The sequence below is a fragment of the Parvularcula sp. IMCC14364 genome (genome assembly GCF_030758415.1).
Lineage (GTDB): Bacteria > Pseudomonadota > Alphaproteobacteria > Caulobacterales > Parvularculaceae > Aquisalinus.
In genome coordinates this window covers 3,130,496-3,355,360 of the sequence record NZ_CP132334.1, presented here as the reverse complement: position 1 = coordinate 3,355,360, position 224,865 = coordinate 3,130,496, and the positions used below count along the sequence as shown (strand labels likewise).

232 protein-coding genes, 1 tRNA gene, 1 other RNA gene and 3 pseudogenes (1 of these 237 running past the window's edge) are annotated in these 224,865 nt (G+C 53.0%); 125 read left to right on the top strand and 112 right to left on the bottom strand.

Translation table 11 applies throughout. From position 1 onward, the window contains the following. Window positions 1-798, top strand: the 3' portion of a protein-coding gene (locus RAL90_RS15840) for a glycosyltransferase family 2 protein (RefSeq protein WP_306252379.1). The gene continues 282 nt to the left of window position 1, outside the view; only the last 798 of its 1,080 coding nucleotides appear in the window; the start codon falls outside the window, past its left edge; the stop codon is at window positions 796-798. Between the two features lie 42 nt (window positions 799-840). Continuing rightward, on the top strand, window positions 841-2,292 hold the full coding sequence (gene rmuC, locus RAL90_RS15835) for a DNA recombination protein RmuC (RefSeq protein ID WP_306252377.1): 1,452 nt from the start codon (window positions 841-843) through the stop codon (window positions 2,290-2,292). Window positions 2,293-2,308: 16 nt separating this feature from the next. Here rmuC (RAL90_RS15835) and rmuC (RAL90_RS15830) read toward each other — a convergent pair whose 3' ends face one another. Beyond that, window positions 2,309-4,480: a DNA recombination protein RmuC gene (gene rmuC / locus RAL90_RS15830; protein WP_306254064.1), complete on the bottom strand. Its 2,172-nt coding sequence runs from the start codon at window positions 4,478-4,480 to the stop codon at window positions 2,309-2,311. Between the two features lie 151 nt (window positions 4,481-4,631). Between rmuC (RAL90_RS15830) and def the strand changes: the two genes are divergently transcribed. From def to truA, 3 genes are read left to right on the top strand one after another with little or no spacing between them, the layout of a single operon-like run. Beyond that, window positions 4,632-5,150 (top strand): peptide deformylase, encoded by a 519-nt coding sequence (def, locus tag RAL90_RS15825; protein ID WP_306252375.1) that lies wholly within the window; start codon window positions 4,632-4,634, stop codon window positions 5,148-5,150. 43 nt (window positions 5,151-5,193) lie between these two features. Then, entirely contained in the window at window positions 5,194-6,135 is a 942-nt protein-coding gene (gene fmt / locus RAL90_RS15820) for a methionyl-tRNA formyltransferase (protein ID WP_306252373.1), read from the top strand. Between the two features lie 3 nt (window positions 6,136-6,138). Then, window positions 6,139-6,891, top strand: coding sequence for a tRNA pseudouridine(38-40) synthase TruA (gene truA / locus RAL90_RS15815; RefSeq protein WP_306252371.1), 753 nt, complete (start codon window positions 6,139-6,141; stop codon window positions 6,889-6,891). Here the strand turns inward: truA and RAL90_RS15810 are convergent. From RAL90_RS15810 to dapE, 3 genes are all read right to left on the bottom strand, one after another. Then, window positions 6,885-7,586: a hypothetical protein gene (locus RAL90_RS15810; protein ID WP_306252369.1), complete on the bottom strand. Its 702-nt coding sequence runs from the start codon at window positions 7,584-7,586 to the stop codon at window positions 6,885-6,887. The two genes, truA and RAL90_RS15810, sit on opposite strands and share 7 nt — an antisense overlap. 132 nt (window positions 7,587-7,718) lie before the next feature. Beyond that, on the bottom strand, window positions 7,719-8,330 hold the full coding sequence (locus tag RAL90_RS15805) for a hypothetical protein (RefSeq protein ID WP_306252367.1): 612 nt from the start codon (window positions 8,328-8,330) through the stop codon (window positions 7,719-7,721). After that, complete coding sequence (dapE, locus tag RAL90_RS15800) at window positions 8,327-9,502, bottom strand: succinyl-diaminopimelate desuccinylase (protein WP_306252366.1); 1,176 nt, start codon at window positions 9,500-9,502, stop codon at window positions 8,327-8,329. Before dapE ends, RAL90_RS15805 begins: the two co-directional genes overlap by 4 nt. 61 nt (window positions 9,503-9,563) lie before the next feature. Between dapE and RAL90_RS15795 the strand changes: the two genes are divergently transcribed. Continuing rightward, window positions 9,564-10,034, top strand: a complete 471-nt coding sequence (locus RAL90_RS15795; RefSeq protein WP_306252364.1) for a cupin domain-containing protein — start codon at window positions 9,564-9,566, stop codon at window positions 10,032-10,034. 23 nt (window positions 10,035-10,057) lie between these two features. Further along, window positions 10,058-10,621 carry a hypothetical protein gene (locus RAL90_RS15790; RefSeq protein WP_306252362.1) on the top strand — a complete coding sequence of 188 codons (564 nt, stop codon included), beginning with the start codon at window positions 10,058-10,060 and terminating at the stop codon, window positions 10,619-10,621. A gap of 38 nt (window positions 10,622-10,659) precedes the next feature. Here the strand turns inward: RAL90_RS15790 and RAL90_RS15785 are convergent, their stop codons facing one another. The 4 genes from RAL90_RS15785 to RAL90_RS15770 form a co-directional block, all read right to left on the bottom strand. Then, window positions 10,660-11,664, bottom strand: a complete 1,005-nt coding sequence (locus tag RAL90_RS15785) for a 2-dehydropantoate 2-reductase (protein WP_306252360.1) — start codon at window positions 11,662-11,664, stop codon at window positions 10,660-10,662. Then, window positions 11,661-12,740 carry an alpha/beta hydrolase gene (locus RAL90_RS15780; protein WP_306252358.1) on the bottom strand — a complete coding sequence of 360 codons (1,080 nt, stop codon included), beginning with the start codon at window positions 12,738-12,740 and terminating at the stop codon, window positions 11,661-11,663. The genes RAL90_RS15785 and RAL90_RS15780 overlap by 4 nt, the downstream gene beginning before the upstream one ends. After that, window positions 12,740-13,042: a DUF1330 domain-containing protein gene (locus RAL90_RS15775; RefSeq protein ID WP_306252356.1), complete on the bottom strand. Its 303-nt coding sequence runs from the start codon at window positions 13,040-13,042 to the stop codon at window positions 12,740-12,742. Before RAL90_RS15775 ends, RAL90_RS15780 begins: the two co-directional genes overlap by 1 nt. Window positions 13,043-13,123: 81 nt before the next feature. Then, window positions 13,124-14,164 carry an FKBP-type peptidyl-prolyl cis-trans isomerase gene (locus tag RAL90_RS15770; protein WP_306252354.1) on the bottom strand — a complete coding sequence of 347 codons (1,041 nt, stop codon included), beginning with the start codon at window positions 14,162-14,164 and terminating at the stop codon, window positions 13,124-13,126. Window positions 14,165-14,633: 469 nt separating this feature from the next. Here RAL90_RS15770 and RAL90_RS15765 point away from each other — a divergent pair, with 469 nt between their 5' ends. After that, window positions 14,634-16,556 (top strand): ribonucleoside-diphosphate reductase subunit alpha, encoded by a 1,923-nt coding sequence (locus RAL90_RS15765; RefSeq protein ID WP_306252352.1) that lies wholly within the window; start codon window positions 14,634-14,636, stop codon window positions 16,554-16,556. A 551-nt stretch (window positions 16,557-17,107) separates the two neighbouring features. Here RAL90_RS15765 and RAL90_RS15760 read toward each other — a convergent pair. Next, window positions 17,108-18,070 (bottom strand): threonine/serine dehydratase, encoded by a 963-nt coding sequence (locus tag RAL90_RS15760; RefSeq protein ID WP_306252350.1) that lies wholly within the window; start codon window positions 18,068-18,070, stop codon window positions 17,108-17,110. Between RAL90_RS15760 and zapE the strand changes: the two genes are divergently transcribed. From zapE to RAL90_RS15720, 7 genes and pseudogenes are all read left to right on the top strand, one after another. After that, window positions 18,051-19,268: a cell division protein ZapE gene (gene zapE / locus RAL90_RS15755; protein WP_306252348.1), complete on the top strand. Its 1,218-nt coding sequence runs from the start codon at window positions 18,051-18,053 to the stop codon at window positions 19,266-19,268. The genes RAL90_RS15760 and zapE overlap by 20 nt on opposite strands. Further along, a complete protein-coding gene (locus tag RAL90_RS15750) occupies window positions 19,268-19,990 on the top strand; it encodes a GDSL-type esterase/lipase family protein (RefSeq protein ID WP_306252346.1) in 723 nt (240 codons plus the stop codon). Before zapE ends, RAL90_RS15750 begins: the two co-directional genes overlap by 1 nt. Beyond that, a complete protein-coding gene (locus tag RAL90_RS15745) occupies window positions 19,987-20,451 on the top strand; it encodes an acyltransferase (protein WP_306252344.1) in 465 nt (154 codons plus the stop codon). The genes RAL90_RS15750 and RAL90_RS15745 overlap by 4 nt, the downstream gene beginning before the upstream one ends. A 75-nt stretch (window positions 20,452-20,526) precedes the next feature. Then, window positions 20,527-21,248 (top strand): annotated as a pseudogene (locus RAL90_RS16390) (IS5 family transposase); the annotation flags it as partial. 27 nt (window positions 21,249-21,275) lie between these two features. Beyond that, the gene (locus RAL90_RS15730; RefSeq protein ID WP_306252342.1) at window positions 21,276-21,851 is read left to right on the top strand and encodes an acyltransferase; all 576 of its coding nucleotides are present in this window, start codon (window positions 21,276-21,278) and stop codon (window positions 21,849-21,851) included. A 62-nt stretch (window positions 21,852-21,913) separates the two neighbouring features. After that, entirely contained in the window at window positions 21,914-23,020 is a 1,107-nt protein-coding gene (locus tag RAL90_RS15725; RefSeq protein ID WP_306252340.1) for an alpha/beta hydrolase, read from the top strand. 13 nt (window positions 23,021-23,033) lie between these two features. Then, entirely contained in the window at window positions 23,034-23,819 is a 786-nt protein-coding gene (locus tag RAL90_RS15720) for a DUF1295 domain-containing protein (RefSeq protein ID WP_306252338.1), read from the top strand. A 35-nt stretch (window positions 23,820-23,854) separates the two neighbouring features. On the opposite strand, the gene RAL90_RS15715 is transcribed toward RAL90_RS15720, so the two are convergent. Further along, window positions 23,855-25,873: a TonB-dependent receptor gene (locus tag RAL90_RS15715; RefSeq protein WP_306252336.1), complete on the bottom strand. Its 2,019-nt coding sequence runs from the start codon at window positions 25,871-25,873 to the stop codon at window positions 23,855-23,857. Between the two features lie 56 nt (window positions 25,874-25,929). Beyond that, window positions 25,930-26,661, bottom strand: coding sequence for a hypothetical protein (locus RAL90_RS15710; protein WP_306252334.1), 732 nt, complete (start codon window positions 26,659-26,661; stop codon window positions 25,930-25,932). A gap of 153 nt (window positions 26,662-26,814) precedes the next feature. On the opposite strand from RAL90_RS15710, the gene purH reads away from it, so the two are divergent. Next, window positions 26,815-28,437, top strand: a complete 1,623-nt coding sequence (gene purH, locus RAL90_RS15705) for a bifunctional phosphoribosylaminoimidazolecarboxamide formyltransferase/IMP cyclohydrolase (protein WP_306252332.1) — start codon at window positions 26,815-26,817, stop codon at window positions 28,435-28,437. A 28-nt stretch (window positions 28,438-28,465) separates the two neighbouring features. After that, on the top strand, window positions 28,466-29,887 hold the full coding sequence (locus RAL90_RS15700; RefSeq protein ID WP_306252330.1) for a Glu/Leu/Phe/Val dehydrogenase: 1,422 nt from the start codon (window positions 28,466-28,468) through the stop codon (window positions 29,885-29,887). Here RAL90_RS15700 and RAL90_RS15695 read toward each other — a convergent pair. The 5 genes from RAL90_RS15695 to RAL90_RS15675 all read right to left on the bottom strand — a co-directional run bounded on the left by RAL90_RS15695 (window position 29,843) and on the right by RAL90_RS15675 (window position 35,262). Then, a complete protein-coding gene (locus RAL90_RS15695; RefSeq protein WP_306252328.1) occupies window positions 29,843-30,724 on the bottom strand; it encodes a hypothetical protein in 882 nt (293 codons plus the stop codon). The two genes, RAL90_RS15700 and RAL90_RS15695, sit on opposite strands and share 45 nt — an antisense overlap. Before the next feature lie 66 nt (window positions 30,725-30,790). Then, a complete protein-coding gene (locus RAL90_RS15690) occupies window positions 30,791-31,414 on the bottom strand; it encodes a hypothetical protein (protein WP_306252326.1) in 624 nt (207 codons plus the stop codon). A gap of 139 nt (window positions 31,415-31,553) precedes the next feature. Continuing rightward, window positions 31,554-34,226: a PAS domain-containing sensor histidine kinase gene (locus RAL90_RS15685; protein WP_306252325.1), complete on the bottom strand. Its 2,673-nt coding sequence runs from the start codon at window positions 34,224-34,226 to the stop codon at window positions 31,554-31,556. Window positions 34,227-34,371: 145 nt separating this feature from the next. Beyond that, window positions 34,372-34,650 (bottom strand): hypothetical protein, encoded by a 279-nt coding sequence (locus RAL90_RS15680; protein ID WP_306252323.1) that lies wholly within the window; start codon window positions 34,648-34,650, stop codon window positions 34,372-34,374. Window positions 34,651-34,671: 21 nt separating this feature from the next. Then, window positions 34,672-35,262 carry an energy transducer TonB gene (locus RAL90_RS15675; RefSeq protein ID WP_306252320.1) on the bottom strand — a complete coding sequence of 197 codons (591 nt, stop codon included), beginning with the start codon at window positions 35,260-35,262 and terminating at the stop codon, window positions 34,672-34,674. 155 nt (window positions 35,263-35,417) lie between these two features. Here RAL90_RS15675 and RAL90_RS15670 point away from each other — a divergent pair, with 155 nt between their 5' ends. Beyond that, complete coding sequence (locus RAL90_RS15670; protein ID WP_306252318.1) at window positions 35,418-35,804, top strand: hypothetical protein; 387 nt, start codon at window positions 35,418-35,420, stop codon at window positions 35,802-35,804. A 2-nt stretch (window positions 35,805-35,806) separates the two neighbouring features. On the opposite strand, the gene lpdA is transcribed toward RAL90_RS15670, so the two are convergent. The 4 genes from lpdA to RAL90_RS15650 are packed head-to-tail and all read right to left on the bottom strand — an operon-like array spanning window position 35,807 to window position 40,828. Continuing rightward, window positions 35,807-37,198, bottom strand: a complete 1,392-nt coding sequence (lpdA, locus tag RAL90_RS15665) for a dihydrolipoyl dehydrogenase (RefSeq protein WP_306252316.1) — start codon at window positions 37,196-37,198, stop codon at window positions 35,807-35,809. Window positions 37,199-37,211: 13 nt separating this feature from the next. Continuing rightward, the gene (locus tag RAL90_RS15660) at window positions 37,212-38,537 is read right to left on the bottom strand and encodes a dihydrolipoamide acetyltransferase family protein (protein WP_306252314.1); all 1,326 of its coding nucleotides are present in this window, start codon (window positions 38,535-38,537) and stop codon (window positions 37,212-37,214) included. Then, a complete protein-coding gene (locus RAL90_RS15655) occupies window positions 38,537-39,574 on the bottom strand; it encodes an alpha-ketoacid dehydrogenase subunit beta (protein ID WP_306252313.1) in 1,038 nt (345 codons plus the stop codon). Before RAL90_RS15655 ends, RAL90_RS15660 begins: the two co-directional genes overlap by 1 nt. A gap of 3 nt (window positions 39,575-39,577) precedes the next feature. After that, window positions 39,578-40,828, bottom strand: coding sequence for a 3-methyl-2-oxobutanoate dehydrogenase (2-methylpropanoyl-transferring) subunit alpha (locus RAL90_RS15650; RefSeq protein ID WP_306252311.1), 1,251 nt, complete (start codon window positions 40,826-40,828; stop codon window positions 39,578-39,580). 265 nt (window positions 40,829-41,093) lie between these two features. Between RAL90_RS15650 and RAL90_RS15645 the strand changes: the two genes are divergently transcribed. From RAL90_RS15645 to RAL90_RS15595, 11 genes are all read left to right on the top strand, one after another. Further along, on the top strand, window positions 41,094-42,248 hold the full coding sequence (locus RAL90_RS15645) for an isobutyryl-CoA dehydrogenase (protein ID WP_306252309.1): 1,155 nt from the start codon (window positions 41,094-41,096) through the stop codon (window positions 42,246-42,248). 25 nt (window positions 42,249-42,273) lie between these two features. Continuing rightward, entirely contained in the window at window positions 42,274-43,467 is a 1,194-nt protein-coding gene (locus tag RAL90_RS15640) for an acetyl-CoA C-acyltransferase (protein WP_306252308.1), read from the top strand. A gap of 130 nt (window positions 43,468-43,597) precedes the next feature. Beyond that, a complete protein-coding gene (locus tag RAL90_RS15635) occupies window positions 43,598-45,091 on the top strand; it encodes a CoA-acylating methylmalonate-semialdehyde dehydrogenase (RefSeq protein WP_306252306.1) in 1,494 nt (497 codons plus the stop codon). A 73-nt stretch (window positions 45,092-45,164) separates the two neighbouring features. Beyond that, window positions 45,165-45,608 carry a hypothetical protein gene (locus RAL90_RS15630; RefSeq protein WP_306252304.1) on the top strand — a complete coding sequence of 148 codons (444 nt, stop codon included), beginning with the start codon at window positions 45,165-45,167 and terminating at the stop codon, window positions 45,606-45,608. Then, window positions 45,605-46,018, top strand: a complete 414-nt coding sequence (locus RAL90_RS15625; RefSeq protein WP_306252303.1) for a type II toxin-antitoxin system VapC family toxin — start codon at window positions 45,605-45,607, stop codon at window positions 46,016-46,018. The genes RAL90_RS15630 and RAL90_RS15625 overlap by 4 nt, the downstream gene beginning before the upstream one ends. Window positions 46,019-46,028: 10 nt before the next feature. Continuing rightward, window positions 46,029-46,718, top strand: a complete 690-nt coding sequence (locus tag RAL90_RS15620) for an SDR family oxidoreductase (protein ID WP_306252301.1) — start codon at window positions 46,029-46,031, stop codon at window positions 46,716-46,718. A 30-nt stretch (window positions 46,719-46,748) separates the two neighbouring features. Beyond that, window positions 46,749-47,639 carry a 3-hydroxyisobutyrate dehydrogenase gene (mmsB, locus tag RAL90_RS15615; protein ID WP_306252298.1) on the top strand — a complete coding sequence of 297 codons (891 nt, stop codon included), beginning with the start codon at window positions 46,749-46,751 and terminating at the stop codon, window positions 47,637-47,639. 137 nt (window positions 47,640-47,776) lie between these two features. Continuing rightward, the gene (gene rpsO / locus RAL90_RS15610; protein ID WP_306252297.1) at window positions 47,777-48,046 is read left to right on the top strand and encodes a 30S ribosomal protein S15; all 270 of its coding nucleotides are present in this window, start codon (window positions 47,777-47,779) and stop codon (window positions 48,044-48,046) included. Window positions 48,047-48,198: 152 nt separating this feature from the next. After that, the gene (pnp, locus tag RAL90_RS15605; protein WP_306252295.1) at window positions 48,199-50,331 is read left to right on the top strand and encodes a polyribonucleotide nucleotidyltransferase; all 2,133 of its coding nucleotides are present in this window, start codon (window positions 48,199-48,201) and stop codon (window positions 50,329-50,331) included. A gap of 129 nt (window positions 50,332-50,460) precedes the next feature. Next, a complete protein-coding gene (locus tag RAL90_RS15600; protein WP_306252293.1) occupies window positions 50,461-51,129 on the top strand; it encodes a hemolysin III family protein in 669 nt (222 codons plus the stop codon). A gap of 563 nt (window positions 51,130-51,692) precedes the next feature. Next, window positions 51,693-53,012 carry an ammonium transporter gene (locus RAL90_RS15595; RefSeq protein ID WP_306252291.1) on the top strand — a complete coding sequence of 440 codons (1,320 nt, stop codon included), beginning with the start codon at window positions 51,693-51,695 and terminating at the stop codon, window positions 53,010-53,012. 124 nt (window positions 53,013-53,136) lie between these two features. Here RAL90_RS15595 and RAL90_RS15590 read toward each other — a convergent pair whose 3' ends face one another. Continuing rightward, window positions 53,137-53,952: an enoyl-ACP reductase gene (locus RAL90_RS15590; protein WP_306252289.1), complete on the bottom strand. Its 816-nt coding sequence runs from the start codon at window positions 53,950-53,952 to the stop codon at window positions 53,137-53,139. A 217-nt stretch (window positions 53,953-54,169) separates the two neighbouring features. On the opposite strand from RAL90_RS15590, the gene RAL90_RS15585 reads away from it, so the two are divergent. Then, on the top strand, window positions 54,170-54,913 hold the full coding sequence (locus RAL90_RS15585) for a GDSL-type esterase/lipase family protein (RefSeq protein WP_306252287.1): 744 nt from the start codon (window positions 54,170-54,172) through the stop codon (window positions 54,911-54,913). Next, a complete protein-coding gene (locus tag RAL90_RS15580; protein ID WP_306252285.1) occupies window positions 54,904-55,989 on the top strand; it encodes an acyltransferase in 1,086 nt (361 codons plus the stop codon). The genes RAL90_RS15585 and RAL90_RS15580 overlap by 10 nt, the downstream gene beginning before the upstream one ends. Before the next feature lie 4 nt (window positions 55,990-55,993). On the opposite strand, the gene RAL90_RS15575 is transcribed toward RAL90_RS15580, so the two are convergent. Next, window positions 55,994-56,824, bottom strand: a complete 831-nt coding sequence (locus RAL90_RS15575) for a mechanosensitive ion channel family protein (protein WP_306252283.1) — start codon at window positions 56,822-56,824, stop codon at window positions 55,994-55,996. Window positions 56,825-57,044: 220 nt separating this feature from the next. On the opposite strand from RAL90_RS15575, the gene RAL90_RS15570 reads away from it, so the two are divergent. The 3 genes from RAL90_RS15570 (at window position 57,045) to RAL90_RS15560 (ending at window position 61,067) form a co-directional block, all read left to right on the top strand. Continuing rightward, entirely contained in the window at window positions 57,045-59,489 is a 2,445-nt protein-coding gene (locus RAL90_RS15570; RefSeq protein WP_306252280.1) for a DNA translocase FtsK, read from the top strand. 80 nt (window positions 59,490-59,569) lie between these two features. After that, window positions 59,570-60,193, top strand: coding sequence for a hypothetical protein (locus RAL90_RS15565; RefSeq protein WP_306252279.1), 624 nt, complete (start codon window positions 59,570-59,572; stop codon window positions 60,191-60,193). A 40-nt stretch (window positions 60,194-60,233) separates the two neighbouring features. Further along, window positions 60,234-61,067: a hypothetical protein gene (locus tag RAL90_RS15560; protein WP_306252277.1), complete on the top strand. Its 834-nt coding sequence runs from the start codon at window positions 60,234-60,236 to the stop codon at window positions 61,065-61,067. Between the two features lie 78 nt (window positions 61,068-61,145). Here RAL90_RS15560 and RAL90_RS15555 read toward each other — a convergent pair whose 3' ends face one another. Beyond that, the gene (locus RAL90_RS15555) at window positions 61,146-61,460 is read right to left on the bottom strand and encodes a hypothetical protein (RefSeq protein WP_306252275.1); all 315 of its coding nucleotides are present in this window, start codon (window positions 61,458-61,460) and stop codon (window positions 61,146-61,148) included. Window positions 61,461-61,716: 256 nt separating this feature from the next. Between RAL90_RS15555 and RAL90_RS15550 the strand changes: the two genes are divergently transcribed. Further along, on the top strand, window positions 61,717-62,781 hold the full coding sequence (locus RAL90_RS15550; protein WP_306252273.1) for a glycosyltransferase family 10 domain-containing protein: 1,065 nt from the start codon (window positions 61,717-61,719) through the stop codon (window positions 62,779-62,781). A gap of 74 nt (window positions 62,782-62,855) precedes the next feature. After that, window positions 62,856-64,367, top strand: coding sequence for an amidase (locus RAL90_RS15545; RefSeq protein WP_306252271.1), 1,512 nt, complete (start codon window positions 62,856-62,858; stop codon window positions 64,365-64,367). Between the two features lie 208 nt (window positions 64,368-64,575). Here RAL90_RS15545 and nudC read toward each other — a convergent pair whose 3' ends face one another. After that, window positions 64,576-65,517, bottom strand: a complete 942-nt coding sequence (gene nudC / locus RAL90_RS15540; protein WP_306252269.1) for an NAD(+) diphosphatase — start codon at window positions 65,515-65,517, stop codon at window positions 64,576-64,578. 120 nt (window positions 65,518-65,637) lie between these two features. Here nudC and ffs point away from each other — a divergent pair. The 5 genes from ffs (at window position 65,638) to RAL90_RS15515 (ending at window position 69,477) form a co-directional block, all read left to right on the top strand. After that, window positions 65,638-65,736: signal recognition particle sRNA small type (gene ffs / locus RAL90_RS15535), an RNA gene on the top strand. A gap of 76 nt (window positions 65,737-65,812) precedes the next feature. Then, window positions 65,813-67,570 (top strand): DNA polymerase III subunit gamma/tau, encoded by a 1,758-nt coding sequence (locus tag RAL90_RS15530; RefSeq protein WP_306252267.1) that lies wholly within the window; start codon window positions 65,813-65,815, stop codon window positions 67,568-67,570. Then, window positions 67,567-67,893, top strand: a complete 327-nt coding sequence (locus RAL90_RS15525) for a YbaB/EbfC family nucleoid-associated protein (protein WP_306252265.1) — start codon at window positions 67,567-67,569, stop codon at window positions 67,891-67,893. The genes RAL90_RS15530 and RAL90_RS15525 overlap by 4 nt, the downstream gene beginning before the upstream one ends. Before the next feature lie 3 nt (window positions 67,894-67,896). Then, window positions 67,897-68,502, top strand: coding sequence for a recombination mediator RecR (recR, locus tag RAL90_RS15520; protein ID WP_306252263.1), 606 nt, complete (start codon window positions 67,897-67,899; stop codon window positions 68,500-68,502). Window positions 68,503-68,601: 99 nt separating this feature from the next. Further along, window positions 68,602-69,477 (top strand): TerC family protein, encoded by an 876-nt coding sequence (locus RAL90_RS15515; protein WP_306252260.1) that lies wholly within the window; start codon window positions 68,602-68,604, stop codon window positions 69,475-69,477. A gap of 4 nt (window positions 69,478-69,481) precedes the next feature. Here the strand turns inward: RAL90_RS15515 and RAL90_RS15510 are convergent, their stop codons facing one another. Next, window positions 69,482-70,243, bottom strand: coding sequence for a LuxR family transcriptional regulator (locus RAL90_RS15510; protein WP_306252259.1), 762 nt, complete (start codon window positions 70,241-70,243; stop codon window positions 69,482-69,484). A 165-nt stretch (window positions 70,244-70,408) separates the two neighbouring features. On the opposite strand from RAL90_RS15510, the gene RAL90_RS15505 reads away from it, so the two are divergent. Further along, entirely contained in the window at window positions 70,409-70,852 is a 444-nt protein-coding gene (locus RAL90_RS15505) for a DUF6491 family protein (RefSeq protein WP_306252257.1), read from the top strand. Between the two features lie 66 nt (window positions 70,853-70,918). After that, window positions 70,919-71,503 carry a gamma carbonic anhydrase family protein gene (locus RAL90_RS15500; RefSeq protein ID WP_306252255.1) on the top strand — a complete coding sequence of 195 codons (585 nt, stop codon included), beginning with the start codon at window positions 70,919-70,921 and terminating at the stop codon, window positions 71,501-71,503. A gap of 9 nt (window positions 71,504-71,512) precedes the next feature. Here RAL90_RS15500 and RAL90_RS15495 read toward each other — a convergent pair whose 3' ends face one another. Both RAL90_RS15495 and RAL90_RS15490 read right to left on the bottom strand, forming a co-directional pair. Beyond that, the gene (locus RAL90_RS15495; RefSeq protein WP_306252253.1) at window positions 71,513-72,145 is read right to left on the bottom strand and encodes a CoA transferase subunit B; all 633 of its coding nucleotides are present in this window, start codon (window positions 72,143-72,145) and stop codon (window positions 71,513-71,515) included. Between the two features lie 22 nt (window positions 72,146-72,167). Further along, window positions 72,168-72,869, bottom strand: coding sequence for a CoA transferase subunit A (locus RAL90_RS15490; RefSeq protein WP_306252251.1), 702 nt, complete (start codon window positions 72,867-72,869; stop codon window positions 72,168-72,170). Between the two features lie 121 nt (window positions 72,870-72,990). On the opposite strand from RAL90_RS15490, the gene RAL90_RS15485 reads away from it, so the two are divergent. The 3 genes from RAL90_RS15485 to dctP are packed head-to-tail and all read left to right on the top strand — an operon-like array spanning window position 72,991 to window position 75,921. Beyond that, window positions 72,991-73,560 (top strand): TRAP transporter small permease, encoded by a 570-nt coding sequence (locus RAL90_RS15485; protein ID WP_306252249.1) that lies wholly within the window; start codon window positions 72,991-72,993, stop codon window positions 73,558-73,560. Window positions 73,561-73,566: 6 nt separating this feature from the next. Next, entirely contained in the window at window positions 73,567-74,853 is a 1,287-nt protein-coding gene (locus tag RAL90_RS15480) for a TRAP transporter large permease (RefSeq protein WP_306252247.1), read from the top strand. A 12-nt stretch (window positions 74,854-74,865) separates the two neighbouring features. Next, complete coding sequence (gene dctP, locus RAL90_RS15475) at window positions 74,866-75,921, top strand: TRAP transporter substrate-binding protein DctP (RefSeq protein WP_306252245.1); 1,056 nt, start codon at window positions 74,866-74,868, stop codon at window positions 75,919-75,921. A 40-nt stretch (window positions 75,922-75,961) separates the two neighbouring features. Here dctP and RAL90_RS15470 read toward each other — a convergent pair whose 3' ends face one another. Then, window positions 75,962-77,854: a cation:proton antiporter gene (locus RAL90_RS15470; protein ID WP_306252243.1), complete on the bottom strand. Its 1,893-nt coding sequence runs from the start codon at window positions 77,852-77,854 to the stop codon at window positions 75,962-75,964. A gap of 243 nt (window positions 77,855-78,097) precedes the next feature. Between RAL90_RS15470 and RAL90_RS15465 the strand changes: the two genes are divergently transcribed. Continuing rightward, complete coding sequence (locus tag RAL90_RS15465) at window positions 78,098-78,511, top strand: BLUF domain-containing protein (RefSeq protein ID WP_306252242.1); 414 nt, start codon at window positions 78,098-78,100, stop codon at window positions 78,509-78,511. A gap of 49 nt (window positions 78,512-78,560) precedes the next feature. Here RAL90_RS15465 and RAL90_RS15460 read toward each other — a convergent pair whose 3' ends face one another. Continuing rightward, window positions 78,561-78,722 (bottom strand): DUF1328 domain-containing protein, encoded by a 162-nt coding sequence (locus tag RAL90_RS15460; RefSeq protein ID WP_306252240.1) that lies wholly within the window; start codon window positions 78,720-78,722, stop codon window positions 78,561-78,563. 211 nt (window positions 78,723-78,933) lie between these two features. Here RAL90_RS15460 and RAL90_RS16385 point away from each other — a divergent pair. After that, window positions 78,934-79,655: pseudogene (locus RAL90_RS16385) on the top strand (IS5 family transposase); the annotation flags it as partial. A gap of 88 nt (window positions 79,656-79,743) precedes the next feature. Here RAL90_RS16385 and RAL90_RS15445 read toward each other — a convergent pair. Continuing rightward, complete coding sequence (locus RAL90_RS15445) at window positions 79,744-80,850, bottom strand: NADH:flavin oxidoreductase (RefSeq protein ID WP_306252238.1); 1,107 nt, start codon at window positions 80,848-80,850, stop codon at window positions 79,744-79,746. Window positions 80,851-81,008: 158 nt separating this feature from the next. On the opposite strand from RAL90_RS15445, the gene yghU reads away from it, so the two are divergent. Beyond that, on the top strand, window positions 81,009-81,884 hold the full coding sequence (gene yghU / locus RAL90_RS15440; RefSeq protein WP_372340387.1) for a glutathione-dependent disulfide-bond oxidoreductase: 876 nt from the start codon (window positions 81,009-81,011) through the stop codon (window positions 81,882-81,884). A 3-nt stretch (window positions 81,885-81,887) separates the two neighbouring features. On the opposite strand, the gene RAL90_RS15435 is transcribed toward yghU, so the two are convergent. Together RAL90_RS15435 and RAL90_RS15430 are read right to left on the bottom strand one after the other, a co-directional pair. After that, a complete protein-coding gene (locus RAL90_RS15435; RefSeq protein ID WP_306252235.1) occupies window positions 81,888-83,075 on the bottom strand; it encodes a diguanylate cyclase in 1,188 nt (395 codons plus the stop codon). Window positions 83,076-83,165: 90 nt separating this feature from the next. Next, window positions 83,166-84,548 carry a M17 family metallopeptidase gene (locus RAL90_RS15430; protein ID WP_306252233.1) on the bottom strand — a complete coding sequence of 461 codons (1,383 nt, stop codon included), beginning with the start codon at window positions 84,546-84,548 and terminating at the stop codon, window positions 83,166-83,168. 129 nt (window positions 84,549-84,677) lie between these two features. Between RAL90_RS15430 and RAL90_RS15425 the strand changes: the two genes are divergently transcribed. Then, entirely contained in the window at window positions 84,678-85,877 is a 1,200-nt protein-coding gene (locus tag RAL90_RS15425; RefSeq protein ID WP_306252231.1) for a tetratricopeptide repeat protein, read from the top strand. A gap of 138 nt (window positions 85,878-86,015) precedes the next feature. Here RAL90_RS15425 and RAL90_RS15420 read toward each other — a convergent pair whose 3' ends face one another. The 14 genes from RAL90_RS15420 to RAL90_RS15355 form a co-directional block, all read right to left on the bottom strand. Then, on the bottom strand, window positions 86,016-87,980 hold the full coding sequence (locus RAL90_RS15420) for a sensor histidine kinase (RefSeq protein WP_306252230.1): 1,965 nt from the start codon (window positions 87,978-87,980) through the stop codon (window positions 86,016-86,018). Between the two features lie 6 nt (window positions 87,981-87,986). Continuing rightward, window positions 87,987-88,649 carry a response regulator transcription factor gene (locus RAL90_RS15415; protein ID WP_306252228.1) on the bottom strand — a complete coding sequence of 221 codons (663 nt, stop codon included), beginning with the start codon at window positions 88,647-88,649 and terminating at the stop codon, window positions 87,987-87,989. Between the two features lie 79 nt (window positions 88,650-88,728). Then, complete coding sequence (locus RAL90_RS15410) at window positions 88,729-89,715, bottom strand: type II secretion system F family protein (RefSeq protein WP_306252226.1); 987 nt, start codon at window positions 89,713-89,715, stop codon at window positions 88,729-88,731. A gap of 27 nt (window positions 89,716-89,742) precedes the next feature. Beyond that, a complete protein-coding gene (locus tag RAL90_RS15405) occupies window positions 89,743-90,741 on the bottom strand; it encodes a type II secretion system F family protein (RefSeq protein WP_306252224.1) in 999 nt (332 codons plus the stop codon). Window positions 90,742-90,762: 21 nt separating this feature from the next. Continuing rightward, window positions 90,763-92,208: an ATPase, T2SS/T4P/T4SS family gene (locus RAL90_RS15400; RefSeq protein WP_306252222.1), complete on the bottom strand. Its 1,446-nt coding sequence runs from the start codon at window positions 92,206-92,208 to the stop codon at window positions 90,763-90,765. Window positions 92,209-92,218: 10 nt separating this feature from the next. After that, the gene (locus RAL90_RS15395; RefSeq protein ID WP_306252220.1) at window positions 92,219-93,931 is read right to left on the bottom strand and encodes an AAA family ATPase; all 1,713 of its coding nucleotides are present in this window, start codon (window positions 93,929-93,931) and stop codon (window positions 92,219-92,221) included. Between the two features lie 28 nt (window positions 93,932-93,959). Next, window positions 93,960-94,637 (bottom strand): CpaD family pilus assembly protein, encoded by a 678-nt coding sequence (locus RAL90_RS15390; RefSeq protein ID WP_306252219.1) that lies wholly within the window; start codon window positions 94,635-94,637, stop codon window positions 93,960-93,962. Between the two features lie 15 nt (window positions 94,638-94,652). Further along, window positions 94,653-96,119 carry a type II and III secretion system protein family protein gene (locus tag RAL90_RS15385; RefSeq protein WP_306252217.1) on the bottom strand — a complete coding sequence of 489 codons (1,467 nt, stop codon included), beginning with the start codon at window positions 96,117-96,119 and terminating at the stop codon, window positions 94,653-94,655. A gap of 40 nt (window positions 96,120-96,159) precedes the next feature. Next, window positions 96,160-96,915 carry a Flp pilus assembly protein CpaB gene (gene cpaB, locus RAL90_RS15380; RefSeq protein ID WP_306252216.1) on the bottom strand — a complete coding sequence of 252 codons (756 nt, stop codon included), beginning with the start codon at window positions 96,913-96,915 and terminating at the stop codon, window positions 96,160-96,162. A 102-nt stretch (window positions 96,916-97,017) separates the two neighbouring features. Next, window positions 97,018-97,521: a prepilin peptidase gene (locus RAL90_RS15375; RefSeq protein WP_306252214.1), complete on the bottom strand. Its 504-nt coding sequence runs from the start codon at window positions 97,519-97,521 to the stop codon at window positions 97,018-97,020. 97 nt (window positions 97,522-97,618) lie between these two features. Beyond that, the gene (locus tag RAL90_RS15370; RefSeq protein WP_306252213.1) at window positions 97,619-97,792 is read right to left on the bottom strand and encodes a Flp family type IVb pilin; all 174 of its coding nucleotides are present in this window, start codon (window positions 97,790-97,792) and stop codon (window positions 97,619-97,621) included. 69 nt (window positions 97,793-97,861) lie between these two features. Continuing rightward, the gene (locus RAL90_RS15365; RefSeq protein ID WP_306252211.1) at window positions 97,862-98,035 is read right to left on the bottom strand and encodes a Flp family type IVb pilin; all 174 of its coding nucleotides are present in this window, start codon (window positions 98,033-98,035) and stop codon (window positions 97,862-97,864) included. A 184-nt stretch (window positions 98,036-98,219) separates the two neighbouring features. Next, on the bottom strand, window positions 98,220-98,393 hold the full coding sequence (locus tag RAL90_RS15360; RefSeq protein WP_306252209.1) for a Flp family type IVb pilin: 174 nt from the start codon (window positions 98,391-98,393) through the stop codon (window positions 98,220-98,222). Between the two features lie 188 nt (window positions 98,394-98,581). After that, a complete protein-coding gene (locus RAL90_RS15355; RefSeq protein WP_306252207.1) occupies window positions 98,582-99,316 on the bottom strand; it encodes a Crp/Fnr family transcriptional regulator in 735 nt (244 codons plus the stop codon). A gap of 162 nt (window positions 99,317-99,478) precedes the next feature. On the opposite strand from RAL90_RS15355, the gene RAL90_RS15350 reads away from it, so the two are divergent. Further along, window positions 99,479-99,967 (top strand): pilus assembly protein N-terminal domain-containing protein, encoded by a 489-nt coding sequence (locus tag RAL90_RS15350; RefSeq protein WP_306252205.1) that lies wholly within the window; start codon window positions 99,479-99,481, stop codon window positions 99,965-99,967. Between the two features lie 12 nt (window positions 99,968-99,979). Here the strand turns inward: RAL90_RS15350 and RAL90_RS15345 are convergent, their stop codons facing one another. From RAL90_RS15345 to RAL90_RS16380, 5 genes and pseudogenes are all read right to left on the bottom strand, one after another. Further along, complete coding sequence (locus RAL90_RS15345) at window positions 99,980-101,134, bottom strand: hypothetical protein (protein ID WP_306252203.1); 1,155 nt, start codon at window positions 101,132-101,134, stop codon at window positions 99,980-99,982. A gap of 3 nt (window positions 101,135-101,137) precedes the next feature. Next, window positions 101,138-101,998 (bottom strand): aminotransferase class IV, encoded by an 861-nt coding sequence (locus RAL90_RS15340; protein ID WP_306252202.1) that lies wholly within the window; start codon window positions 101,996-101,998, stop codon window positions 101,138-101,140. Beyond that, a complete protein-coding gene (locus tag RAL90_RS15335) occupies window positions 101,995-102,570 on the bottom strand; it encodes an aminodeoxychorismate/anthranilate synthase component II (RefSeq protein ID WP_306252200.1) in 576 nt (191 codons plus the stop codon). Before RAL90_RS15335 ends, RAL90_RS15340 begins: the two co-directional genes overlap by 4 nt. Next, a complete protein-coding gene (locus tag RAL90_RS15330) occupies window positions 102,567-103,613 on the bottom strand; it encodes an anthranilate synthase component I family protein (RefSeq protein WP_306252199.1) in 1,047 nt (348 codons plus the stop codon). The genes RAL90_RS15335 and RAL90_RS15330 overlap by 4 nt, the downstream gene beginning before the upstream one ends. A gap of 36 nt (window positions 103,614-103,649) precedes the next feature. Continuing rightward, window positions 103,650-104,000: pseudogene (locus RAL90_RS16380) on the bottom strand (hypothetical protein); the annotation flags it as partial. A gap of 92 nt (window positions 104,001-104,092) precedes the next feature. Here RAL90_RS16380 and RAL90_RS15320 point away from each other — a divergent pair. Then, window positions 104,093-105,295: an AI-2E family transporter gene (locus RAL90_RS15320; protein WP_306252195.1), complete on the top strand. Its 1,203-nt coding sequence runs from the start codon at window positions 104,093-104,095 to the stop codon at window positions 105,293-105,295. Here RAL90_RS15320 and RAL90_RS15315 read toward each other — a convergent pair. Continuing rightward, window positions 105,292-106,203 (bottom strand): hydrogen peroxide-inducible genes activator, encoded by a 912-nt coding sequence (locus tag RAL90_RS15315; RefSeq protein WP_306252193.1) that lies wholly within the window; start codon window positions 106,201-106,203, stop codon window positions 105,292-105,294. The two genes, RAL90_RS15320 and RAL90_RS15315, sit on opposite strands and share 4 nt — an antisense overlap. Window positions 106,204-106,290: 87 nt before the next feature. After that, window positions 106,291-107,967: a peptide ABC transporter substrate-binding protein gene (locus RAL90_RS15310; RefSeq protein ID WP_306252190.1), complete on the bottom strand. Its 1,677-nt coding sequence runs from the start codon at window positions 107,965-107,967 to the stop codon at window positions 106,291-106,293. Window positions 107,968-108,124: 157 nt separating this feature from the next. Here RAL90_RS15310 and RAL90_RS15305 point away from each other — a divergent pair, with 157 nt between their 5' ends. Beyond that, window positions 108,125-108,685, top strand: a complete 561-nt coding sequence (locus RAL90_RS15305) for a hypothetical protein (RefSeq protein ID WP_306252188.1) — start codon at window positions 108,125-108,127, stop codon at window positions 108,683-108,685. A gap of 29 nt (window positions 108,686-108,714) precedes the next feature. On the opposite strand, the gene RAL90_RS15300 is transcribed toward RAL90_RS15305, so the two are convergent. The 3 genes from RAL90_RS15300 to coaBC form a co-directional block, all read right to left on the bottom strand. Next, a complete protein-coding gene (locus RAL90_RS15300) occupies window positions 108,715-109,626 on the bottom strand; it encodes an ABC transporter permease (RefSeq protein WP_306252187.1) in 912 nt (303 codons plus the stop codon). Further along, window positions 109,626-110,579 (bottom strand): oligopeptide ABC transporter permease OppB, encoded by a 954-nt coding sequence (gene oppB / locus RAL90_RS15295; protein ID WP_306252185.1) that lies wholly within the window; start codon window positions 110,577-110,579, stop codon window positions 109,626-109,628. Before oppB ends, RAL90_RS15300 begins: the two co-directional genes overlap by 1 nt. Window positions 110,580-110,713: 134 nt before the next feature. After that, window positions 110,714-111,925 (bottom strand): bifunctional phosphopantothenoylcysteine decarboxylase/phosphopantothenate--cysteine ligase CoaBC, encoded by a 1,212-nt coding sequence (gene coaBC / locus RAL90_RS15290; RefSeq protein ID WP_306252183.1) that lies wholly within the window; start codon window positions 111,923-111,925, stop codon window positions 110,714-110,716. Window positions 111,926-112,081: 156 nt separating this feature from the next. Here coaBC and RAL90_RS15285 point away from each other — a divergent pair, with 156 nt between their 5' ends. Together RAL90_RS15285 and RAL90_RS15280 are read left to right on the top strand one after the other, a co-directional pair. After that, window positions 112,082-112,498: a hypothetical protein gene (locus RAL90_RS15285; RefSeq protein WP_306252181.1), complete on the top strand. Its 417-nt coding sequence runs from the start codon at window positions 112,082-112,084 to the stop codon at window positions 112,496-112,498. Next, complete coding sequence (locus tag RAL90_RS15280; RefSeq protein WP_306252179.1) at window positions 112,499-112,699, top strand: helix-turn-helix transcriptional regulator; 201 nt, start codon at window positions 112,499-112,501, stop codon at window positions 112,697-112,699. A 23-nt stretch (window positions 112,700-112,722) separates the two neighbouring features. On the opposite strand, the gene ubiB is transcribed toward RAL90_RS15280, so the two are convergent. Beyond that, the gene (gene ubiB, locus RAL90_RS15275; RefSeq protein WP_306252177.1) at window positions 112,723-114,228 is read right to left on the bottom strand and encodes a 2-polyprenylphenol 6-hydroxylase; all 1,506 of its coding nucleotides are present in this window, start codon (window positions 114,226-114,228) and stop codon (window positions 112,723-112,725) included. Window positions 114,229-114,236: 8 nt separating this feature from the next. After that, window positions 114,237-115,013: a bifunctional demethylmenaquinone methyltransferase/2-methoxy-6-polyprenyl-1,4-benzoquinol methylase UbiE gene (gene ubiE / locus RAL90_RS15270; protein ID WP_306252176.1), complete on the bottom strand. Its 777-nt coding sequence runs from the start codon at window positions 115,011-115,013 to the stop codon at window positions 114,237-114,239. A gap of 222 nt (window positions 115,014-115,235) precedes the next feature. Between ubiE and RAL90_RS15265 the strand changes: the two genes are divergently transcribed. From RAL90_RS15265 to RAL90_RS15220, 10 genes are all read left to right on the top strand, one after another. Beyond that, window positions 115,236-115,547, top strand: coding sequence for an integration host factor subunit beta (locus RAL90_RS15265; protein WP_306252174.1), 312 nt, complete (start codon window positions 115,236-115,238; stop codon window positions 115,545-115,547). A 46-nt stretch (window positions 115,548-115,593) separates the two neighbouring features. Next, window positions 115,594-115,962 carry a LapA family protein gene (locus tag RAL90_RS15260; RefSeq protein ID WP_306252172.1) on the top strand — a complete coding sequence of 123 codons (369 nt, stop codon included), beginning with the start codon at window positions 115,594-115,596 and terminating at the stop codon, window positions 115,960-115,962. A gap of 58 nt (window positions 115,963-116,020) precedes the next feature. Next, the gene (locus RAL90_RS15255) at window positions 116,021-116,710 is read left to right on the top strand and encodes a phosphoribosylanthranilate isomerase (RefSeq protein ID WP_306252170.1); all 690 of its coding nucleotides are present in this window, start codon (window positions 116,021-116,023) and stop codon (window positions 116,708-116,710) included. After that, a complete protein-coding gene (gene trpB / locus RAL90_RS15250; RefSeq protein ID WP_306252168.1) occupies window positions 116,703-117,941 on the top strand; it encodes a tryptophan synthase subunit beta in 1,239 nt (412 codons plus the stop codon). The genes RAL90_RS15255 and trpB overlap by 8 nt, the downstream gene beginning before the upstream one ends. Before the next feature lie 30 nt (window positions 117,942-117,971). After that, window positions 117,972-119,579 carry an AbgT family transporter gene (locus RAL90_RS15245; RefSeq protein ID WP_306252166.1) on the top strand — a complete coding sequence of 536 codons (1,608 nt, stop codon included), beginning with the start codon at window positions 117,972-117,974 and terminating at the stop codon, window positions 119,577-119,579. Between the two features lie 166 nt (window positions 119,580-119,745). Further along, entirely contained in the window at window positions 119,746-120,570 is an 825-nt protein-coding gene (trpA, locus tag RAL90_RS15240; RefSeq protein ID WP_306252164.1) for a tryptophan synthase subunit alpha, read from the top strand. A 75-nt stretch (window positions 120,571-120,645) separates the two neighbouring features. After that, window positions 120,646-121,626, top strand: a complete 981-nt coding sequence (accD, locus tag RAL90_RS15235; RefSeq protein ID WP_306252162.1) for an acetyl-CoA carboxylase, carboxyltransferase subunit beta — start codon at window positions 120,646-120,648, stop codon at window positions 121,624-121,626. A gap of 3 nt (window positions 121,627-121,629) precedes the next feature. Then, window positions 121,630-122,967: a folylpolyglutamate synthase/dihydrofolate synthase family protein gene (locus RAL90_RS15230; RefSeq protein WP_306252160.1), complete on the top strand. Its 1,338-nt coding sequence runs from the start codon at window positions 121,630-121,632 to the stop codon at window positions 122,965-122,967. 74 nt (window positions 122,968-123,041) lie between these two features. Continuing rightward, window positions 123,042-123,515: a GyrI-like domain-containing protein gene (locus tag RAL90_RS15225; RefSeq protein WP_306252158.1), complete on the top strand. Its 474-nt coding sequence runs from the start codon at window positions 123,042-123,044 to the stop codon at window positions 123,513-123,515. Between the two features lie 83 nt (window positions 123,516-123,598). Continuing rightward, complete coding sequence (locus RAL90_RS15220) at window positions 123,599-124,570, top strand: fatty acid desaturase family protein (protein WP_306252156.1); 972 nt, start codon at window positions 123,599-123,601, stop codon at window positions 124,568-124,570. 9 nt (window positions 124,571-124,579) lie between these two features. Here the strand turns inward: RAL90_RS15220 and RAL90_RS15215 are convergent, their stop codons facing one another. Further along, on the bottom strand, window positions 124,580-125,251 hold the full coding sequence (locus RAL90_RS15215; RefSeq protein WP_306252154.1) for a pseudouridine synthase: 672 nt from the start codon (window positions 125,249-125,251) through the stop codon (window positions 124,580-124,582). Window positions 125,252-125,500: 249 nt separating this feature from the next. Between RAL90_RS15215 and RAL90_RS15210 the strand changes: the two genes are divergently transcribed. The 3 genes from RAL90_RS15210 to RAL90_RS15200 all read left to right on the top strand — a co-directional run bounded on the left by RAL90_RS15210 (window position 125,501) and on the right by RAL90_RS15200 (window position 128,646). Beyond that, a complete protein-coding gene (locus tag RAL90_RS15210) occupies window positions 125,501-126,823 on the top strand; it encodes a cytochrome P450 (protein WP_306252152.1) in 1,323 nt (440 codons plus the stop codon). Between the two features lie 61 nt (window positions 126,824-126,884). Beyond that, entirely contained in the window at window positions 126,885-127,487 is a 603-nt protein-coding gene (locus tag RAL90_RS15205; protein ID WP_306252151.1) for a cytochrome c, read from the top strand. A gap of 412 nt (window positions 127,488-127,899) precedes the next feature. Further along, entirely contained in the window at window positions 127,900-128,646 is a 747-nt protein-coding gene (locus RAL90_RS15200; RefSeq protein WP_306252149.1) for a sulfotransferase family protein, read from the top strand. Window positions 128,647-128,692: 46 nt separating this feature from the next. Here RAL90_RS15200 and RAL90_RS15195 read toward each other — a convergent pair. Continuing rightward, a tRNA-Gly gene (locus RAL90_RS15195) sits at window positions 128,693-128,767 on the bottom strand. Between the two features lie 108 nt (window positions 128,768-128,875). Between RAL90_RS15195 and RAL90_RS15190 the strand changes: the two genes are divergently transcribed. The 3 genes from RAL90_RS15190 to RAL90_RS15180 all read left to right on the top strand — a co-directional run bounded on the left by RAL90_RS15190 (window position 128,876) and on the right by RAL90_RS15180 (window position 131,149). Beyond that, complete coding sequence (locus RAL90_RS15190; protein WP_306252147.1) at window positions 128,876-129,397, top strand: prolyl-tRNA synthetase associated domain-containing protein; 522 nt, start codon at window positions 128,876-128,878, stop codon at window positions 129,395-129,397. Window positions 129,398-129,467: 70 nt separating this feature from the next. Continuing rightward, entirely contained in the window at window positions 129,468-130,430 is a 963-nt protein-coding gene (gene trxA / locus RAL90_RS15185) for a thioredoxin (protein WP_306252144.1), read from the top strand. A 29-nt stretch (window positions 130,431-130,459) separates the two neighbouring features. Continuing rightward, the gene (locus RAL90_RS15180; protein ID WP_306252142.1) at window positions 130,460-131,149 is read left to right on the top strand and encodes an LON peptidase substrate-binding domain-containing protein; all 690 of its coding nucleotides are present in this window, start codon (window positions 130,460-130,462) and stop codon (window positions 131,147-131,149) included. 3 nt (window positions 131,150-131,152) lie between these two features. On the opposite strand, the gene RAL90_RS15175 is transcribed toward RAL90_RS15180, so the two are convergent. Then, entirely contained in the window at window positions 131,153-131,692 is a 540-nt protein-coding gene (locus RAL90_RS15175; protein ID WP_306252140.1) for a Pycsar system effector family protein, read from the bottom strand. Then, a complete protein-coding gene (locus tag RAL90_RS15170) occupies window positions 131,693-133,480 on the bottom strand; it encodes a hypothetical protein (RefSeq protein ID WP_306252138.1) in 1,788 nt (595 codons plus the stop codon). Window positions 133,481-133,612: 132 nt separating this feature from the next. Between RAL90_RS15170 and RAL90_RS15165 the strand changes: the two genes are divergently transcribed. Next, window positions 133,613-133,804, top strand: a complete 192-nt coding sequence (locus RAL90_RS15165) for a Trm112 family protein (RefSeq protein ID WP_372340386.1) — start codon at window positions 133,613-133,615, stop codon at window positions 133,802-133,804. Window positions 133,805-133,832: 28 nt separating this feature from the next. Here the strand turns inward: RAL90_RS15165 and RAL90_RS15160 are convergent, their stop codons facing one another. The 5 genes from RAL90_RS15160 to RAL90_RS15140 form a co-directional block, all read right to left on the bottom strand. After that, window positions 133,833-134,561, bottom strand: coding sequence for a hypothetical protein (locus tag RAL90_RS15160; protein ID WP_306252136.1), 729 nt, complete (start codon window positions 134,559-134,561; stop codon window positions 133,833-133,835). After that, window positions 134,558-135,259: a hypothetical protein gene (locus RAL90_RS15155; protein WP_306252135.1), complete on the bottom strand. Its 702-nt coding sequence runs from the start codon at window positions 135,257-135,259 to the stop codon at window positions 134,558-134,560. The genes RAL90_RS15160 and RAL90_RS15155 overlap by 4 nt, the downstream gene beginning before the upstream one ends. Continuing rightward, window positions 135,252-136,106 (bottom strand): ABC transporter ATP-binding protein, encoded by an 855-nt coding sequence (locus tag RAL90_RS15150; RefSeq protein WP_306252133.1) that lies wholly within the window; start codon window positions 136,104-136,106, stop codon window positions 135,252-135,254. The genes RAL90_RS15155 and RAL90_RS15150 overlap by 8 nt, the downstream gene beginning before the upstream one ends. A gap of 61 nt (window positions 136,107-136,167) precedes the next feature. Next, window positions 136,168-137,379 (bottom strand): argininosuccinate synthase, encoded by a 1,212-nt coding sequence (locus RAL90_RS15145; RefSeq protein ID WP_306252131.1) that lies wholly within the window; start codon window positions 137,377-137,379, stop codon window positions 136,168-136,170. A 205-nt stretch (window positions 137,380-137,584) separates the two neighbouring features. Continuing rightward, a complete protein-coding gene (locus RAL90_RS15140) occupies window positions 137,585-138,181 on the bottom strand; it encodes a TetR/AcrR family transcriptional regulator (RefSeq protein WP_306252129.1) in 597 nt (198 codons plus the stop codon). Window positions 138,182-138,258: 77 nt separating this feature from the next. On the opposite strand from RAL90_RS15140, the gene RAL90_RS15135 reads away from it, so the two are divergent. Both RAL90_RS15135 and RAL90_RS15130 read left to right on the top strand, forming a co-directional pair. Further along, window positions 138,259-139,449, top strand: coding sequence for an alkane 1-monooxygenase (locus RAL90_RS15135; RefSeq protein ID WP_306252127.1), 1,191 nt, complete (start codon window positions 138,259-138,261; stop codon window positions 139,447-139,449). Window positions 139,450-139,512: 63 nt separating this feature from the next. After that, window positions 139,513-140,106, top strand: a complete 594-nt coding sequence (locus RAL90_RS15130; RefSeq protein WP_306252125.1) for a hypothetical protein — start codon at window positions 139,513-139,515, stop codon at window positions 140,104-140,106. Here RAL90_RS15130 and rlmN read toward each other — a convergent pair. From rlmN to RAL90_RS15105, 5 genes are all read right to left on the bottom strand, one after another. Continuing rightward, window positions 140,099-141,262 (bottom strand): 23S rRNA (adenine(2503)-C(2))-methyltransferase RlmN, encoded by a 1,164-nt coding sequence (gene rlmN, locus RAL90_RS15125; protein WP_306252123.1) that lies wholly within the window; start codon window positions 141,260-141,262, stop codon window positions 140,099-140,101. The genes RAL90_RS15130 and rlmN overlap by 8 nt on opposite strands. Window positions 141,263-141,334: 72 nt before the next feature. Then, complete coding sequence (locus tag RAL90_RS15120; protein ID WP_306252121.1) at window positions 141,335-142,246, bottom strand: aminotransferase class IV; 912 nt, start codon at window positions 142,244-142,246, stop codon at window positions 141,335-141,337. A 9-nt stretch (window positions 142,247-142,255) separates the two neighbouring features. Beyond that, the gene (locus tag RAL90_RS15115; RefSeq protein WP_306252119.1) at window positions 142,256-143,113 is read right to left on the bottom strand and encodes an FkbM family methyltransferase; all 858 of its coding nucleotides are present in this window, start codon (window positions 143,111-143,113) and stop codon (window positions 142,256-142,258) included. Window positions 143,114-143,115: 2 nt separating this feature from the next. Beyond that, window positions 143,116-143,931 (bottom strand): glycosyltransferase family 2 protein, encoded by an 816-nt coding sequence (locus RAL90_RS15110; protein WP_306252117.1) that lies wholly within the window; start codon window positions 143,929-143,931, stop codon window positions 143,116-143,118. 36 nt (window positions 143,932-143,967) lie between these two features. Further along, the gene (locus RAL90_RS15105; RefSeq protein WP_306252115.1) at window positions 143,968-145,380 is read right to left on the bottom strand and encodes a short-chain fatty acyl-CoA regulator family protein; all 1,413 of its coding nucleotides are present in this window, start codon (window positions 145,378-145,380) and stop codon (window positions 143,968-143,970) included. Between the two features lie 136 nt (window positions 145,381-145,516). Between RAL90_RS15105 and RAL90_RS15100 the strand changes: the two genes are divergently transcribed. From RAL90_RS15100 to RAL90_RS15090, 3 genes are all read left to right on the top strand, one after another. Then, the gene (locus tag RAL90_RS15100) at window positions 145,517-147,136 is read left to right on the top strand and encodes an isocitrate lyase (protein ID WP_306252113.1); all 1,620 of its coding nucleotides are present in this window, start codon (window positions 145,517-145,519) and stop codon (window positions 147,134-147,136) included. Window positions 147,137-147,259: 123 nt separating this feature from the next. Next, entirely contained in the window at window positions 147,260-149,092 is a 1,833-nt protein-coding gene (locus tag RAL90_RS15095) for a DUF4153 domain-containing protein (RefSeq protein WP_306252111.1), read from the top strand. Window positions 149,093-149,198: 106 nt separating this feature from the next. Beyond that, complete coding sequence (locus tag RAL90_RS15090; RefSeq protein ID WP_306252109.1) at window positions 149,199-150,053, top strand: TauD/TfdA family dioxygenase; 855 nt, start codon at window positions 149,199-149,201, stop codon at window positions 150,051-150,053. A gap of 65 nt (window positions 150,054-150,118) precedes the next feature. Here the strand turns inward: RAL90_RS15090 and RAL90_RS15085 are convergent, their stop codons facing one another. Together RAL90_RS15085 and RAL90_RS15080 are read right to left on the bottom strand one after the other, a co-directional pair. Continuing rightward, the gene (locus RAL90_RS15085; protein ID WP_306252107.1) at window positions 150,119-150,574 is read right to left on the bottom strand and encodes an arsenate reductase ArsC; all 456 of its coding nucleotides are present in this window, start codon (window positions 150,572-150,574) and stop codon (window positions 150,119-150,121) included. A 26-nt stretch (window positions 150,575-150,600) separates the two neighbouring features. Then, window positions 150,601-151,218, bottom strand: coding sequence for a glutathione S-transferase family protein (locus RAL90_RS15080; protein WP_306252106.1), 618 nt, complete (start codon window positions 151,216-151,218; stop codon window positions 150,601-150,603). Between the two features lie 188 nt (window positions 151,219-151,406). Between RAL90_RS15080 and RAL90_RS15075 the strand changes: the two genes are divergently transcribed. After that, window positions 151,407-152,030: a PEP-CTERM sorting domain-containing protein gene (locus tag RAL90_RS15075; protein ID WP_306252104.1), complete on the top strand. Its 624-nt coding sequence runs from the start codon at window positions 151,407-151,409 to the stop codon at window positions 152,028-152,030. A gap of 23 nt (window positions 152,031-152,053) precedes the next feature. Here the strand turns inward: RAL90_RS15075 and RAL90_RS15070 are convergent, their stop codons facing one another. From RAL90_RS15070 to sdhC, 4 genes are read right to left on the bottom strand one after another with little or no spacing between them, the layout of a single operon-like run. Then, window positions 152,054-152,851: a succinate dehydrogenase iron-sulfur subunit gene (locus RAL90_RS15070; protein WP_306252102.1), complete on the bottom strand. Its 798-nt coding sequence runs from the start codon at window positions 152,849-152,851 to the stop codon at window positions 152,054-152,056. An 11-nt stretch (window positions 152,852-152,862) separates the two neighbouring features. Then, window positions 152,863-154,677, bottom strand: a complete 1,815-nt coding sequence (gene sdhA, locus RAL90_RS15065) for a succinate dehydrogenase flavoprotein subunit (RefSeq protein WP_306252100.1) — start codon at window positions 154,675-154,677, stop codon at window positions 152,863-152,865. 21 nt (window positions 154,678-154,698) lie between these two features. Beyond that, on the bottom strand, window positions 154,699-155,037 hold the full coding sequence (sdhD, locus tag RAL90_RS15060) for a succinate dehydrogenase, hydrophobic membrane anchor protein (protein ID WP_306252098.1): 339 nt from the start codon (window positions 155,035-155,037) through the stop codon (window positions 154,699-154,701). Between the two features lie 3 nt (window positions 155,038-155,040). After that, entirely contained in the window at window positions 155,041-155,439 is a 399-nt protein-coding gene (gene sdhC / locus RAL90_RS15055; protein WP_306252096.1) for a succinate dehydrogenase, cytochrome b556 subunit, read from the bottom strand. A 209-nt stretch (window positions 155,440-155,648) separates the two neighbouring features. Between sdhC and RAL90_RS15050 the strand changes: the two genes are divergently transcribed. The 9 genes from RAL90_RS15050 to RAL90_RS15010 all read left to right on the top strand — a co-directional run bounded on the left by RAL90_RS15050 (window position 155,649) and on the right by RAL90_RS15010 (window position 160,045). Then, window positions 155,649-155,996 carry a hypothetical protein gene (locus tag RAL90_RS15050; protein ID WP_306252094.1) on the top strand — a complete coding sequence of 116 codons (348 nt, stop codon included), beginning with the start codon at window positions 155,649-155,651 and terminating at the stop codon, window positions 155,994-155,996. Further along, a complete protein-coding gene (locus RAL90_RS15045; protein ID WP_306252092.1) occupies window positions 155,983-156,150 on the top strand; it encodes a hypothetical protein in 168 nt (55 codons plus the stop codon). Before RAL90_RS15050 ends, RAL90_RS15045 begins: the two co-directional genes overlap by 14 nt. Window positions 156,151-156,303: 153 nt before the next feature. Then, a complete protein-coding gene (locus tag RAL90_RS15040; protein ID WP_306252090.1) occupies window positions 156,304-156,612 on the top strand; it encodes a hypothetical protein in 309 nt (102 codons plus the stop codon). Between the two features lie 24 nt (window positions 156,613-156,636). Further along, window positions 156,637-156,867 (top strand): hypothetical protein, encoded by a 231-nt coding sequence (locus tag RAL90_RS15035; protein ID WP_306252088.1) that lies wholly within the window; start codon window positions 156,637-156,639, stop codon window positions 156,865-156,867. Window positions 156,868-156,874: 7 nt separating this feature from the next. After that, window positions 156,875-157,075: a hypothetical protein gene (locus RAL90_RS15030; protein WP_306252086.1), complete on the top strand. Its 201-nt coding sequence runs from the start codon at window positions 156,875-156,877 to the stop codon at window positions 157,073-157,075. Window positions 157,076-157,084: 9 nt separating this feature from the next. Then, a complete protein-coding gene (locus RAL90_RS15025; RefSeq protein ID WP_306252084.1) occupies window positions 157,085-157,708 on the top strand; it encodes a hypothetical protein in 624 nt (207 codons plus the stop codon). Window positions 157,709-157,715: 7 nt separating this feature from the next. Further along, on the top strand, window positions 157,716-157,913 hold the full coding sequence (locus tag RAL90_RS15020; RefSeq protein WP_306252082.1) for a helix-turn-helix transcriptional regulator: 198 nt from the start codon (window positions 157,716-157,718) through the stop codon (window positions 157,911-157,913). Between the two features lie 65 nt (window positions 157,914-157,978). After that, a complete protein-coding gene (locus tag RAL90_RS15015) occupies window positions 157,979-158,986 on the top strand; it encodes a CPBP family intramembrane glutamic endopeptidase (protein WP_306252081.1) in 1,008 nt (335 codons plus the stop codon). Window positions 158,987-159,121: 135 nt separating this feature from the next. Then, entirely contained in the window at window positions 159,122-160,045 is a 924-nt protein-coding gene (locus tag RAL90_RS15010) for a neutral zinc metallopeptidase (protein ID WP_306252079.1), read from the top strand. Window positions 160,046-160,121: 76 nt separating this feature from the next. On the opposite strand, the gene RAL90_RS15005 is transcribed toward RAL90_RS15010, so the two are convergent. From RAL90_RS15005 to RAL90_RS14995, 3 genes are read right to left on the bottom strand one after another with little or no spacing between them, the layout of a single operon-like run. Continuing rightward, window positions 160,122-161,156: a glycosyltransferase family 4 protein gene (locus RAL90_RS15005; RefSeq protein WP_306252077.1), complete on the bottom strand. Its 1,035-nt coding sequence runs from the start codon at window positions 161,154-161,156 to the stop codon at window positions 160,122-160,124. A gap of 1 nt (window position 161,157) precedes the next feature. After that, complete coding sequence (locus RAL90_RS15000; RefSeq protein WP_306252075.1) at window positions 161,158-162,351, bottom strand: DUF563 domain-containing protein; 1,194 nt, start codon at window positions 162,349-162,351, stop codon at window positions 161,158-161,160. 21 nt (window positions 162,352-162,372) lie between these two features. Beyond that, entirely contained in the window at window positions 162,373-163,083 is a 711-nt protein-coding gene (locus RAL90_RS14995; protein ID WP_306252073.1) for a hypothetical protein, read from the bottom strand. Between the two features lie 207 nt (window positions 163,084-163,290). On the opposite strand from RAL90_RS14995, the gene RAL90_RS14990 reads away from it, so the two are divergent. Further along, a complete protein-coding gene (locus tag RAL90_RS14990; protein ID WP_306252071.1) occupies window positions 163,291-163,929 on the top strand; it encodes a 2OG-Fe(II) oxygenase in 639 nt (212 codons plus the stop codon). Window positions 163,930-163,940: 11 nt separating this feature from the next. On the opposite strand, the gene RAL90_RS14985 is transcribed toward RAL90_RS14990, so the two are convergent. The 4 genes from RAL90_RS14985 to RAL90_RS14970 all read right to left on the bottom strand — a co-directional run bounded on the left by RAL90_RS14985 (window position 163,941) and on the right by RAL90_RS14970 (window position 166,504). Next, window positions 163,941-164,543 (bottom strand): HD domain-containing protein, encoded by a 603-nt coding sequence (locus RAL90_RS14985; protein WP_306252070.1) that lies wholly within the window; start codon window positions 164,541-164,543, stop codon window positions 163,941-163,943. Window positions 164,544-164,618: 75 nt separating this feature from the next. Continuing rightward, the gene (gene pyrF / locus RAL90_RS14980) at window positions 164,619-165,344 is read right to left on the bottom strand and encodes an orotidine-5'-phosphate decarboxylase (RefSeq protein ID WP_306252068.1); all 726 of its coding nucleotides are present in this window, start codon (window positions 165,342-165,344) and stop codon (window positions 164,619-164,621) included. Next, entirely contained in the window at window positions 165,341-166,093 is a 753-nt protein-coding gene (gene nth / locus RAL90_RS14975) for an endonuclease III (protein ID WP_372340486.1), read from the bottom strand. The genes pyrF and nth overlap by 4 nt, the downstream gene beginning before the upstream one ends. A 93-nt stretch (window positions 166,094-166,186) precedes the next feature. Then, entirely contained in the window at window positions 166,187-166,504 is a 318-nt protein-coding gene (locus RAL90_RS14970) for a DUF2853 family protein (RefSeq protein ID WP_306252063.1), read from the bottom strand. Between the two features lie 204 nt (window positions 166,505-166,708). Between RAL90_RS14970 and RAL90_RS14965 the strand changes: the two genes are divergently transcribed. Further along, on the top strand, window positions 166,709-167,287 hold the full coding sequence (locus tag RAL90_RS14965) for a DUF2244 domain-containing protein (RefSeq protein WP_306252061.1): 579 nt from the start codon (window positions 166,709-166,711) through the stop codon (window positions 167,285-167,287). 83 nt (window positions 167,288-167,370) lie between these two features. Then, on the top strand, window positions 167,371-167,910 hold the full coding sequence (locus RAL90_RS14960) for a hypothetical protein (RefSeq protein ID WP_306252060.1): 540 nt from the start codon (window positions 167,371-167,373) through the stop codon (window positions 167,908-167,910). 14 nt (window positions 167,911-167,924) lie between these two features. Here RAL90_RS14960 and RAL90_RS14955 read toward each other — a convergent pair whose 3' ends face one another. From RAL90_RS14955 to RAL90_RS14930, 6 genes are all read right to left on the bottom strand, one after another. Further along, window positions 167,925-168,074, bottom strand: coding sequence for a hypothetical protein (locus RAL90_RS14955; protein WP_306252058.1), 150 nt, complete (start codon window positions 168,072-168,074; stop codon window positions 167,925-167,927). A gap of 68 nt (window positions 168,075-168,142) precedes the next feature. Beyond that, the gene (locus tag RAL90_RS14950; protein WP_306252056.1) at window positions 168,143-168,364 is read right to left on the bottom strand and encodes a hypothetical protein; all 222 of its coding nucleotides are present in this window, start codon (window positions 168,362-168,364) and stop codon (window positions 168,143-168,145) included. Between the two features lie 31 nt (window positions 168,365-168,395). Beyond that, the gene (locus RAL90_RS14945) at window positions 168,396-168,608 is read right to left on the bottom strand and encodes a helix-turn-helix transcriptional regulator (protein WP_306252054.1); all 213 of its coding nucleotides are present in this window, start codon (window positions 168,606-168,608) and stop codon (window positions 168,396-168,398) included. 3 nt (window positions 168,609-168,611) lie between these two features. Continuing rightward, window positions 168,612-169,145 (bottom strand): DUF2975 domain-containing protein, encoded by a 534-nt coding sequence (locus RAL90_RS14940; RefSeq protein WP_306252052.1) that lies wholly within the window; start codon window positions 169,143-169,145, stop codon window positions 168,612-168,614. A gap of 91 nt (window positions 169,146-169,236) precedes the next feature. Next, window positions 169,237-169,368, bottom strand: coding sequence for a hypothetical protein (locus tag RAL90_RS14935; protein ID WP_306252051.1), 132 nt, complete (start codon window positions 169,366-169,368; stop codon window positions 169,237-169,239). 152 nt (window positions 169,369-169,520) lie between these two features. Further along, window positions 169,521-169,652 (bottom strand): hypothetical protein, encoded by a 132-nt coding sequence (locus RAL90_RS14930; RefSeq protein ID WP_306252048.1) that lies wholly within the window; start codon window positions 169,650-169,652, stop codon window positions 169,521-169,523. A gap of 235 nt (window positions 169,653-169,887) precedes the next feature. Between RAL90_RS14930 and rdgB the strand changes: the two genes are divergently transcribed. Both rdgB and hemW read left to right on the top strand, forming a co-directional pair. Beyond that, complete coding sequence (rdgB, locus tag RAL90_RS14925; RefSeq protein WP_306252046.1) at window positions 169,888-170,487, top strand: RdgB/HAM1 family non-canonical purine NTP pyrophosphatase; 600 nt, start codon at window positions 169,888-169,890, stop codon at window positions 170,485-170,487. 97 nt (window positions 170,488-170,584) lie between these two features. Next, complete coding sequence (gene hemW / locus RAL90_RS14920; RefSeq protein WP_306252044.1) at window positions 170,585-171,739, top strand: radical SAM family heme chaperone HemW; 1,155 nt, start codon at window positions 170,585-170,587, stop codon at window positions 171,737-171,739. Window positions 171,740-171,741: 2 nt separating this feature from the next. On the opposite strand, the gene RAL90_RS14915 is transcribed toward hemW, so the two are convergent. After that, window positions 171,742-173,103 (bottom strand): penicillin-binding protein activator, encoded by a 1,362-nt coding sequence (locus RAL90_RS14915; RefSeq protein WP_306252042.1) that lies wholly within the window; start codon window positions 173,101-173,103, stop codon window positions 171,742-171,744. A gap of 151 nt (window positions 173,104-173,254) precedes the next feature. Here RAL90_RS14915 and rsmI point away from each other — a divergent pair, with 151 nt between their 5' ends. The 5 genes from rsmI to gshB all read left to right on the top strand — a co-directional run bounded on the left by rsmI (window position 173,255) and on the right by gshB (window position 176,590). Then, window positions 173,255-174,097 (top strand): 16S rRNA (cytidine(1402)-2'-O)-methyltransferase, encoded by an 843-nt coding sequence (gene rsmI / locus RAL90_RS14910; RefSeq protein ID WP_306252040.1) that lies wholly within the window; start codon window positions 173,255-173,257, stop codon window positions 174,095-174,097. After that, window positions 174,094-174,456, top strand: a complete 363-nt coding sequence (locus tag RAL90_RS14905; RefSeq protein ID WP_306252038.1) for a YraN family protein — start codon at window positions 174,094-174,096, stop codon at window positions 174,454-174,456. The genes rsmI and RAL90_RS14905 overlap by 4 nt, the downstream gene beginning before the upstream one ends. 80 nt (window positions 174,457-174,536) lie before the next feature. Then, complete coding sequence (locus RAL90_RS14900) at window positions 174,537-175,106, top strand: BON domain-containing protein (protein WP_306252037.1); 570 nt, start codon at window positions 174,537-174,539, stop codon at window positions 175,104-175,106. A 77-nt stretch (window positions 175,107-175,183) separates the two neighbouring features. Beyond that, a complete protein-coding gene (locus tag RAL90_RS14895) occupies window positions 175,184-175,561 on the top strand; it encodes a hypothetical protein (RefSeq protein WP_306252035.1) in 378 nt (125 codons plus the stop codon). 87 nt (window positions 175,562-175,648) lie between these two features. Further along, window positions 175,649-176,590 (top strand): glutathione synthase, encoded by a 942-nt coding sequence (gene gshB, locus RAL90_RS14890; protein WP_306252033.1) that lies wholly within the window; start codon window positions 175,649-175,651, stop codon window positions 176,588-176,590. A 70-nt stretch (window positions 176,591-176,660) separates the two neighbouring features. Here the strand turns inward: gshB and RAL90_RS14885 are convergent, their stop codons facing one another. Further along, on the bottom strand, window positions 176,661-177,485 hold the full coding sequence (locus RAL90_RS14885) for a DUF817 domain-containing protein (protein WP_372340485.1): 825 nt from the start codon (window positions 177,483-177,485) through the stop codon (window positions 176,661-176,663). Window positions 177,486-177,707: 222 nt separating this feature from the next. Here RAL90_RS14885 and RAL90_RS14880 point away from each other — a divergent pair, with 222 nt between their 5' ends. The 4 genes from RAL90_RS14880 to RAL90_RS14865 all read left to right on the top strand — a co-directional run bounded on the left by RAL90_RS14880 (window position 177,708) and on the right by RAL90_RS14865 (window position 184,087). Next, window positions 177,708-178,544, top strand: a complete 837-nt coding sequence (locus RAL90_RS14880; protein WP_306252027.1) for an alpha/beta hydrolase — start codon at window positions 177,708-177,710, stop codon at window positions 178,542-178,544. Window positions 178,545-178,629: 85 nt separating this feature from the next. Further along, window positions 178,630-180,213: a YifB family Mg chelatase-like AAA ATPase gene (locus RAL90_RS14875; RefSeq protein WP_306252025.1), complete on the top strand. Its 1,584-nt coding sequence runs from the start codon at window positions 178,630-178,632 to the stop codon at window positions 180,211-180,213. 140 nt (window positions 180,214-180,353) lie between these two features. Then, window positions 180,354-182,276 carry a response regulator gene (locus tag RAL90_RS14870; RefSeq protein WP_306252023.1) on the top strand — a complete coding sequence of 641 codons (1,923 nt, stop codon included), beginning with the start codon at window positions 180,354-180,356 and terminating at the stop codon, window positions 182,274-182,276. Window positions 182,277-182,365: 89 nt separating this feature from the next. Next, window positions 182,366-184,087, top strand: a complete 1,722-nt coding sequence (locus tag RAL90_RS14865) for an MFS transporter (protein ID WP_306252021.1) — start codon at window positions 182,366-182,368, stop codon at window positions 184,085-184,087. A gap of 3 nt (window positions 184,088-184,090) precedes the next feature. Here the strand turns inward: RAL90_RS14865 and RAL90_RS14860 are convergent, their stop codons facing one another. Further along, entirely contained in the window at window positions 184,091-184,468 is a 378-nt protein-coding gene (locus RAL90_RS14860; RefSeq protein ID WP_306252020.1) for a hypothetical protein, read from the bottom strand. Between the two features lie 86 nt (window positions 184,469-184,554). Here RAL90_RS14860 and RAL90_RS14855 point away from each other — a divergent pair, with 86 nt between their 5' ends. Further along, window positions 184,555-185,553, top strand: a complete 999-nt coding sequence (locus RAL90_RS14855) for an adenosine kinase (RefSeq protein WP_306252018.1) — start codon at window positions 184,555-184,557, stop codon at window positions 185,551-185,553. Here the strand turns inward: RAL90_RS14855 and RAL90_RS14850 are convergent. After that, window positions 185,546-187,189, bottom strand: coding sequence for a CHAD domain-containing protein (locus tag RAL90_RS14850; protein ID WP_306252016.1), 1,644 nt, complete (start codon window positions 187,187-187,189; stop codon window positions 185,546-185,548). The genes RAL90_RS14855 and RAL90_RS14850 overlap by 8 nt on opposite strands. A gap of 104 nt (window positions 187,190-187,293) precedes the next feature. After that, window positions 187,294-187,578, bottom strand: coding sequence for a hypothetical protein (locus tag RAL90_RS14845; RefSeq protein ID WP_306252014.1), 285 nt, complete (start codon window positions 187,576-187,578; stop codon window positions 187,294-187,296). A 208-nt stretch (window positions 187,579-187,786) separates the two neighbouring features. Between RAL90_RS14845 and hslV the strand changes: the two genes are divergently transcribed. The 3 genes from hslV to RAL90_RS14830 all read left to right on the top strand — a co-directional run bounded on the left by hslV (window position 187,787) and on the right by RAL90_RS14830 (window position 191,158). Continuing rightward, a complete protein-coding gene (gene hslV / locus RAL90_RS14840; protein ID WP_306252012.1) occupies window positions 187,787-188,353 on the top strand; it encodes an ATP-dependent protease subunit HslV in 567 nt (188 codons plus the stop codon). A 73-nt stretch (window positions 188,354-188,426) separates the two neighbouring features. After that, on the top strand, window positions 188,427-189,737 hold the full coding sequence (hslU, locus tag RAL90_RS14835; RefSeq protein WP_306252010.1) for an ATP-dependent protease ATPase subunit HslU: 1,311 nt from the start codon (window positions 188,427-188,429) through the stop codon (window positions 189,735-189,737). Between the two features lie 107 nt (window positions 189,738-189,844). After that, window positions 189,845-191,158 carry a hypothetical protein gene (locus RAL90_RS14830; RefSeq protein ID WP_306252008.1) on the top strand — a complete coding sequence of 438 codons (1,314 nt, stop codon included), beginning with the start codon at window positions 189,845-189,847 and terminating at the stop codon, window positions 191,156-191,158. Here RAL90_RS14830 and RAL90_RS14825 read toward each other — a convergent pair. Genes RAL90_RS14825 through RAL90_RS14815 form a run of 3 tightly spaced genes read right to left on the bottom strand, consistent with a single transcriptional unit; the run spans window position 191,135 to window position 193,648 of the window. After that, window positions 191,135-191,698, bottom strand: coding sequence for a Smr/MutS family protein (locus RAL90_RS14825; RefSeq protein WP_306252006.1), 564 nt, complete (start codon window positions 191,696-191,698; stop codon window positions 191,135-191,137). The two genes, RAL90_RS14830 and RAL90_RS14825, sit on opposite strands and share 24 nt — an antisense overlap. After that, entirely contained in the window at window positions 191,676-192,998 is a 1,323-nt protein-coding gene (locus RAL90_RS14820) for a murein transglycosylase A (protein ID WP_306252004.1), read from the bottom strand. The genes RAL90_RS14825 and RAL90_RS14820 overlap by 23 nt, the downstream gene beginning before the upstream one ends. A gap of 5 nt (window positions 192,999-193,003) precedes the next feature. Further along, window positions 193,004-193,648 carry a Tim44/TimA family putative adaptor protein gene (locus tag RAL90_RS14815; RefSeq protein ID WP_306252001.1) on the bottom strand — a complete coding sequence of 215 codons (645 nt, stop codon included), beginning with the start codon at window positions 193,646-193,648 and terminating at the stop codon, window positions 193,004-193,006. Between the two features lie 116 nt (window positions 193,649-193,764). Here RAL90_RS14815 and RAL90_RS14810 point away from each other — a divergent pair, with 116 nt between their 5' ends. Further along, complete coding sequence (locus RAL90_RS14810; RefSeq protein WP_306251999.1) at window positions 193,765-194,160, top strand: FxsA family protein; 396 nt, start codon at window positions 193,765-193,767, stop codon at window positions 194,158-194,160. Between the two features lie 73 nt (window positions 194,161-194,233). Beyond that, a complete protein-coding gene (gene secB / locus RAL90_RS14805) occupies window positions 194,234-194,761 on the top strand; it encodes a protein-export chaperone SecB (RefSeq protein ID WP_306251997.1) in 528 nt (175 codons plus the stop codon). A 2-nt stretch (window positions 194,762-194,763) separates the two neighbouring features. On the opposite strand, the gene dnaQ is transcribed toward secB, so the two are convergent. The 4 genes from dnaQ to RAL90_RS14785 are packed head-to-tail and all read right to left on the bottom strand — an operon-like array spanning window position 194,764 to window position 198,404. Continuing rightward, on the bottom strand, window positions 194,764-195,456 hold the full coding sequence (gene dnaQ, locus RAL90_RS14800) for a DNA polymerase III subunit epsilon (RefSeq protein WP_306251995.1): 693 nt from the start codon (window positions 195,454-195,456) through the stop codon (window positions 194,764-194,766). Between the two features lie 53 nt (window positions 195,457-195,509). Next, complete coding sequence (gene aroE / locus RAL90_RS14795; RefSeq protein ID WP_306251993.1) at window positions 195,510-196,955, bottom strand: shikimate dehydrogenase; 1,446 nt, start codon at window positions 196,953-196,955, stop codon at window positions 195,510-195,512. Continuing rightward, a complete protein-coding gene (locus tag RAL90_RS14790) occupies window positions 196,939-197,553 on the bottom strand; it encodes a nucleoside triphosphate pyrophosphatase (RefSeq protein ID WP_306251991.1) in 615 nt (204 codons plus the stop codon). Before RAL90_RS14790 ends, aroE begins: the two co-directional genes overlap by 17 nt. Continuing rightward, window positions 197,550-198,404: a pyruvate, water dikinase regulatory protein gene (locus RAL90_RS14785; protein ID WP_306251990.1), complete on the bottom strand. Its 855-nt coding sequence runs from the start codon at window positions 198,402-198,404 to the stop codon at window positions 197,550-197,552. Before RAL90_RS14785 ends, RAL90_RS14790 begins: the two co-directional genes overlap by 4 nt. Before the next feature lie 380 nt (window positions 198,405-198,784). Here RAL90_RS14785 and hemE point away from each other — a divergent pair, with 380 nt between their 5' ends. From hemE to rho, 3 genes are all read left to right on the top strand, one after another. Then, window positions 198,785-199,807, top strand: a complete 1,023-nt coding sequence (gene hemE / locus RAL90_RS14780; RefSeq protein ID WP_306251988.1) for a uroporphyrinogen decarboxylase — start codon at window positions 198,785-198,787, stop codon at window positions 199,805-199,807. A 28-nt stretch (window positions 199,808-199,835) separates the two neighbouring features. After that, on the top strand, window positions 199,836-200,282 hold the full coding sequence (gene hemJ / locus RAL90_RS14775) for a protoporphyrinogen oxidase HemJ (RefSeq protein ID WP_306251986.1): 447 nt from the start codon (window positions 199,836-199,838) through the stop codon (window positions 200,280-200,282). A gap of 143 nt (window positions 200,283-200,425) precedes the next feature. Then, window positions 200,426-201,697 carry a transcription termination factor Rho gene (gene rho / locus RAL90_RS14770; protein ID WP_372340385.1) on the top strand — a complete coding sequence of 424 codons (1,272 nt, stop codon included), beginning with the start codon at window positions 200,426-200,428 and terminating at the stop codon, window positions 201,695-201,697. On the opposite strand, the gene RAL90_RS14765 is transcribed toward rho, so the two are convergent. Beyond that, window positions 201,683-202,663: a glycerophosphodiester phosphodiesterase family protein gene (locus tag RAL90_RS14765; protein WP_306251983.1), complete on the bottom strand. Its 981-nt coding sequence runs from the start codon at window positions 202,661-202,663 to the stop codon at window positions 201,683-201,685. The genes rho and RAL90_RS14765 overlap by 15 nt on opposite strands. A gap of 159 nt (window positions 202,664-202,822) precedes the next feature. Here RAL90_RS14765 and RAL90_RS14760 point away from each other — a divergent pair, with 159 nt between their 5' ends. Genes RAL90_RS14760 through RAL90_RS14730 form a run of 7 tightly spaced genes read left to right on the top strand, consistent with a single transcriptional unit; the run spans window position 202,823 to window position 209,861 of the window. Beyond that, window positions 202,823-203,074 carry a DUF6489 family protein gene (locus RAL90_RS14760; RefSeq protein ID WP_306251981.1) on the top strand — a complete coding sequence of 84 codons (252 nt, stop codon included), beginning with the start codon at window positions 202,823-202,825 and terminating at the stop codon, window positions 203,072-203,074. Further along, window positions 203,064-204,407 (top strand): tRNA uridine-5-carboxymethylaminomethyl(34) synthesis GTPase MnmE, encoded by a 1,344-nt coding sequence (mnmE, locus tag RAL90_RS14755; protein WP_306251980.1) that lies wholly within the window; start codon window positions 203,064-203,066, stop codon window positions 204,405-204,407. Before RAL90_RS14760 ends, mnmE begins: the two co-directional genes overlap by 11 nt. Window positions 204,408-204,467: 60 nt before the next feature. Beyond that, entirely contained in the window at window positions 204,468-206,348 is a 1,881-nt protein-coding gene (mnmG, locus tag RAL90_RS14750; RefSeq protein WP_306251978.1) for a tRNA uridine-5-carboxymethylaminomethyl(34) synthesis enzyme MnmG, read from the top strand. Further along, window positions 206,341-206,988, top strand: a complete 648-nt coding sequence (rsmG, locus tag RAL90_RS14745; RefSeq protein WP_306251976.1) for a 16S rRNA (guanine(527)-N(7))-methyltransferase RsmG — start codon at window positions 206,341-206,343, stop codon at window positions 206,986-206,988. Before mnmG ends, rsmG begins: the two co-directional genes overlap by 8 nt. Next, window positions 206,981-207,802, top strand: coding sequence for a ParA family protein (locus RAL90_RS14740; protein ID WP_306251974.1), 822 nt, complete (start codon window positions 206,981-206,983; stop codon window positions 207,800-207,802). Before rsmG ends, RAL90_RS14740 begins: the two co-directional genes overlap by 8 nt. Before the next feature lie 9 nt (window positions 207,803-207,811). Continuing rightward, the gene (locus tag RAL90_RS14735; RefSeq protein WP_306251972.1) at window positions 207,812-208,714 is read left to right on the top strand and encodes a ParB/RepB/Spo0J family partition protein; all 903 of its coding nucleotides are present in this window, start codon (window positions 207,812-207,814) and stop codon (window positions 208,712-208,714) included. 58 nt (window positions 208,715-208,772) lie between these two features. Then, window positions 208,773-209,861: an alanine--glyoxylate aminotransferase family protein gene (locus RAL90_RS14730; protein WP_372340484.1), complete on the top strand. Its 1,089-nt coding sequence runs from the start codon at window positions 208,773-208,775 to the stop codon at window positions 209,859-209,861. 43 nt (window positions 209,862-209,904) lie between these two features. Here the strand turns inward: RAL90_RS14730 and RAL90_RS14725 are convergent, their stop codons facing one another. The 5 genes from RAL90_RS14725 to RAL90_RS14705 form a co-directional block, all read right to left on the bottom strand. Beyond that, window positions 209,905-211,344 carry an MATE family efflux transporter gene (locus tag RAL90_RS14725; protein WP_306251968.1) on the bottom strand — a complete coding sequence of 480 codons (1,440 nt, stop codon included), beginning with the start codon at window positions 211,342-211,344 and terminating at the stop codon, window positions 209,905-209,907. A 292-nt stretch (window positions 211,345-211,636) separates the two neighbouring features. Then, entirely contained in the window at window positions 211,637-212,689 is a 1,053-nt protein-coding gene (holA, locus tag RAL90_RS14720) for a DNA polymerase III subunit delta (protein WP_306251966.1), read from the bottom strand. Continuing rightward, the gene (lptE, locus tag RAL90_RS14715; RefSeq protein ID WP_306251964.1) at window positions 212,676-213,293 is read right to left on the bottom strand and encodes an LPS assembly lipoprotein LptE; all 618 of its coding nucleotides are present in this window, start codon (window positions 213,291-213,293) and stop codon (window positions 212,676-212,678) included. Before lptE ends, holA begins: the two co-directional genes overlap by 14 nt. Window positions 213,294-213,319: 26 nt before the next feature. Continuing rightward, complete coding sequence (gene leuS / locus RAL90_RS14710) at window positions 213,320-215,920, bottom strand: leucine--tRNA ligase (RefSeq protein ID WP_306251962.1); 2,601 nt, start codon at window positions 215,918-215,920, stop codon at window positions 213,320-213,322. A gap of 82 nt (window positions 215,921-216,002) precedes the next feature. Next, window positions 216,003-216,434: a DUF3576 domain-containing protein gene (locus RAL90_RS14705; protein WP_306251960.1), complete on the bottom strand. Its 432-nt coding sequence runs from the start codon at window positions 216,432-216,434 to the stop codon at window positions 216,003-216,005. 318 nt (window positions 216,435-216,752) lie between these two features. Between RAL90_RS14705 and RAL90_RS14700 the strand changes: the two genes are divergently transcribed. Then, window positions 216,753-217,997, top strand: coding sequence for a porin (locus RAL90_RS14700; RefSeq protein ID WP_306251958.1), 1,245 nt, complete (start codon window positions 216,753-216,755; stop codon window positions 217,995-217,997). Here RAL90_RS14700 and RAL90_RS14695 read toward each other — a convergent pair. Beyond that, entirely contained in the window at window positions 217,983-218,651 is a 669-nt protein-coding gene (locus RAL90_RS14695) for a thiamine phosphate synthase (RefSeq protein ID WP_306251956.1), read from the bottom strand. The genes RAL90_RS14700 and RAL90_RS14695 overlap by 15 nt on opposite strands. On the opposite strand from RAL90_RS14695, the gene RAL90_RS14690 reads away from it, so the two are divergent. Next, complete coding sequence (locus tag RAL90_RS14690; RefSeq protein WP_306251954.1) at window positions 218,650-219,327, top strand: YggS family pyridoxal phosphate-dependent enzyme; 678 nt, start codon at window positions 218,650-218,652, stop codon at window positions 219,325-219,327. The two genes, RAL90_RS14695 and RAL90_RS14690, sit on opposite strands and share 2 nt — an antisense overlap. Here the strand turns inward: RAL90_RS14690 and RAL90_RS14685 are convergent. Then, window positions 219,324-219,851, bottom strand: coding sequence for a L,D-transpeptidase (locus tag RAL90_RS14685; protein ID WP_306251952.1), 528 nt, complete (start codon window positions 219,849-219,851; stop codon window positions 219,324-219,326). The two genes, RAL90_RS14690 and RAL90_RS14685, sit on opposite strands and share 4 nt — an antisense overlap. Window positions 219,852-219,935: 84 nt before the next feature. Here RAL90_RS14685 and RAL90_RS14680 point away from each other — a divergent pair, with 84 nt between their 5' ends. From RAL90_RS14680 to RAL90_RS14655, 6 genes are all read left to right on the top strand, one after another. Beyond that, a complete protein-coding gene (locus RAL90_RS14680) occupies window positions 219,936-220,631 on the top strand; it encodes a response regulator transcription factor (protein ID WP_306251950.1) in 696 nt (231 codons plus the stop codon). Window positions 220,632-220,636: 5 nt separating this feature from the next. After that, window positions 220,637-220,972 (top strand): arsenate reductase (glutaredoxin), encoded by a 336-nt coding sequence (gene arsC / locus RAL90_RS14675; RefSeq protein ID WP_306251948.1) that lies wholly within the window; start codon window positions 220,637-220,639, stop codon window positions 220,970-220,972. 99 nt (window positions 220,973-221,071) lie between these two features. Next, on the top strand, window positions 221,072-221,488 hold the full coding sequence (locus RAL90_RS14670) for an MAPEG family protein (RefSeq protein ID WP_306251946.1): 417 nt from the start codon (window positions 221,072-221,074) through the stop codon (window positions 221,486-221,488). Window positions 221,489-221,574: 86 nt separating this feature from the next. Beyond that, window positions 221,575-221,955, top strand: a complete 381-nt coding sequence (locus RAL90_RS14665) for a DUF6249 domain-containing protein (RefSeq protein WP_306251944.1) — start codon at window positions 221,575-221,577, stop codon at window positions 221,953-221,955. A gap of 96 nt (window positions 221,956-222,051) precedes the next feature. Then, on the top strand, window positions 222,052-222,423 hold the full coding sequence (locus tag RAL90_RS14660) for a helix-turn-helix transcriptional regulator (protein WP_306251942.1): 372 nt from the start codon (window positions 222,052-222,054) through the stop codon (window positions 222,421-222,423). Window positions 222,424-222,547: 124 nt separating this feature from the next. Beyond that, complete coding sequence (locus RAL90_RS14655; RefSeq protein ID WP_306251940.1) at window positions 222,548-222,958, top strand: hypothetical protein; 411 nt, start codon at window positions 222,548-222,550, stop codon at window positions 222,956-222,958. Window positions 222,959-223,689: 731 nt separating this feature from the next. On the opposite strand, the gene tsaD is transcribed toward RAL90_RS14655, so the two are convergent. Next, a complete protein-coding gene (gene tsaD, locus RAL90_RS14650) occupies window positions 223,690-224,775 on the bottom strand; it encodes a tRNA (adenosine(37)-N6)-threonylcarbamoyltransferase complex transferase subunit TsaD (protein ID WP_372340483.1) in 1,086 nt (361 codons plus the stop codon). Window positions 224,776-224,865 lie beyond the last annotated feature (90 nt).

The following is a 224,865-nucleotide window of genomic DNA, read 5'->3' as shown; positions in this document are numbered from 1 at the left end:
GGTCTCGATGCAGCAAGGGGAGATGCCGTCGTTGTGATTGATGCCGACCTGCAGGACCCGCCCGAGCTGATCGGTGACCTGATCGAGGGATGGCGCGAAGGCTATGAAGTTGTGTACGCCCAGCGCGCGCAGCGCCTCGGCGAAAGCTGGCTCAAGAAAAAGACGGCTGCTGCCTTTTATCGCGTAATGCGGAATATAGGCTCCGTTGCCTTGCCGGAAAATACTGGCGACTTTCGCCTGATGAGCCGCAAGGTTGTCGATGCTGTTTGCGTAATGCGCGAGCGCCATCGCTTCATGAAAGGCGTCTTTGCCTGGGTCGGTTTTCCGTCCAAGGCCGTCATTTATGACCGCGACCCGCGCGCTGCCGGTTCCACCAAATGGAATTACTGGAAGCTATGGAACCTGTCGATTGAGGGACTGACATCCTTCACCATCGCCCCGCTCAAATTCTCGTCCTATCTCGGCTTTGCCACCGCTGCCTTGGCGATCGTTGCAGGCATTTATTACATGGCCAAAGCGCTACTGGTTGGTGATCCGGTCGCCGGCTTTCCCACATTGATTACGGTCATGCTGTTCCTTGGCGGCGTGCAACTCGCGGTATTGGGGGTCATGGGCGAATATCTCGGCCGTATTTTCAACGAGACCAAGGCACGCCCACTTTATTTTGCCAATATGGTCCTGCCCGCAGAGATGGCTGAAGATACGGTTGAAGCAAAGACTGAGAATGACAGCCCTGTGCTCAGTCATACCGGGGTTGCCGTTTCCGAGGGCGTCAGCGTACCCGCCTATCTGCGTTAATCACGCAGCAGGACGCGGGGCGAATCGGCTTAGGTCTTCAGAATGAAAAAGAACATTCTGGAAACAACCGTAACCTCCCTTCAAGATGGCAGCACCATGCCCCTTGGCTGGGCCCTGCTTGGCTGGGCCCTTGCCATTGCGCTTTGTGCCGCGTTCTTCATGATGCGTAACCGCCTCAACAGGCTGAACAGCGATCATCAGAGGGCTGCACTCGAACAGGCCCGCCTCAGCTCTCGGCTGGAAGAGTTTGATGCAACGCAGGACGCGCTCAATTTTGAACGCGGCCGGACAGCAGATCTTGAAAAAAAACAGGTCGAACTGACAACCCAGTTGCAGGAACGCGAGCGCCACCTGAATGAAATGACCCGTCGTTTCGAGAATGATTTCCAGGCAATCGCCTCCCGACTGCTCGGCTCAGCCCATGAGGCATTCCTTGAGCGGGCCAACGAGACTTTTGAGAAGCACAATGCTGCTGCGCAAAACAGCTTCGAAAACCGGCAGAAAGCTGTGGATGAGCTGATCAAGCCGATGCGCGAAACGCTGGGACGCTATGAAGCTGGCTTGCGGGAAATGCGCGACAACCAGAAGAAAGCGCAAGGCGAACTCAGTGGGCAGATTGAAGTGTTGGCGAAATCGGCCTCTAATGTGCAGACAGAAGCGGCAAAACTGGCAACCGCCCTCAAGTCCGGCTCGCGAACACGCGGGCGCTGGGGGGAAGAGCAACTTCGCAATGTTGTCGAAATGACTGGCCTCTCCGCCTATTGCGACTTTACGGAGCAGAAATCAGTACAGGACGGTGACAAGCTGAAAATGCCGGATATGGTTGTCAGGTTGCCGGGCGAGCGGGTCATTGCCGTTGATTCAAAAGTCTCGCTCAGCGCCTATCTTGATGCCGCCGGGGAAACTGATGACGCTGCACGGCAGGTGTTCCTGCTGAAACATGCCGAAGAGATGCGCGCGCATGTCCGGTCTCTGGCCTCAAAGGATTATGCCGGCGCCTTGCGCAAGTCTAATTCTCTGGACTTTGTTGTCATGTTTATTCCAGGCGAAAACTTTTTCGCCGCGGCGCTGGAGGCACGCCCGGAGCTGTTTCAGGAAGCCTTTGACAAAGGCGTTTTGATGGCAACACCAACCACGCTCATCGCCATTCTCAAATCCATAGCATATGGCTGGCGACAGGAAAAAGCCTCGCAGAATGCGCACAAGGTTGCCGGTCTTGCGCAAGAACTCTACGGCTCAATGCGGCTGATGGGCAACAATCTGACCGCCATCGGCAAGTCGCTCGAGACAACTGTCAAGAATTACAACAAAACGCTGGGTAACATCGAAGGCAGCGTCATGCCGAAAGCGCGCAAATTTGCTGAATATGAAATGCCGGGCACGGAAGAAGACCTCGCACTGCTCGAACCACTCGAAACTGATGTTCGCGAGCCACGGCAGGATCGTGACATGCTGTTCACGGAGGAAGATTTGCCGCGTCAGGCAATAAGCTGACGCGACAGGTCACAGATTAGCGCAGGTTATCCGGACGTGGATTTTTATCATCATAAAGGGTCGGCTGCCGCTGCCCCCTATCCCGCTGCTGGTCTGCTGAACGACCAGGCCATTCCGGCTTGTTGTCATACAGATGATCCATCAGTGCGTGATGCACCGCGTGACTGGAGGAAGGCTCAGTCTGCCGTGCTGTACCTGTCCGGGTGACGACCTTATTGGTCGCCTCAAGTAGTGAGCGTAACTCACCTTGCGTCTTCTCAAAATTTTCAGCCAGAACGCTGGCACGAGAACGCAAGGCTTCCACTTCAGACATGGCCTCATCCGCTTCACGTCTGACAGCTTCAGCAGTGCTGCGATCCTTGTTATCCCGCAGGACGCCGCGCAGTGTCTGCAACGTACCCATCAATGTAGATGGTGATACAATCCAGACCCGTGCCCGGAAACTGTCACGGACGAGATCCGGGAAGCGTGCATGAAGCGACGTGTAGATTGCTTCTGTGGGCAGGAACAGCAGCGCTGAATCAGCCGTTTCACCCGGCACGATATACCGCTCTGCCACATCAATAATATGCCGCAAGACGGAGCGACGGAAAGAATCTTCCGCTGCCTTGGCCTGCGCCGTACCCCGGGCAACATCTTCGCGCGCTGGCAGGGCATTGAAAGCGTCCAGCGGGAACCGCGTATCAATGACGATTGCGCCCGGTGGGTGCGGCAGGCGAATCAGACAGTCCGCACGGTTATTATTGGTCAGCAGCGCCTTGAATTCATAATCTTCCGGTGAAAGGGACGATCTGATGACATCGCTTAATTGGACATCTGCCATCACATCCTGATGCGCCCGGTCAATAATGGACTGCTCCAGTTTGTCGAGTTTGTTCGTAAACGCCTCAATACGTTCACTGATGCTGCGCACCTCTCCGTACACGTGAGAAACACTGTCCAGACGATCGTCAAGGATCTGCGTGATCGCCCGGATGCGCTGGCCCTGATTGTCCAGTGAAGACTGAAGTGAAGAAATCTTGCCTGTTATTTCCGGTGGCAGCCCAGCCACTGGCTGAATGCTCTCTTGTTGGCCCTGACGGGTCAGGTCAGCCAGATTCTCGATCTTCCGGTCCAGTGCGTTGATTATCAGATCAAGGCGGTTATTGTTCTCTGCCTTCATCGACGTGATCTGGCGCGTCATGTCTTCGCGCAGATGGTCAATGCGCTCAGCTTGATGCTGCTCCATTTTTTCCATATCTTCGCGCAAAACAGTTGGCGCTATATAGGGCCGGCTTCGGTATTCGTCCGTCTGGACCCGTTCGGGCTCAGCCCATTCAGGTTTGTCCTCCGGCTCATCCTCGGAAATACCTGAAAAGCTCATCGGTGAACGTGGTGTCGCAGCGAACGCATAGCGGACGTTGTTATCTGCCTGCTCAACCTCATCGTGTTCGACTGCCTGCTCCTCTTCCTCATGTGCCTCATAATGCGCAGCATAGTCAGTTTCAGGCTCGGCTTCTTCTTCGAGTTCATCCTCATCCGTCTGATCCGAACGACTGGTCAGGTGAATGATGTTCTCGCTGTCATGATAATCTTCCGGATAATCCTCAGAGGCATGGACTTCTGCGTCCTCGCCAGCGTCATGTTCATCTGTCGGTGCCTCGGCTTCCTCATGATATTCAAGAGATTCCTCATCATCATGATACTGGCCGGATGCGGTATCATCTGAAGATGAATAGAAGCCGTATTCCTGCGGTTCTTCGGAATCTGAAAAACTGGCCGCCGTGTCCAATACAGGCTCTTCGTAAGCTGCCTGCAAAGACTCGTCGTCACCATCTTCGGTTTCTTCTGTAACGATGGAAATTTCTTCGTCATGCACCGCGAACTGGTCCTCAAAATGCGGCGTGTCGCCAACATTTTCCTGTGCATCCCGGTTGTTGCGGACAATGCGGCCCAAAAACCAGAGCATCAGCAACGCAATCAGGATAATGACGCCGACAAGCACCCAAACCATGAGGTTGCCCCCACCATCCGCCGAACCAGCCTGCAAGGCGTTCGCCGCTGACTGAGCCTGGCGCTCACCAGCCTGCATCAACTCGTCCACCTCGTTTTCGATACGAGATTGTACATGACCCGACTGAAGAAAGCCGATAAAGGCGTCTCCCGGAACCTGGGCAATAATGTTCCGTCCACACTCAAAAAAAGACATATCTACCACGCGAATGTCCATATCCCCACTACACTAATGTAAATTTATAACAAATTTACGCAAAAAGCGAGCATACCGTTACCCATGGTTAAGCATGGATCGTGCCAGCCGCCTTGTTGACGAGAAGCCGTTTGGTTATTAGGTCGAAACCATGACTATCAGAGAAATATTAACAGCGCCTGATGAACGCCTGCGCGTTGTCTCCAAACCTGTCGACAAGGTGGATGATGCCTTGCGCAGTCTCATGGATGACATGCTGGAGACAATGTATGATGCGCCCGGCATTGGCCTCGCCGCCATTCAGGTTGGTGTGCCAATACGGGTCATTGTGATGGACCTGGCCGGGCCAGAAGAAGAGCCGGAACCGCGCTATTTTGTGAACCCGGAAATCCTGGAATCATCAGAAGAAACAAAGCCTTACGAAGAAGGCTGCCTGTCTGTACCGGAATATTACGAGGAGGTTGACCGCCCGGCAACCTGCACTGTGCGCTATCTGGATTATCACGGCAATCCGCAAACGCTCGAAGCAGAGGGTCTTCTGGCGGTGTGCATCCAGCATGAGATGGATCATCTCGAAGGCGTTCTGTTCGTTGATTACCTGTCGCGCCTGAAGCGGGAGCGCATTCTCAAGAAACTGAAAAAAGAACAGAAGCTGGCCAGCGCCTCCTGACGGTACGCGACGGGTACAAGCTATTTACAGAGTAGGTAAGAATATGCGCCTGGCTTTCATGGGCACCCCTGATTTTGCCGTGCCGGGGCTGAGCGAGCTTATCGCTGCCGGCCATGAGATAGCGGCAGTCTACACACAACCTCCGCGCCCTGCCGGACGAGGCCATAAGTTGCGCAAATCTCCCATCCACGAGCTCGCAGAGAGTTTTGGCCTTGAGGTGCGCACGCCCGAGAATTTCAAGTCTGCCGAAGACAAGCAGGCATTTCAGGCACTCGATCTCGATCTTGCCGTGGTTATTGCCTATGGCCTGATCCTGCCCAAAGCTATTCTGGAAAGCCCGCGGCTTGGCTGCATCAACCTGCACGGCTCTCTGCTGCCGCGCTGGCGCGGGGCTGCCCCTGTTCAGCGGGCGATCATGGCCGGCGACACGACAACAGGCGTTCAACTGATGCAGATGGAGCGCGGCCTCGATACCGGGCCAATTCTGCTCTCCGAGACTGTCGAGATTTTGGAAACAGATACAAGCGGCAGCCTGCACGACAAGCTGTCGCATATTGGGGCAAACATGCTGCCACGAGCGCTGGCAGCGCTGTCGCGCGATGGCCTTGTCCCGACCACACAGGCAACAGACGGGGTAACCTATGCAGAAAAAATCACCCCCGAGGAAGCGCGCATCGACTGGCGCCAACCAGCAGCCATGCTTGATTGTCATATCAGGGGACTATCCCCTTTTCCGGGGGCCTGGTTTGATCTGACTGACAGTGACGGCAAATCTGTGCGCTGCAAGGCATTGATGTCCCAAGCGCACGATAGAATGTCTGCCCAAAAGCCGGGCACAATCATTGAGGCCGATACCCGACTGATCGTCGCCTGCGGTGAGGGCGCTGTGAGTCTGAAAAAACTCCAGCGCTCCGGCAAGAGTGTTCAGGCAGTAGATGAATTCCTGCGCGGCTTTCCTCTGTCGCCCGGGCAGATGCTGGCCTGAACAATGCCACGCTACAAGCTGACACTCGAATATGACGGCACACCTTTCGTCGGCTGGCAGCGCCAGTTGAACGGATTATCCGTGCAACAGGTTCTGGAAGACGCCGCGCACAATCTCTCCGGCCATAGCGTCACCGCGGCTGGTGCCGGGCGAACTGATACCGGCGTCCATGCGCTTGGCATGACCGCACATCTGGATCTTGAAAAAAGCCTGCCGCCTCACAGGGTGCGCGATGCGCTCAACCATCACATGCGGCCACATCCTGTTGGCGTGCTGACTGCAGAGGAAGTCAGCGAAGACTTCCATGCCCGTTTTTCATGCTTTCACAGACATTATCTCTATCGCATCATCTGTCGGCGTGCGCCCCTTGCCCTTGACGCCAAAAGGGTATGGCGGGTGGGCTATGAACTGGATGTGGGTGCCATGCAGGCTGCGGCACAGCACCTGGTCGGTAAGCATGACTTCACGACCTTCCGCTCAACGCACTGTCAGGCAAAATCACCCATCAAGACACTCTCGACACTGATAGTTTCACGACATGCAGACGAGGTGCAGATCCGCTGTTCTGCGCCATCCTTCCTGCACAACCAGGTACGCTCCATTGCGGGCACGCTAGAGCGCGTTGGGGCAGGCCGGTGGCAACCGGCAAGCGTAAGAGAATCACTGGAAGCTAAAACGAGATCAGCTTGTGGACCGGTAGCACCGCCCCACGGGCTCTATTTTGTCAAGGCAGATTATCCGCCTTTTGATCAGTAATCAAAATCCGGGCTGGGCTGAAACGCTGAAGCGGGCAGGGAGACCTGTCCTTCTTCTTCCGGATCAGGCTCTGGCTCAGGTGGCGGGGCTGGACGCGCAGCGGCAGGGGCTGGCGCAGCTGAGGCCTGTGCCTGAGCGCGGGCATTTTCCATCTGCTGACGGTAGGCAACCATGACGGGGTGATTGTTGTTCGGATAGGCACTCTGCAGTTTCTGGCCACAGCTTACAGCCTGCTGCCCCAGAAAGTTCATTGCCTTGTTGATATCTTCCGGCGAGGTGGAACGGTTTTCGAGGTCGATACCCTGCTGCTTCGCGTCAGCAACCATTGGATCAAACTGGTCATTGACCTTGGCGGACAGGGCATCAGGCCCGACACCTGGCATGGCCTGCTCCAGCTCGCTCTTCCACATCAATACATTCATCGTGCTGGTGAAGTAATCCTGCGCAAGCTTCTCATCCAGCTGCTTCACATTGACCATGAACCACTTGGTGTAGTCTTCCTGTGTCGGGAACTGCGCTTTCATCTCATCAGGCATCTGCGAATAGACGGCCAGTCGCATTTCCGTCTGCAGTGCCGCCATGACAGCAATGCATTTTGATGATTCATCTACTGTAAAATTCGCGGCCTGCGCACTGACGGGTAGCAGACAGGCTGCTGTGCCAAGCGCGGCGAGCTTGATTGTCAACTTTTTCATGGTCACTCCTTCATACTGACTGAGGCCGACATCGGGCCGGTCCGTGACATTAACCAACTCTTTACCGGACTGCCTAGCGTCTGACCAGCCGAAAACTTGGTAAGGTCAGACAGTGGCATATGTGAGGCAGGCTTAATTGCCAGCAAACAGTCCATGTACCCAGACCCCAAGGTCAGCAATGGTCAGGCTCACAAGAAATGTTGCCAGAAAAATGATAACCAGCACCCCGACAGTCGGCCCAACGTCACTTTCCAGTGAGGCCCGGATCAACCGCCAGCGCATGACAAACCAGAATGCCTGCAATGCCAGCGAGAAAATAACGAGTACTTCCAGCGCCTGCGTAACCGATGCAAATACCAGAAAGACCATATTGAGAAGGTTCAGCAACAGCGCGGACCAGTTATAGGAAACGATCAACGGTGCCACACGCCCTCCGGCGCCTATCTGCCGGGCAAAACCAACCAGCAGGAACAGCGTCAACGCCCAGATGCTGAGGAAAATGACCGATTGCAGGGTCAGATCAAAAACCACCGGCAGGTCAGGCAGTTCCAGCTCTGGATTAAGGCGCAAAACGCTCTCTGCAAGGCGGGAGGATACCGCGACCACCACCAGACAGAGCGGGATCGCCCAGAAAGACCTGAAAACGCCATCTTCGGTCGTATCGAGTGTCTCGCGCCACTCCTCGTCCCGCAGCATGGCAATGACGCCCTGGAACTGCTGTTTGATATAGTCAGGCGAAATCATGACGGCTCGCTGAAATAATCTTGCAACAAGCGCAGATAAATCCGCTGCAGGCTGTGCATATCTGCGATGGACACACGCTCATTTACTTTGTGCATGGTTGCCCCGACCAGGCCAAACTCGGCAACCGGTGCGGCCAGATGCAGGAAGCGCCCGTCAGACGTGCCACCACTGGTGGAAAGCTCAGGCTGACGCCCGGTCACTTCCTTGACGATACGCGATATCAGCAAAGGGAAGCCCTCATCACTACTCAGAAACGCTTCACCGGAATGACGCCCTTTCAGATCCCAGCGAATGGTTCCGGCAGCAGCCTTGGTAATAATCTCGCGCAAATACGCATCCAGCCCTGCCCCGGTCCAGGTCGGGTTAAACCGGACATTGAAGCGCGCGCTGGCCCAGCCCGGGATCACATTCTCTGCCAGTGACGGCGTATTGAGGGCACTAATGACGAGATTGGACGGTTGGAAATGTTCATAGCCGTCATCCAGCGGCTGCGCCGTCAACGCCTGCAACAATGTCATCAGATGCGGTATCGGATTTTCTGCACGGCCCGGATAAGCGACATGGCCTTGCACACCGTTGACCGTCAGCACCGCGTTGTAACTGCCGCGACGCCCGACCTTTATCATCTCGCCCAGTTCCTGCGGGTTGGATGGCTCACCAATGATACAATGGCTGATCTCTTCCCCCCGTGCCCTCAGCGCCTCCAGCACTTTGCGCGTACCGTTTATCGCCAGCGCCTCTTCATCTCCTGTAATCAGTAGACTGATAGATCCTTTCGGACTTTCCTGCTTCAGATATTCAGCCACAGCAGAGACAAAGCAGCCAATAGCGCCTTTCATATCGGACGCGCCGCGCCCAAGCAGCATACCGTCCTGCTCCATGGCCTCGAAAGGTGGCACGTCCCAGTCTTCTGCGGCCCCGGGCGGCACCACATCTGTATGACCGGCAAAACAGAAATTTGGCAGCGATGTGCCCAGCCTCGCATAAAGATTATCAACCGGCGGCGCATCTTCATCAGCAAACATCATGCGCTCGCAGACGAACCCCAGCGCCTCAAGCCAGCCCTGCAAGAGGTCCAGTGCGCCATGATCTTCAGGTGTCACGGACGGGCAGCGGATCAGGGCCGAGGCAAGCGTTACCGGATCAGACCGGGTATGTATATCAGGCGTCATGTTTCCTCTTTAGGCCTTGCCGGTGTATCAGGTAAACTCAAACTTCGCTCAGGAGTGATCCATGCCAAAGATAGATATAGATGCCATTGATGTCCGCAAGACCTGCGCCTATCCGGCCCCGTATGCCAGCCATTGCGACGGCCGCGAGAAACAGGCGCTAGGGAATGCGGGCCACCTCGATCAGTTCGGGGTTAATCTGACCCGTTTGAAACCGGGCGCCGCCTCAGCTCATAAACACTGGCATGCGCGCGAAGATGAGTTCATTTACATGCTCAAGGGAGAAGCGGTGCTGATAGAAGATGATGCAGAAACCATCCTGCGCGCTGGCGACGCCGCAGCCTTCAAAGCCGGTGTCGAGAATGGCCATATGCTGGTAAACAGGTCAGGGCAGGAGTGCCTGTTTATTGAAGTTGGCAGCCGCATGGAGGACGATATTACATCGTATACCGATGAGAGTGTCGACATGCAGGCGTTCAAGGTTGATGGCGACTGGGAATTCCGGCGTAAGGATGGCACACCCTTTGAGGGATAATAAAAAAGGTCAGGACCTGATATATGACAATCATCACAGCCCTCTGCGAGAGCGACAAAATATGGCTCGGAGAGAACACTGCCGTCACCGTCGGGGATGCAATCCTGGTGGACGGCACCAGCAAATGGAGCGCATTTGGTGACTGGTATCTGGGCGGCGCTGGTGACAGCGTACAGATTGATATTCTCCGGCTCAACAGCGATGATCTTTCAAAACCGGATATGGATGCCCGGAAGATAGCGCAAACCATCCGCGATATTTTCAAGGAGCATGATATTGCGGCCAAGGACGAGGAAGACGCGTCCGCACGCTATGGTATTTCGTGCATCCTCGCCCATAAGAATGGCCGTGTGTTTGACCTTGACCCGTCGCTGGCGATATCACCCATACCGGAAGGCAAGCTATGGGCCAGTGGCAGCGGACGAGATTATGCGCTGGGCGCCGACGCGGCGCTGCAAGGGCTTTCCCTTTCAGCAGAAGAACGCATGAACCGCGCGACCAATGCCGCCATTGCCTGTGATGTGAACTGCCCCGGTGAGGCGAGGGTTTTCCTTTTGGGTGATGAGAGGCCAGGTCCCTCGTCTTAAGTACTTCCGGACAGACAGTCAGACGCCCGGCAGCCGTTTCAGGAAATCATCTTCAGCAAGGTTGCCCCGTCAAATGCCGGCGACTTCCCATCTGCAAAAGACTCTTTCACGATACGGATTATTTTTTCATTGACCCGCGCAGACACACCCACCTCGCGCCCAAGATCAACAATCGCTCCATTGATATAGTCAATTTCGGGAACGCGTGCGGCTTGTAAGTCCTCCCACATGGAAGAGCGGGCATTGTCATCAATCTTGTTAAAAGCAGGGGCGATACGCATCAGGATAAAATTTGGCAGGCTCAGTATGCGGGCAAAAAAAGCCGGGTCCAGGGGACCAGACTTGACCGGCTTGATTTTCGCTGCCTGCAGAACGCTCAGGCCTTCCTTGATACACATGCCCCAGACACGGCGGAAATTTACATCCAGTAATTGCTGCTTCAATGGCTGGTCAGACAGCATATTGAGGGCGTTATTCAGATTGATCAGCAGTTTCCCCCACAGCACGCCCTGAATGTTATCCGTGGCCTGCGTGGCAAGCCCGGCTGCTGCCATGTCCACAATAATCGCAGCCGTTTCTGGCAGGACTTCGACAATAAGATCTCCCGGTGTTCCTTTATGAAACCGGCCATCGCCCAGATTGACGACATTATAGGGCACCATACCACCCGCAACGGGCTGACTGGCAACACCGCTTTTCAACGTATCCGCATTACTGACGCCATTTTGCAGGCTGATGACAACAGCCTTCGCCGGCGCGTGCTCAGCGATCGCCGCTGCCGCCACTTCACTTGCCATGCTCTTGACACAGACGAGCACAACATCAGCCTCAGAAAGCATCGCCGGGTCCGTTTCAAAGCGGATATAGCCAGGCGCAACGGCGGTTTCGCTATGTTCAAAATCGCTCAGCGTGAGTCCATTTTCACGCACTGTCTGCGCAAGCCTGTCGCGGCCGATAAAAATCACTTCCCGACCGCCAGCCGCCAGCAAGCCACCAACATAGCACCCGATAGAGCCTGCACCGAATATCGCGTATGTGGTCATTGCAACGCGGCCTCTGCCCGGGCCAGCAGCGCATCAACGCCGTCAAACATCGCTGCGCGCGTTGCATCCGGCTCAGAGATCGTGCAGTGGCCCGAATTTTCAAGCTCCAGCAGGTCACAATCAGGAATATGCGCCGCACACGCTTTTTTTGATGCCTCTGCCTGAACGATGGAATCCGTATCCCCAGTGACCAGCAGCACTGGCATATCGAGCCGTTGCAGATAGCCAGGTTTGGAAATTCTTTCACCAGATTCCATCATTTCGGAAATGAATTGATTGGTGGTGCCACCAACCCGCAACTCTGGTCTTGCTGTGTACAGCGTATCTTTGATGTGAATTCTGTCGATATTGTCACCGCAATAATTCGGCTGCGACAGATCCGTCACATAGGGCTGCCAGTTTTTCTGCATCAACGCATAATCCTTGCCAAAGCCAAGTTTACGCGAGGCTTCCACGATGAACCGTGCGGCACCATAGGACAGCGGCGGGGTCTGGATGCGCATGGCTGGCACCGCCAGCAGCAAGCCGTCAATCGGCAGCTCATGGTCACCTGCGGCGCGCAAGACCACATGCCCGCCGAAACTCTCTCCTATCAGCAGCAACGGCCCCGCCGTTTGCGTCCGGACCATTTTCGTAAACCCGGCAACATCATCAGAATATATGCCAAAATCGGCAACCCAAGGCTTTTCCGGATTTTCCAGCATACGCGCCGAGCCACCCTGCCCCCGCAGATCAAAGCCGTAAACCTCATAGCCCCGGGACAACATTTCATGATGATAGTCTGCATACATCTCAAGAGTGCCAGTATATCCCGGCACGAAGATTACAGTTGCGCGAATATCTCCTTCAGGCCGCGCCCTTCCCCAACGCATCAGCTTGCCATCAGTCGCCTCAAAACTGTCCCACTGCCAGTTTTCCGGCATCGGCGTCAGATTACGGGCAAGGTAGTCCGCCGCCCGCGCCCGATACTCATCAGACGGTTGGTGCGGCGCATAAGCCCCTTCCGGCCAGAGCAGGAGCGCTCCCCAAACGGCCACAAACAGCACAGCAATACCTGTCAGCAGTTTACGCAGCATCACAAAACCCCTTCAACAAGCACAAAGGTGGAGACAGCATTTGCCTTGCGGATCACAGCTGCTGACTGATATTCTTCTGAATGATAGCAGGCGCGCGCTGTGGCGTAATCCGGAAACTCTACCACCACATGCCGCTCCTGCGCGTCGCCTTCGGGCACCTCGCACTGGCCACCACGCGCCAGGAAGCGCCCGCCAAAACGCGCTACAATGTCCGTATCCAGCGCGACATATTCCTTATAAAGATCGGCATTCATCACCGTTACATGCCCGATCCAGTATCCCTTTGCTGCATTTTCCGCCACTTTTCCGCCTCCTCATTCAAAAAAGGCGGGTGCGGAGTTGACCCCGGACCCGCCCTGATATTGTTTTCAGGCCAGCTTGCGTTACTCCGCAGCCGCTGGCTCTTTCACGTCGACCAGTTCCACATCAAAGATGAGCATCTGGTTCGGGCCGATCACCTCGCCACGCGACTGCGCGCCATAAGCCAGGTCTGATGGAATGTAGAAGCGATACTTGTCGCCTTCATTCATCAACTGCAGGCCTTCCGTCCAGCCTCGGATGACATTACCCAGCGGGAACGTCGTCGTTTCGCCGCGATCATAGGACGAATCAAACACAGTGCCGTCCTCGACCGTACCGCGATAATGCACTTCCACAGTGTCAGCCGCGGTCGGGGAGACAGTGCTGTTCCCTTTTTCCAGCACTTCATACTGCAGGCCGCTTTCCGTGACCTGAACGCTGCTCTTAGCTGCATTGGCCGCGAGGAAGGCGTCGCCGGCCTGCTTGTTAGTGTCTGCAATCGCCTTGTACTCGGCTTCCATCTTGGCAACAGTTTCCGCGTCGATCGCATCGAGCAACTGGACTTCAAATGTCAGCGCCTCATTCGGGCCGATCACACCATCCGGTGTGCCTTCGGTGCCATAGGCCAGCGCTGGCGGCAGGGTGAAGCGCGCTGCGCCGCCGACATTCATCTTCATCACCCCTTCAACGAAACCGGGTGCTTCATCCTTGAAAGATGAAAGCTGGATTGTCGTCGGCGTGCCACGGGCAAGCGATGTGTCGAACACGGTGCCATCGGCCTTGATGCCCACAAAGTGCATGACAATCACATCATCTTCAATTGGCGCACGGCCATCGCCTGCTTCAAGGGTTTCAAACTGAAGGCCGCTGGCGGTGACTTCAACGCCTTCCTTGGCTGCGTTTTCAGCGAGATAGGCCTCGCTGCGCGCCAGCAGTTCTTCCGGCGAAAGTGTCAACTGCGCATCAATGGCAGCTTCTGCTGCTTCAACAGCGGGGATCTGGCCTTCGGCCTCGGCTTCCGCGACAACCTCCTCGACGGTTGCTGCTTCTTCTTCGGCTTTGTTGCCGCAGGCAGTCAGCACCAGCGCGGACGCCCCTGCCAGTAATAGATGTCTGATCGACATGATAACGCTCCTCATCAATAACTGAATGTCGACTTGCCCCCGGCAGGCCGATTGAATTCGCGCGCACCATAAGCGGTATTCAGAATCCGCGAAACCGGGAATCGCCTAAATATCCGGTTAATGCACGACCCACTACATCTTGTGTCTGGAGAATAGCAGGAGGCAAAGTTTTCCAACCTATCCGCAGCCGAAACGATAATGAAACTGTGCGACAAAACCTTTACAAAGCGCATTTAATGCGCCCTTATTAACCCTCTGTTAGTAAAAAACTTGCCCCAAGCCAGCCACAGCATATTGACGAACACACGCCGTCAGGTAACTATATGTTGTGCCGGATAGGATGCCGGCGAAAATCAGGTCACCGCAAAGCATTGCGCCGGAAGCGTGAGGGATGTTCCCTTTCCGGAACAATGAACCTGCGCCCTGAACCCGCGAAGAAGATACGCTATATATAGAGGGAAGAGAGATCATGCCGCCACTGGATACTGCCAATATCACCGCAGAAGCCGCGATCACCACTGAAGGTGTGATCATTGATGGCGTTGCCCATCCCGTCCCCGCAGAGGCTGAAAAGCCTGCCCTGCGTGTCGTCCGCGAAGTTCAGGTAGACCGCAGCCGCGATGACCTGCTGACTGATTTTGGCAAAACCACCATGGAAGACCGCTACCTGCTGCAGGGCGAAAGTTTTCAGGACATGTTCGCCCGCGTCGCCACCACTTATGGCGATGACGCAGACCACGCCCAGCGCATCTATGACTATATCTCGAAACTCTGGTTCATGCCGGCAACGCCCGTCCTGTCGAATGGCGGGGCCAAGCGCGGCCTGCCGATCTCCTGCTTCCTCAATGGCGTGAATGACTCCCTCGACGGCATTGTCGGTACCTGGAACGAAAATGTCTGGCTTGCCTCCAATGGCGGCGGCATTGGCACATATTGGGGCGGCGTACGCTCTATCGGTGAAAAAGTGAAAGGCGCTGGCGCCACATCCGGTATCATTCCGTTCATCCGGGTGATGGACTCGCTCACACTGGCCATCAGCCAGGGCTCTTTGCGCCGTGGCTCAGCCGCCTGCTATCTTGATGTCTTCCACCCGGAGATTGAAGAATTCCTCGAAATCCGCAAACCGTCGGGCGACTTCAACCGCAAGTCCCTGAACCTGCATCACGGCCTCAACATCACGGATGAGTTCATGGAATGCGTGCGTGACGGCAAGGAATTCGGCCTGCGCTCTCCGAAGAATAACGAAATCATCCGCACCATTGATGCCCGCAAGTTGTGGCAGAAAATTCTGGAGATCCGCCTGCAGACGGGTGAGCCATATCTCATCTTCTCAGACACGGTGAACCGTCAGTTGGCCAAGCACCAGCGTGACCTGGGCCTGAAAGTTTCCACATCCAACCTCTGTTCAGAGATCATGCTGCATACCGGCACTGATCATCTGGGTAATGAGCGCACAGCCGTGTGCTGCCTGTCTTCCGTCAATGCCGTGAAATATGACGAGTGGAAAGACGAGCCGCGCTTCATCGAAGACATCATGCGCTTCCTCGACAATGTCCTGCAGGACTTCATCGACCGTGCGCCGGATGGCATGGAGAAAGCGCAATACTCCGCCATGCGCGAGCGCTCTGTCGGCCTCGGCCTCATGGGCCTGCATTCCTTCCTGCAGGATCGTGGCATCCCGTTTGAAAGTGCCATGGCAAAATCCTGGAATAATCGCCTGTTCAAGCATATCCGCATGGGCGCAGACGCCGCATCGGTCAAACTGGCGGACGAAAAAGGCGCCTGTCCGGATGCGGAAGAACGCGGTATCAAACAGCGCTTCTCGCACAAGCTGGCCATCGCCCCGACCGCTTCCATCTCGATCATCTGTGGAGGTGCATCTGCCGGCATCGAGCCGATCCCGGCCAATGTCTACACCCACAAGACCCTTTCCGGCTCCTTTACCGTCAAGAACGAAGCGCTGGAGCGCCTGCTTGACGAAAAAGGGGAGAACACGGAAGAAATCTGGTCTTCCATTCTTGAAAATGAAGGCTCCGTCCAGCATCTCGACTGCCTGACACAGGATGAGAAAGACACCTTCAAGACTGCCTTTGAACTGGACCAACGCTGGGTTGTCGAGCTTGCTGCTGACCGCGCACCTTACATCTGCCAGGGGCAGTCCGTGAACGTCTTTATTCCGGGCGACGTAGACAAATGGGACCTGCATATGCTGCACTGGACCGCATGGGAAAAAGGCGTGAAGAGCCTTTACTACTGCCGCTCAAAATCCGTTCAGCGCACATCCTATGCTGGCAGCACAGACAAGCCCGCCAATGACGATGTATCCGCCACAGACGACATGATGCAGGCAGCCGCCAAGACCGATTATGACGAGTGTCTTGCCTGTCAGTGAAGACTCTTCAAATGCAAATATAAAAAAGCCCCGGTATTTATCGGGGCTTTTTTAATTCTGCCTTTTCGCAAAATATCCCTTTTGACTTTGCGCAACCCGGTACTTCCGCATTACCGGCGATAAACTCTCTGAGCACGTCTTCCCGGATAGCCTGACGACGCATCTTTATACGGAAGGCTTCATCAACTAATCGCGAAAAAAAACTTATGGGCCTGGACTTGAGAAAAAGTCCTCGCCTTTCAATAACATAACCAAACTTATGTGCCCCCCTCTGGCATGGCCTATTATCCGTCGCAGACCTGTCCACCAGAGAGTGAGGCAGATCAGCAGACAGTCCAGTGGTTGGCTGCCTGCCGACCCAAAGTGACAATGGGCCGCGGCCTGAGGAGAGTTCAAAGATGAAAATGACGGGCTTGAGCTTCATCAACCATCACCAAAACTTGCTGAGGACTGGATGCTTTCATGTTCAGCACTTACCCGTCGTTCCAGACTTCTGGCCGAGGGAAACGCGATGTAGGGTCTATACAGCAGCGCAAAAACGGCAAAGATATTCAAAGACACTGCTTGAAAAGATCAGTATCCACATTGCCGCCCGTGGCAACGGCACAGATGGTGCGGCCCTTTATATCCAGCCTGCCGGACAGCGCACAGGCAAGCGCGATAGCACCGCCCGGCTCCAGCACCAGCTTGAATTCCTCAAACGCGGTTTTCATGGCGGCCAGCGCTTCTTCGTCGCTGGCACTCACCCCGCCCGCGCCAGAGGCGCTCAGGATCGGGAAGGTGAGCGCCCCCGGCGTTGGTTGCAGCAGGGCATCGCAGATGGACTTGCCGCCCGGCGCATTTTGCAGGGGATGGCCTGCCCGCAGGGAGCGTCCGGCATCATCAAACCCCGTCGGCTCGGCCACCCAGAGTTTTGCGGCCGGGCTCAGCGCCGCCAGGGCGACAGCGCACCCGGCAGACAGGCCACCGCCGGAAAAACAGATCACGACATCATCCAGCGTGATGCCCTGTTCTTGCGCCTGCACCGCCAGCTCAAGACCAACGGTGCCCTGCCCGGCGATAATATGCGGGTCATCAAAGGGCGGCACAATGATCGCGCCTTTTTCCCGGGCAATGCGTGTACCGATTTCCTCGCGGCTTTCGCCATAGCGGTCATACAGAACAACCTCCGCGCCATAGCTACTTGTATTGTTGATTTTCACCTGCGGCGCATCTTCTGGCATAACGATGGTCGCGGGAACATGGTGCAGCATGGCCGCCAGCGCAACGCCCTGCGCATGATTGCCGGAGGACCAGGCGACCACACCCGCCGCGCGCTCCTGCGGCGTAAGCTGACTGATCCTGTTGGTCGCACCGCGAAACTTGAACGAGCCGGTTTTCTGCAGAGACTCGGCCTTGACCAACAGTCGCCCCCCAAGCCGGGCATTCAGGCGCGGGCTCTCAAGAAGCGGTGTGCGGGTAATAAATGGCACAAGGCGCTCTGCGGCGGCGGTAATGTCTGAAAAGCTAACCATGCCGCGTGCTATAGCCGATTGCACGCATCCGGGAAATGCCCCTAAATGGGCCCGCATGGCGGGACCTGAACAGGCATATAACCAACTGGTGGCGACGGGCGGATTATACCCTGATCCGGCCCAGGCTGACGCCGTGGCCTTGCTGCAAGAATTGCATGGAAAGCTGACAAACTATCGCCCTGGCAAGCGAGGCCTTTTTGGCCGGACCGCACAAGCGCCCAAAGGCCTCTATCTCTGGGGCGGTGTCGGGCGCGGTAAAAGCCTGCTGATGGACCTGTTTTACGAAAATGCGCCCCTGAGCCCGCGTCGCCGCGTACATTTTCACGAATTCATGGCCGAAACACATGAACGCATTGCGCAATGGCGCGCCATGAGCGATTCAGTGCGCAAGCGGCAACCGCATCTGGTACGGCGCGCGCCAATAGATGACCCGCTGCCCCATGTGGCCCGCGCGGCGTTCCAGTCGGCTCACCTGTTGTGCTTTGATGAATTTCAGGTCACCGATATAGCAGATGCGATGATCCTGGGACGTTTTTTTGACTGGCTGTTCCGTTTCGGCGCTGTGGTTGTCGCAACATCGAACAGACATCCAGATGATCTCTATAAGGATGGCTTGAACAGGAACGTGTTCCTTCCTTCTATCGATCTGTTGAAGGCGCATATGCAGGTGCACGAACTGGGCGCGGCACGGGACTATCGTCTGGATCAGTTGACGGGCGCTAAAGTCTATCATCACCCACTGGGGCGAGCAGCCGACGCAGCAATGGATACCGCCTGGGAGCGGTTGACCATGGCGGCACAGGAAGAGCGCGACGAGTTGCATGTTCGCGGGCGCACGCTTCTCATTCCACGGGCAGCACGCGGCGCAGCACGGGTGAGTTTTACTGACTTATGCGCCAGTGCACTGGGCGCAGAAGATTTCCTGACGATTGCCCGCACCTATAACACCCTCTTTATGGATCATATCCCCGCCCTGTCACCAGAAAAGCGCAATGAAGCAAAACGCTTCGTCACCCTCATTGATGCCCTATACGAACACAAGACAAAGTTTGTCTGTTCGGCCGATACCTCCCCCCAGGACCTTTATCCGAAAGGCGACGGGTCATTTGAATTTGAGCGCACAATAAGCAGGTTGATGGAAATGCAGTCAGCGGAGTATCTGGGCGAAGAGCACACCCACGGCGAGGTGGCAACCTGATGAGAAAATGGCGTCAGTTCCTTCTGCCTGGCCTTGCTATATATGCGGCCTTCCTCACATTTGCAGGCGCATTTGCCATGCTCAACCCGGATATAGTGCCTGCCTTGCGCTGGCGTCTGGGGCTTTCTCCCTATGATGCAGCCTCCTATAAAAACGAGCTGCACAAATATCATACTGACAAACTCGCGTTTGCCCAACAGCCGGAGGTTATCCTTCTGGGCGACAGCCATATGCAACGTCTTGACGCAGCAAGCCTTCATCCCAACACGCTCAATCTTGGGATAGGCGGATTGCGCGCCGATGAATTGCACCAAAACCTCACAGACTACAAGCGCCTGAGGGAAGCGAAACATCTGATCGTCAGTATCGGGCTGAATGATCTTGAGAATGCGACGCGCAAGGCTTTCGACCAGAGAACCAAGGCATTGATCGAAAAAATAAACGCTTACGATACGCCATGGACACTCCTCGAAATCCTGCCCGTTGACACCAGCCAACCGCAGGATATCAGCAATGAAGAGATAGATGCCGCCAATGCAACGCTGCGCGCGCTGTGCAACGCACCATGCCGTTTCCTGCCCACCCAGGACTTTCTGTCCGACCGCAATGGTGATCTCGCAACAGACCTGCATGAAGGTGACGGACAACACCTCAACCTTGCGGGATATGCCGCCCTTATAGAACGCTTGAGAACCACGTTGTCACAAGGACAGACCAGATGACGGTCACGCCTTTACCCCCGGCGGGCAGTCGTCTGACCAATCTTGATGGCCTGCGCGGCCTGGCCGCCATGGCAGTGCTACTCTATCATTACACAAGTGTTTTTCCGCGCTTCTGGCCGGAAGCGCAACCACCTGGCTTTGTTATCGACTTTGGTGGTTTTGGGGTGCACCTTTTTTTCATAATCTCAGGATTTGTGATCCTGATGACACTGGAGCGACGCGGCGCCACCAGAGCATTCCTGAAGTCAAGGTTCATTCGCCTTTATCCGATTTTCTGGGTTTGCGTGACCTTCACATTCCTGATACTGATCTTGTTTCCTGTGCTCAGTGCTGGACCAGATTGGCTGACTTACCTCGTCAATCTGACCATGTTGCAGGATTATATCAAAGTGCAACCGGTGGACAGTGTGTATTGGAGCCTGACTTACGAACTAGGGTCTGTACCCAATTTAACTGATTGATTTGTTTGTGCAAAGCGTGATTCAGGGATTTCCGAAAGGGAGTCTTAAATGGCGCGGTTTGATTTGTCGGATGAAGAATGGGCGGTGATTGAACCGTTGTTGCCAAAGGTTAGCCGCGGCCCGAAGCGCAAAGATGATCGTACGATCCTGAACGGCATCTTTTACATTTTGCGCACAGGCGCGCCATGGCGGGACTTGCCGGAACGATATGGACCGTACACGACTGCTTACAATCGGTATAACAGGTGGGGCGAGCGCGGCGTCTGGAAGGGCATATTCGATGCGCTCGCTGAAGAATGTGAGGACAGTCTGATCTTCATAGACGCCTCGATTGTCAAAGCTCACCGCGCAGCGAGTGGCTCAAAAAGGGGGAACTGGCGGAAGATATTGGACGCTCACGGGGCGGTCGCACAAGCAAAGTTCACGTGGCCGTAGATGAAAATGGCAGGCCATTGCGCATTGAGGTCACTGGCGGCCATGTTCATGACAGCCAGGTGATGAATGTCTTCCTCGACTGGGAGATGCCGCCTCTGGCGATGGTCCTGGACAAAGCCTATGGCAGTGCGAAGATCAGGCGCGATATCGCCGATGAAGGTGCGTTGGCGGTTATTCCCGCCAAGTCCAATGCGCGCAATCCGGTCCCGCATGACACCAGCCTTTACGCCATGCGTAATATTGTCGAGCGGTTCTTCTGCAAAATGAAAGACATGAGACGGCTGGCTACACGGTTCGAGAAATCTCGAAGGAACTTCATCAACATGATATATCTCTTCGCAGCAAAATGCTGGATCAATTGAGTCCACACCCTAGGCTTTTATTTTTTCATGTTCTTTTTATTCCGGTCAAAACTGCAACGCCATGCGGAAATAGTGGCAGCAATCTGGATCATCGGGACGCTGACATTTACCTGGACCGCGCCTTTTATTCCACACCCCTTGCATTATCTGTCAATGATAAATGGCTATGGACACCTGTTCGCTGCCGGTTTGATTATTTACAAGATCACGCAAACCGGCTGGAGTCCGTTGCGCGTTATCCTGTTGCTTCTCGTCGTGGCCGCGCAATTCCCCCAGCCTTTTGCAAACTATGATGATCGCGGATTTACAGGCAGTTTTATCATAGCCTGCCATCTTGTTCTGTTCCTGCTCGCCACACTGACAACACGCCTCAGTATATTGAGCCATCCCTGGCTGGTTTTTCTGGGAGCAATTTCCTATCCGCTGTATCTGGTGCATCAGATGGTGGGATATGTTTTGCTGGCCCAGCTTCAATCAACAGGCTTTGGATGGTGGAGCTCATTCCTGATCACCACGACACTGATGATTGCGCTTTCAACTGCGCTGACTTACGGCGCCGACCTGCCGATCCGGCGCTGGCTCGGCAACAGGATACCCGGGTGAGCTTCGCCATTGCTTTATAACCTTGATCCGTCCTAGCCTCAGACAAGACGAAGGGATATTACATGGTTCTTCAACTTCCGCTGCTTTTGCCTGCTGCAGGTGCCGCAGCATGGGCTGTCACCCGGTTTCACCTTAAGGGTGAAAATTTATCAGCTTATGACGCAAACCAGCCCGTGACATTTGAGACGGACCCGGATTCAGACGGTGTCAAAGAAGTAAATGCCTATCTTCTGGAAAATTACGTCAAGCCTGCAAAGGCACGCAAAGGCTCCAGCACAGACCAGCTTAAAGCGCGGCGTGAACGGATGGATAATATCGGCCTTTCACGGAAGTTTCCAAAGGATATAACTTTTACGCCGGATGCGCTGGTGAGCGATTGTAACAAAATTACGGGTGAATGGGTACGCAGCAAAGGCAGCAACCCTGACAGGCGGCTTCTCTACATTCATGGTGGTGCCGGCACGGTTGGCAGCGCCCTCAGCCATCGCGGCATTACAAGCAATCTTGCGACACGCACCAAGGCAAGCATATTCGCTGTCAATTACAGGTTGATGCCTGAGAATCCGCGTATCGCGAGCATACAGGATGTCCGTGCGGCCTATAGATGGATTATCGACAACGGACCGGATGGTTCGGCTACGACGGAACGCCTTGCGGTTGCCGGAGATTCGGCAGGCGGCAATCTGACACTCTCACTGATCAACTGGGTACGTGACATGGGCTTGTGGCCGGCAGATGCGGTAATCGCGATTTCTCCGGCTGTGGATTCTACCTTTTCAAGTCCCAGCTTACGCAACAACTTCAAAACCGACCTGATGTTACAGACGCTGTTTGAGCGCTTTCACAAGGTTCCGCGCACGGTCTTGCTCTGGGCTTTCTGGAGCCTTTATCGGATCTCGCCCTCGGAGCCGGACATATCACCGATCTTTGCAGACCTCTCCGACCTGCCACCAACTCTGGTACATGTGAGTTCCACAGAGATGCTTTATGATGACGCCAGGCGCTATGTTGCCAAAGCGACAGCACAGGGCTCCCCTGCCCAATTACAAAGCTGGTCGCACCTGCCGCATGTCTGGCATACCTTTGACCGCATGTTGCCGGAAGCACATGACGCTTTCGATGAGATCACCAAATTCCTCAAAGCCAATAACTTTATGCGCAAAGCCTGACCGGAGCCAATCTATGCTTACCATGATTATGACCAACTTTGTCATTATGTTGATGATATTCATTTTTGTCTGGGCAATCAGTGTCGTGATAAAGAATGCGAGTATTGTTGATATATTGTGGGGGCCAGCCTGTGCAGGACCTGCGGTTTTGACGTATTTTCTGGCAGACGGGACAGAGCCCCGGGCCTTAGTCCTCACAATCCTTACGGCTTTATGGGGCGGCCGTCTTGGCCTTTACCTGGCGCGGCGCAACCTTGGGCATGGTGAAGACTTTCGATATGTTGCAATGCGCGAAAGCGTTGCCCGCAAGGATGGTAATTTTGTTATCTGGTCTTTGTATCGTGTATTCCTTTTACAATTATGTATCGCTTTCTTCGTATCCCTGCCCACGCAAGTTGGCCAGATTGGTGGACCGGAAACACTCGGGCTTCTTGCCATCACTGGCATTGTGATATTCAGTATCGGGTTGTTTTTTGAAGCTGTAGGAGACTGGCAGTTACGCCAGTTCAAGGCTGAACCGGAGAACAAGGGCAAGTTAATGACCACAGGTCTTTGGGCATGGACGCGGCACCCGAATTATTTTGGTGATGCAGCTGTCTGGACAGGATTAACCATGATCGCTCTGGAAGCCCCCTGGGGCTGGACAACAGTTCTGAGCCCGGCTCTGATGATTTTCTTTCTCTACGCCGTATCTGGCAAGGCCCTTTTGGAAAAATCCATGGTCAAAAAATATCCGGAATATGCAGATTACAAACGTCGCACTTCCGGTTTTTTTCCCTTACCCCCTAAAAAAGTATAATCCGGAAGTGCAGAAACTATCGCTGGGCTTCCATTTCAGTTGGAAAATCTTACGCCAACAGTAAGGGTGCGGCCTTCATCAGGGAAATAGCGCTCATTCCCAAAAGCAAAATCAGCACGTGTGGCATGGCGATCATCAAGCACATTTCTCACTGAAGCAAAGGCTGTGAAAAACCCTGACTGCTTCTCAAAACGCATATTGAAAATATCATGCCCAGGATATTCCCGGCTGTTAGAAGCATCCATGAAATACTCTCCCACATGGACCCATTCTGTTTGCGCAAATAGTGCAGGAGTTGGCTGCCAGTTCAACCGCACACCACCCAATGTCCGCGGCGCGCTATCCACATCATCACCACTGCGGATAGCTTCTGCGGCGTTGGCCGTACTGTTGACGGGACGATCAAACCGGTACGTGTGCTGCGCATATGTGCCACTGGCATTAACTGACAGGTTTTCTGTCAGTTGTGCCGTTACTTCTGCCTCAATACCAACATGGCGTGTTTCCCCATTGGTGACGGTGAAACCGTCTGCATCGCGGAAAAGAAAGTTCTCCTTTTCAGCAAAATAAGCAGTGACTTCACCAGAGATACTGTCACGCCAATCGCCACGCCACCCGACCTCCAGACTGCGAATTCTTTCGGGGTCTATCTCTGACACACTCTGATTCAGTTGCAATCGATACAGGTCTGTCGTCTGCGGAGGGCGTGCCCCCTCCGCATAAGATACCCAGTAAGAACCTGCACGCGAAACATGCAACAGGCTGGCTTTTGGCGAGACTGTGAGGAAATCATCAGCACGGTCTGGAGGGCGAATAAAGCGCCCAATCCTGTCTGCTGCTGTATTGGTTTGATAATCGTAGCGGGTATAATCAACCCGCGCAGCAAGCGTTAAGGTGAGGTTTTCCGTCAGTGAGCGGTTCACTTTTGCAAATGGTGAAAGGCTTGTGGCAGTGATATCGTAATCATAATGCACGCCCTGTACGAAGCTGAATATATCGGGCCGTGATTGTATTTCTGTCAAATACCCTTCGGTATATTCACCATCAACCCCCAGGGTGACATTGTCATCCCTGTACCACGCCCCTTGAAAACCGGCGCTCCAGTGACCGTTCTCCTCTATCGCCTGTGACGGCAGAAAATGCTGCAGGAATTCCATCTCGGTCCATCGGAAATAAGGCGTAATGCTCAGGCTTCCGTTTACGCCAACCCTCTGCCACTGGCTCTGGATACGCACCGCCTTGCTGTCACGATAAGCCTCGGGGTTAGGATTGAAGCGTCGCTGACGATTGTCTTTGTAAACGTCATCTCCCTGAGCAAACCCAGCTGTCTCCTGGTTCAAATTTGTCACTGTCAGGATTGTGTCATGTGACCATTCATTATTGGTACCCACACGTCGCAGAACCAGGCCCTGCTGATCCGCACCGCTTTCCGTCCGAAAGCCGATATCTTCATGCAGATACAAACCGGCAAAAAAACCTTCGCCGCGATTGCCCCTGGCAATTGTCCCTTTTAGCTTTCGGCGAAATTCGGATATGGAGATACTGGCAGTCTGGCGATTTTCATCGGGCGATGGTGTAATGATATTGATGGCACCGTGCACAGCATTGGCGCCATAAAAAGCACCCCCTGGCCCCCGCACAATCTCGACTTGTGTGGCCAGAGGCAACTGGGATTCGAATAATCCATTGACATTGGCAAACCCGGCAGATCGTAATGGCACACCGTTTTCAAGATACAGGAAAGATCCTGCGCCAGCACCTCCCGTCAGAACAGGTGAGCGTATAGCCGTAAGGTGCTCTTGCCCAGAGCCACGATGAATGAAAGTACCCGGAGCAGTGTTCAGAAGTTCCGCCGGGTGATCTGCGCTCTGTATGCGAATCTCTCTATCATTTATCCTGGTAATGCCAGAGGGCACGTCACCCAAAGCCTGCGGCCTGCGCTCACCGGTAACGACAATCTCATCAGCCGCCTCAGCCATTTCGGCAAAAGCGGTGACGTGCAGCGAAAGAACTGTCGTAACCGTCGTCAATACCGTAGCGCTGATTTTGAGCATTATTGTGTCATCCTGTGATCATTGCCACCAAACCTAGTGAAGCGAGCCAGTGAAAACTACCCTGCTGTCAGGCGCTGGCTGTAAAGTCTGTCATAGTGTGGCTGACAAGCCTCAAGCAATTTGGCGAAATCGGCTCTTGCCGGGACCGGCATGGTCGCAGGCGCGCGAAAGCCCGTAGATGTGTTCACTGACCCATACCAGTGCGATGCCCAGATGCCATCACTGTCTCGTGGCCCACTTGGCCAGTGCAGCATTTCAGAGCGGAAACATATGTCCAGTTTTTCGCAAAGTAGCGTCAGCATGGCTTGCGGGTTTGCGAGCATGTCCTGCGCATCAATGACAGGGGGTATCTCACCTGAAAGCTGCATCACCTGATCGAAAAGTTCTTCCTCTCGCTTGAGCGAAACAAGCACAGACTCGTGATCATCTGTCTTCGCCGCATAAGAGGCGAGCATCTGGGCAGGATCGCGAATCAGAAAAAAATGCCGCATTCGCTCGAACCATGCCGTGGGCACCGCATCCGTCAAATGATGCGTCATCAACTTGCAGAAAAGAACAGGTGCGTCATGCGGTGCTCCGATCTTTTCGATCACGTCATCTGCATCAGTCGGTTGCGCCTGCAGGATTTCCTGCCGCATCGGATGGGCAAGACCTGTTTTCTGAAGATAATGCGCATAAAATGGCTCGTCCATCACAATGCAGTCGGGCCTGTTCTCAAAACTGCGCATCATGGTTGTCGAGATGTTTCGCGGCCCAGACCACATGGCTATGCGTACAGGGGGCATCATGCTTCTCCATATCCATCAACACTCGGATTTACCCAGCATGACTGTCGCCTGTTATCACCGAAAATGCCACTCATACTGCAAGCTGGCAGCCCCTCTGTTCCATGCTTGAAACGGCCTGCCCGCCTGTCTATGCAGTGGCAAAAAGGAATGCCCATGACCACTTCAACTGCTGCCCAATCCCCCAATGCTACATCCGATACCATAAAACCTGTGCGTCGGGCGCTGATCTCCGTGTCAGATAAAACTGGCATAGCCGAGTTCGCCACAACACTGTCAGAGCTGGGTGTTGAACTCGTCTCGACAGGCGGCACGGCGAAGTTACTGCGCGAGCAGGGGCTGAGCGTCAGTGACGTTTCTGACCTCACCGGCTTTCCGGAAATGATGGATGGCAGAGTAAAAACGCTGCACCCTGCCATCCATGGCGGATTGTTGGCATTGCGCGATAACGACGCACATGTGAGCGCAATGAGAGAGCATAACATTGCTCCCGTCGATCTTCTTGTGGTCAATCTCTACCCTTTTGAAAAGACAGTCGCTGGCGGCGCTGACTATGAGATCGCGATCGAGAATATAGATATTGGTGGCCCGGCCATGATTCGGGCTGCCGCAAAGAACCATGCTCATGTGGGTGTTGTGACAGACCCGGAAGATTATGATTCTGTACTGACAGAATTACGCACCCATCAGGGCCTTGGGGAAAGCCTTCGCCGACGCCTTGCCGCAAATGCCTATGCGCGGACAGCCGCTTATGACAGTGCGATTTCAGGCTGGTTTGCCAGAACACTGGAGATTGACGCCCCGCGCAGGGTCAGCGTTGCAGGGGAATTGTGGCAGACTTTGCGCTATGGTGAAAACCCGCACCAGAAAGCAGCGTTTTACGCTTCCGGCGAGGCACGCCCGGGCGTTGCAACCGCACAGCAAGTGCAGGGCAAAGAGCTTTCCTATAATAATATCAACGATACAGATGCAGCCTTTGAACTGGTTGCAGAATTTGATCCTGCGACTCCAGCTGTCGCCATTATCAAACATGCAAACCCCTGTGGCGTGGCAACAGGCCTGAGTATGGTTGAGGCCTATAAACTGGCGCTGGGATGCGACCCGGTATCTGCCTTTGGCGGTATTGTTGCCCTGAATCAAAAACTGACTGCCGAGGCCGCGCAGGAAATTGCTAAGGTTTTCACAGAAGTGGTCATTGCACCGGCAGCAGACCAGGCAGCCCTGGACATTTTTGCAAAGAAGAAAAATGTCCGCATACTTCTGACTCATGGCTTGCCGGATATGACACAAGCCTATCCCGTCATGCGGGCTGTTTCCGGTGGTTTCCTCTGGCAAACCAAGGATACAGGGCGAATGACCGAAGAAGACCTGAAAGTCGTTACAAAACGCACGCCGAGCGACCATGAGTTGCGCGATATGCTGTTCGCCTTCCGCGTTGCCAAACATGTGAAGTCCAACGCCATCGTTTATGCGAAAGATGGCGCAACTGTTGGCATAGGTGCAGGCCAGATGAGCCGGCTGGATTCAAGCCGCATTGCGGCTCGTAAGTCCCAGGACGCTGCAGAGGCTGCCGGGCTTTCCGAGCCGCTGGCAAAGGGCTCGGTTGTCGCTTCTGACGCCTTTTTCCCTTTTGCAGATGGGCTGCTTGCTGCAGCTGAAGCAGGCGCGACCGCTGTTATTCAGCCCGGTGGATCAATTCGTGACGACGAGGTCATTGCTGCAGCAGACGAGGCAGGCCTCGCCATGGTATTTACCAGTATGCGCCACTTCAGGCATTAGCTATAAGAAAGAAAAAGGGAGACCCCAGATGGCACCGAAAGAAGGCCGCGAAACCACATTCCGTCAGAGTGTAGACATGATGTTCGAGCGCGCCGCCGCTCATCTGGATATTTCTCCTGGCCTCAAGGAAAAAATCCGGGTTTGCAACTCTACATACACAGTCCGCTTCGGTGTGCGCCTTCGCGGCGAGATCCATACTTTCATAGGCTATCGCGCCGTTCATTCGGAGCATACTGAACCAGTCAAGGGGGGTATCCGTTATGCCCTTTCTGTCAATCAGGATGAGGTCGAGGCGCTGGCTGCCCTGATGACTTATAAATGTGCTCTGGTTGACGCACCTTTCGGTGGATCAAAAGGCGGGCTCTGCATCAACCCGTCAGACTGGGAAGTATTTGAGCTTGAGCGTATTACAAGGCGCTTTACATACGAACTCTCAAAACGCGATCTCATACATCCTTCACAGAATGTGCCCGCCCCCGACATGGGAACTGGCGAGCGCGAGATGGCCTGGATGGCAGACGAGTACAAGCGTCTGCACCCAACAGACATTGACGCACATGCCTGTGTCACCGGCAAGCCATTGAACAGTGGCGGTATTGCAGGGCGTATTGAAGCAACAGGTCGCGGCGTTCAGTATGCAATACAGGCCTTCTTCCGCTATCCGGAAGATGTCAAGGAAGCCGGACTTGAAGGGGACCTTGAAGGTAAGGCGGTCGTGGTTCAGGGGCTCGGTAATGTGGGGTATCACGCCGCCAAGTTTCTGTCGGAAGAGGACGGCTGTAAGATAACAGCAGTCATTGAACGTGATGGCGCTGTCATCAATGACGATGGTCTGGATATTGAGGAATTAAAATCCTACATCGCCGCTTCTGGTGGTGTACGCGGCTTTGGCGGCGGCATGTATCATGAAAATGGTGCAGATATACTTGAAAAAGAATGTGACATTCTCATCCCGGCAGCAATCGAAGGGTGCATCAATTCTGCAAATGTAGACCGTATCAAGACAAAACTGATTGTTGAAGCCGCGAACGGCCCGGTGACAGCCAATGCCGACACTGTACTCCAGCGAAAAGGCGTCAAGATTATTCCTGATATGTATGCCAATGCCGGGGGTGTGACGGTTTCCTATTTCGAATGGGTAAAGAACCTGTCTCATATTCGTTTTGGCCGCATGCAAAGGCGCCAGGAAGAGTTCAAGGCAAACCTTCTGATCGCCGAACTCGAAAAAGAAATCGGGAAGCCGCTTAATGATTCTTTCAAACAGGAATTCCTGCGCGGCTCAGACGAACTGGCGCTGGTCCGATCCGGACTCGATGATACTATGCGCGGTGCCTATGACAGCATTCGGGAAGTGCTTGTTACCAATCCAGCCGTGAAGGAAATGCGCACGGCCGCCTATATTGCATCAGTGACTTCGATTGCCGCCAGTTACAGCTCTCTCGGCCTCTAATGATGCAGGGTGCTTCGCCTGAACTTCTCTGGCCCTGATGCTGTATGGATTATATGCACCGCTCGTTTTTTTGTGGCGGGATTGTATCTGCCGCATAGCGTTGCGCGGATGACGCGCCAATGCATCAGCAGCTATTTTTCGGGCACGCCTGTATCCTGCTACGAAACATACAAGCGAGAAAAGGAGGCTCCCTAACCAGATGGCAAGTGCCTGTTGCGTTTCTGTGCCAAGTGGAAAGATATGAAACAGCAGCGACAGATGTGCGATCAGCACAGCTGGCAAAGCGGATGTGACTGCCGCAGGCTGCCAGGCAATATGGCCGAATCCGAATACCAGCGCAATTAAAACGGTCAAAGTAGATATGATGACAGAAGAAGTGAGAGAAATTGTCTCAGGGGTCAGCAAGATAGACCCGACGCCAAACGCTGTGCTGATGACTGCAAGCATACATGTATAATCTGTGCGCCACGTGAATGGCTTACCACTATATCCAAATCCGAATCGAAAACTACGCACGCTGTGCCACGAGAATGTGAGCGCCCCAAAAAGAAGTAGAAGCCAGAGCGATAACCGCCCGATAACCGCCCACTCAAGCGCGGGTACGGACAATAGAAAAACAATCGCGACAAAAATGCCGGCAGAAGCCAGAAAAAGGAGTTGTCGCGTGACACTACGGGCCAGCGTGTCAACGAGCGACAGCATGGCCGCCCGTGATGAAGCAATGTCAGCCACTCCAACAGGAAATTGATAGCCATCATCCACCCGCCTGTCTGCTTCAAAGCTCGCGGCTTCGTGCAGGTCCCGGATATAATGATCATTTTCCCAGTATCGTGCCATAAGGCGTCAGTCTGCCTGTCCTGATTAAGATTGAGTATGTGCTGCTTCGCAGAAGCGGTCCAGAGATCAGCGGGCAGTATAAGGATCAATAACATAGCCCGTTTGCGCTAATTCTCCACGCAATACGAGCGCATCAATATTATTGGGCTCCTGATTGAGCGCAAGTTGCAGATCGCGCGCGGCACCTTCATGATCAGAAAGTTCCTTTCGCGCCCTGGCACGCAAAGTAAGTGCCTGCGCGGATAGCGCATTATATTCCTCGGCCGTATCAAGCGACCTTTTCACAAGGCCCCAGCGACTGATCTGCGCATAGATCGGCGCGGCCAATAACTTAACCTCTTCCGTTGCCGGTGCCATACGCTCAGCTTCACTGATGGCAGAAATCGCCAGCTCAGCTTCTTCACCAGTTGCCCAGGCCTGCGCTGCCTGAATATAGAGGCGGGCAGAAAGGTATGGATCCTGCGTGCGGTTTTTCTCCGCAAGGCTTTGCAGCCTGTTTGCCGCAAGACGGGGAACACCAACCGCGAGGTCTGCCACTGCCGCACAATACACAGCTGGATCGCCGCCGCCATCGCTGATCCAGCGTAAAGCATAATAGCGGCCTTGTTCCGCATTCTGCTCAACCCGGCTGACACATTCCTGATAACCAGCGTCAACTGATATCTGACTTGCTGCGGGAAGAGGCAACACTACGCAAAACCCAAAAAACGCGGATAATACTACATATGTTTTCATGAGTTCATCATAATCGGACAAAATCGGCAAAGCGAGAGGTCGCGCGCGAAAACTGCCTTAACAAGCGTACAGGCAAGTGCATGGCAAAGACGACTTACTCCGCCGCAACGATGATGGTTTCATCATCACTTTCAGAACTGTCAGTCTTGGCAATCTCAGCTTCATCTTCTGGCGAGATGCGCGTGGCCGGGCCATTGGCTGGCAGGTGGCAGCTGATCTGTGTGCCGGTTCCTTCTGAGGAAGAAAGCCTGACCCAGCCGCCGTGAAGTTCAATAAAGCTTTTAACAAGAGACAAACCAAGGCCCGCCCCTGATCCGGGACCACGGCTTTCGAAACGGTCAAAGGCTTTTTCCTGATCTTCAGGTGACACGCCCCTACCGGTATCGTTGACAGATATACGGATCGTATTGCCATCACGCTCGGCAGCAAGGGTGACACAGCCTCCCTCGTCAGTGAAGGAGAAAGCATTCGCGAGCAGATTGAACAGCGCCTGTTTTATGCGCTTCTCATCAGCAACCATGGCACCAATATCATCCGCCACTTCCACATTGAGTGTAACGGCGGAATCTTCTGCTTTCAGCGCAGCATAGGTGGCAGCATTTTCAAGCGTTTTCTTGACGTCAATTTCTTTCAACTCAAGGTCAAGTTTCCCAGCATCAATGGCCGCCAGATCAATAATGTCGTTGATAAGATCAAGCAAATGGTTTGATGCGCTGAGAATGCTGGCAGCATAGTCCTTCTGCCGATCATTCAGCGTACCAAACATTTCCGTCTCAAGCATCTCGGCAAACCCAATGATCGTATTCAACGGATTGCGCAGATTATACGAGATATGATTGACAAACTTGGACTTGATGCGGTCTGCGGTTTCAAGCCACTCATTGCGTTCCTGGAGCTCTTTTTCCCGCTCGCGGCTATCGGTCACATCAAGAAAAGTAAGCAGAGTTGCACCGTCCGGCAATGGTGCAGTCCCATATGCAAATGACCTTCCATCTTTCAGCACCACTTCAGCCTTTTCAATCGGCGTCCGATCTTCAGGTGCAAAAGACGTGACCCTTGCCTTCAACGTTTTCCACGCCGCAGAATCACCCGTGGATAGACGGTTGAACTGTTTTGCAAGATGCACAAAGTCAGGCAGCTCAGCCAGTTTTGCCGGGTCGAATTGCCACATGCGCAGGAAAGCACTGTTATAGAGGCGCAGCTTCCCGTCAGACGCAAAAACAGCCACGCCTTCTTCAAGGTTATTCAGCGTTGCCCTCTGCACACTGATTTGCGTGTTGAACTCCGTCTCGAGTCGCAGATTTTCTGTTATATCCTCAAAGACTACTACAACACCGCCTAAAGGGTGCCGCTGGCGTGCTACACGCAGGGTCTTCCCGTTTGGCAGGCTCCAGATTTCATCCGGCGTTGCATTGTCCATTGACCAGTCATCAAGCTGCCCTTCTGTATACAGTGTAAGCTGATCTTCTTTCCATTTATTGTAGTCGGCCCAGGCCGGCAAACGGCTTTTCTGATGTAGCTTGTCAAGCAACTCGCCATGATATGGCCGGGTACGCAAGTCAGCATCGTCCAGCTTCCATAGTTCAAGGAATGCCTGATTGTAGTAATCCAGCTGCTGGGCAGAACTGAAAACAGCCACAGCAGATGGCATCTGGTTCAGTGTCTTGCGATAGGCATTCTGATGGCGTTTGAGGTCTTCCTGCGCCTTGTCCAGCTTAGTAATATCAATCGCGATGCCGCCAAGGCAGGCTTCACCGGCCCCATGCATCGGTTGCTCCATAATACGCAGCACACGGCGCATACCACGCACATTCACAACGACAAGGTCATCAACTACCTTACGGCCTGTCGACCTGGAAAATTCCTCCCGCGCGCGCTCGGCGAGTTTCTTGAATGCGCCGTCAATTTCAATCTGATTTTCAAGCACCTCTTCCAGATTGATCGCCTCAACCATACTGACGTAAGCGCTGTTTACCCATTCCAGTCTCAGATCCGGCCCGCGCCGCCAGCTTGCCATTGGCAAGCGATCCAGATGGTTGAGCGCCCCATGCAGGTCAGCCGCGCGATCCCGCGCCTTGCCAATCATGCCACCATCTTCCGCAAGGCGCACGGCAGGGTCTGTCAGCCATAACGTCACCTGGTCCCCCGCAACGCGGCCATCTACTTCAATAGAACGGCCTTCATCGGTGACAACCGATCCCGAGAAGGCAACGCCATGCGAGCGCAGTTCCTTCACACGGTCCTTCAGCTTGCGGACATCCTCTGGCGCGACTTCTTCTTCAAGTGGCAGCTCGCCCAGCTTGTTCAGTAGTGCTGCCGCCGGATTGGCCAGCGCAACGGCTGCATCATCAGCAAAGGTCAGGATCGACGCGAGTGCCGCCGGACCACCCAGCACGCGTGGATGCCCCCAGCCTTTTTCAATATCCTCGTAAGAGTCATGCCAGACAAGCACCAAGCCGGGATGCGCTGCCAGAACGGATTCTGACTTGTCCAGTTTCGCTTCCATATCCGCCAGTTGGCGGGACAGATTAAGGTGAGCATTCTGTGATAGCTTGGACACACGCAGCGCATATGTCATCGCGCCGACAGCCAGCATCACTGCGCCGCCCATAATGATATGAATTGGATCGAGGTTTGAGCTCAACGCTGCTGGTGAGGTTTCAGTTTCCTGCGCCAGAGCGGAAACAGGCAAAAGTCCAGCCAACGCCGTAACGCCAGTGCGCCACAGCCTCTTGTGCCGGTCTCTCTCTCTTCTGCGCTTGCCCATGCCTGTCCCGGAGTCGACGGTGGAATCATCAACATTTGGTTAACAAAACCTAAACGTACACAAGATAAGGGGTGTTCGCAAAAAGACGGAAGCGCATTCTGGATATTAGTGGAAAAAGCCGCGCATTTATCCGGTTGGACTCAGATCATGGCAGGTCCGGTTCAACCGGCGGCTCGCCCGGCACGGCCTTCGGCACACTCGGCTTGTGCGGTGAGGGTGTCGGTAACGCTTCTGTTCCATCTCTCGCCAGAGGTTTTTCTGCAAAACTCCCGTCCGGCTCAAGCTGATCCAGTAGTTCCACAGCCAGCGTATCACTCGGCGTTGTCGCCGTATTGGTCGGCTGCCCTACACCAAGACTGCTCAAAAGAAATATAAATCCTGCAAGCAGGAGAACGAGACACAGACTGATAATATAGCGGCTCATAAATTTTTACGCTGCAAAGAGTTACTGTGAGAGCCGGAAGACGAAAGATTTGCGCAATCCCCGACTGACAATCCCGCTTTGGCGCGGCGTTGGACTGAATTTCCATTTGCGAATGGCATCCAGAGCCGCCCGCTCGAAACAGGCATGGCTGGAGTCTGCCACCCGGGCATTGACCACATCACCATTGGCGGTCACGTCAAAAACAACAATGGCATACCCTTCTGTGCCCCGGTTCTGGCAGCTTGCAGGATAGGTTGGCTGGAACTGCAGAATTGCTGAATTCAGGCTTGGCATCTGTGTGAAGACCTGGTCCGGCCCGGTTGGGGCCGGCGCCGGGCCAGGGGTAAAGTCTGGCCCGTCCACAGCGGAGCGCTCTATCCCCGGCTCTACCGGTGGGGGTGGCACGATATTATCTGTCGTCAAATCACCTGCATTCAGAGGGGGCGGCGTCCGTTCACTCATGAAGATATCCGGTACGGCGGGACGCTCACTGGTATCCAGGATCGCCTCGCTGCGGATCAGACCACTCATGGCGAAGAAGATGCCGAGGGTGACCAAAGCCGCTGCAGGCAGCACGATGATGGCGCGGAAAGAAGAGCCCGTTCGGGACATTTGATTGTCTCCAGCTATGTGCAGTTGCGCGGACAGCAGCAAGACACGCAACAAAACTGACGCCCTATTATTAACACATCTTAACATAGGAACGCGCATTAATCAAAACAACCAGCCCCATTCCGGCACGTCTCATAAATCGCTATGATTTCAACATGTTGGAGTGGCTGAAAACTTTTTTGCCAGAGCCCGTCCTGTTGCATGGGCTGATGGGTATGCACACGCTGATCGTCGCTTTTGCACTTGTGGCGGGGCCGTATATTGCCTGGAAGGCCATCCGTGCAGAGCGCTCGTTATGGCTTTATCTGGCGCTCGCCTTTCCACCGCTTGTATGTCTCGGGCGGATTGCAAATGGCCGTGAGTGCATCCTGCAGAGCTGGGCGCGTGAATTACGCCACATTGAGCATGGCTGGGCCCGCGATATTTACCTGCTACCGGAAAGCTGGGCCCTGAGCGTGGTTCTGGTGGCAGGCGCACTTTATTTTTGTGGCTGTGCCATCTGGGTCAGCCAGCGGGGTGCTGAGAAAGAACAGATTTTCTGATCTCAGATATGAAGGGCATGACCAAGATTGCGCAAGCTGGACTCCAGCACAGCCTCGCTTTTGGTCGGATGGGCATGGATTGTGCCGGCAATATCTTCCAGCGTTGCCCCCATTTCGAGTGCCAGTGCAAACTCGCCGGACAGCTCTGACACTTCCGCGCCCACCGCTTCAATCCCGAGTATCAGATGATTATCCTTGCGGGCAATGATCCGCACAAAGCCGCTTTCATCTTCCATGGTCATGGCGCGCCCATTGGCCATGAACGGGAATTCCGCTTTCATGACATCATAGCCCTGATCTTTTGCCTGCGCCTCGGAAAGGCCGACACTGACAAGCTCCGGGTCTGTAAAGCAGACCGCTGGTATCGCGCGCTTGTCCCAGCGGCGCTTTTCGCCAGCAATAATTTCCGCGACCATCTCGCCCTGCGCCATGCCGCGATGGGCGAGCATAGGCTCGCCGGTTACATCGCCGATGGCCCAGACATTTTTCATGGATGTGGCGCACTGATCATCAATTTTGATAAAGCCGCCATCCATATCAAGCATCATATTCCCAAGACCCCAGCCATCGGTGCGCGGGGAACGGCCAACGGTCACCAGAATCCTATCAGCATCAATCTTGTGTGCCTGATCTTCAGAGTCCTTGACCCTTAACGCGCCGCTGTCCTCAAGACCGTCAGCTTTGGTATTGAGCAACACCTTGATACCCAGCTCTTTCATGCGCTGCATGACCGGCTTCGTCAGGGAGCTGTCATATTGTGGCAGGATGGAAGGCGTCGCCTCAATAACGGTCACCTCACTGCCCATTTTGCGCAGCGCAATCCCCAGCTCCAGGCCAATATAGCCACCGCCAATTACAGCCAGCTTTGCTGGCACATCCTGCAGTGCAAGAATATCTGATGAGGAAATGATCTTGTCCCCGAATGGCAGATTTGGCAGCGCTGTTGAGAATGAACCGGTCGCCAGAATGACATGCTCTGCCCGGATCATGACCTCACCGTCATCTGTCCTGACCCGGCAAGTCTTGCCGTCCTGCATCTCGCCCCAGCCTTGGACAACTTTTACTTTATGTTTCTTCAAAAGACCGCCAACGCCGCTGTTCAAGCGTGCGACAATACCGTCTTTCCATGACACCGTTTTTGACAGGTCAAATTCGGGCTTCTGTACACTGATGCCGATTGTCGAGCCATTGGCGAAGTGGTTGACCTTGGCAACCTCATTCGCAGCATGGATAAAAGCCTTGGACGGAATGCAGCCAACATTGAGGCAGCAGCCCCCCAGCTTCTGGCCTTCAACCAGCACCGTATCCAGACCAAGCTGACCGGCACGAATGCCCGCCACGTAACCGCCGGGCCCGCCGCCCAGCACCAGAACTTTACAGGTAATATCGTTCACTGATTATTCCTTGTCAGCTGTCTATAAACATCGTGGCTGGAAATTCGAGCAAGCCTTTAATCGTCTGAATGAACTGCGCCATGTCCCAGCCATCCACAACGCGATGGTCGAATGAAGAAGACAGGTTCATCAGTTTGCGCGGGACGACCTGGCCCTGATCATTATAGACTGGCCGCGTGACCATCTTGTTCACACCGATGATCGCCACTTCCGGGTGATTGATCACCGGCGTTGACGCGACACCGCCGATCGCCCCAAGGGACGAAATTGTTATTGTTGAGCCGGAAAGCTCTTCCCGCTTTGCCGTGCCGTCGCGCGCCGCATCTGCCAAGCGCTTTATTTCGTCTGCATTTGTCCAGATGTCATTGGCTTCTGCATGACGCACTACTGGCACTATCAGGCCGGTGTCAGTCTGAGTTGCAACACCGATATGCGCTGCGCCATAACGTTGGATCACATTATTCTCGTCATCAAATCGTGCATTGATCTGCGGAAAGTCCCGCACCGACACGACGATCGCCCGCATCAGGAAAGGCAGCACTGTCAACTTTGGCTGGCCTTCCCTGCGACTCGCGTTCATGTGCTGGCGCAATTCTTCCAGCGCCGTCATGTCAATTTCATCAACATAGGATGCATGCGGAATGCGGCGCTTTGAATCCTGCATTTTCTCCGCAATCTTGCGGCGCAGGCCGATGACCTTGATCTCTTCAGTCTCCATATTTGGCGCATAACCACTACCGCCGCGAGCGACAGCAGGCGACTTTCCGGAGATGAAAGCATCAAGATCTTCATGGCTGATACGACCGGCTGGTCCGGAGCCGTGTACATATTGCAGATCCACACCATTGTCATAGGCACGTTTGCGCACCGCCGGTGACGCAAGCGGCTTTTCACCTGCACGCCGTGCCGCACCAGCCTTGCGTGCGGGTATGGAGGATGCGGACGATTTTACCGCAGGTGCAGCCGGGGCAGATTTTTTTTCCGCCTCTGGCGCAGTCTCTTTCGCCGTTTTCTCCGGTGCCGGAGCCTTCGCCTCAGGTGCAGGCTTTGGCGCAGGGGCAGCCGCCGTATTGCCACCATCGCGCACATTTCCGGCGCCGGCGACCTCCAGTTTGATAACTTCTGACCCAACGGCCACAACTTCACCCACTTGCGGGCCAACCCAGGTCACCGTGCCAGAAACAGGGGCGGGAATCTCCACGGTCGCCTTGTCCGTCATGACGTCAGCAAGCGTGTCATCCGTGTTCACCACATCGCCCGGCTTGACGTGCAATTCAACAAATTCCGCCTCAGCCACGCCTTCGCCGACATCCGGCAGTTTGATAACGTGAATGCCCATTACGCAGCCTCCATCACTTTATTCAGCGCTTCGCTGACACGTTTCGGGCCGGGGAAATAGTCCCATTCTTGTGCATGTGGATACGGTGTGTCCCACCCCGTGACGCGCACAACCGGCGCCTCAAGGTGGTAAAAACACGTTTCCTGCACCAGTGACATCAATTCTGCCCCAAAGCCCGATGTACGGGTTGCTTCGTGAAGCACGACACAGCGCCCGGTTTTCTCAACGGACTTCTGTATTGCGTCGAGATCAAGCGGCAACAGACTGCGCAGATCAATAATTTCCGCATCAATGCCCGTTTCTGCAACGGCAGCTTCTGCCACAAAGACCATCGTGCCGTAGGCAAGGATTGTCACATCGCTCCCCTCACGGATAGTTGCGGCCTTGCCGAGTGGAATATTGTAATACCCTTCTGGCACCTTGCCTGCTTCATGCTTGGACCACGGCGTTACCGGGCGGTCATGATGGCCATCAAATGGCCCGTTATAAAGCCGCTTCGGCTCCAGAAAGATCACCGGATCTTCGTCTTCAATGGCCGAAATCAGAAGGCCCTTGGCATCATATGGTGTTGCCGGGATAACCGTTTTGAGGCCAGTCACATGGGTGAACAACGCTTCGGGACTCTGGCTGTGAGTCATGCCGCCAAAGATACCGCCGCCTGTTGGCATACGGATCGTCAGGGGACAGGTGAACTGACCTTTAGAGCGGAACCGCAATCGCGCTGCTTCCTGGGTGATCTGGTCATACGCAGGATAGACATAATCCGCGAACTGCACCTCGACACAGGGTCGCAGGCCATAAGCAGCCATGCCAATGGCTGCACCGACAATGCCGTTTTCTGATATTGGTGCATCAAACACCCGGCTGCGGCCGTATTTTTCCTGCAGGCCAGCTGTGCAGCGAAAAACGCCGCCGAAATAACCCACATCCTCACCAAAGACGACGACTTTTTCATCGCGCGCCATCATCACATCATGGGCGTCGCGGATCGCTTCGATCATGTTCATGGGTGTGAGAGTCGCCTTTTCATCGAACATGGCTCAGACTCCCATTTCCTGACGCTGTCGGCGCAAATGCTCCGGCATGTCAGCATAGACATATTCAAACATAGCCTTGGGACTTGGACGCGGACGGTCATATTCATGCAGCGTGCCGTTAGCCTCAGCCTTTTCCATCTCTTCCCGCATTTCATCCGCATATTGTGCTTCAGCCTGCGTATGGCGCTCTTCCGACCACAGACCCTTGACGATGAGGTGCTGTTTCAGGCGTTCGATCGGATCGCCCAGTGGCCAGATCGTCGCTTCTTCCTTGGGGCGGTATTTGGTCGGGTCATCAGAAGTCGAATGGGCACCGGCGCGATAGGTCACCCACTCAATCAGTGTTGCACCATGACCGCGTCTGGCCCGCTCTGCCGCCCAGGCAGAAGCAGCGTAGCCTGCCAGCCAATCATTCCCGTCTACCCGCAAGGCGGCAAGGCCATAGCCATAGGCACGCTCGGCAAAGGTGCTCATGCCGGAGCGGGCAATGTCATGATAGGTCGAGATTGCCCAACGGTTATCGACAACATTGAGAATGCATGGCGCTTTATAGACAGAGGCGAAGTTCAGTCCGGCGTGAAAGTCACCCTCCGCCGTTGCCCCATCACCAATCCAGGCGGAGGCGATTTTTGTGTCGCCCGCAATGGCGGACGCCATGGCCCAGCCAACGGCCTGTATATATTGTGTCGCCAGATTGCCGGACACCGTGAAAAACCCTGCATCTCGGAATGAATAAAGCACCGGCAACTGCAGGCCCTCCAGATCATCCTCGATATTGGAAAAAATCTGGTTCATCATTTTGGAAACCGCCCAGTCCTGCGCAAACAAGAGCCCCTGCTGGCGGTAGGTCGGAAAATGCATGTCACCATCCCGCAAGGCACGCTGCTGCGCTGTCGCGATCGCCTCTTCGCCGGTGCACTGCATGTAGAAGCTGGTCTTGCCCTGGCGCTGCGCCTTCATCATGCGCTCATCGAACGCGCGGGTGCGCATCATGGCGCGCATACCAGCATCTATTTCTTCGTCACTCAGATCGGGCGCCCACTCGCCCTGCGCCTTGCCATCGTCATCCAGCACCCTGATGATCTGTTCGGAATATGGCTCCAGTTCATCGCGGGATGCATCAATGGGCGGACGCGGGGTGGCGCCAGCAACTGGCACGTCGAAATTGGAGAAATCGGGTGCATCTCCTGGCCGGAACGGTGGCTCCGGCACGTGAATTTTCAAAGGCGCGTAGTCGTTACTGTTTTCGCTCATGTTTCCATCCGCTTGATCGGGCGCAACATGCCCGAAAAGAGATTCTAAATCAGCCCTCAAAAACGGCAAATAAATCAACGGTTTTCGCAACATCCCCTAAAATCCGTGATGATTTTGGAGGAAGGTAACCGCCCGTGTGCAGGACTTGACTTATGGTTTTAGCACGCCTTTCTAGGGGGCACATAAGTTTCTGTTTCATCCTGTAATTTTGTGCCGGGCGGGCACCTGTTCCCGCAGAACCGGACAGCCTGAAAAGAGCCTGCCCATGGATTTCACCCTCTCTGAAGAACAGTCCGCCATTCAGGAAATGGCCCAGCGGTTTGCCAAAGAAGCTCTGGCCCCGCACGCCGCCAGATGGGACCGCGAGAAGCATTTTCCAGTCGATGTGATCCGCCAGACGGCAGAATTGGGGCTTGCCGGTATTTATACACAAGAAGATGTTGGTGGCAGCGGTCTTACAAGACTGGATGCAGCACTTGTCTTTGAAGCCCTCTCCGCAGGGTGCACGTCAACGGCAGCTTATATCTCCATTCACAACATGGTTTCATGGATGATTGACCGGTTCGGCTCGGAAGAGTTGCGCCAGAAATACTGCCCGAAACTCACCTCCATGGAATATCTCGCCAGCTATTGCCTGACAGAACCGGGTTCTGGCTCCGATGCCGCAGCGCTGCGCACCAAAGCAGTGCGCGACGGTGACGATTATGTGCTGAATGGCGCAAAAGCCTTTATTTCCGGCGCCGGCGTCAGTGACCTTTATCTGGTCATGGTGCGTACTGGCGGTGACGGCCCGCGCGGGATTTCCGCTGTGCTGGTGGAAAAAGACACGCCCGGGCTCTCTTTCGGGGCCAATGAGGTCAAGATGGGTTGGAATTCACAGCCGACCGCCATTGTGTCGTTTGATAATTGCCGCATCCCGGCCAGCAATCTGATCGGGAGCGAAGGCGAAGGGTTCAAGTTCGCCATGATGGGTCTTGATGGCGGTCGCCTTAACATCGCCGCCTGCTCGCTTGGCACGGCGCAGGCGGCACTGGATCAGGCTTTGGATTATACGAACGAGCGCAAGGCTTTTGGCAAACGCCTGAATGAGCAGCAGGCATTGCAGTTCACGCTCGCTGATATGGGCACAGAGCTGGAAGCTGCCCGGACGCTGCTTTATCGTGCAGCCGCAGCACTGGATGCGAAAACAGAAGATGCAACGAAGCTCTGCGCCATGGCCAAGCGCTTCGTGACCGACACCGGGTTTGATGTGGTCAACCGGGCCCTGCAAATGCATGGGGGCTATGGCTATCTGGGCGATTATCCGCTGGAGCGGATGCTGCGTGATGTTCGTGTACACCAGATTCTGGAAGGGGCGAATGAAGTCATGCGGCTGATTATCGCCCGCTCGATACTCGCGCCGTATCAGGCCGGAAAATAGATTTTTTGAGAAGAGGACTGACAAGATGAAACTGCCAACAGATGATCCAATCGTTGTCGTCGCCATGGGCCGCACGCCGATGGCGGGCTTTCAGGGTGAGTTTGCGCCCATGACCTGCTCTGACTTGGGGGCCAAAGCGATTCATGCGGTCGTCAAACAGGCTGAATTGAAAGAAGAGGAAGTTGATGAAGTGCTGATGGGCTGCGTCCTGCCCGCCGGTCAGGGGCAAGCCCCAGCACGGCAAGCAGCGATCAAGGCCGGCCTGCCAAAATCTGTTCCGTGCACCACGGTGAACAAAATGTGTGGCTCCGGGATGAAAACCACCATGCAGATGGTGGAAAGCCTGCTCGCAGGCACAGTCACCGTTGGGGTGGCCGGAGGCATGGAAAGCATGACCAACGCCCCCTACATCTTGCCCAAAATGCGCGAAGGCGCTCGCCTTGGCCACGCAGAAGCAAAAGACCACATGTTCCTTGATGGCCTCGAAGATGCCTATGAAGGTGGCCTGATGGGGTCTTTCGCTGAGCTGTGTGCTGAGAAATACCAGTTCACACGCGAAGCACAGGATGAATACGCCATTGCCAGCCTTAATCGCGCCGTTTCTGCTCATGAAAGCGGGCAGTTCGCAAATGAAATCATTCCTGTCACCGTTGAGACCCGTAAAGGCAGCTATACGATTGAACAGGACGAGCAGCCCGCAAAGGCAAGACCTGAAAAAATCCCGAACCTGAAACCAGCCTTCAAGAAAGATGGCACTGTAACGGCTGCAAATGCCTCTTCCATTTCTGACGGGGCAGCAGCGATCGTCCTGATGCGGCAGTCAGAAGCAGCGCGCCGTGGCCTGAAACCCATTGCCAAAGTGCTCGCGCAGAGCAGTCACGCACAAGAGCCAGCCTGGTTCACGACTGCGCCAGTGCAGGCGATTGATGATGTGATGAAAGACCTCGAGTGGGGCGTCGGCGATGTGGACCTGTTCGAAGTGAACGAAGCCTTTGCTGTGGTGCCCATGGCGGCGATGCAGGAACTGTCGATCCCGCATGAAAAGATCAACGTCAATGGCGGCGCCTGTGCCCTGGGCCACCCGATTGGTGCATCAGGGGCACGCATTATTGTTACCCTGCTGAATGCCTTGCAAAAACGCGGTTTGAAAACAGGCGTTGCCTCGCTCTGCATTGGCGGCGGTGAAGCAACCGCCATGGCGTTCGAACTTGCAGCCTAAAATATCATCACGACAGCGTTGGACCTGCTACGGGCAAAACCGGCCCATGATACCAGAGGCTGAATGACAGTTCCGGATAATGCCCTTCAAGGCCCCGGCATGATAAAATGAATATACGGAGGAAGCGGACATGAAAACACTCGGACACTTTATCAATGGCAACCACACGGATGGCAGCTCATCTCGCCGACATGATGTCTTTAACCCGACCACAGGCGACGTACAGGCACAAACGCTCCTGGCCAGTTCGGATGATGTGACCAAGGCAATAGATGCCGCAGCAAAAGCTTTCCCCGCATGGTCTAAAGTCAACCCGCAGCGCCGGGCCCGCGTCATGTTCAACTTCAAGGCGCTGGTTGAGAAGGACATGGATAACCTCGCCAAGATGCTTTCCGCCGAGCATGGCAAAACCCTGCCAGATGCGAGAGGCGACGTGCAGCGTGGCCTGGAAGTGATCGAGTTTGCCTGCGGTATTCCGCACCTGCAGAAGGGTGAGTATACGGAAGGAGCCGGCCCGGGCATTGATCTTTACTCCATGCGCCAGCCTCTTGGTGTTTGCGCTGGCATCACGCCATTCAACTTTCCAGCCATGATCCCCATGTGGATGTTTGGGGTTGCCATCGCCTGCGGCAACACATTCGTGAACAAGCCATCCGAGCGTGACCCTTCAGTGCCCTTGCGCCTTGCCGAACTAATGATGGAGGCAGGCGCGCCGGAAGGTGTGCTGAATGTTGTTAATGGCGACAAGGAAGCTGTAGACACCCTCATTCAGGACCCACGCGTTGAGGCGATCAGCTTTGTTGGCTCCTCTGATATCGCACAATATATCTATTCCGAGGGTGCCGCGCGCAACAAGCGCGTGCAGGCTTTCGGCGGCGCCAAGAACCACATGATCATCCTGCCGGATGCAGACATGGAAAATGCCGTCAACCAGCTTATCGGCTCCGCCTACGGATCAGCTGGCGAGCGCTGCATGGCCACACCTGTGGCTGTTCCAGTTGGTGAGGAAACGGCTGACAGGCTGGTCGATATGCTAAAGCCAAAAGTGGAAGCGCTGAAAATCGGCCCGTCCCTGTCAGAAGATTCCGATCTTGGCCCCCTCGTCACCGCCGCCCACAGGGACCGGGTCGCCAACTATATCCAGATGGCTATAGATGAAGGACAGGAACTTGTGATTGATGGCCGGGATTTCTCACTCCAGGGGTATGAAAACGGCTTCTTCATGGGCGGCACATTGCTTGACCACGCAAAGCCGGAGCACACGTCCTACAAGGAAGAAATCTTTGGCCCGGTATTACAGATCGCCAGAGCCAAGACTTTCGAGGAAGCTGTCGCGCTGCCCTCAGATCATCAATATGGCAATGGTGTTGCCATCTTCACACGGAATGGAGATGCTGCGCGCGAATTTGCAGCACGTGTCAATGTCGGCATGGTCGGCATCAATGTGCCAATTCCTGTCCCGCTCGCCTATCATACATTCGGCGGCTGGAAACGCTCCTCCTTTGGCGACACCAACCAGCACGGGCCAGAGGGCGTGAAGTTCTGGACTAAAATCAAAACGGTCACACAACGCTGGCCAGAGGATGTGCAAGGCTCAGACTTTGTCATCCCGACAATGAAATAGTTAGTAACTTTTTATTGACAGTAGCCTAAGTTATACCTATTTAGGTTTGAGCGCAAACCTGAAAGGATGTTTCATGTCTAAATATGCCCCTCTCCAAGATTACCTGGAACGCACCGGCGCCCTCACAATCCCCATGACTTTTGAGGAAATTGAACAGCTTGTTGGAGAAAAGTTACCCGCCTCAGCTTACAAGCACCGTCCATGGTGGTCGAACAATCCGTCCAACAGTGTCATTACACATGCTTGGCTGGCAGCCGGATATAAAACTGCAAAAGTTGACATGGCCTCCAAGCACCTTGTTTTCACCAAAAGGGAAGACAACAACGGTGCGCTTGAAAGTAATCACGGTGGTGGCAACGAAGAGCAAAAATCTGATTATGGACAGGAGACAATGTCCGGCAAGGAATACATCGCGTCTTTTTACGGCAAGATGGAATTCGTAGTGCGTGTTACGCCTGAAACTGACCTCACCAGCCCAACCGGCGAGGTATGGGATGCAGAAGAGGGGCGCTTGTGAGCGGCGTGCTTCTGGATACGTGCGCACTCATCTGGCTAGCCAACAAAGAGGCTGTCGAAATAAAAGCCCTCGATGTGATTGCCGAGGCTTGGGAAGCTAAGCTCCCTGTGTGTGTTTCACCAATCAGCGCCTGGGAAATCGGTATGTTGCACAGCAAAGGAAAATTACCGTCAACACTCGAACCAAAAGAGTGGCTGCGTCAATTTATTGCACAAGCCAAGTTTTCCTGGGTCGAAATGAGTTGGGAACTGCTCGTCACCTCATCCTCCCTTCCCGGCAATATCAATGGAGATCCCGCAGACAGGATAATTGCAGCCACAGCACGTCAAAATGGATATATGCTCATCACCAGAGACAGAAATCTCTTGAATTACGCTAAACAGGGATATCTGCTCGCAACAAAATGTTAAGGAGCGCCTTATGCCATCCGTTCTCATTACTGGAGCCAATCGCGGCATCGGCCTGGAACTCGCAAGACAGTATGCCGAGGATGACTGGCATGTTCATGCCACGGCGCGCGCCCTTGAGTCCGCAACTGACCTGAAGGCTGTCGCGGGAACTGTCAGCCATTACGCCCTAGATGTGAAAGACCGCGCTGCGATCCGTCAGCTGGCAGAGAACATTACAACGCCGATGGACCTTGTGATCGCCAATGCCGGCATTTCCGGCCGGTCTGAAAGTGGCGGTATGCCGGGCACCGTAGGGGCGCTGGACTATGAAAGCTGGCGTGAGGTGATGGAGGTCAATCTCTTTGGTGCGGTTGCCACGTGCGAAGCCTTCCTGCCGCATGTGGAGAAAACCAAAGGCACCATCGTCGCGATCTCATCGCAACTGGCCTCCAACGCCAATGCTTTTCTCGGCAGTTATTCCTATAACTCCTCCAAGGCAGCGCTGAATATGGCCATGAACCTGATGGCGATTGAACTGAAACCAAAGGACATCGCTGTCGGCACCCTGCACCCTGGTTGGGTCCAGACGGATATGGGCGGCAAACAGGCACCCGTTTCACCGGCGGACAGCGCCAAAGGCCTGAAACAGGTCATCGCCGGGCTGAAACCGTCGGAGCGGGCCCACTTCGTTGATTTTATGGGCAGCACACATCCCTGGTAAGAAAACACAAATCTTAGAGAGAGCACGATCATGAGCACTATCCTTTTTATTGGCCTTGGCAATATGGGCTCTGGCATGGCCGCCAATCTCGTCAAGGCAGGGCATGACGTCTATGGCTGCGACCTTTCTGATGACTTGCGCGCTGCCCACGTCGCCAAGGGCGGCAATTCTGTGGACGGCGCACTGAAAGACTTCGACGCCAGCGCTGTCGATGCTGTTATCACCATGCTCCCGGCGGGCAAGCATGTGGCAAAAATATACATGGAAGATATGGCGCAGAACCTGAAAAAAGGCAGCCTGCTGATTGACTGCTCAACCATCGCCGTGGACGAAGCGCGGGCGTTGGGACAGGGCGCTGTCGAGCGCGGCTATCCGGCAGTAGACGCACCCGTTTCCGGTGGTGTGGCCGCAGCTGAAGCCGGTACACTGACATTTATGGTCGGCGGCGCAGCAGAACATTTCGAAATGGCCCGCCCTTTTCTTGAGGTGATGGGCAAGAATGTGTTTCATGCCGGGGCCTCCGGCAATGGGCAGGTGGCGAAAGTCTGCAACAACATGCTGCTGGCGATCTCCATGATCGGCACGTGCGAAGCCTTCAACCTTGCTGAGAAGCTCGGCCTGGATGCGCAGACATTTTATGACATCTCGTCAACAGCTTCCGGCCAGTCCTGGTCCATGACCTCCTATTGCCCGGCCCCCGGGCCGGTCCCGGCAGCCCCGTCCAACCGCGACTATCAGCCGGGCTTCGCGACAGCAATGATGCTGAAAGACCTGCGCCTTGCCCAAGGCGTCGCAGAAGGAGCGAAAGCCTCCATTCCGCTCGGCAGCCATGCCGCACAAATCTATACGATGATGGAAGCAGCCGACAAGGACGACCTCGACTTCTCCGGTGTGATGAAGTTATTGAAAGGTACCCTGTAAAGAGGGTGCAGGTCACGCTCATCAAACAGGTGCTTGCAATCAGCCGGGTTTTCCGCCATATGCTCGCACCTTGTTTGGCTGGTCGATGCCCTGGCTGGATACTAAAGTGAAACGAACCGGCATTCGCGGAGAAAAATATGTCTATTTCCCCTGAGCGCAAATCTGCGCTCATTCAAGAATATGCTGTCAAAGACGGCGATACAGGCTCCCCCGAAGTACAAATCGCGATCCTGTCTGAGCGGATCAACAACCTGACCGGGCATTTCAAGGAGCACAAGAAAGACAACCACTCACGTCGCGGCCTACTCAAAATGGTGTCCCAGCGTCGTGGCCTTCTCGATTACGTGAAGGGCAAAGATGAGGAGCGATATCAGTCGCTTATCAGTCGGCTTGGATTGCGCCGTTAAGCAATGCCATTTTGAAAGCGGACTGATGGCAGTCCGCTTTTTTGTATCTGCTTCCCCAATATTGAAAACAGGTGCCAGATACGCATCAGGGGATCATCCCCGTTGAAGGCAGTCGCAATCCGGCGATCTGCTGAATTGAAAGAAACGAAAATATGTTCACTATAACTCGTAAATCCATGGAATGGGCTGGCCGGACGCTGACCCTCGAAACCGGGCGTATTGCCCGCCAGGCTGACGGTGCCGTGCTTGCCACTTATGGCGAGACAACCGTGCTGGCGACTGTCGTTGGGCAGCGCGAGCAAAAGCCCGGGCAAGACTTCTTCCCCCTGACCGTGAATTATCAGGAAAAAACTTACGCCGCCGGTAAAATTCCAGGCGGTTTTTTCAAGCGTGAAGGTCGCCCGACAGAGAAAGAAACACTTGTTTCCCGTCTGATTGACCGGCCGATCCGTCCGCTGTTTGTCTCCGGCTTCAAGAATGAAGTACAGGTCGTCTGTACCGTGATGAGCCATGACATGGAAAATGACCCTGATGTGGTCGCGATGGTTGCAGCCTCTGCGGCACTGACCATTTCCGGCCTGCCGTTCATGGGGCCGATTGCCGCTGCACGTGTTGGCTATGTCGATGGCAACTACAAGATCAACCCAACACTCGACGAGATGGCAGATACTGACCTTGATCTCGTGATGGCGGGTACCAATGACGCGGTGATGATGGTTGAGTCAGAAGCCAAGGAACTCTCTGAAGATGTGATGCTCGGGGCTGTCATGGCCGGGCATAAATCTGCACAGGAAGTCATTGGCTTGATTATTTCGCTGGCAGAAGAATCCGCCAAAGAGCCCTGGGACTATAAACCTGCAGACTACTCTGACTTTGAGGGTCAGGTGCGCGAGCTGGCTGAGGCTGGTCTGCGTGAGGCCTATGGCGAGAAAGAGAAGATGGTCCGTCAGGAGAAAATCGCTGCGACCAAAGACAAGGTTTTTGAAACCCTCTGTGACGAAGAAGCCGAGGTCACTATCGACCGCAGCATCGTCGCAGGCCTTTTGAAGTCAGTCGAGAGCGACATTGTTCGTAACGGTATTCTTGATACCGGCGAGCGTATCGACGGGCGCGACACCAAAACCGTGCGGCCGATCCTTTCCGAGGTTGGTGTATTACCGCGCACGCACGGATCTGCCCTGTTCACACGCGGCGAAACGCAAGCCATCGTTGTGGCCACTCTTGGTACAGCCGATGATGAACAGTTCATTGACGCGCTGGAAGGAACGTACAAGGAAAGCTTCCTTTTGCATTACAACTTCCCGCCATATTCTGTGGGCGAGACTGGTCGGATGGGTGGCGTGGGCCGCCGTGAAGTTGGTCACGGGAAGCTGGCATGGCGCGCAGTACGCGCTGTCCTGCCACCAGCAGAAGAGTTTCCTTATGTTCTGCGTCTTGTCTCCGAGATCACCGAGTCCAATGGCTCGTCTTCCATGGCGACTGTTTGTGGGGCATCGCTTGCTCTGATGGATGCTGGTGTACCAATCAAACGCGCCGTTGCCGGCATTGCCATGGGGCTCATTCTTGAGGGCGAGCGCTTCGCAGTGCTCTCGGACATTCTGGGTGACGAAGACCACCTTGGTGATATGGACTTCAAGGTTGCCGGTACGGAAGCTGGTGTCACGTCCCTGCAGATGGATATCAAGATTGCCGGCATCACCGAGGAAATCATGAAAACGGCTTTGGCCCAGGCACATGAGGGCCGCAATCACATTCTTGGTGAGATGGGCAAGGCAATTACTGATTCCCGTACGGAAGTCGGTGAATTCGCCCCGCGCATTGAAACCATGCAGATTGCAACAGACAAAATCCGTGAAGTCATTGGTACAGGCGGCAAGGTAATCCGCGAGATTGTCGAACTGTCTGGTGCGAAGGTGAATATTGATGATGAAGGTATCATCAAGATTGCGTCCAGCGACAAGGCAAGTATTGATGATGCCATCGCCCGCATCAAGGCGATTGTTGACGAACCTGAAGTTGGCGAGATCTACAAAGGCAAAGTTGTCAAGACGATGGACTTCGGTGCGTTCGTCAACTTCTTCGGCTCGCGTGATGGTCTGGTACACATTTCGCAACTTAAAGCCGAGCGAGTCAAACAGACAACTGACGTGGTCAAAGAGGGCGATGAAGTTTTCGTCAAACTTCTTGGCTTTGATGATCGCGGCAAGGTGCGCCTGTCCATGAAGATTGTGGATCAGGACACTGGCAAGGAAATTACCGAAGAAGAAGACGGTGAGGAAGAGTAAGCTCTTTCGCCTCTAATCTGACCAGAAGGCCGCTCCACTGAGCGGCCTTTTTTGTGCCTGTCGCCACAGAAAGTCCTTAATGCCAGCGCAACTTTTGTATGTTAGCCTGATCATCAAGGAGTGAAGGAAATGGTCTTGACGCGCCGTGCCGTTCCTGACGTGCACACCGCATTTGAAGAAATTCTGCATACTGCCAGTCATGGCATAGGCATTCTTCTGGCCATCCTCGCATTGATTTTGCTCGTCGCAAAAGCTGCTGTCAGTGGTGGTGTTGCGGAGATCACCGCAGTTTCCATCTTTGCTGTCAGCGCCCTTGTGCTGTACGCCAGCTCAACGCTGTATCACGGGGCATTCCGATCCCGCTTTCAGCCTTTTCTGGAAACGATTGACCACTCCGCTATCTACCTGAAGATCGCTGGCAGTTACACGCCTTTCGCCCTGCTGGTGCTGTCGCCTGTTTCAGGCACAATCATTCTGGTGACCGTGTGGGTTTTGGCCATTGCTGGCATCACACTGAAATTTCTGGCACGCCATCTATCTGATCCCAGAAAATATGAGGTACTATCACTTGCCGGTTATCTCGGCATGGGCTGGGTGGGTGTTTTCGTTATTGGTGAGTTATGGGCAAAACTGCCTGCGCCTGGCTTTGCCTGGCTGATTGCTGGCGGACTGTGTTTTACTGTTGGTGCCTTGTTCTTTGCCTGGAAGTCGCGCGCTTTCACACACACCATCTTCCATGTCTTCGTTCTGGCAGGCAGTATCTGCCATTTTGTCAGCATATATGGATATGTTCTTTAAGAGATTTACTTCGCAGATTGGGAGGCCGAGAGCGCCCTTGCGGTTTTCTAAAGAACAGACCTGTTGGTGCTGCTTTTGCGCCGCTGCATAGTTTGCCGAATCCTGGCCGCGCGCGCCTTGTGATCCTCATATTCACTCTTTTGCTGCCGTGTACTCTGATGAAAGGCATGGCCAGAAGATCTGAGATGCCGCGCAACAGTTCGCAATGTCGATATCGCATACAGGCCAATACTGAGCCCCACCAAGGCGCCAAAGCCAAGCAACAGACTGCGGCTGTTTCCCAGATCTTCGCTTAACAGGCTGAGAACTTCAGCTTCTGACATGCAAACCCCACTACACTAGTACCCGTTTTATCGGCTGGCCCCGTAGATCATGAGATGCCAAAAGGAAGACTTGGATGCAAGAAAAAAGTGAATACCCCTAAATAACCCAACTATAAAGCATATTATGCTTTTTAATGTTGCGACGCACAATTTTCTGTCTTAGCCTTTGCTTCCGGGTGGCCACACAACAACGGCCAATCGCCAAAAACAAAAGCAACCTTTGAAGAGGGGTATCACGAGATGAAACTGAAATTACTAACCTGGGTACTTGCGCCCACACTGGTGTTGACGGCCGGGACGGCCCATGCACAGGAAGCGGTGGGGCCAGACATGGCCTTTGTCTTCAACACACTCCTGTTCCTGATTATGGGCATGGTAGTGATGTTCATGGCGGCGGGTTTCGCCATGCTTGAGGCAGGTTCTGTCCGGTCCAAAAATGCGGCGACAATCTGCCTGAAAAATATCACGCTCTACGCCATCGCCTCGATTATGGTCTGGCTGATAGGCTACAATGTCATTTACGGCGGCAGCGAAGGCGGCTGGATTGGGACACTCACGCCATGGAGCGCTGATGACTCAGAAGCCCTGACGACAGGTTATTCAGCCTCGTCTGACTGGTTCTTCCAGATGGTGTTTGTGGCAACCGCGGCGTCCATTGTTTCGGGCACTCTCGCGGAGCGCATCCGCCTATGGCCTTTCTTCTTGTTCACAGCATTGCTGACAGGACTCATATATCCCATTCAGGCATCCTGGGAATGGGGTGGCGGCTGGCTGGACTCCCGTTACGGGTTCTCCGACTTTGCCGGCTCAACACTCGTGCACGCAACAGGCGGCTGGGCGGCACTGGCTGGTGCGATTGCGCTGGGACCGCGCAAAGGCAAATATACTACAGACGGCAAAATTGTAACTTTCCACGGCTCCTCCATGCCGCTGGCAACCCTGGGGGTTTTCATCCTCTGGCTTGGCTGGTTCGGTTTCAATGGTGGCTCGCAACTGGCACTTGGCTCCGTAGATGATGCGATTTCTGTGTCAAACATCTTTGTAAACACCAATACAGCAGCTGCTTCAGGCGTCATCACTGTCGTTGTTCTGTGCACGTTACTCAAAGGCAAGATTGACTTGCCCATGGTACTGAACGGCGCGATCGGAGGGCTGGTCGCTATCACGGCCGAACCTTTGATGCCACAAGTCTGGCAAGCAGCCATGATCGGTGCCGTTGGCGGCGGGCTGATCTTCCTGGCAACACCGTTGCTGGAAGCAGCGCGGATTGATGACGTGGTGGGCGCCATCCCGGCGCACCTTGTCTGCGGTATCTGGGGTACTATCGTCGTGCCATTCACTAACCCGGATGCAACCTTTGTTGGTCAGGGCGTGGGCATTGTTGCAAACGCGGTGTTTGTTTTCGCCGTCAGTTTCATCGCCTGGATGCTGTTAAAGTACACAATCGGCATTCGCGCGAGCGAAGAGGATGAAGATTCGGGCCTCGACAACGCAGAACTTGGCCAACCGGGCTATCCCGAATTTACACCCGGCCAGCAAGCTCCTGCCCTGGCTGAGTAAGCGGCTTTATGCGACGTTAACCCTGTAAAACGGGCAAAGAAGAAGGCCTGCCAATTCTCTGGCAGGCCTTCTTAATGAGTAACGCCATACCAAGGCGCGAATAACTTGACTGCGAGAGACGTTGTTACTCTGCGTCCGGCTCTTCAGGCATCCCGACAATATGAAAGCCGGCATCCACGTGATGCGTTTCGCCAGTGCAGGACTTACCAAGATCAGACAGGAGGTAAAGTGCCGCGCCGGCAACACCAGCAGGGTCAGTATTCTCGCGCATCGGCGCCCATGCCTTGCCCTCTGACAAGAGACTGCGTGCACCAGAAATACCCCCCAGTGACAATGTCTTGATGGCACCAGCCGAAATAGCATTAACGCGAATGCCTTTGGGACCAAGATCGCGTGCGATATAGCGGGTGGCAGCTTCCAACGCGGCCTTGGCCACCCCCATGACATTATAATTCGGGATGACCCGTTCTGACCCCAGATAGGTGAGCGTTATCATGGAGCCGCCTGCTGGCATCAGCTTTGAGGCACGGTTGGCCGCGTCAACAAAGGAAAATGCAGACACATCCATGGCTCTCTTGAAGACATCCCGGCTCGTATTTTCCACGAAAGAGCCCTTCAGGGCATCTTTGTCAGCAAAGGCGATAGAATGGACAAGGAAGTCCATGCTGCCCCACTGATCTTCAATAGCCTTGAAGGTGGCTGCCATAGAGGCGTCATCTGTCACGTCACAATCGAGAATAACCGGCGCATTAAGGCTCTCGGCCAACGGGCGGACCCGGCGCTCAAGCGCCTCACCGACATAGGTGAAGGCAAGTTCCGCCCCTTGTGCATGAAGCTGTTGGGCGATTGCCCAGGCGATGGAGTTCTTGTTCGCAACCCCCATGATCAGCCCGCGTTTGCCCTTCAAGAGATCTCCTGCTGGAAACTCGTTCTCACTCATGGTCGCTCCTTTATGGTTGTGACTTATGGGCGCCTTTATAAGCGTCACTCACATACGGTCCAGCGCTTTGTCAGCGGGGCTAGTTGTGTTTCTGATTTCTTAAACATGGAGAAAATCCAGGCGTGTCGGTCACGCGCGCGCAATATCGCACTCAATCGGATTTTAACCCCCTTGTGGCAAAGTATAAGCGTGTACTGTTAAGGAAGTGGTAACCATCATGAGTGGTCTGAAAATTTCACGCTCAACGCTTTATCCAAGTGTTCTTGCACTGATATTGGCGTTCCTTCTCGGAGTCATTCTGCATACGCCGGAAAAAGCTTATGCAATTTCTGAAACCCTCGGATTGCCGGGGGAGCAGCAATATTTCTCGCTCCACCGCCAGACAACGTATGGCGAAGCCGAGTGGCATGATGAACAGCGTGGCGGAGCCAGTGTTTACCTGGTTGGGGACAGCATGTTTGCCGGGCATGATGTGTCGGATATTGCAGACAAGGTACTTAATGTCGCTGTAGGCGGTGAACGGGCTGGCTGGCTTGTGCATGAATTCGAGCAACTCAGCTTTACCCGCAAGGGAGCCTGTGTCGCTATCAATCTGGGGATCAATGACCTTGCCTATGGAGCGCAACCCGACGAGGTGGCGGCGTATCTTGATCAACTCATCAGTCAATACAAAGAACAACAGGTATTTCTGGGAGAGGCCCTGCCAGTAACTCCCATATTCACACTGATGGATTACAAGAGATTAAATCCGGTCATTCGTGAGCTGAACCAGAAAGCTGATACGGTTTGCGCTGCCCATGAAAACTGCACCCGCCTTGCCTGGTACCAGCGATTTGTAGATGAAACTGGCCAGCCTAAAGATGACCTGTTCCGTAATGATGGCATCCATTTGAGCCGATCTGGATACGCGATTTTTGGTGAAGTCCTGCGCACCACATTCAAGGAGCAAGCATGTCTGTAAACACGCCCGCCCATAAGCCTGCGCGCTTTGAAGAACTGGATGTCCTGCGCGGGCTTGCCGCCTTTGCAGTCGTACTCGTGCATTTTCTACCTTTATATGACCATCTGTATGGGCATGTAACGCCAGTTTTCTGGCCTGCAACGGATAATCTGGAGACACTGAAGTATTATGGTGTCATCCCGGTCAGCCTGTTTTTCATGATTTCAGGCTTTGTCATTTTCATGACTCTGGAGCGGGTTTCGAGCACGGCCGATTTTGCTGTTTCGCGTTTCTCGCGCCTTTTCCCGGCATACTGGGTGTGTCTTACACTGACAATCATCGCAACCGCGTTGCTAATGCCCTCCGCCATGTTACCTGCTTCCGACATTGCCGTGAACTATACCATGTTCCAACGCTTCTTTGGTGTGCCTCATGTAGATGAAGTGTACTGGACACTATATGTCGAACTGAAATTCTATATCCTGATGGCCTTGATATGCCGCCTCGGCTGGGTTGGGGGAATCTCTCACATCTGCGCTGGCTGGCTTTTACTCGCCGTGATCGCCGAAATTGCAGGCTTCAAGGATCATCCGTTAGCTTATGTTCTGTATGACCTGCTGATACTGGAATGGGCACCATTCTTCCTGTCAGGCATCGCTTTCTATCTGCTCTGGAGCGGACAACGCGACCGCCTTGTTGTGGCCGTGCTGGTCGGCAGTATTGCCGCGAACTTTCTCATCGCCCCGTTATGGGCGGCTGTTATTCAGGCAGGTTTCTGGGGCGTATTCTGGCTTGGGATCACGGGTCGACTAAAGTTCATTATCTGCCGTCCATTGGTGTTTCTGGGCACCATTTCCTACAGCCTCTATCTGGTGCACCAGAATATCGGCTTTTACCTGATCAACTGGCTGCAGGAGAACGGGATCGGCGTTGCGGTTTCAATTCTTTGCGCAACCATACTGGGTCTTGGTCTGGCAACCGCTGTAACATTCCTGATCGAAAAACCAGCCCTGCGAAAAATCCGGCAAGGCTGGAAAAGGGTCAAGGTATCAGAGGCAACGCAAAACCTCGCGCCCGCCCGCGCTGGCTCCGCTTAGCAGATCAGGCATCGCCTTTGAACAGAATGACTTTTTGATGCGGGAACGGAATTTCGATATCCGCTGCATCAAGTGCTTTCTTCACCTGCTCAGGCACAGAATAAAGAACATCGAAATAATGTTCACCTTTGCAGAAAGGGCGCACCAGAAAATCAACTGAAGAATCGTTGAGGGTTTCCACTTCAACGAATGGCGCCGGATCAGTCAATATATGCGGATGATCACGCAGCACGCCCAGTATTACCTCTTTGGCAGCGTCAATCTTCTCGCCATAGGCAATACCAAAATGCATTTCGACGCCGCGCACAGGGTGATGGCTGTGGTTGATAATCTGCTCACCCCATATCTGGCTGTTGGGAATAATAATATGCTGATTATCAAAGGTCTGCATAATTGTCGTAAACAGATCAATTTCCGTCACATTACCAAACTTGCCGGCGGCCTCCACGAAGTCTCCGGCCTTGTACGGGCGAAAAATCAGCAACATGACGCCAGCTGCAAGATTGGAGAGAGCGCCCTGCAAGGCAAGGCCAACAGCCAAGCCAGCGGCCCCAAGAAGCGCCACGATGGAAGTGGTCTCAACCCCAAAGCGGTTCAGGACGGCGATAAAGACAAATGCCAGAATGATATATTTGGCAATGCTGCCAAGGAACCGGAACAGCGTATCGTCCAGCTTCTCATGCTTTTCACCTATCCCACGCACGAATTTCGCAACCCGGCCCGCAATCCACAGGCCGAGGATCAGTATCAAAATGGCCAGGAGAAGATTTGTGCCCCAGGCAATGGCGCCGGGCAGATATTGGTTGATATCCAGATTTTCAAAAAATTCGTTCATTTTACATCCTCCTCTTCTTGAGCAGGAAAAATATCCCGCATTCACGATAACGCTGTTGTGAATCAAATATGGCAAAAAAGAGGCGCGCCGTCCCGTTTGCATGAACAGACACTTTGTTGGGCAGCAATTCGTTAACCGGCGTTAACCTTTTGTTTGCAACTCTTTGGCAGGATGTCATCAATGATTTGGTAATAATTGCTGCCTGAACGTAAACATTTTTATGAGTCGAACTGCCAGCGCCCATCGCGGAAGCTACGAGACGCCTGCCCTGGTAATGGCTGGACAGGCTGTGCGCGCGCTTATTATGCGCGCCGGTGGTGCCTCACTCATCCTACTGGCGATAATGCTGCTTGTTTCAGTCATCAGCTATTCTGTCAGTGACCCCAGCCTGAACAACGCCACTGTCCGTGACGTGCGCAATCTTTTTGGTTCTGTCGGAGCCAATACAGCAGACTTCATGCTGCAACTGATGGGCGGAGCCGCGCTTTTGCTGCCTGTAACACTGGCAGTATGGGGCACCAATGCGTTTTTCCATGGCGCGCCGGAAACAACACCAGCGCGTGCCTGGTGGCGCTTTTTTGCCTGGGGCCTCGGCGTTTTGTGTATGGCTGGCTTTGCAGGCGGCCTGCCGCTCACAATAGACTGGCCATTCCGGGTCGGCATGGGCGGCCTTCTGGGGGATGGCGCTTCCGCGCTACTTGCCGCGCCCCTGCGCATGATTGGGATCCCCGGCGCAATCATTATTGCTTCCGGTCTGTATCTTGCCCTTAGCGCTTTTTTGACATGTTTTGCCTGCGGGGTCCGGCGCGATCACATTGAGGCGGGCATGGAAGCCGCTATGATTATTGGTGATGAAATCCGCTATCGGGCAGAACAACTTGCTGCATGGCACATGGCACGCTTTGAAGAAATGCGCGGAGAGCGGGATGTCGAGGATGACATTGAAGAAGAACTGGAAGCAGATGAGGAAGAGGAAATCGGCAGCCACTTGAGCCTTGTCGAAGAAAGCGCTGCCGATGAAGAGGAGCTCGAAGAAGAACACTTATCTCCCGCTGCGCAACGCCGGATCATCCGCAAAGAGAAAAAGAAAAAAAGCAGCAAGCGTGAACGCGCCGAGCTCCAACCGGAGTTTCCTGCCTTCAGCGCAGAAGATTATCGCCTGCCCCCATTGAACCTTCTGGCAAAGCCTGACCCCGGTAATCTTCTGGAAGTCTCTGACGAAGCACTGGAGCAGAATGCGCGTATGCTGGAAACAGTGCTGGCAGATTTCGGCGTGCGCGGTGAAATTATCAATGTACGCCCTGGCCCTGTCGTCACGCTTTATGAACTGGAGCCGGCAGCAGGCGTCAAATCCTCCCGGGTTATCAATCTGTCCGATGATATTGCCCGCTCCATGAGCGCGGTCGCCTGCCGTGTGGCAGTGGTACCGGGGCGCAATGCCATCGGGATTGAATTGCCGAACCAGGATCGTGAGATGGTCTATTTCCGCGAGATGATGTCTTCGCCGGAGTTTGAAAAAAGTGGCGGCGCCTTGACCCTGAGCCTTGGCAAAAACATTGGCGGTGAAGCAGTTTTTGCTGACCTCGCCAAGATGCCACACTTGCTCATTGCCGGCACGACCGGCTCTGGCAAGTCCGTCGGGATTAACACCATGATCCTGTCGCTTCTGTATCGACTGCCACCTGACCAGTGCAAGCTGATCATGGTTGATCCGAAAATGCTGGAACTGTCCGTTTACGAAGGCATTCCGCATTTGCTTGCACCGGTGGTGACTGATCCACGCAAGGCGGTTGTCGCGTTGAAGTGGACCGTGCGCGAAATGGAAGAGCGCTATCGCCAGATGTCCAAACTGGGTGTCCGGAACATCAGCGGTTTCAATGACCGGGTGCGCGAAGCGGATGAGCGCGGCGACGTTCTGACGCGCAAGGTGCACACTGGCTACAATCAGGAAACTGGCGATCCAGTCTACGAGATCGAGGAACTGGACTACAAGCCAATGCCGTTCATCGTGGTTGTCATTGATGAAGTCGCAGACCTGATGATGGTTGCCGGCAAGGATATTGAAGGCATGGTTCAGCGCCTTGCCCAGATGGCACGGGCCGCCGGTATCCATATGATTATGGCAACACAGCGCCCTTCAGTTGACGTGATCACTGGTACGATCAAAGCAAACTTCCCGACACGGATCTCGTTTCAGGTCACCTCCAAAATCGACTCCCGCACAATCCTGGGTGAACAGGGCGCCGAACAGCTTCTCGGGCAAGGGGATATGCTGTTCATGGCAGGCGGTGGCCGCCTGACCCGCGTGCACGGTGCCTTTGTCGCAGACAAGGAAGTTGAAAAAATTGTTGCCCATCTCAAGAAGCAGGGCAAACCTGATTACGTTCAGGAAGTCACCGAAATGTCCGACGAGGATGGTGGCGCAAGTGACGCGCTTGGCCTCTCTGTCGGTGGCAATACGTCTTCTGGCGATGCCTTGTATGATCAGGCTGTCGCCGTGGTGGCAAGAGATCGCAAAGCCTCCACAAGCTACATTCAGCGCCGTCTCCAGATAGGCTATAACCGCGCTGCCACCCTGATTGAAAAAATGGAAGATGAGGGCGTGATTTCATCAGCCAATCATGCCGGCAAGCGCGATGTACTCATTGGCGAGGATGCCGCCTGAGTTTCTGACGCCAGCAAAGTGCCGTTTACGCTTCCCGATTACCTGCTATGCTGCACCTTTATTTCTGGAGGTCTATTCGCATGTCATTACGTTTCCTGCCTGTTTTTTCCGCGCTTACATTCTTTCTCATGATGTTGTTCAGTGTGAACGCCACCGCACAATCAATCGATTTTGGTAATGATTCCAGCGAGTGGGCGAATGATGGGGAGTGCGATGACCCGCGCTTCGAAGGCGACGAAATGGCTGTAATCTTACTGGACGAGGACACAAAAAGGGACGCGACAGACTGTCGCGCAGCATATCAGGCCGGTGATATTCGCCTTGTTTCATCCAGCATCGACTATGGAGATGATACAAGTGAATGGGCGAATGACGGCGAGTGCGATGACCCACGCTTCTCCGGTGCGGGAATGGCCGCAACACTGCTGGAGTCTGATCGCGGACATGATGCAACAGATTGCCGCGCAGGAGTCGAGCGAGGTGACTTGAGATTTGATACTGCGCAAAATACTTCCCAGCGCAGCGACGGAATATATTTCGGGGATGACAGCAGTGAATGGGCCAATGATGGGGAGTGCGATGACCCCCGTTTTGCTGGTGAAGGAATGGCTGCGACATTGCTTGATGAAGATATTAACCGGGATGCCAGTGATTGTCGTGCCGGGGTTGAGCGTGGTGAGTTGAGATATAAGGGCGTCAATTAAACCGCGCTGATCTGTCAATCTTGGTAACACGGAGTTTCCGATGCGCCTGACGCTGATAATTTTGCTTGCTATGTTCGCTCTCGTCGCATGTTCACAGTCGGCCCCCAGCGTAACGGCAAAGGCACCCGCTAAAAACACCTCCGGCAAAAAATACGATGCTGAGACGGCTTTTCAGCCCTCCAACGCAGTGATGACAGAGATTGATGATCTCCTGGTGCGGGCAGAAGCGAGTGACAAGCTGGCGCTGATTGTGATGGGTGCAAACTGGTGCCATGACAGCCGCGGGTTCGTCAAAACGCTGAATAATAAAAGGCTTCAGGAGGTTCTGGATGACCGTTATGAAGTTCTGCTGGTCGATGTAGGCTATCTGCAACGTGGTCGTAAGGTTATTGAACGCTTTGGCATACCGATTATCTACGGCACACCGACAGTGCTGGTTGTCGATCCGCGGTCAGAACTTCTGATCAACCGCGATGATATGCATCGCTGGCGGGATGCAGCACGCATTGATGTGAATGAAGCCATTGAGTACTTTACGCGCATGGCAAAACCCGCGGCACTTCTTGAAGCGCAAAAAGCTGTCACCGCAGACTCGCCTGTTCTGATAGCGCTTTATGCTGAAATTAATGCGTTTGAGATGACGCAGGCCGAGCGGATTTACCAAGGCTTCGCCCGTCTTGCCCCAATGCTGGCAATGGATCGTGCAGAACGCCCGGAGGCGTTCAACGAGGAATGGGATCAGGTGCGTGATCTGCGCTATCAAATCACAGACGACCTTGCGGCCTTACGCAGCGAGGCCAAACGCAGGGTCGCTTCGGGCGAAACTGATATTGCGCTGACTTACCCTGACTACCCGCCCTTTTCCTGGGAATAGTTTCCGACAAAAACCGGACAAAAAAAAAGCAGATGAGACATCTCATCTGCTTTTCTGGTAATTGAATTTTCTGCCTGCTTAGTCAGCAACCGGTACCAGCAGATAGGCTGGTACACTCGCGTAAGCCACTTGAACGCTGGTGTCCTGACGCTCTGTTGCTTTGGCCAGCACGATTTCCGTCTGAGTGTCCAGGGCAGCCAGTTCAATCATTACGATGCTGCCTGTTTTCTGTGTCATCAGTTTGTCCAGGTTCTGGGTGGTCAAGACTGACATTTCAGCGACGTGGGCAGAAATGTCTACCGCTTTAGTTGTCTCCTCTGCCTGAGCTGTACCTGTGATGGCAGCAGCGGCGATTGTCAGGGCGGCGATTGTTTTTGTGAATGTGTTAGTCATCTTCTCTCTCCTTGGGTTGTTGATGATCTGACCATAGGCAGCATTAACCATGATGGCTGTGACGCACATCACAGTAAGCGCTCACTCACATATTTTCTGTATCGTGCCCCTTTGACGCCCTGATACCCGGCTGCCCCTGAAAATTAGACGATCACCAGAGACAAATCAGCGCGGCCAAGACTGGCATTATATCGGGAGTTCCCATAAGACGCGCCAATGCTGAGCCTGAAATATCATAACTTTGCCGGAGCATAATGTGACACAAGACAAGCGGATCAAGGTCAAGTTCACCGATGTCTGGAACGGATTTAACGCAAATGGTTACCCTCTATGGCAACACTTGCAGAAAAATTTTCCCGTGGAATTATCCGATGATCCTGATTTTCTGATTTTCAGCATCAACGGCGCTAATCATCTCAATTATACCTGTGAAAAAATATTCATCACACATGAAGCCGCATTTCCTGACTTCCGCTGGTGTGATTATGCAATCACTTTCCGACCCGATATCAATCATCCACGCCACTTGCAGTTACAAAATTTTGCCCTGCGGCCTGGCTATCAAAAAATTGACCAACTTGTTGACCGCCACAGACAGGACACTGCCAAAATCCTGGCAGAAAAAAACCGCTTCGGCGCTTATCTTGCCTCCAATGGCAATGCAAAAGCACGGGAGGATATCTTTGACGCCCTGTCAGCCTATAAAAAAGTAGATAGCGGCGGAAAGCATCGCAATAATATTGGTGGGCCAGTACCACCAAACGAGACTTGGGATTTTCTCAGAGGTGCCAAATTCATTATCGCCTGTGAGAACTCTCTCTCACCCGGGTATGTGACGGAGAAACTCGGGAACGCCATGTTGGCGGATGCCATTCCAATCTACTGGGGTGATGAATTCGTCAATGAACTCTTCAATCCGGCGCGATTTATCAATGCGCGTAACTTTTCATCGCTTGATGACCTGTGTGCCCATGTCCAAGACCTCGATCAGTCAGACGAAAAATATTTGGACGTCCTGAGGCAACCATGCCTGAAAAATAATCAACAACATGCATGCCTTAAGCAGCCGTACTTACTGGATTTCTTTGCAGATATATTCAATGGCAACCGAAGAGAGCTTAGAAGACCTGATTTTGAACCGGCATATTACGCCCGTCAAAATGGCTGGCATCGCCGCTACATGAAGGGGCCGATGACTTTGGCTGAACTCGACATCCTTCATGCGGCGCGCGAGGATTACCTGAAAAAGGGTTTACTTGATACACGCTTCACAAAATCAATGCGGCAGGAACTGGAAGCACTCGCGGACTCTGCTGATTAGGACTGTTCGCACGCGCCGCCCCCACTTATAGTTGTCCAAAAGCTGTAACAGGCATCAACCGGGAGGAGACGGGCATGGACAGACGTGAATTTTTGAAAGGCACTGCCGCGACAGCAGCACTCGCCCTCACAGGAGGACTTGGTACCGCACGTGCGCAAATGGATGAGTTTGCCGCGTTGGACGGTATGGCACAGGCCAAATTGGTCAGAGATGGTGCAGCGACACCTCTGGAGCTGGTTGACGCAGCCATTTCCCGGATAGAACGCCTTAACCCCAAATTGAATGCTGTCGTTTTCGAGCGCTTTGAAAAAGCCCGGAGCGAGGCACAAGGCCAGTTGCCTGACGGACCATTCCGAGGGGTACCATATCTCATCAAGGATTTATCTGCGCTTGAAGGCGAGCCTTTGACCTATGGCTCGCGCCTGTTTGAACGCAATGTCGCAAAAGCTGACGATGGTGATGTCTACCTGGCCAAACAGGCAGGTTTTGTCATGGTGGGAAAAACCAATACGCCTGAGTTCGGCTTGTTGCCGACGACAGAGTCCATCTTACTCGGTGATGCCGCTAACCCCTGGAACACAGACTATCACACCGGTGGATCCAGTGGGGGCGCAGCAGCCGCTGTTGCGGCAGGCCTTGTTCCCTGCGCCAATGCAGGGGACGGTGGCGGCTCCATTCGCATTCCGGCTTCCGCCTGCGGCCTTGTTGGCCTGAAAGCAAGCCGCGACCGCCTCGCGGCACAAAACCCGTCCAGTCTGCCGGTTTCCCTTTCTGTACGGATGGCTGTTACCCGCACGGTGCGCGACACTGCCCAGATTCTGAATATGACAGAAAAAAAGGGAGATGGTGCATCTTTCGATCCAGTAGGATTCGTGAACGGACCTTCCTCTCGCAGGCTCAAAATTGCATATTACACTGAAACCGGCATTGGCACTGATGCAGACAGTGAGGTAAAGGCATCGCTGGAGAGTACGGCACAACTCTGCCGTGACCTCGGTCATGAGGTCATCGATTCGGCACCGCCGTTTGATGCGCGCGCCATGGAAGAGCATTTCATGGCTTTATGGTCAGGCGGGGTAGTGCCTATTGTGAACAACGCACGCCTTATCGGGCTGCGCCAATGGCGCCTTATTGGCAAACAACGCGGCCTTGAGCCTTGGACAATCGGCCTGGCAGAGTTTTTTGAAGAACGCGAGCGCAAGAATCCCGGCCAGTTCGAGCGCTCTGTTGCTTTCTTCAAGGAAGCAGAAGCAATTTATGAAGACTATTTCAAACAGTTCGATGTGATCCTGACGCCAGTCTTGCGTAAACCGCCATTGAGGTTGGGGGAATTGAAATGGGATCTGCCATTTGAAGAAATGTATGAGCGCACGCTGGACTATTCTGTCTACACCGGAAATTATAACGGCGTTGGAAATTGTGCGATTTCCCTGCCACTTGGCTGGTCGACAAATGACCTGCCAATCGGCAGTCAGTTTGCTGCCCGGACAGGTGATGAACGTACACTGCTGGAACTTTCTTACGAATTGGAACAGGCGCGGCCATGGGCGGACAGATGGGCACCGTATTCAGCCGTAAATATTTAAGGCCCGGCAGGCAGTGGCAAAAGCCATACCTTGCTGAAAAACGCACGGACTGGGCAGAAGATCGTACTGTTCAGGCCAATGAAAGGACCTATGCCGGTTGGATGCGTACCAGTCCACACCCGTTTCCAAAACTAATCTCAGGATAATAACGGGCTTGTTTATGACGGGTAGATTGGCATTACCCGTCGTGCTCTGGTTACTGTGAACGCTATACCTGGTCTTCGTCCCTGACCCATTCAACAAGCAATTGATGAGCGATCGCAAAAGGCGGCGGGATATTGAGATCATCCCGGCGCTCACCGTTCAGAAGTGCTCTTATCTCGTCTTTGGACACCCAGCGGGCCTCCGCAATTTCAGTCTCATCCAATGTGAATGTGGTGTCTTCCGTTTCAGCAATATAACCAGCCATCAGGGAAGAGGGAAATGGCCAAGGCTGGCTGAAAATATATCGGACTTCTTTCACTTTCACGCCCACTTCCTCAAACACTTCCCGGGCTGCACACTCTTCCAGCGTTTCGCCCGGTTCAAGAAAACCGGCCAGTGCCGAAAAGAAAGTTGGCGGAAATTTCACTCCCCTGCCCAGCAGGCATTCCTCACCACGCGTCACAAGCACAATGGCAACCGGGTCAGTGCGCGGAAAATGGTCTGTATCACACCCATCACATCGTCTATGCGTACCGCCGCCAACCATCTGGCTCTTGGCACCACAATTTGCACAGAACTGATGTCGTCGATGCCAGTCAAGCAGCCATAATGCCTGCCCGAGTATGGCAACTTCCTCGCGAGAGAGTATTCCGGCCAGCTCTCGCATACCTTTATAACTGGCCATGTCTGCGAACGGTGCCGTTTCGGCAGAAGCACTACTGGCAGAAGCATCAAGTGCGAAATATGGCGCGCCATCCCGGAACCCCAGTAGAACGACGGGCGCATCATGCACAAATTCCGACCGGGCCAGAGGCGATAACCAGAGCGCGCGGGCCTGACCGTCAGGGCCATCCGGCATTTCAACAAGCGGCCGCCCGCGCCAGAAAGGCACCATACAGGCTTTTTCATGAGCCAGTTGTTCCGCAAACCACAGCGCATCGCCGCGCTTTTCAGAAAGCCGTTCAAGCGGGTTACCAGTGAAGTAATTAGGATTTGCAATAGGCATGAATATTTCCTCGCATTACCTCTCCAGAGTGGCAAGGCGGGGATACAGGCAGTCTTTCAAGTTTTCCGCGCGGGGCATAACTGCCCCTTGTATTTCTGCTGCCAAGACGCGATATGTATTCGCGGAAGGCTGGCGGACGAGCTCCTCGCCAACCCGGTCAGGTCCGGAAGGAAGCAGCCGTAACGAGTTTCGGTTCGGGTCGTTCAGTCTTCCACTTCATTTTCAATATCAGGCACTTATCCACATATGAGCATCGGATTTGAGCCTGCCCGGTTTTGGGGCCATACTCCACGCGATGACCGATTCTTCGAGCCACAGCGACCAGCAGCCTTATCAGGTTCTCGCCCGTAAATATCGCCCGCAATCATTTGCTGACCTTCTGGGCCATGACGCGATGGTGCGCACATTGCGCAACGCCTTTGACGCCAACCGCGTCGCCCATGCCTGGATTTTGACGGGTGTGCGCGGGGTCGGCAAAACCACAACAGCCCGTATCCTTGCCCGCGCCCTCAATTATGCCGTGGAAGGCGGTCCGGATGCCCCCTCCATCGACATGGCTGAGCAGGGCATTCATTGTCAGGCTATTGCCGAAAGCCGCCACCCTGATGTTATCGAGATGGACGCCGCGAGCCGTACCGGTGTTGATGATATCCGTGAACTGATCGAAAGTGTGCGTTACGCGCCGGTACAGGCACGTTATAAAGTATATATTATCGACGAAGTGCACATGCTCTCCAAGAACGCCTTCAATGCCCTGTTGAAGACGCTGGAAGAACCGCCCACGCATGTGAAATTCATTTTCGCCACAACAGAAATACGCAAAGTACCGGTCACCGTGTTGTCCCGCTGTCAGCGCTTTGACTTGCGCCGTTTCGATCAGGATACACTGGCAGACTATCTCGGCGGTATTGTCGAGAAAGAAAGCGCGAAAGTTGACCGCGACGGTCTTCTAATGATTGCGCGCGCGGCAGAAGGGTCCGTGCGTGATGCACTCTCTCTGCTCGACCAGGCTATAATCCAGCATCATGCTGCACCGGAAGAAGCGGTGTCAGCCGAACAGGTGCAGGACATGCTTGGGCTCGCCAACCGTTATGTGAGCTGGGATATACTGGATGCCTGCCTTAAGGGGGAAGCACCAAAAGCGCTTGAATTATTCCGGGGGCAGTATAATTGCGGCGCAGACCCGCTTGTTGTTCTGCGAGACCTGCTGGAACTGGTACATCTGCTGACCCGCGTGAAGGCAGCCGGTGAAGGCGCCGCCAGCCATGGATCAGCCGGTACAGCAGAAGCAACGCGGGCAAAGGAAATGGCGGCAGTTTACGCCCTTAATGGTCTTACCCGCGCCTGGTCACTGCTGATGAAGGGTCTGCAGGAAACGCAAAGTGCACCAGATGCAGCAGCTTCTGCTGAAATGGCATTGATCCGTTTATGTTACGCGGCTGACTTGCCAACCCTCGATGAGGCCCTCAGACAACTGAACAATACAACACCCAAAAGTGGTGGCGGGGGGCAGACTATAACGGCTGGTGCGGGGGGCAATACGCAAGCGGTTGCATCAGTTTCGGTCGGTGGCAGCGCACAATCCGGCCCTGTTGCTCAACGGAAACCCTCTCCCCTTTCCGCACCTCAAAGTCACCTTCAGGCGGCCAATGAGACCCGCTTTGAAACTGTTGCAGACCTTGCCAACCTTGCGGGCGTGAAGCGGGACGCGAAGCTGCGCGAGGAAATAGAAAAGTTTGTACGGATTGTAAAACTGGAGCCTGGTAGGATCGAGTTCAACCCGGCGCCCGGCGCACCTGAGGATCTGTCGGGCCGACTTGCCGCGCAGTTAAAGAACTGGACTGGAGAGCGCTGGGTGGTCAGCGTGAACGCACGGGCAAAAGGCGGCGAAACACTGCGCAACACGCGCAATGACGGCATCCGCGCCCACCCGTTGATACAGGCTGCTCTGGAAGTTTTTCCAGAGATTGACGCTGACCGCGACATGCGGATCAAGGAAATAGAAGAATTTCGGCCCCCTGATGAAAATTTGATAGAGGATGATGAATCATGATGAAGGGTTTTGGTGACATGATGAAGCAGGCTGCCAGCCTGCAAGGCAAAATGCAGGAGGTCCAGGAAAAGATCGCTGCGATGGAAGCCGACGGTGTGGCCGGCGGCGGCATGGTCAGGGTTACCCTCAACGGGAAAGGGTATGCCAGCAAGGTCAGTATCGAGAAAGATCTCATAAATCCCGATGAAGGTGAAGTTCTCGAAGACTTGATCGCCGCTGCCATCAACGATGCCAAGTCAAAGCTGGAAGAAGTCTCTCAGGAGGAAATGAAAAGCCTCACCGAAGGCTTGCCATTGCCCCCTGGCATGAAAATGCCTTTTTAGGTAATGCCCAGAACTCCTGCCGGTCCGGAACTGGACCATCTCATTTCTCTTCTGGCTAAGTTGCCGGGGCTTGGGCCCCGGTCGGCCAAGCGCGCGGCCCTGCATCTGTTGAAGAAACGCGATGGCCTGATGACCCCGCTGGCAAAGGCTCTTGACGCAGCGGCGGATAAAGTCACTGCCTGCTCCATCTGTGGTAACTGGGATTCAGTGGACCCCTGCGCCATCTGCGCTAATGAAGAACGGGACACTGGCATCATCTGCGTCGTGCAGGAAGTTGCCGATCTATGGGCGCTTGAGCGATCTGGCGCACATCAAGGCTGGTATCATGTGCTGGGCGGGGTCATTTCGCCATTGGACGGCGTCGGACCAGACGACCTCAACATCGCCTCACTCGCGCAACGCGCCTCTGCTGGCACAGTTACAGAAGTGGTGCTCGCGACCAGCGCCACGGTTGATGGCCAGACTACCGCACATTATGTGACCGAGCGTCTTGAAGGCACCAGCGTCACGGTAACACGTCTGTCGCATGGTGTGCCTGTTGGTGGCGAGCTGGACTATCTGGATGAAGGCACGCTCGCGGCCGCCATGAAGTCCCGCCAACCCTTCTAACGCAGGTTACGCCCTCTTTTGCCTGCCAGCAAAGCCTGATAGACAACGCCTATCGCCTGTTAGCCATATTTGCCAATCATCAAAAAAGGGGGCAGCGCCGTGGCCGATCTCTTTACACCCGAAAACCTGTTCACACTGATTATGCTTATCCTGCTGCAGGCGGTGCTGGGTTTCGATAACCTGCTGTATATTTCGATCGAAAGCCGCCGTGTGCCACAAGAGCACCAGCGCCGCGTACGGCAACTCGGCATTGGCCTCGCGATTGGCCTGCGGCTCATCCTTCTTTTCGTGGTCATGGCTGCGATCGAAAGCCTGAAAGAACCGTTCTTCTCTATTGATTGGGGATTCATCAAGGGGGCGTTCACGTTCCACGCTGTGGTGACCCTGTTTGGCGGCGCTTTCATTCTGTACACTGCAATGAAAGAGATATTTCACTTGCTCTCTGTGGATCACCTGGAACACGCCGATTCTGCGGGCAAGCGTTCGGTCGCCGGTGCGATCTTCTGGATTGTTACAATGAACCTGGTATTCTCTTTCGACAGTATTCTTTCATCCATTGCCCTGACGAACGTCTTTGCCATAATGGCCGTGGCGATTATCTCCGTTGGCATCATGATGATCTGGCTGTCAGACCATGTTTCCAATTTCCTTGAACAAAACCGCGCCTATGAAGTGCTGGGGCTGTTTGTTCTCTTTATTGTCGGCGTATTACTCGTATCCGAATCCGGGCATCTCGCCCACCTATACCTCTTCGGTTATGAAGTTACTGCGATGTCCAAAACGACATTCTATTTCGTGATCTTCGTCATGGTTTGTGTTTCCGTCGTGCAAACAAAATACCGCAATAAATTACTGGCGGCACGTGAAGCGGCTGTTCGGGATGGAACGCCGACCATGGAACCGGAAACAGCATTCCCTGCCTCTGATGCTGAAGATGGTATAAAGAGAACTCCGCCGTCCTCGGCAAAACACTGAAGAACTATTTTATCGCCCCGATGGCAAGGCCACGCAGCGCAGCTGTCACCCTGTCTGCCACACCAAATTTGAGGTAAATCCGCCGCATGTAAGTATCAACTGTATGCGGAGAAATACCAATAATCTCTGCTATGACAGAATTGCTCTTTCCTTTTGCCACCCACTCCAGAATCTCGGTTTCACGGCCGGTCAAGTGCTCCCCATCAGGGAATTGCATCTTCAGGAGGTCGCAATATCGCTGATGCCCGAGTTGGCAAACCCATTGAACCTGCTTTATGTCAGCATAGGACAGGCCGGTTGCCTGTTTGCCAAACCCGACACCGCAATAACCATTTCGGCCATTGGGACCAAAAACAGGGATTGCCAGTCCGTCCCCCAACTGCGCTGCAGCAAGAGTGTCGAGATATGCCTGCTCATCGGCTGAAATTGCGCCTGCATTGCCAGCTTCAGACCACCAGAAGGGCTCACTAACATCCATGGCCAAACGGGTAATCGGATCATGCCGATACATCTGTTCCTTGATATAGCGATTGACCCAGTCCGTTGGGAACCCATGGGCAATAACCGTCAGCGCTGAACTGTAATCAACTGCACCCGGCGGTGGCAGGTGATGATAACTGAACATGACAGCACCAAAACCGGGCAAATGGGTTATGCAGACCCTGCGCAAAGCAGCAAAACCTTCAGAATCGCGCATATCACGCGCATAGGCGTCAACATCGCCAATCATGTTTGCCACACAGGCATAGTCAGTTCTCTCCTGCAAGCACCCTAGAGCATCCGGCAAGAAAATGCACTGTTCACATTCATTCTTACAGCACTGCATTTTGCCCCCGCACCTCATGATTTCTGGTTTAGCATCAATCATGCTAGGGTTTATTTGTCGGGGGAGTGGTTACGAGGACCATAATCGGACTGAAGGAGAAACGGAATGAACCAGAAATTGATCATCAGTGCGCTTGGCCTGTCAGGGTGCCTGCTTGCCGCTGCCTGTGCTTCAACTGAAGACAAACAGTCACGTTTTATAGACGCAGATGACCCAAGACGCGGCGAACAGGTCAATCGTATCTGCTTCAGTCGCACGATCGACAGTTTCAAAACGGTTTCCGATCGGCAGGTCATTCTTGAAGCGAGCCCCCGGCGGGAATACCTTGTTGAAACCAGTAGCTGTTTCCAACTGGACCGTGCCCAGCGCATTGGCCTGACGGGCCACGGTGGCGGCTGCCTGTCACGCGGCGACATCATGCTCGTTTCAGAAAACATCTTTGCTGGCCGATCAAATACGCAAAGTCCGGATCGTTGTTTCATTCAGGCCATGTATGAATGGAACCCGGATGCCGCAGAGGAAGAAAGCAAAGAAGACTCAGAGGGGTAACCCAAACAATCTCAGCTAACTCCGTATAATCAGCCAACAAACTAAAATTATATCTGCAGGTATCCCATGCAAGCATTGATCCTCCCGTTTCAGGGGAAAACTCCCATTATCCACGAAACTGCTTTTATTGCGCCCGGCGCTGTCGTTATCGGTGATGTGGAAATCGGCGCTGACGCGAGTGTCTGGTATGGCTGTGTCTTACGCGCGGATACCAACCGGATCAAAGTCGGCAAAGGCTCCAACATTCAAGATGGAACTATTATTCATGTCGATGAACCTGGTATGGGTGGCACGCCCTGCCTGATTGGAGAGAACGTGCTGGTCGGCCATCGCTGCATGTTGCATGGCTGCAGCGTGGAAGACGGCGGCTTTGTCGGTATGTGCTCTACGGTACTTGATGGAGCCGTCATTGAGAGTGGTGGCTTTCTTGCTGCCGGGGCTTTTCTTGGCCCCAAGAAGCGCCTTCCAGCCGGCGAGATGTGGGCTGGCTTACCGGCCCGGAAACTCCGTGACCTGCGCGACGGGGAAGACAAGATGGCTCTTATGGGTGCGGCCCATTATGTCGAAGAGGGGCGGGCTCATGTAAAAGCATTGCGCGAATATCACCTCGCGCCTGGCGCACCAGACATGAAAAGTACGCAAGAGTGCTGAAGGCCCAGCTTAGCTGATCTCTGCTTCAGTTTGTTCTCTTACGTGATCAGCTGACACACCATCCGCGAGTTCGACAATCTTCAAAGCGCCCGCCTCCTTGTCAACATCAAACACACCGAGGCCGGTGATGACCCGATCCACACAACGCACACCTGTCAGTGGCAGTGAGCATTCCTTAAGAAGCTTTGGGTCACCTTTTTTTGAGACGTGATCCATCAATACAACGACCCGCTTGACGCCCGCGACGAGGTCCATCGCGCCGCCCATGCCTTTGACCATTTTGCCTGGAATCATCCAGTTGGCGAGATCACCATGCTCGGAAACTTCCATGGCACCCAGAATCGAAAGGTCTATATGCCCCCCCCGGATCATCCCGAAAGAGTCTGCGGAAGAAAAATAAGATGTGCGACGTAACTCAGTGATCGTCTGTTTGCCTGCATTGATGAGATCAGGATCCACCTCATCATCATACGGGAAGGGCCCCATGCCGAGCATACCATTTTCTGATTGAAGCGTCACATCCACCCCATCAGGTATGTAATTCGCGACCAGTGTCGGAATACCGATCCCCAGATTTACGTAAAATCCGTCTTCAAGTTCCTTTGCGGCGCGTTCCGCCATCTGATTTCTGTCCCAGGCCATGATATCTCTCCTCGCTATACGCTCAGGCTGTCCGCTCTCGCGTGGTGCGTTGTTCAATGCGCTTTTCGAAGCTGCCTTTTACAATCCGTTGAACGAAAATACCCGCAGTGTGGATATTGTCCGGGTCCAGTTCTCCTACCTCGACAAGCTCTTCTACTTCAGCAACTGTGATGCGTCCTGCGGTCGCCATCATAGGGTTAAAGTTGCGCGCTGTTTTCCGGAATACAAGATTACCTTGCGTATCCCCTTTCCAGGCTTTGACCAGTGAAAGATCAGAGCGCAGGCCAGTTTCCATGACATATGTTTCGCCATCAAACTCCTTGTGCTCTTTGCCTTCGGCGATCAGTGTGCCCACACCTGTCTTGGTGTAGAAGCCGGGAATACCTGCGCCGCCAGCGCGGATACGTTCCGCCAGAGTGCCTTGCGGATTGAACTCCAGTTCAAGTTCGCCCGAAAGATACTGCTTCTCGAAAGTCGCATTTTCACCCACATAAGATGAAACCATTTTCTTGATTTGCCGTGTCTGCAACAGAAGCCCGAGGCCAAAATCGTCAACGCCAGCATTGTTGGACACTGCCGTGACATCTTTCACACCGGAATCACGCAAAGCGATGATCAGATTTTCAGGAATACCGCATAAGCCAAAACCACCGCACATGACCGTCATGCCATCAAAGGTCAGCCCGGCGATCGCGGCCTCGGCACTGTCATAAACTTTTTTCATAACGCACTCCCAGTCGTTGCGCCTTTCATACAAGAAGGCCCGGCAAATTCAACTATGAGGCGAACCTGGCCATTGATTAAGGCCTGAGGTGAACCATTAGGCAAGCAGGTGAAACTGTGTCATGGTAAAATCAAAAATGATGACTGATCCTGTAATCTCACCTCCTCTTACTGAGCGGCTTGCTGACGCCCTGGCAAAAGCCAATCGCCCGATATGTGAGGCGGGGCGTAATTTCGCCGGGCTCTTGCTCGCGGCTATGACGCTTATTGTCATGGTGCAGGTTGTGGCAAGATATGGTTTCAACAATTCACCTGCCTGGACAGAGGAACTCGCCAAGACGATGATGGTATGGACGGCTTTTCTGGTTGCCCCCTGGGCTTATCGGGAAGGGACCAATGTCTCCATCAGTTTTTTCACCGAAGACTTGCCCAAAGCCATAAAGTCAACACTGCAAATCGGCATTACCCTTCTGGTTATCTGGATTTGCGCTGTTTTCTTTGCTGAAAGCCTCGACTTCGTTCTACGTGGCATGCAGAGCAAATCCGCAACCCTTCCCATGCAGGTGGGCGCTTTTTATGTGATTGTCCCCGTGTCCTTTGCTCTGTTGATATTGGTCGGCATTGAAACTGTACTCAGGGAACTTGCGGCGTTTGTGAAAAAAGACGGACATCATCCGGCAAAAGAGGAATAGTCAGCTATGTCACTTGCCTATTTCTGGATCTTCCTTTTTCTTCTCGCGGCAGGCGCACCGATTGTCTTTGCCCTGCTGATCGCACCAGGGCTCAGCCTTACCATTGACGGTCAGGAAGAATTCTACACATCCCTGCTATCCCGACTCTACAACGGCATGGACTCCTTCCCGCTAATGGCTGTGCCCTTCTTTATTCTGGCCGGAGAAGTGATGAACACCGGTGGTGTGACCAAAGCGCTGGTGCGCTTTGCGCAAAGCATCATCGGCCATGTGCGCGGGGGGCTTGCACAGGTGAACATCATTTCTTCAATTCTGTTCGCTGGCCTTTCCGGCTCAGCCGTTGCTGACACATCGGCACTTGGCAAGATGCTGATTCCCGCAATGGAAAAAGCGGGCTATTCCACGCGATTTGCAGCGGCTGTAACTGCCGCCTCATCCGTCATAGGCCCCATAGTTCCTCCTTCGGGAATTATGATCCTATATGCCTTTGTAATGAACGTATCTGTGGCAGGTTTGTTTGCTGCAGGCATTGTTCCTGGCATCCTGATCGGTGGTGGCCTGATGCTGGTCACGTTCTTTCTTGCCAAGAAAAGGAATTATCCTGTGGCAAACAAACGCGCCACCTGGACGGAACGTCGACTTACTTTTTTTCAGACACTGCCAGCTCTCATGACACCAGTTATCCTGCTGGGTGGAATTTTGAGCGGCATCTTCACGCCAACTGAAGCTGCAGCGGTTGCCGCAACCTATGCTCTTTTTGTATCATATTTCATTATGCGGACCATAAGCGCCAGTGACTTACCGCGTATTTTTGTGAACGCCGCCGCACAGTCAGCTGTCATTCTTCTGCTGGTTGGAGCCGCTGTCACCTTTGCCTGGATTATTACAGTATCGGGTATGGCCGGCAGCATGGCTGAAGGTTTGTCAGGTATGAGTAGCAATGTGCTGGTACTCCTGCTGCTGATAAACCTCTTTTTATTCGTAGTAGGCATGTTCCTGGATGCCGGGCCTGCCATCCTGATACTTGGGCCTGTTCTTGCTCCCCTGATGGTGAGTATGGGCGTTGATCCCATGCATTTTGCTATCGTCATGTGTGTGAATGTAACTGTGGGGCTGATAACACCGCCAATGGGTCTTGTCCTGTTTGTTGCCTCGTCTGTCTCTGGCGAAAAGCCGGAATCAATAGCGCTGGAAATGCTGCCATTCCTGGCGGTAGAGGTTGCCGTCATCATTGCGATCACAATGTTCCCTGCCCTGTCACTCACTTTGCCACGCTTGTTGGGCTATGCATAAGGTTGAATAAATATGATACGTCTCAAAAGTTTCTTTCTGCTCCTGATCGCAGCCTTCTGCACCTTTGGGGTGTATTTCAGTGCAGCTGAAACAGCCCCTTATACAATCCGTATAGGTATTCTTGGGTCAGAGGCGGATGAAGATTATGACGGCGCACTCGTGTTCAAGGATTATGTTGAAGCACGCGCGAACGGTCGTGTGGAAGTCGATATTTTCACCTATGGGCAGTTTTGCGGTAATGAACGTGAGTGCATTGAGAATATGCAATCAGGTGTTCTGGATGTTTTCATGACCACAATTGGCGGCATGGGGAACATTTATGGCCCCGGCCAGGTTTTCGACCTGCCTTACGTCTTCCGCGACGACCGGGTAGCCGAATGTGTTTTTGATGGTCCAATTGTGGATGATTTACGCAAAACCATTCTTGCCGAGAACCTGGGGCTGCGCCTGATGGCGGTATCCAATACTGGCGGCTGGCGTAATTTTGCGACCACCAGTACACAAATTCAAAGGCCTGAAGATTTACGTGGTCTGAAGGTCAGGACAACTTCCGCCCCGATCCAGCAAGAACTGATGCGGCAATTGGGCGCAAACCCCACACCCGTTTCCTGGGCAGAATTATACACAGCCTTGGCGACTGGAGTGGTGGAAGGAACCAAGAATGGCATCCAGGATATTGTTGGCATGAATTTTCATGAGCATGTGAAATTTATCACACTCGACGGCCATGCTTACATGGGAGCCTTATGGTGGTACTCTGACAAAAACTGGCAAGAACTGCCACCGGACATAAGACGGCAGGTCTTCGATGGATTCCAGCACCTGAAAACAGTCACACGCGCCATTCCAATGCGTCGCCAGATTGAAGCCTATGAAACTTTTCGCGAAGCAGGCGGAGAAGTCTATGCCCTGTCTCCGGAGGAAAAGCGTCTGTTTCAAGAGGCCACGAGCGGGATGCGCGGCTGGTATAGTGAGAAATACGGCACGCAATGGCTTGACAAACTCGATACATCCATAGCCGCATGTGAGCAACAAGTTGACGATGCCTTTGCGCTGGGTAATCAGTAACTGTATTATCAGTTGCGCGTAACACGCATCTTCAAAGCTGTTACTTCAGGATTTCCTCCAGCCTTTTCCTCACCTCCGCGCGCCATGGCTCACGCATCTCGCGGATGCGTTTGACCATAGCTTCATTTTCATGCCAAGGCATGCCCGGAATATAGTGCTCAGCAGTTTCGCGCATTGTCCCGCGATCCATCTCCTCCATGACATCGACCATTGCTTGCGCCTTCTCCCGTTCAATGCCCAATGCCTCGAACGCAGATCTGCTGATCCGCTTGGAGCCGTCATATGTCTCCCGGATAATGTCCCGGCAGCCCGCATACCAAAGCTCAAATACATGGCTTCTATCCACTGCCCGGGCAATGACATGCACCTTCGGGTGGTGTGCTTCCATATGCTTCACAAGCTCCGTAATCTGATCCTTGTTATCAATAGCAACGATGAGCAACTTTGCCTTATTGATACCAGCTGCCTCCAGCAAATCCGGCCTCGTGGCGTCTCCGAAAAAAACTGGTACGTTGATTTTCCGCAAAGCCTCCAGCTGCTTCGAAGAATAGTCAATAACAGTGGTCTGATATCCAGCTGTCACAAGCATGTTGTTAATAATACCGCCCATACGCCCGCATCCAGCGATGATAATCGGGCTTTGTTCCGTTATCTCATCTGCTTCCGGCGCCGGCCCCTTTGTCGCGCCTGTGACGATCACTTTTTCGTAAAAGATAAACAGCAACGGCGTAATCAGCATAGAGAGTGTAATAATAAGAAGTAACTGATCGCCCAGCACATCCGGCAGGATTCCTCCCGAAGTGGTGAAAGAAACGAGTACAAAGCCAAACTCGCCAGCTTGCGCCAACCCCAGTGCAAAGAGCCATTTATCTGCACCAGCGACATTAAAAATACGCGCCAATAAAAGCAGGATTGCACCCTTCAACAGGATCAATCCCGCTGTACAGGCAAGAATGAAGGTTATGTTCTCAAACATGAGGAGAAAATTCATTCCTGCACCAACCGTAATGAAAAACAATCCCAAGAGGAGGCCGCGAAAGGGGTCAATGTCGGCCTCCAACTCATGCCGGTATTCGCTGTTTGCCAACACCACACCAGCTAGGAATGTGCCCAGGGCTGGTGAGAGACCGACCAGAGTCATTAAAAGAGCGATGCCCACGACAACAAGAAGTGCAAGAGCCGTAAAAAGCTCCCGCAGTTGGGCCGCGGCAACGAACCGAAACAAGGGTCGTGCAAGATAATTCCCACCCAGAATTACAGCGGCAATAGCAGCAATGTTAACTGCGGCTGTTTGCCACCCGTTAAGGCCAGCCACCAGACTCATACCACTACTGTGTCCCCCACCTCCATGATCTGTACCAGCGTAAGCGGTAGGCCCATGCCCTGCACTGGTGCCAGCCGCAAAATCTGCCATCAGCTCTGGCATGGCGAGCAGGGGCAAAAGTGCCAAGATCGGAATAACGGCAATATCCTGGAACAATAAAACAGAGAAGCTTGCCTGCCCCCCATCGCTGCGCATCAATCCTTTTTCATTAAGCGTTTGCAGAACAATGGCTGTTGACGAAAGTGCCAAAACCAACCCGATTGCCAACGCAAAATGCCAAGGTTGCCCCATACTCATGGCAATCAACATGATTACAGCTGTGGTCAGGACAATCTGCCCCCCACCGAGCCCCAGCAATCTGCCACGCATGGACCAGAGCATCTTCGGCTCAAGCTCCAATCCAACCAGAAACAGCATCATAACAACGCCAAACTCCGCAAAGTGCTGAATTGAGACCAAATCTACGCCGAGCAGGGAAAGTAGCGGGCTGATAACAATCCCGGCAATGAGGTATCCCAACACTGATCCCAAGCCTAATCTTGATGCTATGGGTACTGATAAAACACCGGCCACGAGGAAGATGAAGGAAAGCAGAAGGAAATCAGTCATGTGAACCTCGTTATTAGCCTTGCCTCAATGTTCAATCACTGAGAGCCTAAAAGCAGACGCACAAATGCCCTTGGAGTCATCACATGTTAATGGCCTGCCTTGTCCGTCACTCCTATAGTGGTTTTGGGGGATAGCGGAAAGAGGCCCGGCGCGGGCAAATCATAGCAATGAAGCTGAACCGGTAATCAATGATTGCAGGCACGCAGCCGCATTGCCTTTCGCGAGGCCAAGGATACAGACAAAATGCGTAGAATAATTTATATATCAACTGCTGGAGAAGAACTGGACATCTCTGATATCAAGGAGATCGTCCGAGTTGCTGCGATGTTTAACAATGAGAACAGGATTGGCGGTCATCTGCTCTATAACGGCCTGAACTTCCTTCAGGTGCTCGAAGGTGAAAAGCAGGTTCTTGATCCCCTTTATATGCGCATTGTCCATGATGACCGGCACTGCGCTGTAAGCACCATACTTAATGAGGATATCGAGCAGCGCTGTTTTACGAACTGGGGGCTCGGCGTTTCTCACAAATATGGGCCAGCACAAACAGACACCAGCCTTGAGTCAGAAATCGCAAAATATGAACCAGAAGTCCTTGCAGACGCACCGGGTCATGTGCGCCGGATTTTTGAATATTTTATTACGCTCAAGGCATAAAAAAACGGACACTGATTTAAGTGTCCGTTTTGAATATTGAATGAAAATCTTAGACTCTCGACCTGCCGAACAAGAGCGAAACGACAAAAAGCACCAGAAATACAAAGAACAATATTTGTGCGATGCCTGCTGAGGCACCCGCAATGCCGCTGAACCCAAGAAATGCAGCCAATATGGCGACAAGAAAGAATGCAATTGATAAGCGTAACATTATAAATCCTTCCGGTTATTTATCTGTATATCACCAGCGTGAGCCGATGACCTAACCGAGCGTGATTGATGCATACACAAGTAAAGCCCCACCACTTCCCGGCTACCTAGGGTCTGTACCCAATTTAACTGATTGATTTGTTTGTGCAAAGCGTGATTCAGGGATTTCCGAAAGGGAGTCTTAAATGGCGCGGTTTGATTTGTCGGATGAAGAATGGGCGGTGATTGAACCGTTGTTGCCAAAGGTTAGCCGCGGCCCGAAGCGCAAAGATGATCGTACGATCCTGAACGGCATCTTTTACATTTTGCGCACAGGCGCGCCATGGCGGGACTTGCCGGAACGATATGGACCGTACACGACTGCTTACAATCGGTATAACAGGTGGGGCGAGCGCGGCGTCTGGAAGGGCATATTCGATGCGCTCGCTGAAGAATGTGAGGACAGTCTGATCTTCATAGACGCCTCGATTGTCAAAGCTCACCGCGCAGCGAGTGGCTCAAAAAGGGGGAACTGGCGGAAGATATTGGACGCTCACGGGGCGGTCGCACAAGCAAAGTTCACGTGGCCGTAGATGAAAATGGCAGGCCATTGCGCATTGAGGTCACTGGCGGCCATGTTCATGACAGCCAGGTGATGAATGTCTTCCTCGACTGGGAGATGCCGCCTCTGGCGATGGTCCTGGACAAAGCCTATGGCAGTGCGAAGATCAGGCGCGATATCGCCGATGAAGGTGCGTTGGCGGTTATTCCCGCCAAGTCCAATGCGCGCAATCCGGTCCCGCATGACACCAGCCTTTACGCCATGCGTAATATTGTCGAGCGGTTCTTCTGCAAAATGAAAGACATGAGACGGCTGGCTACACGGTTCGAGAAATCTCGAAGGAACTTCATCAACATGATATATCTCTTCGCAGCAAAATGCTGGATCAATTGAGTCCACACCCTAATAAACGCCGCATTTACGAGTTGGTTGCTCTATTGCGGGAGATTTTATGACATAGCCCGATGCAGTCATAAAATTATCAGGTAAGCATCATCACAGATTTTGGATCATAATCCTGCAGTTCGTCCGCTTTTCCGTGCTTGATCTTCTGTGCCCAATCCGGGTCCTGTAACAATGCCCGCCCGACAGCAACCAAATCAAACTCATCTTTAGCAAGTCTTTCCTCCAGATCATCAAGGGCGCGTTGCCCTGACCCTTGGCCAGCAAAGGCTGTGAAGAAATCTGCAGACAAACCAACAGACCCAACAGTAATTGTCGGGAGACCCGTCAGTTTCTTTGCCCAGCCAGCACAATTCAAACCTTTCTCTCCGTCTACCTCTGGAAACTCTGGCTCCCAGTACCGGCGCTGCGAACAATGCAGTACGTCCACACCTGCATCAGCAAAGACCTTGAGAAATTCTTCCATCTCTTCTGGCGCGTCAGCAAGGCGCGCCTCATAATCTTGCTGCTTCCATTGCGAAAATCGCAGGATGATCGGAAAGTCCTGACCAACAGCTGCGCGTATTTCACGGATTATGTCAGCAGCGAAAGTCGCCCGCTCTGGCAGGGCCCCACCAAAACGATCCTGCCGAATATTCATCTGTCCCCAGAGAAACTGATCGATGAGGTATCCATGCGCTCCGTGTATCTCGACACAATCGAACCCCAATCTTTTGGCATCACCGGCTGCCTTCGCATAGGCCAGGACCATATCTGTAACTTCTGCTTCCGTTGGCGCTTCCTGCACTTTCTTGCCTTTATGGGTAATCCCGGAAGGACCATCAGAAGGCGCTTCAGGGTGCGGCCCCGTGCCTGGCTTGCGCATCATGCCCTGATGCCAGATCTGTGGCGCGATATGGCCACCTTCCGCGTGTACAGCCTCCACAACGCCGGCCCATCCCTTTAACGCAGCTTCGTCATGGAAGTTCGGTATTTTTGGATCGTTGGAAGCGCCGCCGCGATCAACTGTTGTTCCTTCGGTAACAATCAACCCGACTTCCCCTTTGGCACGCCGTGCATAATAGTCAGCCACATCCTGGCCTGGGACGCCCCCTGGCGAAAAGCTGCGGGTCATGGGCGCCATGACAATCCTGTTTGGCAGGTTGAGAGACTTGATTTTGAAAGGCGAGAACAGGGTTTGGGTCATTATTTTTCCTCGGCTGACTGCGCTCTCATGAGTTACCGATGAGGAACAGCGCGTCAATGCGCTGCTGCAGTAGTGACACGAAGCCGTGAATAGCATTTATGCATTTATTGTTTTATCCAGAAACTGGCTAACCAACTTGCAGTCGCAAATCACGGAGCATGAACATGACCGAAGCATATACCCCGCCCAAGATCTGGACATGGGACAAAGAAAGCGGCGGGCGTTTCGCCAATATAAACCGTCCCGTGGCGGGTGCCACCCACAACAAGGAGCTCCCAGCCGGCAAACATCCCCTTCAGCTCTATTCCATGGCGACACCTAATGGTGTGAAGGTAACAGTATTGCTGGAAGAATTACTCGCAGCCGGTCATAAGGATGCAGAATATGATGCCTGGCTGGTCAATATCAGTGATGGTGACCAGTTCGGTTCAGGCTTCGTTGAAGCAAATCCGAATTCCAAGATACCGGCGCTGGTTGACCGCTCTGGCGATACCCCGCAACGCGTTTTCGAATCTGGCGCGATCCTTCTCTACCTCGCAGAAAAATTTGACGCCTTCCTGCCCTCCGATGCCAGAGGCAGAACCGAAACACTTAACTGGCTGTTCTGGCAGATGGGATCTGCGCCATATCTCGGCGGCGGCTTTGGCCATTTTTATGCCTACGCCCCCATCAAGATTGAATACTGCATTGACCGCTTTTCCATGGAAGTAAAACGTCAACTGGATGTTCTGGATCGCCAGCTGGCAGATAACGAATACATCTCCGGTGATCAGTATACCATCGCAGACATGGCCATCTGGCCGTGGTATGGCGGACTGGCTGCGAACAAGGTCTACGATGCTGCTGAATTCCTGCAAACTCATGAATACAAGAATGTCATGCGCTGGACAGACATGATTGCGCAAAGACCAGCCGTGAAGCGTGGGCGTATCGTTAATCGAGCTTGGGGCGAGCCAGAAACCCAGCTGCATGAACGGCACGACGCGACTGATTTCGAACACCGCACGCAGGACAAGATTGATAATAAAGACTAACTGTCAGGCTGCCGCAGATTTTGTAATCTGGGGCACAGTTTCAGCCGGCAGCCTGTTTATCCTGACCCTGTTGCGGCCATCACGCTTTGCTGCGTACAGACCTTCATCTGCCCGATCAATGTAGTGTGTCGGGCAGGGATTCTTTCCTGGTAGCATGGCGAAAATACCAAAACTGCAGGTGACCCTTATATCCAGAGGGCCATCCTTGTAGGGCGTACCTTCCACGACTTTGCGTATTTTTTCTGCTACTACGGCAGCCTGATCACAATTTGTATCCGGGCAAAAAATCACGAACTCTTCTCCCCCGATACGCCCCATGACATCAGATGCGCGTATTCTCGAAAGCGCTCTGTCTACGACGAACTTTATTACTTCATCACCAGCCCCATGGCCATAAGTGTCGTTCACCTTCTTGAAGTGGTCGATATCGAAAACTATCGCAGCGACCTCTTTGCGATGGCGCGAAAAATAGGCAAGCAATGACTGAGCAGCCGTCATCAACCCACGTCGGTTATGGCAGCCTGTAAGAGGGTCAGTGGATGCAATCGTCTTGAGGTGTTGCTCTGCGCTGTGCAGACGATTTCCCAATGGCCTGAAGATCAGGAATGCTTCAGCAAGCAGCAAGAATAATATGAGCAGCACACCCGCCTGTGTAAGATTTTCAATGTCCCGAATTTCTATCCGGGCATTCTGTTCGTACACTGTGACTGCCTGATTCAGATCCTGAAGCACTCTGTCTGCTTCTTCGGAGACAGCCGACACTTTCTCGAAGCCCGCACGTTCAGTACTTTGTACGAGCGATAGAAAATCTGGTATCCGGCGATTCAGATCAATCTCACCGCTATAAAGCTTGTCAATTTCAGAACGCAGCGGCGCCTTTGCCGATAGCACCAGATCTGTATACGCCAGTCGCTCATGGCTGAGAGCCATCAACTCCATGGCTTCAGTGAGTCGTTGAGAAACTTCCGCTTTCACGCTGTCTGCCTGTTGGGGGATGTGGGCCCGCGCGTACAACCCGGCAATGCGTTGCGAAAGCATGCGTTGACGGCCAGCTATATTGATGATCTCAGCATTGTGCTCCTGACGCGCAATCGTTTCGCGCTCCGCCCAGTGTATGCCGACAGATGCTAGAGCAATCAGACTTAACGCTGCCACATAGCAGACAGTAAACAAAAGCAGATTTTTTTTCATGCTGCGCCACCCTGGCAATCCCCACAACGCCAGAATAACACCCATTGGTTGCGGGATGGTGAACCAGACAACCCGCTTGGTTAACGCTTATTAACCATTCTGAGGGTAGCGCTCCCTCATGACATCGAAAAGGGCGCGGATGGCAAACGCCTCCCCCCCTTTTGGATGGGCAGGCCGATCTGAAGGGTTCCAAGCATAAATATCAAAATGTGTGTAGGGAATTTTCTCCGGTACGAATTTCTTCAAATACAGCGCAGCGGTGATTGAGCCGGCAAACCCGGAATCCGATGCGTGGTTAATGTCAGCGATAGATGAGGAAAGCATAGAGGCATAATTTTCCCAGAACGGCATCCGCCAGACAGGATCCTGCACTTTTCCTCCAGCCTTAGTGATGTCCTGTGCGAAGGAATCGTCCGTTGCATATAAGGGAGCCAGTTCAGAGCCCAACGCAACACGCGCCGCCCCCGTGAGAGTCGCCAGAGAAATGATATGCGCTGGCGTTTCTTCTGCAGCCAGTGCCAGCGCATCACAAAGCACAAGACGCCCTTCGGCATCAGTATTTGAAATTTCAACTGTCATGCCATTGCGGCTTTTGAACACATCACCAGGGCGATAGGCATTGCCGGATATATTATTCTCAACTGCTGGTATCAAAAGTCGCAACCGGACCTTCAGTTTCGCCGCCATGATCATGGAAGCCAGTGCCAGTGCATTTGCCGCACCGCCCATGTCTTTCTTCATCAATCCCATACCTTTGCCGCCCTTGATATTCAGGCCGCCTGTGTCGAAGCAAACGCCCTTGCCCACCAGCGTAATCTTTGGATCGTCTTTATCTCCCCAGGTCAGATCAATAAGCCTTGGGGCTCGCTCTGCTGCTCTGCCCACCGCATGGATGAGAGGAAAATTCTGCTTCAGCAGACTGACGCCTTCAGTAACCTTGACTTGCGCCTTGTATCGGCCGGCAACAGCTTTCACTGCATCCGCGAGATGCTCTGGTCCCATATCTTCGGTTGGCGTATTCACCAGATCGCGCGCCAGCCAGACAGCTTCCGCTATAAACGTGAAGCTGTCCGCATCCACATTTTCGGGCAATATCAGAACCGGAGGCTCGGCTACATCCCGGTACTTGCCAAACTGGTAGGCGCCCATGACCCACCCCAGAGCCGCGAGAGTAGACCTCTCCGCGTCACCGGCGTTTGCGAGAAAATAATCTCCGTGGGGCAAATGTGCTGGCGCGGCGCCAGATATCAGCTTGTCCTGCTCATCTCCTGTACCGACAAAAACTGCATCGGCAGCAATCAACACGCGCCCTTGCTGTCCGGTAAATCTGTTAGCCTTGGCAAGCAGCAGATAGCCTATTGCATGCTCCTCCAGCCAGCGATCAAAGCCCTCTTCAGGCACAAGCCAAACTGGCGTCGCTTTTCGGGCACGCTCAGAATCATGGGGAACGAAGGCGGAAGTAGATGTAACCATTTGTTAACTCATTTATTTTTAACGGTTTTTTTCGATAACCGAGCAAGACGGCCTGTCATGCTTAAGGGTTTATTGAGCAGATTCACTGATAATGGCCATCAGACTAACAGGTGCTGAAGAGGCTTATCAATGAGCAGACTGCTGAAAACATTTTCCACCGGGCTTTGCGTCCTTGCTCTGGCTGGTTGTGCCGGTAATCCCCTGACGGCCAGTTCACGGCTGAACGAGCAGCTTGAAGTTGTACCGGGCGGTTATGAGCCAGGCGACCATGATCCGGTAGCCAAAGCTGCTTTCTGGGGTACCCGCTATGATCGCGACCCAAACGACGCTGATGTCGCTGTATCCTTTTCGCAATCGCTTCGCGTGATGGGCTCCAATGAAGAAGCCATGACCGTCATGACCCGAACCTACCGGCAAGCTGGTCAGGATGCAGATGTTGCCCTCGAGTATGGCAAAGTCCTCATCGCTAATGACCGTGCCTTCGAAGCAGTCAGACCACTGGAGCAGGCTATCCTTACCGGCAAAGGCGAAGACTGGCGCTCATATTCTGCCTATGGTGTGGCTCTTGATAAAATCGGTGAACACAAAGCAGCACGCCAGCAATATGACATGGCCCTGCGGATCAAACCAAACTCACATGTTGTGCTGAACAATAAGGGTCTTTCTTATGCCCTGTCTGGCAACCTTGCCAAAGCCGAGCAAACCTTGCGCTTTGCCGCTGCGACAACCGCAGGCACACCTACTGTACGTCAAAATCTGGCCCTCATACTCGGCTTCAATGGTAACTCTTCAGAAGCTGAACGACTGGCTCGCTCTGACCTGCCACCGCGCATTGCAGATAATAATGTCTCATATTTCCGCTCACTGACGGCTCAACCTGCATACTGGCAGGCGTTTGCTGGTGACAATGTTGAAATGCCTTCTTTCGATACGCCAACGACTGCACCTGCCTATGCCCCAGCACCATACGCAGATGCGCCTGCCGAAGCAGAACAAAAGCCAGTGCCACAACCGATAAGACCAGAAGCTTTTCCGGTCCCTGTTGTGCCAGAAGCATCAGATGGCGCACCCACACCTCTTGGTGATATTCTCAGCTCTGTCGTTATGCCTGATACGCAGCCCACTTCAACAATCACAATAGATGGGTTTGATGCAGATAGCTGGAGCACTATAAGTGCACCAGCAGCGACGGCCTTGCCACTGCAGGTAGAATCAGCGTCGCTCACAGTCGAACAAACTGACGCTGCACCTCTGGAGTTACAACTGGCAGCAGAAGCAGAAGCAGAAGCAGAAACGATCCCGGTAGACCTGACAACCCCTTTGTACTGAGCAAAACACTCACAGGCATACAGATCAATACCCCCTCATGTGAGGGGGTATTTTTTTGCCTGCATATTTGTAGTCTTGGGCCGTCGAGAGATGAAGGCGCAAAGCCTGAAACTCATATCGGGGAAGACGGTCCGCCTGTCAGGAGGGAGAGCCTGGCAGGCGGATGTCATTATCCGGCGGTATTGGAACAGATAAAAAGATTTCTGTCCCGTTTCCGGTATTTCTTACCGTTGCCGATCCATGCAGAGCTTTTGCACGCTTGCTGATGTGGCTGAGTCCACGACGGGAGAGCAACTCTGCCTCTCCGATCCCCCGGCCATCGTCTGTTATCCTGATGTTTAATGTCTGGTCTGTGGCTTCATCTGATGACGCTTCAACTTCCATCGAAATGGTCAGCCTCTTCATGCCGGAATGACGCAAGGCATTTGTGACCGATTCCTGCATGGACCGGTAGATATGCAAGACTGCTTCCGGACCAAAGCCAGAAATCTGTTTACAGATTTTCATTTGCCAGTCCAGATCAACGCCAGCGGCAGAAAGTTGTGGCTGAATGCGCGCCCTGAATGCGCCAAGTGCCATACCAATATCATCGGTCTCGGTATCCAGAGAATCTACGATGAGACGCAAATCATTAAGGCTGGTCTGCAAACCATCTGACACCGCCTCACTGGACAAGTCATGCTGCTTTATCTGCAGCTGCAATCCCAGGAGCTGACTGCCAATACCATCATGCATGTCCAGCATGATCCGTTGTCGCTCCTGAGCGATGGCAGCCTGCTTCTCCTGCTCTCGCGTTTTCTCATATGACAGGGCAAGCTCTGCTTTTCGCTCTGCCAGCTCTGTAGCCAGCGTAACACGTTGCTGTTCTTCCACCTGCCGTAACTGCAATGTACGGCGCGCAAGGACATAGATAATGCCTAATGCGACAATCACGATCGCTAACGGCGAGTAGGGCATTGTTGTGACAAGTGGCCACCAGGCAACATTGCTTGAAACCAGTATTTCACTCAAAACATCGACTAGGGCCGTGGAAAGGCAAATGCCAAAAGCGGCGATACTGAAATAGGGAATATTACGCTGGTTACGGAATGTAATAAACTTCCACCCTGTCCACAACAATGCACCAACAACAACCGGCAAGCCAAGAAACAGATAAAGCGTATCTCCCCAATCTGTATCAACAAGGTCGAGCAAGAACGAAAAGCCCGTATAGCCCAAACCGATTCCGGCCAGTATCCTGTACGTTCTTTCAGCTTTCGCGGTCCATGCATTCGCAAAAGCTGCAATGGACATCACAAGACCGAAAGTTGTGATATTAAACATCAGACTCTGATGAATAACGTCCCATTTATGCATCGGCATCTGATAGTAGACATTCCTCCCGACCCAAAAAATCATGATCAGGCCAAGAACCACATATTCATGGCGCTGCTGCCTCGACAACCCACCGACGGCGAGAGAGAAAATTGCCACAAAAACACCAATGCCGTTCACGACATTCAGTGCTGTGACATTCAACGTCTGACGCCAAAAATAAGCGCTGACCAGAGGCTCTCTTTCCCCAGCGAAAACCGAATAAATGCGTGGCCTCAAGGAATAACCATAGAGATAAATATCAATAGTATTCTTGCCATCAATTACAAACTGGTCCGGGAGCGTATATAATCGCGGCCCAAGAAAATTGACGTTTGAATAATCTCCCTCATTTCGCTCTACGCCGACTGGCTGCCCATTCAGGAATACGGAGATGCGATCACGCGCGCGGGTTATATAAAACGCATAATCCTTATCTGACATTTTTTGTAAATCTATATCTGTACGCATTACATACAACTGGTCAGGATCCGGCAAGCGATAGGAATACCATTGTGACTGAATGGGCTCGAACGCTGAGTCGGGAAGCGTTTCTGCATCAAACGAACTGACAGAAGCTACACGAAAATCTGTAAGGCGCTCATCGGCACCTGGTATCATGCTGCGCTCAGCTGCATATACCACGAGCACAATGGCAAAAAAGCAGATCAGGAAAAGACTTATATAGTTGAATATCCGAACGGCCAGACTGTCTTTTGAGTCCCTAATTATGCTGTCCGTGCTGACCATGAAAGGCTACCTTATCAAGCCTTCACGATAAGCCTGTGAGACAGCTTCTGACCGAGTGCTGACGGCCATCTTTCGATAAATCGCCTTCACATGCTCGGCCACTGTATACGGCGAAATACCCAACTGCCGGGCAACTTCCTTATTTGTGAACCCTCTGGCCAGCTCAGTCAGAATTTCAACCTCACGGCTTGTCAGTCGTGTTGCCGGTCTGTCGCCTTCTATGGCTTGCGGCGTATTTTCCGACCTGATCTTTTTAAGCAGATGACCAGCAACAGCAGCACTGATGGGCGCTCCGCCCTCCAGCACCGTCGTAATGGCACTCTTTAATTCTTCAGGTTGCGCACTTTTCAATACATAACCGTCGGCGCCAGCCTCAACGGAAGCCATAACGCTTTTCACATCGCCGAGCACCGTGATAACAATAACTTTTTTGTCGCCACTTGCGCTTGCCTGTTTGACAAAATCGAGTCCGGTACCGTCACCAAGGTCAAGATCTGTAATCAGAAGATCATAGTCCTGCTCCAGCGCCTTCTTCCCCTCTGCCCATGAGGCAGCTGCCTCGACAAGGTGAAGCCGGGGATGCAAGTCAATCACCTCTGTAAATGCAGCCCTTGCTGCAGGCACATCTTCGATAAGGATTGTTTTAATTTTGCCGGGATCGTCGGACATCCGCACCTCTTATCACAAGGAAGGCTTAAATGGTCCGTTTCAGAATGTAAAATCCCGCAAGAAACGCACGATATTGGAACTACTGCTCGACCTCTACCATACCGGTAACACGCAGGATCGCAGGTCCGAGGATCACAACAAAAAGTACGGGCAGGAAGAAGAGGATCATCGGCACCGTTAGTTTCGGCGGCAGCGCGGCTGCCTTCTTCTCGGCTGCCTGCATCCGCAGTTCACGGTTTTCAGCAGCCATGACGCGCAATGATGCCCCCAGCGGCGTCCCGTATTGTTCAGACTGGACAAGAGCTGTGACGACAGACTTAACACCATCAAGACCTGTTCGCTCGGCAAGGTTAATATAGGCTTGCTTCCGTTCCTGGAGATAAGAGAGTTCCGCTGTCGTCAGCGCAAGTTCTTCCCCCAGTTCAGGGCAATTCGTACCAACTTCTTCGCTCACCTTATGCAGGGCGTGCTCAATCGACATGCCGGACTCGACACATATCAACAACAGGTCGAGCGCATCCGGAAATCCCAGTTGCATTTTCTGCTGGCGCTTTTGAATCATGTTGGAGATGTAAATGTTGGGCAGATAGAACCCGGCTGCGAACCCTCCGACACTGGCCATAAGCTTCATAAAGCTGCCAAGCCCGAAACCATCAAGTACATATACATAGAAAGCCATGCCAAGGCCGCCAATTACGGGCATTGCTACACGGGCAAGCATGAATGTAAAGACGGGCCGTTCACCCCGGAAACCGGCCATAGCCAATTTTTTGGCTGCGCTCTGCGCGTCAAAAACCTCAAGCAATTTGAATTGCTCGACGACTTCACGTGCAACGCCATTGGAGCTTGCATTACGCAAACCAGCACTACCGTGCTGCTTCAGATTTTTCTTGTGGCGCTCGCGCAAATTCTCCTTGTGGTTTTGAACGCGCTTCAATCGATCTTTCATAGGGTCTGGCTGCAGCACAGGCCCCAGCAAAGTGATCATTGTCACGCCAACAGCGATAGCCGCCAAAAAGGCGGTCATCGTCTGGCGGTCAGTAATGATTTCAATCAAGCCATCCATAAGACAAAAGTAACCACGTTGTTTGAATTAGACCTTAATACTGATCATATTTTTCATCACGAGAATGCCGATTGACATCCACGTGCCAGCTCCAATCAGGATGAAGTTGCCAATCTGCGTTTCGAAAAGCGGCAAGAGATAAACCGGAGATGCAACATGAACCATGGATGCCACCATGAACGGCAACGACCCTAGAATAACAGCAGAGGCTTTTGCCTCCATAGACAGGGCACTGATCTTGCCTTCCATCAACTTCCGATTACGCAGGACCGTCGCAAGATTGTTCAGCGCCTCCGCAAGGTTACCACCTGTCGATTTCTGGATGATCAGCACGATCCCGAAGAAATTGACTTCGCTCAGTGGCATACGGTCATACATACGTTCAAGCGCCTGCTCGAGGGAAAGGCCCACACGCAGGCTTTCCGTCAACATATGAAATTCATCGCGTACCGGCTGCTGTGCATCACGGCCAATAATTTTAAGGCACTCATTGACCGGCAAACCGGATTTTACACCGCGGACAATCACTTCAATCGCAGAGGCAAATTCCTTGATAAATTTTTTCTGACGGCGCTTCTTCAAGAAACCAAGGGCGAATCTTGGAAAACCCAACCCTCCGACGATAAACATGGCTCCGGTCACAAAGGTAGACTGCGCTGTAATCAGGGCGATGCCGAGGAAGGCCACGGCACAAATCACCGATGCCACATAATAATCACGTTCCGAAATGTTGAGGCCAGCTTGCTCGAGCCTCTGACTGAGGCTCAATTTTTTCTTTTCTGCGTGCGCTTTCTGCTTGTCGTCAATACGACGAAGAGATTCCTGAACCTGTTTGCGTCGGTCTTTTGGAGCCTCTGCAGCGCTCGGGCCGGCGCCCGCCTTTCCACGCGATGCGGCAGCACCGCCCCCAACTTTGGCAGCACGTGTTTTTGCCTTGTCTTTATCCGTAGGCGCCAAAATAACATAAGAAAGTGTACTGACAGAAATCAAACCAAGTACAATCAGCATTATCGTTTGCGAGTCCATCAGATTACTCCCTAAATCAGCTTAATCTGCAGCTGCATCAAGCGCCTCAGCCAGCTCGACATGCTTTCCGTAGTATTTAGCCCGATCCCAGAACGACGGACGGGCAATGCCGGTGGACTTGTGGCGACCAATAACCTTGCCGTCATCGTCTTCACCGGTAATGTCATATACAAAAAGGTCCTGGGTAACGATTGTATCACCCTCAGCCCCGATCACCTCAGTGACATGGGTAATACGACGCGAGCCATCTCGCAGGCGCGCCGCCTGAATGACCACGTCAACCGATCCAACAATCATGTCACGAATGGTTTTTGATGGCAGGTTAAAGCCACCCATTGTAATCATGGATTCAAGCCTTGATAAGGCTTCCCGGGGTGAGTTGGCGTGCAACGTCCCCATAGAGCCATCATGGCCCGTGTTCATCGCCTGCAACAGGTCAAACGCTTCAGGGCCACGCACCTCACCCACGATAATCCGTTCAGGTCGCATCCGCAGACAGTTCTTTACAAGGTCTCGCATGGTCACTTCACCAGTACCTTCAAGATTAGGGGGGCGTGTTTCCAATCTGACAACATGTGGTTGCTGAAGCTGCAATTCTGCAGCGTCCTCACAGGTGATAACGCGCTCCCCTTCATCAATGAAGCTGGTCATGCAATTCAAAAGCGTGGTCTTGCCAGAACCAGTACCACCAGAAATCAGTGTATTGATTCCACAATGGCCAACAATTTCAAGTACCTTCGCCCCTTCAGGAGAGATCGACCCGAATTCGACCAGGTTATGGATCGTCAGTTTGTCTTTCTTGAACTTACGAATGGTCAGGGCCGCACCGTCGATAGACAGGGGTGGTGCGATAACATTGACCCGCGAGCCATCTGGCAAACGCGCATCACAAATCGGGCTGGATTCATCAACGCGCCGACCAACTTGCGATACGATCCGTTGGCAGATATTCATAAGTTGCGCGTTATCGCGGAACCGAACGGGCGTCAGTTCAATCTTTCCGCCAACCTCTATGAAAACCCGCGACGAACCGTTGACCATGATGTCAGCGATATCGTCACGCGCCAGCAATGGCTCGAGAGGGCCATAACCAAGCACATCATTACAGATATCCTGCAGCAGAGCTTCCTGCTCCGAGATAGACATCTGAAGGCCTTTAATCGAGATAATCTCGTTGACGATATCCCGAATTTCTTCCGCAGCAGATTCGGGATCAAGCTGGGCAAGCTGAGACAGGTCAATAGTGTCAATCAGTGCATTGAATATTGTCGTTTTAGTCTTGAAATACTCATCTGACTGATTTGTCGATTGCTGTACCGGTGTTGGCGCGGCAGCAACCGGTGAGGGCGCATTTGCCTTAGGTTTGGCGACTTTGGGTGGCGGCGCAACTTTATCTTTCTGCGGCGCAGATGACTTGGCAGCTGGCGCTGGCTGCATGGCAACAGCTTCTGACCTTTTTCCGAACATCTCTCAGCCTTTACAGTTTACGAAACAACGACTTGATATCAAAGCCCCTGCCTGAATTTTTCTCATTACTTTGACCAAGTATCGTGCTGGCAACCTGATCCAGTGATGTCGCCGCCTTTGACTTGCCATTCGTCTCAAAAACAGGTTCAGCATTGGTGGCAGCCATACCAAATAACTGCGGGTCCCAGTTGATGACAGCGATAGGATCAATTTCCAATGCTTCAGCAAACTGCTCGACAGGGATTTCAGGGCGTTTGGGCACACCCATCTGATTCAGCACCAGATAAGGCGGGGCATCATTCGTGCGGCTTGCCTTTACTGATTCAATCAGGTTCTTGGCATTCCGGAAAGAGGAAAGGTCTGGTGTGGCTGTAATGACGATTTCATCAGCCGAATGCAGAATACTGCGCGTCCATTCCGTCCAGGCATGAGGCAGATCAATGACAAGATTCGGCACACCACGACGGACCATATCCAGCACTTCCTCAAAAGAAGAGGCTGGCATATCATAATCCCTGTCCAGCATGTTCGGCGCAGCAAAGAGGCTCAACCGATCCGTACACTTCTGTAACAAACGATCAAGCAGAACATCGTCAAGTCGTTCCGGGGCTGCCAGCGCTTCTGCAAGGCCCTGTGAGGGATCCTGCTCAAAATCAAGACTGGCTGTACCAAAAGCCAGGTCAAGATCAAGAATAACAGTGTCACTCTTGTGCAATTCAGCTATCGCCCACGCAACATTATGACAGACCGTTGAAGAGCCCACGCCGCCGCGTGCACCAACAAAGACAATAGAGCGCCCGATAGGCGGCGCAGACGGGTCAACGTAGAGTGATGCGATAGAACGCGTGATCTGAATTGGTCGCTTTGGTGAAATCAGGTACTCGCTGATCCCCCGGTCCATTAACTCACGATACAGACGAACATCATTTACATGCCCGACAACAATAACCTTTGTGCTCGGATCACAGACTTCGGCCAACTGCTCAAGCCCTTCAAAAAGCTCGCTATTTGGTGACACAGTCTCAATGATGAGCAAGTTGGGTGTTGTTTCAGATTGAAAATGCTGCACGGCCTTTTTCAGGCCGCCCATGAAAATATTGATGTGCGCCTTGGACAACCGGCGGTCAGAAGCCGCGGCTTCAACCAGTTCGCTGGTGCCTTGTGTTTCACAGAAAACACCAATGTTGATCCTTGGAACCGGAATATGATCGCCATCCTGTGGCACATCATCTTCTTCGTAACTTTCAAGCTCGGTAACAGCAGTTGCTGGCGGAACTGGACTCGCGTCAGCAGTCTTGGCAGAAAAGTCCTGCGTCACGCTGGCAGTTAGGGGGGGCAGGTCCGCAGGGAAATCCTCATCACCAAAGTCATCGTCGAAATCTTCATCCGCGAAATCGTCTACAATTTTTGACTTTGGTTCATTAACCATGTCGAGCGCTTGCTCAATTGCAGCCAATGCTTCTTCTTCCGAATCCGAAAAATCATCATTTGTATTGGTTGTCTCGGCAATCTGTGGGGGCACATCAGGCATTGGCGGTGGCGCTGCAACCTCAGCATCATCCCAACCTTCAATGTTGCAGTCCATGTCATCTAAATCAAAATCATCGTCATCAAAATCAATGTCGATATCTTCTTCAGAAAGGGCCTCAAGATCAGCCAGTTCTTCTTCCGTGAAGGCATCATCCGTATCAAAGTCGAATTTATTGTTCGCCAGATTGCTCATATTATTTCTCCGGTACCTTCACGCTCTCTTATTGCTCTGATGCCTGAATATCTATTGAATCATCAGATTGGCTTGAGGTCGGCTCGCCCTGTACATATTTTTCGTAAACGTTGGCAGAACGTGAGGCATCACTGTCAGCAAGCGCGGTTGGAGTCACCAGATCGCGCGGATCAGCAATCATTGCTGCAAGGTTTTGCTGTGCAAAGCAGCCAAAGTTCTTAGCAGGTATGTTACGGAAACGGCGCTCTATCTCCTCGGACCAGTCTCCGCATTCGCTCGCTGTCGCGACGTAATTGGTGAAACTCACAATCACTTCGCTATTCTCCGAGAAGCCCGCCTCTCTGTATGTGGCGCCCTTGATAACTTTCCAGTCAACGCCAAGATTGTTCATTTCCTGACGCAAATCTGCAGCCAGGCTCTGGCCATAGATGTCATACTGACCGCCGGAAGGAGCCGTAATTGTGATCGGGCCATGACCGCGCGTAAAATAGGTTTGCACAAAGGCCCGCAATCTTGCCTTGTCAATTTGACTGAGTTCACTAAGCGTTGCGTCAACCGGCACCGTCAGCGTAACTGTCTGTTGCTCAACAGCGATCGGGTGCTCTTCCTCGTATGTGCGCGCCTCATTCGGCCCATTAAAAACAGTCGAGCATGCTGGTAACAGGCAAAGGGCGACAAGCGCTGGTGTAAGTCTTTTCAGTGTCATCTGTCTGTTTCCTGTCTAATCCAGAATGAAGCCCAGAGGCCCTTGCAGTGTCGAAGATCCAGTCGTTTTTCGGCGCATGCCGTATGTGGACTCCAGTTTGCCAACCAGTATCTGCTGTACCTGTGTGGCATGAACAAATCCTTGAGACGGATCAGTCAGTTCTGAGCGATGCGCAGGCTCAACGAGATACGGCGTCACTATAATGACAAGCTCTGTCTGGTTGCTGCGAAACTCGTTACTGCGGAAAAGCTGCCCGAGAACCGGTGTATCTTTCAGGGCGGGCACACCATCCACGGCAGAACGGATATTATCCTGCAGCAATCCGGCAATCGCCATGCTCCCACCACTTGGCAATTCGATAACGTTTTCAACGCGGCGCACTGTCAGGCCGGGGATAAGAAACGCATTCGGAATCAGCTCACCCGTTTCCGGGTCAATGCCTGAAGAAGCAGAGAGTGTGAAGCCATTTGTAGTGTCTACTTCACTGACTTCAGTATTTATCTTCAGGTTGATCCGCCCCCGGGACAAAACAACCGGACGGAAACCGAGAGCAACACCAAAGCGTTTGAACTCGATACCGACTTCGCCATCGTCACTGGAAACAGGGACAGGAAACTCACCACCTGCAAGGAAGTTTGCCCCTTCACCAGAAACGGATGTCAGAGTTGGCTCCGCGAGGGTGCGAATGAGGCCAGTTGACTCAAAAGCTGCCAGCGTGAGGTCCAGATTGGTCAAATCACCAAATCCAGGTGTGTTCAAGTCACCGCCAATACCGCCGGACGCCTCGCCAGAAAAAGGGAACCTGTTCTGCCAGCTGCCTGTAAAGATATTATTGTCTAGTTGAGCGAAGAAGTTTCCGTTAACACCAAGCTGTTTAACCAGATTGCGCTGCATCTCAACAATACGTACTTTGAGCATTACCTGATTTTGTTCTCTCACGCTTAACATGTTCAGAACAAGTTCCGGATCCCCGGTAAACCTTGCAGCGACATTCTGCGCACGTGCACGTTCGGTTTCTGTACCGACAGAACCCTTCAGGATAACATTTTCATTGACTGCCTCGACTGTGATACGTGAATCCGGCATCAAGCGCGAATAAAGATTGGACAGTGCGTCAACATCCCGCTCAACAATGATTTCCAGATTCAAAATCTGACGATTCCGGGCATCAAAGAAAAAGGCATTTGCCTGTCCTACTTCCATACCAAGCAGATAAACCCTGCGCGGTGATCGAATAACGACCTCAACTTTTGTTGGGTCAGAAACGAGTACATCTGCGGCAGCTTCGGGCAATTCGATAATTGCTGCTTTGCTCAGCGGCAATGTCATGCTTTTGGACGTCGCCGTGTCTCCACCTGATATGATGCGTGCTTCCTGTGCCTGAACAGACGTCGCCCCAGCCATCAAGCCAAGGAAGGCCGCGACGGCAACACTGCCCCATGTGGCAGCTTTATTGAGAATTGTTGTTCTTGCCGTGCTCATAGTACACCTTGACTGTTGGTGGTTTTATTCATTGTTAGGATCATGACTGGCCATATCTGATGACGAGAACCTCAGCAGGCTCCATTTCCTGAATCAGTTCCTCCCCATCCGCGGGCAGGAAGACGCTGCGCAGGACGAGATTAAGCGATCCAGATTCACGCGCCGTCAGAAAACGGCCAATCTGTGCCGGCGCCAATTCTAGTGTGATTGTACGACCAACTATCGAGCCTTCAGAATCCTGTTGCATGGTTTGATCAACAGCCAGAACACGTATGTTAGAATAAAGAACATTGCTATCCATCTGGGTGCCGTCACCATTTTCAAGTGTTGCGAATACATCGACACGGTCGCCTGGCAAAATAAACCCTGCAGCCGACTGGCGTGAGGTTACATCCATCGTCACAGCGCGCATTCCTGGGGTCAGCAAAGCTGCCAGCATTCCTTTATCACCGGGGCGAACAACCTTTGCTTCTGTGATCGGCTCACCAGCTACAATTGGTGTTCTGGCTAATGCCTGCGGAAGCTCTTCATAAAAACTCTTATTTTCGTCCGTTACGAGAAAGTCCGGAAGGCCTTTCCTTGGCCACTTCACCCATTTGGTTTTCTTCGGGTCAAGCCGCTCGCCTTGCGCAAAATCTGTGTCGGCCACCAACACACGGACAGTTTCGATGGTCTCCTGCTGAGGGATCGCCTGGGTAATAACCTCTGGCGTATCTTCGCCTGAAGCGACCAGGAAAAAAGCACCACCACCCGCAAGGAGCGCCACACCCAGAAGTATCAATCGACCTGTATTCACTTCACACCGCCTTCAGATTCGACACAAAAAAACGCAATTGTTCAGGTCCAATCTGGCGCAAAACCCTCAAAACAAAGTTAATGAATAAGGTAAGGACTGGCCTCAGCCGAATACGGTAAGGAAGGCCATCGCCTCATGAAGAGACCAGAATCCCCCCAGCGCGATACCAACGCCATATGGCATGGCACGACGCGAGCCATGCAATTCCATCAACCAGGGCGCATGAGCATAGACCGGTAACATCGGCGTTGAGCGAAACATGATGATCGCGAAAGCAAATATACCGCTCGCAAGGATCACTTTGAAAAGAAACATTGGGAATGCTGCGGGCCCGACCCACAAAGCGGTCGCGGCAAGCAACTTGACATCTCCGGCCCCAAACTGGCCGGTTGTATAGATTGCGAAGCCCAGGACGAGGACACCCAGCGCGAGGGCAATCGAAGATGATAACATCTCGATTGAATAGCCAAAGCATAAAGCCATCACTGGAAACGCCAGAACCAGAGTTATGGATATCCAGTTGGGTATCTTCAGCTCACCCAGATCGTTGATAGCTGCGATCAGCCATGATGCGGGTAAAATGGAAACTAGGATATAAGACAGCATCGCCACCTCGTCTTAAACAACCCGGCCAATACGTATAGCAACAGGCTTAAGGAGTGGTTATTGGAGGGAGCGCTCAAGGGGTGTTTGATCCCTATTCTTATACAGCGCTATCAACACCGGATGCGATGTCAGAAAAATTCGTACTGAGAGATGTTGCAACTGCCTGCAAAGCACCAATCGCGGCAATCGCCAAAAGCGCTGCAATCAATGAATATTCAATCGCGGTTGCACCTTTTTCTTCGTTCCAGAAGCTATAGATGTTCTTTGACATAAGCGAACCTCGCAGTGATGGAAAGGAGGCCCACAAGGCCTCCTTCCGCTATGAGATATGAATCCCGGCTTAAGCAGCAGCATCCAGGTTGGATGAGATCTCGGAGAAGTTGGTGCTCAGTGATGTTGCAACGGCTTGCAGCGCACCAATGATTGCAACAGCAATCAATGCGGCGATCAGGCCATATTCAATGGCTGTAGCGCCTTCTTCATCTTTGATAAAACGGTTGATAAGATTTGTCATTTCAGACTCCATTTACTTGCACTTCTACGCCCTGCTCTTGGGCACAGAAATCATAATCAAATCTTGTAAAAATAATATTTATGGAAATATATGCGATAGAAATTTCAATAATGAAAATTTTTATAATTATAAAAAAGGGGAGGCTTCGAGCCTCCCCTTTAGGTAGTGAGAAATAGTCGCCAGCTTAAGCAGCTGAATCCAGATTGGATGAAATCTCAGAGAAGTTGCTGCTCAGTGATGTTGCAACAGCTTGCAGCGCACCAATAATTGCGACAGCAATCAATGCAGCGATCAGGCCATATTCAATGGCTGTAGCGCCTTCTTCATCTTTGATAAAACGGTTGATAAGATTTGTCATTTTAGACTCCATTTACTTGCACTTGCACTTGCACACCCGGTTTTCGGATATGAACTCAAGCTAACACAACGAAGTAAAGAAAGTACTGACCGAAATGCATGTCAGGGTTAATAAATTCTTACCCGGATAATTAAATTTTTGCACAAACCAACAGCAATTAGGGGCGACCAGTTATTTAACACCAGAAATTACAACGCCAAAGAATGAAATCTGGAATAATCAGTAATGATTAAACCAGGATAATTACGTTGAGCAATATTCTGACTGATCAGCTTCGCAACGATTTCTGCCACTTCAGCCTCGCTGGTACCAGCAACCTCAGCCAGTTCGCGGTGCTTGGGCATGGCGCTAATGTGCCATAAAGGCGTGAATTGCCGTTCATCGCGCTCCAACATGTCAAAAAGCGCCCGGTAAATACGCTTGCACGGATCATCATGATGCTCTTCAGCCCCCCTGCGGTCATTCAGGAGTTGCCGGGCAAAGTTCACAAGGAACGCACGTGCGACGACCGGCTTTCGCTTTACCAGATCAAGAACCTGCTCTCCGTCGACTTTCAGAATTTCAAGCTCCGACATAGCCGTCAGGCCCACCTGCAAATCCTGTTGATCAAATTCTCCAAGCACATACTCAAGACCGAAAACCTGTCCTGCTGACATCTGTTCAACCGATAGCGCGCCAGTTGAAGGTGACATTGTCGTCAGACTTGCCTGACCGGATACAATGCAAAAAATTTCCCCGCCATCATATTGGGACATGGCAAAAACTGTCTCGCCCGCGCCAAAAGCGCGCTTGCAGGTATGATCCGCCAGAATGGCCAAAGATGATTCAGGCAAAATGTTAAAGGAGTCAAAAGCCAACAGGGCATCCCTGACATGATCACACTGGCCTGCACTATCCTGAGTAACCGTAGCTGCTGAAATCATTGAGGGGGAGTCTCCATCGGATGCGCGTCTCGCCCAACGCGCACCTACTTGAACAAACTCCTGTTAAAACAGCGTAAAGCCGGAACCTTAATTCGAGGGAAGCACGGCAACAGTCGCACACATTTAAGAAATCCTTGAGAAATTCGTGCCAGAAAAGCACGAATGAACAGAAAGGATATCTCCATGCGTCGCGAGATACTTACAACACTGGCATTGGGTTTCCTGGCTATCTGGCCTGCCTCGGCAACGGCCGGCGAGCTATGGCTGACGATTGATCAGGTCCGTAATTACGATCTGGAAACCCCGGTCAGCAGCATTGTCGTCGGTAATCCGGCTATCGCTGATGTGACTGTTCAGTCCAACGACAAGATCCTTCTCTATGGCAAGACACCTGGACTCACCAACATCTATTTCTTTGATCAGAATGGTGAGCGCATCGACAATCTGAATATCCGTGTACAAAGTCCATCAGGCAATATGCTGGTACTGAACCGCGGCATTGAACGTGCTACATATACGTGCACGCAAAAATGTGAACTGACTGCCGCTGTAGGCGACAGTGACGAGATCTTCGGACAGGTCACAGGTCAGGCGACAACAAAAGTCAGCACAGCGCTGGAAGCCGCAGCCAGTAGCTTTACGGGTAATTGATCCAAGGACAATTCAGGAAACCTGCCCGAAAACATATATCCTCGGCCGCTCCGGCGGCCGAAGTTTTTTGCGGCACCATTCATCCACACGCCACGCCATATCCTGATTGGGACTCACCCCTGCATTCAGGTCAATATGGGCAATAAGTCGGTCAAGCGCACCGCTGCGCTGCGCCACTCGCACATTGCATCCTGCTATATCAGGATGCTCGGCAATTATCTCTCCGATCTTTTGTGGAAAGACATTTACAGCGCCGATTTGAACGGCGCCATCGCGGCGGCCAGCGAGACTGAAAGTCCTGTCACCTTCCCAAAGCAGATGGTCCATCGCCGTCAGCTCACGCACTTGCCCGTCCGGACAGGTACGCACAAGCTTCTCCCCATCAGCAGCCCAGTGATCAAACAGGACAAAGGGCTCAGAAGGCGTATCGCGCCATCCGATAATACCTGTTTCGGTTGATCCGTATAGCTCTCGCATTGCGCCTAGACCCATCTCACGCAACTCCGCCGAAAGGTCCAGCATCAGCGGCTCGCCAAATGACAGGCCCATCACGTTATTGGGAAAAGAAGGTAATGTCTGCGCCAGATAGCGCCACAGCGTTGGCGTTGCGATGAGAATATCGCCAAAGGTCAAACTATCCGCCAACAGATCTGGTGACATGGCACGCCCATCTACAACGGACAGGTGCTGCAGGTTGGGCGCCAGGACAGAAGTAACAAACCCGAACAGACTATGGGTTGAAACCATCGTAATAATCCGTCGTCGACCGTGCATGAGGCTGGCGATCATGCGCGCATCCTGCCAGACCTCATCAGCTGAATGTCGCGCCTCAGCGACACCGCCTTGTGTCGCTGGGTGAAAACGGAAAGTTCTGAGGTCTTTCTCGATCAACTGCTTGACCTGTTGCGACCAACTGCCAAACGTATCAGATGCTGCGGTAATAAGACTGTCCGCAGGCTTGTCGAAGAAAGAGCAAAACCGTCTGGCGCAAGCTTCGAGTTGCTCTTGCGTCAACTCTGCCCCATCTTCGCCAACGGGTGTGTCAGGACCCCATTCTGCCTGCGCTACGAAGTCTGTATAATGGTTGAAATGTCGGGCCAGCTCATCACCGGTCAGAGCACATACCAGTCTTGCCAGTTGCTCATCGTCAATTGAAAAACTTTTCATGTGTCAAAGCCCAATATCAGTACTGACTTTTTGCGCGTATTGCCGTTGTAACTCAAGTAACAGATTTTCCATGTCCTCAGACATACGCACCTTACTGCCAACAAGTTGCGCGCGCTGGATACCAACAAGACTGTTGGTCAGGAAGATACACCCGTTCTCCAGTATCGCGGGTTTATATTTCCCCTCATCGACTGGGAGAGACAACTCACTGGCAATGGATAAAAGTACGTCTCTGGTGATACCGGGCAATATGCCACACTCTCTGTCAGGTGTGACAAGTGAGAGATCTGGCAAGAGCAGAAAGAGATTAGCGGCTGTAGCACACGCCAAGTGTCCGGCATTATTGCACATGACCGCATCATCTGCCACGTTTTGCACCGCTTGATGTCTGGCCAATATATTATCTGTATAGGAAATTGTCTTGAAGCCAGAAGATGGCGAGCCTTCATTCCTGCAAATATCGCTGACAATCAGCTGCACGCTATCTGGTGAGGGAGGCAGTACTGGCGCGGCAGAAACCATGAATGTCGGGCTCGTATCCCTTTTATGCGGCGGCACCAAACCACGCTGTCCAACACCTCTTGTCAGCGTCAGGCGTGCGGCACAATCCACATCGTCGGCAGAAAACCGTTCTGCGCTCTGCCGGATAGCTTCCCCAATCACGTCATCGCTATAGTTAATTGGAATAGTGAAAAAATTTGCTGCCCGCTTTAGCCGGGATAAATGCTGTTTGAAAAAAACTGGCCTCCCGTGGCGCACCAACAAAGTTTCGAATATACCATCTGCCAGTAGTAAACCGCGATCCCTGCCATCTATCTTGCCGATAGCATCACTATACAGATGACCATTTAACCAGATACTCACGAGACCATCTCCGATACTATAGACAGAAAGTTCGAAATGATCTTCTTCCCTTCAGTAGTCAGGAGGGATTCCGGATGAAACTGCACGCCGTGATGGGGGTATGTTTTATGACGAAAGCCCATCACCTCACCATCCTCCGTGTAGGCCTGTTCCATTAGTTCAGTTGATGTAGAAATATTTGAAGCGAGGGAATGATACCTTCCTGCCTGAAATGGGTTCGCCACCCCCTTGAACACGCCGGTATTATCATGCGTTATCGAACTTGCCCTGCCATGCATTGGCTCTTTCGCAGAAACGGTAATGCCACCATAGCTTTCTGCCAGACACTGATGGCCCAGGCAAACACCCAGAACGGGCGTATCTCTTTTCTCATAGATGACCTTCAGACAATCACCTGCAGATTGAGGCCGGCCAGGCCCAGGCGAGAGAATAATACCGCGCACAGAAGGCCAGGAAATATCTGCATCCGATAACCGGTCATTGCGTACAATATGCGTTTCATCTCCCAATTCGCGAACATATCTGGCAAGGTTGTGTACGAATGAGTCGTAATTATCAATGACCAGAATCATGGCACTGAAGGGCCCGGCACGTTGAGTCCGTCAACCAATTTCTGGAAGATTATTGCTTTTGCCTCTGTTTCTCGCCATTCTTCTTCTGGGTCAGAAAGCACCGTAACCCCTCCCCCGCTCCCGTAACTTAACTGCAAAGCACCATCTTTTTTTGAAGCCGTCGCGGTGCGGATAGCTACAGAAAAATCTGCCCCGCCGCGATCGTCAACGTACCCGATACTACCACAGTAAATTCCGCGTGGACGCCCCTCAATGTCGGCTATAGCTTGCATGGCCCTTACTTTTGGCGCGCCTGTTATAGACCCACACGGGAAGGATGCCTTCAAAATATCAGCTGCTGTCTGGCCAGGCCGCAAAACCCCAGACACACGAGACACAAGATGGTGCACATGTGCATAGGTTTGCACGTCACATATTTTCTCCTCTAAAATAGTTCCGTCTTCACATATCCGGGAGAGATCATTACGAACAAGATCCGTAATCATGATGTTCTCGGCACGATCCTTCTCACTTCGGGCCAAGCCCCTGATGAGCTGCAAATCTTCTTCAGGATCATGACTACGTTGGCGTGTGCCTTTTATGGGCTCAGCTACGACTCTTCTGGTTCCGCCTGAAGTTATAATATTGAAAAACCGTTCTGGCGAGTTAGAGAGATATGCCTCCTGCTCATATTGCATCAAACATGAGAAAGCTGCGGGGTTTGCCGCACACATATATTCATAAAGATATGCAGCATCTCCTCGCTCGAGGACAGCCCCCTCTAAAATTGCCGTAAGTTGCCGCGAAAGGTTTGCCTGAAAATACTCTCCCTCCAGAATGTCTTTTCTGCACGTATTTACATCGTCATGGTAGGCATATTCAGATTTATCCGAACTCAAAGCAGAGACAGCCAACTTCTCCTTGGCAAAAAAATTCTGTGGCTTTGCATCTTCCAGAAGAGCATCTCTCAAGGCCTCAACCGCCTGCAAAGAGCAGCCGAACACTTCACCCTCGCCACCTGCAATAGGCCAGGCGCCAACAGCGTCATAAAAACCAAAATCCATGTTCGCTGTCTCAGCGCCGGGCAAGCGCAAACCAGGCTCATTAAACTGAGCCATCTCATATGAAACGTGCCCGAGAGCGCCAGAAATAAAAGGTGGAAGTTGTGAGGTTTTATCGCTCGTCGACGACTGAGGCTCCCTGCGCTTCAGGTAATCTGCCAGCGCATCAAAGGGGCCACCATGATCCGTGGTGACCAGTTCGCCGCACCATCTGGCAACACCCTTGCGAAAAGAGAACACTGCCACGGGTTTCGCTGCGATCATCTGCCATTGCCCACCCCATGCCTGTTCTGCCATCTGGCCAGCCCCAAGAACATGTGCGTAAGGCGTACCAGCGACTTTTCGCACCGCTTCATCGAAATCAAGATTAGTCAGGGCAACTCGAAACATATCGCGACATACGCAAGATCAAGGCTTGAATAAAGAAAAAACCCTGCCATCTAATGACGAAACAAGGGACAAAAAAAGAGGGATAGCAGGCAATGCCGGATCAAAAATCAGAAAAAGTCTCTCTTTACGGGCAGGGCCTGCCCCGCCTTTTCTATGCATCCGCACTTGCAATCTTAATTGGCTATGTTCTGTATATTGGACAATCCATAATTATACCCTTGGTATTCGCCCTTTTCCTGACGTTTATAATTGTCACGGTAAAGAATAGCATAGAGAGGTTACCGGGACTCGGGAAAATACTGCCAGAATGGCTTAGTTTTGTACTTGCTTTTGGCCTGATAACGCTCGTCATGATCGTCCTTGGCCAGATTGTCATTGCCAATGGTGAAGCGATGCTCGCAGAGTTTCCTGAATATCGGCAGAAATTTCTGGAAATCGCAGCAAATCTTATCAACTACCTTTCGCAATTCTCCTTCCTGCAGGAGTACTTCCCGGCACAGGAGATAAACGCTTCTGACGAGGTTACGGCGCAACTACCGCCGGCCGATATGGAGCTATTTGCACAGTGGCAGGATCAACTAATCAATATAGCTACCAGCTTCGTCAATGATGTCCGCTCGGCCATTGCAACGATTGGTGCCAATCTGGTTACCATCCTTCTATATACTGGCTTTATGCTGATTGAACGTGGAAAATTCCTTGTCAAACTACATGCACTCGCAGGAGCTGATGATGACCGGCTGGATGTAGATCAGATCGTGCAGGATATCGGCACCCTTGTGCGGCAATATATCTCCATCAAGACAACGACCAGTTTCATTGTCGCCGTCCTATCATGGATCATCATGCTGATCTTGGGCATAGATTTTGCTGGATTCTGGGCATTGCTGATTTTTTCTCTGAACTTTATTCCGATCATCGGCTCAATTATTGCGGTCATCCTGCCCTCTGCATTAGCATTGGTACAACCAGATGGCGGAGGTATTACACTGTTCATTTTGACAATTTTACTGCTGACAACCGCAGAGCAGGTTGTGGGGTCAGTTATTGAACCTCGCTTACTGGGAAAGTCTTTGAACCTCAGCCCATTGGTAATACTGTTGTCTCTGACATTCTGGGGAACTCTATGGGGCTTTGGCGGTATGCTGCTCTGTATTCCGATCACTGTTGGCATCATGATTGTTTTGTCACAGTTCGAAGCATCACGCGGCGTCGCGATCATGCTCTCGGAGAATGGGAAGATTAAGCCTATCCAGAGGAAAATGTCGCCCCCCACGGCAACAGAAGCCAACTAAGCACTCAACACTTTGGTAAAAATATCTTCCATCGCTTCCACGTCCTGACGACGGCCTGACCCTTTGCGCCAAACAAAACCAATCTGTCGGCCGGGAACAGTTTCTCCCTTTCCTTCCCTAAACGGAATAGTGATGAGAGAAGATGACTTAGCCAACCCTTGACGCACCGCCATTTCAGGCAAAAGCGTTGCTCCGATACCGGATCGAACCATCTGGGCCAGGGTGAAGATGCTAGTACCACCAAATGTGTTAGCGAGTTCTTTCTCCTGCAATTGGCAGGCGGACAACGCATGATCCCTTAGACAATGCCCGTCTTCGAGCAAGAGTAACTCTCTTGCATTCAACTCATCAATACTAACCTCTGCACGACTGGCCAGCCGATGCTCTGCTGAGCAGGCAAAAAGAAAACTGTCTTCCGCAAAGACCAGAGATTCCAATCCTTCCGTGTTGTAGGGAAAGGCGATCAAAGCAATATCAATTTGCCCGCTACGCACATAGTCAATCAGGGTCGCAGACAGTGCTTCCCTGAGGTAAAGTGACAGGTCGGGATATTTGCGCCTGAACTGCGGCATTGCCTTGGGCAAAACGTAAGGTGCGATGGTCGGGATAATGCCCAGATTGACAACACCACTCAGCGGCTCTGACTTGCGTGCCACGCGCGCAAAATCTTCTGCCTGCGCGAGCAACGCGCGTGCGCGCTCAACAAGCACTTCGCCAACGGGCGTTAGCGTAAATGATCGACTGCTTCGATCTACCAGTTGAGCGTCAAGCGTGCTCTCCAATTCCTTGATAGCTGCAGAAAGCGTTGACTGGGAGACCAGGCAGGCATCAGCTGCCCTTGAAAAAGACTGCTGCTGAGCCAGCGCTATGAAAAACTGAAGTTGTCGAAGGGTCGGAAGAGGCGTCATGGACAACTGATAAACTGATACGCCTGCAAAAACAAAGGCCTCCCTGACGGGAGGCCTTTGACGCTTTAACTTATCAAACTGACAAGATCAGTATTTTTTCCGGGCACTTTCGTCAATCGAGAGCCAGCGCGTACGCTGTATACCGAGAACATTATTGTTCCAGCCCTTAACATGCAAACCTACCAGGTTGCGATTCACGCTGAAATAGATCGGCGCGATGGGCAGATCTTCCAACAGGATCGCTTCAGCCAAAGCCATCAATTCAGCACGCGCGTCGAGATCCTGTGTGTTGTTGGCTTCCGTCATCAACCGGTCAAATTCTGCATTGGCATAGTCGGCATAGTTGATTGGCCCGGTATCGGACTTTGCCAAAAAGAGGAAATTATCCGGATCGTTATAATCCGCGACCCAACCAGCATCGGCAACATCAAAATTGCGCGCACGGTAATCTGCATACGCAACTTTCGGCTCCTTGCCTTCCAGTTTTGCCGTGACGCCAACACGCTTCCACATATCCTGCATCGCGACCATGATCTGCCTTCTATCGCCAGCAAGGCGATATTTTACATTAATGGTTAGCGGGTTACTCTCATCATAACCAGCTTCGGCAAGAAGATTGCGCGCTATCGCTAAACGCTCCTCCTGCGTCATATCTGCTTCCGCCATCTGCGGCGGGTTATTGATATAATTATCAATTCCCGGCGGGGTTAGGCCATAGGCTGGCACTTCACCTGCCCGGAGAACCTGCTCTGTCAGGATATCCCGGTCAATAGCAAGCCCCAACGCCCGCCGCACGCGCGCATCATCAAATGGCGGTACATTGGAATTGAATGTCAGATAGGTTGTCGAAAGAATAACTTCGTTCCGCTTTACGCCAGGCATAATCTCATCAATCAAATTCACCTGCTGGATAGGATAGCATTGCGAACAGGAATTCGAGTCGATCTCGCCTGCCCGAAAAGCACGAAATGCAGCAGAAACATCCCCTATCGGCTTGTAGTAAACGGTATCAATGGCAACATTGTCAGCATCATAAAAGCGCTCATTCTTGACCAGTTTGATCTGGCTGTTCGGTCGCCATTCCTCCACAACATAAGGACCATTAGAGACATAACTGCCAGGTCGCACCCAGGCATTGCCCAACTCTTCAATCTTGTGAATGGGTACCGGAAAAGCCGTGTAATGGGTCAGCAGCGTTGCCAGGAAAGGCGTTGGCTGCTCAACTTGCAACTCCAGTGTCTTGGCATCAATCGCGCGCGCGCCAAGCTCTGAAGGTGGCATCTCGCCATTACTGATGGCACGCGCATTTTTGAATGGATAAAGAAGTGAGGCATATGGCGCAGCTGTCGTTGGGTCCAGGATGCGCTGCCATGATTTAATAAACACGTCAGCCGTCACAGGCTCACCATCTGACCAAACCATATCTTCGCGAATTTTGAAGGTGTGTGTCAGACCATCTTCGCTAATCTCATGAGCCACAGCCGCTCCAAAAACTGGCTTGGCATCAGCGTCTTCCGTGTAAAGGCCGACCATCATGTCGCCAATAATGTTATTTTCCCAAGTACCGTTCGCCTGATGCGGGTCCAGTGTATTCGGCTCATAGCCATTACCCCGGTTCATAACGACGCCTTCATCAAGAGCGACTGTGGGACCAACCGCATCTTCACTACCACCACTACAAGCCGTGACCAGCAATGTAGCAGCAAGCGTCACAGCCAGAGCTGTCTTGCGACCAATTTTCTCTACCAATCCAGAAAGGACCATACTTCATCTCCGTTCTCTAGTTGGGTCGCTTATAGCCCAGAGTGGTGCCTGCCAAAAGCAATCATTCACCGCGACCGATCTGTTTAATCCTGATCGAAATGCCGTTTGACGGGCTCATTTTGTTCATTGTAGAGTGTGGAAAATTTTGAGGTTTTCGATGCGTATTATCCTGTCAAGTCTGGCTTCCTGCTCAATTCTGCTTCTCGGAGCTTCTTATTCTGCAGAAGCCCCCAAAACGATGTCAGACTGCATCCAGATAAGTAACGATGACGAGCGGCTCGCATGTTTTGACGAATTAGCAAAACAACCAAATTTAGACGGTGATAATCTTACTAATTCTCCCACTGCAAAATCGATTGAAACACCCATACAGAGAGAGAAACGTTTTTTTGGTTTCAACTTTAGCCGTGAAAATCCAGATACTGAGGAAGACTTTGGAAGAAGGGCACCACCTATCAGGGAGGTAAATGAAGTTTCCTCAGAGATCGTAGACGTCAAGTTCCGCGCTAAAGATCCAGCAGGTTACAAGTTACGAGCCTACAGGATAGAACTGGCTAATGGTCAGATATGGGAACAGACCGAGACCGATAGATACAGCTTAAGAAAATTCCGTGATGAAGTTACTTATCAAGCAACTGTCCGCAGAGGAGCGTTAGATAGTTTTCTGATGGAAATTGAACCCATGGGCCGAACCATACGCGTACGCCGTGTAGAGTAGAGTAAACAATAGATCACAACAATTTGAGCTTAACGATCCTTCGGATCCAATGCATCTCGCAAGCCATCACCGATAAAGTTAAAGCAGAATAGTGTCAGCGCCATCACGCCTGCAGGAAAAAGCAGTGCCCATGGGGCCGCCTCTACGCCGTTTGCACCGTCTGCAATCAGGACTCCCCAGCTGGTCAAAGGCTCCTGCACGCCCAAACCAAGGAAGCTGAGAAAACTCTCAGCCAGAATGGCGTAAGGAATTGTCAGGGTGACGTAAATAACAACCGGGCCAATCAGATTCGGCACGATATGCCTGCGCACAATAGTCATTGGCGTCACACCAATCGCCCTTGCAGCCTCGACGAATTCTTTCTCCTTCAGGGAGAGCGTTTGCCCGCGCACAATACGCGCCATGGTCAACCATTCAATAGCCCCGATTGCGATAAACATGATCCACAGGGAAGTACCGAAAATCACTGTCAGGATGATCACAAAAAAGATAAACGGCAACGAATAAAGAATATCGACAATCCGCATCATGACGTTATCTACGGTGCCACCGAAGAACCCTGCAGTTGCCCCCCATAAGACCCCGATCACAAGTGAAACCATCGTGGCAATCAACCCTACGGCAAGGCTGACCCTGGCACCCATCATGGTCCGCACCAAAATATCGCGCCCGTTCGTATCCGTCCCCATCCAGTACTCTGCGGAAGGGGGCACACTGTAAGCTGAATAGTTAATATCGTTGTATTTTACCGGACTGACTGCCGGCCAGACTATCGCTGCCATGACAATCAGAAACAGGATGACCATGGAGGCAACGGCTGCCTTATTGGCAAAAAGGCGCGCGCGCGCGTCATCCCAGAGCGAGCGGCCTTTAACAGCCTGCGCAGCTTGCATCGACTGGACGTTAGGATGCTTGTCGGCATGACGGGAGATCTGATTCATCAGGTCAACCTCACCTTGGGGTCAAGCGCCGCCAAAACCAGATCTGCCAGCAGGTTCAGAACCACAATCAGGGTCGCATAAATAATCACAACCCCCATCACCAGAGTATAGTCGCGATTAAGGGCGCCAGTGACAAAATACTGGCCGATGCCCGGCAATGTGAAGATTTTCTCAATCACCAGCGACCCGGACAAGAGAGCTGCCGTTGCTGGCCCGAGATAGCTGATCAAGGGCAGTGCAGCTGCACGCAGCGCATGCCGGGTGACAATCTTACCTGGCGACAGGCCTTTGGCCCGGGCTGTCCGGATAAAATTGGAACGCAGGACTTCAATCATTGAACCACGCATAAGACGGGATATGATCGCAATTTGCGGTAACGCCAGAGTAATCACCGGCAAAATGAGCGAACGAAAAAAAGCGTCCAGGCCCTGCTGCTCGATTCCACTCCAACCGATCCAGCCAGAGGTTGGCAGCCAGTCATTCCAGACAGCAAATATAAGCGTCATCACTGGCGCGGTCACAAAATTTGGTATGGTGATGCCGGCCATAGCCACCGTCATCACAGTATAGTCTGTCGCTTTGTTTTGCCGCAGGGCTGCAATCACACCCAATATGGACCCGACTGATATCGCCAGCATTAAAGCCGAAAGACCAATGGTGATGCTTACGGGCAACCCCTGCAACACGAGCTCGGTTACGGTAAAATCCCGGTTCACGAAAGAGGGGCCGAAATCCCCCTGCAACACATTGCCCAGATATTTGAAAAACTGCACTGGCAGGGGATCATCTAGATTATATTTGGCGTTGAGATTGGCTTCTATAGCCGGGGGCACATTTCGCTCTGACGTGAAGGGGCCACCTGGTGCCAGACGCATCATGAAAAATGCGACCGCAATAATTATAAAAAGAGTGGGAATAGCCGAGAGCAGCCGCTTCAGCGCATAAAGTACCATATCGGAACTCTCTTAAATACTATTACTCAATCTTCAATCGCCAGATTTGCAAGGTCGCAACCACAAGCTTATCAAGCGCGAACGCTAGCAGCTTATGCTTCTGCCGGGCAACACTTAAAGTTGAAACGCCATACTCAGCACGCGCGCTTGACCAGTTCATCAGCAATGTATCCGGCCAGCCTGTCAGCGACGCGGGCCTTGGGCATATTTTCCCAACTTTCCTCTCCGGCCTCGCTGAGAATAGTGACTGAATTATTTTCTCCGCCCATGGTTCCCGTTCCAGTTGACACATCGTTTGCGACGATCCAGTCACAGCCCTTGCGTTTGCGCTTTGCATCAGCATTACACAAAATATCATCTGTCTCCGCCGCAAAGCCAATGACCAGTTCTGGTCTGCCCACATCAAGCGATGAAATACTGCGCAAGATGTCCGGATTTTCCGTCAGCGGTATGGAAGAAAGACCACCGCGCTCCTTTTTGATCTTATGGTTTGTCTCTATTTCCGGGCGATAGTCCGCAACAGCGGCGCAACAAATGGCAACCTCTGCTGGCAGGGCGCCCATTGTTCTGTCCATCATTTCACGGGCTGTTTGCACCCGGATTATATCTACTCCAGGCGGTGCAGAGAGATCAGTTGGCCCGGATACAAGCGTGACGCGTGCGCCAAGGCGGGCAAGAGCCGCTGCAATGGCATAACCCTGCTTACCCGAAGAGCGGTTGGCGATATACCGCACCGGATCAAGTGGCTCATGGGTCGGACCAGCCGTTACCACTACGTGGCGGCCCGTCAGGCGACCATCTGACATAGCCGCAAAGTGCGCCTCGACAGCATTCGCAATCTCTACTGGCTCTGCCATCCGGCCTGGTCCGTATTCGCCGCAAGCCATATCACCCTCATCGGGCCCGACGAAAAGTGCGCCATCTTTTCTCAAAATGTCTACATTGCGCTGCACGCCGGGGTGCGTCCACATGCGCACATTCATTGCCGGTGCATAAAGGACTGGCTTGTCTGTCGCCAGCAAAGCTGTCGAGGCCAGATCACCGGCCACACCATTGGCTGGTTTAGACAACAAATCAGCCGTTGCAGGCGCGACAACAACCAGGTCCGCAGCGCGGGACAATTCGATATGTCCCATTTCCGCTTCATCCGTGAGGTCAAAAAGGTCTGTATAACATTTACCCCCGGTGAGGCTGCCAACTGAAAGAGGTGTGATAAACTCTGCTCCTGCGCGCGTCAGGATTGCTTGTGTTCGGATACCACGCTTCGAAAGTTCACGGATAAGCTCTAGTGATTTGTAAGCGGCAATACCGCCAGCAATGATCAAGAGTACAGATTTTGTGGTCATTTCTTTGCCTTAGATCATATCGGCTGATTTTGTTAGCCGAAACCAGTGGCCCATGAAAGCACTGCATAAAATAGAATGCATAACTTGACATAATGTATAGTTTTATATACTTATTGGATGTAAAGTTTTATATACATTTTGTATCGGGAGGGCCGTATGGAAAAGCAAAGCCTCAAAATCGCAACACGCCGCTGGATACGCGGGCATGTATTCTTATGGATGATTTACGCCGTTCTGGTCGCGATTGTTGTTCCCCGTATTATTGACCAGCCGACCTTCGAAAACTGGCCATTTCTGATGCAACTGTCTATTGCCATTCTACCGGTCCTGCCCGTCGCAGTATGGCTCTACGTGGCTGGCAGGTTTGTTTCGCGCTCCCCTGACGAACTGGGTGCACTCAATAACCTGAAAGCCACTGCCACCGCCGGGTGCATTACCGCGATAGCTGTTTTTGCCGCAGGCTGGGTTGAGTTAATCCTTAAAACCGGCCCTTTCTCGGCCTGGATATTTGTCGCTCTTTTTGGCCTGACCTGGATGCTGCAGTTAGGCCGCCTTGCGGTGATGAACCGTTAAATGAAAAACCGGCTCAAAATCCTGCGCGCAGAACATAACCTGACGCAAGCTGACCTTGCAGAGCGCGTAGATGTGACGCGTCAAACGATCATCGCCGTTGAAAAAGAGAAATTCGACCCAAGCATCTCTCTTGCTTACAAGATTTCAGATGTATTCGGATTACCTGTAGAAGACATATTCCTGAAGCCTGCACAGAAATAACCAATTACCACCGGCCAGAGAAATCAGGCTGTTTTTCTGGTACCTTTCTTCAAAGCATAAGCCAGATCATCAACCGTTTCCTTGGAGAGCTTGATCCCGCCATCATCGCCGGCATTGTCTATGATGGATTCAGCTACGGCAGCAAATTCAGGAAATTTCTCCGCCAGACGGAATGCAGCTCTGGCACCGCGACGCGCCTGCTTCGCCAATGCCTTGGGACCAAGGCGACCTGTGATATACCCCCGTACAACCGGGTCAGCCGCCTCCCACATGTTGATATGCGGATCAAGTGCACGTGCAACACCTTCCACGACGACCATGGTCCTCTGCAACATGACCAACTCGGGCCGAAGATGCATGTCGAAAACTTCTGTCACATCAAACAACTGCTGCAGGACGCGGGACATATCAACAGAGTCAGAGTCCCGTCCAAAAATCGGTTCCCCCACAGCCCGCAATGCTGTGGCAAAGGCCTCCACAGAATACTGAGCGGGCACATAGCCAGCATCAAAATGTGCTTTGGCGGCCATGTAATAATCACGCTGGATAAACCCGAAGATAATCTCCGCATATGTGCGCCGGGCATCTTCATCAAGCCGACCCATGATTCCAAAATCGATCAGCACCAGGCGTTTTTGATCATCGACCATCATATTACCCTGATGCATATCCGCATGGAAAAAACCATCTTCCAGTGCCTGCTTGAGGAAGGTCCGCATGATAGTGACGGCCAACTCACGGCGATCAATACCTGCCGCATCCAGACCGGCAAAGTTCATGACCGACAGCCCCTCGACCCACTCCACCGCTAATATGCGGCGGGAAGAGTATTCCCAGATGATCTCAGGCACATAAATCTCAGGATTATCGCTCAAGTTCTCCTTTAGCTCTGACGCAGCGCCAGCCTCCATCCGGAGATCCAGTTCAATCTCAGCCGCCTCTGAGAGAGTGTGAATAAATTTCACAGGCTCCATACGCCGAGCCGATCTTGAGAAAAATTCTGCCAGCTTTGCGCCAAGCAGAAAGGCCCGAAATTCCAGTGCAGCCTTGCGCTCGATTTTCGGGCGCAAAACCTTGATGGCGATTGTCTCTCCTGTGTGCAGGGTCGCCTTATGCACTTGAGCGATAGATGCTGCCGCTATCGGCTCCGAGAAATCAGCAAACAGCTCTTCCACAGGCTTACCGAGAGACGACGCAACCTCTGCCTTGGCAAGGTCACGCGAGAATGGCGGCATCCTGTCTTGCAATTCACCGAGATCATTTGCCACCTCAAAGCCGATCATGTCCGGCCGTGTGCCAAGCAATTGCCCAAATTTGACGTAAGCAGGCCCCTGCCCTCCCAACGCCCTTGCAAGACGCTGTCCCGGACGCAACTGCCTGTCGCGCGCGCCAAGCCGGGAAAGAGTCCCCAGAAACCGTAATGGCAGTGGCAACAGATGCGCATATTCCTTTGGTAACAACGCATCATAGCGGGCAAGGATGAGCGCTGCACGCGTCAACCGGAAGAGGTCTATGATCGTTGTAAACATCGGCGTTCCTATAATCGCCAGCCAGTATGCAAGGCTGCGATACCACCGCTTAAATTTTCGTATCCAACCCGCGAAAAACCGGCCCGTCTAATCTTGTCCGCAAACGCTTCCTGAGATGGAAAGCGACGGATGCTTTCCACGAGATACTGGTAACTCTCACGGTCATTGGCCACTTTTTCACCCAGCCAAGGAATGACATTAAACGAGTAGCTGTCATAAACTTTCTGGAAGCCATCCGTAATCGGGTGAGAAAATTCCAGGCAGAAGAAATGACCACCCGGCCTTAAAACCCGGTATGCTTCGGTTAGCGCCTGATCCATATCTGTAACATTGCGAATGCCAAACCCAATCGTATAGGCATCAAAACTGCGATCCGGAAAAGGCAGGTTCTGCGCATCACCACAGCTGCGCGTGATCTGACCTTTGGCGTCCTGCGCTTCATCACGTGTCCTGCCAGCCTTCAGCATCGCGTGATTGATGTCACAGACCGTTGCCGAAGCGGGGATGCGCCCCCGTTCTGGTCGCTCCCCGGCGCGCTTCAGGAAACCCAATGCAATATCACCTGTACCACCAGCCACATCCAGCAGGTGCTGACCTGGTTGCGGGTTCAATCTGTCAAGCAACAGGGATTTCCATACCCGATGAATGCCAGCAGACATGAGATCATTCATCAGGTCATAATTGTCGGCAACAGAATCAAAGACGGCACGCACCATGCCTTCTTTTTCTGTGGCGGGGACATCCTGAAACCCGAATGAAGCGGTTTGTTCTTGTGTGTCAGTCATAGTTCCTGATGTGGGGCGTCTTGCCCGGTTTGCGAGGCTGGCCTCTGAGAATTTTTACTGTTAGCACAGTTTTACCGTTGACGCCCGAGAGTCCTTTTGGCAGGGTCTGGTGACTTAAAAAGCGAAATAAATCAAGATGTTGCAAGCCTATCGTTGCACTGAGGAAATGTTTAAACAGCCCCTCCCAAAGTGGTGTGGACCCAGATACGACAGCCCCCTATCATGATCAAATCAGAACTGGTCCAGAAACTCGCCGACGAAAATCCTCATCTGTTTACCCGCGACATAGAGCGGATTGTTAACACCGTATTGAATGAAATCTCTGACTCGCTGGCAAATGGTGACCGGGTGGAATTGCGCGGTTTTGGTGCTTTCTCTGTCAAACACCGCGAGGCCCGTATTGGACGCAATCCACGCACTGGCGAAGCTGTGGCCATTGAAGAAAAGTGGACACCCTTTTTCAAGGCCGGCAAGGAAATGCGTGAACGCCTGAACCGGAAATTCGATGATGTAACACCGATCGATCAGGATTGAGTTACCGCAAGATTCCCCCTTGGAAACAATCAGCAAAGCATCTTAAATGTTGTATATGAGTAAATTCCTGTTTTCGACATTTTTGTTGCTGTTTGGCCTGATCTTTCTCGTCTTCCTTGTGGCCAATCGAGAGCCCGTGATGATCAGCCTTGATCCTTTATCCACAGAAGATCCTGCCTTTGCTTTTGGCCCTTTGCCGCTGTGGGCTGCCTTGGTGATGACTCTCTTTGTAGGCTATGTTTTTGGTGGTGTTGGCATGTGGCTCTCCGGCAAGAATACGCGCAAGAAAGCTTCAGAACGCAAACAGGAAATCAAGCGCCTGAAGCGTGAGATTGATGCAACGGCGAAAGCGCAGGCCAAAGCCCCTGTTGCCACGCCGGTTGATGAAGATCAGCTTCCGGCGGTCCAGCATTAAACTTTAGAATATGCAGCATTGGTTTGCGCCTGCGCCGTCACTGCGCTAGCCCGGTGTCATGAGTTTTCATATAAAGATTTGTGGCCTGAAAGACGCGCATCTGGTGGATGTTGCGATTGACGCTGGCGCTGACATGATCGGTCTTGTTTTCTTTCCCAAAAGCCCGCGCCATCTTGATGCAGAACAAGCCGCGCCTGTTGCGCTGGCAGCACGTGGCCGCGCCGCAACTGTCGGCCTTTTTGTCCATCCGTCTGACGGGATGCTCACGGAAACCCTGCGGCAGCTCCCACTGACACACCTGCAACTGCATGGCCAGGAAACGCCTGAGCGGGTGGATACTTTGAGAACACAAACCGGAAAACCGGTCATCAAGGCGATTGGTGTGTCACACAACCGGGATATATCGGCCAGCCGAGACTTTGCGGCCGCAGCTGATTTTCTTCTCTTTGATACTGCCAAAACAGCCGTAGCCACATTGCCCGGCGGCAATGGCAGTGCTTTTGACTGGTCGATCCTCACAGAAATCAGCGGTGACCTGCCATGGTTACTTGCGGGCGGACTCACCCCTGAAAACATTGCAGAGGCAATTCTGGCCGTAAAACATTTGCCGGGTTTTGCCGGCGTTGATGTTTCCTCCGGCGTTGAATCCAGACGCGGCGAAAAAGATGCCGGATTGATCCGCGCCTTTACATCACATGCAAAAGCCGCGTTTGCGGCACCCCAACCGAAAGCAGAAACACATGGCTGAATTGCAGCAGAACTCATATAGGACTGGTCCTGACCCGGAAGGGCGTTTCGGCATTTTCGGTGGGCGCTTCGTGGCGGAAACACTCATGCCGCTCATTCTTGATCTGGAGAAAGAATATGAGGCTGCAAAGGCCGACAGCGCATTCGCGTCTGAGATGGATTACTATCTCAAGCATTATGTCGGGCGTCCTTCACCGCTTTATTTCGCAGAACGGCTGACAGAGTTTGTGCGCCAGCAGGCTGCGACTGGCCATGGCGCAAAAATCTACTTCAAGCGCGATGAACTGAATCACACAGGTGCACACAAGATCAACAATTGCGTCGGCCAGATCCTGCTGGCCCGACGCATGGGCAAGACCCGGATCATTGCCGAGACTGGCGCGGGCCAGCACGGCGTTGCCACCGCCACGGTCTGTGCCCGCTTTGGCCTGCCCTGTGTGGTCTATATGGGCGCGACAGATGTTGAGCGACAGAAGCCGAATGTTTTCCGCATGAAACTGTTGGGCGCGGAAATCATTCCCGTTACCTCCGGCACCGGCACCCTGAAAGACGCCATGAACGATGCCTTGCGTGACTGGGTCACCAATGTGGCGGACACATTTTATATTATCGGCACAGCCGCCGGCCCGCACCCGTATCCTGCCCTTGTTCGTGATTTTCAGTCCGTGATCGGCCATGAAGCCAAAGAACAGATGCACGAAGCAGAAGGCCGCCTGCCGGATGTTATTATGGCCTGCATCGGCGGCGGCTCCAACGCCATTGGCCTGTTCCATCCCTTCCTGGATGACCGCGAGGTCGAGATGATTGGCGTTGAAGCAGCTGGCCATGGGGTCACGACAGACAAACACGCCGCCTCGCTGACAGGTGGCAAGCCTGGCGTCCTGCATGGCAACCGCACTTACCTCCTGCAGGATGATCACGGACAGATTGCCGACGCTCATTCAATCTCCGCCGGTCTCGACTATCCCGGCATCGGCCCTGAACATTCCTGGCTGCATGAGACCGGCCGCGTTTCCTATCTCTCGGCCACCGATGAAGAAGCACTGGCCGCGTTTCAGATATGCTGCGCGCAGGAAGGTATCATTCCGGCGCTGGAGCCATCGCACGCCCTTGCCCGTGCCATCGACAAGGCCCGCGAGATGCGCAACGATCAGATTTTGCTCCTGAACATGTGCGGGCGCGGTGACAAGGACATCTTCACCGTCGCTGACGCATTGGGCGCAGCCGTATAGAGACTGATTTTCACGGGGGACCCCTGCACCATGACCAAAGCTCCAGCCAAAGCCCCATCCGATGCAAAGGCGCAGGCGCCAAAGCGCAACAGTTTCACCCGTTTTCTTGATACCGTTGAATGGCTCGGCAATCTCCTGCCCCATCCGGTCACTCTTTTCGCCATTCTCGCCGTAGGCATTGTCCTCCTGTCCGGTCTGTTTGGCTGGCTCGGCCTTGCGGTCGTCGACCCGCGCCCGGCAGGGGCAGCAGGCGTTGCCGATGATGGCATGATCCGCGCCGTCAGTCTTTTGAACGGTGATGGTGTACGACGCATATTTACCAGTCTGACGACGAACTTTACCGGCTTTGCCCCGCTCGGCGTCGTGCTCGTTGCCATGCTTGGCGTCGGTGTGGCTGAACGCTCTGGCCTGCTGTCCGCTGCTGTGAGGGCAATGGTGCTGTCTGCGCCGCGCCATGTGGTCACAGTCGCGATCGTCTTTGCCGGGATTGTCTCCAACACCGCGTCCGAAGTTGGGTATGTTGTGCTCATCCCGCTTGCAGGGGCAATCTTCTATGCCCTTGGCCGCCACCCGCTCGCGGGCATGGCCGCAGCCTTTGCAGGTGTTTCGGGCGGCTACAGCGCCAACCTGCTGATCGGCACCATTGACCCGCTGCTCGCCGGGATCACGCAAGAAGCTGCCCGCCTGATAGATCCGGGATATGTGGTGGTGGCCACGGCAAACTGGTATTTCATGGTCGCCTCCACCTTCCTGATCACGCTGGTCGGCTCACTGGTGACAATCTTCATCGTTGAACCGAAACTCGGCACGTATGACACCTCCCGCGCTGACCCTGACATTCTCGACAAGCGCATGATGGAGCAACTGACGGGCGAAGAGAAAAAAGGCCTGCTCTGGGCCGGTATTGCCCTGCTGGGTGTCCTCGCCCTGATGGCGATCACACTGCTGCCGGAATGGGGCATTTTACGAAACCCCGACACCGGGGACCGGATCAATTCTCCTTTCTTCCGTGGTTTTGTTGTCTGGATACTGATTTTCTTCATTGTTACTGGCTATGCCTATGGACGTGTGGTCGGGACGATGAAAACCGACCGTGATGTGATCGACGCCATGTCTGCCGCGCTCGCCTCTCTCGGGCTTTATATCGTGCTGGTATTTTTTGCGGCACAGTTTGTAGCCTTTTTCGGGTGGACCAATCTCGGTGCAATCAGTGCGGTGACCGGCGCGCAGTTCCTGCAGGATACGGGCATGACCGGCCCTGCCGTCTTTTTCTTTTTCATCCTCATGTGCGCTATCATCAATCTCTCGCTTGGCTCGGCTTCTGCCCAGTGGGCGGTCACTGCCCCCATTTTCGTGCCCATGCTGATGCTTATTGGCTATTCACCGGAAACCATTCAGGCTGCCTATCGTATTGGTGACTCCAGCACGAACATCATTACACCAATGATGAGCTATTTCGGCCTTATCCTTGCCTGGGCAACACGGTACGATAAAAACCTTGGTGTTGGCACATTGATTGCCATGATGCTCCCCTATTCCATGTTCTTCATCCTGATATGGTCTGCTTTCTTCGTACTCTGGACTTTCGGCCTTGGCCTTCCAGTCGGCCCCGGCTCCCCGACTTATTACACGCCGTGAGATTACGCACAGATGCTGATCTGCCTTACCCTCTCTGGAAAAGGTCTGCGACGGATAATAGGTCATGGCAAAGGGGGGCCCATAAGTTTTTTTCGAGATTTTTCATCTCACGCCCTCCACGCACGCGGCCATTGCGCTTGACTGTCTGCTCGCCTATCACCGCCCGATGAGTCGTATCGCCACCCGTTTTGCACAGCTGAAAGCCGAGAACCGTGCTGCTTTCATTCCCTTCCTGATGGCGGGGGACCCGGACTATCAGACATCTCTCAAGCTGCTGAAAGAATTACCCGGAGCCGGGGCAGACCTGATTGAACTGGGCGTCTGTTTCACTGACCCGATGGCCGATGGCGCTACCATTCAGGTCGCCGGACAGCGGGCACTGGCTGCGGGCCAAACGCTGCAACGCACGCTCGATATGGTTGTTGCCTTCCGGGAAGAAGATCAGGACACACCGATCATCCTGATGGGCTATTATAATCCGGTCTACGCGATGGGCGTAGCGCCATTTCTTACGGCAGCGACACAAGCCGGCGTAGATGGCCTGATAATCGTCGACCTGCCACCGGAAGAAGACGAAGAATTGTGCCTGCCTGCTCAGGCGGCGGGTATCGATTTCATCCGCCTAGCGACCCCCACCACGGATGACGCCCGCCTGCCACATGTGATTAAAAATACGTCAGGTTTTGTCTATTATGTGTCCGTGGCGGGCATCACCGGCGGGGCCAGCGGCGGCTCGTCCAGCGTCTCCGAGGCGGTCAACAGACTGAAAACTGCGTCTGGCCTGCCCGTGGCTGTGGGATTTGGCGTCAAAACCCCTGAGAAAGCGCGGGATGTTGCCCGCACAGCAGATGCCGTCGTTGTCGGGTCAGCACTTATCGAAGCATTAGCAAAAACACTGGATAATAGCCCGGAAAACCCTGATAATGTCGTTTCAACTGTCAGGGAAAAGGCCCGCCTTCTGGCGCAGGCTGTGCATACTGCAAGAGATTGAACAGAATTTTGGCGGCGCGAGACATGACTTTTCCGCCTGCTGCCACCACTAAGAGGATATAAAGGAGCTTCTGCTATGAACTGGCTGTCGAATATCACACCGCCGGGGATCAAGAAGATGCTGCGCCAGCTCGATGATGGCAATGACAACAAGCTGTGGACCAAATGCGCGTCCTGCGGCGAGATGGTCTTCCATAAAGATCTCGAAGCGGCCCAGCATGTCTGCCCGGCCTGTAATCATCACATGGCGATCAATGCCACACAGCGCCTCTGCGGCCTGTTTGATGACGGCAACTGGGACAAGATTGAGCTGCCCGACGTGGTCGCTGACCCGCTGAAGTTCCGTGATGAAAAGAAATATACGGACCGGCTCAAGGAATATCGTCGCAAAACCGGCGAGAAAGATGCGCTGACCATCGGCGCGGGCAAGATTGACGGCGTTGATACCGTTATTGCTGTCCAGAATTTTGCGTTTATGGGTGGCTCCATGGGCATGGGACTGGGCGACGGGATTCTGAAAGCAGCACAGGAAGCCGTATTTCGTAAAGCACCACTGGTTATCTTCACTGCGTCCGGCGGAGCGCGGATGCAGGAAGGCATTCTCTCCCTGATGCAGATGCCGCGCACAACCATCGCAGTGCAGATGGTGAAGGAAGCAGGCCTGCCATATATCGTCGTGCTCACGCACCCGACTACGGGCGGGGTCACCGCCTCTTACGCCATGCTGGGCGACGTACATCTGGCAGAGCCAGGGGCGCTGATCGGTTTCGCCGGGCCGCGCGTCATTGAACAGACCATTCGCGAGAAACTTCCGGAAGGCTTCCAGCGCGCCGAGTATCTCAACGAAAAGGGCATGGTCGATATGGTCGTGCCGCGCGCAGAGATGAAGAAAACACTCTCTGGCCTGTTGCGCGTGTTCATGCGCCATGGCGTGAAAGCTGCCGAAATGCCGGATAATGTTACGCCCCTGCCGGTGATGACCGCACCCGACGGGGAGGCTGCTGAAACTGGCGCCGAGGTGAGCGACAAAGACGCACTCGACAAAGCCGCGGAATAATTCATGGCCGCAGATCCGGGTGATGTAGCGGCGGCTGATGTCCGCGTCCTGCTGGCGCGCCTTGCAGAAACACGCCCGCGCAAGATTGATCTTGGCCTCACCCGAATCCTGAAAGCGCTGGAGCGACTGGGCAACCCCCATTTACGCCTGCCGCCGACCCTGCATGTTGCCGGCACCAACGGCAAAGGCTCGACCATCGCCTTCATGCGGGCAATTCTCACCGCCGCCGGATTGAAAGTCCATGTCTACACCTCTCCGGATCTTGTACGCTTCAATGAGCGCATTGTGCTCGCCGGGGAAGAGATCAGCGACAGCGAACTTGCCCGGGTCCTCGGCAAGTGTGAGGCGGCGGCGGGTGATCTGGAACTGACATATTTTGAAGCCGTGACCTGTGCGGCCTTTCTCGCCTTTGCCGAAACGCGCGCGGATGTATTGCTGCTGGAAGTCGGCCTTGGCGGGCGACTGGATGCGACCAATGTGATTGAAGAACCACTGGCCAGCGTGATCACGCCTATCGGTTATGATCATCAGGAATATCTGGGCGACACCCTGGCGGGCATCGCCGAAGAAAAGGCAGGCATCATCAAGAAAGGGCGCCCGGTGATTATCGGGCCACAGCGCAATGAAGCGCATGACGCCATTTTGAATCGTGCCCTGTTGCTGGGTGCAGAGACCCATAGCGCCAGCGAGGAATGGCACGCCTTTGTGGAACAGGGACGCTTTATCTTTCAGGACGAGAATAGCTTGTCCGATTTATCCCTGCCAAGACTATATGGCAACCACCAGATAGAAAATGCAGGCCTTGCCATTGCAGCTCTGAGGGCTGCGGGCCTTGCACCTGATGACGAAAAAATTTCCGAAGGCCTGGAAAATGTTTTCTGGCCCGCAAGGCTGCAACGCCTGACCAATGGCCCGCTGGTTGATGCTGCTTATGAGCGCGCCCACGAGGATGTTGAAATCTGGCTTGATGGCGGCCACAACCCCCATGCGGGCCGGGCACTTGCAAGAGCCATGGCCGATCTTGAAGAGCGCCAGCCACGCCCGCTTATCATGATATGCGGTATGCAGAACAATAAAGATGCCGAAGGGTACTTCACCTGCTTTACCGACCTTGTCTCTACCGTCTTTACGGTGCAGGCGGAACACGCTGCCGCAACAGACGCTGACTTGCTCGCCGCCAAAGCGCAAAAAGCAGGGCTGCCCGCAACAGCTGCGGCCTCTGTCTCACAGGCCATGGCCGCTGCCCTGGATATCGCTTTTCGCTCCGGGGAAGGAGCGCCACGGTTGTTAATCTGCGGCTCGCTGTATCTTGCCGGTGAGATTCTGCGCGAAAACGCCTGAGGCCGGGATAAATTATTGCCCCTGTCTTTTGTCCGTTTATGTGGCAGTATTGACGCAACAATAAGGAGGAAAACATGACATTTGAACGCAAAACCCTGCCGGAGCAGCATTATGTTTATGTGGAACGTGAGGCATCCTATGCGGGCAACGAGATTGCGGAAGCCATGGGCTCCGGTTTCGGGGAAGTTTATATGTTTACGGAAGAAAATAATATGGCGCGACTTGCCATGCCGATGGCCATTTATATGGACATGCCAGCGGGTGACAAAATGACTTTCCGCACGGCCCTCTTCGTGAGCGAGGAAGATGCAGCCCGTGCTGAGGGAAACATCAAGGCCGCTACCATGCCCGCCGGTGAAGTGATGACAACCACCCATATTGGCTCCTATGCCACGATGAACCAGAGCCATCAGGCCTTGTGGAATCATATGGAAGAAAACGGCATTCCCGGCGCCATGCCTGTCTGGGAAATCTATGTTGATGACCCGACAACCAAGCCGGAAGAGGAAGTCCGCACCGAGATTTACAGAGCGATCGGACCATCCTGAGCCAACATATGCATTTTGCCTGACTGCACATCATGCTGGCGCTGAAAAGTTCAGATGTGGTATGATTACCTGCAAGGAAAATAATGGCAGCAGCAAATCGCATACGACCGAAGGATGTTTTTACCGACGCCGAGTGGGCTAAGCTATCGCGCCGTGATAACTGGCGCGGACTTGTTCTTGTCGCACATGCCTGGGGCTGGATCATTGCAGCCTTCGCGCTCTTCGCTCTGTTTCCCAATCCGCTGACCTTCTTGCTGTCGGTGATGATCACTGGCAGCCGGCAGCTGGGTGTTTCCATCCTCATGCATGAAGCTGCCCACGGCGCCCTGCATCCCAACCGAAAGATTAACGACTTTCTCGGCCACTGGCTGGGCGCAGCCCCTATCGGCGCCAGCCTCGCGCAATACCGCGCCTATCATCTCAAACATCATCAATATGTGCAGCAGCCTGAAGACCCGGATCTGGTGCTGGCAGCACCGTTCCCTGCCTCCCGTGACAGCTTGAAGCGCAAAATCATCCGCGACCTGACTGGGCAGACATTCCTTCGTCAGCGCCTTGGCGGCTTCAAGGCGCTGAAAACAGCGTCAGGCAATGACAAGGGCGCAGCAGCGAAGCAGGCCGAAGTCCTCTCCTCCAAGCGCGCCTTCCGCGATCATGCCATTGTCAATCTTGTGATCTTTGGCGTTTTAGCCCTCGCCGGTGTCTGGTGGATCTACCCGGCAATATGGCTTGTCGCCATGGCAACCTGGCTGCAGCTCATCACCCGTATTCGCAACATTGCCGAACATGCCTGCGTGCCTGACAGCGAAGACCCACTGGCCCACGCCCGCACCACCCATGCAAGCTGGTGGGAACGGTTTTTCATCGCGCCCTACTGGGTGAATTATCATTCAGAACATCATGCGTTCATGCATCTGCCCTGCTATCGCCTGCCTGCAGCGCACCGCCTGCTGGTAGAAAAAGGCCATAGCGCGCGCATTCCACAAAAACGCTCCTATCTGGACGTTTTGAAAGAAGCAGCCTCCGCCAGCACCTGCTCAAGAACTCTGGCCTGACCACCCTGCCTAAAACGGCACGGGTGAGGTAAATGTGACACGCCCCCCATCCGCCGGGTGGTGAAAAGTCAGTTGATGGGCGTGTAGCTGCAATCTTGATGCTGCCTTCTCGACAGATGGCGGCGCATAGAACCGGTCTCCCAGGATCGGGCAACCTTGCGACTGCATGTGCACACGCAACTGATGCGAGCGGCCTGTCACCGGGAAGAGCAGCACCCGGCTTGTCTCCGCTTCTTCTGCCAGCACCTGCCAGCGCGTCAGTGCTGCGCGGCCATTTGCATGGTCAACCATCTGACGCGGCCTGTTGGGCCAGTCACAGAGGAGGGGCAGGTCTATCTCACCTTCCGGCGCGGGTAATCTGCCTTGCACTCGCGCGAGATAGGTCTTTGCCGTCTTTCGTCGCTGGAACTGCATGGAAAGATTCCGATGGGCATCGGCCGTCAGGCCCATCACGCAAACGCCGGATGTGTCCATATCCAGCCGATGCACCGTTCGCGCCTCCGGGAACCAAGCTTGGACACGGGTCTCCAGACAATCTTTGTGCTCGGGAGCCTTGCCCGGCACACTCAACAAACCTGAAGGCTTGTCCAGCACCAGTACATGGCTGTCAGCATGAAGGACACTGAACCAGGGCGGGTGGGGTGGCACATATGTAAAGCTCGGCGCTGTCGCTCTCTGCATGGATAAAAAGCCTCGCCCGAAAGGCATATTAGTCATTTTGCACGACTGTTCATGGTCACAAAAGTGCTATAAAGTAAACGCGGCAGGTGGATGCACAGTAACTCTCCCCCTACTGTGTCCTGTCAGCCCCGCTGGTGAGGGCACGCCAGCGGGGCAGCATTTTTCATATTGAAATCTGCTGCCCGGGCTTTTCCCTTCCTGCCATACAGCCTAGATTCTTCGAGACTTCAGCCACAGGATGCCCGCCACATGCTTGATCTCGTCAGCACAACAGCGCAGGAAGATACGCCGCCAAAAGACCCGGCCTTCGCGCGCCACTATGATTATGTGCCGCCTGTGCAGCTTTCGGACTACATGGTCTATACCGAGGGGCAGCCTTATGCCGCCTATGCAGCCATGCGTGAAAATGCCCCCGTATGCTGGTGCACGGAGGATGAATTCTCAGGTTTCTGGGCACTGACCCGATATGAAGATATTCGCAAGGTTGAGCTCGACACGCAGACCTTCTCCTCCCAGCGCGGCGGGATCAACATGAATTATGGCCCCCAGGAGACGCGGCACCCCCTGCTGAACCGGGCCTCCTTCGACAACATGATTTGTCTGGACGCACCGGTTCATCTGCAGTTGCGCCGTGAGCACATGCCATTCTTCACGGCCAACTATGTGGCTGAACTGCGCCGCAAGGTAGACGCACAGGTTTCAAGTTTACTGGATGCCATGGCCGCGAAGGGCCCTACCCTTGACCTTGTAGAGAATTTTTCAGCTGAACTCCCCCTCTTTACGCTGAGCGAAATTCTCGGCATCCCTGAAATGGACAGGCCAAAACTTGTGCGCTGGATGCATTATCTCGAGCAGGCACAGGATGCACTTACCCGCGATGCTGTGGGCGACATGGACCCGGCCTTCATGTTTGAATTCCTGACCAACGTACAGGAGATGTTCGATTACGGACAGTCCATGCTTCAAGCGCGCCGGGCAGACCCGCGCGATGACCTTCTTTCCGCCATCGCGAATGCGGAAATTGATGGCGCACCCTTACCTGACGAGTTTCTGGACGGTTCCTGGTTATTGATCGTCTTTGCCGGGAATGACACAACGCGTAACTCCATCTCAGGGGCAATGCGCCTGCTCAACGCTTTCCCGGATCAGAGAGACAAGCTGGTGACAACACCGTCCTTGCTGCCAGGGTTCGTGCACGAATCTATTCGTATGGTGTCTCCTGTTATCTATATGCGTCGCACGGCAACCAGAGATACTGAAATCAATGGTCAGAAAATCGCCGAGGGAGAGAAGGTGCTGATGTATTACGCCGCGGCCAATCGCGACCCGGCTGTTTTTACCAATCCGGATCAGTTCGATATTACGCGCAATAATGCCCGGGATCATATCGCCTTTGGCCTAGGGCCACATGTCTGCCTTGGTCAGCGCGTTGCCAACATGCAGCTGGAAGCTGCTTTTGCACAAATTCTGGCGCGCTTTCCCGGGATCACCTGCACGGGCGACATGGAAATTGCGCCGTCAAATTTTGTGCACGCGATCAGCCGCCTTGAGGTCAATCTGTCAGAGCGCTGAGAGGCCTTGGTAATTGCGGTAGCACGATGTATAGAAATTTCAGCAACCAAGAGTAATTTCCATGATGTCTTTCCGCTTATCCACCGCCCTCGCTCTAACGGCCGCCATGGTCACGGCCTGTGGCAACAACGCACCGGAAGAAGTTGACCCGGTTGCAGAGGAAGTGATCGCGGTTATCCCGGAAGAGATTGTTGAAGTTGATGACACAACCGCCGCACTTGCCCAGCCACCCTCAGCAATCACTGTAGAGGTGCCGGAAGTGAACGCACGGCGTGGGCGGATCCTCTTCACAGTCAAAGGGTGCGTTATCTGCCATCAGGTCAACGGCGTTGGTGGCACTGCAGCGCCCGCTCTTTCTGCCAGTCGCCAGCCGGAAAGCATCAATCCGCTTACTTTCACCGCACGCATGTGGCGCGGCGCAGCGGCGATGACTCAATTACAGAACATCGAGCTCGGCTACACGATTGAACTGGATGACCAGGATTTCGCTGATCTGGCCGCGTTTGCCGAAAGCCCCGAAGAGCAGGCCCTGTTCACAATAGACAGTGTGGGAGCAGAAATGCAGGACTGGTTCCTAAATGACCGCTACTGGATCACCGGCAACTGGGAAGAATACAAATCCCGTGGCTCGCGCATCCCAACGCTGGAAGCTGAAGATCAGTGAGAAGAGTAACCACTTGAGTATAGAACTTACTGGTCTTCCTTGCCGCGATAGCGACTTCTTGGGTCGCTCGCGGCATGCTCATCATCCCAGAGGCCGCTCATTTTGCCATTACTCCAGCCACGGCCTTCATGATTTATATCAAACATCAGCTCACCATCTCCCACCACCATTGAAGTATATCCTTTATGGTAATTACGCAGATTGATATTTTTGTCTGATATGCACCTCTGTCAGCGCACAAGCATAATCAGGCATAGAAGCATCTATGGGCGAAAACCATATAGAAAATAGACTTGACCCAGCTGGCACCAATAATTATTGAAATGTGCTTGGCTGATTTTCAACACAGAGCAGCCCTTGCTGAAAATGCACAAAAATCAAGCCATAAAGGGATGGGCAGCAGTGTACATCAATGGTTAAAAAAATCGATTTACCAGAACTCAAGCAACGCATCTCGACATATATGTCGTGGCGGGAGTTCAATTTCAACTGTCATATCTCCCTGAAGCATGAGTTTGTCTATCTGGAGACGCCGAAAGTTGGTTGCAGCTCGATCAAGTTCGCGATGATGCATCTCGAACTTGAAGATTTCGCGCTCAGGATCGAGGATCCGCATCTGGCATTCTACAATATGCCTACAGTCAAGCCGTATCAGCTGGATACGGACCTTCTGCATGAAGTCCTTTTCTCTGATCGTTTTTTCCGGTTTTCTTTTGTTCGCAACCCTTATACGCGCACATTGTCCGCCTATATCGACAAAATCCAACGCCCCGAGAAACTAGCCGGCAGTATAAGTCGCGCCCTCGGAGTTATGCCGGGGTCATCCATTGATATGTCGTATGAGGAGTTTTTGAGTTTTGTGCTCGAGACACCTGCCCTCAAACAGGATAAACACTGGCGCCCGCAAAACCAGATGCTGTTGCATGGATTACTTGATTTCCATTTCATTGGGCGGTTTGAGACTTTTGCTGCTGACTGGCAGCAGGTGATTGAGCGCACGACCCCGCAACTGGGCAAACACTCACAAGTCTTCAATCCCCATGCCACGAACGCAGATGACAAACTGCGCCGCTATTACAACGGCAGAACCACCTCAAAGCTCATCAAGGCATACAAAGACGATTTTGACATCTATGGCTATCCGCCGGTGCAGACCTGAGTTTGTCTCGATATATTCAAAATATATACAGGGGAAATACCGTCACTGGAGCGGGCGATGCGATTCGAACGCACGACCCTCACCTTGGCAAGGTGATGCTCTACCCCTGAGCTACGCCCGCTCACGCCGTGAAGGCAGAACCGCTATAAAGCGCATCACTTGCAGAAGTGCAAGTGGAAAATTATGCCATAGTCACATGATATTATGAGAGCCCCAGGGAGACATCTATATGGCAGTACCGCAACCGGCCACACGGCAGGATCTGTTCAGCTTTCTCGACGAGCTCGGTCTTGCCTATGAAACGCAGGATCATGATGCCGTTTTTACGGTAGAGGAAAGCCAGTCGATCAAGAAAAATATGCCCGGCTGCCATTCCAAGAACCTTTTCCTCAAGGATAAAGCCGGAACACTAAGCCTGGTGGTGGCTGTGGCAGAGACGCAGGTAGACCTGAAGGCGCTTGGCAAGGCTATTGGCGCAAAGCAGCGCCTTTCGTTTGGCAAGCCTGACCTGATGACAGAAATTCTTGGCGTGATACCCGGCGCGGTGACACCTTTCGCACTAATCAATGACCGGCAGCAACGCATCAGCCATGTTATACTTGATGAAAGATTCGCCGATTGCGAGCAGGCGTGGTTCCATCCACTGGAAAATACTGCCTCCACGGCTATATCATTCAAGAACCTGCAAGTGTTCATCCATGCTTGCGGTCACGACCCTGCAATTATGCATCTTGCCAATCCGGGAGTATGATGTGCCGCGCCAGAGAAAACTTGAACTATCGCACTGGCAACGCCATGTAGCTGTCTTCAGGAGATAAACCATGACAGATATTCTGGGCACCGCTGCACCAGCAGGGACTGCGCAACAAAGCGCCTATATCAGAGATTCAAGCATCGAAACCTTCGCCGAGGATGTGATGAACGCCTCACGCGAAGTGCCTGTGATCGTAGACTTCTGGGCTCCCTGGTGCGGCCCCTGCAAGACACTGGGCCCATTGCTGGAAAAAGCCGTCAATGACCTCAAAGGCAAAGTCCTTATGGTCAAGGTCGATATTGACCAGAACCAGATGCTTGCCCAGCAATTGCGCATTCAGTCTGTGCCAACAGTCATGCTTTTCATCGCCGGACAGCCGGTAGACGGGTTTGCTGGTGCCCTGCCGGAAAGCCAGATCAAACAGTTTCTCGAGCGTGCGCTACAGATTGCGGAACAGGCAGGCCTGAGCGCGGGCGGCGCCGGGAATGAACCCACGACGGAAGAAATACTTGATGCAGCAGATGCTGCACTCGCTGAAAATAACCTGCCTGCCGCAGCACAGCTATACGGCCAGCTTGCTCAGACCCTGAGCGAAGAAAACGAAGAGAAAGCCCGGGCACTGGCGGGTCTGGCGCATTGTCATGTGGCGGGCGGCAACCTGGCAGAAGCAAGACAGATGCTGGAACTGATACCGGAAAAACTACGCTCGCTCGCAAGCGTATCGAGCGTGCACGCCATGATTGACCTCGCCGAGACCGGCGCAAACGGCGCAGACCTTTCCAGCGCGCAGGCGGCCGCTGAAAACGCACCTGAAGATATGGACGCTCAGTACGCCTATGCGGAAGCGCTGATCGGTAATGGTCATGTCGAGCAGGCAGCAGATACATTACTGGCAATTGTCGCCCGGGACCGCAGCTGGAATGAAGAAGCCGCGCGCACAAAACTGGTCACCCTTTTTGAAGCGCTTGGCGCAAAGCACCCTGTTACCAAAGACGCGCGTCGCCGCTTGTCTTCGATACTTTTTTCCTGACAGGTTGTACCGAACATACTGGAGGCAGAATGGCAAGTGATACAGAACGAGGGGGGTACGGACGGCAACAGCCGGAGACTCTACCGATTTTCCCCTTGCGCAATGCCTTGTTGCTGCCGCGCGGCCGCTTGCCATTGAATATTTTTGAGCCACGCTACCTGATGATGGCTGACCACGCTCTGGCCGCAGGGCGGCTTATTGGCATGGTCCGCCCGAAAAAGGACAGCGACCCTTCTGATTTATATACTATAGGCTGTGCTGGCCGTATTACGTCATTCATGGAAACAGATGACGGCAGGTATCTCATTACCCTGACAGGTATATCGAGGTTTCTGATAAAGGATGAACTCGATCCAGATACAGCATTCCGGCAGGCACGGCTGGACTGGACGCCCTACACCATGGACCTCTGGCAGCAGGAAGTCGATGCAGATCAGGACTCTGACATCAGAAGCAGATTGCTTGATGTATTACTTTCATACCTCAACGAAGCTGGCCTGAAAGCTGACTGGGATGCGATCAAGGACGCGTCCGTCGACTCGATTGTCAACTCCATTGCCATGAGCTGCCCGTTTGAGCCAGACGAACAACAGGCTATTCTTGAAGCCGGAAGCATCGAAGACCGTGCCCGTGCGTTGGTCTCCCTCATGGAAATATCAGTGGCGGAAAGCCACGCAGACATGTCTGACCCGGATAAAAAACCCGGTCGGCTGCAATAATAATCAAGCTGCCAGATAGAGGATGATTGTGACCGGCACATCCACCATTGCCAGTAGGAATGCCCAGCGCAACAGCGAAAATTTACGCCGCAATATGCGCGCCACAATGACGTTGCTGCGGGCGACTGAAATAATCAGTTCAGACACTTCACTGGTCCGCATATAGGCCGCGTGTTCTTCCGGCCCATATGTTTCACTGGTGAGAGCTGGCCACGAAAACCTGTCCTGCAAAACCATCTTCTTACTGTCTTCCTTGCTGGCAAGGCGCGGCAGGACCACAAACAGACAGATCGCCATGATGACAGCCTTGATCTGGATCAACGCGACCAAGGCCCCCGCATAGTCAACAGACTCGATATTCAGAATGGCATTGGCAGCAATCACGCCAATCAGAGCAAACAGGGCGACCGCTTTCATGTCAGCAAACTGAATTTGCTGGCCCAGGGCATCTGCCTGCCCCAGCAGAAACTGTAACCTGAGAGAGAGTACCGGATCAGCGGATGTTGCCGCCGAAACTTGTGGAGTGGGATCGTTTTTTATCATTCAGGCCACCTCAAAATCAGTGTCGGAAATCGGCTGGCAATGATGCGCCCAGCCATATTGCTGCCAGTAATCAACAAGGCCAATACGTTTGACAAAATCCCGGAAGGCCGGATGCCGCCGCGCCTGCGCACCTGAAGGCGACCAAAGGGCCGCAAGGAAATAACTGTCAAAGGCGAATTTGTTTCGGGCAAAAATGTCAAATGCTTCTTCAATACGACCAAGGCGCAACAGCATCACTGGTGCAAAACCCTCCGTTTCAGGTGCTGGGTCCCGCACATATTCAGCGACAATCTCCAGCGCCTCCTCTTTCCGGTCATCGAAATAAATGCTCCGTGACAGGATTTTAATCTGCTCTTGCGTGAATTCATGCACCAGACCGGCACTCATCGCCTGATCCTGCAGCCGAGCTGCTTTCTCAAGATCCTGCTGCAACCAAGCGATATCAGCCAAGGTAAGGAGGGCTGGCCCGAAGCCAAGCGCCGCAACACGGGTGGCATACTCTTCTGCTGCCACCAGGTCTCCGCTCAACAGACGGCAAATTGCCATACCACTCAGAGCAAATGGCATCATGGGATCGATATCGTGCAGGCGCTGGCAGTGCTGCGCTGCTTCCTGAATACGCCCCACATTGATCATTGCCATCCCCGCATGGTGCAGGGTGGTTGTATCGTCCGGGTCCAGAGAAAGGGCGGTATCAAAAGACATCTGCATGGCAGTATAGGCCCGGTGTTGCATGAATACGCGCCCAAGTACTGCATGTGGCGCAGCATAATGCGGATCACAGGCAATCGCCTGGCGGCAACACCGCTCTGCCGCTGCCTGAGCTTCGGACAACCGTCGATTTAGATGTACACTTGAGGCAACATGCGCCCCTGCCAGAGCGGCCCATGCACGTGCGAATTTGTCATCAATCCTGAGTGCCTGCTCCAACAGGCCAATCGCCTCCTCAAGCCCCGTGGTAATATGATGCTGAATAAGTGTATGAGCGCGCATATATAATGCGTAAGCGCCTTCATTTTCAGTCAGGCGCTGCGATGTATCTTCTGCCTGCCCCCTATCCAGGGACACACCAAGTTCTCTTGCGATGATCGCAGCAATATCTTCCTGAATATCGAAGATATCTTTCAGATTGCGCTCATAAGGTTTGGCCCAGAGCTGAAAGCCACTCGTTACATTTATTAGCTGTGCCCTGACCGACAATGTGTCCGCGACACGGCTGATTTCGCCCGTCAGCACATATTGCACATGCAGAAGCTGGCCAATCTCGCGCGGCTCCCTGTATTTGTCCTGAAAGGCTTTGGAGGAAGAACGACCAACCACACGCAGATCAGTTGCTGTGGAAAGAAGGTTGCGCACTTCTTCTGCGACCCCCTCTGACAGGTGCGCCTGATCGTTCTGCGGACTAACATCCCTGAATGGCAGAACAGCAACAGATTTCTGCCCTGCTAAATTTGCAGATGACATGAATTCAGGTCCTGCACTTGTGGGCAAAACGTCGATAACGGAGCGCGCAACTTCCGTCTGCTGCGTATGTTGCTCTTCCCGCTTCTCCAATGTTTTTGTCAGCACAATCCCTTCAGGCGTCACATCAACCAGCCATGACGCAAGCACGACAAACGGGAAGCAGAAGAAGAGAAACCAGCCTGTGACCGTTAGAACAACAGGTGGTAATTCCATCGCGGGCACAAGAATGCCCGAAACCTGAAGCATTAACCAGCTGAGCACAATATAGGCAGAACCTGTGCGCAGGACGCCGCGTCTGTTCAGTTCTGCAAAAATAGCGTTCATTCTCTTACTCTGAAAGTTAGCATTCGTTCTGGACAATATCATGATTGCGCCGAGATAACTATTTGGGTTTCCACCATGTTTCGGCTAATTGTTTCAGCATCAGAGCCGATATGTAACGGGAGCGTCTGAAGCATGGAAAAGTCCAGTTCTGAAATTGACCCTAAACTGCTTGAAATTCTCGTCTGTCCGGTCAGCCGGGGGCCGCTGGAATATAATGCCGACCAGCAGGAACTGGTGAGTCAGAAAGCACGCCTTGCCTACCCTATCCGTGATGGCATTCCGATCATGCTGGAAGCGGAGGCCCGGCATCTTGATGATGCCTAAGGTTTCTGCGCGCCCTTCACCACCGGCCCTAACCGAGACGACGCGTCACCAGCCTGAACAGGAAGACAAGGCTGGCGATATGCACAACCAGCGCAATCAGGAATGTCAGTCCTGAGAGGTGCCCGTCAGCCCGCAACAGGATTTCACCGATCCAGAAGCTGGGGATGATACCGGCAGCATAGCGCCATGGCGTTGCCAGCAGAGCCAGCAAGGGGACAAGCGCCAGCATGTTAAGGATCTTCGATAGAGCCATGCCTTCAACCTTGTTCCCGGCCAAAGCCACCAGCGCAAAACTGATGAACACGCTTTCAAGACTGATCAGCAGCACCAACGGAAAGTACAATCCCGGCTGATCCGGTAGCAGAAGGGTTAAAGTAAAAAGTGTCGCGGCAGAGGCAATCAGCATCAATACAAAAGTGCGATAGAGAAGGAAGCCCCCTTTGCCGATGGCGGTGACTTCCAGCGCGAGCAGAGGCCCGTCATCCCGGTCCTCTAGCAACAACATGCCCGTGACCCAACCGATAAGGATCGCAGGTGTGATCAGCGCGAAAGGCACGGCATAAGCCGAGAAACCGGTAATGCCGAGAGATTGCCCTGCATACGCATCAATCTGGTCGCCAAAGGCCGCCAGCAGGATCGGCAGAATCAGCCCGATGAATAAGTTTACAAACAATACAGGTTCACGCGCGACACTGATGGCGTCAGCACGGAAAAGTGCCAGCAGTCGCTGGGGTGCGAGAGCTGACAGCGCGCTCATGACTTGCGGCCAAAGTCTGACGTCAAGGACCTAATCCCCATATGAACAGAAAAAGCGGCAGCAAGGCTGGCCGACAGCATCAGAAGAGAAACCCTCCCGACAGAAATCTGCTCGCCATCGAGTGCGGCAATAATCAGGTCCAGTTGCGCGGCTGTTGGCAGCAAGGCCATCCACAACGGCATCGGGCCCAGAAAAGCAACGCCCGCTGGCAATAGCAGGGGCAAAAACCAGATGACAGCACTGGTGACATATCCGGTGACTGTTTTCGTCCGTGCCGCAACAAAGGCACCAAGACCCAGATAGAAAACCGACGTGATGCTCGCAGCTACCAGAAAGAGCGGCCAGTTGACCGGCTTGCCGCTGGCCAGCCCCACGACCACAATCGCTGCCAGGGACAGCGCCAGAAATGTGAGAATTTTGGCCGTCAGGTATTCAGTTGCGGAAACGGGTGTCATGGCGAGCGTGTCCCGTACATTCTCTGCCCGCTCAAGCATCAGTAAACCACCGAGGAAGAAAAAGCCGACCGGCGCATTGTCTGTAAAGATTACCAGACTGATGAACCAGCTTGGCATAATATCCCGCAACAACCAGATGAGGACACCCGTCATCAGGACCACCACCATATAGGCTGCCAGAATGCCATAGCGCCATTGAAGACGCAGGTCATGAGCGAGCAAGACCAACAGCCGGTCAGTCACGCGCACCTCCTGCAACCTTGATGAAAACATCATCCAGACTCGCCTCCAGCGTGTGCATGGTCTGAATACTGCCGGCCTGAACAAGGCTCAGAAAAGTCTGGTTCTTACCAATCGTCTCCATGGGGAATGTCTGGCGTTCTGTGCCGTTTTCACTGTCGCTGGTGACTTCCAGCACGGGGGCGCCATGCTTTTTCTTGAGGGTGGTCGGCGCGTCAATCACATCCGCACGACCATTGACCAGGAACCCGACCCGATCACAGATTTCATCTGCCTCGGCCATATTATGCGTGGTCAGAAAAATGGTTTTGCCCTGCTGCTTTAACTGACGGATCAGATCACGCGTCAGACGGGCCCGGGCGGGGTCCTGCCCCGTGGTCGGCTCATCAAGGAACAACAGGTCGGGATCATTCACCAGCGCCCGGCACAAGTTGAGCCGCATCTTCATACCCTTGGAAAAGTCTGCGACGCGCTTGTGCGCATCTTCTTCAAGACCAACCAGCGACAAAAGCTCCATTGGTGCCCTGGTCGGCCCTTTGTAGAGAGCCGCATAGAGCCTGAGATTCTCAAATGCCGTCAGACGCAGATACAGTGTTGGCAACTCAAACGACACGCCGATACGATTGAAAAAATCCCGGCCCATTGTGCCAACAGGCTTACCGAAAACACTCGCCGATCCACTGAAACCGCGCAAAAGACCCATCGTTATTTTCTGGGTTGTAGACTTGCCCGCCCCTGAGGGGCCGAGCAGGCCGAAAATCTCGCCATCCGCCACATCAAGCGTCAATCCCGACAGGATGCCGGCCTTGTTGCGCGGATAGCTATAGCTGACATTTTCAAGGGTGATCATGGTGTCACCTCCATGAGCTGATATGGGGAGTGTCCGACAAAGCCGGAATACTCTCTTTCTTCTATTTTTGCTGGCCGAGCAGTTTCAGACGCAATGCATTAAGGCGAATAAAGCCTTCAGCATCTTTCTGGTCATACGCGCCAGCATCATCCTCAAACGTCACATGGGCCTCAGAATAGAGTGACTTCGGGCTTTCACGCCCGACAATAGTGGCTGATCCTTTATAAAGCTGCAGCTTCACCCAGCCCGTCACATTTTCCTGACTGTGGTCTATAGCCGCCTGCAGCATTTCCCGTTCGGGGGCGAACCAGAATCCGTTGTAAATTAGCTCGGCATAGCGCGGCATCAGCTCATCTTTCAGATGTGCGGCACCCCGATCCAATGTAATCTGCTCGATGCCACGATGAGCTGCCAGCAGGATCGTGCCGCCTGGCGTTTCGTAGATACCGCGGGACTTCATGCCGACAAACCGGTTCTCCACCAGGTCCAACCGCCCAATGCCGTGCTTGCAGCCATAATCATTGAGTTTACTCAATAGTTCCGCAGGCGAAAGGACCTCCCCGTTGATCGAAGTTGCATCGCCTTTAGTGAAACCGACCTCGATGATCTCCGGCTGGTCAGGCGCGTCTACCGGATCGACAGTGCGCGAATAGACATAATCCGGCGCTGGCTCCGCCGGGTCTTCCAGCACTTTTCCTTCCGAAGACGTGTGCAGTAGATTTGCATCCACGGAGAATGGCGCTTCGCCGCGTTTGTCCTTCGACACGGCAATCTGATGTTTTTCGGCAAAGTCGATCAGCTTTGTGCGGCTGGTCAGATCCCATTCGCGCCAGGGCGCGATCACCTTGATATTGGGATTGAGCGCATAGGCATTTAATTCAAACCGCACCTGATCATTACCCTTGCCGGTGGCACCGTGGGAAATGGCATCAGCGCCTGTTGCCTCTGCAATCTGCACCAGGCGCTTTGCGATGAGCGGCCGGGCGATAGATGTGCCGAGTAGGTAAAGGCCTTCATAAACCGCATTGGCCCGGAACATCGGGAAGACATAATCGCGCACAAATTCCTCGCGCAGGTCCTCAATGAAAATGTCTTTCACGCCTGCCTGTTCGGCTTTTTTACGCGCAGGTGCCAGCTCTTCACCCTGTCCGAGATCCGCCGTGAACGTCACGACTTCGCAATCATATTCGACCTGTAACCATTTCAGGATAACGGATGTATCGAGGCCGCCAGAATATGCCAGCACAACCTTGTTGATGTCTTTTTTGTTCATGTCGCTCTCAAAACCTGTGTCTCCCAGAGGCTTATAGTGCATGACCAAAGCGGGCACATAAGTTTTTATGGCCAGCGCGTATTTATTGGAAGCCGACTTCATTGCTCAAGAGACGGCGGCACAGGTTGCAACTCGGAATATCCGTGACTTTGATGGCTGTGGACTGAAGCTGATCAACCCGTGGCAGACCTGACAGCCTTCGCCACTAGCCATTCAAAGGCACGATCATGTCAGCGATTTCATCGATCAGGCTGTCGCTAACGCCGCCGACCGTCTCGCCAATCAACTCATCGGTAAAGATCATCTGCGCCCCAGTTGTCGCAGCAAATCCATGCAGCAGCGCGGCTCTGGTTGGCATATCGTCAAACAGGCCAGCCTGTTGCGCGCCGGCGGCGGCTTCCGTCAACATCGCATAATACTCACTGAGGGCAGCTCTGAGATCAGCATCTGCAAAATGGCGCACATCAGGGTTCATCAACGCCATGAAGTAGGAGCGGTTTTCAACGGCCCAGCGGATACCGCATTTGACCATAAGGTTTAGCCGCAATACAGGATTGTCACCTGCTTGCGCACCCGCCTGCATGGTGGCCTGTGTCATCAGCTCATAGCCCTTGCGCACGACCGCCGCCAGCAAGTCCGCCTTGGTGGGGAAATGCCGCGACGGTGCAGCATGGGATACACCAAGATCACGCGCGAGACTGCGCAGGGAAACACCCTCGACCCCCTTCTCGCCAATGACTTCCGCCGCCCTGTCGATCAGTGCTTCGCGCAAATTTCCATGATGATAGCTCGTGGCTTGCATTTATCCTGTCTTTCAACTTCAATGTTGTCAGTGACAACATTTCATGCTATGCTCCGCATATCAATAGGGAGACTTCGATGCAATTCACAGCCACAAAAGAAGATGGCAGCCAGATCGCCTACAAGGATGGCAAGCGCTGGCTCTGGTTTACCGGGCATCTGTTCGTGCTGGTACCGGTTTTCACTTTCTGGCTTTATTTCGTTCTCGAAAAGAACCCCTTGGTTGTTCTTATTCCCTTCCTTTACGTCTTTGCCTTTATCCCGTTCCTCGACTGGATCGCAGGCGAGGACCCGCATAACCCGCCAGAGGAAGTTGTGCCTGCCATGAGTGCGGACAGGTTCTACGATCAGGTCGCATATTCTCTTATCCCGCTTCACTATGCCATGTTCATTGCTACGGTGTGGTTTGTCGGGACGCAGGATCTGCCGATCTGGGCGATCATTATGCTGCTACTTGGCGTGGGCACGCTCAACGGCAATGCGATCAATCTTGGTCATGAACTCGGGCACAAGACAGACAAGCTCAATCGCTTTATGGCGAAAATGGCCTTGGGCGTGGTAGGGTACGGTCACTTCACGGTGGAGCATAATCGCGGTCATCATGTGCATGTTTCCACACCTGAAGATTGTGCCTCCGGCCGCATGGGAGAGAGCGTTTATGCTTTTGCCCTGCGCGAATTGCCAGGTGCCTTCAAAGGTGGCTGGGCCCATGAGGCAAAGCGCCTGCGCAACAAGGGGCTGCCGCTGTTCCACTGGCAGAACGAGATTTTACAGGTCTATGCGATGACAACAGTCATAGCCGTTGCGCTGGTCATGTGCGTTGGCTGGGCTGTTTTACCATTTATCATCGCCCATCATTTCATCAGCTGGTATGGCCTGACACAGGTGAACTATATCGAGCATTACGGCCTGCTCCGGCAGAAACGGAAGAACGGCAAATATGAACCTTGCCAGCCACACCACTCCTGGAACACCAATCACATTGTTTCCAATCTGACCCAGATCCACCTGCAGCGACACTCTGACCATCATGCCAACCCGATGCGGCCATACCAAGCGTTGCGCAATTTTCCTGACCTGCCACGCCTGCCATCCGGCTATCCCGGATGTCTGGCGCTCGCCGCCATACCGCCGCTCTGGTTCAAGGTCATGGACCCGAAAGTGATGGATTGGGCCAAGGGGGATATTACCCGTGTGAATGTCTGCCCGAAGGCGAAAGATCAACTCTTTAATCGGTATGGCCAGACAGAAAATCAGGTTTCTGCCTGATTATCGGGTGATCCCGGCGATTTTTCGCGATAGGCTGCTGCGCGAGTTCGGGGTTTTACTGCCATGAGTGATAAATCACTGTTTGACCGTGTGCGCTACGCGCTCAACCGTTCCTTCTCGGAGGATGTCGAAACGCTGCGCATCTATGGCTTCCAGCCGGATATGTTGCCGGATGACCTGGTCCTGAGGAAGGATACCCGCGCCATTTTTATCTTGGTTGGCGCTGCCCTGTTTGGTCTACTCGTCACCCTTGGTTTTACAGTCTTTTTTGGAGAAGGCGGCCTCGACGAAATCGAGTTTGACTTTGATGTATTGCTCGGCCCGGCCATCGCCCTGCTGATATCTCCGCTGATCAGCCTCATCGTGGAGCGTTTCTCTCCGGATGACCTGTTGCTGGACCGTGAAGGCTTCAAGATTCAGGGCTCCATGGAAGAAAAAGTCATGTGGCGGGACACAACCACCTTCGAGGTCGCAGGCAGCGGTTTTATGGTCTCGCAGGTCATCACCTATATCCCGACCGAACAGCAGGACATCATTTCCAAACATCTCCTACAGGAAGATACCAGCAAGATCACCATCAATGCCGTCTATGGCAAACTGGATGCAGAAGACCTTGCACGGGTAATGAATGCTTATCGCGGCAAAGCCATCAGATGATGGCTGATTTGCGCCGTTCACTTGCCCGTTGCTTGATGCTTTCGGTTTTGAGCTGACCGCAGGCAGCGGCAATGTCGCGACCGCGTGGCGTGCGTATGGGAGAAGCATAACCCGCCCGATTTACGATATCTGCAAATGCCTCGATCCTGTCCCAGTCGGAGCATTCGTAGGGTGCACCCGGCCACGGGTTGAAGGGGATAAGATTGATCTTTGTCGGGATTCCTTTGAGAAGCGAAACAAGCTTCTTTGCCTCCGCATCGCTGTCATTCACCCCCTTCAACATCACGTATTCAAAGGTGATGCGGCGCGCATTTGAGACACCAGGATAGGTGCGACAGGCCTCCAAGAGTTCTTCCAGCGGGTATTTTCGGTTGATTGGCACCAGCACATCACGCAACGCGTCATTTGTGGCATGTAGAGAGATGGCCAGCATGGCCTGTGTCTCTTCACCCAACCGTTTTACTTCCGGAACGATACCTGAAGTTGAAACAGTTATCCGGCGGCGTGAGATACCAAGGCCTTCATTGTCTGAAATAATCTCAATCGCTTCTGACACGTTGTCCAGATTATAGAGCGGCTCGCCCATACCCATGAAGACGATGTTGGTGAGCTGGCGCCCATGCTCGGTTGACGGCCACTCCTCAAGGTCGTCCTTCACCACCATCACCTGACCGACAATCTCTGCCGGGGTAAGATTGCGCACCAACTTCTGCGTGCCGGTGTGGCAAAAAGTGCAGTTAAGGGTGCAGCCGACCTGAGAAGACACACACAAAGCGCCAGAGCGCCCGACATCCGGGATGAAGACGCACTCTGCTTCTACGCCCGGTGCGAAGCGCAAAAGATATTTCCGGGTACCATCAGAGGAGACCTGTCGTTCCGTAATTTCCGGTCTGGCCTGTTCCTGCAACTGGCCATACCGCTGCGCCAGTGAGGCCTTCAACCCCTTGGAAACATTGGTCATACTGTCAAAATCAGTGACGCCAAAATTGTAGAGCCACCGGAATATCTGGCTGGTGCGCATTCGCGCCTGCTTGGGATCAAAGCCAAAATCCTCTGTCAGTTGAGCTACCATTTTTGCGCGCGTCAATCCGATCAGACCTTGTGGCTCATCAGGCAGGGCGCGTGCACCGGCATCAAGATCAAGAGAAACGGTCATCAATTCGGGTCCAACTGGCGGCAAGCGCCCTTAGCGCAAAAAAGCTGTTCTGCGAAGAGGAAAGAGAGGCTTCTAGCGCCGCACCTGTTCCTCATCTCGCGTCTCCACTCTTTCGATATAGAGTTGTTGCAGCTTCTGCATCAGTGGCCGGGATGTGCCATCACCGATTATGCGCCCATCCACGGCACGCACAGGCGTCAGGCCCGCAAAAGTGCCCGTGACAAAAGCCTCCTCTGCACCATAAACATCTGTGAGGGAAAAGTTCTTCTCAAACACCGGGAGGCCATTCTCTCTTGCCAACTCCAGCACGACAGAGCGCGTGATACCGCCAAGGCAGTAATCCCCTGTAGAGGTCCATAATTCTCCCCGACGGAAAATGAAAAAGTGCGTCGAGTTACAGGTCGCCACGAATCCATGCGGGTCCAGCATCAGGGCTTCATCTGCCCCGGCTTGAGTCGCCTGAATGCAAGCCGTGATGCAGTTAATCTTGGAGTGGGAATTCAGTTTCTGGTCCTGCACGTCAGGAAACCCGCGTCGCACATGCACCGTGAAGAGGGACAGGCCCTGTGTGGGGAATACCGGCCTCTTGTATTCAGGAATAATCACAATGGTTGGCGGCGTGACCGTGACCCGCGGGTCCTGATAGGGCGTCGAGCGTGTGCCGCGTGTAACCATCAGGCGAATATGTACGTGATCGGACATATTATTCGCCGCCAGGCAATCATGGAGACGCCTTGTCAGGGCGGCTTTTGTAAGAGGTAGTGTGAAGTCCAGCGCCTTGGCGCCCTCCCACAGGCGATCAAGATGCCTGTCCAGAAAAACAATCCTGCCCTTGTAAACGCGCAATCCCTCCCAGACACCATCACCCAGCATGAAGCCTGAATCGAATACGGAAATTTTCGCTTCAGCACGGGGGAACAGCTCCCCATTAATATCAATCAGAATTTTGTCGTTGCGCGGATCAGGTTCAAAATCGTGCGACATGCGCGGGCCTCAAACCTTACGGACCAGAACGGCGTTCAGGTTGTTACTGAAAGCAACTTCATATCCGTTCTCAAGGCATAATCTGTAAGCTGAATGGCTTTCTGCTTCATGGGAAATCTCAATCAGGACAAGCCCTGGCATCTGCTCAGGTGAAGCCTCCCTGAAGAACGCCTCAAGCGCTGGATATTCCGCTCCCTCAATATCAATCTTCAGGATATCAATACGTGGCCAGTTCTTTTCGGCAAATATATCAACAAGGGGATGTCCTTCTACGATAACTGATTGCTGCCCCTGCTGATGCTTTGCATTGCTGATATGGCTCATGCCCCGGCTCTTCAGGTTTAGCAGCAAGGTGACTTCCTCTGCCTGCCCCGTAATCGCCCACGGCAAAAGCGTGACGTAGGCCTGCGCATCGGAAGCCATTACATTATGCTCCATTCGCCCGCGCATGGTCGGGTCCGGTTCCACGGCGATGATATGCACTTGTCGCCCGGCCTCCTTGCTGGCGGCCAGCGCGAAAAGGGAATAAAGGCCTGCATTCGCCCCAATATCCAGAAAATAAATATCATCTGTCCTCAGACTTCTCATGTGTCTCTGCAAAAATTCCCGCTCCTCGAGATCCCAGAATTGCGGCGTGATATAGACGCGCTTTTCACAGATATTATCAAAGGGGTGCAGTCGCGCCATTTGCGTTCCAAAAACCGGCACATCAAAGCCTACGCGCTTCTTGCCGCCGGCAAGGCGTAACAACAGTGATGCGAGCTTATGGCCAAAACCGTTCTGCGGCAGCTTTTGGCCCAAGCGGCGTACGGATTCTTCAAATGCCGTTGGCTTGCGTGCTGGTATTCCCTGAGATTCTACGGTCACTGTCATTCCTTCGTCTGCGGCTTTTCATAGAGCGTTCTACCTTTTTCCTTCATGATCCGCTCATACATCTTAACGTCTCGAAGCCAGCGCCCAAAACCCGACATGAGAGAGAACGCAAAGCCGTAAAGGCCGCCTCGCCACAGGCCATTGACCAGGTATCTTTTGCCAAAGTAGACCGGCAAGCCGAAAATGATCCGTATAGCAAGCCATGGCAACGGCTTTGGCTTCAGCACACGGGCGCGCGTGGAAGAATTCTTGTTCAGCTTCTGGATCAGCAACTCTGACCCATCAAAAGCGTAATGCAGTATCGGCTTCTTCAATTTGCCGACGCGCATCCCCACAGGAATTCTGAACTGATCCCAGGCTTCATGATCGGGAATGCGTATGCTGCTTTTGTTGTAAAGTTTATGTCGCACAGCCTGACCATAGCCGTACCATGGCTTGCCCACCGCCGGCACATTCACCAGCGGCGTATTGTAAACCTCATGCGGCGGATGCCCTGCCCGAAACAGCTCCCGCACCTCCTGAACAAATTCAGGCGTCAGGATTTCATCTGCATCAAGATCAAGAACCCAGTCATGACTGGCAAGATCCTCGCCAATGCGCTTTTGGCCGCCATTGCCGTGCCAGTCACGATGATGCACGATCGCCCCGGCCGCTTCTGCCAGTTCAATGGTGCGGTCCGTTGAGCCAGAATCAACGACAATCACTTCCTGCGCGAGCGTGAGTGCAGCGCGCACAACATCAGCAATCATCCGCTCCTCATTCAGAGTGCGGATATATGCCGAGATTGGGGGGGGTATGTCTGCTGCTTCCAAGATCCTGCTTTCAATTATATCGCGTCGGCTTATGCCCTAATCAAAGGCGAAGGCAAAGGGGGCCGCAGTGCGGCGATAGTCATCTGAAAGAAGGCGCTTGCGCAAGGGCGGGTGCGCGCGGGCGATACAATCCTGTCGATCGCAAAGACGGCAGGTAATGCCAATCGGCGTGGCGCGCGCAGCCTCGAGGTCTACACCTTGCGCATAGACAAGTTCTTTTGCGTGTTTGATCGGGCAGCCCAAGGCTACAGCCCGCTCAGCCCGCGGCGCATCATAGCCCGCCCCGCCGCCGGAAACTGTCCGGGCGATCGAAAAAAACTGCTCGCCGCCTGGCAATTCGATAATCTGGGTTTGCACCTGCCGCGGCATTTTGAAAGCACTATGCACATTCCATAACGGGCAGGAGCCGCCATGACGGGCAAAGGGAAAACCACCGCCATCATAGCGCTTGGAAACATTCCCTGCGGCATCCACGCGCAAAAAGAAGAAGGGCACGCCCTCAAAGCCCGGCCGTTGCAAGGTGGTCAGGCGGTGGCAGACCTGCTCAAAACTTGCGTCAAAACGGCGCGCCAACGCTTCCACATCGAATTTCAACTCCACCGCGCTGGCCCGGAATTCACCATAGGGCATCAACAGCGCGCCAGCGGTATAGTTGGCCAACGCGATGCGCACCAGCCGCTCCCCCTCTGGTGATCCTTTATAGAGATCGCCGAGTACCGTTGTCAGCCGCGTGCCCATTTCGAGATACACCAGCTGAAGGGCGAGCTGAAAATGCCGGCTCGCCATATCAAGCGTTTCGGAAATCACGACCTGATTGCGATGCCTGTCGAGGCGCCGGAAAGCGCCCATCATCACGTCTGCTGGCAAGGTTTTCAGGCTCAAATCATGCGCTGCCTGAAAACGGTCTGCCAAACTCGCCTGAATATTGCCGGAGCGCAGGCCGATTTCTCGCGCCAGCCGCTCCGCTGCCTCATCCAGTGACGCAAAATAGTTGTTGTTCGCCTGCACAAAGCTCCAGGCTTCTTCGAGCGGCTTTGTTGCTGTTTCCAGCGAGGCACTGTTCTCCTGATCGGTCAGGCTCTGGGCTGTATCTCTGTAGGCTTTATAGAGCGCAGCCATCGCTTCTGCCATGGCCGGGTTGCCAGACGCCATCTCCTGCAAATCCGCCCGGGTGATCTCCAGCTCCTGAAAGATCGGGTCCCGAAACGCTTCTGTCAGGCGATCCAGCATCGCCTCACCGCCATCGCCCGCGAAGTCCTGCAGGTCGATTTTATATGTATCTGCCAGCTTTATCAGCAACGCCGCAGAGAGCGGGCGCTGGTTTCGCTCTATCAGGTTGATATAGGAAGCTGAAACACCGAGCTCCTCGGCCAGCCTGCTCTGGGTCAATCCTTGCTCACGGCGCAACCGGCGCAGACGTGGTCCGATATACAGCTTCTTCTTATCCATTTTGTCATAATGTAAAGATTTTACAAAATGACAAGAAAATTAGTTCATTCATGCAACAAATTCACACTATTTCAGATGACATGCTGCACTGCAAAAGACATGGTCTGCGCAACAATACCGATTGAAGGAGACATTCATGCCCTATTCAGATGCAAACCTGCCAAACAGCTACAGCGAAAATATTTCCCAGATCAGCCAGCTGATCAAAACCTATGACGGCACGTGGGACGGGATTGACCCTGAATCCGTCGCCCGGATGCGCGCGCAGAACCGCTTCAAGTCCGGCCTTGATATTGCCCGCTACACCGCGAAGATCATGCGCGAAGACATGGCGGCCTATGACGCTAACCCTGCAGACTACACCCAGTCGCTCGGCTGCTGGCATGGCTTTATCGGCCAGCAGAAGATGATTTCGATCAAAAAGCATTTCGGCAGCACCAAGCGCCGCTATCTCTATCTCTCTGGCTGGATGGTTGCTGCCTTGCGCTCGGATTTTGGGCCGCTGCCGGACCAGTCCATGCATGAAAAAACATCCGTCCCGGCATTGATCGAAGAACTCTACACCTTCCTGCGCCAGGCAGATGCGCGCGAACTGGGCCTCATGTTCCGCGACATTGACGCTGCCAGAGCTGCTGGTGACAGCGCCCGCGAGGCAGAATTGCTGGCGGCTGTCGATAATTACGAGACACATGTCGTCCCGGTTATCGCCGATATTGACGCCGGTTTCGGCAACGCCGAGGCAACATATCTCCTCGCCAAGAAAATGATTGAGGCAGGCGCCTGCGCTTTGCAAATCGAAAATCAGGTTTCTGATGAAAAGCAGTGTGGACACCAGGATGGCAAGGTCACTGTGCCGCATGAGGATTTCCTCGCCAAGGTACGTGCCTGTCGCTATGCTTTTCTTGAGCTTGGTGTTGAAGATGGTATTGTTGTCACACGGACAGACTCACTTGGCGCTGGCCTCACCAAGCAGATCGCAATCAGCCACAAGCCGGGCGATCTTGGGGATCAGTACAATTCCTATCTTGATTGCGATGAAGTTGGACCTGACGCTGTTCAGGACGGTGATGTCATTATCAACCGTGGTGGCAAGCTGCTACGCCCGAAGCGCCTCGCATCCAACCTCTACCAGTTCAAGCCGGGCACGGGCGCTGACCGCTGTGTGATGGACTGTATTGCGTCCCTGCAAAACGGGGCAGACCTGCTCTGGATTGAAACCGAGAAGCCGCATGTGGAACAGATTGCCAGCATGGTTGATCGCATCCGCGAGGTTATTCCAAATGCAAAGCTGGTCTATAACAACTCGCCGTCTTTCAACTGGACACTCAGCTTCCGGCAACAAGTCTTTGATGCGTGGACAGAAGAAGGTAAGGACCTCTCTGCCTATGATCGCGAAAACCTGATGAGTGTCGATTATGACGGCACGGACCTTGCCACAGAAGCAGATAATCGCATCCGCAGTTTCCAGGCGGACGGATCCAAACGCGCTGGTATTTTCCACCACTTGATAACGCTGCCAACCTATCACACGGCAGCCCTGTCTACGGACAATCTGGCGAAGGAATATTTCGGCGATGAAGCCATGCTTGGATATGTCAAGAATGTTCAGCGCGAGGAAATCCGCCAGGGTATCGCTTGCGTCAAGCACCAGAACATGGCTGGCTCCGACATTGGCGACGATCATAAGGAATATTTCGCCGGGGATGCAGCCCTGAAAGCTGCCGGTGAAGACAACACCATGCACCAGTTCGGCTGATCCGTTCAGCCTACGCAGAACAGGCGCCCGCGGGAGAAATCCCCGGGCGCTTTTTTGTCATGCCAACGCTTCAATTTAGCCACTAAAGCAGGCATGATCGGTGTAAATTGATGGAGACCAGCGATGGCAGAGGCAAACAGGCCCTCAGGCGAGATCTACAAAAACCCGAGAGAGGCCGCGCTGCTGTTTCTCCTGCCGGGTATCATACAAGGCCTTGCTGTCTGGGGCCTGATAGAGCAGGCAGACCAGGATGCACCGCCGCCGCTTGTTGTTGCGCTCCTGTTCTTTGCCCTTGTGGCCCCCGCCGCCCACTTCCTCACCACAACAATCGGCATGCGCCTGAAAGCGGGGCTCTTTGCCGGCATATTGGGGCTCGCCATAGCGGTTTTATATTTTCTGGCAGAAGCCTCATTCGGCAATCCGGGCGAGAGCACAGAAGCCGTTCTGGCTGTCAGCTTTTTTGCCAATCTGTTGATCTGCTATATCGCCGTACCATTTTTCCGAACAGTTTTTGAGCGACAGCAACCCGCCAATCATTACCCCTCTCTGTTTGAATTTGCCTGGAATCTGCCTGTCATTGGAGCGGCGGCAGGCTTGTTTACGCTCGCCTTCTGGGCCGTGTTGGGCATCTGGGCGGCACTGTTCAATCTGATCGGGATAGACTTGTTCGAGGATATCTTTTTTGATGCCCACTTCGCCTTCCCGGCAACATTCGGGGCCATGGGCGCGGCCATTGGTATTGTGCGCGAGCGGGAGGGTATTGTCCTTGCCCTGCGCAATGTTCTTTTTGCCCTGTTGAAAGTGCTCTCGCCGATACTCGCGTCTGCCACGGTACTGTTTGCCGTATCTGCACTTCTTTCCGGCCTTGACCAGTTATGGGAAGGCTGGAGCGCGGCAACACTGATGGTGTCAGCCATTGCCATGGCCGTTATACTGAGCAATGCCGTAATCGGAGATGAAGGACGCCCGGACAGTACCATCCTGCGCTGGTCTGTCCGCCTGCAGGCATTCGTATTGCCTCTACTCGCCATATTTGCCTTATACGCAATGTATTTGCGCCTGTCGGAATATGGCCTCACAGTTGCGCGGATTTACGCTCTTATCATCGTCCTGTTTGCTAGCGCCTATGCCATTGTCTGGTCTGTCAGCGCCCTGCGCCGGGAAGGATATGGCTTCCTGAGACAGGCAAATATTGTTCTTGCGGGCATTCTGTTTAGCGTCGCGGTGCTCGTGCAGACACCCATCCTCAATACCTGGGCTATCAGTGCCGCTGACCAAGTGGCCCGGCTGAAAGATGGCCGTATCAGCGCTGAGGAGTTTGATTATGCATACTTTCAGTTTGATCTTGGCAGCGCCGGTAAAAGGGCTTTGCAACAACTGAAAGAAGATGAAAATCTGCCTAATCGTGAAATCATCCTTGCCGAGATCAACCGCGTTGAGAATGCTCAAAGCCGCTATGCGTTCCGCCGGGAAAGCGTCAGAGACAGAGACCGCCTGACAAGCCTCATCGAGCGAGGCAGGCTGGAACTGGTGCCTGCCAACCACAAACTGACAGCAGATCTTGTGTCCTTTCTGGAAGAAGAAAGACTGATTTCGAACACCTGCGGTGCCGAGACGCGTGCCGGGCGCTGCCTGCTTCTGAGAACGCAGGCCTTTGAGCTGGATACAGATCAATATGTTCTCTTCTCGACCTGGGGCAGAGAAACGGATACCATCAATACCCAACTTCTTTACCAGGAAGAAAATGTCTGGCGGACGCTTTATGGTGCCCAGCTACCTGTTCCATCGGCAGATCAGGACGCGCTTTTCGAAAGCCTGCGCTCAGGCGAGGCCACGCCGGGCACGGTAACATATCGCACGCTCGATATCGGCAATCAGCAGGTCATTTTCCTCGATGGCCCCAACACTGCCCGCGCGCAGATGCGGGTCTCCGGCAGTACGGATGAAGCTGAATAACGCAGGCCAAGTGGTAGCCAGCGCATCGCTGCCAGCCTAGTGCGATTGCAGGGCACCTTGCTGGCACGGCGAAGGGACGGTAGCCTGCCCCCAAAAGGAAGGTTTCATGTCCATAAAAGTCACGCCATCTGGCACAGCCTGCGGTGCGGAAATTACAGGCCTGGATATCTCACAACCGCTAACACCAGAGACAGTGCGTGAAATCCGTGATGCCTGGCTGACACATCATGTGGTGAGTTTCCCGGACCAGAAACTGTCTGATGATGACCTGGAGCGCTTTGCCCTTTATTTCGGTGACTTCGGCGAAGATACTTTCTTTGGGCCAATCGCGGGACGCACTCACATCGCCGCCATCAAACGGGGTGCCGACGAAACAACTCCGATCTTTGCTGATGTGTGGCATACGGACTGGAGTTTTCAGGCACACCCGCCCGCAGCTACGATATTATATGGCATTAAAATTCCCCCGATAGGCGGCGATACACTTTTCGCGAACCAGCACCTTGCACTGGAGAAGATGCCACACGGGCTGCGTGAAAAAATTGCCCTGCGCACGGGGATTCACTCTGCCGCCCTTGGCTATGCCAAAGGGGGTGCGTATGGTGACAGCGATAAGGAGAAGGGGCGCAGCATGGATATTCGGCCATCTGACAAAGCACTGGAACAGCAGTCGCACCCTTTGATCCGTCAGCACCCTGAAACAGGCAGACCGGGAATTTTTGGCACCATCGGTGCCTATGTCATTGGCGTTGAAGGGATGCGCCCGGATGAGTCCCTTGTCCTGTTGTCAGAACTTAGCGCCTGGCAAACACAGGACGCCTTCGTCTATACCCATAAATGGCAGGAGAACATGCTCATTATGTGGGATAATCGCAGCGTCCTTCACAAGGCCACCAGCGGCTATGAGGGATATGACCGTCTGTTACACCGCATCACCATTGCAGAAAGAGACACAGACTGATCAGGCTTCAACTCTGCCCTCTCGCAGCGAGATCGCGCGGATAAGTATATCCAGAGCATCTCGCTTTAATGCTCACTCACATAAGTACCAATCCGCTCACGGATATCCTTGAAAACTTCCTCAAAGGCAGCCAGAATCTCTTCATCACTACCCGGTACAGCCGCCGGGTCAGGATACGCCCAATGGAGTTTGACGGGTGGCGCACCACCAGCACGAACCGGCCAGACGGGACAGACCTCACCCGCTGCATTATCACAAACAGTGACGACCACATCCATTAACGGCGCATCTGGCAGGGCAAATTCATCCCAGCTTTTGGATCGCACCGGGCCGCCTTCCCCGGCGACAGCTGCAATGTCATGCTTTTCCAGTGTTTTCAGCGCATACGGATTAGGTGTTCCCGTCGGGTGTGAGCCAGCGGAAAATCCGCGCCACTTATCTCCCCCGACATGGTTGAGCCAGCATTCAGACAACACTGAACGGGCGGAATTGCCCGTGCAAAGAAAGAGCATGTTTTTCATGATAGTTTTCCTGTCAATGTCGCGTTCTAGCCGCCGGTTTTTTCCACGGCGCGCTGGAAGGCCGGGCGCGCCGTCTGCCGATCAAGATAGGCTTTCAATTTCGGGTACGGCGCAATTTCACCAAGACGTTCCGCCATCTGACAGATATAAGTAATACCAAAGTCAGGCGCCTGTAACCTGTCCCCAAGAATGAATTCCTTATCCCCCAGAAAGTCCTGCAGATATGTCAGGTGCAGGGCAACCTCCCCCGTAGCAAAGCCGGAAATCAATGGCGGGTGCGGTGTTGCTTCGCGCATCAACAGCAGTTTCAGCAGTAAGGGCGCAAAGGCCGAGGCCTCCGAATAATGCAGCCACTGGGTCCACTCAACATGTGCAGCAACATCACCTGCGGCAGGTTTCAGCAAGCCATCAGTGTCATATGTGTCGATCAGGTAGGTGGCGATGGCCCCGGATTCTGCGATCACCATGCCCTGATCCTCAATAACCGGGGACTTGCCCAGCGGGTGCGCCACCTTCAGGTCTGCCTGCGCGCGCCCCTGCTCATTGCGGATATAAATTTTCAGTTCATAGTCAAGGCCAAGTTCTTCCAGTAGCCAGACCGTAAAAACAGAACGCCCGACACGCAAATGATGGACTAGAATCATACGTCTCTCCTTTATCAGGCCAACTTATGCGACATCTGCTTCGTGCTATCCAGCCTCCTGTGCGGAATTTCCATAACATCAGAAATCTAAAATTTTACGGGAGCGCGTAACAGCAATTTTACACGCTTGCGGTATCACCATCACATGCCAGTGGTGCGTCTGCTGGCCAGAAGAGTGTGTACAGTATTATGCGTAAGTCATTTATCATCGTCGGCCTTGCCGTCCTCAGCGGTCTCATGGCTATGCCAGCCCACGCGGAGACGGTTATCTACAACACCAGCGAACTGGCCAGCGCCAATGGTCGACCGGTTGATAATCCGGGTTTCTCACTCGGGGCTGCAGATGGCAACTCAGCCACGCTCGCGCCTTTTGGCTGGATCGCCTATCAGACAGACGCGCTATTCAACGCTTTCGATATTACCGTGGAACTGAGTGGCCTTACCGGCTCGACAACGCTCGCCATTTTCGCGGGCACCACCAACGGCAGCGGCGGGTTTTCACAACTGCGCACGACCTTCTTTGAAGCAGTCAACGGCGCAAACAATATCGTCAGCCAGAGGCTCTCGGACTTCTGCGTGTCAATCGGCGGCTGCGACACATTTATCGTTTACAACTTCGAGTCCGGTCAGTCGATCCAGGTGGACAGTGTAGACCTGACGGCCAACATGGTAGCCGCCACGCCGGAACCCGGCACATGGGCCATGATGTTGATCGGCTTTGCTTTCATCGCCTGGCAACTGAAAGTCGCCAAACGCCGCAATGCAGGCAGACGCAGGACATCTCCGACAATCTCACAGCCTGCCTTCGCCTGATGGTTTTGATCTGATATATTTCTCTAGCGGGATCGCTCAACCATCATCCGCTTGATGCCTGCGATGGCTTCTGCGGGGTTCAACCCTTTTGGGCAGACCTGGGCACAGTTCATGATCGTGTGGCAACGGTATAGAGAAAAGTTGTCTTCAAGAAAATCCAGACGACGATTGCGCTCATCATCGCGCGAATCCACCAGCCAGCGGTAGGCCTGTAAGAGTGCTGCCGGACCAAGATACTCGTTCTTGCCATCTTCCGTGCTGCCATTCCACCAGTAAGACGGGCAGGACGTAGAGCAGGATGCACACAGGATGCATTCATAGAGACCATCCAGCTTTTCCCGGTCTTCAGGGGTCTGCAGATGTTCTGTTTCAGGGGTCTCTGACGCTTGCAGGAAAGGCTGAATTGAGGCGTGTTGCTCATAAAAATTGGTCAAATCCGTTACCAGATCCTTGACGACCGGTTGATGCGGCAACGGGTAGACAGCGATTGGACCGCGCCCGACTTCATCCGTACCCTTGGTACAAGCCAGCGTGTTGCCGCCGTCAATATTCATCGCGCAGGAACCGCAGATACCCTCGCGGCAAGAACGGCGCAGGGTCAATGTCGGGTCAATATTGCTCTTGATCCACAAAAGCGCATCCAGGATCATGGGGCCACAATCGTCCGTATCAACATAATAAGTGTCGACCTGTGGATTTTCATCATCATCAGGTGACCAGCGATAGACACGATATTCGCGTAAATTCGCGGCACCTTCCGGCTTTGGCCAGGTTTTGCCCTTTTTAACCTTGGAATTTTTCGGCAGTGTCAGCTCAACCATGATCCTGTTCCTCAGTAAACGCGTGCTTTGGGAGCAATTTTTGCAATCTCGATACCGTCAGCAATGAGGTCTGTGTGCACAGGACGGTAATCCAGATCGACTTTACCCTCAGTATTCACCCAGGACAGGGTATGCTTGCGCCAGTTTGCATCGTCACGGCCATCCATCTCGCCGTCTTTGTAATCTTCCCTTGCATGAGCGCCGCGACTTTCCTTGCGGGCCTCTGCTGAATAAACCGTGGTAATGGCATTGGCCATCAGGTTTTCCAGTTCAAGAGTCTCCATTAGATCTGTATTCCAGATCAGAGATTTGTCCGTAACATGCAAATCAGACAGGCCGGACCATGCTTCATCCATACGGCGACAGCCCTGTTCGAGGGTTTCCTGTGTGCGGAACACCGCTGCATCTTCCTGCATGATTTTTTGCATTCGGGTACGAAGGTCCGCAGTTGCGGTACTCCCCTTTGCATGTCGGACCTGATCGAAATGCCCCATGATCCTGTCACAGGCAGCTTCGTTTAGGGCAGGGATTGCGGCATCCTTGTCAACCACATCATTGGCCCTGATAGCCGCCGCACGACCAAACACAACCAGATCAATCAATGAGTTCGACCCAAGACGGTTTGCCCCATGCACAGAAGCACAGCCCGCCTCACCCACTGCCATCAGGCCAGGGGCTACAGCGTCCGGATCATTCGGCGTCGGGTTGAGGACTTCCCCCCAGTAATTGGTCGGGATGCCCCCCATATTGTAATGGACCGTCGGGAGAACAGGTATCGGTTCCTTGGTGACATCCACGCCGGCAAAAATCTTCGCCGACTCCGAGATGCCGGGAAGACGCTCCGCCAGAACATCAGCCGGGATATGGTTTAGGTTGAGATGGATGTGGTCACCATCCTTACCAACGCCCCGGCCTTCACGAATCTCGATTGTCATACATCGCGAGACCACGTCGCGAGACGCAAGGTCTTTGGCGTTCGGCGCATAACGCTCCATGAACCGTTCGCCTTCTGAATTGGTCAGATACCCACCCTCACCTCTGGCACCTTCTGTAATCAGGCAGCCGGAGCCATAAATCCCCGTCGGGTGGAACTGCACAAACTCCATATCCTGAAGCGGCAGCCCGGCGCGGGCAATCATGCCACCGCCATCCCCGGTGCAAGTGTGGGCTGAAGTCGCTGAGAAGTACGAACGACCATAACCGCCGGTTGCCAGCACCACCATCTTGGCGCTGAAGCGGTGGATGGTTCCGTCATCCAGATTCCAGGCCACAACACCAGTACACTGGCCGTCATCAGACATGATCAGGTCAAGCGCGAAATACTCAATGAAGAATTTGGCGTTATTTTTGAGAGACTGTCCGTACAGTGTATGCAGGATCGCATGACCTGTCCGGTCTGCGGCGGCACAGGTGCGCTGCACAGGCGGGCCTTCGCCATAATTCTGCATGTGGCCGCCAAAAGGGCGCTGATAGATTTTGCCATCTTCTGTCCGGCTGAACGGGACACCGTAATGCTCCAGTTCGTAAACAGCCTGTGGCGCTTCCATGGCAAGATATTGCATCGCATCCACATCACCGAGCCAGTCAGACCCCTTGACGGTATCATACATATGCCATTGCCAGGAATCCGGCGTCATGTTCGTGAGGGATGCTGCGATACCGCCTTGTGCTGCAACCGTGTGGGACCGGGTCGGAAAAACCTTGGTGATACAGGCGGTGCTGAGCCCCTGCTCAGCCATGCCCAACGTCGCCCGCAGGCCAGCGCCACCAGCACCGACCACCACCACGTCATAAGCATGGTCCACATATGTATAAGAAGCGCTCATTCAAAAGCCTTTTGTCAGAGATCAAACGATCAGGGTAATGGCGATGACCGACCATACGGCGATCGCGCCAAGGATCAGGGCAAAGAGTGTATTGAGGAAATGCAGCATCCCGCGCGTATCGGGTTTGTGGATGTAGTCATCAATGACCACCTCAATGCCCAGCCGCATGTGAAAAAACCCGGCCAGCAGCAGAATGGACAATGGCACAGCCACATGCCAGTGGGCGATCCATTCCATCAGCTCCATCCGGGAGTCACCGGAATGTGCGATGAGTGAGGCGACAAACCAGACCGTCAGCGGCACCATGACAAGCGCCGTAACGCGCTGAAAAATGAAATGCGGCGTACCTTTTTCAGCCATGTCTCAGCTCCCCCCGCCAGTTAAAATAACCACGGCCCAGATGATTGCCGTTAAGATGATTGAACCACCAAATGCGAGCCAGCCGGTGAGGTTTGCGGTCTTGATTTTAAATCCGTAGCCGGCATCCCAAAAAAGAAAGCGCAATCCATTAATCAGGTGAAATGAGATTGACCAGGAATAGCCAAACAGAACGATCGTACCCAATGGCGAGGCGAATAGTGACTGCACTGTATTGAACGCCTGGTCACCCATGGCAGCAGACGCCAGCCAGATCGTCAGCAGGATAGCGCCGAAATATTGAGCGACACCGGTTACACGCTGAAAAATCGAAGCTGCCATGGTGACAGTCCAGCGCCAGATTTGAAGATGGGGTGAAACGGGTGCAGTTGCGTGATTGGCCATGTGAACCTTGTTGAAATCCCTCGAGGGCAGAAAATAGATGAGAAGCCCTGACTGTCAACGCGTTACACCTGTTTTCCGGTGCATACAGCCCCAATGGCTGTTTTTTGTGATGGACAAGACCGCCATCGCGAGATCAATCACCCATGGACAAAGAGGCTGTTTTTGAGCCAGTGTACCCTGAAGTTGGGTATCTATCAGGGGGTTTCACCATGAAGTCGGTATTTCTATCTGTTATCATTACGCTTTTCGTCTTTGCCGGAAGCGCAACTGCGGCCGAAATAAAAGACAGCATGTCTGGGGATGATATTGAGAAATTGCTGGCAGATGCCGGATTTGGTGGCCGTATCATTGCGGATCGCGACACTGGCGCGCCGGTCGCCATGGGAACAGCTGGTGATCTGAACTTTGTCGTTCGCGCCATGGATTGCGGCGGAGACCCTCTGGCCTGCCGTCGGCTCCTCTTCTTTGCCAACTTTGACCTGAATCGTCCGGTTAATGCAGGTGACTTCCGGGTCGTCAACAATTTCAACGAGGCTCATTTTGATGGGCGCGCTTAACCTTATTGAAGGAAAGAACCAGATTGGCGTCGACTATCATATTGATCTGACCGGCGGCGTCACGACAGAGCATGTTTCCAGCCGCCTCTCCCGCTGGAAAGGGGTTATCGATTCCTTCATCAAACAGGTCACGGCCAACCGCACCGGTGCCTGACAAACAATTTCAGCAAATAAATTCTAGCGCGTTGTAAAGCTCGCTTGACAACCTATATCCTGTTCTGTAAAGGTGGCTTTACAGAGACATTGTTCTGAATTTTTTTGACTAGAGGTGTAAAGGATGCTTTACAACATAACATTGGAGGGTCAAATGACCGACGGCTTCTCAAGCATGATTGAACAGGTGAAATCATTCACCCCAATGCAGATTGCCATTATTGGCGTTGTCACACTGGTTATCTGGTTCATTCCCACATTTCTGGGTCTGATCCGCAACCGCAAGCATATAGGAAAGATTTTCCTGCTGAATATTCCCGCTGCCTTCACGTTCACCAGCTGGTTCCTGCTGATGGGCCTGGTTCTTATCAAGTTCGACAGCTTTGGTGAGCTGAAAGACCGCTTTCTCAAGCGGGGCAAGAAAAAGGACGGCCAGGAAGATCAACCTGCTCTGGCCGAATAACCAAGACCTGAAAGGAGTTCAAAAATGAATATTTCTGACACCCTGTTTTTACGGAACATTCTGGCCTGCTTTCTGGGCATTACGCTTTTTTACTGGTCAGGCAAGTTCTGTGGCGAGATGATTTATCTGATCCAGCAGGGAGAGCCGTTCGCCTTGTCGGCGTTCCTTTTCCTCACGTTTTTTGCCGCAGCCACTTTCGTCGCAATGAAGGTGGGCGTGTACCTGACGCGTTTTTCTCGCAGGAATACCGGGTAAGGAGGACATGATGGAAAGATTACCGAAGGTTTTTGGATTGCATTTGCTTTTTTGCGGATTGCTGTCCGTGCTCGGCTTCTTCACTGGCAAGATTCTCTATCGCTCAACTCACGGACTCGATTTCACCATTGATGCAATCGCCGTCGTTCTGCTGGCAATTCCCACTGCCTATATGGCCATGCGTCATTTTCAACGGCCAGGAGTATAAAACATGTCCATGCGTGCTTTTAGACTGATTGGAATGTTCTTTCTTATCGTGGCTTTCTCTGCCGGTATCCTCCGCTTCACGGTGGCCCGAACAGAAGATACGGGCAACCCGCTCTGGGTGATTATAGGCTTGGCACTCGCGGGCGTTATTCTAACTATCGGTTACAACTTGCGACCTAAAGACGAAGAAGGGCGCGAGCTGATGGATATGATCTTTGGGGACATGACTGATCCCCTGCAGCGCGCGATTATATTTCGCATGACCATCGCTTCACTCATTCATGGTCTGGTATTGAGCAGACTCATTCTTGATAATGACATGAGTCCCATAAATATCATGGATGGCATCGGTCCTGACGAAACCGGCACTTTCTTACTGGTATCAGTCTTCGTGCTCAGCCTGTTCTGGTGCGTCTATGAATGCTGGCGCTTTTATAACATTGACGAGTTCTGGCGAACTATGTCTGTCGGCCCGATTGCATCTGCAGGCGTCGTCCTGTTGCTGATGACAACACTGTGGGGACTGGCAAGAGACTATCTCGGTGCACCGGATATCCATGTAGCGGCGATATATGCCGTTTACTGGCTGACTGCTATGCTCCTTATGCTGAGTAAAAAAAGGCAGGCACGGTAAGTCACAGATGAACAACATGTTACCACAACTGAGAGATGAGCATGGCTGGAGTCAGGGCGAACTTGCAAAGCGCCTCGGTGTTTCGCGACAAACCGTTAATGCGCTTGAGAAAGGACGCTACGACCCGTCCCTGCCGCTGGCATTCAAAATTGCAAAACTATTCAAAAAGCCGATTGAACAGATTTTTCAGGATGAAGAGGCGTAAACTGACGATGCCTATTCCCGAAAGCAGACTGCAAAAAACGTCAACCAGACCTTTGGAGGGGTAAAATGACTGACGAAACACAAATTGATACGACTAAAAAATTCCAGGCAAAGGCACATGTCTTTGCTGAAATACCGGAAACAGCCAGGCCCGTCAGCGGCTGGTGGGGGTGGCTGCAGGGACTGGTCATGTGGCTTCTTGCCGCAGTCATCGGCATAATCGTTGCCGGGATTCTGGCCGGTGTTTCCGCTGCCATGCTTCTGGGCGAGAATATGGACCAGGAAGCGCTGGCGGCCAACCCGCCTGCCGAAATTGTGGTCCCTGCGGTTGTGGGCTTTGTCATAGGCTTCTTTGGCGGTACAATTTTACTCTCTATAGTGAAGGTAAAAATGGAGAAGCGGTCCCTTGCCTCGGCTGGTCTGGGAGATTTCCTTTATGGCGCAAAATTCTGGCCCGGCTTCATTGGCGGCATCACGTTGGCTTTATTGCTGACAATTCCGACAGTCTTTCTGGGCGATATCTGGGGCGCCGTTCCCGAAGGAGAGCCTGACTGGTCACTGGTGCAAACCAGTCAGTTTGCCATCGCTCTTGTTATTCTGTTTGTCGTCGTGATGGTGCAAGCACCCAGTGAAGAAGTCATGTTCCGCGGCTGGATGTATAGTGGCTTTGGCGCCCGTCATGGACTTTCTGCCGGCATTCTCCTGTCATCGCTGTTTTTCGGTTTCGCGCATGGAGACCGCTTGCTGGTTAATCCTGCCGTTGGTGTGTATTACATCATTCTCACGGCCGCACTTGGGTACATGTTTGCAGCCATGTCCCGTGCAACCGGGTCTGTTGCAGCGGCAGCAGGGGCACACACAGGCTACAACCTGACGCTTCTGGCTGGTGGCGCAGCCTATATTGTCGCGATGGGAGACGGTGGCAGTATTCTGGAGTCCTTTATGTCTATCCTTGACGTCTCGGACATTGAATTCCCACCGATTGGCGTCGCCCTGCTTGCTGATATGGCAATCAGGTTACTGGTTCCTGTGGGTATCGGAATCTGGTTCCTCAATCGCAGCAAACGCGCCTGAGCTAGCGCCTCTTGAGGGTTCGCCTGTCATCGGGTGGAGCCCTCAGTGCCATTGCATTTTACCGCGCGGCGTGGTTGTCTTTCGCCCGAGGTTTGAAGATCTGGCCATGGCCGGATCCATTTCAAGGAGGGTGTGATGCGCTGGCAGAACAGACGGAAAAGTGACAATGTGGTGAACCGGCGCGGTGAAGGCGGCGGTTCCGGCGGGGGCCTTGCCAGCGGCGGTCTCATCTTTCTTGCCATTCGCTTCATCTTTTCGAAGTTTGGCATTGGCGGCATCCTGATCCTGGTTGTCGCCTTCTTCGCCCTTCAAGCTGCAGGCGTTGACCCCTTGCGCCTGTTGATGGGCGGAGCCCCACAAACAGCGCAAGTTGGTGGTGGCTCAAGCCAGTCCAATATAAATCCCTGCACTGAGGGGGACCAGACAGACCAGTTCGTCTGCACGGTTCTCGCCTCCACAGAAGATGTCTGGAACGCCGAATTCCGCAAACGCGGGATGGCCTATGAGGAGCCAAAGCTTAATCTGTTCTCGGGCGGCGTTCAGGCCGGTGCCTGTGGCTATGCAACATCGGCTGTCGGCCCTTTCTATTGTCCGGCAACCAGAGAAGTTTATCTCGACACAGGTTTTTTCAAGGAACTCGCCCAGCGTTTCGGCGCAGACGGTGATTTTGCACAGGCCTACGTTATTGCCCACGAGGTCGGCCATCATATTCAAACCATAACCGGCGTATCTGAGCAGGTGCAGCGCGCCAAGCAGGGTCAGCCACAGTCAGAACAGAACCTTCTGCAGGTGAAGATGGAACTCCAGGCAGACTGTCTGGCCGGTGTGTGGGCCTATCATGAGAACAATATGTTTGCCCTTGAAGCTGGCGACCTTGAAGAGGCGCTTAATGCAGCAAATGCTATTGGTGATGACACCCTGCAGCGTCAAGCCGGTCGCACCCCAATGCCGGATTCCTTCACACACGGATCTTCCGATCAGCGCAAGCGCTGGTTCAGATCCGGGTTTGACAGCGGGCGGATGGAAGACTGCGATACATTCAGCGCCAACCAGCTATAGGCTACCGGCAAGCCGTTTGTGATGGATCATCCTTCACAAACGGTAATATGAAGCATATCAGCGCAAGGCCAGATCACTACTGTCTTTTCAAAGCATCGATATGCGAAACCCACTCTTGCGCAACGCTTGACCAACTCAACTGATCGCGAGCCGCAAGTGCGCCATCTCGTAAATTCCGCCAGTATGCATCATCAGATAGTATCCTGATGCCGGCTTCCGCCGTTTCTTGGTCAGACTGCAGAATTAACCCATCCACGCCATGCCTGACTCGCTCTGAAAGCGAACCAATGCCACGCGTGACAACAGGCACGCCGCTACACAACGCTTCGGCTGCGGCCAGGCAAAATGTTTCGTCCCTTGCGCCCGGATAAATCATGATCCGTGAACGATTCAAGTAATGTGCTAACTTCTCCTGAGAGATACGCGGCATGAACTTGATACCAGCTCTTTTCAGCGCGTCAGGGTCATATTCCTTCTCGCGGTGCTGACAACTAAACACAAGCATCTCTGAGTCAGGCACATTTGGCGCAATCTTCTCCATCCAGAGCGTCAGCGTTTCCTTCAGGCCGCGCTGTGACTGTGAAAGCCAGATTGCCCGCCGGGGAATATACCCCACTGGGTCATGCTTGAATATGTCGCTGACGCCCAGCCCAATTACCGCCCGGGATGCAAAGGGATACAGTGATGAGAAGCTTTTCTTAAGATAGCTCCCCACACACACCAAATGAGGTTTTGTCTTCAGGATGGGTGAAAGTTGTTTCTTCCGCCATGCCTTCACCAGAGGCATCGGATTATGCTGCCAGAGAAAACAAAGGGCCCTATTGCTATTTCCACGCCATACAAAGGGCATGGAATCATTACTGGAAATAATTGCATCCAGCCCATGATCCTCGGAGAGACAGGACTGCAACTCACAGGCAGGCTGCCAGGTTATTCCCTGCTCTTTCACTGTACGTTGTATATTCACGGCAACCGACACTTCATGCCCCATCAACACCAGCTCTCTGGCTATGTGCTGGGTCGCAATTTCAATCCCTCCCAGCCCGTCTGCGGTTGTACTGGAACTGGTGAAACCATCTGGAAAGAGCCTGTTGGCGAAAAGGATCTTCATACTAAGCTGAGTCCAAAAATTGTTCGATTACAGATTGCAGGGCAGGTTCTGCAATAGCGTAATTCTGCCTGCCGCCAGTATTGATGCCGCACACTGATGCATGCGCGTGCCCGGCGAATCTGGCAGCACTCAAGTAACAACTTATGGCAAAATCTTCCGGAAAGAACTCTATGACGTGCCCTCCTACCGGCATGAACAGAAGATTTGTCAAGGCCGCACCATGCGCGGAGACAAGCACGCTGGTTTCCGACATCAGCTGCACCTGATCGAGAAAATTGTCCTGCTGCGGCGTAAAGACCTCAAAACCCTGAGCCTGCATGAAGTGACGAATTTCAGTTGCATTATCGAGGTTCCGCCATTTCGCTCCATCGCGATGCAGATAAACCTTGCGCCACGGCGCGTTGTTCTCCACCGGCCCACTACCCAGCAAAATCTGCCGCACCGTCGCGGCCAGTTCCGGTGTCGCGCATGTCCACGTGCTGCAAGGCGCCTCTACTTCGTATTGCAACATGAGAGGCGCTGTAAGTTGAGCATTGCGCGGAATTTCATGAACGCTCATGCCAAAATGACTGGCCACTTTGGTAATGAGAATATGCACAAATGCAGGCTGCCCTTCGACGAGATAAAATGCAGCCCCCTGCCGCCTTTCAGGATTTTCCTGCAGGAAGCGAATAACCGGAAGAGCGTAATCAAACAGAAAGTGAGAATAATTTGTATAGCGACGAACAGGAATGGAAAGGGCAGCTTGTGCCCTTGTCTTCTGTGTCCTGAAACGAATTTTATCATGGTTCCAGTTAGGGCGTTCAGGCGTGTCAGAGACGATAACGCCGCGACTTTTATCCGCGATCGAGCCTGCATGTGCATAGAAGGTCGCTTCCTGCAAAAGTGCATAACGGACTGAAACCGTTACATCGCCAGCCCAGTAGTCCGGCGGCGGCGCGCTGAGATAGCGTCCCTTGTCATCACCACAGGCATCACGAATAAATGCCTGCTGGGCGTCAGTGAAGGGGGTGGAATGCCTTGTTGACGTCTGAATAATTTCAGCTTCCGGCAGTGTCGCCGCTGATACTGCACGTCCAAAAAAATTCAATGGCGCACGCAAGAAAGGCAACGTATTCACGAGCGCATATGATGCTTGCCAGGCAATGTATCGACCATTGAGCTTGCGCTTCAATCTGCTTTTACGGTCTGCCATTTATCTCAAGCCTCCAGACACCTAACGCCAGTGATCATCAATCCAGCTTGCCGGTTTGGCGTGCTTGTAGAACTTCTTGTACCAGGGTGCCTCCCACTGGCCAGCTCTTGCTTCATCAGGGTCAGGACGACCCGTAAAGGCGATAAGTCGTGCATTTTCTGGCAGTGCCGGGGGTTTGAGCCAGTTCATCGGGAATTTAGGCACGAGGTCATGCTTGTAGGAAAGACACCACTCTGCGGGCCAGAAACGCTGGTTGGGGATATATTTGGAAATATATTGCTGCTCAATCCCACACTCTTCCAGCACTTTTCCCGGGTCTGAATCAAATATCTCGAACAGTTGCTCATATTTCCCGGCTGGAAATCTGTAGGCAGACGTATTACCGATGCCCTTTCCTTTCTGGGTCCAGTTTTCGATCACGCAATATTCACCCGGCGCAAACGCGAACAGGTCATCAAGCGAGCCAACAACAATCAGATCAATATCCAGAAAAAGGATATCTCCTTCGATATCAGCAAGGGGGTACTGCCAGCAGGAAAGCTTGCGCCATGGCGTCCATTCATACTTCTCTGGCAGGTTGATACGGGGCAGCGGCTGTACTTCGATACCTTGTGACAGACCTGTCTTGTCGTCAGTAAAACAGATAAAACGCAAAGGGCCAGTGATATTGCGCGTGACCCCGCCGTAAAGCCGGTTGACAAATTCCGGCCCATAGCGGGTACCCCATTTCATGCAAATGACGGTCTTCTGACTCACCGTTACCTCACATCCAGTTCGTCGCAGAAAAGAACCCGCCACGCGCAAATTGTCCAGCCGGTTTTTTACCCGCTGGCATTATCAATGATCCGGTTTTCAAATCTGGCATTTGCCTCATTTTTGCAGTATTACGCCCAAAATTGATGATGCTAAACTGCTAACAGATTGTCGTGTGATTGAGAGATGTTGAATTTTGATGCCCTGCGGGCCGCCCAGACCCGGACCACACCATTTACCTATATCGTTGCTGAGGGGGCTGTCACCCCGGACCAGGCCGCACAGGTGCGTCAGGATTACCCTGATATTCGTAAAACCGGGTATCTGCCCCTGTCAAAGCTCGACAGCCATGGTGCATTTGCTGGCCTGATTGACGACCTGCAGTCACCTGAACTCGCCGACGTGCTATCTGACAAATTGAACCTTGAATTGCGGGACAAGCCGCGCATGATAACTGTGCGCAAGCTTTCAAAGGTGGGCGACGGGCGTATCCATAATGACAGCCTGTCAAAAATCTGCACCATGCTGATCTATCTTAACGATGGCTGGGACGATGCGGCGGGCGGTGCCATTCGCGCTCTGAATGGCGATCAGGATATGGATGATTTTGCAGAAGAAGTCTCACCGCTGGCCGGCAATGTTTTTGCCTTTGCCAGATCAGACACAAGCTGGCATGGGCACCCGCCATTCGCCGGTGAGCGGTATGTCATTCAGACTACTTTCCTGATCAGCGAAGAAGCGCTGGCACGGAAGGAAAACCGGGGCGGACTGCAATTACTGCTCAAAAAGCTGAACCCTTTCGAGGGTAAAAGCAAAGAGATGTAAGCGTCTCCAGCTCACGCATCATCTTTCAGCGCATCCATGTAAATTGAGCGCTTGGGCGCTTCAAAAACACGCTGGACCATCGGCTCAAAGGCCTCCAGCGGCATCGTATCATAATCAGTGTCAAAGGCGGCCTGATCGTATTTGTGGCAGAATTCTGCCGTATATTGATAAAACTCATGCCCCTCGAACCGGTCACGCATGTTTCGGTCAATACCGATATGATGAAAGAAATAGTACCCTTGGAAAATGCCATGCTGCTCAACCATCCAGTGGTTCTTTTCGGATACGAACGGTTTGAGAATTGCCGCCGCAATGTCAGGATGGTTGTAGGACCCGAGCGTATCCCCAATATCGTGTAATAGGGCGCAAACGACATATTCTTCATCTCGCCCGTCACGATGCGCGCGCGTTGCTGTCTGCAGGCTGTGCTCCAGACGATCCACCGGGAAACCCCCGAAATCCCCATCGAGAATGCGCAAGTGATCGAGCACACGCGTGGCAAGCCCCTTGTTGAAGGCCATCGCATTAACGGCAATTTTCATCCAGTCTTCCTGGGTGCCCTCTGTCATCGATGAAAAGGTAGCGCGTGCTTCCGGTGTACTGGCATCAGCCATAAGCGTCTCCTGTTTTGGGAAAGTATAAAACGCAAATGATACAACTGCAAAGCCCGCAGATGGCTGTCAGCCTCCTCAACCCTCACCCTCTGCCAGGGCAGAGGTCATCTCCTCCATGACAACACGAACAGCATCCTTGGGATTTGGTGCATTGAGAATAGGGCGGCCGATGACCAGATGATCCGAGCCGGCGCGAATGGCTTCTGCGGGCGTTACAACACGCTTCTGATCGTCAGTTCGGGCACCCTTTGGGCGAATGCCCGGTGTTACAATCGTCAGGTCATGGCCAAAGCGCGCTCTGATAGAGGCAGCCTCCTGTGCAGAAGCGACAATACCGTCCACCCCGGCATTGGCTGCCATTTCCGCCCGATACAAAACAAGATCGTGCACTGACATATCAATTTTGTAAGCCTTCAGTGTGTCCGCATTCCAGCTGGTCAGAACTGTCACAGCCAGTATCTTCAGACGTTCATTACTTCCCCGACCCTGCAATGCGCCCGCCAGCGCGTCCGGGTCTGCGTGTATGGTAATAAAATCACCGCCCAGTCGTGCAGCACTGGCGACGCCTTTTTCAACGGTCGCCCCAATATCAAGAAACTTGAAATCGAGGAAAACCTTCTTGCCCTTGTTCAACAGGCGGCGGGCAAGGCCTGAGCCCCCCACCGGCATCAACTGATAACCAATCTTGTAAAATCTCGCTGCATCACCGAGTAACGCAACCGTTGTTTCTGCTTCTTCTGGCGTTGCCACATCCAGGGGCACAATCAGGCGGTCTATAAGGTCGGGGGGGGAATCCGTCATGCCTTGTCCTTCACAGATGGTTTCTTTTTGCGAGCAGATTTTAGGGCTGGTTTGCTGCGCATTGATTTTGCCGCCTTCTTACTGACCGTTTTCTTCTGCTTGGGGAAGCCCCCTTCCGGTGTCTTTGGCGCATAAAGGCACAGATCCCTGACCGGGCAACGCCAGCATTCCGGGTCGCCCATTGCCTTGCAAATGTAGCGGCCATGCAGGATCAGCCAGTGGTGGGCATGCTGCAAATATTCTGGCGGGGTCACTTTCTCCAGGCGCTGCTCAACGGCCAAGACGTCCTTGCCACGGGCAAGACCCGTGCGATTTGAGACCCGAAAAATATGGGTATCCACGGCAATGGTCGGCTGGCCAAAAGCAACATTGCAGACAACATTGGCTGTCTTGCGACCAACGCCCGGCAGCTTTTGCAAAGCATCCCGGTCTTCGGGTACAATTCCGCCATGCTCATCAAGCAGGATCTGGGAAAGTTTGATGACATTCTTTGCCTTATTGCGCCACAGCCCAATTGTCCGTATATGCTCGCCCAGTTTTTCTTCGCCAAGCGCGACCATCTTCTCCGGCGTATCAGCCACCGGGAAAAGTCTTGCCGTTGCCTTGTTGACACCAACATCTGTTGCCTGTGCAGAAAGCGTCACAGCCACAAGGAGGGTGTACGGATCGTGATAGGTCAGTTCTGTATCAGGTTCTGGTTTAACCTTCGACAGAGTTTCATAAAATGCCGCAACATTGGCACGGGTCATATTTTTGGGCATGGCGCCCCTCATATTCATCAAACAAAAGGGCAGGTGCGCATCACTGCGACCTGCCCGAGATTAAATGCTCAATAAGGTTGCTTAAAGCGTTACGAGCTTGTCCAGCTTATCGGCGACCAGGTAATAAAAAGTGACGCGGTGCTTGTTGCTTTTTTCATCAGCCATCTGCACACAAACTTCATTGATTACTTCGTCCAGCTCTGCGTCAGACTTGTCTGAGGCCAGCTTTTTCTTGCACCAGCTCTCGCGCACACGCTCCAGCTCGGACTTGTCTGAACAGGAAACAAGAGAAGAGTCCCGGTTGCGCAGGGCAATGCCGAGATGCTTGACGATCTTGTCGACTGTTTCCTCACTGGCGTTGGAGCGGTATTTGCGGACGTTCTCGATGTAGTCGCTCATCTGGGTCTCCCTTTTGTGGCGATGTCGGGCCGCGAAGCCCATTAACTTGGTTAATAATACCTTACCTAAGCCGGTTTTGGGGGCTTTCGCCAGTGCCGCAGGCATTTTTTTCATGCCATCATAGCAGCGCCTGGCCGGGTAATTACCACTAGACCAACCTGTCTTTAACTTGCCGCCATACGGTGTGCGGCCTAGATTTTGTCCATGGCACGCACACAGGTCATCGAGAACATGCCCCCCCTGATACAAGGCAAAGCAATGGCTGACGCCTCGCCCACCGGGGATCAATCTGAAGAACCATTGCTCTTTAACGCACTCCTTTATCCCAACCGCTCTCTGCCAAATGCAGGCTTTATCGCGGTCATGACAGTTGTGATCGTCTTCAATGTCCTCGCTGGCATCTGGTATCTGGTTCTGGGAGCATGGCCTGTCCTGTTTTTTGCAGGCCTTGATATTTTCGCTGTCTGGCTGGCTTTTCGCCTCAGCTACAAACAGGGCCGACTGCATGAGCGGGTGCTCATGACCGCCGACGAATTATGGGTCTGCCGCGTTCTCCCGTCCGGTCATGAAAGCCGGTGGCGGCTCCAGCCGTTCTGGACTCGCGTGGAAATGGAGCGCCCCGTACAACATGAAAGCCAGTTGCAGCTTGTCAGTCACGGCAAGACGCTGGTGCTCGGGGCTTTTCTGTCACCGGCGGAACGCGGAGAACTAGCCGACGCGCTGCAAAGGGCATTGCACAAAATGCGTGAGCAGACCGCAACCATGCCGCCGGACAATAATTAAAACTTCAGCATTTGGCCGGGCGCTTTGCAAACAGTCTCATCCCGTCTACTGTCTGGTGTCGTGTTATTCTGAGGTGCGCCTTGTTGAGTTACATTCTGTTCTGTCTGGTTATCGTTGGCGGGCTTTATGCGCTTTATCGATGGTGGTGTGCCCGCATTGAACGTGAGCTGGCAGAAGGAGCCCAGTTTGAGTATGAGCGCCTGAAATCTGCCGAGCCGGAATTCGTGGAAGGCTTTACCGCAGAGACTTTCGCCAGCATTTACACACGGGCAGAGCGCCCACGGGGCCCTGGCTATTGTCTGGCGGTTATTGCAACATTTCTGCTTGGCTCCCCCTTGATGATGGGCCTGCTGGCAGGCGGTGACTGGGCCATGCATCGGTTCGGGTTTATTCCGAACCCGTCTGAAGTTGTCGCCACTGTCATGCTCGATGACAGCGGGCAAACCCGGATCGTCACCGACATTCCGCCTGAGGCATTGCAATATTATGTGCATGACCTTGGCGGTTTTTATTATTTTTTCGGGATGCTGCTTTTCTGGGTTGCGATCGTTGGGTTTTACATGCGCCGCTATCACCAACGCAGACCGGGCCTTTTGCGTGATGAAGTCATCAGGGCCCGCTAAAGCAGAAGTCCGGTTCAGCCATTACTGACATTTTTCGAGAATGTGAATGATATTGCCAGACTGATGATCAGCGGCAACCATATTGGCAGTTCGCCAAGGCCAGGTGTTTCAAACGCTTCCGCCAGATGATCATCAACACACCACCATAATAGCCATAGCCACATGGATAGTCCCTCCTGTTGTAACGCCCTGACACTGAAATGGTGCTTCCCGCTGGCCGCTTCAAGAAGGCCTATCGGCTATCCCGGCCGACGGGTTGTGATCTGTCAACGCCTGCCGTTGAATAGATGACTGTATCCGAATGAGGGGCGGCGGGGAGCGTGAAATTGAGCACGACAAGCGCAAGAACGGTGACAATAGCCGAGAGCATGACGGCGTTCCGCACAAACAGGCTGAACCCCCTTGAGGCAACATGGTTGGTTTGTGACAACATGGTATCCTTGCGCGCCTGCATGATTTCTCTCCTTAATACTAATAATGTAGTATCAATTTCCCTCTTCGTCAAAGCTCAAAATATCGCCCGGCTGACATTCCAGCTCCTTGCAGATCGCTTCCAGCGTGGAAAATCGGATCGCTTTGGCTTTGCCGGTTTTCAGAATGGACAGATTGGCGATGGTCACACCGACCCGCTCTGACAATTCAGTCAGTGACATGCCGCGTTCCAGCAAAATCCTGTCGAGTTTTACACTGATTGCCATGCGTTAAACCGTTAACTCCTGCTCTTCACGCAGGCGCGCTCCTTCACGGAACACTTCTGCGAGAACAAGTGCGATCCCGGCGCCCAGAAAATTCGTCAGATTGAGAGAAAGCTGTCCGCCTTCACCATACTCAATACCCAATATCATTGCGATCAGACCGGACACCGGCACCACCGCGAACTTGGCCAGCTCGGCATACACCACCACTTTGGCAATAATGCTGAACCTGGCAGCGTTATCCGTCTCAAACGGCGTTCCGTCGGAGATCGTTTGCAGAACGACCATCAGACAACGGGAAACCACCACAAACATTACGGCAGTAATGAAACTCTTGGCGACATCAACAAATTCGGACATCGCAAAATCATTAAGATCCAGATCCACACCATGAATACGGTTCAGAACCCCCTCAAGCGGCGCAGCAAAAAAAGTCGCGACCGACAAGATACCCAACACCACCATCGCCACGAGAGAGATGATGTAGATGATGCGCAAAATAACTGACAGAAATCCGGCCAGTTTGTTTTTCTTAATCATCCTCGTTCCCTCGAGTTTAAAAAGTTAGGGCGACATCCACGTTAGGGCGTTGGGTTTAAGGTATGGATGCCGCCCTGTTTTGGCCAGCCTGTCAAATAGTAACAGGCAGGTCAGAAATCGCTGTCATGTAGCCTGCTGCAACCATCACCACGATCAGGACTGTGGCAATCATATGGGCCAGGTTGCTGTTACGGCCGGTTTGGGTTACTTTTTGTTTCGTCATTTCGGTCTCTCCTGGAGATCAGATGATGGGTTCAATGCTTTGCCTGTTATGCGGAGTTGGGTCCGTATTGCGGCAGTTGAAAAGAGTTCAGGGCGGCACCCACGTTAGGGCGTTGGGTTTAAGGTATGAATGCCGCCCTGTTCGTTCCCGCGTCAGATGGTGACAGGCAGGTCGGAAATCGCGCTTGCATAGCCGAGGGCGATCAACGCCACGACAGCTACTGAAGCTGTGATATTGACAAACTGGCCAAAACCAGCGAATTTAGTGTTCTGTTTGTTAGACATGTGAAATCTCCAATTTCTGTTTCTCAAACTATCGTTTTTAACTTCGGGCGGTTTGGCTTTTTGCTTTTCCGCCCTTTTTTCTTGGGTCGTCTTACTCGGTACTCTCTGGCCGTCGTTTTTTGTTCGGCCTTATTGTTTATCAATATAGACATATCGAAAAACGATGCAAGTGCTTTTTATTGAAAAACGATATTTTTTTGTCGTTTTTCAACATGAGGTGTTTTAACTCATTGAAATGACTAGGAAATTTTTTGACAAAAAACTGGTCCTCGCGACCCACAACAAGGGCAAACTGGCCGAATTTTCCGGTCTTTTAGCCCCGATGGGTGTCACCGTTCTTTCTGCCGGCGACCTGAATCTGCCAGAACCAGAGGAAACGGGGGACACCTTTGAAGCCAATTCCGCCCTGAAAGCGCTCGCCGCTGCACAGGCCAGTGAATTACCTGCTCTGGCTGATGATTCCGGCCTCGCTGTCACTGCCCTAAATGGCGATCCTGGCATATATTCCGCCAGATGGGCCGGACCAGAAAAAGATTTTCTGGCTGCCATGCAAAGAGTGGAAGACGGGTTGCATGCGGCTGGCAATGAAGACCGCTCTGCTGCCTTTATATGTGTCCTGACGCTGGCCTGGCCGGATGGCCATACAGAAGTGGTGCGCGGGGAATGCGCCGGCAAGCTGATCTGGCCGCCGCGCGGAGAGGGCGGCTTCGGCTATGATCCGATGTTCATGCCGCTTGGCAGAACCCAGACATTTGCGGAAATACCCGCCGATGAAAAGAAAACCATCTCCCATCGAGCGCTGGCTGTAGAGGCCATGCTGAATAAGTGTTTCTGACTTTACCCATACGCGGCCAGATAATCGGGCTCGCTTCGCGACGTATCCGCAGGTCCGGCGCACAGCCGTGGAAAGGGAAGCCATCACGGCTTAATGCATGATGGGATTTGGCGTCTATATCCATTGGCCGTATTGCACGCGCATCTGCCCCTATTGCGATTTCAACGTCTATCGAAACCGTGACGTGCGAGCAGATCTCTGGGAGAGCGTGCTGGTCGACGACTTGCGATGGTTTGCCGCACAGACCGGACAGCGCAATCTGAGCAGCATTTATTTTGGTGGTGGCACACCTTCCCTGATGCCTCCGGAACTTGTTGGAAGACTTGTTGAGACATGCGCAGAGCTCTGGTCACCCTCTGATAATATTGAAATTACGCTTGAGGCAAATCCGACAGATGCTGAGCAGGCACGCTTCAGCGACTTCAGGAAAGCTGGCATCAACCGCCTGTCTCTGGGCATCCAGTCTTTCAATACCAATGCCCTGAAATTCCTGGGGCGCAATCACTCAGCCGCCGAGGCCCGCGCAGCCCTTGACCTTGCCCTGACTGTTTTTGACCGCACCACGCTGGACCTTATCTATGCCCGGCCTGACCAAAGCCTGAAACAGTGGGCAGAGGAATTGGGCGCGGCACTGGCAACAGGTGTTCAACATCTCTCCTTGTACCAACTGACCGTTGAACCGGATACCGCTTTCCAGAAAGCTGTTGACCGGCAGGACTGGGCCTTGCCAGCAGACCCCCTGCAGGCAGATTTCTACGATCTGACGCAGGATACATGCGCGGCTGCCGGAAAGCCTGCCTATGAGGTATCCAATCACGCCGCAGAAGGTGATGAATCCCGGCACAATATGCTATATTGGACGCACAAGGACTATATTGGCATTGGCCCCGGTGCCCATGGGCGCCTTTCACAAGGCAGCGACAGGTTGGCGATTTCCACAACCCTCAAGCCTGCGGATTATCTGACCGAACCCCCTTCTCGGAAATTCCAGACAGAAACACTCTCGTCACAGGGCCAGGGCGCAGAATATCTGTTGATGGGACTGCGCCTTCAGTCAGGCATTGATATGGACATCTATGAAAAACTGTCCGGCGCGCCCTTGCCTGAAGAGGTCATTCAGAACCTCGAAGGAGAAAACCTGGCGCATTGTACCGCCAGGACACTCTGCCTGACGCCCAAGGGTCGCAAACTGCTCAACAGGATAGCCGTCGAACTGCTGACAAGCCCCGAAGGGTCAGGCCGTACCGGCTGATGCTAAAAGCCGGTTGTGTTCCCGTACGCATCAATGGCGGGCGCCATCATGAAACTCTGCGGTGCAGGGTCTACAACCCGGATGCCAGACTGGCGTATCTCCAGTATTGCCAATCCGCGCTCGACACGACCATCTTGCGTCAGGCGAAACAGTCCGTCCGCGCCGAGAAAGCCATTGGGATCTGCAATATTCTGCGGCACGAAACGCATTCCCTTTGGATTCAGACCAAGACGGGCCGCCAGCAGGGCTGCATCATAGGCAAGAGATGCCAGTCGCGGCGGGTTTTCCGCATAAACGCTGCTATACTGATTACGAAACTTCTCTGACTGAGACGGATCGGGCGCTGCAAACCAGCCCCCCGCAAGAGCTGGTTCACGAGTCAGCCTGGGGTTGTTCCAGGCACTGACACCCAGCAACTTGATGCAGTTCACATTGACATCATAATACGGCAACAATGGCGCAAGAGCCCGTAAAAGTGTGCCTTGTTCCGGCATCAAAACAGCCTGAAAGCCTCCAGAGCCTGCCGCGTAAGGGTCACCAGGCATAGGATTGGAAAGGCGCAGATCGTTATCTTCGCTTGAGCATTTATCGGCATATTGAGCGAGCCTCTTGGCTGGTTGCAACATTGCATCCGGCGATTGCTCATAGCTCTCCTCATGCACAACAATACCACCGCGCACATAGGCTTCCTCGGCAAAGGAACTGCTGACGCGCTGTCCATATTCCGAGCGGGGAGTCAGAAGGCCAAAGCGCATAAAGCCGTTCTTCACTGCGTAATCTGTTACCCGTGCGATTTCCATCTCGGGCGGGAAGCTGAGCAGGTAAACACCGTTACCCGCGATACGCATATCGGAAGAAAAGGCGATCATTGGCACGCCCGCAGAGCGCGTTAACTGCGCGGCTGCCTCAACAGAGTCCGAGAACAGCGGCCCAAGCACCAGTTCCGCCCCTTCGCGCAAGGCTTCCTGAGCGGCAGCCTGCGCACCTTCCGGGGTTCCCTTGGTGTCTTTAGAGATTAGCAGGAAGCGGTCATTGCCGCTTTCAAAAACAGCCAGCTGTGCCGCATTGGACATGGCCTCAGAAACTTTTTCCACATTTTCGGATGTGGATGTGAACGGTAAAAGTAACGCCACCCTGATCGGCTTTCGCCCGTCAACCTGCAGGGCCTCTGTGGTGACAAATGCCTCCTCGTTGTAAACCTCTTCCTGAGGCTCCGGCTCATAGGGAACAGTTTGTGGCGGCGCAGGTCGCGTGATGACAGGTCCACGCGGCTGGTCCATTGTCTCACAGGCCGCCAACAGACCGGCAAGCGCACATAATGCAGCCGACTTCTTTATTATTCCAGAGCCGAAACGGTTCATCATACCTCTGACACCTTTCTGAAACATCCTCGCCGCACCCTTGTCGGCATTAACCATATACTTGTCCCGTACACTATCCGGTTGCATCCAAAGAGCAACCGCAAACATGCAGCTGCATGTCAAACCACCCTTGACCTCAGCCAAGGTGCCTTTCATGGCAGTCAGCATGAGTTTTGAACCGGGCCTTTATGTGACGGCAACACCGATAGGTAATCTGAAAGACATTACCTTTCGCGCGATCGAAATCCTGCAGCAGGCGGACCTGATCCTCTGTGAAGACAAACGGGTCACCGCCAAACTCTGTCAGGCTTACGATATCAAGACCCAGCTCACGGCGTATCATGACCATAATGGCGAAGAGATGCGCCCCCAGATACTGGAACGGTTACAAAACGACCAAGTCATTGCCTTGGTTTCGGATGCCGGTACACCATTGATTTCTGATCCGGGATACAAACTCGTCAGGGATGTACGTGAAGCCGGTATCACCGTTTATACCATTCCAGGTGCCTGTGCCGCCATTGCGGGCCTGACCATTGCTGGCGCCCCAACCGATCAATTCCTTTTTGCCGGTTTTTTGCCGACGAAAACCATGGCACGCAAAAAAATGCTGACTGAGTTGAAGTCTGTGGTCGCCAGTCTGGTCTTTTATGAGACCGGCCCGCGATTGGCCGATGCCCTGCTGGACATTGGCGACATTCTGGGCGACCGGGAAATCGCCATCGCGCGGGAGCTGACCAAACTGCACGAAGAAGTGCGCACAGGTATGGCGCCTGACTTGGCGGCGCATTACTCGCTCCAGCCACCACGCGGAGAGATCGTGCTGGTTGTCCACCCACCACAGGCTCGGCAATGGTCTGAGGAGGAACTGACGGGCCTGATGATTGATCTGCTGGCTGAAAACTCTGTGAAAGACGCGGCCAGTCTGGCTGCCGAGCTAACCAGTATGTCTAGAAAAACCCTTTATAATCTTGCGCTTGGCCTGAAACGACCATGACCGAGAAACGCAAGTCAGAACGCCGGGGCCGGTTTGCAGAGCACTTCGCCGTGGCCATACTCAGCCTCAAGGGATACCGTATTCTGGCAAGACGCTGGAAATGCTCCGTCGGGGAAATTGATATTATTGCCAGCCGGAACGGGACACTCGTCTTTGTCGAAGTAAAGTCCCGAAAATCTGTGACTTCTGCCATTGAGGCGGTTGGCTGGCAAAACCGGCGCCGGATCGAGCAGGCTGCGTCAGCCTATGCCCAGACAAAACGCCTGACGCCCGTACCGGTCTTTCGCTTTGACGTTTTCGCTATGTCGGGCTGGCGAAACTGGCAGCACAGGCGTGATGCGTGGCGCAGTGGTGACTGAGGAAACACAATTGCAGGGTAAAGACCCTTTTCTGCCAGAATGAACAGGCTATTGATTGAAATATAACCAAGGAGGCTTTCATGCGGCTCACATTCATCAAGGCATTTCTTTTGGCAGCAGCGGCCAGCACAATGATTGCCGGCTGCGCCACGAACCGGACTTTTGGCGGCGGCGTTGATGACGTTGCTGCAGACCTCAATCTGCGTGCGCGTCTGTTTGATGACGAGTTGTATGATTACTCAGATGTGGACCTGACCGTTTACGAAGGTCGTGTTCTGTTGACCGGCACCATGCGCACCCGTGAGGGCAAGAGACATCTGGAAGAGCTGGCCTTACGGTCTGCCAATGTGGAAGAGGTCATGAACGAAATCTTCATCGGCCCGAAGACAACCTTCAATCAGGGCACCTCAGATGCACTAATCGACGAGAAACTGGGTTTCGCATTATTGGCAGATAACGGCGTGTATCGCGCGAATTACCAGATCGCCGTTTCCGGTGGTATTGTCTATATCCTCGGCGTCTCCCAGGGGCCGGCAGAACTGACCCGCGTGACAGACCACGCCCGAAACATCAGGGGTGTGCGGAAAGTCATCAGTCATGTGCTCTATGTGGGTGATCCGCGTCGCCAAACCCGGGCAACAGCGCACTGATTCTGGCATAAACCATATGCACAAAAGATATATGGCGCAGAATTGAACACGCCTTGCGATGGTGCTCATCTGATCGAATGTTGCACCATATTGCATCCATATTCATTTTTCTGGCGGGCCTGGTAAATTTCCTGCCTATTCTGGCGATAACATCGGCTGACCGAATTGCGCGCGCCTATGGCATCACGCTTTCTGATCCGAATACAGAAATACTGTTGCGTCATCGCGCTTTGCTCTTTGGCCTGCTAGGCGGCTTTATGATGTTCGCCGCTTTTCGCGCGCAGCTTCACACATATGCCATCATGGCAGGCTTCGTGAGCATGGTCGGTTTCATCCTGATTGCACAGATGACAGGTGAGTATAATGAGCAAATAGGAAATATTGTCCGGGCAGATTACATTGCACTCGGCCTGCTGGGCGCGGCGCTGTTGTGCAAGCTCGCCATCAAGCCCTGACAACACAATCCCTGATACGAAACCGCGCCTGCGCTTGACAGCAAGGCAGGAGGTTCATACGCCACTCCAGAGATTCAGGAGATGCGTATGCCTGCGCTGAAAATTGCCATTCAGATGGACCCGATGGAAGCGGTTGATATCAACGCTGACACCACGTTCGATCTAGCACTGGAAGCCTTCAGCCGCGGTCACAGCATCTGGATATATCAGCCGGAAACCCTGCGCCTTGAAAATGGCCGTGTTGCGGCTCGCACCACAAAGGTCGCCACCTTTGGCCGCACTGCTGGCGGTCATGTAAGCTGGGCCGACGAGGAAGATGTCTCACTGCACGATATGGATGTGTTGCTTGTCCGGCAGGATCCTCCCTTCGACATGGGCTATATCACCGCCTGCCACATCCTCGAACATCTGATGCAGGACGTGCTGGTACTGAATAACCCGAAAGAAATCCGCAACGCCCCGGAAAAACTATTTGTTACTGAATTTCCCGACCTGCACCCGCCAACACTTATCACATCCGATGAGCCAGCACTGCGCCGCTTCCGGGAGGAGCATGAAGATATTATCCTGAAGCCGCTTTATGGCAATGGCGGGGCCGGTGTTTTCCGTGTGCGTCCTGATGACCAGAACTTCTCTTCGCTTTTGGAAATGTTTTCGCAGTTTTACCGTGAGCCGGTGATCGCCCAAGCCTATCTGAAAGATGTACGCGCCGGCGACAAGCGCATCATTCTGATTGATGGAAAACCCGTTGGCGCGATAAATCGTATACCGAGTGCCGATGAAGTCCGCTCCAACATGCATGTTGGCGGCGTTGCCACAGCGGTTGATATATCAGCCCGCGACAGGGAAATCTGTGAGCGCATCGGGCCGGCTCTCTCTGAGCGCGGCCTGATATTTGTGGGCATTGATGTGATTGGTGACTGGCTGACAGAGATCAATGTGACCTCCCCCACCGGCATACAAGAGGTGCGAAAATTCGGCGGCGCCGATATTTCAATACTTTTCTGGGACTGGGTTGAGGCTCAATAGACACTCATAAATCCGCCTCTGGATCATATTATCCCCACAGCAGGACCTTTTCTGTCCAGGAATGACTATCTCATGTCTTTTTGGGCCGATGCACTAAGGTTACCAACACCCATGAGATGATCATCAAAAGATACCATGAGCCCATCTTGGCCAGGGACACGATCCGCCAGCCGCTCTGCTGGTCAGGATAGAGCCACGCCCCGGCGAATGTACCGATATTTTCGGCAAGCCAGATAAACAGCGCAACCAGCAGGAAGCCCAGCAACAGCGGCATCCTGTGTTGCCAGCGCCAGACCCGAAAATAGACCCACGTGCGCCAGTAAAGAAGCCCGGCAAAGCCAAACAGGGCCAGACGGATATCCGGCAGGAAATGGTGACTGAAAAAATTCACATAAACCATTAAGGCCAACAGGCCTGTCTGCCATAGCGGTGGATAATGCGTGAACTGAAAATCATGGGTTCGGGAAACGCGCGCCAGATAAGACCCGACCGCTGCATACATAAAGCCCGAGAAAAGCGGCACCATGCCACCGGCAAACTCCAGCCGGAAGAAATTCGCCTCTGGATACACCCAGGAACCAACACTGGTTTTGAACAATTCCATCACTGTACCGACCACATGAAAGATCAGGATGACAAGCGCTTCCGGCGGACGCTCCAGTCGGGTCACCAAGAAAGTCACCTGAATGCCGACCGCATAGAGAAACAGAAAGTCATACCGGGCCAGCGCCCAGTCCGCTGGATACCAGAAACCTGTGGCCACTATCGCGAACAGGAGCAGCCCCCCGAAAAGGCAGGCCCAGGCCTGTTTGACGCCGAAAACCAGAAACTCCGTGCTCGCCTTTACCAGCCAGCCGGGCAACGATCTACCCAGCCATTGCTCAAGCTGCGGCATGACAAGCGCCAGCGTGCGGTCAACACGATTGTCACCCTGTCCTGAAGTGGCCTCGGACATCCCGTCCTCCCGTTAGAGTGTCATGCATATTATGCTGATGGCTGTGGCAATGATGAGATCATATTATGGCTTTCCATAATTCTATCCCGCTACGCCATACCGGATAACGGGCCGGATAACGGGCCTCTCGCCAAAGGTCTCAATTTCAGGCATAGGGAGAGGATGAGCGAAACAACTTTCACCACCCAGAACGCAACCGACGGTCAAACCCTGTTCGGGCGCAGTCACGTCCCGGAAGCCCCCAAAGCTGTCCTCAGCCTTGTTCATGGTCTTGGCGAACATTCCGGCCGCTATCATGAAATGGCCAGCTGGCTGAATCAGCAGGGCATAGCCGTTAACCTGATTGATCTGCATGGCCATGGCAAAACACCCGGTGGACGCGGCGTCTGTAAAAGCATGGACCTGATGCTGGATGATATCGACGCGCTGCTCGATTACAGCCGCGAAGGCTTGCCCGGCCTACCGCATTTTCTGATGGGGCATTCCATGGGCGGCCTGCTTGTGCTGACCTATGGCCTGCAACGCCCGCCAGCAGATCTGGCAGGTTTTATTTCTCAGGCACCAGCTCTGGAGCCCGTTGAGCTGCCACCAGGAATACAGCTTTCCATCATGCGCTTGCTGCGTCCGCTGCTGCCCAAGCTCGCCGCCTCCAACGGGATCGACCCGAGCACCGTTTCAAAAGACGAAGCAGCTGTAAAAGCCTACATCAATGACCCACTGGTGCATGACAAGATCTGCATCGCACTCGGCCTGGATCTGATTGATACCGGTGCCTGGGTGCGCGAGAATGCAGCGCTGTGGCAAGAACCGCTGCTGCTGATGCATGGGGATCAGGATCTTCTCACCTCCTGCGCAGCAAGTGCCGCATTCGTCAGAGATATAGGGGATCATTGCACATTCGAAATGGTTGCAGACGGCTTCCACGAGATCCATAATGACCCCGAGCGGGAGCAGGTATATGCCCGCATTGCAAGTTGGATTGGTGATCGTCTCACCTGATCAGGCAAAACTCATGTTCTTATTTTGTTCTTGACTCTTGAGCCAATCTGACATATTGGTTTCTCCACATTACTGGAGAGAGAGCATGGTTGCCGAAGTCACCACATTTGCTTTTGAGGGCGTGGATGCGCGACCTGTCAAAGTGCAGGCGCAGGTCACTGGCGGTCATAACGGCATCACTATTGTAGGCCTGCCCGACAAAGCGGTATCTGAAGCCCGTGAGCGGGTGCGGGCCGCTTTTTCAGCTGTCGGCCTTGGCCTGCCGCCAGACCGTATTACAGTTAATCTTGCTCCGGCAGATTTGCCCAAGGAAGGCAGTCATTTCGACTTGCCCATTGCCCTCGCCATCATGATGGAAATTGGGGCTGTCTCCAAAGACCTCGCTGAAGGTTTTGCCGTCATGGGAGAGGTTGGTCTTGACGGCAGCATCATGCCAACCATGGGTTCATTACCCGCGGCTGTCGCTGCCAATGGCCTTGACCTCGGGTTTATCTGCCCTGCAGCCAATGGCCCGGAAGCAGCCTGGGCGGGGGGTGAGGCCGAGATTATTGCGCCGGGCAGCCTCATCCAGCTGGTCAATCACTTCAAGGGGACGCAAATCCTTGCAAGCCCCGTCCCCGGCGCCTTGTCTGATACACCCTCAACACCGGACCTGCGTGATGTCAAAGGACAGGAAAGTGCCAAACGGGCGCTGGAAATCGCTGCCGCAGGGGGACATAACCTCCTCATGTCTGGCCCGCCGGGCTCTGGCAAGTCCATGCTGGCAGCGCGCCTGCCAGGTCTTCTGCCGCCTCTTTCGCCGACAGAGATGCTTGAGATTTCAATGATCCAGTCTCTTGCCGGATTGATTGAAGGAGGCAAAATTTCCCGCATAAGACCTTTTCGCGCGCCGCATCACTCCGCCTCTATGGCAGCCATGGTTGGCGGCGGCATTCGGGTGCGCCCCGGCGAAGCATCGCTCGCTCATCATGGGATCCTGTTCCTTGATGAATTGCCGGAATTCTCAGCACCCGTTCTCGACAGCCTGCGTCAACCACTGGAGACAGGTGACATTATCATCGCGCGGGCCAATGCCCATGTACGATATCCCGCCCGTTTTCAGCTTGTTGCTGCCATGAACCCGTGCCGCTGTGGCTATGGCAAAGCGTCCGGGCGCGCCTGTGGGCGCGGACCAAACTGTGAAGAAGTCTACCAGTCCCGTGTCTCTGGTCCTTTTCTCGACCGGATGGACCTTTCAATCGAGACGCCCCCTGTAACGGCCATGGATCTCGCCGCACCGGCAGATGGTGAGACCACAGCCATCGTTGCCAAACGCGTCGCCAATGCCAGATCTGCACAGGAAGACCGGGCAAAAAAACTTACCCCGGATACAGGCAACACGCCCCAAACCGGATTTGCGACCAGCCCGGCATTGACCAACGCCAAACTGCCCGATCCGCTGCTGGAGCAAGTCGCCAAACCGGATGCCGACGGCGCAAACCTTCTGGTGCGGGCTGCCGAAACATTGAATCTGACGGCCAGAGCCTATACCCGCACCTTGCGCGTTGCCCGGACACTGGCAGACCTTGATGGTAATGACGCCGTTATGCGGCGGCATATTGCAGAAGCCATCAGCTATCGCCGACGCGAAGAAAAATCAGCCGGCAGTGAGTTCCGGGTCGCAACCTAAAACTGATCAAGGACATGCCTGCTCCTGCAGATTTTCCTACGCAACCGAAGGCATGGTCATTTTCATCTGCAATCCCCGCTTATGCTTAACCGTTTCTCAAAGTCTGTCTGCAAATTTGCCTTTTGAAAGGGCGCACTTTGATGACGATTACCCCCACAGATATTCTGGATACGTTGAGTGAACTTGTCGTTGTCACTGACACGCAACAACGATGCCTCTATGTTAATGAAGCATGGTGCCGACTTTTCGGCGGGACTCAGACTGACTGGCAGGGCAAGGCTCTGGAGATGTTTGCCCAGAGGCCCCCAGCCCGCTTGAATGCCGTTTCTGGTGACATCGCCACACCAGGCCGCTTTGAAAACATGTTTTCCGTCAATGAACGGGTCTACTGGCTGGAGTGGCAACAAACAGATTCCGTCACGGGTCATCGCACGTTCATCGGGCGCGATATTACCGATCGCAAGGCTGAGGAGATTACGCTGCGGGCCACAGCCCGCAACGCAGAAACCGGCAATGACACAAAGATGCGCTTTCTGGCTACGATGAGCCACGAGATGCGCACGCCCCTTAATGGCATTCTTGGCATGACCGGCTTGATGATGGACACAGGGCTTGATGCAAATCAGAAAGCCTATGCCGAGGCCATTCGGGAATCAGGCTCCGCTCTTCTCGCCCTTATCAACGACATTCTGGACTATTCCAAGATTGACGCTGGTCGCATTGATCTTGAAGAGTCAGTTGTTGATCCTCTCTCGCTGGCTCAGAGTGTCGCGGAGCTTCTGTCGCCCCGTGCAGCGCACAAGGACCTTGAGATCGCAACCTATGTTGACCCCTCTGTACCGCTTCGATTGATGGCTGATGAGGCCCGTTTGCGCCAGGTTCTTCTCAATCTGGCGGGCAATGGCGTCAAATTTACCGAAACAGGCGGCGTCACGATTGAAATTCGGGCGGAGCACCACGATGAGCCGGGTGTCGAGAACATTCGCATTGATGTGCATGATACGGGTGTCGGTATTCCTCAAGAGGACCTGACCAATATCTTTGAAGAATTTGCCCAGGCTGACTCGAGCCACGCAAGAAAATTCGAAGGCACAGGCCTCGGTCTCGCCATTGCCCGGCGCATCGTCCAGGCCATGGGCGGCACAATGTCGGTCAAAAGCAAGCTGAATGTTGGAAGTGTTTTCTCCTTTACCGTGCCCCTGAAGGCCAAAACAGACCATCACAGCACGCGGTATGACTGCCAGATCCAGGACCCGGTCCTGCTGGTAACCAGTTCCACCATCCTCAAACGGATTGTCAGATTGCAGCTTGAATCAGCTGGCGTCAGACAGTTTCACGTAACCGAGGATGCCGAGGATGCTCACGCATTTTTAAGTCGCCACCGCAATGCGATCTTGTTGTGTGACCTGCCTTTCGCAGCCCAGCACGGCAAGAAACTCAGCATGGCTGCCTCCCATTCTCTTGTTCTCCTCTCCCCCGTTGCGCGTGGGCGGCTTGAGACATTCCGCCGCATTGGCTTTGACGGCTATCTGATCAAACCGATGCGCCAGTCCAGCCTGTTCAGGCGTCTGTCTGACCGGGATATCCCGCAGCAGAAAACCGAGCGCCTTGACTCGCCGGCCACCGCGCCAGCGTTCAGCCCGCAAAAATATCGCGTTCTTCTGGCAGAAGATAACCAAATCAACGCCGTACTGGCCACCGCCATCATCAAACGCGCCGGTCACCATGTGGATGTGGCGGGCAACGGCAGCGAAGCGCTTTATGCTGTTCAGTCTGCTCCTTACGACGTGGTGCTGATGGACATGCATATGCCGGAGATGGATGGCCTTGAGGCCGCCCGAAAAATTCGGGAACTCGCAGGCAGCGAGAGACATGTCCCGATCATTGCCCTCACAGCCAATGCCATGTCCTCAGATCGTGATAACTGCCTTGCCGTAGGCATGAATGATTTTCTCACCAAACCGTTCGAACCTCAGGAGTTGATCGGGCTTATTGAAAAATGGGGTCGTGCATCAGAAAGCCTCACCGCAGGAGCAGACGCCGGTCATCAGGCAAGTGCCTGACGGCCAATCCAGCCTTGTTACAGGAATAATACCTTCAAACCGCCACAAATCCGGTTACGCTCGCGAGATAACAGCAAGAAGGAACAGCCATGACTGAAGAGCTGACAGCCCCGCAGAAAAAAACCGTTGCAGGCACAATCGCCTCCTGGATCGAACCCTATAAAAGACCGGAAATGGCAGCAATGCTGCTTCTTGGCTTTGTCTCGGGTCTTCCACTCTATCTGGTTAATCAGAAAACCTCTTACTGGCTCAGGCTTGAAGGGATAGAGCGCTCAACAATCGGTTTCTTTTACTGGGTGGGTCTTGCCTATTCCTTCAAATTCATCTGGGCACCGATAATTGATAAACTGACTGTCCCGGCACTCGGCCCGGCGGTTGGTCACCGGCGCTCGTGGATGATGGTCGCGATAGCCGGTACAGTTATGGGCTTGTTGATCATCGCAACCGCTGATCCGTCAGAAAGTATCTGGCCGGTTACATTCGGTGCCATCCTGCTGGCCTTTTCCGGCGCTACTCTTGATGTGTCGATAGACGCATGGCGCATAGGATCAGCACCGACAGAAAGACAGGCCAATATGGCTGCGTCCTACTCACTCGGTTACCGGGGTGCCCTGATTTTTTCAGGCCTTGGCTTTGTGGTCGCAGATTTTGCCAACTGGAACCTGTCTTTTACCTTCATGGCACTGAGCATGGCGGCCTGCGCGTTTCTGATCCTGTTTATCAAAGAACCTGACGTCATTAAAACGAGACAAAGCACAGATCACCTGCCTCTGCTTGCAGGCCCGCCCAACGCTATCGCAGCTGGTGTAGCATTTTTCGTGATGGCCCGGATTCTTACCTGGTTCGGTATCGGAACAAATGTTGTTCAAAGCCTCTTCGTTGTTGGTGCTATCATCCTGGCGCTCGGGCCGATTATACTGCGCGCCACCAAGACACCATTCCTGAACCGCCTGATTATAATCGGGCTCGGCGGACTGTTTGTCTTCTCACGCGACCTGGTGCAGGCGCTCACCGCGTTGCCAGACGACTCCCGATGGCTGTCACTGTTTGTCATTTTGGCTAACCTGCTGGCTGTTGGCTGCCTCATCTGGCTTGTTGCCTTTGCAAATACGAAACAAGATGCAGGGAGCGAACCTGTCGTCGAAACCAATCGTGGCAAACTTTATGTTATGTTCGGCACCCCCCTGTTTCAGGTTTATGAGCGTCTGGGCCTGGTGCTTGTCCCCATTCTAGTACTTGTCATGATCTATCGATTAAGTGACTTTACCATGGGTGTGATGGCCATTCCTCTCTATGCTGATCTTGGTTATGCGCCCGCCATGGTCGGCGGCATACAGTCCGGACCCGGCGTTGCCTCCATCATCATAGGCCTGTTCATTGGCGGCATCGTAGCGCAAAAAATGGGCGTGATGCGCGCCATGATTGTGGGGGCTGGCCTTACTCTTCTGACGAACGGTGCGTATGCCTGGTTTGCGGCGACCGCCGAGACAAGTCCGGATGTCTGGCGCCTTGCGTTGGCGATCTGCGCCGATAATGTCGCTGGCGGCTTCGTGACGACCGTGTTCATCGCCTATCTTTCCAGCCTTGTTGATCCGGCTTACGCCGCCACACAATACGCACTGTTTTCGTCCCTGTACGCCCTCTTGAACAAATTTGTTGCCGGATTCTCCGGCCTGATGGCAGACGCTGTCGGTTATGTGGCGTTCTTTCTGATCACCGCCAGCTATACCATACCGGCTGCCCTGCTGGTCATTCTCGTGATGACACTGCAGGGGCCCCCGCCTGAAAGGGCTGCAGAGTCTTCTGGTTGATCCTCAGAGACAGTCCCGCAGCCGGGGGCTTGCATCTCCCGCCATCACACCCCCGACAGTTAGGCGATCAACGACACCAGTCCCGCCGGTCATCAACACATAAACCCGGCAGGTGTCCGTGTCATGACGCCGGAACTCACCAACCCCCTCGCTGCGCACAAATGTCGGATCACCGAAAAATGTCTCGAGCCGGAATACTGGCTGACCAATAAAATCAGCCTCAACCAAATCAAGCGCCTCTGCCTGATAGACATTGCCCAGCGCGCTGAATGTTGCCGACTCGGCTGTCTCAGGAGCCGCTGGCTCGGGTGGCGCACTGGAAGACGTGCACCCGGCAAGCAGAAAAAATGCGCCTACGGAAAAACAGGAAAATCTCAGCATGATCTTATGTCTCTTGTGTCTGCAAACCTGTTCCCATAGTAAGACGCGCTGGAGCCAAATGCAAAATCGAAAGAACCGGAGTTACCATGTCCCACGCCACTGACCTTGCCGCCGTCGGCAACGCCATTGTTGATGTTCTCGCCCATTGTGATGACGACTTCCTCACCGAGCACGACATCCCCAAAGGGGGTATGATGCTGATCGGCGCCGAGCACGCTCTCACCATCTACAAGGCAATGGGAGAAACAACGGAAGTCGCTGGTGGGTCTGCGGCCAACTCCACCGCCTGCCTTGCGTCACTTGGCGGGAGTGCGGCTTTCATCGGGAAGGTGGGCCAGGACAGGCTGGGCGGTGTATTTCGCAATTCCCTCGGGGACATTGGCGTGTCTTTCACAACATCCCCCATGGCAGATCACACGGCAACTGGCCGCTGCCTGATCAATGTTACGCCGGATGCAGAACGCTCCATGATGACCTTTATCGGTGCTGCCGAGCATGTCAGCGAGGCAGATATCGATGAGGCACAAATAGCCGACGCGGCAGTCTCCTATTTCGAAGGCTACCTGTTTGAACAACCCGTTGCCCGCGCTGCCATGGTTCGAGCCTGCGAGATCGCCAAGGCCAACGGCCGCAAGACAGCAATTACCCTCTCTGACAGTGGCTGCGTGGAACGCCAGCGCAATCATTTTCTGAGTTTTATCCGGGAGCATGTGGATATCGTTTTTGCCAATGAAGAAGAAGCCAAAATGCTGGCTGACACGCTCGTTTTCGAAGACGCGCCAAAGCTCCTTAACGGGCTTGCCCCATATCTGGCCCTCACACGGTCAGAAAAAGGCTCGGTTGTGGTGAGCCCTGACGGCTCGATTGAAGAAGTGCCCGCGATAAAACCTGAACAGTTAGTCGACACGACAGGCGCTGGAGATGGCTACGCGGGCGGCTTCATTTACGGGTTTGTCCGCGACTTGCCGATGGCGCAATGTGCAAGTCTCGGCAGTCTAGCAGCCTCGGAAGTCATCAGCCATATGGGACCACGCCCTCAACAGCCCCTGTCTGAACTTGCCCGCCAACAGGGTCTGATTACCTGACCGGCTCTTCGGCTATTTCGCCAGATGCATGTTCAAGCTCCTCCCAGAAAGGGGGCGTTTGCGAGAACGCGGACCAGGCCTGATAGACAATATCAGCCTGCCCTTGTAATTGCTGCGCGCTCCAGCCGATGACGAAACTCGCACCCATGGCGCGGTGCACATCCACCATCTGGTCACGACGTTCCGGAGTTGCCGCGGCGAGCGCCATTTCACGGGCAACAACAGCATCGTTCAGTACACCAAAAGCATCCTGCAGATCCGACATGGCCGAAAGATATGGCTTGCGGCGCTCCTTCTCGTATAGCGGTCTGAAAGCTTGAACCGCATAGCGGAGCTTTTTCAATTCCACGCGCAGCGGGTGGCGCGCATGAGCTGGTGCGCTCGCAAGGTCTTCCCCCATGAGATTGACCTTGCGCAGACGCTTGCCCAAAGCCTGCCGGGCATATGCTTCTGCCGGGATTTCCAGCGCCCGGCGCCCGGCGACAGGCCACCGAACAGGATCGGTCTGCTCCCGCAGATCAATACAGAGCCTGGTAAACGCGGGGGATTGAAGTGCCTGTCGCACCTTTTCTCTGGCCCAGGCGCGCTGGCCTTCCGCGCCGTGCGCAAGCGCGAGAAGAATTGCCTGATCGCTTTCTTCCAGCGTTGGCGCAGATAGAATATCTGGCAGAGTGGCTTCGATGAACACGTCCCAATCCCGAGCAACCCCCAGTATTCTTCCGTACTCTTTTGCTGCCGGAATAAGTCTGTTCAGTGCCGGGTGCTGCAACGACTTGCGGAATAGTCGCTCCAGCGAACGCAACCGGCGCAAGCCGACACGCAGCTGTTTGATGGCATCGGGCTGGCCAGCGGCGGCGGCCTGACCATTTGCGGTGACCTGCTGCACAGCCTGATCAAATGACAATCTGGCGACACTCAACGCCGACGCATCCGCTGGCAGCACCATCTTGCCTGCCTTGACCACCGGCAGCGCATTTCCTTTCAGCTTCTGGAGGGCACGCTCCTGGCCCGTGTAACCGGTAAGACTCAAGCCGGCCTCGGAACTCAGCGCACGGGCAAAGTCATGAAAGTCACTGATATCTCCACCGGCATGCACGAGAACCAGCTGCTGTTCTTCGAGACTGTCCTCAAGATTTACACCCTGGATGATTGACGTTTCGTGGATAAGACTGATCCGCGCTTCCCCATACGCGCCCGCTGAGAGTCGCTGAACGATTTCCATCTTCAAATATGGGAACAGCGCGTTCTCATGCGCACAGATAAGCGCATCCGTCGGGGCGTGAAAACCGGTCAGGACTGGGCGATCAGGCTGTGCATCACTTGCCAGCACCGTCTCTATCTCAAAAGAGAAGTCGCTTTTCAGGGCGCTTGATGGCTTGCGCTTTGTGCGCTGGGTAATACGCCCGTTGCCCTGTTCGATCACCAGACTCACATTTGAGTCACGCAGATGCCATTGCGCTGTGTCAAAATACAGTTGCCTGCTGCGGCGTGTCCGGGCGGCTTTTTGCCGAAAATCCTGCAACAATTCCAGTTCCCACAAACGGGTGGCGGCTGCCTCATCACAGGCAAAGCGCAGCTCCAGTCTGGTTGGTGAGCTTTTGACAATTCTGGAAAAAGGGGCCGTACGGTCATGCATACTGTCTTGTAACAGAAAGGGACCAGAAGTTAACGGATCGCATGACCCCGAATAAACAAAAAGAGCGCCATAAGGCGCTCTTTTCGACCACAAACTGAGTGGTCTTACATATCGTCAGACTGGCAGGCCGCGACAACTTTCGCTGCGTCCTCACCAAGCGGTTCTTCACCAGTTGGATCAAAAGCCATGAACTGTTTCATTGCCTTTTCATCACCTTCAGCCTTGTCAGCCATGCACTGGCAATCGCCAGTAGCCTGGTCAGGATACTCAGCCTGAAATGCATCACACGCTGCTTTAAGATCAAATTTTTCTGCGTGGTCATCAGCCATGGCTGTCATGCCCAGACCAAATGCAGCCGCGATTGCAGCTATCGTGGTAAGTTTTTTCATTGGAGTTTCCTTTTTCGTTTCCACCCTAACATGGTGCGGGCGAAGCCTAGCGCAGGGGGACAGTATGACAACTGCAAAATTAACTATGACAAGAAACGCTGCTGTTTTTATGGGTATGGCCAGAGGTCAGCCCTTTAATTCTTGACCTGCGCCTCTAAGTGACTAGGGACCATAGCCTGATCATTCCACACCGTACCCCGGAGAAAAAATGTCCAATTACCCCGTCATGCATGGCACCACTATTCTCGCTGTCAGAAGAAATGGCAAAGTCGCTATTGGCGGCGACGGGCAAGTGAGCCTGGGAGAGACTGTGATGAAAGGTGACGCCCGCAAGGTGCGCCGTATCGCCGGCGGCAATGTTATTGCAGGTTTTGCCGGCGCCACTGCCGATGCCTTCACGCTGCTTGAGCGCCTTGAATCAAAGCTGGAGCAGTATCCCACGCAACTGACCAGAGCCTGTGTGGATCTTGCCAAGGACTGGCGGACTGACCGGTATCTGAGACGCCTTGAGGCGATGATGATCGTCGCCGATAAGGAAACAGTCCTAAACATAACTGGCATAGGAGATGTTTTGGAGCCGGAACATCTTGGTACAGGCACCGGGAATGAGGGCGTGATCGCTATCGGTTCCGGCGGGAATTACGCCCAGTCCGCCGCTCTCGCCCTGTTTCAGGAAACAGATTTATCGGCTGAAGACATTGTCCGCAAAGCCATGGGCATCGCGGCAAAGATCTGCATCTATACCAACAACAATCTGACCATGGAAACCCTCTGACGAAAGCGTCTGTCATTTCTTCACCGTCAAAAAAATCTATGTGCCCCCTCCATCCAGCCCCTAATAGGATCGCATGACCAATTTTTCTCCTCGCGAAATCGTATCTGAACTTGACCGCTTCATCATCGGGCAGGCCAAAGCCAAGCGCGCAGTTGCCGTTGCCTTGCGTAATCGCTGGCGTCGTCGCCAGCTCGACGGTCCGCTGAAAGAAGAAGTTACGCCCAAAAACATTCTGATGATTGGCCCTACCGGTGTTGGTAAGACCGAAATTTCAAGGCGGCTGGCCAAACTGGCCGGCGCACCCTTCATCAAGATCGAGGCGACCAAGTTTACCGAAGTGGGCTATGTCGGGCGGGATGTTGAATCTATCGTGCGTGATCTCGTGGAAATCGCGATCGGCCTTGTTCGTGAGAAAAAGCGCGAAGAAGTCAAAGCCCGCGCACACGCCGCAGCGGAAGACCGGGTGCTTGATGCACTTGTAGGGGAGACCGCGACAGAAGCCACACGTGAGAGCTTCCGCCAGCGTCTTCGCGCTGGTGATCTTGATGACCGCGAGATTGAGCTTGATTTGCAGGAAGCGGGCAAGAACTCCATGCCCACACTGGATATTCCGGGGATGCCGGGTGCCCAGATGGGCATGATTAACTTGTCAGACATCATGGGCAAGGCTTTCGGCGGTCAGACAAAGAAGCGCAAACTCCAGATACAGGATGTTTACGAACCGTTGATTGCCGAAGAAAGTGACAAGTTACTGGACGACGACATCATCGTGCAGGAAGCCATTGATACAGCTGAGAATGACGGCATTGTTTTTCTGGACGAGATCGACAAGGTAGCGCGCAACAGTGACCGTGCAGGTGCAGATGTTTCACGCGAAGGCGTTCAAAGAGACTTGCTGCCACTGATTGAAGGCACAACCGTCAGCACAAAATACGGCCCCGTTAAAACGGATCATATTCTGTTTGTCGCATCAGGGGCTTTTCATCTGGCCAAACCGTCAGACCTTTTACCCGAATTGCAGGGCCGCTTGCCGATCCGCGTAGAGCTGGATGCCTTGACCCGGGATGATTTCAAAAAAATTCTGGTTGAAACAGAGGCCAGTCTCATCAAACAGTATCAGGCGCTGATGCAAACCGAGGGGCTTACACTCACTTTTCCAGAAGACGGAATTGAGGCGATTGCCGACAAGGCTGCACAAGTAAATGAGTCCGTTGAAAACATTGGTGCAAGAAGACTGGCGACCATCATGGAAAAAGTGCTTGAAGAAGTATCATTTGAGGCGTCCGATAGAAACGGCCAAACCATTGATATTACAGCTGAATTCGTGGAGGAGCACCTTGGGGACCTCGCCCGGAATGCTGATTTGTCCAAGTTTATCCTGTAGCTTTCCGGACACAGGCTTCTGATCGCCAAAGGGGTGGCGCTTTCGTTAATAAATGATAAAATCCATCATTGAATGGGGATATGCGTCAAATGGCCGATGGCTCACACATGAGAAGTTCGAACAGCAACACCGGCTTTGTTGTTTACCAGGATGAAGAATTCGGACTGGCCCATGATGTGGCCCAGGATCTTGGTCGCCCGTCACGACGCCTGACAACCGGCGATACTCTTTCGGCTCTGATCTCTCAAAAAGCAACCAAAGCCGTTGTGCCATTTGAAAGTGACCGGAACGGTTACAACACCGACGCGCTTTCAACCCTGCTGGACTTCAAGGACTGCGTTATCAAGGAAGAGCGCACCAACGAAGACCAATATCTGCTGGCGACGCCATCATTTTCCATCAATGAAATTGCACAGGCTTCATTTCCCGGCAGCAACCCGGCCAAAGGCGCATTCGGCGCTCTGCCGGTTGGCAGTGCGGCCCAGCAGTTTTACAGAAACCGTGTGAACATTGTTTATGCGTCTACGGATGCATTTGAGCGCTGCACCTCAACAATTGATGAGTTGCGCGCCAATGGCATTGATGTTCGCCGCCTGCCGGAAGGTACCTCAGCCTACAGAGAAGTCCTTGATCTCGCGAGGCGCGATCTGGACCCTGATCGTAAAGTCAAGACACAGGTGACGGAAAAAGGTCACGCCATGATAAGCGATACGACGGCGGCAAATTTCGCCAAGCCTCTTATCGGCGTGTTGCTGCCGCGCGGTGTTGCCGCCGGACTGACAGGTGGGTTCAACCCGAATACAGGGGCTGCAAACGGATCTGAGTTTAATTCAGACTACGTTGTGCTGGAAGACGGTCTGGCAGATGAAAATAAAATCATCTCCCGCTTCCTAGTACTCGAGCGCAAACCCGCACCTAAAAAAGGTGGCACGTCAAAGCCCCCAAAATTCACTACCGAGCGGGAGAAAATTATCTCGAAGCTCGACAGCATCACCGCACCCTATGCGCGCATTTTGCTGAAAGTGGATACACGCGGTGAAAAAACCGGAGACATTGCGGATATTACTGATCCACTTGTCGCCGGTGGTATCAAGTTCCGTCCGATCTACCTGCATGAGCGTCCGGAAACACTGCCTGCCATTCTCGAAATTGAAGTTGATATGATGCTGGGGGCAACGCCTCAGGCCAAGAAAGCCATTGGCACAGCATTTGAGCGGGCCTTCGCCAAGCCACGCAACCACGATCCTGTTCTGATGGCCGCTTATGGCAGCAGTTCTACGAGCTTCAGCGGCATTGTTATGCCGACACCGCAGAAAACTCCTTGGGGTCTTTATGCCTTTCTTGGTGTTTTCGCGCTGGCAATGTTCGGCGCTATCGGCTTCGGCGTATTCAAAGCCTTATCTGCTGTCGGCCTTCTTTAAGAAGACATAGAAAGCACCAGACCCGCCGTGACGCTGGTGTGCCTGCTTGATACTTGAGATATGCGGACGAAATATACTCTCCGCCCACTGCACGAACCTTTCCCGTAATATCCCTCTTGATACAGAGTAGCTGTTATCGGTGTGATCTTTCAGCCTAAAGCCCTTGCCGGTAATGACCAGCACAACCCGGTCCCCTCGGGCTTTTGACAGCAAGATAAACTGGCTCAACGCATTTTGTGCCTGATCCTGGGTCATGCCATGCAGGTCAAGAGTAGCGTCTATTTCTATCCGCCCTCTGCGAACATGTCGGGTCATGCGCGGATCGCCCGCCTCAAGCAAAGGCTGACGATGAACTGACTTTTGCGCAGATTGAGTTGTGACCTGTGCAGACAGGGGCGCCGCATATGTCTTGCGCTTCGGGAGGGGCGCGCGCGCAGCAGTCGCCGGTGTTGATGGAGGCGTAATGTGGAGGCCTTTAACAGTATCCGTTACGCGCTGCCAAAGCAGCTTCTCATCACTATTCAATGTGCGACGTTTCATAAAATCGCTCCAACCGTTCTGCCGCCGCAAGAGGCAGCAACACGAACATATGCCCTTCCTGCTTCATTTCACCGGCGACTTTGCCTGCGGCATCCCCACTGCCAACAAACAGATCACCGCGCACTGGTCCCTTGATAGCACCGCCCGTGTCCTGAGCAATGACGAGGCGCTGGTTACGCTTGCTGTCATATAACCCCTCAAAATCTATCCAGACCGGCACACCCATCCCATGATACAGGCGATCAACCGCCAGAGAACGTCCGGCCGTCAACTGCAGGCCACTGGCACCGACCGGTCCGAGCTCAGGATCAGGCAAACTGTCGAGGGAACGAAAAAACACGTATGACTCGTTCATAAACCGCAATGACTCAGCGTCCGACTGATCTGCATTTTCAAGCCACTCATATATCGCCTGCATGGACATCTTCTCTCTGGGGATCGCGCCGTTGCGGATTAACGGACCACCAATGGCCGTATAAGGATGACCATTTTGAGCTGCATATCCAACCCGCCTGATCTCACCATCAAAATCCAGTTTCCCGGACCCCTGTATCTGTAGAAACAAGAGATCATTAGGGTTCATCCATCCCAGCACCGCTGTATCCAGACCTTCTGATATGATTTCAACATGGGAAGCATACGGAACCAGTCGCCCCTCCTCCACGCGCCCGGCAATTCTCTTGCCGGCCAGATCATCGCGAAAAGCGCCAAGATCAACCATCACAAGATCATCAGGACGGGCAAGAACAGGCACAGACTCAGTTTCTGTCTTCCTGTCTGATGCCGGATACACCGGTTCAAAATAACCGGTAAAAAGGCCGCTTTGCGTGAGGCGCCCTGCTTCACCATCAGCCTCTGGCTGCAACACCAGAAAAGCCCTGAACTGCGCTTCCAGGAACTTCCTTACTGCATCGCTTGAGAGTGCAGTAAAATCAGTATCGCGACAAACTGACAACCAGTCCGAAACATATCCTGAAACAGGGAATGTCACGTTCAGTCCGGTCATCTCACTTAGATTCATGGCCTCATCTGGCGCACGGGCTGACAGTTGCTCACAGGAAAGCTCAAAGGCTGGTAACACTTCCTGTTGGGTGCCCTTGCTCCAGCCTGGCAACTCTGAAAGCGCGGTCGGTACAAAAGCGACTGGCACAGTCTTTACCGGAGGCTGATCTTCGGCTGTCGTATTTTTACCGAGAAGAAAAGCACTGAACTGAAACAGCAGCACAAAAAGTAACGCAGTAAGCGCGCAAACTGCCGTGATCTTCCAGGTGCGCAGGTCGCGGTCAGCAGTTGCGCTCATGACTTTCAGCCTGAAACTGGTGCCGTGCCACCTGTGGCCACGAGCTGCCAGTTTGGATCTTTGGATTTTACAGAGCGCGAGAAAGTCCAACGGTCATGCACACGGTCGATCCTGTTGGGATCACCATCTATAACGTCACCGGCCTCATTACGCAGTACGCGGGTCTGATTGGAGACGAAGGTTACGGTGATGTTGATAAAGCCATTCTCGATTTTCGCCTGATCCACAGAAGCGCTTTCTGTGCCCACAAACTGAAGCTCGGAAGTATGTCCCTCAGCCTCCCGCGCCTGCGCAGCATCATGGAATGCCGCGTAAACACCCGGTGCGATGAACGCTTTCACCTCAGGCAAGGTATTTGACGCAAATGACTCAACAATCATTTCATAGGCAGACTTGGCGCCGGTCAAAAATTCTTTTTCTTCAAAGTCCGGATAAACGCTGCGCACTTCTTTTACCCAGTCCGGCAGGTTGTCCGGCTCAGGCTGGGCTTTCTCTTCTAACGATTCTTCAGCTGAATCGGCTGTTTGCTGCTGGAATGGCGCAGGGGTTTCTTCCTCCGGTTCATGCCCGCCTTTACGCCCGAGAACGTTATAAAGCTGGTAACACATGATACCGGCCAAAACCGCGGTAAATATAGTGACTGGATCCATGCTCAATGTTTCCTGAAAGTCTCGAGTGCATGAGGGCTGTTAATCATCGTATCGGTTCTTATATAAGGTCTCTCGCAAAAGAACAGGGCTGTTAACATGCCAGGCCGCACGCAAAAATGATCTTTTTATTTTTACTTCTCATTGTTCTGCCAATTGCAGAAATGTTTGTGCTCCTGAAGGCTGGCGGCGCTTTCGGCGCGCTGCCCGTAATCGCTGCTGTCGTCGCAACAGCCCTGATTGGCGGGGCGATTATCAGATGGCAGGGCCTACAGGCCCTTCACAAGCTGCGCCAGAGTACTGGGAACGGCGAGGCGCCGATAGAACCTGTTGTTGACGGCTTTTTTCTTCTGATCGCGGCACCCTTTTTGATGACACCGGGCTTTATAACCGACGCTTTCGGATTTTTGCTGCTCGTGCCGCCATTTCGCCATGCCATCGCGCGTGAAGCACTCAAACGCATTCGCGCATCCATTGATTCAGGAAAAACCACATTCACCTTTCGGCAATTCTGATTGAGGGTCTTGCCGCGTCCCTTATCAACGTGTTAGCAGCCCGGCTGCGATTGCCTCATCAGAAAGAAAAATTATGTCAGACACGACACCAGCACCACAGGAAGACCAGCCTCAACCAGGCGTCTTTCGCGTTGTTAATCAGTATATCAAAGACCTCTCGTTTGAAAATCCCAACGCGCCAATCAGCGTTCAAGGTACAGGCAAGCCGGACATTGCACTTGAGGTAAACCTCGGCGCGCGTGGTCTTGGAGAAGATTTCCCTATGGGAAAAGATTTTTACGAGGCGGAACTGTCGATCAGCGCCACGGCGAAAGAGAAAGACAGTGATACTGTCATATATGTTGTTGAAACCAACTATGCAGGCCTGTTTCAGATCCAGAATGTACCACAACAGCACATTGGTGGTGTCTTGCTCGTTGACTGCCCGACCCTTCTCTTTCCCTTCGCCCGTCAGGTTGTTGCTGACGCAGTGCGCAATGGTGGCTTTACACCCCTAATGCTGGAGCCAATGGACTTTGCCGGTATGTACCGTCAGAAAGTAGCTCAGGAACAAATCGCTGCTGCACAAAATGGTACGTCGCCAGAGACAGGCAACGCCTGAACTCAGGTATATTTTTCCCAAAGAGGCTGATCCATTTCAGAAATAAATTCTGCGTGGGCAGCTTCTTCTGGTGCATTCGAATATAGTGATAGCGCGGTTGGGCGTTGCAAGGTTATACGTGCTGAAGCTGTCTCTTCCTCCGTGCGCCCCATAGTTGCGAAGTCCAGTCCAGCCTGTGCACCGCCCGTGAGTTCGATATAGACTTCTGCAAGAAGCCGTGAGTCAAGCAGGGCGCCATGCCCGTATCGCTCTCGCTCGGCTGTATCTACCCCAAAGCGCGAACACAGAGCATCAAGTGACGCAGGTGAGCCTGGAAATTTACGCCGCGCAATTTGCAACGTGTCAGTTATATCATTTCCAAGGCGGCCAAGGCCCGCATTTTCCAACTCCCACTGCATAAATCGCATATCAAATTGTGCATTATGAGCAATTAATTCTGCGCCCTCTACGAACTCAAGGAAAGCTGGCCCGATAGTATCATGTGCAAAAACAGGTTTGTCACTGAGAAATTCCGTAGAGAGACCGTGAACCTTAAATGCCTCATCCGGCATCTCTCTTTGCGGATTCACATAGACATGAAACGTCCGCCCGGTCACAGCACCGCGCATTAGTTCAACAGCGCCAATCTCTACAACCCTGTGGCCTTCTTCGGGTTTGAACCCGGTTGTTTCAGTATCAAATACAATTTGCCTCATACTCGCAGAGCAGCACCATTCGGCTTCAGCCACAAGCCAGACTATGATGTCTCCTATTGGTATTTTTCCAGAATATCCCTGTAAATATGCCGGATTTGCAGTGCACTTTCTGCAAGGCTTGCATCCGTACGGACCACATGATCTGCCAGAAATATCTTCTCTTCTTCGGGCATCTGGCGAGATATAAGAGCTGAAAGTTTTTCTTCCGTCATGCCGGGTCTTTCAAGCACACGTGCCCGGCGAACATCTTGGTCTGCAGTAACAACGACGATCTCATCAAATTCATAAGACTGCCCTGTTTCAAAAAGAAGGGGAATATCCAGAACGATGGCCTTTGCGTTGTCCCCCATTGCTCGTTCAATAAACGCTGCCCGATCCCGTCCAACCAGGGGGTGTACTATCTTCTCCAGGACCTTAAAGTCATCCGGGTATTGAACAAGATGGCTGGATAATTTATCTCGGGACACCGCCCCGCCAATCACCGTTCCCGGAAATTTTTCCGATATAGGCTGAACAGCACCACCACCTGCACTGTATAATCTGTGAACACCACTATCCGCATCCCAGATATATGCACCTTCTTCTTCAAATACTTTAGCTGCAGTTGATTTCCCCATGCCTATTGAACCCGTAAGCCCGATCAACACAGGTGCCGCTCCAGGATTTGTCAACCTCTCAAGCAGAATGCTCTCAAGTTCTGCGGTAACCTCTGGCGTTTTACCGAACCACTTCTCGAAGCCAGGAACAGCCTGATGCATAAGCATCCCCAGTCCATTCTGATATCTTAGCCCCCTGTGATGAGCCGTATGAAGAAAGTGAGTTTGTGCAGGTGTGTAAACGATATCGACGGCAATTAATGAATCCTGTGCATTCGTAAAATCTATTTCGAGGTCGGGGAAATTTGCCATCCCCATAGCAGAACAGTTTATGACAACATCTGCATCCACTAGGACTTTTTCTTTGTCCGACCAGCTACAGGTCGCTGAAATGAAAGAGAATTTTTCTGCCAGATCACTGGCCTTTCTATCTGTTCTATTCGTTACAACGACTTTTCTATATCCGATATTTTTCAGCGCAAGACAAACTGCCGGGGAAGCTCCACCTGCACCCACAACAAGCGCCAGATTCTTTTTATCGCCCGGTTCTATTATTTGTTTTAGCGATTCTTCAAAGCCAAATACATCTGTATTCTCAGCATAAGTAAGGCCATTGGCGAATGTAAGTGTATTTGCAACACCAAGTTGCATTACGGTCGGGGATAATTCATCAGCATACCTGCAAGCACGCGCTTTATGCGGCAGCGTTACGTTTGCGCCAGCATAGCCAAAATCACGCAAGTTCCTGACAGTATCCTGAAATGCACTATCCAAATCCGGACAATATATAGCTTCACACGAGCCAGTTTCCGAATATGCACCTCGCCAGAAAGCATGAATATGCGGTGACAATGAATGCGAGATGGGTGCGCCGATGACAGCAGTTTTAGTTCTGCCGTTCATTGGAAAACCCTGTTAACTTTTCTTTTTGAAGAAATCTCAATAACGGCAGGAGAGGCAGCCCTAAAATAGAAAAGTAACTTCCCCTGATATCTTCGAACAATTGAATACCATAACTCTCAAGTTGATAGGCACCAACAGACGTGAGTACATTTTCGCCAGCACATTCAAGATAAGTGCAAATCTCCACATCTGTCAGTTTACGCATCTTCAATTCCGGTACATCGGTACAGGACCAGATGATCGTATTTTCCCTGGCAATACAAAGACTCGTATGAAGAACATGTGTTTTGTTGGAAAAGTGTTTTAGCCGTTCAGTTGCTTCGTCCATAGATTTTGGCTTATCAAAACCCTCCCCTTTGAGACCGAGTATCTGATCAGCACCAATTATATATGAGCTTGGGTTCGAAGAACTGACTGCAAGTGCTTTTGCCTGCGCAAGGGAAGTTGCAATCTCAATCAGAGGGCAACCTGACATCTCTTGCTTGATCTTATCTTCATCCACATGGCTGTCGGCAACCTCAAAGGACACTCCGGCATTTTCAAGAAGCTGCCTACGCGCTTTGCTTTTTGACGCTAGAATTAATGGACACGCTATCATTTGCCAGCTCGTTTGGCAGAAAGGCGCGAAATAATTTCTGCTGCTGTTTCTTCAACCGATCTGTTGGTCACATTGATGACAGGCCATCCTTTCCGGGCAAACAACCTTTTTGCCTTTATGATTTCCTTTCGAATCTCATCCTGATCAGAATAGGTACCAGCGTGATCGGGCGCCGATATGTTTTTAAGCCGTGTCCCACGTATCTGCGCCAAGCGATCTGGCGCTGCTGTTAATCCTACAACCAATGGATGCTTTAATGTTTCCAGTTCTTTAGGATGCTCTTGAGTCGGCACCAGTGGAATATTCGCCGCTTTGTATCCACGATTAGCGAGATACATGCAGGTTGGTGTTTTGGACGTGCGGCTAACACCGACAAGAACCACATCTGCCGTCTCAAGATCCCACACCATCTGCCCATCATCATGTGCCAATGTATAATCCAATGCACCAATACGTCGGAAATAATCTTCATCAAGAGTATATTGAGCACCTGTTCGCAATGTCTGTTCAAGTCCGAGATAGTCAGCAAAAGCGTTCAGCAACGGATCAAGAACGGAGATTGCAGGGACCTGCAATTCTGCACATTTGACTTCCAGATGACGCCGCAGTTCAGGATCAACAATCGTGAACATGACAAGCCCTGGAGAACTCTCAATCCGCGCCAACACCTGATTCAGTTGTTTTTTGGATCGCACAAGCGAGGAAACGTGCTCAAGGGGTTTTGCCGCATCAAACCTTGAACTGACAGATTTAAGAACAGTGTTTAGTGTCTCACCCGTTGAATCCGAAACAAGATGTACGTGAAAATATGTTCGCGGCTTGCGGGAAGCTAATGATGCAGTTGTGGACATTCTGTGAATAACTCGATCAGAATTGGTGTGCGTGAAGAAGTCTTTGCATCATGGCATACTCGTCCCCAAATTCCATCTTTTCTCGAGTTAACCACTTGGAAAGACTTCTTACCAAATCCTTAATCCACAATTCATAACAGACCATTTTTCCGAGGCATACTCCACAGTCATATCCGGGTAATACCTTGGTATGGCTTTATATCTCACAGATTTCCACAGCTTCAACATCGTTATAATCAGCCGGAAAAGCTGTTGGAAAAATCTGGATTATTTTCGTCAGGCTGATACTCAACATTTTCAACAGGGTTATGAGTCTGATTATTTATTTAGTAATAGGATTCTAGAGGGTGGCGGTGGAGTCATCGGGAAGTTAAGAGAGTATGACACAGTCAGCATTCATTCGAGCTGTTAAAGGCGAAGTTATCAGGCAAAAGCCAGTATGGTTCATGCGTCAGGCAGGAAGATATCTTCCTGAATATCGGGCAACACGGGCTAAAGCCGGGTCTTTTCTCAACCTTTGTTTTAATCCCGAATTGGCAGCCGAAGTAACACTTCAACCGATTGATCGATATGATCTTGATGCTGCTATTCTTTTTGCCGATATATTGTTGCTGCCGATGTTCATGGGGCAGGAGCTTTCTTTTGAAACCGGTGAAGGTCCCCGCCTTAAACCCGCCTTAATAGACGAGCCGGTCCATCTTTCTCACGACCGTCTTGAGAAAGGGTTGGCGCCGATTATGGAGACTATCAGGATATGTCGCCGCGAATTATCTGAAGATAAGGCTTTGATTGGATTTGCTGGTGCACCGTGGACAGTTGCCACTTATATGATTGGGGGGCGCGGCATTAAAGATCCGGCTTCGTTTCGAAGCTACGCGTATGAACAGCCAGGAAATTTTGACGCTCTAATTTCAGAACTTGAATCTGCAACAATCAACTATCTGAAAAACCAGATCAGGGCTGGTGTAAATGCGGTGCAGCTTTTTGAAAGCTGGGCGAGCGGTTTGCCGGCTGATTTTTTGAGATCCTATTGTCTGGGGCCTGCATGCCGAATTGCAAATGCGATAAAGGCCGAATTTCCTGACGTTCCAGTTATTGTTTTCCCGAAAGGGGCTGGCTATCAGGTGAAGGAATATGCTGTGTCTGGCTGCTTTGATGCGATTGGCCTTGGGACAGAAAGTGATCCGGTCTGGGCGGTAGAGGAATTGTCAGAACATGTAGCGTTGCAAGGCGGGCTCGATCCGCTCCTAGTTGTTCAGGGGGGTGAAAAAATGAGAGCTGCGGCGGAGAAAATTTTATTTGTCTTTGCCGAGAAGCCTTATGTGTTTAATCTCGGACATGGATTTGTTCCACATACGCCGCCAGAGAATGTAGCAGAGCTAGTGAGCTTGATACGCCAGTAAATATAAATGTTGTTACGGATATAAAATAATGCAGGATTTTCTCCTCACTCATTATAACTGGCTGAAATCAATCCACCTGATTGCGGTTATCGCCTGGATGGCGGGCATGATGTATTTGCCGCGATTGTTCATCTATCATCACCAGTCAAAGCCTGGCGGTGAAGCTGCCGAGTATTTCAAAACTATGGAGCGGCGGTTGCTGAAGGGAATTATGAACCCTTCAATGATTGCTGTCTGGGTGTTCGGTATTCTGCTTCTTGTGGCTATCCCGGGATATGTCTCTTCGGCCTGGTTTATTACCAAATTTCTCTGCGTGATCGGCATCTCTGGTGTTCATGGTTTTTATGCAGCGAATGCTAAAAAATTTGCTGTGGATAACAGACCCAGAACAGAAAAGTTCTGGCGGATCATCAATGAAGTCCCCTTTGTACTCCTTATTTTGATCGTTATCATGGTGATTGTGAAACCGTTTTAGGATTAAATCCGTCTGTAACGCTAAGCAAATGACTTGACGGGATCGCTGAACTGATCATATTGCCTAGCAGCTGGCATTCGTCAGTCTTTCCTACATGCCGGAATTATAAATAATTCCCCGTGCATACAGATTCAGGCAAATCCATGATTCCCGAAAAAATTACGCTCGAAGAGCTTAAAGAAAAGTCCGCTGCTTCCCTTCTTGAATTTGCCGAACAGGTTGGCGTCGAAAACGCTTCAGCCAAACGCAAACAGGACATGTTGTTTGCCATACTCAAAGAGCTTGCAGAGAATGAATGCGAAATAACTGGCGTTGGTGTGCTGGAAGTATTGCCAGACGGGTTTGGATTTTTGCGGTCACCTGAAGCAAATTACCTGGCGGGTCCCGATGATATTTATGTCTCACCCACACAGATACGCAAATTTTCACTGAAAACTGGTGACACAGTGATCGGGGAAATTCGCAGTCCCAAAGATGGCGAGCGATACTTTGCGCTGACAAAGGTCGGGACGATAAATTTTGAAGACCCCGAGAAAGCGCGACACAAAGTCCATTTTGACAACCTGACACCCTTATACCCGGATCAGCGCTTGCACATGGAAGTCGAAAAGAAGGAAGGTAAAGACCTTTCCTCCCGTGTCATTGATCTTGTCGCACCATTGGGCAAGGGTCAGCGAGCGCTGATTGTTGCACCGCCGCGTACGGGTAAAACTGTTCTGCTGCAAAATATTGCACATTCCATCACTGCAAATCATCCAGAATGCTATTTGATTGTTCTGCTTATTGATGAGCGGCCTGAAGAAGTGACGGATATGCAGCGGTCAGTTAAGGGCGAAGTCGTATCGTCTACATTTGATGAGCCGGCAACACGGCATGTTGCAGTTTCTGAAATGGTGATTGAAAAAGCGAAACGTCTTGTTGAGCATGGGCGTGATGTTGTGATCCTGCTGGACTCAATTACACGTCTTGGACGTGCCTATAACACAGTGATTCCATCATCTGGTAAAGTGTTGACAGGTGGGGTGGACGCCAACGCGCTGCAAAGACCAAAGCGTTTCTTTGGTGCTGCGCGTAATATTGAAGAGGGTGGCTCACTGACGATCATTGCAACGGCACTGATTGATACCGGGTCCAAGATGGACGAAGTCGTGTTCGAGGAATTCAAGGGCACTGGTAACTCCGAGATTGTTCTTGATCGCAAGGTTGCAGACAAGCGAACCTGGCCGTCAATCGATATTGCGAAATCTGGTACCCGTAAGGAAGATCTCCTCATTGCCCCGCATGACTTGCAGAAAATCTTCGTGCTGCGAAGAATTCTCTCTCCCATGGGCACAACAGATGCGATCGAATTCCTGCTGGATAAACTTCGTCAGACGAAGACCAATTCTGATTTCTTTGACTCAATGAATACCTGATTGCTGAGGAATTAGTGGCCCTATCAGATCAATTCGGTCGGTCATGATATAAGCATCAAGATGTTGAGGTAAGGCCTCGAATTCTTTGTAGTGATTGACACCGGTAGTCCCAGGATCGCCCCTTTCGAAGGGACCAAGTACGATAACCGGTGTATTCACCGATTTTAGCCTGGCTGTCAGCCTATAGGGCCAGCCCCATGTCAGATGACGGTAATTCATCGGCACTGCAAAAACAGTATTATGGCAGGTATCCGGAATAAAGCCGCTCCATCCGGTGAGCATAAAGTGTTTCAGGCATTGTTGGCCTGTATGCCGGCTGGCCGAACGTATTTCTGACTGTTGAGTACGAATTTGCTCAACAGCTCTCCTGCCACTGATGATTGCCATGATCCTTTCATCCCACTTTGGATTTTCGGACATGGTGCTGAGTAGGGCTATCGCATCCTCTGGCTTATTACTCTTCAGATTCAGAATAAAAGTATGCTCAGGAAACTGATCCATAATTTCCCTCAGGGAAGGAATTGCACCGATATATTTTCCTCTGAAAGGATAGGTTCGACCGCTATCAGAAGTATAACCGTATCCAGGGTCCAGCTGCTTGAGTTCGGCTAGGGTGTAATTACGGATATACCCAGAAGCTTCTGTCCGGCAATCCAGTGTGTGATCGTGGAAAACGGCAAAGTGACCGTCTTTTGTGCGTTGTACATCGATCTCATTCACCGCGGCTCCAGCGTCAATCGCAGCTTGAATCGACGGCACTGTATTTTCGATAAAATCATGCTCGGGTGGGTAGATCATCTCTGCAGTGCAACTTTCGTTCGTAAGTCCCTCGTTAAAGAAATTCTGGTGCACGCCGCGATGCGCAATTAATTGAGGAGCGTTTTGTGGTTTAGTCGCCAGGAGGGAGTTATTATTCAGCCAGACGCTAAATATGAGCACCCCAATAACGATAATCAGACGTTGCATTTTCTCTTTGCCTTATTGAGGTGTAAGCCATTAAAAATATGGATTATTTCGCAAAAAAAATGATACTTTTCGTTGGCTTTGGGTTTTCATAACTGATGATATGACATCGAGGCTCAAATGCATCTATGGTTGGGCCAAAGTATGTTTGAGGAGCATTTCATGAAACTAACGATAAATGTTGATTGTACACCAGAAGAGGCACGGACATTTTTTGGCTTGCCAAACGTCAAGCCTGTGAATGAGTTGTTGGTAAACAGCCTCGAAGAACGTGTCAGGGAAGAAATTGATACGTTATCTGACCCCCAGAAATACTTTGATCGGCTGATGCAAATGGGCGGTACTGGCGTCGATAATATGCAGAAAATGTTTTCAGGATTGATGGCAGCCGCTACGAAGCCGGATGGAAAATGATACAATCTTTGCGCTGTCATCCGGCGCGGGCAAAGCTGGCGTTGCTGTCTTCCGGATCAGCGGTCCGGGAGCGAGCGGGACGCTTGAATTATTCAGTGGTAAAAAGTTGCCGGCTCGAGAGGTCAGCTTTTCCAGACTAACTGATCCTAAAAGCACGAAGCTGATCGATAGTGGGATTGTTTTCTGGTTTGCAGGACCAGCGAGCTTCACCGGTGAGGACATGGCTGAAATGCAGGTCCATGGCTCTCGCGCTGTAATAGATGAAATGATGAGGGCCTTGTCGGGATCTGGTTTGAGGCCAGCAGAACCCGGTGAGTTCACCATGCGGGCCTTCAGAAATGGCAAGATTGACCTGGCGCAATCAGAGGCCCTAGCAGATCTTATCGATGCCGAAACAATCCATCAAAAACAACAGGCTTTGCAGCAGGTAGATGGCCGACTCTCTGCCTTGGCTATGAATTGGTATCAACAATTACTGGGCTGTCTGGCGCCTCTCGAGGCTGGAATAGATTTCCCGGACGAAGAAGATGTTCCTGTTGATATTGAAAATACAGCCGTCCCCGTTATCAGAAAATTTATTCAGGAACTTTCGTTCTATCTGGAGGAGGGCAAGAAGGCGCGGCGTGTAAGAGAGGGCGTCAGCGTGGTCCTTATTGGCGCGCCTAATGCCGGGAAGTCATCGCTCTTGAATTATTTGGCCGGGAGTGAGGTTGCCATAGTCTCAGACATACCCGGCACCACAAGGGACTTGATTGAGGTGCGTCTGGACATCAAGGGCGTGCCAGTTAGCATGGTTGATACTGCAGGGTTGAGATCACAAAGCGCAGATAGGATAGAAGAAGAAGGAATGCGGCGGGCGCGCCAGCGGGCAGCCAATGCTGATCTGCGCATATGCCTTATTGACGGTAGTGTGGAGAATCAACTGAGATTGAGTATCCTTCGGGATCTGGGCCCAGGCGATGTTGTTTTAATTACCAAGGCTGATTTGGCTTCTGCTTCTGATATTGGATGCAATATTGAGCATCACAAGCACTTTGCCATATCAACGAAAACAGGTGATGGTGTGAAGCCTTTTATACTCCACCTAGAAGCAGTCATTGCGGAGCTTTGTGGCAGTATTGAAGAACCACGCCTGACACGAGCGAGGCATATCCATGCGGTGCAGGAGGCGAGGCAGTCTCTGCAAAGATCACTCAATTATGTCGTTGAGCAACCTGAACTGGCAGCAGAAGATGTGAGGCTTGCTATGCGGCATCTTGGGTCGATAACGGGTATGGTCGATGTTGAGGATGTTCTAGGTGAGATATTCTCATCTTTCTGCATCGGAAAGTAAGACTTGTTTCACGTGAAACATGTCGCCACATAGGGGTCGAAATTCTCCTGTGTGGGCTTAATGGTGACCTCTTTTGATTACGATGTGATTGTTATCGGCGGCGGACATGCCGGCTGTGAAGCGGCATCCGCATCTGCGCGCCTTGGTGCAAGGACATTGCTGGCAACGCATAAGCTTGAGACAATCGGTGAAATGTCATGCAATCCAGCGATCGGGGGACTGGGTAAAGGGCACCTCGTTCGTGAGATCGATGCCTTGGGCGGTCTGATGGGCGAGATAATCGACCAGTCCGGTATTCAGTTCAGAATGCTCAATAAATCCAAGGGTCCAGCGGTTCGGGGCCCTAGAGCACAGGCCGATAGAGCGCTTTACAGAAAGCATATGCAAGAAGCGCTGGCCGGACAGGAAAATCTGGTCATCAGGGCCTATGCCATCGAAGACCTTATCGTGGAGAAGGGCCGCTGCACCGGTGTCGTTACAGAAGGCGGAGAACATATCCGCGCTGCATCGGTTGTATTAACGACCGGCACTTTTCTCAAAGGTATGATCCATATTGGTGAAAAGCGGATACCGGCTGGCCGGGTTGATGAGAAACCCGCAATCGGACTTTCAGACAGACTGTATGGATTGAATCTGAAAATGGGACGGTTGAAAACGGGCACACCTGCCCGTTTGGATGGTCGGACCATTGATTGGCAAAGTCTGGAAATGCAACCCGCTGATGAGCGACCTGTGCCGTTTTCTTTCCTGAATTCAAAGATTACTGTCCAGCAGATTTCATGTGGCATCACGCACACTACGCAAAAGACGCATGACATAATCGCTGAAAATATAAAAAAATCCGCTGTCTATAGTGGAAATATCGCCGGGCGTGGTCCGAGGTATTGTCCATCTATCGAGGATAAAATCATGCGCTTTGCAGAACGGCAGAGCCATCAGATTTTTCTCGAGCCTGAGGGCCTGACCGATGATCTGGTCTATCCAAATGGTATTTCGACCTCATTACCGGAGGATGTTCAGGCCGCGTTTTTGGAGTCTATTCCCGGCCTGGAGCGTGCGCGTATCGTGCGTCATGGCTACGCGATTGAATATGATTACGTGGATCCGAGAGAACTGACACTTGCCCTACAGGTAAAGTCCTTGCCGGGCTTATACCTTGCCGGCCAAATCAATGGCACTACTGGATACGAAGAGGCAGGGGCACAGGGCCTTATGGCTGGTTTGAATGCCGCGCTTTGTGTTTCGGGTGATGACTTATTCACGCTTGATCGGTCTGAGGCCTATATTGGCGTCATGATCGACGACCTTGTAACGAAAGGCGTCACAGAACCCTATCGCATGTTCACATCACGAGCTGAGTACAGGTTATCCCTTCGTTCGGATAATGCGGATCAACGACTGACACCATTGGGTATCAGGCTTGGATGCTTTGACGGCAAGCGTGAAGAGATGTTTCACGTGAAACAGAACCAGCTCATAGAAGCACGGGCATGGGCATCGGGCACGTTGATGACGCCCAATGAAGCAGCAAAGCACGGAATCAAAGTGAATCAGGATGGGCGCAAACGAAGCGTTTTGGAGTATCTTGCCTATCCCGACCTTGATGCTGAAAAGTTAACGGCAGTCTGGCCTGAACTTGGAAGCTGGCCCCCAGATATTGTCGAGCAACTTGAAATTGATGCCACTTATGCTGGATATATGGATCGGCAGAAGGCGGATATTGTAGCCTTCAGAAAAGATGAAAAACTGAAGATTCCATCCGATTTTTCTTATGAGATGGTGACAGGTCTATCCAATGAAGTGCGGCAGAAGCTTGTTGCTGCAAGGCCCCAAACAATCGGACAGGCAGGTCGAATTGAAGGAGTAACGCCCGCGGCGCTGGCTCTGTTATTGGCGACAATGAAGAAATCTTCCATCGGAAAACGTCATAATCATGGGTGACGCAGCTTTCGATTCAAGTGAATTCCTGGCGACGTGTAATATTTCACGTGAAACACGCGAGATGATTGAAATTTTTGACAGTATGTTTGTCGCTTGGACGGGCCGGCTGAATCTTGTTGCGAAGTCTACAATAAGTGACAGGTGGTCGCGTCACTACCTGGACTCTGCTCAGCTTTTGCCCCTCATGCCGGGTGACGCGAAAGTTGTTATGGATTTTGGCAGCGGGGCAGGTTTCCCCGGTCTTTTCCTGGCAATTCTGTGTGCCCATGATCATACACGGTCACATCAACATTATTATCTTGTTGAGAGCATTTCGAAGAAATGTGCTTTCCTGCGTGAGGTGGTTGCGGCGCTTGGGCTGACAAATGTCACGATACTCAATCAGCGCATTGAGGACATCAAAAAGCCTGCGAAAGCAGATATTATTACGGCACGTGCTCTGGCAGGGCTCGACAGATTACTCGATTATAGTGCGAGATTTATGCACAAGAGATCGATTTGTCTTTTCCTCAAGGGCGAAAAGGCGCAAGAAGAGATCGAAGCTGCGCAGGTTAACTGGCTGATGGACGTTTCCAGCCATAAAAGCCAGACACATGAGGCAGCGGCCATACTGGAGATCAGGAACCTGTCACGTGCCTGAAAACAAGTTTTCTTCAAAGACTGGCCATACCGGTGGTGTAAGGGTTCTTTCTGTCGCCAACCAGAAGGGTGGCGTCGGAAAAACAACTACAGCTATCAATCTCGGCACGGCATTGGCTGCCGTCGGGGAGAAAGTTCTCATTATTGATCTTGACCCTCAGGGTAATGCCTCAACCGGGCTTGGCATTGATGGTAGCCGACGCGAGACAACGACTTATGATGTAATCATGGGCGATGCTGCTCTGGCCGATGCCGTTCAGGCAACGAAAGTCCCAAGGTTGAGTGTAGCACCTGCTGGGGTCAATCTTGCGGGCGCTGAGATAGAACTGATCGACGAACAAGATCGGCATTTCTGTCTTTCAAGAGCAATAAGTCGCTTCATTCAGATCAGTCCCGACATCACCTATATCATGATTGATTGCCCACCATCCCTCAGTCTACTGACGATAAATGCGATGGCTGCTTCAGATGCCGTCATTGTGCCATTGCAATGTGAATTTTTTGCCCTCGAGGGATTGTCCCAAATTCTCAGAACGATCGACAAAGTGCGCGAGAGGATAAACCCTGGCCTGGAATTGCAGGGGATTGTGCTGACCATGTATGACCGGCGCAATAATCTCTCGCAACAGGTTGAGGACGACGTGCGCTCACATATGGGGGCCAAGGTTTATCAGACGGCGATCCCGAGAAATGTGCGTATTTCCGAAGCGCCATCACATGGGAAGCCTGCGCTTCTTTATGACCTGAAATGTACTGGCAGTCAGGCGTATCTCAGGCTTGCAAGTGAAGTAATTCAGCGCGAGCGCGCTGCGTAGGAGGTAGAGATGGCCAAGAAAGGTTTGGGGCGGGGGCTTGATGTATTGCTCGGCGAGGCAACGCCGCACGCGAGAGATGCGGTCCCTGCTGCTGGCGTGCAGGAGAAATTGCCCATCGAATTTATTATTCCTGATCCGAAACAGCCCAGAAAGACATTCTCCGATGAGGCTATTGATGAATTGGCTGCCTCAATAAGCGAGAAAGGTATGTTGCAGCCTATTCTGGTTCGCCCAGATGATGATGAGCCAAATAAATACCGTATCGTAGCAGGGGAGCGTCGCTGGCGGGCTGCACAAAGGGCGAAACTGCATGAGGTGCCAGTTATTATCCGTATATTTTCTGATGCGGAAACCGCCGAGATCGCACTTATCGAAAATCTGCAACGTGTTGATCTGAATCCGATGGAGGAAGCGGAGGCCTACGCTCATCTGGGCGAAGCTCATACGCGCAATCAAAATGAGATAGCTGACGCTGTCGGGAAAAGCCGGAGCCATGTTGCCAACATGATGCGTCTTTTGAAGTTGCCGGAAAGTGTGCGATTGATGGTGCGCGAAGGCGCGCTTTCTATGGGGCATGCGCGCGCGCTTCTGGCAAGTGAAAGCCCGCAAACAATTGCAGAACAGATTGTCAAAAAAGGACTATCCGTACGCCAGACAGAGAAGTTGGCCAAACAGCCTCTTGGCAAGGATCGCGCTGAAAGCGATCCTTCCAGATCCGGGAAGAAAGATAAGCCTTCAACCTCAAAGAAAGACGCCGACACACGTGCTTTGGAGCGCGACCTTGCGGAAGCGCTTGGTCTGGATGTTGGCATTGAGCACAAAGGCAAAAAGGGTGGCAAACTTTTCATTGATTACCGGTCTCTGGATCAGCTTGATGAAGTGTGTCGCCGCCTGATGAATGTATCTGTGTAATCTGGAGAGATTGATGTCCGTTCGTTTCAAGACTTTTGAGCCTACAGCGAAAACCCTGATGGGCCCTGGCCCGTCAGATGTGTCGCCGCGTGTGCTAACTGCGCAGGCGCGCCAGACTATTGGTCATCTTGACCCTCAATTTGTCGATCTGATGGACGAAATAAAGGCCCTTCTGAGATATGCCTTCCGTACAGAGAACGATGTCACTTTCCCCGTTTCTGCGCCAGGATCCGCAGGAATGGAGACCTGTGTCGTCAATATTGTTGAGCCGGGTGATAAGGTAATTGTTTGTATCAATGGTGTTTTCGGCGGTCGCATGAAGGAGAATATTGAGCGTGCTGGCGGCGTGCCGATTGCGGTAGAGGATGATTGGGGCAAGCCGGTATCAGTTAGTAAACTCGAAGACGTATTGCGGGAAAATCCTGATGCTGTTGCTGTTGGCTTTGTTCATTCTGAGACATCCACGGGTGTCCGATCTGACGCAGAGACGTTATGTTCCCTTGCTCGTGAGCATGCCTGCCTGACGATAGTTGATGCTGTCACAACACTGGGCGGCATCCCGTTGGAAGTTGATGCGTGGGGTATTGATGCCATCTATTCGGGTAGCCAGAAATGCCTGTCAGCGCCGCCGGGCCTGTCTCCCGTCAGTTTTTCAGAGAAGGCGCTTGATAAAATCCGTAACCGGAAGACGAAAGTACAAAGCTGGTTCCTGGATCTCAACCTCGTACTTGGTTATTGGGACGGAGACGGTGGGCGTGCCTATCACCACACGGCACCTGTTAACGCCATGTATGGTCTGCATGAGAGCTTGGTGATTTTACATGAAGAAGGACTCGAAGCCTCTTGGGAAAGGCACCAGCGCCTGCACCAGCAATTACATCAGGGATTGGGAAAGCTGGGTATCGAATATCTGGTTGAGCCGCCATACAGACTCCCGCAGCTGAATAGCGTGTTGATACCAGATCACCTGCAGTCTAGTGAAGCGGATATAAGAAAAAAACTGCTCAATGATCATCAGCTTGAGATCGGGGCAGGGCTGGGCGCTCTTGCCGGCAAGGTCTGGCGAATTGGTTTAATGGGGCATGGGGCGAGTGAAGCAAATGTCAGCAAGTGCCTAGAGGCGCTTGAAACTGTGATGGCTCAATAAAACACGCAGGGCTGTGCTATGCCCTGCTCCTATCTTATGTCCATTAGCCCGGCTGCTCCTCTGGATTCGCGAGTAGGTAGAGCAGTCTGCCACCTAGCAGAATTGATGCCGCCGCTAGGCCGGCAAGCAATCCCCACCAGACACCTATAGCCCCAACGGGCGTGTAAAGACCAAAATATACAGAGACAGGAAATCCGATCAGCCAGTAACTGATCCCTGTTAAGTACATCGGGCTATTGACGTCTTTAAGCCCGCGTAAGACCTGTCCTGCGGCAACCTGAATGCCGTCAAAGAACATGAATGCAGCTGCGATAGGCAGGAAGGATGCGATAAGGCGGAGTACTTCCGTATTAGCCCCCTCATCCGCATCAAGATAAAATCGTGCAATCTCACGTGGGAAAAGCACAACAAAGACAGCAACACTCATGATCGCAATCAGGCACACGGCGATTGTCGCGCCGGCTGCTTTGCGTATGCCTTTCTGATCCTTTGCGCCCGCAGCAAGACCAACACGCACACAACCAGCCATTGAAAAGCCAAGCGGCATCATAAAGGCCAATGCGGCAACATTCAGCGCGGACTGATAAGCAGCTTGCTCGTAAACACCGATCAAACCCATCAGGAATACCGCCACATTGAACAGCATGACCTCAAAGCCAAAAGTAACGCTTATGGGCAGTCCTAATTTGAATATTTCTCTCAGGCGTTCTGTGTGCAGTCGAAAAAAATTATCAAACAGCTCAAACTCACGCCCGCGTGAATCCCATTGGATATATGCCGTTAGTAGAAGGAAGCCAACGATATGGGAAAGTGATGAGGCAATGCCGGCACCGACCAGCCCCCAGGCTGGCGCACCCCAATTACCATATATAAGAATCCAGTTCAGCAGTGTATTAAGCAGGGTCACGATAATGATAACGGCAAGAGGAACGCGCGTACGGTCTATAGCCGCAAGAAAATTCCTCAGCATGAAGACGCCCAGCGCAAAAGGCATCCCTGGCGCGAGTGCCAGAATGTAATTGCCGGCGGCCTCTGAAATATGCGGTGCTTGCCCCAGCATCAACGCAATGTCAGCCGAAAAAAAGTAGATCACGAACATCATCGGGAAGGTGATAATGATGGCCCATAATCCCATACGGACAGAAATACGGACATCACGTGTATTGTTCGGGTCGGCACCAAGGGTTTGTGACACCAGAGGCGTCACGGCCATCATCGGCCCAAAGCCGACCAGCCAGGTTGCATAGAATATCGCAAGCCCAAGCGAGGCAGACGCAAGCGCTTCGGCTCCTAGCTGCCCAATCATCAGCAAGTCGATAGTGCTTATTGAAAATTGTACGAGCTGTGTAAGGGCCAGTGGAAAGCCAAGCAATAACAGGCTGGAAAACTCTTTCCGCCAACTCATAGGTTTACCGATCTGGCTTTCATCAATGTCTGCATTGTCACGCAGTTCTGTTGTCAGTTTAGTTTCTCTCTCGGTCATCTCAAATCTCTTAAATCTTAACTGAGGCTCTTGAAGGAGAGATAAAAAAACCCTCCTGAGCGGTGGGCTCGGAGGGGCGATGCAGGTATTCGGAATAGAAACCTAAAGCGCGGGCCAGGAACGAGCCGGTAAACAGAATGAGCGCGGGGACGTGAGTCCTGCGCATTCTGGTCGTATTTTTACCACTGGCTTATTCATTTGCCTGATCATCCATAAATTATAGTTGTGCATTCCCGCTACGCCTGAGAAGCGGTCGTGTCAATTAAGGAAATATAGAAAGCCCCAAGTGTGGCTATTTTGCCATAACTGCAAGGCGCAGGGCTGCGCGCTCTATGAGCTCTTGCTGCGGTGCACCGGTTCTCTTGGAGGCGTGTTCTGTTTCCAGAAGGTCGGCGACAGCTTTTTCAAGACGTGGCAGAGGCCATTTGCGAAGTTGATTTTCAAAATTACGTTGTTCAGCAAAAAAAATCGGTGGCCGAAGCTTTTTCATCGCCGCATCTTTAGCCATACCACCACCAATAAGTGATTGTACTGTGTATAGCCGCGCGAAGTGTCGTTGCAGAAAGATCAGTATCATGATCGGAGACGTTCCTGCCGTCACAGCACGCTGTAGTGCTGCTGAGAGTTTTGCTGGCTCGCCGGCCGCGCTGAATGAAGCTATGTCGAAAGTGGTGTCTTGTGTTGCATCCGCAAGGCAGGCCTGAACGTCTAAGAGCGAGACTTCTGCTTTCTCGCTGCGCTGATCTTTGGTGTCTTTGTAAAGAATAATTTTTTCTATTTCGGCGCGACTGACACCGCGATCCTGACCCAGGCTTGCCGCGAGGAACTCAAGCCCATCGCGGGATATGGTCAGATCTTCTTCCTGCAGGGCTTGCGAAATCAACTCGCGCAAATCGATAATATTATCTTCATAGCAGGCGATGGCTGCCACTTTGTTACTGCCTTCAAACAGTTTCCGCAGCCCGGAAGTCTTGCGCAACTCGCCAGCCTCTATCAGGGTAAGCGCATTTGGTTCGAATGTTCCGGCTTCGAGAGCATTCAGCAAAAGCCTGGCTGATGAGGTAACTGTCTCGCCTGAGCCGGTGACCCTGACGACCCGCTCGCCACCGGCAAAAGAGAATGCTGCGGCCTCATCGACTAGGCGCGAGGGTGTTTCCTTGAGGTCTGCTTCAGACAGCTCGATAAAGCTAAAGGGATCAGACAGGTCTTTGACGACCTGGCGGGCCAGAACATTCGAGCGTTCCCGAACAGCGCCGCCATCTGGTCCATATATCAATACAGCCTTGTAGCTGGGATTGCGCTTCTTCAGAAAAGCAGAGACATCTTTCGGCTTAATTGCGCTCAAAATCTTCCCCAAGAATTTCCTGTATTTGTCGCTCTTGGAGAGTCTCCTGTTGCGTCTGTTCCTCGAATTCCTGACCGGCTTCGACCTGAGTGCCTTCAATCTGACCTTTGAAATAGAAGACGAGGTCAAACTCGATTTGTTGTGCCAGTTCTATCGCTGCTTTACGGCTAGCATCTTCCTGCGCAACCAGCGACGCATATTGTGATGGCACAATGCCGTAACTGGTAATAACAGATTTCGAATTCCGGTAGCGCTGGCCTGTCTCATTATCTGTTAGCGTATAAGTACCAAGTAACGTGTATTCGAAACGCGCGGTCTGCGCATTTCCGGTAACGGAGACGGACTTTCGGTTCTCCCTGAGCCCGACCTGTAGGTCATACCGGGTTGCTGCGGTTCTGCTGGAAAAATCACGCAATTCGTTTTCAAGAACATAGCTTGCGGTCTCTGGCTCGCGAATGGGGAGAATATTCACTTCTGCCAGAGAGCGGGTCAATTCCTGATCATTGTCAGCATAAAGAGGGGTGAAGCCGCAAGCGGACAGAAAGGGTGCAGATATCACAAGCGCTGCGCTGGTGCAGATCATTTTGAGATGTTTACGGATCATTTACCTTGTCTCTCCTGCAGGACCGCTTATACGACGATATTGATGATACGCCCGGGCACAACGATGAACTTGCGTATCTCCTTGCCATCAATATGCCGCTGAATGGCCTCATCGGACAAGGCCAGTTCCTTCACTTCTTGTTCTGTCGCTTCTGCCGGCACAGAAATTTTACCCCTTCTCTTACCATTCACTTGGATGGGAAGTATGATCGTTTTGGCTACGAGAAGGCTTTGATCAGCCTTTGGCCACGGGGCGTGGCAAACCATGCCCTCACCGCCAAGATGCTCCCAGCACTCTTCTGCAACATGAGGGATGAACGGAGAGATCAGGCGCGCCAGAGCAGACAGGGCTTCTGCCTTGACCGGCGCTGAAACGGTGTCCCCGGAAACAGACTTCCGGGCGGCATTGATATATTCGTAAAGGCGGGCAATTGCCTTGTTGAAGCGAAAATTTTCAATGTCTTCAGTCACATTGGCAACTGTGCCGTGGGTCAGGCGACGCAAGGCCATGTCAGCTTCGGGCATGTCAGCAGAAAGGTTACCAAGATGCGGCTCACGCAGAATGCTGCCCGCCTGCTCGCAGGTATCCCAGATACGATTGACCAGTTTCCAGGCTCCTTCAACACCGGCTTCACTCCATTCCACATCGCGCTCTGGCGGCGAGTCTGAGAGCATGAACCACCGGGCCGCATCTGCGCCATAAGTGTTGGCAATTTCTTCTGGTGATACAACATTCTTCTTGGACTTGGACATCTTCTCGATGCCGCCAATTTTTACAGTATTGCCAGTCTCAGCGTGGGTAGCGCTGTCGCCTTTCAGTATGACCTGCTCTGGAAACAGCCACCGGTCCTTGAGCGGTTTACTCTCATCGCTATCAAGATAGGTTGCGTGTACGACCATGCCTTGTGTGAAGAGGTTACGGAATGGCTCTTCAACAGAGAGATAGTCACAGTCCTTCATATTGCGTGTGAAATATCGCGCATAAAGAAGATGAAGAATCGCATGTTCAATACCGCCAATATACTGATCTACCGGCAGCCAGTAGTCAGCCATGTCCTTGTTGGTGGGGCTGTCTGGTGTCGGCGCTGCAAACCGCGCAAAATACCATGATGAATCCACGAATGTATCGAATGTGTCTGTTTCACGCCGCGCCGCCGCGCCGCATTTCGGGCAGTCCACATGTTTCCATGTGGGATGTCTGTCTAATGGATTTCCGGGTTCGGAGAAGTCGGCTTCGTCAGGCAGGGCAACAGGAAGGTCCTGTTTTGGTACCGGAACGACACCGCATTTTTCACAGTGTATAGCTGGAATTGGGCATCCCCAATAGCGTTGCCGCGAAATGCCCCAATCGCGCAGGCGATAGTTGGTTGTCCCCTCTCCGGCGTTCTGACTTTCAATATGCTCGATCATTTTTGGCAGGGCTTCTTCCCAGCGCAATCCATCAAGAAAACCGGAATTGAACATCGTACCAGGGCCGACATAGGCTTCAGTCTCGATCTCGAACGTCTTCTGATCTGCATCAGGTGGCAGCACAACCGGTGTTACATCCAGATCATATTTACGGGCAAAATCGAGGTCGCGCTGGTCGTGGGCAGGACAGCCAAAAATCGCACCAGTGCCGTATTGCATCAAAATGAAGTTGGCCACGAAAACAGGCAGCGTTTCTCCCTCTTTGACCGGGTGCTTCATTTCCAGTGGTAGCCGGTAGCCCTTCTTTTCGGCTTTCTCGATGGCCTGTTCGGATGTGCCGGTTTTCTGACAGTCGGCAATAAAAGCCTGTAGTTCAGGATCGGCATCGGCGTAATGTTTTGCCAGCGGATGATCCGGTGAGACGCCAAGGAAAGAGGCGCCATATAAAGTATCCGGCCGTGTCGTATAGATTTCGATATTCTGAAACTTTTCCGGCGCTTCGTCAGCAGCCTGGAAGGACATTCTGAGCCCCTTGGATTTGCCAATCCAGTTGCGTTGCATGCTGACGACATTCTCTGGCCAACTCCCCAGACGACCGTCGTCCAGCGCTGCCAGCAGGTCTTCCGCGCGGTCCGTAATTCTGAAGAACCATTGCGACAGCGTGCGTCGCTCAACTGGCGCGCCTGAGCGCCACCCCTTTCCATCGATCACTTGCTCATTGGCGAGGACGGTCTGGTCAACCGGATCCCAGTTTACCATACTTTCCTTGCGGTGGATGAAGCCTCGCTCCCAGAAATCCAGGAACATTCGTTGTTCATGGACATAATAGTCGGGGTCAGAGGTTGCGAATTCACGGCTCCAGTCAATGGCGAGTCCCATGCGTTTGAGCTGGTCACGCATGATGGCAATATTATTGTAGGTCCAGGTGCGCGGATGTCCGCCGCTCTCCATGGCTGCATTTTCGGCCGGCATCCCGAAAGCATCCCAGCCCATGGGGTGCAGGACGTTATGTCCTTGCGCTTTTTTATACCGGGCGATCACATCACCCATGGCATAATTACGGACATGTCCAATATGGATTCGGCCTGATGGGTACGGGAACATTTCGAGGACGAAATATTTAGGTTTAGAGGTGTCTTCCTCCGCTCTGAACGCGTCTGTTTCTTCCCAGGCCTTGCGCCATTTGGGTTCTGCTTCTTTCGGATTATATCGTGCCATCTGGCTGATCCTGTGGTTCTAAAATAACAAAACGCCCGTCTGACGAACGGGCGTTTCGCGTACCGTCAAACGGCGTGAATTACTAGCCGACGCTGTTAAGTCGCAACTGGCGCGCTCTTGTCATAATAGCATTTTCAATCTCACGGGCTGTGGCCGGATTTACAGGGGCGTCCTGCCAGCCTGCGCCTGTATATTGCTGTTTGAACACGGAGACGCGCAGCGCATCGGCACGAAGCGTTGTGTCAAGAATGTATATATTTGCCTTGAGGCGCTCATTTGGCACATTCGGATTGGCAAACCAGTCTGTAATAATGATCCCGCCAATCGGGTCCGCAGAAAAAACCGGCATGAAGTTCAGTGTTTCAAGCGATGCAGACCAGAGATACCTGTTAACGCTGGTCACTGCGCCGGAGCGATTGTCCAGCGAATAGGATGGCAAAGCGGCATTGCGGCTGGTCTCGGCTGCGTTGTTGTTGCTTGCACATGCGGCAAGGATGGCGGCGCCACAGGCCATTCCCAAAATCTTACATAAACGTTTCGTTTCAGGCTTCATAATGCCTCAACTCCCTAGAAAATCGCTGGTTCGGTTAACCATTCGTGACTTTACTATCACAATGGACGGATTACTCAAATACTTCGACTCAAAATCTGTTGACCGGAAAACGCATCACGCCTTTATTCGTTCATGGAGAACGTACGCAATAGAATGTAGATGTTACAAGCTAACATACGTTAATTATTGCATAATTTTAAGTGGCGTTAATTTTACGAGAGACCAAATCTGCGGCTGAAGAGTGCTGCGACAAGAGGATGCTGAACAGCTTTTTACCAGATGCACGAATGCTCTAATAAACACCTTGGTCTTGAGAAAACAGGCAGACTTGCGTCTGCACTGCTTACAACCTGCTGTGCTCTGGTTTTTTTCAGTTCTGCCATCGCCCAGGAAGACACAAGCGTCGAGGTTAGCGGAGAGATTACCGCCGTTGCGGGCAGCGTTGATGGTGAATTTGAAGCGGATGCGGATGCCCGACTGAAAGTTGAATCTTCTCGCATTTTCGACAGTGGTCTGGAGCTTGGCGGCGTCCTGGAGGCGCGTGTTGATGGTGACATGCCGCAGCAGTATTGGGCGGGCGGTCGATATTCAGGACTTCTTTCCGGTGGGTCAAGGGGTGTTGGTCCGCTTGAAGGCGATGCCTTTTTGCAAAGCGCCTATGCCTATTTGAAGGGCGGGTTTGGTGAGATATCTATCGGTCGTGATAATGGTATTGCCAGCCAGCTCGCGGTTACATCACCGACCGTTTTCAGGGCGATTGGTGTAAACGACTGGAAGAGCGATCTTTCCAATCTCAATGACATTCAGACAGTGAATGATTTTTCCGGTTATTCTACGAAACTGACCTATATGCCGCCAGCGAATTTTCTCGGCGGTATTATTGGCGGTCTTCAGGTTGGCGTCTCCTACTCCCCCGAATTGAAAGAGTGCGACGAGGAATTATGCGCGCCTGTAACAGGTGGCGCCCCTGCCCCTGCCGGGCAAGCCTTGATGCGCAATTCGTCATGGCGGGATGTTGTTGAAGCAGCCTTGTATTTCGAGCGTGGTATCGGCGACCCTGAAAACGATATCCGCCTTGGTCTTGGGGCGAGTTACATTACGGCCTCTGAGGATGTGGGGAATGCTCCTGCCGGATTTGACGATTATCAGTCCTATGCCCTTGGCCTGAACGTGGCGATAAAAGGCTTCACGCTTGGCGGGTCTGTAAAGAACACCAATGTGGGACTCGATGTGCGTGACGATGATGCCTATCTCGCATTTGATGCTGGCATAACTTATGAGACCGGTCCATGGGGCTTCATGCTTGGGTACGGATCATCTGACGCCAGCCGTGATGCCGCTTCACCTCTTGATCCCTCTTTCTTTCGTGAAACAGAACTGGCGCAGGCCGGTGTTTCCTATGTCTTCCAGCAGGGGGTAACCCTTGGTGCTGCGGCGCAGTTTGTTGATAGTGACAAGCCAGACTCACTTGGTGGCCAGGAAGAAAAAACGTCTATTATCTTTGAAAGCTCAATCAAGTTCTGATGATGGAATGAGCGCGCTTATTGCGGCAATGCCTGCGGCCCCTGTATCTCGTAATTCCTCAGCATTGTAATTATTTATCCCCCCCAAGGCCAGCGTGGGTATATCCGTGCTTGAGGCAAGTTCCTTGAATCGATCAGTGCCCAGCGTTTTTTTATTGGCATGACTTTTTGTTTCAAAAACGGGCGACAGTAACAAGCAGTCCACATTAGCGGCTGTAGCAACCTTAATGGCCATTTCATCGTGACAGGCAGCTGACAGGATGATGTGTGGGTTGGACTCTCTGACCATCAAGGCGTCTGTCAGTTGCCAGCCGGGCAAATGAAGTCCGTCCGCACAGACATCGCGGCCAAGTGCTGGATCACCAGCCACGAGGAACAAATGTCCCTTTTGCTGGCTTAATGCGCAAAGGTGTCGCGCAAACTTCTTTCGCTCCGGGTGATTGTAATGGCGAAATATAATCGCCGCTCTGCTTCCCTGTACTGACGGGAGCTTCTCTATGGCGCGGACCATATCCGGAATGCGCTCATCCGTCATCAGCGCGAGCGCAAACGGTGCTGGTCGACTTGACGCGTTTACTCTTGCGGCATTAAGCCGCGCTGCAATATGTGCCAGTCTGACAGCTGGCTGTACTGATTTTGAAAGATCTGAAACCATGACACCTGACGATATCTGCGCAAATCTTGAGAGTGTCAAAGCGGACATCACAAAAGCGGCCTTGGACGCAGGCCGCAAAGGCAATGACGTATCGCTTATTGCTGTGAGCAAGGCTTTCCCGGCCGAACATATCAGACCTGCATTGCTGGCAGGGCATCGCTGTTTTGGGGAGAATCGCGTTCAGGAAGCCGCCGCGAAATGGCCTGCGTTACGCAAAGAGTTTGAGGATATAGAGCTGCACCTGATCGGTCCCTTACAGACAAACAAGGCCGAGGACGCGGTTGTGTTATTCGATGTTATTCACAGTGTTGATCGCCCGAAGCTAGCTGCGAAATTGGCGAATGCCATGGAAAAACGCGATAGGCGGCCTGACTGTTTGGTGCAAGTGAATACCGGGGACGAAGCCCAGAAAGCAGGTGTTGCCCCTGGGGAGGTAATGTCTTTTGTCGGGCAGTGCCAAGAGGAATTCGGTCTGCCTGTTAAGGGGCTTATGTGCATACCACCAGCATCAGATTATCCAGCACCTCACTTTGCCCTGCTGGCGAAGCTGGCTGACAAATTATCGCTCCCGATGGTGAGTATGGGAATGAGTTCTGATTATGAGATGGCTTGTCAGCTAGGCGCAACGCATGTGCGGGTTGGTTCCGCCATATTCGGGGATCGCCCGTCAATCTAACGAGCTGATGTGACCAGAACAGTCTCAAGTGTGCTTTGTTCATCGCATACGGCGAGAATGGATCGCATATCACTTTCGCTCACGGCAATGCACCCTTCCGTCGGCGTATAAGCTTGGCGCGCAAGATGAAAAAATATGGCGCTTCCCTTGTCGGCAAGGGCTGGTGAGAGGTTCCAGTCGAGTATGACACAAATGTCGTAGACATTTTCCTCTAGCCACATTTTTTCGTGGCCATGGCTGAATGGCAGCTGGACGGGGCTGTTATAAAAACTGCTTCCGGGGTCATCACACCAGGCGTCGTGAGGCGTAATCGCCTTTATCGGCAATTTTGTGTCCGGCGCGGAAATCCTGTCAGCGCGAAAGAAGACGCTTTTAAGTGCCATACGGGCGATTGGCGTGCCACCATCACCTTCTGCCTTGTCAGAAACGAGGCCTGCAGGGCCAAGGGCACAGGGGTATCGTGCATTTCCGCACGAGAGTGTGCCCGTATGCTCACGAAATTCCGCTTCTACTCTCAACTCCATGTGACCACCTGTTAGAGAAAATCAGTTTCGCACAAAATAACGCAAGCTATATTGCCGCGACAGAATAAGAACGAGGATAATGACATGGCGCGGGCGAAACGCATATTGCTTGTTGATGATGATGAGCTGTTAACGGAAACATTGGCTGACCAGTTTGAGGTGCATGACGAGTTTCGTCTTGAAACAGCGGGTTCAGCAGCAGCGGCTATCGAAAAGGTTAAGCAGGAAGCACATATAGATCTTGTCTTGCTGGATGTCGGTCTGCCGGACATGGATGGCCGTGAGGCCTGCCGTCTCATGCGCAAGAACGGGTTCAAGTCCCCTGTCATCATGCTGACAGGGGCAGATACTGAGGCAGACACCATTCTTGGTCTCGACGCTGGCGCAAATGATTATGTTACGAAGCCGTTCAAATTTGCTGTTTTGCTGGCGCGCTTGCGGGCGCATCTGCGCAGTCATGAACAGAGTGAAGATGCCGTCTTCAAGGTCGGGCCGTATGAGTTCAAGCCGGCTGTCAAAATGCTGGTCACAGACGATGACCGTAAGATCAAGCTCACAGAAAAAGAAACGTCAATTCTGAAGTTTCTCTATCGCGCTGGTGGTCAACCGGTCTCCCGGGATGTTCTATTGGATGAGGTGTGGGGATATAATTCCGGTGTAACGACCCATACGCTCGAAACGCATATCTATCGGTTACGACAGAAAATTGAGCCTGACACATCTCAAGCGTCACTGCTGCTGACAGAGAGTGGTGGCTACAGGCTGGCAATAGAGAAATAGTCTGTATGGAAATCTGGCATAATCCACGCTGCTCGAAATCACGTCAGGCTCTTGCGCTGGTCGAGCAAAATACAGCGGATTTTGAGGTTGTCGAATATCTCAAGATACCGATAACGCAAAAACGCCTCAAAGAAGTTGCTCAGAAACTTGATATGCTACCGCGTGACATGATGCGCCGCAATGAGGCTCTGTATAAGGAACTGAATCTGGCCGAAGCATCGGATGCTGCACTTTTCAAGGCCATGTCCGATAATCCAATCCTCATAGAGCGGCCGATTATTATTCGCGGGAGCAATGCCGTTATTGGTCGCCCTCCCGAAAATGTGCTCAGTCTCTTTTGATCTATCATAAGCAGGCGGCGAGAACTGCCTGCTGGCAGTCATTGACATATGTGTTTTTGAGGTTTGAAAGTTTCTTGAGTTCGAACAAGGATCAAACTGATGGGCCATTCAATACTGAATCCGATACTCGCTCTTATCTGTTGGTCGTTGCTGGTATGGCTGCTCATGTATATCCGGCGGCTGCCAGCTATGCAGAAGGCTGGGATTGATCCCCAGTCAGCTCAGTTTCCGGGCTCCTTGAATGTGCTGCCTGCCGCCGCGCGCGGGGCGGCAGATAATTATAATCACCTTATGGAACAGCCGACGATATTTTATGCTCTCGGTTTTTACATTCACCTCAGCAACACTGTCGATAACATCGCGCTTTGGGTCGCGTGGGCCTATGTGGTCCTGCGGGTGTTGCACTCGCTCGTGCAGGTTAGCATCAACGTCGTGGTGATCCGGTTCTCTTTATTTGCGCTGTCCACTTTGTGTCTCTTTGTGCTGGCGGCGAAAAGTCTTCTGGCGCTCTGGTGATCTCTGACGCAGGGCCTCGAAACTGCGTGACATACTCCTAATTACATGGTACTTTGTTTTATAAAGTTACGGGAAAGGTTAAGGACATGGATTGGTTTTGGAATGGCAGCTCTTATTTTGGCGTATTCGGCTTTGTCATCGCGATAATTCTCATCAATGCGGTCGCAAGCGTGATCAAAAATGCGCAACAGCAACAGACAATCCGTGAAATGCTCAAGAACGGACAGCCACTGGACGAGAAAATGATTGAGTCCCTTGGGGTGGAAAGAGAAGGCAGGGGTAGCTCTGTCACAGCCGGCTTCATTCTGATTGCAGTCGCTGTTGCGCTGGTTTTGCTGGGCTATTTCGGCGGTAACATTTCCGACGAGCCTGATGCAGCCATTGCCATGCTGGGCGTCGCTGCTTTTCCGGGCCTGATCGGATTGGTATTGATTATCAGTGGAATGTTGAACCGTCCGAATGAATAGGAATTTCGAATATCAGACCATCCGGTAATGATATCTGGACGGTCCCTTCCCTCCTCAAGCCTTGCCAATCGCTGTGGAAGCGGGCAAGACTTGCGCATGACTGATACCGATATTTCTACAAAGAAAATTGTTACGCGCCTGTCAGCGCTAGCGCAAGAAACGCGGTTGCGTGTATTTCGCCTGCTGATTGAAGCAGGACCAGAAGGCATACCTGCGACAATAATCGCTGAAACGCTGGATGTGCGCAGAAATCTGATGTCTACCCATTTGAATATTCTGGCTTCGGCGGGGCTGACAACAACGCGTCGCGATGGGCGACGCATCTACCATGCTGTAGATATGGAAGCGGCAAGAGATCTTATCAGTTTTCTGGTTAAGGACTGCTGCAACGGCCATCCTGAAATATGCCAAGAGCTCACAGGCGTGGACATGCCTATTCGTGAATGTTGTGATGAAGCAACGCTCTAAAGATAATTGTCACTTTCCGCCACGTCTGCACGTCAGCATTACCGTAACTCGTTAACCTTTCCTCTTGGCGTTGGCGTAGCTTCGCGCTACCGTGTATTCGTATGTGCGAATGTGGGGACCAGCTATGACTAAAATCGAAGCTATTTTCGGAGGCGTGTTATTGCTGGCAATCGTGGCAGCTGCATCCTTCGCAGTATTCCAGAATGGATTGCCTACAATTGGCTCACCTGGTGCCAAGTTGCTGAAGGACGATGGCGCGGCAAATCCTGCTGTGTTCACCGGTGCCTATCGTGACGACATGTGCACATGCTATGAGAGCGGTTATCAATATGGCGCCGAGCATGGCAACAAGATTGATAACCCTGATTACAGTATCGACAATTCGGTTCACTATAAAGCAGGCTTCACGACATGCCGCACAGCTGTCGGGTTCGAAGGTAGCACAGCTTGGTCAGATGGCTGGAGCAAAGGCGAAGAGGGTTTACGAACACAGCGCCGCTGTAATTTCTATCTCAAGAGCTTGAACATTAAATAACCGTTTCGCATTCGGCACGATAATATATATCTTTGAATTGTACGTGGAAGATCATTTTGCTAATCGAACCAGCAGCGTCTTGATCATCTGACTCTATACGGCATTCCATGAGTGAGGTGCTCGCCAATTCAATATGTCACTTTATTGGCGCGTGGCTCTTTGAGCCTTAACGGCTGAAATTGTGAGAGCAGGCTGGCAAGTGTGCCATAAAAAGCTGAGAAGCCCTCAAGGCGACAGTTTTGAAAAAGATTATATTTTGATGATTTCCTGAAAGCAGCTGGTTGAGACAATTTACCATCAGCTCGCACATTCGATAGCACGTTGTTGCACAGAATCTAAGTCACCTTGCATATAGCAAAGAACTTCTGTTATCGAGCCAAATTTCTGGTATGGCCGACGATGGATGCCACATTGAGGGCCTCTTTCCAGGCCATACCCAAGGCGTTGGGGTACTTCGTATAAATTTAAGGGCCATGTCTGAAACGTATGATGCAGAGCTTTGCGCAGCCTATCGCGATGAGCCGGATGTATCTCCTGATTTATGCTATCGGGCCGCAAGAGGCTCGGCTGGTCAACTTCTTGGCCGTGTTGATATAATGATGGTTAGGGTGACGAGCAGCAGGTGTGGTCATGGCTGGGTTCACAAATTATTGAAGGCCAACATGCTGGTAAGCGCTATTCTTCTGATCTCGGCGCTTACCTAGACGCCTTCTTGGTGAGTATTGAGGCACTTATGCTTTTGGCCCCTTCTTGCCACCACCATGGCGCGCGCCTTCCGGATTAGAATCAAGAGGCCAGCGAGGGCGCGGTGCAAGTTCCATCGCTTTGGTCTGGTCTGGTATGCCTCTGGCTCGGATCTGCTCTGCTCCAGCCAGAGCGATCATCGCACCATTATCAGTACAATATTTCGCAGGCGGAACGACCATTTTCCAATCTCGTGCTTGAACGATTTCATCGAAATGTTGCCTGATCACATTGTTGGCGGCAACACCGCCAGCCAGCACCAGAGTTTTGACCCCGCTTCGCTCGGCAATTTTCATGGCACCGAGTGTTTTGTGTGAAAGGTGGCGCGCGGCAGCGCGCTGAAAGCAGGCAGAAATATCTGCCCTGTCCTGCTGTGTGAGATCAGTGATTCTTTCGGCAACTACACGAACAGCTGTTTTCAGGCCGGAAAGAGAGAAGTCACAATCATCTCTTTGGTGTAGAGGTCGCGGAAACGCAAATCGTTCATCATTCCCGCTGCGCGCAGCGTCTTCAACCTTGGGTCCACCTGGTTGACCCAGATTGAGGAGTTTGGCAGTTTTATCAAATGCTTCTCCGGCGGCATCATCAATCGTGGTGCCAAGCCGCCTATACTGACCGACGCCGGAGACCAGCAATAACTGGGTATGACCGCCTGACACGAGCAACAAAAGATATGGGAAGGGCACATCATCGGTCAGCCTTGCAGAAAGTGCATGCCCTTCAAGGTGATTGACGGGGATAAACGGTATGGCGTGTGACAAGGATATGGCTTTAGCCGTCATCATGCCGACCATGACCCCGCCGATAAGGCCGGGACCAGATGTTGCAGCAACGCCGTCAAGTTGACTGACATCCAGAATGCCGGCGTCCTTCAAGGCGTCACTGGTGATCTGATCTGCCCGCTCGACATGTGCCCGGGCAGCGAGTTCCGGGACAATGCCGCCAAAGCCTTCATGTTCAGTCGCTTGCGTATAAATGACGTTGGAAAGCACCTCCGTCCTGCCTTGATCCGAAAGTTGCACCACAGCGGCAGCCGTTTCATCACAGCTTGTCTCAATTCCGAGGACAGTTATCTGATTGATCGACATTGGAAACGGGTCAGGCCTTTTTTTAGTGTTGCAAAAGCGGTAAGAGGTTGAATTGCCTTAGGCAAAAGTGCCACA

Coding starts and splice junctions, on each gene's coding strand:
- RAL90_RS15035 (WP_306252088.1), top strand. CDS start 156,637: ATGAATATTTCTGACACCCTGTTTTTACGGAACATTCTGGCCTGCTTT.
- RAL90_RS15120 (WP_306252121.1), bottom strand. CDS start 142,246: ATGTCGCACGATTTTGAACCTGATCCGCGCAACGACAAAATTCTGATT.
- trpB (WP_306252168.1), top strand. CDS start 116,703: ATGGCTGAATTGCAGCAGAACTCATATAGGACTGGTCCTGACCCGGAA.
- lptE (WP_306251964.1), bottom strand. CDS start 213,293: ATGATCCGTAAACATCTCAAAATGATCTGCACCAGCGCAGCGCTTGTG.
- RAL90_RS15420 (WP_306252230.1), bottom strand. CDS start 87,980: ATGGTCAGCACGGACAGCATAATTAGGGACTCAAAAGACAGTCTGGCC.
- RAL90_RS15205 (WP_306252151.1), top strand. CDS start 126,885: ATGATGTCTTTCCGCTTATCCACCGCCCTCGCTCTAACGGCCGCCATG.
- RAL90_RS15745 (WP_306252344.1), top strand. CDS start 19,987: ATGACGGTCACGCCTTTACCCCCGGCGGGCAGTCGTCTGACCAATCTT.
- RAL90_RS15360 (WP_306252209.1), bottom strand. CDS start 98,393: ATGACAAATCTTATCAACCGTTTTATCAAAGATGAAGAAGGCGCTACA.
- coaBC (WP_306252183.1), bottom strand. CDS start 111,925: ATGACCACAAAATCTGTACTCTTGATCATTGCTGGCGGTATTGCCGCT.
- RAL90_RS14985 (WP_306252070.1), bottom strand. CDS start 164,543: ATGGCTGATGCCAGTACACCGGAAGCACGCGCTACCTTTTCATCGATG.
- RAL90_RS15140 (WP_306252129.1), bottom strand. CDS start 138,181: ATGCAAGCCACGAGCTATCATCATGGAAATTTGCGCGAAGCACTGATC.
- RAL90_RS15280 (WP_306252179.1), top strand. CDS start 112,499: ATGAAAAACCGGCTCAAAATCCTGCGCGCAGAACATAACCTGACGCAA.
- RAL90_RS15660 (WP_306252314.1), bottom strand. CDS start 38,537: ATGGGCATTCACGTTATCAAACTGCCGGATGTCGGCGAAGGCGTGGCT.
- RAL90_RS15350 (WP_306252205.1), top strand. CDS start 99,479: ATGAACAGAAAGGATATCTCCATGCGTCGCGAGATACTTACAACACTG.
- RAL90_RS15090 (WP_306252109.1), top strand. CDS start 149,199: ATGTCCATAAAAGTCACGCCATCTGGCACAGCCTGCGGTGCGGAAATT.
- dctP (WP_306252245.1), top strand. CDS start 74,866: ATGATACGTCTCAAAAGTTTCTTTCTGCTCCTGATCGCAGCCTTCTGC.
- RAL90_RS15505 (WP_306252257.1), top strand. CDS start 70,409: ATGAACCAGAAATTGATCATCAGTGCGCTTGGCCTGTCAGGGTGCCTG.
- hemE (WP_306251988.1), top strand. CDS start 198,785: ATGACACAGTCAGCATTCATTCGAGCTGTTAAAGGCGAAGTTATCAGG.
- RAL90_RS14860 (WP_306252020.1), bottom strand. CDS start 184,468: ATGCTGAGATTTTCCTGTTTTTCCGTAGGCGCATTTTTTCTGCTTGCC.
- hslU (WP_306252010.1), top strand. CDS start 188,427: ATGACCAATTTTTCTCCTCGCGAAATCGTATCTGAACTTGACCGCTTC.
- RAL90_RS14700 (WP_306251958.1), top strand. CDS start 216,753: ATGCACGAATGCTCTAATAAACACCTTGGTCTTGAGAAAACAGGCAGA.
- RAL90_RS15015 (WP_306252081.1), top strand. CDS start 157,979: ATGACTGACGAAACACAAATTGATACGACTAAAAAATTCCAGGCAAAG.
- RAL90_RS15150 (WP_306252133.1), bottom strand. CDS start 136,106: ATGATCACCCTTGAAAATGTCAGCTATAGCTATCCGCGCAACAAGGCC.
- RAL90_RS15355 (WP_306252207.1), bottom strand. CDS start 99,316: ATGATTTCAGCAGCTACGGTTACTCAGGATAGTGCAGGCCAGTGTGAT.
- RAL90_RS14970 (WP_306252063.1), bottom strand. CDS start 166,504: ATGAGCGACTACATCGAGAACGTCCGCAAATACCGCTCCAACGCCAGT.
- RAL90_RS15725 (WP_306252340.1), top strand. CDS start 21,914: ATGGTTCTTCAACTTCCGCTGCTTTTGCCTGCTGCAGGTGCCGCAGCA.
- RAL90_RS14725 (WP_306251968.1), bottom strand. CDS start 211,344: ATGACCGAGAGAGAAACTAAACTGACAACAGAACTGCGTGACAATGCA.
- RAL90_RS15410 (WP_306252226.1), bottom strand. CDS start 89,715: ATGGATGGCTTGATTGAAATCATTACTGACCGCCAGACGATGACCGCC.
- RAL90_RS15750 (WP_306252346.1), top strand. CDS start 19,268: ATGAGAAAATGGCGTCAGTTCCTTCTGCCTGGCCTTGCTATATATGCG.
- RAL90_RS15595 (WP_306252291.1), top strand. CDS start 51,693: ATGAAACTGAAATTACTAACCTGGGTACTTGCGCCCACACTGGTGTTG.
- RAL90_RS15695 (WP_306252328.1), bottom strand. CDS start 30,724: ATGGCACGATACTGGGAAAATGATCATTATATCCGGGACCTGCACGAA.
- RAL90_RS14665 (WP_306251944.1), top strand. CDS start 221,575: ATGGATTGGTTTTGGAATGGCAGCTCTTATTTTGGCGTATTCGGCTTT.
- RAL90_RS15085 (WP_306252107.1), bottom strand. CDS start 150,574: ATGAAAAACATGCTCTTTCTTTGCACGGGCAATTCCGCCCGTTCAGTG.
- RAL90_RS15335 (WP_306252200.1), bottom strand. CDS start 102,570: ATGATTCTGGTCATTGATAATTACGACTCATTCGTACACAACCTTGCC.
- RAL90_RS15630 (WP_306252304.1), top strand. CDS start 45,165: ATGTCTAAATATGCCCCTCTCCAAGATTACCTGGAACGCACCGGCGCC.
- RAL90_RS14660 (WP_306251942.1), top strand. CDS start 222,052: ATGACTGATACCGATATTTCTACAAAGAAAATTGTTACGCGCCTGTCA.
- RAL90_RS15405 (WP_306252224.1), bottom strand. CDS start 90,741: ATGGACTCGCAAACGATAATGCTGATTGTACTTGGTTTGATTTCTGTC.
- RAL90_RS14900 (WP_306252037.1), top strand. CDS start 174,537: ATGCGGCTCACATTCATCAAGGCATTTCTTTTGGCAGCAGCGGCCAGC.
- RAL90_RS15685 (WP_306252325.1), bottom strand. CDS start 34,226: ATGGGCAAGCGCAGAAGAGAGAGAGACCGGCACAAGAGGCTGTGGCGC.
- RAL90_RS14815 (WP_306252001.1), bottom strand. CDS start 193,648: ATGGATCCAGTCACTATATTTACCGCGGTTTTGGCCGGTATCATGTGT.
- RAL90_RS15095 (WP_306252111.1), top strand. CDS start 147,260: ATGGCAGAGGCAAACAGGCCCTCAGGCGAGATCTACAAAAACCCGAGA.
- RAL90_RS15130 (WP_306252125.1), top strand. CDS start 139,513: ATGAGTGATAAATCACTGTTTGACCGTGTGCGCTACGCGCTCAACCGT.
- RAL90_RS15460 (WP_306252240.1), bottom strand. CDS start 78,722: ATGTTACGCTTATCAATTGCATTCTTTCTTGTCGCCATATTGGCTGCA.
- RAL90_RS15050 (WP_306252094.1), top strand. CDS start 155,649: ATGAAGTCGGTATTTCTATCTGTTATCATTACGCTTTTCGTCTTTGCC.
- RAL90_RS14880 (WP_306252027.1), top strand. CDS start 177,708: ATGAGCGAAACAACTTTCACCACCCAGAACGCAACCGACGGTCAAACC.
- mnmG (WP_306251978.1), top strand. CDS start 204,468: ATGGTGACCTCTTTTGATTACGATGTGATTGTTATCGGCGGCGGACAT.
- mmsB (WP_306252298.1), top strand. CDS start 46,749: ATGAGCACTATCCTTTTTATTGGCCTTGGCAATATGGGCTCTGGCATG.
- RAL90_RS15375 (WP_306252214.1), bottom strand. CDS start 97,521: ATGCTGTCTTATATCCTAGTTTCCATTTTACCCGCATCATGGCTGATC.
- RAL90_RS15385 (WP_306252217.1), bottom strand. CDS start 96,119: ATGAGCACGGCAAGAACAACAATTCTCAATAAAGCTGCCACATGGGGC.
- RAL90_RS14875 (WP_306252025.1), top strand. CDS start 178,630: ATGGTTGCCGAAGTCACCACATTTGCTTTTGAGGGCGTGGATGCGCGA.
- sdhA (WP_306252100.1), bottom strand. CDS start 154,677: ATGAGCGCTTCTTATACATATGTGGACCATGCTTATGACGTGGTGGTG.
- RAL90_RS15760 (WP_306252350.1), bottom strand. CDS start 18,070: ATGGTTAGCTTTTCAGACATTACCGCCGCCGCAGAGCGCCTTGTGCCA.
- RAL90_RS14895 (WP_306252035.1), top strand. CDS start 175,184: ATGTTGCACCATATTGCATCCATATTCATTTTTCTGGCGGGCCTGGTA.
- sdhC (WP_306252096.1), bottom strand. CDS start 155,439: ATGGCCAATCACGCAACTGCACCCGTTTCACCCCATCTTCAAATCTGG.
- RAL90_RS15490 (WP_306252251.1), bottom strand. CDS start 72,869: ATGAAAAAAGTTTATGACAGTGCCGAGGCCGCGATCGCCGGGCTGACC.
- RAL90_RS14695 (WP_306251956.1), bottom strand. CDS start 218,651: ATGGTTTCAGATCTTTCAAAATCAGTACAGCCAGCTGTCAGACTGGCA.
- RAL90_RS15320 (WP_306252195.1), top strand. CDS start 104,093: ATGCCGGATCAAAAATCAGAAAAAGTCTCTCTTTACGGGCAGGGCCTG.
- RAL90_RS15345 (WP_306252203.1), bottom strand. CDS start 101,134: ATGAAAAGTTTTTCAATTGACGATGAGCAACTGGCAAGACTGGTATGT.
- RAL90_RS15495 (WP_306252253.1), bottom strand. CDS start 72,145: ATGGCCTGGGACAGAAATCAGATGGCGGAACGCGCCGCAAAGGAACTT.
- RAL90_RS15300 (WP_306252187.1), bottom strand. CDS start 109,626: ATGAATCAGATCTCCCGTCATGCCGACAAGCATCCTAACGTCCAGTCG.
- RAL90_RS15545 (WP_306252271.1), top strand. CDS start 62,856: ATGGACAGACGTGAATTTTTGAAAGGCACTGCCGCGACAGCAGCACTC.
- RAL90_RS15175 (WP_306252140.1), bottom strand. CDS start 131,692: ATGATAAAAAACGATCCCACTCCACAAGTTTCGGCGGCAACATCCGCT.
- RAL90_RS15105 (WP_306252115.1), bottom strand. CDS start 145,380: ATGGATAAGAAGAAGCTGTATATCGGACCACGTCTGCGCCGGTTGCGC.
- trpA (WP_306252164.1), top strand. CDS start 119,746: ATGAGTCGTATCGCCACCCGTTTTGCACAGCTGAAAGCCGAGAACCGT.
- RAL90_RS15500 (WP_306252255.1), top strand. CDS start 70,919: ATGCAAGCATTGATCCTCCCGTTTCAGGGGAAAACTCCCATTATCCAC.
- RAL90_RS15525 (WP_306252265.1), top strand. CDS start 67,567: ATGATGAAGGGTTTTGGTGACATGATGAAGCAGGCTGCCAGCCTGCAA.
- RAL90_RS15780 (WP_306252358.1), bottom strand. CDS start 12,740: ATGCTGCGTAAACTGCTGACAGGTATTGCTGTGCTGTTTGTGGCCGTT.
- rmuC (WP_306254064.1), bottom strand. CDS start 4,480: ATGTCTTTTTTTGAGTGTGGACGGAACATTATTGCCCAGGTTCCGGGA.
- RAL90_RS14905 (WP_306252038.1), top strand. CDS start 174,094: ATGACCGAGAAACGCAAGTCAGAACGCCGGGGCCGGTTTGCAGAGCAC.
- RAL90_RS14865 (WP_306252021.1), top strand. CDS start 182,366: ATGACTGAAGAGCTGACAGCCCCGCAGAAAAAAACCGTTGCAGGCACA.
- RAL90_RS15215 (WP_306252154.1), bottom strand. CDS start 125,251: ATGCAGAGAGCGACAGCGCCGAGCTTTACATATGTGCCACCCCACCCG.
- pnp (WP_306252295.1), top strand. CDS start 48,199: ATGTTCACTATAACTCGTAAATCCATGGAATGGGCTGGCCGGACGCTG.
- RAL90_RS15590 (WP_306252289.1), bottom strand. CDS start 53,952: ATGAGTGAGAACGAGTTTCCAGCAGGAGATCTCTTGAAGGGCAAACGC.
- RAL90_RS15645 (WP_306252309.1), top strand. CDS start 41,094: ATGGATTTCACCCTCTCTGAAGAACAGTCCGCCATTCAGGAAATGGCC.
- RAL90_RS15700 (WP_306252330.1), top strand. CDS start 28,466: ATGGCACCGAAAGAAGGCCGCGAAACCACATTCCGTCAGAGTGTAGAC.
- RAL90_RS15100 (WP_306252113.1), top strand. CDS start 145,517: ATGCCCTATTCAGATGCAAACCTGCCAAACAGCTACAGCGAAAATATT.
- RAL90_RS14735 (WP_306251972.1), top strand. CDS start 207,812: ATGGCCAAGAAAGGTTTGGGGCGGGGGCTTGATGTATTGCTCGGCGAG.
- RAL90_RS15765 (WP_306252352.1), top strand. CDS start 14,634: ATGCCGCCACTGGATACTGCCAATATCACCGCAGAAGCCGCGATCACC.
- RAL90_RS15260 (WP_306252172.1), top strand. CDS start 115,594: ATGTTGTATATGAGTAAATTCCTGTTTTCGACATTTTTGTTGCTGTTT.
- RAL90_RS15395 (WP_306252220.1), bottom strand. CDS start 93,931: ATGAGCAATCTGGCGAACAATAAATTCGACTTTGATACGGATGATGCC.
- RAL90_RS15810 (WP_306252369.1), bottom strand. CDS start 7,586: ATGAAAAAGTTGACAATCAAGCTCGCCGCGCTTGGCACAGCAGCCTGT.
- purH (WP_306252332.1), top strand. CDS start 26,815: ATGACCACTTCAACTGCTGCCCAATCCCCCAATGCTACATCCGATACC.
- RAL90_RS14940 (WP_306252052.1), bottom strand. CDS start 169,145: ATGATTAAGAAAAACAAACTGGCCGGATTTCTGTCAGTTATTTTGCGC.
- RAL90_RS15365 (WP_306252211.1), bottom strand. CDS start 98,035: ATGACAAATCTTATCAACCGTTTTATCAAAGATGAAGAAGGCGCTACA.
- secB (WP_306251997.1), top strand. CDS start 194,234: ATGTCAGACACGACACCAGCACCACAGGAAGACCAGCCTCAACCAGGC.
- RAL90_RS15010 (WP_306252079.1), top strand. CDS start 159,122: ATGCGCTGGCAGAACAGACGGAAAAGTGACAATGTGGTGAACCGGCGC.
- RAL90_RS14655 (WP_306251940.1), top strand. CDS start 222,548: ATGACTAAAATCGAAGCTATTTTCGGAGGCGTGTTATTGCTGGCAATC.
- rho (WP_372340385.1), top strand. CDS start 200,426: ATGATTCCCGAAAAAATTACGCTCGAAGAGCTTAAAGAAAAGTCCGCT.
- RAL90_RS15000 (WP_306252075.1), bottom strand. CDS start 162,351: ATGGCAGACCGTAAAAGCAGATTGAAGCGCAAGCTCAATGGTCGATAC.
- RAL90_RS15620 (WP_306252301.1), top strand. CDS start 46,029: ATGCCATCCGTTCTCATTACTGGAGCCAATCGCGGCATCGGCCTGGAA.
- RAL90_RS15785 (WP_306252360.1), bottom strand. CDS start 11,664: ATGACCACATACGCGATATTCGGTGCAGGCTCTATCGGGTGCTATGTT.
- hslV (WP_306252012.1), top strand. CDS start 187,787: ATGTCCAATTACCCCGTCATGCATGGCACCACTATTCTCGCTGTCAGA.
- ubiB (WP_306252177.1), bottom strand. CDS start 114,228: ATGTTTACAACGATCATAGACCTCTTCCGGTTGACGCGTGCAGCGCTC.
- RAL90_RS14760 (WP_306251981.1), top strand. CDS start 202,823: ATGAAACTAACGATAAATGTTGATTGTACACCAGAAGAGGCACGGACA.
- RAL90_RS15305 (WP_306252188.1), top strand. CDS start 108,125: ATGCGTATTATCCTGTCAAGTCTGGCTTCCTGCTCAATTCTGCTTCTC.
- hemW (WP_306252044.1), top strand. CDS start 170,585: ATGATGGGATTTGGCGTCTATATCCATTGGCCGTATTGCACGCGCATC.
- RAL90_RS14785 (WP_306251990.1), bottom strand. CDS start 198,404: ATGTCCACAACTGCATCATTAGCTTCCCGCAAGCCGCGAACATATTTT.
- RAL90_RS15730 (WP_306252342.1), top strand. CDS start 21,276: ATGTTCTTTTTATTCCGGTCAAAACTGCAACGCCATGCGGAAATAGTG.
- RAL90_RS15445 (WP_306252238.1), bottom strand. CDS start 80,850: ATGACCCAAACCCTGTTCTCGCCTTTCAAAATCAAGTCTCTCAACCTG.
- RAL90_RS15415 (WP_306252228.1), bottom strand. CDS start 88,649: ATGTCCGACGATCCCGGCAAAATTAAAACAATCCTTATCGAAGATGTG.
- RAL90_RS15560 (WP_306252277.1), top strand. CDS start 60,234: ATGCGCCTGACGCTGATAATTTTGCTTGCTATGTTCGCTCTCGTCGCA.
- RAL90_RS15565 (WP_306252279.1), top strand. CDS start 59,570: ATGTCATTACGTTTCCTGCCTGTTTTTTCCGCGCTTACATTCTTTCTC.
- RAL90_RS14825 (WP_306252006.1), bottom strand. CDS start 191,698: ATGAAACGTCGCACATTGAATAGTGATGAGAAGCTGCTTTGGCAGCGC.
- RAL90_RS15190 (WP_306252147.1), top strand. CDS start 128,876: ATGGCAGTACCGCAACCGGCCACACGGCAGGATCTGTTCAGCTTTCTC.
- RAL90_RS14915 (WP_306252042.1), bottom strand. CDS start 173,103: ATGATGAACCGTTTCGGCTCTGGAATAATAAAGAAGTCGGCTGCATTA.
- RAL90_RS15600 (WP_306252293.1), top strand. CDS start 50,461: ATGGTCTTGACGCGCCGTGCCGTTCCTGACGTGCACACCGCATTTGAA.
- RAL90_RS14850 (WP_306252016.1), bottom strand. CDS start 187,189: ATGCATGACCGTACGGCCCCTTTTTCCAGAATTGTCAAAAGCTCACCA.
- RAL90_RS15005 (WP_306252077.1), bottom strand. CDS start 161,156: ATGAAGATCCTTTTCGCCAACAGGCTCTTTCCAGATGGTTTCACCAGT.
- RAL90_RS15485 (WP_306252249.1), top strand. CDS start 72,991: ATGGTAAAATCAAAAATGATGACTGATCCTGTAATCTCACCTCCTCTT.
- RAL90_RS15020 (WP_306252082.1), top strand. CDS start 157,716: ATGAACAACATGTTACCACAACTGAGAGATGAGCATGGCTGGAGTCAG.
- RAL90_RS15585 (WP_306252287.1), top strand. CDS start 54,170: ATGAGTGGTCTGAAAATTTCACGCTCAACGCTTTATCCAAGTGTTCTT.
- accD (WP_306252162.1), top strand. CDS start 120,646: ATGAACTGGCTGTCGAATATCACACCGCCGGGGATCAAGAAGATGCTG.
- rpsO (WP_306252297.1), top strand. CDS start 47,777: ATGTCTATTTCCCCTGAGCGCAAATCTGCGCTCATTCAAGAATATGCT.
- RAL90_RS14830 (WP_306252008.1), top strand. CDS start 189,845: ATGAGAAGTTCGAACAGCAACACCGGCTTTGTTGTTTACCAGGATGAA.
- RAL90_RS14680 (WP_306251950.1), top strand. CDS start 219,936: ATGGCGCGGGCGAAACGCATATTGCTTGTTGATGATGATGAGCTGTTA.
- RAL90_RS15720 (WP_306252338.1), top strand. CDS start 23,034: ATGCTTACCATGATTATGACCAACTTTGTCATTATGTTGATGATATTC.
- RAL90_RS15330 (WP_306252199.1), bottom strand. CDS start 103,613: ATGGATTTTGGTTTTTATGACGCTGTTGGCGCCTGGCCTATTGCAGGT.
- RAL90_RS15230 (WP_306252160.1), top strand. CDS start 121,630: ATGGCCGCAGATCCGGGTGATGTAGCGGCGGCTGATGTCCGCGTCCTG.
- RAL90_RS15310 (WP_306252190.1), bottom strand. CDS start 107,967: ATGGTCCTTTCTGGATTGGTAGAGAAAATTGGTCGCAAGACAGCTCTG.
- yghU (WP_372340387.1), top strand. CDS start 81,009: ATGAACATGACCGAAGCATATACCCCGCCCAAGATCTGGACATGGGAC.
- RAL90_RS15470 (WP_306252243.1), bottom strand. CDS start 77,854: ATGACTGATTTCCTTCTGCTTTCCTTCATCTTCCTCGTGGCCGGTGTT.
- RAL90_RS14885 (WP_372340485.1), bottom strand. CDS start 177,485: ATGCCGCAGCTTGAGCAATGGCTGGGTAGATCGTTGCCCGGCTGGCTG.
- RAL90_RS15165 (WP_372340386.1), top strand. CDS start 133,613: ATGGAAAAGTCCAGTTCTGAAATTGACCCTAAACTGCTTGAAATTCTC.
- RAL90_RS15180 (WP_306252142.1), top strand. CDS start 130,460: ATGGCAAGTGATACAGAACGAGGGGGGTACGGACGGCAACAGCCGGAG.
- RAL90_RS15080 (WP_306252106.1), bottom strand. CDS start 151,218: ATGATTCTAGTCCATCATTTGCGTGTCGGGCGTTCTGTTTTTACGGTC.
- RAL90_RS15650 (WP_306252311.1), bottom strand. CDS start 40,828: ATGAGCGAAAACAGTAACGACTACGCGCCTTTGAAAATTCACGTGCCG.
- RAL90_RS15715 (WP_306252336.1), bottom strand. CDS start 25,873: ATGCTCAAAATCAGCGCTACGGTATTGACGACGGTTACGACAGTTCTT.
- RAL90_RS14765 (WP_306251983.1), bottom strand. CDS start 202,663: ATGCAACGTCTGATTATCGTTATTGGGGTGCTCATATTTAGCGTCTGG.
- RAL90_RS15070 (WP_306252102.1), bottom strand. CDS start 152,851: ATGGTTGAGCTGACACTGCCGAAAAATTCCAAGGTTAAAAAGGGCAAA.
- RAL90_RS15170 (WP_306252138.1), bottom strand. CDS start 133,480: ATGAACGCTATTTTTGCAGAACTGAACAGACGCGGCGTCCTGCGCACA.
- nudC (WP_306252269.1), bottom strand. CDS start 65,517: ATGCCTATTGCAAATCCTAATTACTTCACTGGTAACCCGCTTGAACGG.
- leuS (WP_306251962.1), bottom strand. CDS start 215,920: ATGGCACGATATAATCCGAAAGAAGCAGAACCCAAATGGCGCAAGGCC.
- RAL90_RS15265 (WP_306252174.1), top strand. CDS start 115,236: ATGATCAAATCAGAACTGGTCCAGAAACTCGCCGACGAAAATCCTCAT.
- RAL90_RS15370 (WP_306252213.1), bottom strand. CDS start 97,792: ATGTCAAAGAACATCTATAGCTTCTGGAACGAAGAAAAAGGTGCAACC.
- RAL90_RS15045 (WP_306252092.1), top strand. CDS start 155,983: ATGGGCGCGCTTAACCTTATTGAAGGAAAGAACCAGATTGGCGTCGAC.
- RAL90_RS15075 (WP_306252104.1), top strand. CDS start 151,407: ATGCGTAAGTCATTTATCATCGTCGGCCTTGCCGTCCTCAGCGGTCTC.
- RAL90_RS15770 (WP_306252354.1), bottom strand. CDS start 14,164: ATGTCGATCAGACATCTATTACTGGCAGGGGCGTCCGCGCTGGTGCTG.
- gshB (WP_306252033.1), top strand. CDS start 175,649: ATGCCTGCGCTGAAAATTGCCATTCAGATGGACCCGATGGAAGCGGTT.
- RAL90_RS14820 (WP_306252004.1), bottom strand. CDS start 192,998: ATGAGCGCAACTGCTGACCGCGACCTGCGCACCTGGAAGATCACGGCA.
- RAL90_RS14965 (WP_306252061.1), top strand. CDS start 166,709: ATGGCACGCACACAGGTCATCGAGAACATGCCCCCCCTGATACAAGGC.
- RAL90_RS15670 (WP_306252318.1), top strand. CDS start 35,418: ATGTTGGAGTGGCTGAAAACTTTTTTGCCAGAGCCCGTCCTGTTGCAT.
- sdhD (WP_306252098.1), bottom strand. CDS start 155,037: ATGGCTGAAAAAGGTACGCCGCATTTCATTTTTCAGCGCGTTACGGCG.
- oppB (WP_306252185.1), bottom strand. CDS start 110,579: ATGGTACTTTATGCGCTGAAGCGGCTGCTCTCGGCTATTCCCACTCTT.
- RAL90_RS15285 (WP_306252181.1), top strand. CDS start 112,082: ATGGAAAAGCAAAGCCTCAAAATCGCAACACGCCGCTGGATACGCGGG.
- pyrF (WP_306252068.1), bottom strand. CDS start 165,344: ATGACGGATTCCCCCCCCGACCTTATAGACCGCCTGATTGTGCCCCTG.
- RAL90_RS14930 (WP_306252048.1), bottom strand. CDS start 169,652: ATGTCTAACAAACAGAACACTAAATTCGCTGGTTTTGGCCAGTTTGTC.
- RAL90_RS15145 (WP_306252131.1), bottom strand. CDS start 137,379: ATGAACAAAAAAGACATCAACAAGGTTGTGCTGGCATATTCTGGCGGC.
- RAL90_RS14705 (WP_306251960.1), bottom strand. CDS start 216,434: ATGGCCTGTGGCGCCGCCATCCTTGCCGCATGTGCAAGCAACAACAAC.
- RAL90_RS15135 (WP_306252127.1), top strand. CDS start 138,259: ATGCAATTCACAGCCACAAAAGAAGATGGCAGCCAGATCGCCTACAAG.
- dnaQ (WP_306251995.1), bottom strand. CDS start 195,456: ATGAGGCAAATTGTATTTGATACTGAAACAACCGGGTTCAAACCCGAA.
- RAL90_RS15430 (WP_306252233.1), bottom strand. CDS start 84,548: ATGGTTACATCTACTTCCGCCTTCGTTCCCCATGATTCTGAGCGTGCC.
- RAL90_RS15390 (WP_306252219.1), bottom strand. CDS start 94,637: ATGACACTGAAAAGACTTACACCAGCGCTTGTCGCCCTTTGCCTGTTA.
- RAL90_RS14935 (WP_306252051.1), bottom strand. CDS start 169,368: ATGACGAAACAAAAAGTAACCCAAACCGGCCGTAACAGCAACCTGGCC.
- RAL90_RS15710 (WP_306252334.1), bottom strand. CDS start 26,661: ATGATGCCCCCTGTACGCATAGCCATGTGGTCTGGGCCGCGAAACATC.
- RAL90_RS15400 (WP_306252222.1), bottom strand. CDS start 92,208: ATGTTCGGAAAAAGGTCAGAAGCTGTTGCCATGCAGCCAGCGCCAGCT.
- RAL90_RS14730 (WP_372340484.1), top strand. CDS start 208,773: ATGGGCCCTGGCCCGTCAGATGTGTCGCCGCGTGTGCTAACTGCGCAG.
- RAL90_RS14690 (WP_306251954.1), top strand. CDS start 218,650: ATGACACCTGACGATATCTGCGCAAATCTTGAGAGTGTCAAAGCGGAC.
- hemJ (WP_306251986.1), top strand. CDS start 199,836: ATGCAGGATTTTCTCCTCACTCATTATAACTGGCTGAAATCAATCCAC.
- RAL90_RS15790 (WP_306252362.1), top strand. CDS start 10,058: ATGACAATCATCACAGCCCTCTGCGAGAGCGACAAAATATGGCTCGGA.
- RAL90_RS15480 (WP_306252247.1), top strand. CDS start 73,567: ATGTCACTTGCCTATTTCTGGATCTTCCTTTTTCTTCTCGCGGCAGGC.
- RAL90_RS15210 (WP_306252152.1), top strand. CDS start 125,501: ATGCTTGATCTCGTCAGCACAACAGCGCAGGAAGATACGCCGCCAAAA.
- RAL90_RS14790 (WP_306251991.1), bottom strand. CDS start 197,553: ATGATAGCGTGTCCATTAATTCTAGCGTCAAAAAGCAAAGCGCGTAGG.
- RAL90_RS15200 (WP_306252149.1), top strand. CDS start 127,900: ATGGTTAAAAAAATCGATTTACCAGAACTCAAGCAACGCATCTCGACA.
- mnmE (WP_306251980.1), top strand. CDS start 203,064: ATGGAAAATGATACAATCTTTGCGCTGTCATCCGGCGCGGGCAAAGCT.
- RAL90_RS14950 (WP_306252056.1), bottom strand. CDS start 168,364: ATGCAGGCGCGCAAGGATACCATGTTGTCACAAACCAACCATGTTGCC.
- RAL90_RS15220 (WP_306252156.1), top strand. CDS start 123,599: ATGGCAGCAGCAAATCGCATACGACCGAAGGATGTTTTTACCGACGCC.
- RAL90_RS14990 (WP_306252071.1), top strand. CDS start 163,291: ATGTTGAATTTTGATGCCCTGCGGGCCGCCCAGACCCGGACCACACCA.
- RAL90_RS15435 (WP_306252235.1), bottom strand. CDS start 83,075: ATGAAAAAAAATCTGCTTTTGTTTACTGTCTGCTATGTGGCAGCGTTA.
- rsmG (WP_306251976.1), top strand. CDS start 206,341: ATGGGTGACGCAGCTTTCGATTCAAGTGAATTCCTGGCGACGTGTAAT.
- zapE (WP_306252348.1), top strand. CDS start 18,051: ATGTCTGAAAAGCTAACCATGCCGCGTGCTATAGCCGATTGCACGCAT.
- RAL90_RS15570 (WP_306252280.1), top strand. CDS start 57,045: ATGAGTCGAACTGCCAGCGCCCATCGCGGAAGCTACGAGACGCCTGCC.
- RAL90_RS14810 (WP_306251999.1), top strand. CDS start 193,765: ATGATCTTTTTATTTTTACTTCTCATTGTTCTGCCAATTGCAGAAATG.
- RAL90_RS14855 (WP_306252018.1), top strand. CDS start 184,555: ATGTCCCACGCCACTGACCTTGCCGCCGTCGGCAACGCCATTGTTGAT.
- arsC (WP_306251948.1), top strand. CDS start 220,637: ATGGAAATCTGGCATAATCCACGCTGCTCGAAATCACGTCAGGCTCTT.
- rsmI (WP_306252040.1), top strand. CDS start 173,255: ATGGCAGTCAGCATGAGTTTTGAACCGGGCCTTTATGTGACGGCAACA.
- RAL90_RS15225 (WP_306252158.1), top strand. CDS start 123,042: ATGACATTTGAACGCAAAACCCTGCCGGAGCAGCATTATGTTTATGTG.
- RAL90_RS15255 (WP_306252170.1), top strand. CDS start 116,021: ATGAGTTTTCATATAAAGATTTGTGGCCTGAAAGACGCGCATCTGGTG.
- RAL90_RS15640 (WP_306252308.1), top strand. CDS start 42,274: ATGAAACTGCCAACAGATGATCCAATCGTTGTCGTCGCCATGGGCCGC.
- RAL90_RS15315 (WP_306252193.1), bottom strand. CDS start 106,203: ATGACGCCTCTTCCGACCCTTCGACAACTTCAGTTTTTCATAGCGCTG.
- RAL90_RS15580 (WP_306252285.1), top strand. CDS start 54,904: ATGTCTGTAAACACGCCCGCCCATAAGCCTGCGCGCTTTGAAGAACTG.
- RAL90_RS15425 (WP_306252231.1), top strand. CDS start 84,678: ATGAGCAGACTGCTGAAAACATTTTCCACCGGGCTTTGCGTCCTTGCT.
- RAL90_RS15635 (WP_306252306.1), top strand. CDS start 43,598: ATGAAAACACTCGGACACTTTATCAATGGCAACCACACGGATGGCAGC.
- dapE (WP_306252366.1), bottom strand. CDS start 9,502: ATGACGCCTGATATACATACCCGGTCTGATCCGGTAACGCTTGCCTCG.
- RAL90_RS15655 (WP_306252313.1), bottom strand. CDS start 39,574: ATGTTCGATGAAAAGGCGACTCTCACACCCATGAACATGATCGAAGCG.
- RAL90_RS14670 (WP_306251946.1), top strand. CDS start 221,072: ATGGGCCATTCAATACTGAATCCGATACTCGCTCTTATCTGTTGGTCG.
- RAL90_RS15575 (WP_306252283.1), bottom strand. CDS start 56,824: ATGAACGAATTTTTTGAAAATCTGGATATCAACCAATATCTGCCCGGC.
- rlmN (WP_306252123.1), bottom strand. CDS start 141,262: ATGACCGTTTCTCTTGATCTTGATGCCGGTGCACGCGCCCTGCCTGAT.
- RAL90_RS14870 (WP_306252023.1), top strand. CDS start 180,354: ATGACGATTACCCCCACAGATATTCTGGATACGTTGAGTGAACTTGTC.
- recR (WP_306252263.1), top strand. CDS start 67,897: ATGCCCAGAACTCCTGCCGGTCCGGAACTGGACCATCTCATTTCTCTT.
- nth (WP_372340486.1), bottom strand. CDS start 166,093: ATGACCCGTGCCAATGTTGCGGCATTTTATGAAACTCTGTCGAAGGTT.
- RAL90_RS15530 (WP_306252267.1), top strand. CDS start 65,813: ATGACCGATTCTTCGAGCCACAGCGACCAGCAGCCTTATCAGGTTCTC.
- RAL90_RS14685 (WP_306251952.1), bottom strand. CDS start 219,851: ATGGAGTTGAGAGTAGAAGCGGAATTTCGTGAGCATACGGGCACACTC.
- aroE (WP_306251993.1), bottom strand. CDS start 196,955: ATGAACGGCAGAACTAAAACTGCTGTCATCGGCGCACCCATCTCGCAT.
- RAL90_RS14995 (WP_306252073.1), bottom strand. CDS start 163,083: ATGAAATGGGGTACCCGCTATGGGCCGGAATTTGTCAACCGGCTTTAC.
- RAL90_RS15555 (WP_306252275.1), bottom strand. CDS start 61,460: ATGACTAACACATTCACAAAAACAATCGCCGCCCTGACAATCGCCGCT.
- RAL90_RS15040 (WP_306252090.1), top strand. CDS start 156,304: ATGACCGACGGCTTCTCAAGCATGATTGAACAGGTGAAATCATTCACC.
- rmuC (WP_306252377.1), top strand. CDS start 841: ATGAAAAAGAACATTCTGGAAACAACCGTAACCTCCCTTCAAGATGGC.
- RAL90_RS15030 (WP_306252086.1), top strand. CDS start 156,875: ATGATGGAAAGATTACCGAAGGTTTTTGGATTGCATTTGCTTTTTTGC.
- RAL90_RS15805 (WP_306252367.1), bottom strand. CDS start 8,330: ATGATTTCGCCTGACTATATCAAACAGCAGTTCCAGGGCGTCATTGCC.
- RAL90_RS15025 (WP_306252084.1), top strand. CDS start 157,085: ATGCGTGCTTTTAGACTGATTGGAATGTTCTTTCTTATCGTGGCTTTC.
- RAL90_RS15795 (WP_306252364.1), top strand. CDS start 9,564: ATGCCAAAGATAGATATAGATGCCATTGATGTCCGCAAGACCTGCGCC.
- fmt (WP_306252373.1), top strand. CDS start 5,194: ATGCGCCTGGCTTTCATGGGCACCCCTGATTTTGCCGTGCCGGGGCTG.
- RAL90_RS15675 (WP_306252320.1), bottom strand. CDS start 35,262: ATGTCCCGAACGGGCTCTTCTTTCCGCGCCATCATCGTGCTGCCTGCA.
- rdgB (WP_306252046.1), top strand. CDS start 169,888: ATGACTAGGAAATTTTTTGACAAAAAACTGGTCCTCGCGACCCACAAC.
- RAL90_RS14845 (WP_306252014.1), bottom strand. CDS start 187,578: ATGAAAAAACTTACCACGATAGCTGCAATCGCGGCTGCATTTGGTCTG.
- RAL90_RS14945 (WP_306252054.1), bottom strand. CDS start 168,608: ATGGCAATCAGTGTAAAACTCGACAGGATTTTGCTGGAACGCGGCATG.
- ubiE (WP_306252176.1), bottom strand. CDS start 115,013: ATGACTGACACACAAGAACAAACCGCTTCATTCGGGTTTCAGGATGTC.
- RAL90_RS15680 (WP_306252323.1), bottom strand. CDS start 34,650: ATGAGCCGCTATATTATCAGTCTGTGTCTCGTTCTCCTGCTTGCAGGA.
- trxA (WP_306252144.1), top strand. CDS start 129,468: ATGACAGATATTCTGGGCACCGCTGCACCAGCAGGGACTGCGCAACAA.
- RAL90_RS14955 (WP_306252058.1), bottom strand. CDS start 168,074: ATGTGGCTATGGCTATTATGGTGGTGTGTTGATGATCATCTGGCGGAA.
- truA (WP_306252371.1), top strand. CDS start 6,139: ATGCCACGCTACAAGCTGACACTCGAATATGACGGCACACCTTTCGTC.
- RAL90_RS15465 (WP_306252242.1), top strand. CDS start 78,098: ATGCGTAGAATAATTTATATATCAACTGCTGGAGAAGAACTGGACATC.
- RAL90_RS15245 (WP_306252166.1), top strand. CDS start 117,972: ATGACCAAAGCTCCAGCCAAAGCCCCATCCGATGCAAAGGCGCAGGCG.
- def (WP_306252375.1), top strand. CDS start 4,632: ATGACTATCAGAGAAATATTAACAGCGCCTGATGAACGCCTGCGCGTT.
- RAL90_RS15160 (WP_306252136.1), bottom strand. CDS start 134,561: ATGAGCGCGCTGTCAGCTCTCGCACCCCAGCGACTGCTGGCACTTTTC.